This window comes from Prolixibacter bellariivorans ATCC BAA-1284, from assembly GCF_000621705.1.
Lineage (GTDB): Bacteria > Bacteroidota > Bacteroidia > Bacteroidales > Prolixibacteraceae > Prolixibacter > Prolixibacter bellariivorans.
Genome location: NZ_JHXO01000008.1, coordinates 1 through 230,686, shown reverse-complemented (window position 1 = coordinate 230,686; position 230,686 = coordinate 1). Strand labels below are relative to the sequence as shown.

Sequence of the window (230,686 nt, the reverse complement as noted above, 5' to 3'; positions counted from 1 at the left end):
GGAAATCCTTCGCTCGGTATTTACCCGGCTACCTTCTGATGAAAACGAGAGCCGGCATCAATTGCACAAGGAGTATCTGTTCCAGTTGTATTTGGCTGTAAACCGGCTGAAAGATGTGTTGGAAATCAGTGGCAAGAAAATTCTGGGAAACAAGAATTTCCTAACCAGAGAAACCTATTTCCGTTTTCTGAGCCAATATCTGGGCGGTATCACCGTGCCTTTCGAGGGCGAGCCGCTTCAGGGATTGCAGGTGATGGGAATTCTGGAAACGCGAACGCTGGATTTCCGCAACCTGGTTATTCTTTCGATGAATGATGGTGTGATGCCCAAAACTTCGGCGAAAGCTTCTTTCATCCCTTATAACTTGCGTCGTGGGTTTGGTTTGCCTTCCGTGGAAGAGATGAATGCCATGTACGCTTACTATTTTTACCGGCTGCTTCAACGGGCCGAAAATGTAACATTCGTTTATCATTCGGGTACCGAAGGACTTTTTGTCGGTGAGAAGAGCCGATATTTGTACCAGTTGCAGATGGAAACTCCGTTGAATATTAAGGAAACGAGTGTTTCGATGGAGGTTTCTACGCTTTCCCCAGTTCCAATCATGGTTCAAAAAACAGAGGAGGTGATGGTACCTCTAATGCCATATCTGGAAGGAAAGAGAGCGCTGTCGCCCAGTGCTATCGACAAGTATCTGACCTGTCCGTTACAATTCTATTTCCGTTACAGTGCCGGCTTGGAAGAGCCGGATGAAGTAACCGAAGAGGTGGATGCCCGTATCTTTGGGAACTTGTTTCACGACACCATGGAGGCGTTGTATACACCTTTTCTTGGTAACGAACTGGGAGCAGATGATATTCAAGGATTGATGGATGACGAGGAGAAGATTCAGAATCTCCTGCTGCAGTCATTCCGCGATAATTATTTCAAGGGAGGAGACGATTCGAAGGCGGTTGTTCTTCGCGGACGCAACTGGCTGGTTGGAGAAATTGTAAAGAAATATGTGCGGCAAGTGCTTGAGTTGGATAAAAAACGTGCTCCATTTACTATTGAAGGGCTCGAAAACAAGTTTAAAGCTGATTTCCCGTTAAGCGACGGAGAAAGAACCGTGCTGGTTGGTGGAAAAGTTGACCGAATTGATAAACACGATGGCGTTTTGGAGATTCTGGATTACAAAACGGGTAAGGCCGATTTGAGCTTCACGATGTTGGATGATTTGTTTGATCAGGAAAAGACCAACCGGAATAAGGCTGCACTTCAGACGTTGATTTATGCAGCTGTTGTCCATGCCAACCGGGAATCGGAGGGCATTATTCAAACCGGTATTTATGCTTTGCGAAGAATATTCGAAAAAGATTTTCAGCCTACTGTGACGAGCAAAGAGTTAGGAAATCAACCGGTCAATTACGTGGAGCATCAGGAGGTATTCAATGAAAAGCTGGTTCGCCTTCTGGAAGAAATTTTTGATACCAATGTACCTTTTGTCCAGACGGAAAAGGAAGAGACATGTCGTTATTGCCCCTATAAGAATATTTGCCGGAGGGGATAAAAAATCCCGGCGAGTAGGAATCTGACCGGGATGTATTTTGTTTTTTATTCGTCATCGTGTTTTTTGAGCAAATCAGGCCGAAGCTCTTTTGTTCGCTGGTAGGCCTGTTCCATTTTCCAGTCTTCTATTAACTGGTCATTTCCTGATAAGAGTACATCCGGAACTTTCCAGCCATTATAATCGGCGGGGCGCGTATAAACCGGTGGACTAAGAAGCCCGTCCTGGAAAGAGTCTGTCAATGCAGATGTTTCGTCGGACAGTACGCCAGGAATCAGCCGGACCACTGCATCGGAGATGATAGCGGCGGCCAGTTCGCCTCCCGTCAGGACAAAATCTCCAACCGATATTTCACGGGTAATCAGGTTGTCACGTACTCGCTGGTCGACACCTTTGTAGTGACCGCATAGAATAATAATATTCTTTTTCAGCGAAAGCTGGTTGGCATCATTTTGTTCGAATCTTTTGCCATCGGGCGATGTGAAAATAATCTCATCATATTCACGCTGGCTTTTCAATTCATTAATCGCCTTTTCGATGGGCTCAATCATCATGACCATACCAGCACCCTTACTAAAAGCGTAATCATCTACCCGCCTGTGTTTGTCTGTCGACCAATCTCTCAGATTATGGACGTGAATTTCGGCCAAACCTTTGTCCTGGGCTCGTTTGAGAATCGAGTAATTAAACGGACTTTCTAGTAATTCAGGTAAAACGGTAAGTATATCTATGCGCATTGTCTCAAAGTTTTTACAAAAGTAGAATTTCCCTTTTGAGTATTTCAATTCTCTCTTCAATTACCTGTTTTGTCTGGCTGATTTTGTTTAAATGCGCCATATTGGCATCTAAAAACACGTAAGCCTGACAATACGGCGTGTTGTTTTTGTGAAAATGTAGGATTTTTCAATTGGTATATCGTTTGAATAAAGTAGGTCAGAAATTGAAAATAAACATTGAAGAAATTAACGTACTTAAGGAGGAAAATATCATGTTGAACTTAATGACTTACTCGAACGCATATCCGAAAATGAAATCAAACAATGATTTACTGGATAAACTATTAAACGACTCAGTTTGGAACGATAGTTTCGCTTCAAGTCGTCCAAAGGCCAATGTTAAAGAAGAAAAGGATCAGTTTGTCATCGAGCTGGTGGCACCTGGTTTCACCAAAGAGCAAATCAATATACATCTTGAAAAAGAAATTCTGACTATTAAAGGTGAATCTGCAAAAGAGCAGCAGGAAAAAGTACGCTACACTACCCGCGAGTTCGTAGCAGGCGATTTTAGCCGTCGGTTCTCTGTGCCCGACTCTGTTGACACAGAAAACATCACGGCAGAGTTTAATAACGGAATACTCGAAATCAGATTACCGAAGCGGGAAGAAAATATTGATAAAGGACCCCGAACAATTAAGATTGGTTAACAGCAATATAGGAAGTTGGATTTTGAATTCAGGGGGCTGCGAAATACTCACGCAGTCCCCTTCTTTTTGCTAAATTCAAAATATATGTTTATTTTCTTTGAGGATTAACCCTCAATTCTATATTTTCGTAAGAATTACAAAGGCTTAACGCTTTTGTAATTTGGGTCAAATTCGATTAACTGATAGAGTCCAACGAACAAAAACCTCGGCTATGCCAGAGCACAACGACGAATCTCGTAACCTTAACGAGAGGGTAGAAAATGAAGAAGTCTCACAAGAGAGACAAACGCCGGTTGACAATGAGCAACAAGCAAATGAGCAGGAACCAGAACATGCTAAGCAAATAGACGATCCTGGAGAACAAGTTGCTGATGACGAAGTTGTATCTGCTTCGGATGAAGCTGAAGAAAAACCAGCTGATGAAGAAGCCACAATAGATTCCTCGGATGAAACGACTTCAGAAGAAGGGGAGGCGTCTGAAGAGCCGGTAACTGGTGCGGAAGATGAATCCATCGAATTGGAAAAAGATCCGGATGATGTAGACGAAGAAGGGGATGAAGAAGAAGAAACCGACGACGAGGCTGTTGGAAGAGCTTCACTCGATTATTCGGGCTACAACAAAGTTCAGTTAATCAATACCTTTCGAAAAATATTGCCCAATGGTATCGGCGAAGATATTCGTCCTCAGATAGAAGCCATTAAGGCAAACTTTTATAAACTACACAATACGGAGCTTGAGGAACAGAAGAAAGCTTTCCTGGCAGAGGGCGGATCTGAAGATGATTTTCAACCCACCCCCGATCCGTATGAGAATGATTTAAAGGATCTGCTGAAGGAATTCAAAAATCTCAGAACGGAATACCACCGCAGACAAGAAGTTCAGAAAGAAGAGAATTATCGGAAGAAGTTAGAAATCATTGATGAGCTGAAAGCATTGATCAATAAAGAAGAGTCGATAAATGCTACTTTTCAGGAATTCAATGCACTTCAGATCCGCTGGCGTGAATTAGGACAGGTTCCCCAGGGAAAAGTGAAAGACCTGTGGGAAAATTACCATCACCACGTCGAGAATTTCTATGATTATATCAAGATAAACCGTGAGCTTCGGGATCTCGATCTGAAGAAGAACATGGATAAAAAGGTTGGATTGTGTGAGCGGGCAGAGGCACTAGCTGAAGATGAATCCAATCCGGTAAGAACGTTCAGGCAACTGCAAAAACTGCATGAAAATTGGCGGGAAATTGGTCCAGTCCCACGTGAGAATAAGCAGGAACTCTGGGAGCGTTTTAAGGCGGCTACGACAGTTATCAATAAGAGATACCAGCAGTATTTTGAGGAAGAGAGAGTAAAGCAAAAAGAAAATCTTGAAAAGAAGGTCGAATTATGTGAGCAGGCGGAGGTGTTTGCCAATTTCGATTCGACCAATCCGCGCGAGTGGAATGAAATGACTGAGAAGATTATTGCTTTACAGAAGGAATGGAAGACGATTGGCTTTGCGCCGAGAAAAGATAATACGCTTGTGTGGGAGCGTTTTCGTGCTGCTAACGATACTTTTTTTAGGAAAAAACGTGATTTCTGGGCTAAGAGCAAAGAAAAACTTCATGATAATCTGGCACAGAAAATTGAAATATGCGAACAGGCTGAGGAGTTGAAGGAAAGTACCGATTGGAAGGGGACGACTGATAAACTGATTGCTTTGCAGAAGAAATGGAAAGCCATCGGACCTGTACCGCGGAAACAAAGTGACCTTGTTTGGAAGCGTTTCCGGGCAGCCTGCGATGAATTTTTCAACCGGAAAGGCTCTCATTTCTCCGGCATGACGGAGGATCAGGAAGAACATCTCAAAGCTAAAAAAGCGATAATTGAGGAAGTCGGAAACTTTAAACCTTCCGGAGATGTCGATGCAGATGTCGCTGCCTTATCTGAGTTCCAGGAACGCTGGAAGAGTACCGGTACCGTACCCCTTAGGCGAAAAGATGATGTGGAGTCGAAGTTCAGAGATGCCATTAATGATAAATTCGATCAGATTGAAATGGACGAGCAGGAACGTAACCTGCATAAGTTCAGAAACAAAATGGTTCACTGGATGACCATTCCGCGTGGATGGGGGCGTATCAACAGCGAACGGGACCGCAATGTGTTGCGTATTAAACAGCTCGAGAGCGATTTAGGAACGCTGCAAAACAACATTGGTTTTTTTGGTGACTCGAAAGGAGCTCAGTCGCTGGCCGAAAATGTTCAGTCAAAAATTGATCGGATAACCTCACAGATTGATTACCTGAAATCGAAAATTGAGATAATTGATGATCTGGGAGATGAATCCCGGTAGATTGACATAAAGTTCGAGAAAGCCCGTTGATGAGATTCGACGGGCTTTTTCATGTCCAGATTTACCCTAAATTTAATTTTAGACTTCACCTGTTCGGATTTTATTCGTTACTTTGCATACTTTCAAAAAGCTCAAAAAATCATAGGAACGTGGCAGCAACGAAGTATATTTTTGTGACCGGCGGTGTAACCTCTTCGCTGGGGAAAGGGATCATAGCTTCTTCTTTAGCTAAGTTATTGCAATCCAGAGGATACAAGGTGACTATTCAGAAGCTTGATCCATACATTAATGTCGATCCAGGAACATTGAATCCTTACGAGCATGGAGAGTGTTTTGTAACGGAAGATGGTGCCGAAACCGATTTAGATCTTGGACATTATGAACGATTTCTGAATACACCTACTTCGCAAGCCAACAATGTTACTACTGGCCGTATTTACCAATCGGTTATAAATAAAGAGCGTCGTGGCGATTACCTTGGAAAAACGGTACAGATTATTCCACATATCACCGACGAAATTAAACGTTACATCAAGGTCCTTGGCTCAAAGAAGAAATTTGATGTGGTGATTTCGGAGATCGGTGGTACAGTTGGTGATATCGAATCGTTGCCTTATGTCGAAGCTGTTCGCCAGTTGAAATGGGAGATGGGCGAGAATGCATTGTTTATTCACTTAACGCTTGTTCCTTATTTGTCCGCTTCAGGCGAGTTGAAAACCAAGCCAACCCAGCACTCGGTAAAAATGTTGCTAGAGAATGGTGTGCAGCCTGATGTGTTGGTTTTGCGTACCGAGCACAAATTAACTCCGGATATTAAACGTAAAGTGGCTCAATTCTGTAACGTAGAGCAAGAAGCAGTAATTGAATCCATTGATGTGCCGACGATTTACGAGGTGCCGATTAAGATGAAGGAAGAACAGCTGGATGAGATTGTGTTGAAAAAGCTGGGACTTCCTCTCGGTGTTTCACCTCAGCTTGAAGCTTGGAATGATTTCTTGCGCCGGTGCAAAAATCCGAAGCAAAAGATTAAGATTGGCCTGGTTGGAAAATATGTTGAGCTGCACGATGCTTATAAATCCATTTCCGAAGCGTTGATTCATGCCGGCGCCGCAAACGAAGCGGATGTTGAAATCTCGTGGATTCATTCAGAGCGTGTCAACCAGGAAAATCTGGAGCGTAAACTGAAAGGCTGTGATGGAATTTTGGTTGCACCGGGATTTGGTCATCGGGGTATCGAAGGGAAAATTCTGGCTACCCGTTATGCCCGTGAGAATAAGATTCCTTTCTTCGGTATTTGTTTGGGGATGCAAATCGCTGTGATTGAATTCGCACAGAATGTTCTCAATATGTGTGGTGCCGATTCAAGTGAAATGAACCCGTCTACGAAATATCCGGTTATAGACCTGATGGAAGAACAAAAAGGCATTATTGAGAAGGGTGGAACCATGCGACTTGGTGCTTATGCCTGCCAGTTGAAGAAAGATTCGAAAGCTTTTACTGCTTATAACAGGGGAAAAATACATGAACGTCACCGTCACCGGTACGAGTTCAATGACAAATATCTCAAAGATTTTGAAAGCGCAGGAATGAAAGCTGTAGGAATAAACCCGGATACCCGTTTGGTCGAAGTAATGGAAATACCCGAGCATCCATGGTTTGTTGGCGTACAGTTTCATCCGGAATACAGCAGTACAGTTCTTAAGCCTCATCCGTTATTTGTTGCTTTTGTCGATGCTGTATTGAAAAATAAAAAGTAAATAATTAAATAGTTGTAAAAGACTCCTATGGATAGAAATACCATTAGCGGACTTGTTCTCATTTTTGTCATACTGATTGGATTCAGTTATTTTAATAAACCTTCCAAGGAAGAGGTTGAGGCAGCAAAGCGAAAGCGTGACTCAATTGAACAGGTTCAGGCCGAACAACAACGAATAGCCGAACAGAAGGCAAAGGAAGTTACCACCCCAAAAGAACAGGAAAAACCGGATTCTACCGTTGCAAACTCAACTTCCGTTGAAAACCGGAAAGATGAGTATGGTGCATTTGGCGATGCCGCTGTTGGAACAGAAAAGTTTATTACCATGGAAAATAACCTGATGAAGGTGAAGGTTTCGACGAAAGGGGGACGGATTTATTCGGTAGAACTTAAGGATTATAAAACATACGACGGTAAACCGTTGATTCTCTTCAAAGGTGATGCCAACCGGTTCGGATTGAACTTTTTCTCACAAAATCGTAGCATTGAAACGGACAATTTGTATTTCACACCTTCTGTGAGCGAAGATAGTTTGGTTGTTACCGGGCCAAAGGTTCCGAAAGGAAAAGAGGGACGTATTGGTTTTAATGAAGATCATCCGGGAAAATCGAAAACACTGACGATGCGGGTAAATGCCGGAAACGGCAAATTCATCGAATATGTTTATACTATGAAGTATAATTCATATATGATGGGTTTCAATATTCGTTCTAAGGGACTAAGTCAGTTGACGGGACAGAATGCCTACATGAGCTTTAATTGGGCCATCGATGTTCCCCGTCAGGAAAAGAAATCGAAATACGGTGAAGACCGATATACGACCATTTATTATAAATACCATCAGGATGAAGTTAACAGCCTGAGTTCGTCTAAGTCGGATAGTAAAGATTTGACGACCGCTGTGAAATGGATTGGTTTCAAGCAGTTGTTCTTCTCTTCAATTTTGATAGCTGATAATAGTTTTACCAGTGCAAAAATCAAAAACGATAAGACCGAAGACAATCCTAACTACCTGGGACACTTCTCAGCCGATGTGTCTATTCCGGTAGACAATGCACAGACCCAGGAAGTTCCGATGGAAATGTTTTTCGGTCCGAACCAATACAATGTATTGAAGCAGTACAAGCTTCAGCTTGATCAGGAGTTGAATCTGGGATGGACAGTTATTGGCTGGGTGAACAAATACATTGTGATTCCGGCATTTGATTTCCTTCGCAGGTATATCAACAATTTCGGAATCATCATCCTGTTGCTGACCATTTACATCAAGCTCATCATTTCACCATTCACCTACAAGTCTTTTTTGTCACAGGCGAAGATGCGGGCTTTGAAACCCGAAATTGATGAGATTAAGGCTAAATATGGTAAGGATAAGTCGATGGAGGCTCAGCAGGCCACCATGGCGTTGTATAAGAAAGCCGGGGTGAATCCCATGGGAGGTTGTTTGCCCATGTTATTCCAGTTCCCGATTCTGATTGCCATGTTCCGGTTCTTCCCGGTATCAATCGAGTTGCGTCAGCAAAGTTTCCTTTGGGCGCACGACCTTTCATCGTACGATTCCATTTTCCATTTGCCGTTTACCATTCCGTTTTATGGTGATCATGTGAGTTTGTTCTGTTTGCTCATGACCGTTACCAACGTCTTCTATATTAAGATGAATAACGAAATGAATGCGGCCGGAACGCAGCAAATGCCGGGAATGAAGACGATGATGTACATGATGCCGGTGATGTTCTTGTTTATCTTTAACAACTATGCAGCTGGTTTGAGTTTGTACTACTTCCTGTCATTGTTGTTCACCTTCCTGCAGATGTTCATCTTCAAGAAAGCCATTGACGAAGATAAAATTCGTAAGCAGATTACTGCTAAACAGAAGAAGCCCGCGAAGAAGTCCAAATTCCAGAAACGTTTGGAAGATATGGCTCGTCAGCGTGGAATGGAAGCACCGAAGAAATAATTGTAAAGCTATAGATCTTATATACGAAGAGCGGTCCGAATATCGGGCCGCTCTTTTTCTTTTCTGCGCAATGCTGAAATGGAAGCATAAAAAAAGCTGCCCTGTTCGGGGCAGCTTAATATTGTATATTCTTTACTACTTGTTTATTCACCATTTTCAAGGCCCTGTTGTAAGGCAACCATTTTAATAGCTGTAATGGCTGCTTCGTCACCTTTATTGCCATGTTTGCCTCCCGCCCGGTCGAGAGCCTGTTGTTGATTGTCCGTTGTTAGCACACCGAAAATCACCGGAAGGTTGAATTTCATGTTCAGGTGTGTGGCACCTTGAGCAACTCCCTGGCAGATGAAATCAAAGTGCCGGGTTTCGCCTTGGATAACACATCCGAGAAGTAATATCGCGTCAACATCGGTGTTTTCAGCGAAAAGCTGACCACCCAGGGTTAGTTCAAAACTTCCGGGTACGTGTTTAACCACAATATGCTCATCTTTCGCTCCGTGCTTTTTTAATGTATCAACAGCACCACGGGCCAATGCTCCGGTTACTTCATAGTTCCATTCCGATACTACGATTCCGAATTTCATGTTTTCGGCCGATGGAACTTTTTCCATGTCGTATGCAGATAAATCTTTTGTCGCCATTTTTTAGGATTTTTGCAAATATAAAAAATCCCCTCCGTTTCGAACGAAGGGGATTGAGTTATCGAAAACTAATTTGTTTATTTTTTTGCCAGGATTTTAACGCGGGCAATGTATTTATCAATCTGCCTACCCTCGTTGCTTTCCGGGTACTTTTCCTTAATTGTTTTGTAGACTTTTAGTGCATCGTCATATTTACCCATGGTTTCATACAGGTTTCCTGCTTTCATTAAGTAAATAGGTGTCGAAAAGTCGTTGTCGTTCATATTCGCAGCATCCATATACCGACTTACTGCTTTGTCGTTATTTCCAAGTTCGGCATAAGCATCACCGGTAGCCCCTTTGGCAATTGGTCCAAGTAGTGGATCATCGGTACTGAAATCGTTCAGGTATTCAATAGCCTGCTCGTACTGTCCAAGATGCAGATAAGCGATTCCCGTATAATAACGTGCTAAATGACCTGATTTGGTGCTTCCGTATTCATCAAGAATATCGAGGAAACCAGGATAGTTACCATCGCCGTTAAGAGCGAGGTTGAATGAATCTTTCTGGAAATATTCTTCGGCAACAAACATTTGAGACTGTGCCTTTTTCTCCCGCGGAATTTTGTAATACCGGTGGAAGGCCAGGAAGGCGATGGCTATGATAACGCCAACACCAAAAATGTAAGTAATGATCTTCTGATTCTTTTCAAAAAACTGTTCAGTTGACGTCAACGCGTGTTCAACTTCCTGTAGGTTTTCGTCGGTGTGTTTGTTTTTTCCTTTACTCATCGTATTTATTGTCTCTTTATTTTCAGGTCGTGTAAACGTGAAGGCAAAAATAAATTTTTTTCAGGAATCAATGGTATTTTTGATCATAAAAATATAGGGTGACGCCAAAAGAAATTTTTAAAGATATTTCGTATTAAGTATTTGATAAACAGTTTGAATGTTAATTCAGAATCTTGAAACAACTGTTCGGGACGATTATTTATTAGTTTTGTATCCGGATTATTTCCCTCAATTATATCTCATTCATGTACATTAAGGAATTATCTGTCATTAATTTTAAGAATCTGGAACAGGTCGAATTGGAATTTTCGCCCAAATTAAATTGTTTCATTGGAAACAACGGAGTAGGGAAAACCAACCTGTTGGATGGCATCTATTATCTTTCTTTTTGCAAAAGCTATTTCAATTCGGTCGATTCACAGAATATTCGCCACGAAGAGGAGTTTTTTGTGTTGCAGGGACAATACAGCCGTTTGGATGAGGATGAAAACATTTATTGTGGATTTCAGAAAGGGCAGAAGAAAAAATTCCGTCGAAATAAGAAAGAATATAAGCGACTGTCGGAACACATTGGCCTGTTGCCACTGGTCATGATTTCTCCTTCAGACACAAGTTTGATTATGGGGGGGAGCGATGAGCGCCGTAAGTTCATGGATAGTGTGATTTCGCAAAACGACCGGCAGTACCTCGAGCATTTGATTCGGTACAACCGGGCATTGCTGCAACGGAACAACTTACTGAAATACTTTGCTGCCAATCGCGTTTTCGAATCGGATAGTTTGGAAGTTTGGGATGCGCAACTGGTGATGTTGGGAGAGAAAATTCACAAACGCCGTCAGGAATTTCTGGGTGAACTGCAACCGATTTTCCAGAAATACTACGACTTCATCTCGGATGGTCATGAACAGGTTACCCTGGAATATCAGTCACAGTTGAACGAAGGTGATTTTGCCGGTCAACTTAGTGAAGTGCTTCCGCGCGATCGTGTTTTGCAATTTACCTCGGTGGGAATTCACAAGGATGATTTGGATTTGAAACTGGGCGATTTTCCGATGAAGAAAATGGGTTCGCAGGGACAGAAGAAAACCTACCTGGTAGCCTTGAAATTGGCACAGTTTGATTTCATCCGTTCGGTGAATGAGGCCATGCCCATTCTGCTCCTCGATGATATTTTCGACAAGCTGGATGGTGAACGGGTAGAGAAGATCGTTAAACTGGTTTCGGAAAATACCTTTGGACAGATTTTTATTACCGATACCAATCGCGAACATCTCGACCAGATTATACCGCAAGTTGGTGCTGATTTTCGAATCTTCCGGGTAACCGATGGAGCAGTTATTGAAAACGGGAACAATGGCAATGAAACGAAAGTTGTTGAAAACAATTAGCCACTAAAGGTGCTATTCTAATATTCCCTTCATACTTTTGATGTAGATAATATTTTCAAGAAAACCAGATGCGCAGAAGTGAAACACAGTCGTTAGGTAGTGTGATTAAGGAATACCTGAAGGAATCGCGGATGGACGGGAAACTGGCTGAAGTGGAAGCGATCAATTCATGGGAAACCATTATCGGGAAGACCATCGCCCGGGCCACGACCAATATTTACATTAAAAATAGCGTGTTGTATGTGCATCTCCGTTCTTCTATTGTGCGCAATGAGCTCTTCATGATGCGTCATCAGATTGTGGATGCTATGAACAACCACGTTGGGCGTAAGGTCATCCGTGAAATTGTACTCCGTTAATATCTACCAGTTTATATTTTCAATCCGAATTACCGGTGATTTTTCCAACGAAATCATCGCATTGATGAGGCGTGCTTCATCGAATTCATGTAACATTTCGGGGCGAATTGGAAGTGCCTCAATGCAGCCTTCACTCAGGTAACAGGCCCGGCGGGTGCCAGGTAACAAAGGCGTATCCGGAGTAAACCATTTTTCTCCTTTTCTGAAAACGATATTGGCATACGACGTATCGGTGATGAAACCGTTTTTCGCGAGCAGCACATCATCTGCATTTCTCCGTTGAGCAAACAAATCCTGCAGTTTTCCCCGGTTGGCGTATTTATATGGGTAATTAACATCATCAGCATTCACCAGGCGAAGAGAATGCACCGGGCGTATTGAATAAGGCTCAAACTCTACTTTCTCGATAGTTTCCCGGTAGGTAACCCGACATTTGAACAGGCCTTTTTTTGCTTCCGCTGGAATACTTAGGTTGTTGGTCAAATCGATTCCCTCGACCAGATTCAATAACTCCTGGCGGGTTCGGTTCAAGCGGACGTTATGCCATGAAAGTCTTTCCGGCTCGCCATTTCGGATGCATATGGTTTCAATAAATTGGCACATACACTTTGTCAATCATTTCCTGGTATTCTTTTTCCGCTTCGCTAAAAACGGTAATGCCTCCACCACTTCGGAATAATGTTTTTCCGTTTTCCTGCGCAATATACCGAATCATCACAGCGGAATCCAGATCTTGTCCATCAAAAATACCAAATACGCCAGTGTAATATCCACGCTCATCAATTTCCGATTCCCGGATGATTTCTACCGTCTTTTGTTTCGGCGCCCCGGAAATAGAGCCTGCAGGAAGTAATGCAGCCATGATGTTGCCAATGTTGGAGTGATAATCAGATGGCAACTCACCGGTAATCTCGGAGCTGACCTGGAGCAGCGTCTTTTCGTGGGTCTTTACCTCGTCGATGTAACGAAAACGGGAAACGTGTACATTCTTAGCAATCATCGATAAATCGTTTCGAATTAGATCGACGATGGTGTTATGCTCGGCTGTTTCTTTCTTGTCGTTCAGAATTTGGCTGGCAGCATGGGGAATGGCTGCATCGATGGTTCCCTTCATCGGGTATGATGCTATTTTTCTATCGGTGATTTTGACGAAAATTTCCGGCGAGAAAACAACGCACTTCCCCGGAAGTAAAAGTTTGTATCGAGCCGAGCTGCGGTGAAAAATCTCTTCGAATGTCAAATTGGTTTCTACCGGCGTGGGAAAAGTCAGGTTGGTAAGGAACGAGTTACCGTGCCGAATATGTTGCATTACATTGTCGAAGCCTTCCCGATAAGTGTCATACGACACCGGATGTTTCCGGAACTGTATGGCCTTTTCCGTGAAAGCGACTGGTTCGAAGTTCCGATGGCCATTCACATCAAACAAAATGCCTTGAGCAGTTGCTTCAGATAATTCCAGTACTAACGGTGCCTTAAGTCCGAAGTCAAGCACAAAGAGGAAGGGCTGGTGTTGGGCAGCCAATAGGTTCATTTTTTCAGCGAAATATTCACTCATGCCAAAGAATGGTGTAGTTTTGCGCATCAAAACTAATACTTTTCCACCGATGCGGGTGCTGATTTTCGATAACTACGATTCGTTTACCTATAACCTGGCACAGCTTGTGGAGCAGTGGGGCAGGGCCGAAGTGATTGTTCGGAAGAACGACGAAGTGAGGCTCAAAGAAGCCGCCCTGTTTGACCGTATTATTATTTCGCCTGGTCCGGGATTGCCCGAAGATGTGCCGTTGATGGGTGAAATTATTCGTCATTTGGGACCTAGCATTCCAATGCTGGGCGTTTGTCTGGGGCATCAAGCGATTGCTGAAGCCTTCGGCGGTAAATTGAAACATCTGAAAACCATTTATCATGGCACCGTTATTCAAACTGAAGCGCTGGTTTCCGATTTGCTTTTTGAGAATATTCCTACTGTTTTCGATGCGGGGCTTTACCATTCGTGGGCGGTGGACGACGCCGGTTTTCCGGAAGAACTGGAAGTAACAGCCCGCGGCGAAACCGGAAACATAATGGCCTTGCGCCATCGTACTTGGCCTGTTAAGGGAATTCAGTTTCATCCTGAATCAATCATGACCCCGGATGGCCGGAAGATGATTGAGAATTGGTTAAACGGATAGTAGACGAAAGACGATTTTAAACATAGCCAATCATCACCCCCAAAAGAATCGCAATACCAAAACTCAATAGTGTTCCAACCAGGACGTACTCTGATTTTTTTGCATCGCTGAAACGTAGAATGGATTTGGCAGCGATGATGAAGCCCACCACTGAATATTGTTGCATCAAAGCGAGCGTGAGCACCAATAACCGTTCGGTGATGCCGATTAATTTGCCGGCATTGGGCAATCCATCACTGTTTTCATCGGTTGTCTCAACAGGTGCAGGGATGGCAAAGTAGCGAAAAATATATCGGATGATGATATTGGATGGTTTAACACACAGGGTATAAGCAAATATAATGGCCACTGTTTTAGTGCTGATGAATGCCGGGACTTGGTTGTCACCGGATTGCTCATAGAGCCAAACTATGACGATGATAATCACTATGTGAATAAACTGGTCGATAAAGAACCAATCTTTGTTCCATTTTACTCTGAGAAAACTCTTCGCTATATCCGTAAGAAAATGCAATAGGGAAAGTGCAAGTGCGGCTGACCAGAAAGCCCATTGCAATGAAAAAAGCCATGCCGAAGTAAAAACGATGAGGATATGCCAGATATGGAATTTACTGATGATCTTTCTACCTTTCTGCAAACTCCAGTGTTCACTTTGAAGAAGGAAATCGGCTACCAAATGGGCCGTGAGCTGCAGGAACAAGAGAGTTAATATCATGTCAGTGTATGTTTTCTTCGAAGTACGAAACCGCCCGGTCGATGGCATTCCAGCCGGCAGCTGTAGAATGCTGATTGATGGTCGACTGATTTTTTTGCAGAATTTTGGAGATTTCTACTTCTGATTTGTTTAGCAATTTATAAAATACTACCTCACATTGTTTGGCCGAACAACGCACCAGTATTACATCCAGCATTTCGAGCATGGTTTCATATAAACGTTGAACAGCCAGATCGCTTGAAAGAAAATACAATGTTCGTTTGATGATGATTTTTTGTTTGTCGTGTGTGTCTTTCCGGTTTAGTGCTCTTCCTGAAAGGTATATGGCTTCTCCGTCCATAACTCCTTTGTGGGGCTGGTAGTTTTCCAGCGGAGCTACCGCGATGGCTACGCGCACACCATGCTCCTTAAAGTATTTTATGCGTTTGTTTTCTTCTTTAGATGTTGGTAACTCGATTGCTCGGACAAATGTTTTGATGAGTAGAGCCACACGCAGGGCGGTTTCCGGAGCATCCAGCGCACATTCGATGTAATCACCTTTCAGGACTCGGCCGTAGAATCCCTGATTCGCGAAGTGGCGCGTAAGTTTAGTCATTAACTCTTTCAGCTTTGTGGACAGCAAATCTCGATTTACTGTAGACAAAGCCGTTGATGAGATGATATCACATGAAATGGTTGCTCTGTTTTTCATTTCATTAATGCCTTTCTCTGTTTCAAGGAATCAATTTATTGGTAAATATACTAATAAATATACAATATCGGTAAATATGCCAATAAATTTATTTTATCGTTATAAACACTAATAAATGATATTTATCGGTAAATATGCCAATAATAAGATGAGGTCTTACTGTAATATACTTTTTAAAACTTCGGCATTTTTAATTTCTACTTCGCCACGCCGCCATTCCAGTATCCCTTCACGCTGGAGTTCACCAATGGTTCGTGCTAGTGAGGGACGGGCTACTCCAAACATTTCGGCCAGGCTTTGCTGATTCTGTTTCAACGGAATATTTCGGAAACCTGATTTGTAATGTTGCAATAGAAAGAAAGCGATTTTTTCCCGGATGGTTTTAAAGTTCAGGAAACTGATTTTCCGGGATAGGAATTGAGCTTTATCGCTAATGATGTTCAGAAAGTTATTCAATACTCGATTATCGAGACTAAGCAGTCGCGTGAAATTTGGCTTCAGAATGATAAGCATTTCGCCATCGGCCATAGCTGAAAGATTTACTGGAAAGCGACTTTTTTTTCCAAAAAGAAAACCGGCAGCAACCATTTGTGGCGGTATCAATTCTTCTATTTTCAGACTGTTTCCACTAAAGTCAACCATCTCACCCTGAAGTTTTCCTTCCAAAAGAATCATTGCTGTTTTTACTTCTTCTCCGGCAACGGCCAGTAAATCATCTTTATGGAAATGTCGTATCTGATGTGGAACCTGAACCAGTAGATTTTCAATCTCTGGTGGTTGAAGCCCTTTGAATATGGGCGATTGACTAAGAATTGTATTCATTTCAGAAAGTTTTTGTACAAATATACCGAATTGTAACAGCTGTTACACTTTTCAGGTAGGGGCTGCTCTACATTTGTAATGTAAAACTTAAACAACAGCAACAAACAATAAAAGAATATGAAACGCGACATCATCCATATAGACGACGAAAAATGCACTGGTTGTGGTCTTTGTGTACCCAATTGCCACGAAGGTGCATTGCAGATTATTGACGGGAAGGCAGTTCTAATCAGCGATTTGATGTGTGACGGTTTGGGAGCGTGCATCGGGCACTGTCCGGAAGGAGCCATTACCATTGAAAACCGTGAGGCGGAGCCATACGATGAGGTCAAGGTGATGGAAATCATGGTGAGTAAAGGATTCAACACGGTAGTGGCGCATCTGAAGCATTTGCGCGAACACAATGAGACAGGATTTCTGAAGCAGGGAATGGGGTATTTGGTGGAAAATGCAAAGACTTTGCCTTTCTCTGTTCAGTCGGTGAAGGATGCTGTTCACGCTGAGCCGAAGCCTGTGAATGGGAGCAGTTGTGGTGGTGGATGCCCGAGCTCTCAAACTGTAGTTTTTAATCCGGAGGAGTTAAAGCTGATGCCTAAGGGCGAAAATGGTTCATTGGCATCTCAACTTCGTCAGTGGCCTGTGCAGATGCATCTTATCAATCCGGTAGCGCCTTATTTTCGCGGTGCAGACTTGCTGGTCGCAGCTGATTGTACTGCTTTTACCATGGGTGATTTTCATCAGAATTACCTGAAGGATAAATCGTTGGTTATCGCTTGTCCGAAACTGGATTCCGGAAAAGAGATTTACCTCGAAAAGTTAATCACACTCATCAACGAAGCAAAGGTGAACACGATAACGGTTCTGATGATGGAAGTTCCTTGTTGCGGTGGTTTGCAGCAATTGGTCCAAATGGCCACCCAGCGGGCAAGTCGGAAAGTTCCGGTAAAAGCTATCACCGTCAGCATTCGTGGAGAAGTACTGGAAGAAGAATGGGTATAAATACACTAAAATGAGTAGTTAATCATAAAACTTAATCTTTAAAACGAATAATCATGAGTATGTTTTGTTTTCAATGTCAGGAAGCCTCAAAAGGCGAAGGTTGCATAATTAAAGGTATTTGCGGTAAAACCGATGATGTAGCCAATTTGCAGGATTTACTGGTCTTTGTTACCAAAGGAATATCGATATACGCACAGGAAGCACGTCAAATGGGAATTGAGTGGGAGCCCGTAAACCGCTTTGTGTTCGACGCTCTCTTCATGACCATCACCAATGCCAATTTTGACAAAACGAAAATTGAAGAAAAAATTCGTGAAGGCTTGAAACTTCGTACTGAATTGAAAAACCGTTTTGAGGCAGAAGGTGGTAAATTGCTCAATACGCATGAATCGGTTACCTGGGAAGCTGATACTTTGGAAGCATTCGAAGAAAAAGCTGCTAACGTGGGAGTTCTCTCTACTGCGAATCCTGATGTTCGTTCTTTGCGTGAGTTGGTTGTTTACGGAGTGAAAGGTATTGCTGCGTATGCCGAGCACGCATTCAATCTCGGTTACGAAAAGAAAGAATTGTATGCTTTCATGCAAAAGGCATTGGCAGCAACTACAGATGATACTCTTTCGGTTGACGATTTAGTTGCCTTGACGATGGAGACCGGAAAGTATGGCGTGGATGTGATGGCATTGCTCGACCAGGCGAATACTGAAAGCTATGGTAACCCTGAAATTACAGAGGTAAACCTTGGCGTACAGAAGAATCCAGGTATTTTGGTCAGCGGTCACGATTTGAAGGATTTTGAAGAATTGCTGAAGCAAACTGAAGGAACCGGGGTGGATATTTACACCCATAGCGAAATGTTGCCTGCTAACTATTACCCGGCTTTCAAGAAGTATGATCACTTTGTTGGTAACTACGGTAATGCATGGTGGAAGCAAAAAGAGGAATTTGAAGCGTTCAACGGGCCGGTGTTGCTTACGACTAACTGTTTGGTTCCTCCTGCTGATGCGTACAAAGATCGGGTTTATACCACCGGAGCAGCAGGTTTCGACGGGGTAAAACATATTGCACCCCGAAAAGATGGTGAACCGAAAGATTTCTCTGAAATTATCGAACACGCGAAGAAATGCGCTGCGCCGACGGAATTGGAAACCGGAACCATCGTAGGTGGCTTCGCACATAACCAGGTGATGCAGTTGGCTGACAAAGTTGTTGATGCTGTAAAAACAGGGGCGATCAAGAAGTTTTTTGTAATGGCTGGTTGCGATGGACGGATGAAAAGCCGTGATTACTATACCGAATTTGCTGACAAACTCCCTGAAGGGACAGTAATTTTGACAGCAGGATGCGCTAAATATAGGTACAATAAACTTTCACTAGGTGATATCGGTGGCATTCCCCGTGTATTGGATGCCGGACAATGTAACGACTCTTATTCATTAGCGGTAATCGCATTGAAACTGAAAGAAGTATTCGAATTGAACGACATAAATGAATTGCCGATTGCGTACAATATTGCATGGTACGAACAGAAGGCTGTAATTGTATTGCTGGCGTTGCTCTATCTCGGGGTAAAAAATATTCATCTTGGACCGACACTTCCGGCATTTCTTTCACCAAACGTGGCCAATGTACTGGTAGAAAACTTCGGAATTGCCGGAATCAAAACGGCAGATGAAGATATTGAGGTTTTCATGGGTTAAGTTTAGGTTGATTGGCCAATAAGAACCAAGCCTTCTAAAGAAGCATTCAATTTTTGATTGGTTTAGCATAGCAAAGCAGGTTGAACTGCAGTTTTTGGATTGAAAAGTGAAGATGATGACTCAATCGGTTTCCCGAAACGGAAAGTGAGTTGGATAGAGGAGAAATCGGGACCGGTCGGGCTCATCAAAAAAAAGAGTAAGTAAGTTATGGAAAAAGGAAAACAGTTTAACGTTGCTTCAGGTATTGAATATGCTGAAGGAGCGGTGGTCAGTAAAACCATCATAAAAGAGTCGACTGGTACCATCACATTGTTTGCCTTTGATAAAGGGCAGGAATTGAGTCCGCACACTGCACCATTCGATGCCCTGGTGCAAATGATGGAAGGGAAAGCTACCATTACGGTTGGAGGTGAACGTGCAGAAATGGAATCTGGTGAAGCCATCATCCTTCCGGCGAATATTACTCATGCCGTTGAAGCAACGGAATCGTTTAAAATGCTGTTGACCATGATTAAAACCAATTTATAAATACACGAAGTAGTTAATAGACTAATTAGTCATTCTTCCCGCCGGACCTTGTTCGGTGGGATTTTATTTTTTATATGCAATAAAATCAATGATTGGGAAGCGTTCAGAAGAAAAGCAAATCGTTACACTCATGATCGAATTATATTGTCGGAAGAATCACCGGCGGGAAATAATCTGTTCTGATTGTGAGGAGTTAATTGATTATGCAGCGACGCGATTGGACAAGTGTATGTTTGGTGATGAAAAACCAGCTTGCAAGCATTGTTTGGTTCATTGTTACAAACCGGTAATGCGGGAAAAAATTCGTGAGATAATGCGTTGGGCCGGACCAAGAATGATATTCTATCGCCCGGGAGCAGCAGTACGCCACATGTTGTCGAAACCTTTACGAAAGCGAATGAGAACTTAGTATTTTAATCCGTCAGTTTGATAGCTACTACTAGGGGCCTTCGGAATTGAATAAGCGCATATTCCCCCCCGCGACTGAAACATTTTCAGTATTCCTTACGACGAAAAAAGCCGGATAAATTCCGGCCTATGATAAAAAGATTTCTTTAAAAATCATCTCGATTTCAGCGTCAACTGACGGCGGGATCTTGTAATGATCCGTGTAGTCGAAAGTTATTCCTTCATCCAGTTCATGGACGATCAGAATGTCTGTTAACGTCTTCGGACTCTTTCCCCAGTAATCTCTGATTTCCGTCAATCTTTCATCTTTACTGATGATCTCTTTCACAATTCTGTTCTTAAATCTTCTCTTTTGTTCCTGAAAAGATCTAACTGTTTGTAATTCTGAAGTTCTACTCATTCTAGTTGGGTTTAAATTTGTTGTTTGGTGGTTTACTTAAACTGTAATATCATCACGTTATTTTGTTTTCTGTTATGCCAATTTACATCTTACCATGAACAGAAAAAAGGAAACAGGTTATACAGCATATGGCTGTAATTATCAATATATGTTGATGTAACGAGTGTCAGTCCCGTTTTAGTGCCTTCAAATAGCAGTTTCTCAAAAAGATATGTGTTTAACTGTTTATAAGTGAATGGTATAGATGTTTTTTAACATTTCTGTTGTACGGCAGTATAAAAACGTGATTTAAATCATGGCATTCCCTTGTGACATATCTACTTACTGTTGTTCTGACTATATCCTTCTCACTCATCTTCCCCAAATCATATTGTCATCCACAAGCTGTGTACTCAAACTGTGGAATTGCTTCTACATATCGATGTAAAATTATATTATCATAATGATGTGAATGAAAATCGAAATAGGTATAAGTATCATGCATTGTGCATGTTGCGTCATTGTCCCCGCTTGGTGTTCCGAGTTTGGCACGACCTTTTCTATAGTAGATACCGAAGACAAACAGATATTTGAATAAATAAACGAATTAACATGAAAAATCACTCTTCCATAGAGTTTCTTTTGTTCCCGGTTTCGTCAGCCGATATAACCGGACAAGTAGAAGATGAGCACTCAAAGAATGGCTCTTCTGTGGAACAGGTGGTTTTTGACGTTATTCAGTTGAGTGATTTACCAATGGCCGTAAAGGAATCGGTTGCTGAAGAATTAACCGGATGCCGTTTATCAAACCAGGTGATTACCGGTTCCATCAATGGAAAGCCGGTTTTCCGCTTAACCTTTCGGTCTCCATCAGGAATTAACAATGTTTTGTACAAAGCTGATGGTGAAAGGTACATTGCTCAGTTACAAAATTAAAGAAAGATTAATTATGCGATTACTATCCCTCATAGGATTGATTGCAATTGTTTCACTGGTGGCACGAAAGTCGGTAGAAGCTCAGGATAGTTTTGCCGGTCAACGAATGGCTACAGAGTTTAAAATTAGTTTTAATCGAATTGAATTATCGGACGTTCCGGCGTTTGTCAGCCTGGCAGTAAAAAGTGAATATCGGCAGGTTTCAATATCACAGGCATATAAAAGTCGTCTTCCATGCGGAATGGTTATTTACAAGTTGTACCTGAACGTTGAAGGAAGCATAAGGGTAACCTATTATGAGGAAGATGGACGTAAATATATTCCGGGTACGGATGATTAAATTGAAATAGAAAATAATTTTCTGGAAAGAGGGATTTAAACAGGGGAGATATGAAGAAGTTATTTTTTACCGTTGCCATACTTTTTTCGATGGCTACAATATATGCGGTCAATGCCAATCCGGTTGATACGGAGATGCAGGGAACGACCATAACCTGGCAACAACCGGACTTTACACAAATTGGTGTAAGCAGTCTGCCACAAGCTATTCGCGAAGCGGTTAGTGACCAATTCAAAGATGCTACCATTACAGGAGCTTTTGTGGCCAATTTGAATGATGGAACAAAATTGTACAAAGTGATTTTAAATGTGGAAGGCCATGAAAAATCGGTAATGTTTAACGAAGATGGCTCACGTTATCAAATAAATTGAACAAAAGATTCAAATCACCAGCAAATTTCTAAATATTAACAATTGTATTAAAACGAGTTAGTTATGAAGAAAGTATTAATCCCATTGGTTTTAGTTTTTGCTCTTGGCACAGGCTATGTTGCTAATGCTGCCAATTCAGGCTCTAAAACAATGAATTCGTCTTATGTGATGCAATCGGAACTGAAATTTATTTCGGTTGATGTGGCTGATTTGCCCGAGGCTGTGACCAAGGCTGTGAGCAATGATTACAAAGATGCCAAAATCAGTCAGGCTTCGGTTGCGACCACTGAAGACGGATCAAAAGTATATAAAATTGTTCTCCAGTTAAATGGACAGAGCATGACTGCCACTTATAATGAGGATGGCAGTAAATACGAGCCGGAATCGTAATCCGGTAAGCTTTAGAGCAGTAAATTCCAATTATAAATACAAAAACCAATTGTGAAGACACTAAGGACATTTACTGTTCACGAACAAACTTTAAATCGTAGATTTCTAAATACCGTTCATACTTGTATTGTTTAGTCAAGGCTGTTCCCGCGTGGTTTTCCTGGCACGGTTGGCCACTATGGGGCAGCTTTTATTGACGACACATTCAGAATTTAGGTTTAGGTTTATTATCGCAAGATGTGTCGGAAATAACAGGATAAATGCTTCCGGCGTAATGGTGGGATATTACCTGGTAGTTGGTCCTGATAATGACGGCACAAAATGTTTATTGACTGCTCATGAAAGACCGGGAAAAGATGAAGGCGGCCATAAAAAAGGGGGATGGCTGCTGATTCTGCTCCCATTGTTTAAACCGAGTAACGTCAGGCGTTCTTATAAATTAGGTTTTGAGAGAATTCACTAAGGTAGGTCAGAAATCCTACCGATTTAAAGTTTTTCACATAAAAGCGGGTTGTTTGAACAATCCGCTTTTTTATTTTTTAATTATATAATATCATTTACCTTTTACGCGTTGAATAAAAGGGTTTCTGCCTAAAAATTTTATCTTTATTCGCGAACAGATTTCTTTAACGCAAATCTTTGCCTGATATTGATGGACATGCCCCGATTATTGATTGTTGATGACGATACCTCCTTCTGCATGTTGTTGCAGGGGTTTTTAAAACGAAAAGGCTTCGAAGCCGATACGGCACATGATTATGAAAAGGCCAGTCAGTCGTTGGCAAAGAATGCCTATGATTTGGTGTTAACAGATTACCGTTTGCCTGATGGCACCGGTATCGATGTGTTAAAAGAGAGTAAGAAGTTGGCGCCTGCCACTGTTGTTATTCTGATTACTGCCTATTCGGATATTCGCGTAGCCGTTGAAGCTGTCAAATTAGGGGCATTTGAATATGTTACCAAGCCTGTCAATTCCGATGAACTGTTTCATGTTATCAGAGAGGGATTGAAAAAGCGGGAAACTTCGGAAAAGAAAACAAAGGAACCTGTTCGAAATGGCCGGAAATTTTTGGTGGGAAGCAGTGAGGAAGCCCGAAAAATAGAAGAACATATTCGCGTAGTTGCTCCAACTGATATTTCCGTTTTAATTATCGGAGACAGCGGCACCGGCAAAGAATATGTAGCCCGTCGGATTCATGAGCTGAGTAAGCGTAAAAAAGAGCCATTTGTAGCGGTTGACTGCGGAGCCCTGCATCCCGATATTGCCGCCAGCGAATTGTTTGGTCATGTAAAAGGCTCGTTCACCGGCGCTGTGAATGATAAGACAGGTCATTTTGAAGCTGTAGGCGAGGGGACCATTTTCCTGGATGAAATTGGCAACCTTTCTTATGATGTGCAGATGAAGCTTTTGCGGGCCATTCATGAACGGATGGGACGCAAAGTTGGAGGGAATAATGAATTTCCTATTAAGGCACGAATTATTGCTGCAACGAATGAGAATTTGAAAAAGGCTGTAGACGAAGGACGGTTTAGAGAAGACTTATATCACCGCTTGAACGAATTTAATATGGCACTTGCTCCTTTGCGCGAGCGGGAAGCCGATTTGATGATGTTTGCCCAATTTTTTCTGGAAGATGCTGTCGCTGAATTTGATAAGTTCATTTCGGGATTTGACGAAGAAGTACAGCGTATATTCATCAGGTATGAATGGCCGGGTAATCTCAGGGAGATGCGGAACATTATTCGCCGTGCCGTTTTGCTTAGTAAATCCGATAGAATTCACCGGGAAGTACTGCCGGAAGAAATCTACAGGAATGATTCAATGAAAAATCTTTCCGATGATGTTCAGCCCGTTGTAAACGATCTGAAGGAAGTAAAAAATCTTTCAGAAAAGGAAGCAATACTACAGGCGCTTGAAAAAACCCGCTATAACAAGACGAAGACGGCCAAATTGCTTGGGATTGACAGAAAAACGCTGTACAATAAACTCCACCTTTACGACATCGAACTTTAAGACAATATATCTTCGCGGAGAAGTGCTCTGACATCATTCCACAACTGACTTAATGCGATAATCGAGGCTCGGATTATATCCCGTTTGGACGGATCATCTTCGGCCACTTCCAGTTGTTTCAGAATTACCACGCCATCCGAGATGGCAAATTGGCGGAAGCCAGTCAGTAATTTATGAGCGGTTTTCCTAATTCCGGGAATATCATTTTCTTTCTCCATCATTTTTAATAATGCAATACTCTCATCAGCATTCAGGATGAAGGTTTCGGTAACGGTACGAAGTAATTCAATATCATCGCCCGAAAAGGTTTTTATCTCGTCGAGGCTGAAACTTGCCTGGGTTCTTTCCTTTCGTTCCAGGTCTTCGATGTCTTTTCCGTTTAGGATCGCATGAAATTTCTGCGCAAGCGATTTTCGGGTAAATGGTTTGGGCATCGCCCACACATTTTCAATAAGCGAAATCTCTTCTACCCGGCTTTCACTCAGGTTCGCGGTCAAAATTAATACCGGCGTGTAGGAACTAAATTCTTTCCGAATCGTTCTGGCCAACGAAATTCCATCAGTGTCGGGCATCTGCACATCGGAAACAATCAGGTCGAAAGTTTCTTTTTTGAGGTAATTCAGTGCTTCAACCGGAGTATAAGCTGAAATTTTTTCGCCGTTCATATCATGAATGAGCGCTTCGAGCAATTGGTGCACCAATGGATCATCATCGATACAAAGTATTTTTTTCCCGGTAAGAAAATCAGGTGCAATTACTTCATCATTCAGTTGATTTCCGGTCGCTTCTTTCATCTGAATGGTGAAGTGGAAAGTACTTCCGGTTCCTTCTTTGCTTTCAAGCCATATCGCGCCTCCCATCAGTTTAATCAATCTTTTGCTGATGGAAAGTCCAAGACCCGTACCGCCGGTCTGTTTTGTTTTCGAATTGTCGACTTGTGAAAATTCTTCAAAGATTTCTTCTTTCTGATCTTCCGGAATACCGATACCTGTATCGGTTACGGCGAAAGCAAGTTTATGATCTTCCCGTTTTACTGAGAATTTGACATATCCTTCTTGTGTGAATTTAATCGCGTTTCCAACCAGGTTAATAAGCACCTGCTTTAATCGCATGCGGTCGGCGCTGAAGTTGGCAAGCCCCTCTTCAACTTCAAAGCTAAAGCCAATTTTTTTGTTCTGAGCGGCCAGTTTCATCTCTTCAAAGACCTCTTTCATCAACTCATTAGGCTTAATTTCATCTTCACTCAGATTAACCATGTTCGCTTCAATTCTTGAAAAATCAAGAATTTCATTCACCATTCGGTGAAGATGACGAGCTGAGCTCAGAAGCGTTTTGGCCATGTTTGCTTGCGGTTTGTTGGACAATCCTTCCGAAAGTAATTCAGCAAAACCGATAACTGATGTCAATGGCGTACGGATTTCGTGACTCATGTTGGCGAGGAATTGTTCCTTTACTTTCAATAATTCGTCCACTTTATCCTTGGATGAGCGTAGCTGGTCATTCAAGCGGCGGCTACGCAAAATGTCGCGGTTCACCCAAAGGATGAATAGAGCAAAAATGATTAATGCTGAAATTCCCAGATAAATCAATTGGTTGAAGGTTTTTCCCCGCATTTGCTCCATCTCCTGACTTTTCACCGCGGACATGTGGAAAGCTTCATCTTCGAGCGATTGTACAACTTCCCGAATTTTGTTCATAATCTGGTTATCCAGTTTGACCAGTTGCTGTTCCTGCGAGCTGAGAGCTCTGGTGAACCGGGCCTGTTGAGCCTGAAACTGTGCTAATTCTCTTTTTATTTGAATAAGCGTTGAATCTTTCCGGACGTGACTCGTTTTTGATGAATCGATCCTTTGTTCGATAACCGGAACTTTATATTTTGTCGGTTCCGGTTTTTTTCCGGTAAGGAAATCGGAAAGTTTTTGGAGGGTTTTGCGTTTTACCGGGGCTCCTTGTTTTTCCATCGAGTCGATGAAAGTCGAAGTATATTTTGTCGTGGTTATCTCATATTCCAGCGTGTCGGGAATAATACTGATCAACTCGCCGTATTGTTTTCTGTATTTGTTGATGATGTTGATTTGAATCAGACTTTCCATCAGTTGTTCTTTCTCGGCGAACAATCCCTGGATGGTGTCGATCTGACTTAAAGCCAGCGAATCAGTAAAATACTGGTGCAGGTTGTTCACCAATATCTCAATGGAGTCGCGCTTATTGTGATATAGGTCCTTGAATTTCGGATCTTCCGTGATACTGTAAATCCGGCCATATCCTTCTGCTTCAATCATCTGAGAGAGCACCCTGTTGAGAAGGACCATCTTTTGGGGAAAGTTATCGTTGTATGACTGGTTTTTAATTACCCGAACAACACTCACGTAACTGATACCAAAGAACAGAAGGGCAATCACAAACACAATCAGGAAGCCTGCCGTCAACTTGGCTTTTATCCATTTCTCCGGGGCGTTCTTCTTCATGCACAAATCGTTATATTACAAAATGCAATATGCCAAATATCTACACCAACTGAAAGAAAGTAGTTTAAAAAATGAGGTTCAACTCTTATTTTCGGTCTTTGTACGAATAATTCTGTAGTGTACACCCAAGCCTTTGAAATTTTACCGAATAATGGTCACTAACTTATCAGAATATTAACGCTCAGATATATTTTAACCTCAGGCAAATTCGTACTTTTCGAACATCAATAAATTAAAATCAGGAAGGAATGAAAAAGCTGGTTACCTATTTCTTGCAAGGGCTTTTAATGGTCGCTCCGCTGGCACTGACTGTCTATTTTGTTTTCGAAATATTTGATGTTACCGACGGCATCCTACGCACCTATTTGGATGACTGGCTTGGATTCAGAGTGCCCGGTCTTGGCATCGTTATCATATTTGTTCTGCTCGTTATTCTCGGTTTTGTGGGTGAAAGCATTATTGCTACTCCTTTTCGTAACTTTTTCAACCGGATTTTATCGAGTACGCCTTTCCTTAATCTGATTTACTCTTCGTTAAAGGATTTGTTTTCTGCTTTTGTTGGAAAAGAGAAAAAGTTCAACTCTCCGGTTATGGTTTTGATGAGCGAATCGGAAGATATCTGGAAGGTGGGGTTCATTACCCAGGAATCATTGGAAGAAATTGGATTGGAAGATAAAGTGGCGGTTTATTTTCCGTTGGCTTACAGCTTTGCCGGTGAACTGTTTTTTGTTCCGGTTGAACGAGTAAAATATCTGGATATTCCACCAGCCGAGGCGATGAAATTTATTGTTTCCGGTGGTGTCACCCGGATTGATGCAGTAAACAGGGAATAACCAGGAGAAGATTTACAGTATTCTCTATTCCCTCGTTTTTCATTTATCACTGTTCATTGTCCACTATCCAACCACCGCCCAGAACTATGTCATCTAAATAGAATGTGGCTGTTTGTCCGGCCGCTTCCCTTACAATAGATTCAGAAAGTTTCACTTCCAGGTACTTTTCGTTCAGAACGCGAAGAGTTGCGGGTGTGGCCTGTTTTCGGTACCGAATTCGCACGATTAATTCACTCGTAAGCGCTGTCTCTGAATCTACCAGATGATAGTCCTTTAACAAAATTCGATTGGTCATTAGATCTTCCTGGTTTCCAATGACAACCTCATTCGTTTGAGGCCGAATGGCAGTCACATACAATGCCTTGTTCAGATGAATGCCCAAACCCCGCCGTTGCCCGATGGTATAATAGACGTATCCTTTGTGACGGCCGAGTACGTCGCCTGTCGTTGAAACAAAATTCCCGGGCCCGGGAAGAAGTTGTTGATCTGCTAATCTCTGTTTGAGAAAAGGCCGGTAATCGTTTGGAACAAAACAGATGCCCATGCTGTCTTTTTTCCCGGCAACTTTTTTAAAATCTCTGTTAGCTGCTATATCGCGTACTTCTGTTTTCTTCAATTCACCTAACGGGAAGATGATTCGTTTGAGGTATTTTTGTGGAAGTCCCCAGAGAAAGAATGATTGTTCTTTATCGGGATCTTTTCCCCGCGCGATAAAATATTTTCCGTTTTGATGAATTGTGCGCGCATAGTGGCCGGTTGCCAGATGATCGAAACCAAGCTCATCGGCTTTTTGAGCGAGGTATTCCCATTTGATGTGATTGTTGCAGAAAACACAGGGATGAGGAGTTCTTCCGGCCAGGTATTCATTTTCAAAATGCTGGATAACCGATTGCTCGAACTCCTTCCGGATGTCCATCACATAATGCGGAATTGCTAAGCTTTCGGTCAGCTTTTTCGCTTCAGAAATAAATTCAGGTTCTTCATCGTTTTTATCGAACATCCGAAAAGTCACTCCGGCTACTTCATATCCCTGTTCTTTCAGTAACATGGCTGCTACTGAACTGTCGGTTCCGCCGCTCATCCCGAGTAGTACTTTCTTGCCTTTCATCGTTGCAAAAGTAGATAATGGGGAACAAACAAAACGATAAAATCAAAGATGTTTATGTTGAAGGAGTACTAGCCGGCTTTTTTTTCGACATGTTGACTTTGGGAGCCCGTTTAAATTCCTTTGTACGATCGAAGAGGTAACGATAGGTGATATGTGTTTTGTAGATTTTACCTCCGATAAATTCGGCTACCTTCATCATTACCGGGTTAAAATCGCCAATCCAGTTCAGTTCGAGTGTTTTATAAGGAAAGGTAGGCTTCATCGCTTCTTTCTCGAAGGCTATTACCATGGCACCTTCAACGCCTTTCCCCTGAAATTCCGGTATCACGCCGAATATTCGTCCAATGACGCGATCGACAGACTTGGATATTTTCAGGTGATAGAAGAATATCAACCGGGTCAACCAATTCCATTTGCCCCAGAAACGGCGGGTAATTTGCCCAAGATCCGGCATCATGACAAAAAACCCGATGGGTTGGTCGTTGTGATAGGCGAAATAGACCAGACGCTCATCCATAATCGGTTCCATGGTTTTCAGCAATTCCATCGCTTCCTGATCGCTCAGTCCCTTAATCCCGTTGAAATCGGCCCATGCTTTGTTGTAAACTTCTTTAAAATCGAAGGCAAATTGCTTGTTGCCCTTTTCTATCATTTCTACATGATATTCCGGTAGACTGAGCAGGTAATCGGCACGCCTTCTGATGGCGGGATGCAGTCCTCCGGGTTCAAATTTTCGCTGGTAAGTGTGTTGTCTGAAGTAATCCTGAAAGCCGTAGGCCTCAAATAATTCACGGTAGTAAGGGAAATTATAAGGCATGTTATACACCGGTTCGTGAAATCCCTCAACCAAACAGCCCCAGAATGAATCACGCATACCCAGACTTACCGGTCCGTCCATGGCTTCCATACCCCGCTCTTTCAACCACTCTTTTCCGGCATCAAACAACATGAAAGCAGCATCTTTATCATTGATGCATTCGAAAAAACCGACTCCTCCGGTTGGCTGCTCATTCGTAACTGCCGATTCTTTTTCGTAAAAAGCGGCGATTCGTCCGACAGTACTTCCGGATTCATCTTTCAATATCCAACACTGACTGTCACCTTGTGCTAAAAGTTTATTGCGTTCCGGGTCGAGAACGGCAAGAATTTCATTATCAAGTGGTCGTGACCAGTTATTATCGTTTTGGTAAAGTCGTACCGGTAGATCGAAAAACTCCTTACGGGTTTGCTCATCAATGACTTCAATCAAACGGTAGGTCTGTGCGTTCTTCATGGAATCTATGGTTTGCCTGGCGATTAAACGTTCAAAAGTAGCAAAAAATTGCCAGCATGGATAATGGGTGTATTTAAAGGAATTAACCAACACTTAGTGGTCACAGATTTATCATTATCTTTGGTTTGAAACATAAAATTCCATCAAATGAAGCTGAAAAGGATTATCCCTGTCTCATTGGTTCTTATCGTTGTTGCGTTGGTTGCCTGGCAATACCCCCGATTTTATATTGCCACCGGATATGGAGCGAAATGTTTGGCATCGGGAGTTTTTGTGGCTCATCGGAATGCGGACCAGGTAATTGCTCAGGATCTGGATTATTCTATTGTAAAATATACCCATAGTAAGATTGATTATCAGAAGAAAACCGTAACAACCTCTTTCCTGGGAATGGCTCATCAAACGGCTGTTTACCGCAAAGGGTTAGGTTGTACGCTGGTGGGTGATATGCCGGAGAAAGAAGTTCGCTCTGAATCGCATAGCCAATTGCCTCCACAACCTGCCGATCCGTTTGAGGTAGCCTGGCCTACAGGTGACCAACTAAAGGATACGATATTTCCCGAGATTAATTATACAAAGTTGAAGAAAGCTATGGATGATGCCTTCGACCACGGAAACGAAGATCTGAAAAGGACTGCCGCTGTTGCTGTTGTGTATAAAAATCAGTTGGTAGGCGAGGAGTATTGGACGAAAGAGGAGATTACGCCGGAAACCCGGTTGTGGGGCTGGTCAATGGATAAAAGTATCATCAATGCCATGTTGGGTGTTTTAAACCGGGAAGGCAAACTGAATGTCAACGAACCGGCGCCTGTACCTGAGTGGCAGAATGATCAGCGAAAGAGCATTACCGTCAATAACTTGATGCATATGAGCAGCGGGTTGAAATGGAATGAGGATTACGGAAATGTTTCGGATGTGACGGTAATGCTGTACCGAAAGGGAGACGTTTACAAAGCAGCTGTAAAAGCACCTTATGGCGTGAAGCCGGGAACCCAATGGTACTACTCTTCGGGTACAACCAATATCCTTTCGGGAATGATTCGTCATATAATAGGAAATGATAGTGATTACCTCGATTTTCCCCGGAAGGAAATATTCAATAAAATCGGGATGCGCAGCATGCTAATGGAGACTGATGCCGCCGGGAATTTTGTTGGCTCATCGTACGGTTATGCCACGGCTCGTGACTGGGCCCGGTTCGGACTTTTGTATCTGAACAACGGAATCTGGCAGGGCGATACCATTGTTTCACCTGATTGGGTGAAATATACCCGAACTCCAGCACCTGCATCGAAAGGCAATTATGGTGCGCAGTTCTGGCTTAATCGCGATAAATCGATACCGGATGCGCCGGAGGACATGTTCTATTGTGATGGTCACCGGGGGCAGCGGATTTTTATCATGCCATCGAAAAAGCTGGTGGTTGTCAGGCTTGGATTTTCGCTGGAACATTTCAGTGATGATGCTTTCCTGAAAGAGATATTGGCCGCTTTTAAGAACAACCAACAATAACCGAAAAATTCTACATTTGCGCCATGACAAAAGCAAGTGCAAATACCTTTCTTCCGGCCGAGTGGTATCCGCAAAGCGGCGTGATGCTCACCTGGCCTCACGCCGGGACGGACTGGTCGGAAATGCTTGATGAAGTAGAGGAAAGTTTTATCGCTATCGCGAATGAAATTGCCAGGCGCGAACAGTTGGTGATTGTTTGTCAGGACGCAGATGAATTGAAAAAAAAGCTGGCGGGCATCAATTGGGCGAATGTGCATTTGTATGAAATGCCGTCCAACGATACCTGGGCGCGCGATCATGGTCCGATTACGGTTTTTCGCGATGGTGCACCGATATTATATGATTTCCGCTTTAACGGCTGGGGCCAGAAGTTTCCGTCAAATCACGATAATCAGATTACTCGCCGCCTTTTCAACAAAGAGGCTTTTTCGGCAAATGCCGGATATGCTAACTTTCTGGAGTTTGTGCTCGAAGGTGGCGCAATTGAATCGGATGGCGAGGGAACAGTACTCACCACCACGGAATGCTTGTTATCGCTCAACCGGAATGAGCATATGAATAGAGAGGAAATTGAGCATTTGCTGAAAGATGTTTTTGGTTTGAATCGGGTGTTGTGGCTGAACAACGGTTACCTGGCCGGTGATGATACCGATAGCCATGTCGATACCTTGGCTCGTTTTTGTGATGCCGGAACCATTGCCTACGTCAAATGTTCGGACCCGGAAGATGAGCATTTTGAAGCTTTAAAGCGGATGGAAGAGGAACTGAAAACATTTACAACACAAGAGGGGAAACCTTATCGTCTGCTGGCCTTACCCATGGCTGACGCTGTTTATGATGAGGAAGGCCGACTACCGGCCACATACGCCAATTTCCTGATTATGAACAATGCAGTTCTGCTTCCGTTTTACGGATCAAAGAAGGACGAGGAAGCCAAAGAGATCCTGCAGGACGCTTTCCCCGAAAGGGAGATTATTGGCATCAATTGTTTGCCCCTTATCAAACAGCATGGCTCGTTACACTGTGTCACCATGCAGTTTCCCAAAGGTGTGTTGTAAGAATTGAAAAATTGAGAGAATCATGAGCAAAAAAATAAAAGCCGGACTGATTCAGCAGGCGAATTCAGAAAATGTTCAGAGCAATATCGATAAACTGACCGAAAGCATTGCGGACTGTGCGAAAGGCGGTGCGGAGTTGGTGGTATTGCAGGAGTTGCACAACAGCCTCTATTTCTGTCAGACGGAAGAGACCTGTCAGTTTGATTTGGCCGAGCCGATTCCGGGTCCATCGACGGAGCATTACAGTAAGTTGGCAAAAGAGCATGGCATTGTACTGGTTACTTCGTTGTTCGAGAAGCGGGCGCCCGGTTTGTATCATAACACGGCTGTGGTTTTCGAGAAAGATGGTTCCGTTGCCGGGAAGTACCGTAAAATGCATATTCCGGATGATCCGGCTTATTACGAAAAATTTTATTTCACGCCGGGCGATATGGGGTTCGAACCAATTAATACCTCTGTCGGAAGGTTAGGCGTGCTGGTTTGCTGGGACCAATGGTACCCCGAAGCAGCCCGTTTAATGGCCTTGGCTGGCGCCGAAGTACTAATTTATCCGACTGCCATTGGATGGGAATCTTCGGATCCGGAAGATGAACAGCAGCGTCAGCTTGATGCCTGGGTGATATCGCAGCGCGGACATGCTGTAGCAAACGGACTTCCGGTGATTTCGGTGAACCGGGTAGGGCATGAGCCAGATCATTCAGGGCAAACGAAAGGCATTCAGTTCTGGGGAAACAGCTTTGTTGCCGGGCCGCAAGGTGAGTTGCTGGCTACAGCTCCTCATGATTCAGAAGCCAATTTGTTGGTCGATATCGACCTGGAACGTTCCGAAAATGTGCGTCGTTGGTGGCCGTTCCTGCGCGACCGGCGCATCGATGCTTATGACGATTTGCTGAAACGTTTTCGTGATTAATACGAAAGAAAATCGATACCAAATAAAAACGGATGCTTCTGCAGGAAAATCTGCACGGCATCCGTTTTCAGTTATGTTCTTAGAAAAATATTTTTTCCCTTACTAAATAGAACTTTGTAACTATCAGTTTTTAGGCGCTTCACTTAGTAGCTTTTCGTCCTGATTGACTTGCAATTGCAATGGATTGATCTCTTCGCCCCAGTAGATGGTCGTATGCGGGAATGGGATTTCAATGTTCGCCTTGTCGAATGCTATTTTTAACCGGCGCCGGTATTCGCGGCCAACCGCCCATTGTTGAATCGGTTGTGTTTTTAGCCGGGCTTTAATCACTAGAGCGCTGTCGCCAAACTGATCGAGCCCAACCACTTCGATAGGTTCCAGAATCTTATCCTTGAATTCATCGTCCTGTTGCATATTGGCACCTACTTCCTTCATAATATTCATTACCTGGTCCACATCTTCTTTATAGGCTACGCCGATGTCGAAAACCATGGCCGACCACTCTTTGGTCATATTCGATAAGGAATTGATTTTTCCGTTTTGGAAAATATGGACTACTCCTGAGAAATCACGCAATGTTATGGTTCGCAGCTCTATTTTTTCGACAACACCGCCGCTTCCATTGATAATGGCTACATCGCCGATACGGATTTGGTCTTCTAACAGGATGAAGAATCCGGAAATAAAATCCCTGACTAGTTCCTGGGCACCAAAACCGACGGCTAAACCAACAATTCCGGCACTGGCCAGAATAGGGCCGATATCGACACCAAATTTGCGCAATAAAATCATCAGGAAGATGATCCAGATAATGATTTTGCCGGCACCGCGGACAATTCCCATAAGCGTATTGGTTCGCTTTTCCGTTTCCAGCGCATTTTGGTCTGCGGCTCTGGCGGCTCTTCTCAGAATTAGCGCATGCATCTTCTTCACCATAAAACTTAGTAGGCGAAGCGAAACAAGGAAGAGGATAATGATGATAATGATAGAAGGAACATTATTAATGGCCCAATCGGCAAGTGTTGTAATGGCTTTTGACCAAAAGTCACTGCTGAATATTTCTTGCATAAGCTATTTCTTTTTTAGTGTTTAGGAATGAAAGTGGTTAGTTTGAGAGTTTTCAATCCTACTACAGAACAGAGTGAAGAGAATGAGTGTTCAATAAGGGACGAAATAAATTCCAAAATTAAAAGAAGATAAGTCTAATCAACAAGGTGGAGTTCATGGGGTTCTATCCGTTAACCCTTGGGGATTGGCTATCGTTTTTTATATTTTTATGCAAAATATAATTAACCATGAAGAAAACCTGGAAATGGGGGATTCTTGCTCCCGGAAAGATTGCCCGAAAATTTACTACTGAATTACAAACCCTCGATAATGCTGAAATTGTGGCCGTTGGCTCGCGAAATGAGTCCCGGTCAGCTGAATTTGCTGCAGAATTTGGCGTAGAAAAGGCTTATGGAAGCTATGAAGAGTTGGCGACCGATCCGGATGTGGAAGTGATTTACGTGGCTTCACCACATTCGCACCATGCCGAGCATGCCATTATGTGTATGAATCAGGGAAAGCATGTGTTATGCGAGAAGGCGCTTTCGCTGAATTTAAAGGAAGTGATCGAAATGTTCGAGGTGGCACGGAAGAATAACGTGTTCCTGATGGAAGCGTTCGTTACTCCGTTTCAACCTTCCTATCGCAAAGCAAAAGAGATTATCGAATCGGGTGAGTTGGGAAAACTCCAGTACCTGCATGGCTGGTTTGGTTTCAACAGTGCACCTTACGATCCGCAGGGACGACTCTTCAATCCGGAACTTGGAGGCGGTTCATTGCTGGACATCGGTCTGTATGCTGTGTTCGATGCTCTTTGGTTTTTAGGTTCTCCGAAAGATATTTCCGCGTCAGCTGCACTGACTGAGCGTGGCATCGATACCAGCCTTACCATGCGGTTCGATTACCCGGAAGGTGTATTTGCGTCGCTGTATTCCTCATTCTATACGGCCTCCGGACCAGGCTGCGATATCTTTTGTGAAAAAGGTGTATTGCGTATTACCCGAAGAGGAATCTTGCATCAACAGCTGGAAACCCGTTCCCGGGGAACAGATCCGGTTCGTTATACCTGGGAAGGTGACGAGTGCGGGATGAAGCTGGAAGCAGTGGAAGTGATGAAGTGCCTGGATGAAGGGAAAATGGAAAGCGAAGTGATGCCCTACAGCCGAAGTTTCGAGCTAATGAAAACACTTGATAGCATTCGGGAACACGCCGGAATTCATTATCCCGGTAGGGGTTAGAGAATAATACAAAATAAAACAGGGCATTTCCACTAGCGGAGATGCCCTGTTTTCGTAAGGAAAAGCAGGCTATTTAATGGCTTTCAGCGCTTCGTCCACTGCATTCAAAACAGGTTGTGCTGAAATCTTTTGTCCAACGGCTTCTTCCATCCATTGCTGGGGAGTCAGACGGCCTTGTTCGTAAATGCGGTCAATCTCGTCAGAGAAGTTCTTTCCTTTCAGATATTCCTCCAGTTGGAATTCGATGAGCTGACCATATGAATAAGCCGGCAGATACAACGGATAGGAAATCATATGTGAATAGATGGCCAGAATCGGCTCGTCTTTCGTTCCGAAAACTGGTGAAAAGTAAGTATTCCAAACATCTTTCGAGATATTGATGACAGCCATTTTCAATGCGGCTGCATCGGCGTTGGGGTGAGCATATAACCACTTCCATACTTTCATATCGACCATGCCCACGCCCATGATTTCCATGAGAGACCAACCATTATCCAATGCATTCAGATATTTGGTTTGCGGATTTTCATCGGTGATACCCAGTAATTTCAAATCGCGGCTTTGGAAAATAAAGGCCAGCGCTTCAGTGAATGCAGTGCTTGGAACGCCGTGCATCATGTAATAATCCATGTTGTAAAGCGAAATGGTTTGCTCTACATTGTGACCGAATTCATGAACAGCAATGTTATATCCTTTGTAGTTCATCCCGGTTGAGGGAATACGAGTACGCAAATGTGATTTCTCGCCAATCATCTGTGCGCCCCATGCGTGACCTGAACCTCGTGCGGGATCAACCGCAATCTTCGAAGCAATGAAATTGGCTCTTTCATCTGACCATCCCAACTGTTTCAAAAGGTTCGGCATATCTTCCTTAAATGCTTTCGGATCGGGATAATAGGCTTCTGTTTTTTCGTTCAGTGTTTGTTCCGGAATAGAACTCCTTGTTTTAAATCCGTCGTACCAGATGTCGTACGGACGAAGCGGACGGCCAAGCCTTTCGACGATAAGCGCACCGATTTGCTTTAGTTCCGGTGACCGGAGGTAGGTATCAAACAATGCTTCGACTTCCGGTTGCGGAATTTCCATATCGCCCGAAAAATTTCGTTTGATATAGGTATTCATTTCCGGGTAGTAAGCATCGATAGCACGCAATGCATGGAAGTTGTTCAGAATTTGCTGATAACGGGTATTGGGCTCGGGTTTAAAGGCAACTTCTTTGCCATTACTGTAAAGCTTGTTGGCAAAGGGTTTCCATCCATATGCCGGATTATTGATTACCTTTTCAGGAATATCCTGGTCGATGATTCGTTTCATCACCTCGTAAATCATATCCTGCTTTTTCGGACCTTGCTCTTCATCGGCATAGTCAGCCTTAATCTCGTCGCGAAGGTTCCAGTGCGAAAGCAGCACCATATCATCCGGAAAAAGTTGTTTGCCATCGTCGGTGCGCAAGTGCCCCATTTCGATGTTGTATTCCGAAATGTACAAATCAGCCTTCGTGTTTGCTTCGGCATAGGCCTGCTCTAATTTGGCCGGAACGCGTGCTACGAAGAGGTCTCCTAATCTGGCGTAAGCCCATTCCTCCCGATTCCACATTGAGGCGAATTTTTCTTTATCCGCTAATGGATAATAAGGAAAGTTCAGTGCAATGGCAAAAGCAATTTTGTTACGATACAGGTCCGACTGCAAATGTACTCCTACTGAATAACCTGCAAACATTTTGTCGATAGGTAATAGTGGACCGGTTGCCAGTTGAACGTTCTTTTGTAGTGCCAGGGTTATTTCATCAAAATGGCCGTTTAAAGCTTCCAGATACTGGCTGACTTTTTTGAAAAAAGCTTCACGGTCAGTCGCTTTATTAATGTAATTATCAAGGCAGAATGAGGTGAACTCTTTTGCGGTACCATCATTGGCACGCCACAATGAGGCGGCATGCTTCACTCCGTGTTCCATCCGCTCGGCAGTACTGTCACCGTATTTTTCCGTCAGTTTTTGAATGATATCGTTTACGGTTGTTGCCGGAATGGGACTTCCGGCTTGTGCCTTGGTTAAGGCCGGTGAAAACATCAGAAGGAACATAGCCAATAGGAAAAGCGATTGTTTTTTCACGGGTTTACTGTTTTTGTTGGTTACTGAATCGTATTCGTGCAACAAAGCAGATTAGCATTATCGCAATGCTAAAAATAGCGAAATGAACGGGAAAGCATTCGACATTTTAGATGCCTGAAAACAGGTGTTGGATTAATCCTGTTCAAATCATGTGGTTGCGATTGGAATTTCAAATATGATAAGACGTATTTACGAATGAGAGGGTATCAAAAGTGATTTTTCCTAAAATAACTTGACAGATAAAACTATGCCCCAACAACAGAAAACGGTACTACCTGAAGCCCTTTAATCAATGAACAATGAGTAATGGAAAATACAATAACACTAAATCTCAAATCGCAACCTGAAACCTATAGCTCTTTAACAACATAAATAGTAGTAAATAAATAAGTTACAGAAACGGCGAAGCCTAACCTGAAACTTGAAACCCTTTTAACCTGTAACCATTTTTAGCTTGCCATTTTGCCGTCTTTTAGCATTTGCACCGCATCGGCGAGGGAGCCGGCGCGGGTTACTTCCCCGGAGTTAACGAAGTAAATCTCGTCGGCGTTGGCAATGGTGTTCAGCCGGTGCGCGATGATGACTTTGGTGGTGTGCGTCGGCAACTTCTGCAGGATTTCATCGAGCAGCTGCTCAGTCACGGTGTCGATGTTGGCCGTGGCTTCGTCGAGGATGAGCAGGTCGGGTTGCCTTAGAACGGCTCGCATGAAGGCGATGAGCTGCTTTTGTCCGAGGCTGATTCCGTCGCCGGAAACGTCGACTTTGGTGTCGAGGCCTTGGTCAAAGCGTTGCAGCAGCGATTCCAGTCCCGCGTTATGGATGAGTTTGGTCAATTCGCTGTCCTTGTATTCCCGGTAGGCTTCGTTGCCATACAGTATGTTATCACGAATGGTGCCGCTGAAGAGGAACGGTTCCTGCAGGATGAATCCGATTTTGCGGGAGCGCTCTTCCGGCGTGTAAGAGCCAATGTTTCTACCATCGAGCCACACTGTTCCACTGGTCGGGTCGTAAAGGCGCGAAATGAGTGAAGCCGTGGTGGTTTTTCCTCCTCCGGTCGGCCCGACGAAGGCGTATGTTTTTCCCTTTTCCAAATCGAAGTTGATGTGGTGTAGCACCTCGGTGCCGTTGGGGTAGGTGAACGACACATTCCGGAAGGAGAGGAGCGCTTTCGATTCATCATTGGTAGCGACTGCAAGCAATGGCATGTTGTTTTCCATATTCAGGATTCTCGCAATGCGGTCCCAGGCCGCCATGGCCACCTGGAAACTGGCCCATAACGAAGCGAGCTGCCGCAGCGGATTGTAAAAGTTGGTGATATATGCCAGGAAACTGATGAGCAAACCGATGGTGAAATGGTTGGTCGAAATCAGATAGATGCCGAAGGTGAGCACCACCAGCTGACCGATGTTGGAGAAGAAGGTGTACACCGGCATGAAGAGGTTGTTGGCGATGCCTGCCTTCACGGAGGTGTTGTAATTGTCCTGGTTAGCCTCGTCGAACCGTCTCCGGAAATAGTCGCGGCGGTTAAAGGCTACAATCACCTTGAAATTGTTGAGGCTTTCCTGTACCTCGGAGCTGAGGTTGCCCACGCTTTTCAGGTTAATGGAATTACGCTTCTTTACCCAAGGCGACGCAAAACGGGTGATGAGCCAGATGATAACCGCCGGTGCGAGGGCTGCTGCTCCCAGCTCGAGGTTGATGGAGAGCAGGAAAATGCCGGCGCCAATCATAACGAGAATGGAGCGGACAAACTGCATCAGCGATTGTGAGAAAAACTGGTTCACCTTGTCGGTGTCGTTATTGAGACGCGAGATGAGGTCACCGGCTTTGTTCTGGTTGAAGAAATCGTAGGGTAATTCCTGTATTTTGTTGAAAAGGGCGTTGCGCAGTGTAAATAGCATGCGTTGTCCTACGGTGCCCATCAGCTTGGTTTGCAGGTAGCCGGCAAATAGTGAGATGATGTACATCACCAACAGTATACCACTGAAAACGAGCACGCCGTGAAACTGTTTGGTCTGTATATACGCATCGATGGTGTGCCCGATGAGCAAAGGCCCGAGCAACGTAAGTGCTGCAGCGACCTGCATGGCGATGAACGCAGTGATGAGGATGCGTTTTTCTTCGACCATGTGGGAAACCAACGACTTCAGCGAGGTGAACGTCGATTTCTTTTTTCCGTTGTCTGCGGAGGATGTATAGAGGTTGTAATCCATGTAGTACTTTTCAGTTTCGTTTCTTTTACTCACTCCATCCTGACGGTGTCAGGATTTCCCCTCTCTACGAGTAAAGAGGGCCGGCTGTTTATTGTCGCAGCAGCGGCACTAATGAGCGTTTTATGATGTCGTTGTTTCATAGTGGCTGGTGCTTTTTTGCGACTGGTATATCTGCATGTATTCCGGCGAGGTTTCCAGTAGTTTTTCATGTTTTCCGGCGGCAACTACTTCACCTTCCATCAGGAGGATGATTTGCTCGTAATGTTTTACCGGTGCTATCTTCTGGGTAACCGAAATCAAGGTCAAATCGGGGTAATTCTTCAGTACGTTGCCAATGATTTTCTGTTCGGTTTGCTGGTCGACCCTTGCGGTGAAGTCGTCGAGCAGCAGGATTTTGGGATTGAGTGCCAGTGCCCGCGCCAGCATAATGCGCTGCTTTTGTCCGCCGGAAAGGCTGGTTCCCCGTTCGGAAACTAATGTATCCAGCTTTTTCGGTAGCGTTTGAACAAACTCTTTCAGCTCGGCGGTTTCGATGGCTTTCTCAAGCGATTGGTCAGTTACGGTGTCGCTGAAAGCAATGTTCTCGCGCAGGCTGAGGTTGAACATCACGCTGTCCTGAAAGACGAAGCCAATTTGGTTATGGAACGTTTCTTTCCGGTAATCGTCCAGCGGAATATCGTCGAACAGGACTGTTCCTTCATCCGGATGAATCAATCCCGTCAGGAGATAGAGCAGTTGCGTTTTTCCGGCGGCTGTTGGTCCGATGATGGCTGTTTGCGAACCTGCCTGGATGTTCAGCGAAACGCTTTTCAACGCTGGTTTTCCTTCGTAAGAAACAGTAACATTTTGTAGTTCAATATTTCCTTCGATCGGCTTTTCGATGGTGCCCTTGTCGACGGTTTCCGGAGCTTTCATCACTTTGTCAATTCGCTCGTACGAGGCTGTTGCCCGCGCAATGACGTTGCTCATGAACCCGATAACAATGATGGGAAAGATAAGAATGGCCACATAACTGTTAAAGGCGGCAAAATTACCCAGCGTCATACTTCCGTTGATGACGTAATGTCCTCCCAGTGCCAGGATGGTCAGCGTGGCCAGGTTTGCTACGAAAGTGATGACCGGAATAAGCGTGGCAAACAGTGTGAGGATGGAGATGCCCAAATCTTTTGCTTCGGTATTTGCCGACAGGAACTTCCGGTACTCGGTTTGCTGCGCATTTACCACGCGGATGATGGCGGCACCCAAAATGCTTTCGTTGATGACCTTGTTGAGCCAGTCGACTACTTCGCGGCTACGTTTGAACAATACACGCACCCGCTTCAGTACCATGTAAAAGGCAAAGCCGATGATGGGAATCATGGTAATCACCGGAAGGGCCAGTTTCCAGTCGATGGTGAGGAGGAGCACGCAGGTTCCGAGGATGACAAACACCGAGGAAATAATGGATGCGACGGCCTGAGCCACAAATGTTTTCACCGAATCCATGTCGGACGTGAGATTGGTGAGCAGCTTCGACGGATTGTTTTCGCTGATAAAGGAAAAACTCTGCCGCGATATTTTGTCGGAGAGTTTTTTCCGGAGGTCGAAAGCAACGCGCTCGGAAGCGTATGTTTGCACAATGGCCTGCAAATAGGTAAAGAAAAAGATGGCCGCAGTAGCTATCAAAAATTCGAGGGCAATGGTTCTAAAGACGTAATGCCCACTGTTGAATGTATCGATGCCGTGCGAAATGATTTTCGGGATGATCAGGTTGGCCCCGTTGCCCAGGAGGGCAAAAAGCACGAGCAGCATCACCATCAACCGGTATGGTTTCAGCAATGCAAACAAGTTGACTTTTTTCTTTGGAGCTGTTGTATCTTGTTTTTTTCTTTTGCGCATATCAGGAATCTCTTCGGTTGGCAAAGGAAAACCAAAAAAATGGTTTTGGCGTTTCCTTATCGAAAAATTAAGCCCCGGACAGGAGCGACAACCGAATGTAATCTATAAGAATACGGCTGACGAGAGATTTTGTTCTACACCGGCAGGAAAAAGAACGACCATCTTACTTCCAGACTTTGCTGAGTGCGAATGATGGTGATAAACGCAAAGCTGAAAATGTGCGTATAGCTGACCGTTTCCGCTTCCCGCGAAGGTGTACCGAATTGTTTTCTAAAAATCAGTTGTTCCATTACCTGGTTATTGAATTGGGATTATTCTGTTTTATCTTTTTTTGACGGTTCTTTATCCATTTCGGAGAAATCGGGATGCCAGTGATGGTAATGGCTGTGCATCCGGCGGAAAAAACGGTCGCGTTCTTCGGGCGTCATGTCAGATACTTTAGCGCGGAGTTTGTTTCTCCAGGTATGACTTGGCCAGCCGCCATGCGGGCGGAAGCCGCCGAAGAACAGGCGGGCCAGAATCAGCAGTCCGGCTGCCTGCCAGAAAGTAATCTCTGTTAGGTGAAAAATGTCAGGCATAAGGGCATTCCATAATAGCATGGTAACGGCACTTACTGCGGCCAGCATCACAATAAATAGTGGTGCAAAAATGAATCTCTTTCTTCGGTATGACATGGTAGGCATCATGATCGTATGTTTTAATTGTTTATTAATTCGTCGTATAAAATTTTCAATCGTTCTCTCAGGTAGACTACAGCGTAGCGTTTCCGCGATATCCAGGTATTGACCGGCTCTCCGGTTTGTTCGGCAATCTCTTTGAAAGATTTCCCGTCGAATTCGGTCCACCGGAAAACATCCTGCTGTTCGGGTGGAAGAGCCTCCAGTGCATCTTCCAGTTCTTCCCACACCAGCGTTCGGATATACTTGTTTTCGGGTGTATCCTGTTCGTCGGCAAGAATGGCTCCGAACTCTTCCATGGCTTGTTCCTCTTCTTCGTCGGAATAGAACTCGGCGAAAAGATCCGGCTGTTTTTTCCGGTAACGGTCGGTAATGCGATTCCGGGTGACCGTAAACAACCACGCTGTTAATTGTTCGATCGGTTTCATCAACCGGTCGGCTTCAGCCAACTGATAAAAAACTTCCTGAAGAATATCCTCGGCGTCCTCCGCATTTTCAACCCGCTTCCGGATGAACCCGCTTAGCCGGTTGCTATACGATTTGACGATTTCGGATATATTCAGTTTTTGAGCCACGCGCGTTGCTTTGTTTTTATCGTTGCTTTCTATTGAGGTAGACGGATGAGGGGAACGGATATTTTAACGGGAAGGGAATTTTACGGATTTTTTTCACGGGAGGAGATTGTTGATGTTTCAGGTTAGAGTAGTTTCTGTTGTTTCTATTGTTAAAAAGTTTCAGCTTAGGTGTGTTTTTATCGAAGAAGTTTGTCTATCTCCTCATCTGTCCTGCGCCCGGAGATCGACCAAATATTATGGTTTCACGTCTATTAAGTTGACACCGGCCATGGTGAGCAGGTGAGCCACCAGATCCAGAATGGCTACCACTGCCAGGGTTGTCATCCAGAAATGGCTGTTTGATTTCCATCGTTTGTGATAGAGCCAGCCGCTGATGGTTGCTGTGATGATGGCCGTTAGCCAGACAATTCCGATTTCCGGCTGGTTTTTTCCAACAATGAAGTCGGGGAGCGAGCGTTCCGGATGACTCGCTTCCATGTAAATGATGTTAAAAATCCAGTTGAATACGACGAGAACAATTCCCAGCAGTACGCCGTCGGAGAACGGTGTCAGGGTGTGCAGTTGCTTGAAATAGAGATTTCGTGCCAGAATCAGAATTAGCAGAATGTTGAGGAGATTGACCAACGAATAGTAAGTCACCAAATCGCCACCGGCCATATACGAGAGGCCATGAATCTCAACAGTGGGGAAGACTTTCCAAAGTTCAACGGCAGTCAGACCGGCAATTAAGTTTACTACAATGGCTACACCTGTCATGTACAGGAGTTTCTTTCCGATAGAAGAATTGGAAAAATGCTTACTCATCTGTTGGTCGTTGTTTGATTTGAAGCCCCTTCGTTTGCCTTTATTTCCTATCATTCCGGCGTTACACCGTTGCTGTACCTAAAGTTACTTTTTTACCCGAACAGGAACAAATAAATTCTCCTGTTGATGAATGGTGCAAAACAGGATTTTTAAACGCTTTTAAAAGCGTTTTCAAAGTTGTATCTTTAATTCAGTGAGCCATTTATTGCCCAATAGCAATGCTTGATTATCTGAATAAACCATATCCGTTTAACGACGATTTTAAGCGTAATCTGCGGATAATCCTCGGAATCAGTTTGGCTGTGTTTCTATTCCTGTTGCTCTACAAACCCCTTGATTTATCGGTTCTTGACCTGTACGACAAGGTGTATCTGTTACTGGGTTTTGCCTTGGTTACGTTGTTTTCACTGGGCATCAACCTGTTGGTGTTGCCAGCTATTTTTCCGGGTATTTTCCTTTCCGGGAAATGGAAAATCAAGCACGAAATTTTTTGGAATCTCTGGATTTTGATGACCATTACCGTTGGGTACTTTTTTTATGCGCGGCTGACGGGTTTATACGAATTGAACTTTCCCACGCTCATCCGGATTTTGTTGTTCGGCATTATTCCGGTATCGCTGCTGATAGTCATCAACCAAAACCGCCTGCTCAAAATGAGCCTTCGTTCGGCTGAAGGTTCTCCGGATGCTTCGACAGCTGTTATGGTCAATTTTCCATCGAAATACAAAAGAGGAAACGCCCAGGTAAACCTGCACGATTTGGTGATGATTCACTCGGCACAAAACTATATCGAGATATACTGGAAGGACGGTGAGCAACTGCAAAAGATCATGGTCCGGAATACATTGGGAAATGCCATGAAACAGGTAAAACGTTTTCCGAATATCATTCGTTGTCATCGCACCTGTATCGTAAATATGAAGTATGTTACCCGCATGCGAAGCAGTCAGCATGGTTACCATATCCATCTGGACGGTGTTACCGATGAACTGCATGTGTCTCGTTCCTTTGCTCCACGTTTCCGCGAAATATTCGACAAACTGCACGAACCGGAACTGTTTTAGTCCGGTTCATCCCTAAAGCGGGAGACCAAACCCTTATCTGTTCAATTCGTCCCTGGGGCATTGAAGTCTTCACCGTTTATCCCTAAATTAAGGAAGAAGAATGCGCACGGGTAAATTTGAAGATGCCATTTTTCTTCTCTGGACAGATATTAACAGGAAACCCAATGAACGTACTTTTAGTCAATCCGCAATGTGCCGATACATTCTGGAGTTTTAAGCATGCACTCCGGTTTATCGCCCGAAAGGTCGCCAATCCACCATTGGGATTGCTGACTGTTTCGGCGTTGTTGCCGGCGGAATGGGAGAAAAAACTGGTCGACATGAATTTATCTCCCTTGCGGGAAGAAGATGTTTGGCGGGCCGATTTGGTGTTCATCGGGGCCATGGATATTCAGCGCGATTCGGTTCGGGAGGTCATTCATATGTGTCAGCGGTTGAACCGGAAGATAGTGGCTGGCGGACCGCTTTTTACCAGTGAGCCGGAGGAGTGGTCCATGATTGACTACCTGGTGCTGAATGAAGCGGAAATCACCCTTCCTGAATTCCTGGATGATCTGGCTGCAGGCACTCCCATGCATCTCTATCAAACCAGCGAGTTTCCGTCGCTCAATACTTCACCCGTACCGGATTATTGTCTTTTGAATTTGAAACAATACGCGACCTTGAGTTTGCAGTATTCGCGCGGATGCCCGTTCGACTGCGAGTTTTGTGATATCACCGCGCTGTTTGGGCGCAAGGTTCGTACCAAAACATCTGAACAGGTGATTGCTGAGCTGGAAAACCTGTTCCGGTTAAATCATCGGGGAAACATCTTTTTTGTGGATGACAATTTCATTGGGAACAAAGCACGGTTGAAAAAAGAGCTCCTTCCGAAGTTGATTGCCTGGATGGAGAAACGAAAGTATCCTTTCCGGTTCAATACCGAAGCGAGCATTAATCTGGCCGATGATGAAGAATTGATGCGCCTGATGGCAATGGCCGGATTTGAAAGTGTGTTCGTGGGAATTGAAACACCCGAACAGGCGAGCTTGGCAGGGTGCAACAAAATGCAGAATACTGAACGGAATCTGGTGGAAGATGTCCGGAAAATACAACGATTCGGACTGCAGGTTTCCGGTGGTTTTATTGTTGGGTTCGATGATGATTCACCCTCCGTTTTTCAAAGGCAGATCGATTTTATTCAGCAGAGTGGCATCGTGACTGCCATGGTGGGCTTGCTGAATGCGCAAAAGAAAACCAAACTGTACCAGCGGCTTAAGGATGAGAAGCGCCTGTTAGATGTGAGTTCGGGAAACAATACCGACTTCAGCATGAATTTTATTCCCCGGATGAACCTCGATTTTCTGATGGATGGATACCGCCAGGTGCTGACAGAAATTTATAGTTACAAACCCTATTATCAGCGAGTCCAGCATTTTTTGAAGAATTATCAGCCGGGGCTGCACTCTCACCGGAAAATGACTTTCTCCAATATAAAGGCGTTAATGCGTTCCATGTTTGTTTTGGGCGTATTGAAACAAGGTCAGTTCTATTACTGGAGGTTGTTTGTCTGGACCATCGTTCATTGCCCCGAAAACTTTCCCGAAGCAATTACTCTGGCCATTTATGGCTATCATTTTCGTAAGATTTATTCCATCGCTTAATTACATCATTCCTTGCTCAATTTTGGGAATTGGTTTCCGGAAAGTTAAATCCACTTTAACAATGGGGAATTCGTCAGGAATTTTTCAGCTTGCTTTGTTTGTAGACAAAAAAGACACAAACAATAAATAATTTCTTATTCATATGAGTGCGAATATTCCGAGTTATAGCGGTAAACGGTTAGTTATTTTGGGAGGTGGTTTTGCGGGACTTACCCTTGCCCGGAAACTGGCGAAAAGTGAGTTTCAGATTGTTTTGGTAAACAAGCATAATTATCACCAGTTTCAACCTTTGTTCTACCAGGTAGCAACGGCCGGCCTCGAGCCCAGCGCTATCGCTTTTCCGCTAAGGAAAGTTTTTCAGAATAACCAGAATGTTCATTTTCGCAAAGCGGAAATACAGAGCGTCGATTTCGATAAGAAGGTCGTGCATACCAGTGTTGGAACGATTCATTACGATTACCTGGTGAATGCCATGGGAGCCGGAACCAATTTCTTTGGCAACAAAGAGATTCAAAAGCGTGCCTGGGGCTTGAAGAGTATACCCGAATCGCTGGCATTGCGTAACCACATCCTGATGAATTTTGAACGGGCTTCCAGCATCGATGATGAGAAAAAACGGCAGGAATTGCTGACCGTCGTGATTGTAGGCGGCGGCCCGACGGGCGTGGAAGTGGCTGGTGCGTTAGCAGAAATGCGCAAATGGATTATTCCACGCGATTACCACGAAATTGACCACAGGAAGGTGAAAATTGCCGTGGTAGAAGCTTCCGGTAAGCTATTGGGACACATGTCGGAGAAATCGCACAAAGCAGCCGAGGATTTTCTTAAATCGCTGGAGGTTGAGGTGTATAACGGTATTGCGGTGGATTCGTATAATGGAGAAGAGGTAACGCTTTCGACCGGGGAAAAACTACCGTGCAATACGTTGGTATGGGCCGCAGGAGTGAAAGGAATGCCGGTGGACGGTATTCCAACTGAACTGATTGATAAACGTGATCGTATTGCCGTTGATGAGTTCAATCGCATAAAAGGACAGGAGCATGAATTTGCCATCGGCGATATTGCTACGATGGAAACAGAAAAGTATCCGCACGGACATCCGCAGGTGGCGCAGGTAGCTATTCAACAGGCACGTTTGTTAGCGAAAAACCTTCCGCGAATGGAAAAAGGTGAACCGCTCAAACCATTCCGCTACAGCGATAAAGGAACCATGGCGACCATCGGCCGTAACAAGGCGGTTGTCGATTTACCTCAGTTTAGCTTCCGCGGATTCTGGGCCTGGTTGGTCTGGATGATTGTCCACCTGATGTCGATCGTTGGGGTGAAGAACCGACTCATGATTTTTATTAACTGGGTTTGGAATTACATCTTCTACGATCAGTCGTTAAGGCTGATTATCTCGCCGGCCAAACATCCGAAGCACAAAGAAGTGCCGCCGGCCAATCAAATGGAAACTTCATCAAATTGATATATTCCCGGGAAACCGGGAATTTTTTTGCCCTGAATTTTATGAAGCGCCTCCCAGATGGAACGCAATACGGATTCCTTCGGTAACCATGTTGGCCCCGATGATGCCCAGAATTAATCCCATAATCTTGCTCATTACCACGATGATTTTGTGACCTACCAGTCGAAGGATGTAATCGCTGTAAACGAAAGCGAGGTAGGTGAGGAGAATCATCACGCCAAAAATAACCGATGTGATAACCATGTGCCATACGTTGCTCTGTGTTACGTAGTTCATGGCGGTAACGATCGTTCCCGGTCCGGCCAGAATGGGAATGGCCAGCGGTGAAATAGCCATTCCTTCATCGATGGCAATCTTATCGGAATGGTGAATGGTGGATTTTTTGGATTGCAGCATTTCGAATCCGACATAAAATACCAGGATTCCACCGGCAATTTTGAAACCGGGAATCGTCAGTCCGAAAGCCATGAAAATGTATTTCCCGATGATGATGAAACTGAGTACAATGATGAGGGCCGTGAATGTTGCCGATTTGGCAATTCGTTTTCGGGTAGCGGAGTCGGCTTCATCGGTGAGACTTAGAAAAATCGGGATGTTGGTAATGGGATTCATGATGGCGAAAAAGCCCATGAAAACGGTGAGTGAAAAACTTAGGAGATGATTCATATTGTTATTTTTGACCGATAATTATAGTTATTGAACAATTTACAAGCCTTCTGGTTGGATTAACCAGCCGTTTTGACGGTTAAAATGAAGAACAGTTATTCTGAAATAATTGCTGAACGAATGAATAAACTACTGATAATCTTCTTGGTCATGATTGTGGGAAGTCTGGTTGCCTGGCAGGGAGCCATCAATGCCCAATTGGGGAAAATGTTGTCCCATCCGCTGCAGGCTGCTTTTATCTCCTTCCTGGGGGGAACCTTGGCGCTTGCTGCGGCGCTGCTGATCATGCAAATTGGTTTTCCATCTTTCCATGCAGTGAAGGGCATCCCACCATATTTGCTGATTGGCGGCTTGCTCGGAGCCATATTCGTAACCAGTGTCATTTTATTTGTACCCAAAATTGGTGTGGCCAATGTACTGATTGCAGCGGTGGCGGGCCAACTCATTTTGTCGCTCATTATTGATAATTATGGTTTACTGGGCGTCCCGAAACAACCAATTGCAGCCAGCCGCATTGCCGGAACGCTGTTGGTGATTGCCGGCCTGTATTTAGTGAATAAAAAGTAAGCAGTAATTTTATTCTGCCGGAATCACTCTTCTTTCGATGTTCAGCGGAAGCCGTGAAAGCACTTCGTAGTTAAGGGCATTGCTGATATCGCTAAAGGCGGATACGTTGATTTCGGCATCGCCCTGCCGGCCAATGATAACCACCTGATCGCCGATTTTGGCTTCGGGAATGGCCGATATGTCGACAACAACCATGTTCATGTTCACCACGCCAATCACATTGCAGCTACGGCCACGGATGAGTACCCGTCCTTTATTGCTCAGCGAACGGCTATAGCCTGTGGCATATCCTACCGGGACAAGTGCTGTAAGCGTATCCTGCTGCGCGAGAAAATGGTTCCCATAACCAACGAATTCGCCTGTTTTAATAAGTTTGATGGACATCACTTTGCTTTCCCATCCTAAAATCCGGTGTAACGGATCAGTATGGTTTTTCTTGTGGTTAATGAAATGGATAAATGTTTCTGCGCTCGACCAAAAGCCATATTGCATAATACCAATGCGTACCAAATCGAGTCGTGCTGCCGGATAAACAAAGGCAGCGGCTGAGTTGGCTACATGGCGGTAACGAGGCGTAATATCATTCTTTTCGAGGATAGCACTCATCTGCCGGTAGCGTTTCATTTGCTTTTGGATGCGAACATGGTTGGAGACACTTTCCGCACCTGCGAGATGTGTACAGAAACCCCGTACCTGAAAATGCTCCGGTTGCATTTTAATGACATCGATGGCTTCAATCAGCTCACTCATATTCAATCCGGTCCGATTCATGCCGGTCTCCACTTCCAGATGGATTTTGGCGGGTTTGCCTAAGTTGCGCGCTTCTTCAAGTGCTACTTCCAACCGTCCCAGGTTGAAAACAAAGAACTCAAAATTTTTGTCGATGGCTTCGCGTAAGTGCTCTTTGGAGATGTACCCCATAATAACCACCGTACTTTTCTTTGTCAGGCTACTGCAGACCCGTTGTGCTTCGTCGAAATTAAAGACAGAAAAATGATTGATGCCGGCTTTTTCAAGCATGGGAACCATTTGCTCAATGCCATGACCATAAGCATTGGCCTTTACTACTGAGGATATTTTGACATGTTTTCCCAGCTTCTTTTTCAAAAACTGGATATTGTTGATGAGCGCACTTTCTTTTAGCGTAATGACAGAGGTTTCCTGCATGAAATGATTGTTTTTAGGTTAGCAACATTTTGTAGAGTGCTTGAAAAATATTCATCCCGGCACCGAGGATGTCATCCGGAAAATTGAATTCGGGATTGTGCAACTGAGGTTGGTCGGTACCGGAGCCCAATCCGAAGAAGCCACCTTTGTATTTTTGTGTATAATAAGAGAAGTCTTCTGACCATTTAAATGGTTGTTCCCTGTACCCGAAAGCTAGTCCCGTTTTCCGGACAGCGTCCTCCAGCATGTCAACACATTGGTCATCATTTTCCAGCGCCGGGAAATCTTCGACATAGGAGATGACATGTTGCAGTCGTTCGCTTTCAGCGGCTTTTTCAACTACCTGCTCGGCAAGGCGCGTCATTTTTTGCATGTCGTTGTTCTCGTAGGCACGAAGGGTAACCATCACTTCAGCGTCGCCCGGTGTGGTACCAAAAGTAACTTCGCCCATGCGGATGTGCACAATGGTAAGGAGGGCCAGGTCGTTGAATGCTGATTTATTTTCGGCAACTTCCGATAGTCCGTGGATGATTTGTTCGATAGCTCTCACCGGACTGATACCATTTTCCGGCTCAGCCGCATGGGATGTTTTTCCCGTTAACCGGATGATCATTCCTTTGGATGCTGCCGAAAAAGTGCCTTTGCGCAAAACAATTTCTCCCTTCGGGATGCCCGGAATGTTGTGTAATCCGAAGATAAAATCAGGAGCTATATCGGTGAAAGCCGCTGATTCAACTACATCACGGGCGCCTTGTTCCACTTCCTCGGCCGGTTGAAAGAGCAACACAACTCTTCCTTTTTCCGGACGATTTTCGGCAATGAAGGGTGCGAGGCCAGCTACCATCGACATATGTCCGTCGTGTCCGCAGGCGTGTGATACTCCGGAGTTTTGAGAGGAGTAAGGTACATCGGTGTGTTCCAGAATGGGCAATGCATCGAGCTCGGCGCGAAACATCACGGTGGGACCGGGATTCTTTCCTTCGAAAACGAAGGCTTTTCCGGTGTGGCTGATATCGATGGTTTTATCGGGATGGTATCGCTGCACGAATTCGCTGATCCGGGCTGAGGTTTGCTTTTCCCTGTTCGATATTTCGGGATGTTGGTGCAAATTATGTCTTAGTTCGATGATATCCTGAATGGTTGACATAAGCCCTTATTTTTAATATGAGAACGAAAATTAAATAATTTAAGTGTTAAATAAGACTAATCTTTTGTAAAGGTTTCTTTTTCTTTTCTTCCCGGGAGGAAAAAGCGAAACTCCGGTTAACTGACAGGCAGCTATTACCGGAGTAATTTGGTATGGCAAAGTTTTTGAAATGGCGGTGTGCAGATTATTTCTTCAGTAGTCCTTCATTGATAATTTGCTCCGCATGATCTTCGATGGTCTGTTTCAATGGAATGTATTGAATCCCGAGATGGTTGATACTTGGGGAATTGTCAAATTTTATCGGATATCCGAGATTTCTTTTCAGGAATTTCCATTTGAATCCCATCATCGGGCCAACGATATATAATAACGGGCGGGGAACCACTTTGGTCGGAATAGGGTAATTTCCGTTGTATTTTTCGCGGAGAATCTGTGCCACTTCCAATGCGGTCTTTGACTCGGAAACGGCAATGTAACGTCCTTTGGCGCTTGGAGTCATTCCAGCGGCCACATGAACTTTTGCTACATCGCGAACATCGACAAATCCGAAGGTGAAATCCGGAACACCGGTTTTGTATTTTCCGTTTAGGAAGGAAATCATAAAATCGATGCTGGTAGAATCGGTCCGCGGCGTGAGTGACGGGCCCAGCACAAATCCGGGATGAACGGTTACCAACTCCCATTGGTCTTGTTCTCTTTCCATCTTCCAGGCCTCTTTTTCGGCCACGGTTTTGGAATAAGAATAGGGTTGATGCGAAAGCGAGCTGGTTTCATTCCAGTCCCTGTCGGTGAACGTTCCGTTGGGCGTATTTTGCGATTCGATAGCGTCGCCGTATATCGTGGCCACACTGGCAGTGAGAACAATGCGCTTCAATGAAGGTGTGATATTGGCAGATAGCAGTACATTTCGGGTTCCCTGAAGTGCCGGATCGACCAGCTCCTTTTGCGCACTTTTAAATCCCGCTATCTTGAAAGGAGAAGCGGTATGGAACAGCAACTCGCAACCTTTCATGGCTTCCAGAAAGGTTCCTTCCTTCATCAGGTCAGCCTCGAAAACTTCCAGTTTTCCTTTGGATTCTTTGGCGATATCCAGCAGGTGCTCATATTTGGCGGTATTCGATTTATTTCGAACGGTTGTTCTTACATTGTAGCCTGCGTCGAGTAACTGCTTTACTATCCAGGATGCTACATAGCCCGAACCACCTGTGACGAGAATCGGTTTGGCGGAGTCAATTTGCACACTTGTCTTCATATCGTATTGTTTTTAAGATCGTTTTTTCGGACAGTCTGTTTCATCCAGACTGAATCTTTCCTCTTTAACAGAGGATGCGTGACCGATGTTCGGATGAATTCCGGAGGTGTTAACTGTCCGGTGGTTTTTGATGCTTTCGTTCTTGTTCCCCAAACCGGTCGTATATGTGTCCGATAATTTCGTTGGCGCTGGTTTCGATGGGTTTGTTAGTCACATTGATAACCGTAAATCCACCACGTTCGAAAATCATTCTGGCGTATTGCAACTCATCAGAAACAATGCGTTTGTCGGTATAGCTTGGATTGTCGCCATAACCCAGTTGCGAAAGTCGTTTATGTCGTTGGGCGATTAGATAGCTGATGTTAATGGAGAGACCGAAAACCCGTCGTGGGTCGATATTGAACAGTTCTTCCGGAGGTTCTATGCCTTTTACCAGCGGCACATTAGCAACTTTCCAGCCAAACATCGATATGTACACCGAAAGTGGCGTTTTACCACTCCGGGAGACTCCGGTTAGTATAATTTCCGCGTCTTTTAGCCGTCTGGGATTAAGTCCGTCATCCTGGTTCAAAGCATATTCAATGGCCTCAATACGGTCGTAATATTGCGCATTGATACGTCTGTAAAGGCCAGGTACATTCACACTTATCAAACCAATTTTGTTCTCAAGATAATTGGCTAGTGGTCCCATGAAATCGATCTCCTCGACACCTTCTTCCCGGCAGGCTTTAAGCAATTCATGCCGCAGGTCGGAGTTGACCATGGTGTGGGTTATTAATGCATTGGCCTTTTTGGCCCGCAAAACCACCTCTTTGATTTTTTCATTGCTTTGGACATTGGGAATAATGACAACCGGAATTTTGTTATCAGGATACTGTATCAGGAGGGACTGAACCATGGTATGGCCAGCCACTCCGCGACCTCCGGAAACTACAAAAAGTTTATCGGCCGGTTTTTTTTCAACTTTTTCCATAGCTTTTGTGCTGATGAATAAATCGATTCATTCCAGTAATTCCTGCTTTTTCGCGAAAGCACCGGATGAGCATTCCTATAAATTACAAATAATTCCATGATTTACAGACGAAGGTGGTCACCGTAAATCATGGAATTAAACTCAGCGTTGAAAAAAGAAATGAAACCCGCCTGTGCGGAATAACCTATTGTTTCACCTCTGCACTGTTTTCATCAGAACCTTTCAGATAGGTATCGAGGAAAGTCAGGATTTTTCCATAACCTGTAATTTCATTTTCCTTTTTCCTGAAACCATGACCCTCATCGGGGAAGACGACATATTCAACCGGAACGTTGTTCTGCTTCATCGCGTTGACAATTTCATCCGATTCGACCTGCAGCACACGCGGGTCGTTTTTTCCCTGTAACACCATCACCGGATTTTTAATCTGATCGGCATGGAAAAGTGGCGAAATATTGTAAAGACGAACCGAGTCCGCAGTGAAAGGATCGCCCATTTCGGCATAGAGCGCTTTCCGGAATGATTCCCAGTAAGGCGGAATGGACTTCAGGGTGCGCAACCAGTTGGTAACGCCAAACAAATCGACGCCAACTTTGAATTCATCCGGATGGAAGGTCATGGCTGCCATCGTCATGTAACCGCCATAGGAACCGCCGATGATTCCAATTTTTTCAGGATCGATAAAATCGAGCCTTTGCAGGTATTTCTTCCCGTAGATGCAGTCCATCAAATCCTTATCTCCGTGATTCTGGTCATCCATCTTGTAGAAGGTTTTTCCATAGCCACTGCTGCCCCGGTTATTTACCGCAAGGATCGCGTAATCGTGGTTCACCAGGTATTGAATCAGTGCGAAGTAACCGGTTCGGGACTGACCTCCCGGGCCACCGTGTACCCAAATCAACGCAGGCACTTTGTTGTCGGCAGATGCATTGACGGGCTTGTAGAAGATAGCCGGTATCTTCAAGCTATCGAAAGAGTTGAACCGTACCACTTCAGCTGAAACCAAATCATCCGGGTTGATGTCCGGGTTCAGCGAGTTGGTCAGTTTTTTCAGATCCTTTGTCTCGAAATTATAGACATAAATGTTGGTGGGAGCCTTGGACGTTCCAACCGAAAGACGCATCATATCTTCGTTATCCGAAATCGATACACCGAGAATATTTCCATCAGGAATATCCGGAAAGGCAACTTCCTGTCCAGTAGCGTTATCCAATACAATGATTTTATTTCGTGCATCTTCATTCACACCGATTACCCGGTATTTTTCATTTTCCGAATTGTAACTAAAGACAACATCCCAGTTGGTTTGATAAACCGGTTCACGACTGCCGTCAGCGAGATTATATTTCACCAGGTACATGAACTCCGAATCAGCATCGGTACGATAGAAGAAGGAGCTTCCATCTTTGCTAAAGCCTGATGCAGCATAGATACCGGGGAAATCGGGCTGGGAAATCTCCGTGCGTTGTCCGTTTTTCAGACCTACGAGGAAAAGTTTGGTTTCACTGGTCGTGATATTTTGGGTTAGTGCCAGGTATTTCTCATCCCAGGAGATACCGTCAATCTCGAGTCCATCGTTGTTTTGATAAATCATTTCCGGCTTCCAGTCGCCGATTTTCATTTTATACAAATCGAAGAAACGCGGGTCGCGCTTATTCGACAGGTAATACATGGCTGTTTTATCTTTATTCCAGCCGGCAAAACTGGCTTTCTCCTTTTCGCCCGGCGTCAAATCCACAACGGTGCTATCGGGTGAAAGCAGATAGAGATGACTGATTTCATTTCCACCTTTATCGGCTGAATAGATGATTTGGTCGGTTCCCGGAACATAGTCAACCGGGAAAATGGACTCGACCCTGGAATCGGTTATTTGCTGTTTAGTTCCATTATCGAGGTTGATTTCGTACAAGTTGTAAATCCCCGATTCATTGCTGCATATCAGTAGTTTGGATTCATCAGCATTAAACTGTCCTCCATAAATGGATTTATTCTTGTAAAACTGATCGATGGAATACTGTTTTACCGTGCGTTGAGGTTCTGCCGGTTTTTGTTTGCAGGCAAACATAGCAAACGCTATCAGCAGAATGGAAGCGTGGAAGGCTGTTTTTTTCATGAGTCATATTTTTAAGTTGTAGGTTGTTGTATGCTTGTATTACCGCAGGCTTGTTGCTGATAAAAATGACTAGAGGTTCCCATCAGCAGCATTCACTGCGATAATCAAGGTTAAATCGGGGGCAATTATCAATCTGAACGAAAAATCATGGTTCTTCTGTCTTGTGTTCAGTGTTTTATAAATTTACATTCTTTTTGTGAAAATAAAAACAGGGGAGAGAAAGGGGTACTTCACTTTGTAGTTTGGTTAGCCGGTTACTTTATCAGGATAGCAGACATACAACAATTGGTTGCTTTGAAAAACGGGATGCTTTTGAATGCCCTTGTTCTCCATGGCTAATCGTTCGGCGACACGTCGACTCGCTTTATTTTCCGGGTACATATACGCTCTTGTTTCAGTTGCATTTCGATTCTGAAACAGGAATTGAAATAGCCTTCTGGTTGCTTCGGTGGCGTAGCCGTGGCCGGTCATTTCAGGAAACAAAGTGTAGTAGCACTCATAAATACCCGGAGTTTCTATTGGTGATGCTCCTACCAAACCAATCATTTCGTCTTTCTCTCTTAATGCAACGGCAAGCGCTAATACCGGTTCGTTGGATAAGTAACTGTTCAGGATGTAATCGAATAACCTGCGGGCACCCTTGTGGGTTTTTTGCTCTTCATTGAACATGAGATACTGCGTACACGATTGATTCGTCATAAAATTGATAAAGTGTTCCTTATCTTTCTGTTGCATTTCTCGCAAAATCAAGCGTTCGGTATGTAATACCGGGAACTTCATGCTTGCGACAGTTTATTTAATATCGTTATTTGAATCGGGTGCTCAAGTAGTTTATTTATTTCTTCCATTGCCGAACGGAACTCAGCTGAATTTACGTATTTGTCCCAGGTTTTTCGATTTTGCCAGGTTTCCACCAAAAAAAACTTTTCATTCGCATAGGTATTCTGAAAGACCTCGAAACGTGGACATTTATATTCATCCCGGGCAATTTCACAAAGTACTTCTAATAAGCTGCGCAATCGCTCAATATGGTCACTATAAGTTTCGAAAATGACCAGGATGGACACCATTTCTTCTTTCATAAAGTGCAGTTAGGTGGCGGTTGCATACAAGATAAGAATTGTTGGATAATTTATTGGTATTCTATAACTATCCGAAGTAAAAAAATGAGGGAAGCAGTGGGTTTTTACAAAAAAATGCTGCAGATTCAATCGGGAATCTGCAGCATTTTAGTGATAGTATATATGGGCACGTTTAAACATGTGGGAGGAAATTCCCTTTTTCGTCTATGAAAAGGGTCTTTTTCTGTTCTCCCTTGGTTAATCTTACTACATAATGTTTAACGTGATCTTCTCCAACGGTTATCAATTCCTTGTCTTTGGAGATATTCCAATCTTTGTACTGGCTTTTGGCAATGGCATCTTCAATGTTCATTGGCAATTCAACATTTTTTAATACCTCGCGCATTCTCACCAGGTTCCCATTCTTTCCGTAGACTGCATCGATACGGCCGCCGTGGCTGGTTTTAATGTAGACCTCGTACTGATCCGGTTTCTTTTCTTTCTTGACCAATTTCGGATTGACCACATCCCATCCGTATTTTTTAAATACGTAAGGGAATGTATGCCATTGAACCGGTTGACCATCTGACACATCTTTTTGTACCGCCTGTGTAACGGCTTGAGGAACCTGATTCTGGTCAATTACCAGCTTTTCCATTGGTACCTGTACGTTCATCTTCTGCTGTGCGAAGGCCTGCAGGGTAAAGGCCAGCACAATCATACTTGCTAACATTGACTTTTTCATGACCCTGAAATTTTGAGTTTAACATCTTTATCCTTGTAATCACTGATTGTAGTGGGCCTGTCTTTCCAGACAGGTAGCCGGTGGTTTATTTTTTCAAGCTAACCGGAAGAGAAAATTATTTCCGGAAGCTGTATCCTGTTCTGTATCTTTTTTATTCCAGACATGATTATCTTCTTTTTGGCATATCAAACAATGCATTCGGAAATGGGTTGGCCTAGTGCCCTCATATTTAGGATATTTTAGCGGATGACGGCGTGGTTTAACACTTGTTCAGGGAAAAAAGGTGAAATGCAACATTTTGCAACACTTGGCTGGAAAAGTAATGCTGTAATATGTTGATTCGTAGTGTTTCGTATGGGTAGAGGCTATAGCGTCAGCCTAAGGGAAAGCCTGGGCGAGAAAGGAACCGATTCGGTGTTAATCCGGAGGGTATTGGTGTCGTCGAGCGGCACGGTTTCGAAGGTCGAGTACTTGATGTTGTAATTATCGAACAGATTGAGGATGGAAAAGGCTATTTCACCTCTGAGTTTTGAAGTTGAAAAACGCCAGGTTGCAGAAACATCCGTTCGCTGGTAATCGGGCTCAGTATACGAATTGGGATCGGTTGAATCGGTGTAGAGTGGAAAACCACTCCCATAAACATAATTGGCTGACAGGTAAAAAGGCTTTAGATTGATAATTCCCGCCAGCTTTAATTCATGTCGTTGATCTTGCGGTGCTCGTTGGTATTCCGTCGTCAGAAATTTTTCTTCGGCTTTGCCCAACGAATAGGAAAGCCATACCGAATGTCCATGAAAATCCTTTTTCAGGAACAGATCGACTCCGTAGCTTCGCCCTTTTCCGTGTATATGTGTTTGAACTCCGGTTTCCGGATTGGTGCGGAATTGCGTTAAACCACTGATGTCTTTGTAGTATCCTTCCAGGCTGGCCAAAAAGCTTTTACCGTGAAACGACCAGCCACTCACATAATGTATTGCTTTTAATACCGGAACATCTGTTCCATCGGAGCCAAACCACAGGTATTGGTAGTTTCCAACTGCATCGATAACGGTACTTTTACTGATGAATTGGTTGTAAATGCCCCATGCTGCATTAAACTTCACTGATTGACTGATGGGAATACTGGCTGAAATTCTCGGCTGAATAAACAACTTTTGCTGATCGAACGGTAAGTCGAACCGAAAACCACCTTTAAACTGAATATTTCCTGGAAGGGCAATGTGGTCTTGAGCATAGAAGTTGAGACGTTGCAAATCAGCTTCCTGTGATGCGAAATTGATTTCTGTAGTATCGCTAACTAGTTTTACCTGCTCGGCAATCAGTCCGAAGCCTGTTTCCAGTGTGTGTTGCTTGCTGATAGCGAAACGGTTTGTGTTTTTTAAAGAGAACTGCGAAACCTGATTGTCGGTGTTGGAGTTACTCCAGCTGGCCAGCCCTCTGCCCGGGCCAAACCGGTTTTGATAATTACTGCGTACTTTATTATCCAGGTTGGAATAATCGATGGTTATGCTGGAGGCATTCCCTTTATTCCAGGTTTTTCCGTAATAAACAGCTCCGCCCAACTGGCGGTTATCCTCCTGTGTTGATTTGGAGATATCGAACTGAGCGTTTGTCCGGTTAAGTGTGTATTTGAATTGATCTTCGCCTCCCAGCAGACTGATGTAAAACAAATCGCCGTTGTCGCTGCGTGTTGAGAAACGAATATTGGCGTCGTGGAAAGTGTAGTCGGGGCGGATATTTACATTGATGGAGTTTTGTCCTTGTCCGCCGCCGGGCCCCATTCCCTGGCCACCGGTTGTTGTCGTTGTGGTTCCGGTATATTCAACGTCATCGGGATTGTAGAGATTGTAATAGGTCTGCCGGAAGGCCAACAGAATGGATGACTTTTTCGACAGAGGAACTTCCAGCATGCCGTTAGCCGTGACATTGTTCAGTGCCAGGTTGAGTCCGGGCTTGTATGTGGAACCATTTTTTCCGGCAATATTGACAATGCCGCCAACCCGTTCTCCGTAACGGGCATCATAACCGCCTTTCAGCACCTGAACATCTTTTACGACCAAGGGATTGACTGCACTAATGTTGTCGTTAAAGTTTTTCAGTCCCCATAGTGTAAATCCATCGAAAAGCACCTGACTGTGTCCTTCGTAACTTCCCCAGATAATCAATCCGTTGGATTGCTCACCGGCAGCCAGAACACCGGGTTGCAATCGTAGAAGGTTAAACACCGAGTTGTCGTCGTTTCCCGGAAGGAACTGCACTATCTGGTGATTCAGACGCATCACTCCCGGAGCATCTCCGATTTGTGTTGCTTTTTCGACGACTTTGTTGGCAACTACGATCTCTTTTAATCCAATACTGGATGGTGTGAGGATGAACCGGTAATTGTTGCCGGGGCCACAAATCGTGTCGAGAATGTAGTGCCCTAGATGTGAAATTCGGATGCGGAAAATGCTGTCTCCGGAGGAGATGTAGCGGAAACTTCCTTTTAAGTCAGTAGCCAACCCGTGATCGTTTATCAAAACATTGGAGTAGGGAAGTGGCTCGTGAGTAATGGCTTCCAAAACTTGTCCCGAAAGGGAAAATGCTTTCGGCGTTTCCGGCTTTTTTTCTTCCGGAAGGATAAGAAATACATTGCCCCTTTTTCGGTAGCTGAAAGGAATACTATTCAGTAGTGCGTCGAAGAGATCTTCCGGAGTGTCGAACGAACCGGAAACAGAAACCTGGTATTGAGCCAGGGCGTTGTCATTAAAAGAGAGATGAAAGTTGTATTTATCGCGTAAGCCGATTAGAACGTGGTTCAATGCCATATCCTGTGCATTGACTTCGTATTTCTGAGCGAAGGCTGAGGTTCCAAAAGCAAGAAGAATGAAAATGACGACAACGATTTTTCGCTTCACGGTTTAGTGGCTTTGTTCGATCTGGTATACGTTTTTTGACTGTTTTACAAAGGTAAGACCAAATGGTTCACAAACATACTGCAGCACTTCGATAACAGGCATATTTCGTGTGAAATTTCCGGTGTAGGTATAATCTATATTTCCTTTTGCCTTGATTTGAACGTTGTATTGCCGTTCAATTTCCTGGAATACCAGGTTGATTGGCGTTCCGGTAAAGATGAACATATCGTGCATCCAGGCATTGGATTGTTTCACATCGTAGTGGGGCACGACCTTTAGGTTTCCGTTCTTTTCCAGGTACGCGTGTTCGTCAGGACGAAGGATAATATTCTCGCGTGTAACGATGGATTCAACCCGTACTTTACCTGTAAAACAGGTTACTTTGTAATCATCGCCACGGGCGTAGATGTTGAAGCTGGTACCCAAAACAGTTACCTCACCGTATTTTGAAATTACATCAAACTGTTTTCCTTTTTGCACCTGGAAAAATCCTTCACCGTCTAGTTTTACAGAACGGGCTACTTTCCACCAGTAGGGATGATAGGTGAGGGTGGAACCGGCATTCAGATTGACCGTTGAACTGTCGGGAAGAAGGGCCACTATGTGTTGACCTGCCGGAGCAATAACCTTGTTTGTATAGAACCTGAGAAAGCTGGTTGTTGCCAATAGAACAATGATGACAGCGGCTGCAGCCATCCGGTAGGGATGCAACCTTCGAACGGGTGTTGACTGGCCCGTTCGGTCGGTCATTTTCTGCGAAAGCGCATTCCAGACATCTTCCTTCGACCTCGAGTAGGGATACCCGATCTCAGGATACTGGTCCAGTGGCTCTTCGTGGATACGGTTGTCGTTATATGGTAAGTTCTTCTTCATTTAATTCTCCATCGCCTTTTTCAGGAATGCCAGGGCATTCTTCATTCTTTTCTCAACTGCTTTAACACTCAAACCTAAATTAGCGGCTATTTCGTGGTATTTGAATTCATCCATCCGGCTCATCAGAAAAACAGTTCGTTGTTTTTCCGGCATTTGCCGAAGTGCGGTTTCATAACGTTTTTCCAGTTCTTTGTATTGGAGGTGGTCCTCCGGACTATCTTCGTGGTTATGCGGATGTTGATTCTGCTTCACCGAAAAATCCATGGCCAGTTTTTGTCGCCGGTAGGAACTGACAAACAGATCGCTGGCCATTTTGTACAGCAACCCTTTTAGGTTGTCGGACTTTACCAATGATTTCTTTTCCCATAACCGCATGAACGTATCTTGTGCAATATCGGTGGCCAGTTCGGGGTCGCCTGAACGATAGTACACATAATTGCGAATGGCATCAAAATGAGCGTCGAATAATTCTTTAAATTCTTCTTGCGTCAAAGGAACCTTATTTAGTATAAGCGAATTTACAAAACGCTTTTCAATTGTTGCTCTTTAAAGCTCCCGGTGTTACCACCGGGAGCATGAAAAATGAACTCTGCTGTCCGCCTGAACTCCAACATGGCGGTTTTCTTTCTGTACGATGGACTTTGCTTTAGCTGTTTATCTTTTGTGACAGACAGAATTCTCTGATGGTCATTTCTGTCGTTCCATCGCTAGTCGTTACTGTTACTACATTGTCACAGGTACCATCTCCGTAATCCACTACCGCGAATACTTCACTGTTTTGCGAGTAGGTAATCTCACCTTCCGTGATGAAGCGGCAATCTCCTGTTTTTATCAGCGGACTGGTGATGACATAGCTGTATTCGTTTCCATCCGAATCGATAATCTGAACTGAACCGGTTATTTCAATCACATCGTCGGTCGGGTCGAGTTCTGTATCCAATCCGGCTACCCAGGTGCGGGTTTTGTCAGAGATGCGTTGAATGGTGCTTCCATCGGGCATGGTAAACGTTAGGTCGCTGGTGCAACTGAATGCCTGCTCTGTGACACCGTCGCCTGTGTAAACACGGGTAAGGGTACCATCAATACCGATGGAATCGACGCTGAAGTTTTCGAACGCAACGGTTCGGGTACTGCCGTCGGTAAACATGGGAGCCGAAATGGTAATGGTGATGGTTCCGCTTAGTACACGCCCATTAGCCAGTACCGTACTGTCGCCGTAATCGATGACAATGGTTTTTGGGAATACCGAATCTCCCATGGCAATATTAACACGCGGACAAACGCCGTTGCGATAGCGTTTATGGAAACCATAGTAATATCCAAAGCCTTGGCCTTCGGTCAAATCGGCACTTTTGAGTGTGCTGGTATAGTCGTCAATTGCAGACTCAGCTGTAGAAATGAAATCCACTTCATAATTTACTTCCTCGGAAACTGCTTCTACTGTACTTTGATCGCTGATAATGGCGGAAACTGATTTGGTCAGTTGAGCATCAGTGATTTCGGGTGTGGATTCGAGGTCAGCCGATTTTTCACTACAACTGAAAAGTGCAGTGCCGGCTATTACAACCATTGCTAATACAAGATTTCTCATGTCATTGATGTTTTTGGTTAATTATTGATTTTTAACCTTACACCGAATGATGGATGAGTTACCCTACCAACTTTTTAAAAAATATTCAGTTAACCTCAAAAATAAATTCTTTTCATGCATTCACAATGACCGATTCGGGATGAAAAATAAGCGTAGCATAGGCACCTTTCGACTCGTTATTTCCGATTTGCAGTTGTCCGTTATGCGATTCCATGATCAATTGAGTCAGATGCAGACCGAGACCGAAATTTGCATCGTGTCGTTGATATGCTGAAAAAGGCTTGAATGGATAATGAATGATTTTTTCCGGGAAACCGGCACCTTCATCGTGGATAGTTACCTGTAGAACTTGATTTTTTTGACTGATATCGATGGATATGGTCCCGTTAGCCGGAGAATGTGAAATGGCATTTTCCAACAAGTTGTTCAGTGCCTTGCTGATGAATTTCCGATCGATGGTTAGCATGGTTTCCAATCCTGATTCTTGGTGCAGAATTACCTTCAGGTTTTGGCTTCTGATTTTATCGGACAGTTCGGTCAGGGCCAGTTCAACAACTTCATACAAATCCGATTCTTCGTGGTTTAATGCCAGTTTTCCGCGGGAGCGAAGAAGGGAAACATCCAAAGCCATGAAAGAGAAACGTTCGAGCCGTTGGACTGATAAATCCAGGATTTCTACCAGTTCCTTCGATTCACCGCCCATCTGAATACTTTTAAGCAAAGAAAGCGACCCCAAAACTCCATTGAGCGGCGTTCTGATTTCGTGACTGAGGAGCTGAATGAATTCCGATTTGGCTTTATCGAGCCGGTGCAATTCATCGTTCGCTTTCATCAGCTGCTGATTGAGTCTTTCCAGTTCTTCGGTGCGGCTTTTAACTTCATCCTCCAGCCAGTGGTTTACCTGTTTCAGCTTTTTGCGACTAATGCTCAGTTCCACCTGTGTCTCTACTCTTGCCAGTAATTCATCGAAGGCAAATGGCTTGCTGATGTAATCGATGCCGCCACTCTGAAAACCTTTCTTAATGCTGTCCATATCGGTTTTAGCCGTTAAAAATATCACCGGTGTTTCCGTATTTTTGCGCAGCTCTTTTATTTGACGACAAACAGAAAAACCATCCATATCCGGCATCATTACGTCCAGCAGAATCAGGTCGAAAGTTTCTAACGAACACCACTCGAGGGCTTCTTCGCCATTCATGGCATATTCCGGCTGATAGCCCTGTTCGGTCAGCAGCTTAGCTAAAATCTGAATGTTGCGCGGATTATCGTCAACGATTAAAATTCGGGCTTGATGGTTATTCATGGCTTTTCTGTTTTTAGCTTTTCAATAATTTCCGGAAATGCGCGAAACAATGCTTCTTCTTTTTCAATATTGAATGATTGAAATGCCTGCTCCAGTTCCTGCACATAATTTGTTATTTCCGAATGGTTGATGGTTTCTGCGACAGCAGAAACTTCGTCGATAAATTCTTTCATTGTTTTTCGTGGCCTGATTTTTTGCAGGCTCTTCCATGTTTGGATCAATTCTTTTCCTTCTCCTTCTCTGCCGGAAAGAAATATTGGTAATTCATTTTCAGCTAATTTCGGAGTAAGAACATGTGCAGAAGTCTTTGGTAAACAGTTTGCTACGATTTGAAGAAACTTTTTGCGTTCCACCGGTTTTTTTATCAATGCATTGAACAGCATTGGATATTGTTTTTTTTCCTGAGCTGTTAGTTCCGAAGCTGTATAGGCAATAAGTGGAATATTCTGCCACTGTGAATTGTTTTTTATGCTGCTGGCTGTCTCAAATCCATTCATTTTAGGCATTCTCAAATCAATGATGATGAGATGCGGTTTCAGTTGCTTCAGCATTTCCAATGCATGTTTTCCATTTTCAGCTTCTGATATTTTTACCTGGCTGCGGCCAAAGAATCCACGGGTTACCTTTCTGTTTGCCTGGTTATCGTCAACGACTAATATGGTGGTGTCAGGCGGTATTTGACCATCCATAGCCAGCTGATTCCTTGGTTCTATCTCATCTTCTTCATTGAAAATGGTGACATCGGGTAGCTTTACAAAGAAGGAGCTTCCCTTTTGGGGGCTGCTTTGTAGCCTGATTTCGCCTTCCATTAGTTTAACTAATCGATGGGTGATAGCAAGACCTAAACCTGTTCCTCCGTATATTTTGCTGTCCTGGTTGTCGATCTGTTCGAAAGCTTCAAATATTTTTGTCTGAGCCTCTTTTGCAATTCCGATTCCTGTGTCTTCCACGCGAAATTGAATGGTGGCCGAATTTTCGGCTTGTTTTATGACAGACGCTTCAATTTTGATATATCCCTTGTAGGTAAATTTTAGTGCATTGCCGAGCAAATTGAGAAATATCTGACGAAGTCTCAGTTCGTCCAAAAGGAGTAACTGCGGAGTTTGTTCTGAAATTTGACTTATTAGTTTAACTCCCTTTTGCGATGCTTTTAGCTGAAATGTATCGAGGATTTCTTTTATCAGCAGCCGAATATCAACCGGTGTTTTTTTCAGTTCCATTTTACCGGCTTCAATTTTCGAGAAATCGAGGATATCATTGATCAGGTTCATCAGAATTTTTCCGCTCGATTGCATCGATGAAAGATAATCCCGGTGTACCGGTTCGGTAATGCCTTGATTGAGAATCTCGGCGTATCCCAAAATGGCATTCATGGGAGTTCTGATTTCATGCGACATGTTGGCTAAAAAAGCACTTTTGATCCGGGTGGCTTCTTCCGCTTCTTCTTTGGCCTGAATTAGTTCTTTTTGTATTTGTTTTCGTTCGGTAAAATTCAGTAAGATGCAATGTGAGCGAAGGTAATTTCCCTGGTTGTCATATTGGACACGTCCGGTGACAAGAACAGTTATCGTCTGACCATCTTTTCGTTCCAGCGTTATTTCCAAATCATTTACGTATCCTTCAAGTGCAAATTGACTGAAATGCTTTGGAAACGTATTTCTTATTTCTGTATGGAATATCTCGCCAAATGAATGACCGATGATATCATCACGCGAGTAGCCTGTTAGTTTACTCCATTCGTTGTTTACGTCTAGAAAACAACCGTTTTCGCCAAACGATTGATAAGCAATCGGTGTGTATTCGAATAAAGTTCTGAATCGGTTTTCGCTTTCGCTTAACGATTTCTCGGCCAGGTACCTTTCGGTAATGTCATCGATGCTTAGCAGATATTTTTTCTCGGTCGATGTTTGTATCGTAGTGGAGGAAACAAGAACATGCCGGGTGATGGTACCACTGCCTTCGTTTATCTGCATGGTGCCTTCGATCTTGTGCTGGCCGTTTCCTGTTTGTACGGTGCGGTTGAGTGTCTGACGTACTGCACAATGATGGCAGGCGTCCGAAGTTCCACAGATATTAGGATAGGCGTTGACGCAATGCAAAATGTCTCCTACTAGTTTACCAATAGCATCGGAATTGGGACCAAAACGACTTAGTTCTATTCCTGGTTTGTTGACCTTTTCAATCCGGGCATGTTCATCAACCAGCATCATGATGATGGGAGCTTGATCGAAAATGGTATCGAGAATATTTGTCTTTTCCCGAAGTTCCTGTTTGGTTTGTTGCTCGGGCGTAATATCGCGATAGCTGAAAACCATTCCAATCGTATGTTCTTGCTCAATGACTGGCAGATAAGTCCGTTTGAATATTCTGCCGTCCTTTAGATAAAGTGTGTCGATTTGTTTCCGCTCATCGTACTGTTGAAACTTTTTTTGGTGACTTTTTAGGACCAAAGATGAATTGATAAGTTGGCTTTCGACAAAATCGGATAGCTCTTCGGCCGAAGCACCGCTTTCGATCAGTGGTTCCATTTTCCACATCTTTGTCAACTGGCTGTTGTAGTGTATGATATCGCCTGTTGGGTTGAGTAGTAAAACGCCTTCATTGTTTGCCTCCAGCGAGGTTTGCAGCGTTCTTTGCAGGCTTTGATATGAATCGATGGTTGGTGATGTTGGTTTGCTACTTTGTTCAAATTCGACTTTCAAATCGGCCTCAATTTGCATTTTCAATGCTTTCAATTGATGAGTTTGTTCATCATGGCCTTGGGGAGAATGTTCGATGGTAAGGAAGCCGTATGAGGAACCGTCAGGCCATTGAATTTCAATGGATTCAGTGTAATTTTTTGAAGTTGTTCGCCTGGTTGTAGCTGATGTGATAGTCAAATGAACAGGTGCATCGAGATACACCGACATAAACCTGAAAAGCTTTTGCCATTCATGTTGAATACTATCGGAGATGCACGGTTTGCTGGTAATCATTGTTGTTCTCGCAAACGATTCTAACTGTTCATACTATAATCATTCAGGTTGTGGGAAAATGATTTTTTGGGGTGGTTTGTCGGGTCAGTTTATGATAAATTAACGCCTTTTTTTTCAGAATATTTTTGTCCTTCAGAAAATGTAATGCAGTCTAAATAAGTATAGTGTGAACTAGTGTGTTTTTTGTTTTGAAAATGAGAATATTAGTGTTCGTTTGACACTTTGTTTGTTTGCACAGGTGATAAATATTTGTTTCCAGACTTATTTTAAAGTGCAATTTTTCAACAATATTGTACTCATTCGGGTAGCCTGTTTTATCTTAGCATTTTATTTTCAGATACGACGAAATGATTGAAATTTGTGCCATTGCATCGGGAAGTAACGGAAATTGTTATTACGTAGGAAATGAGAAGGAGGCCGTGCTCATTGATTTGGGGATATCGACCAAACAGGCTGTACAGCGAATGGTGGAAAAGGGGCTGGAATTACAGAAGATTAAAGCCGTTTTTGTTTCTCACGAACATGCCGACCATGTGCGTGGTGTTCGCGTGTTTTCCAAGCGATATAACATCCCGGTTTATTTTACGGCACAAACTTATTTGAAGCTTTCCCGAAGGGTGCAACCCAATAGCCCACGGTTTTTCAAACCCGGCGAGTCAGTTTCCATTGGTTCCATCACTGTACATTCTTTCCTGAAAAATCACGATGCCGTTGAGCCTTGTAGCTTCAGGATTGAATTGGATGATAAACATATTGGCGTGTTTACCGATATCGGAGAGCCCTGCGAGAATTTACATCACCATTTTACGCAATGCCAGGCCGTTTTTTTGGAAACCAACTACGATGAACCAATGTTGATGAATGGTCCCTATCCAGTCTATCTAAAACAGCGGGTTGGATCAAAGAACGGACATTTATCAAACATTCAGGCGCTTAATTTGGTACAGGAGAAAGCAGGTGAGGAGTTGGGGCTGATTTTCTTGTCTCATATTTCGGCTGATAACAATACGCCAGAGCTGGCAATGGAGTCATTCAGTTTGTTATCAGACAAATATGATGTGCGGCTAACCTCGCGTTACGCACCAACCGATGTGGTCAGAATTGAATAGTTGAGATTCATTCTTTTCCGCATTATGTATATATTTGTTACGCTTTACAATGAACAAAACGAATCTTTTGGCTCTGGCCGAAGGCATTCGGGATAATTAAAATATTTGGGATAAAATCATGGCTGAATTTAAGTACCAAAAACCATTTCCTGTAAAGGAAGATAAGACGAAATACCGTCTTCTGACTAAAGATTATGTTTCGACCGTAGAGTTTGACGGCCGTAAAATTCTGAAAGTGGATCCGAAGGGATTGGAACTGTTGGCACAGGAAGCAATTGCTGACGTGTCGTTCTACCTTCGTCCGGCTCACCTTGAAAAAGTGGCCAAGATTCTGGACGATCCGGAAGCGACGGATAACGACCGTTTCGTAGCCTATACCCTGCTGAAAAATTCGGAAGTTTCGGCCAGTGGCGATTTGCCCACCTGTCAGGATACCGGAACAGCCATTGTGATGGCTAAGAAAGGGGAGGATGTTTACACAGGTGTGGATGATGCTGAGTTTCTGTCGAAAGGTATTTTCAATACCTATGGCGACCGTAACCTTCGATACTCACAAGTGGTGCCTTACACCATGTTTGATGAAAAAAATACAGGAACCAATCTTCCGGCTCAGATTGATGTTTACTCCAAGCCCGGCAATTCATACGAATTTCTTTTCCTGACAAAGGGAGGTGGTTCGGCGAATAAAACATACTTGTATCAGCAAACGAAGTCGTTGTTGAACGAGGAGTCACTGACCAAATTCATCAAAGAAAAAATCAGGGACCTGGGAACAGCAGCTTGCCCTCCGTATCACCTGGCAATCGTGATTGGCGGAACTTCGGCTGAAGGTAACCTGAAAACGGTAAAACTGGCATCTGCCGGTGATTTGGACAATCTGCCTACCGAAGGAAATGACGGTGGACAGGCATTCCGTGATTTGGAATGGGAGGCCAAGGTGCAGAAAATAGCCGAAGAGTTTGGCATCGGTGCTCAGTTTGGCGGGAAATATTTCACCCACGATGTTCGTGTGATTCGTTTGCCGCGTCACGCTGCGTCGTGTCCTGTTGGTGTGGGTGTAAGCTGTAGCGCTGACCGTAACATCAAGGCAAAAATTACCGAAGAAGGTATTTTTGTGGAACAACTGGAAAAAAATCCGGCTCGTTTCCTTCCGGCGAAAGCTCCGGAACTGGCTCCTCCGGTAGAGATTGATTTGGATCAGCCAATGGCCGACGTGCTGAAGAAACTAACCAAATATCCGGTGAAGACCCGGTTGAATTTGAAAGGTACGCTGATTGTTGCCCGCGATATCGCTCATGCAAAAATTAAGGAGATGGTCGATAAAGGCGAGCCAATGCCCGAGTATTTCAAGAATCATCCGATTTATTATGCTGGTCCGGCAAAAACTCCGAAAGGTATGCCTTCAGGAAGTTTCGGCCCGACAACGGCCAACCGGATGGACCCGTACGTGGACCTCTTCCAGAGTATGGGTGGCTCCATGGTTATGCTGGCGAAAGGAAACCGTTCGAAAGTGGTAACGGATGCCTGCCTGAAGCATGGCGGTTTCTATCTCGGCTCTATCGGTGGTCCGGCAGCTATTCTGGCCAAGGATAACATCAAGTCAGTTGAAGTGGTTGATTTTCCTGAACTGGGAATGGAAGCAGTCCGGAAAATCAGGGTGGAGAATTTCCCGGCGTTCATTATCGTTGACGATAAAGGAAACGATTTCTTCGAAATGTTGTAAATCGATTTTCCATGGTAATCATATAAAGCTGCATCATTTGGTGCAGCTTTTCTTTTTTCCGGTTGCAGCAGTAAATTATTGTTGTTGAGTAACCAACATATTGTTACTTTGCGGTCGACTTCTTTTTATCGCTTTTTTGTTGAGCGGACATAAACATTCGGGCAAAATAGCGGTTATTCTCTAAGTTATTTGGCTGACCATTCCTAACTGGCGGATTTGTTGAAATTATTTTAAAAACGATTTTTCATTATGGAGCAAAATAAACGCAGTAACCGAAATATACTGCTGGTGCTTTTTGTGGGTGTTCTGATGGGAGCCCTGGATATTTCCATTGTCGGGCCGGCCATACCGTCTATTTCAAAGGATATTGCTGTTAGTCAGCGTTTATTGGGATGGATTTTTTCCATCTATGTGTTGTTCAATCTGGTGGGAATATCGCTGTTTGCGAAGCTTTCCGACCGTTTCGGACGCAGGAATATCTACATGCTTTCTGTCTTTCTGTTCGCCGTCGGTTCTCTTATTGTCGCGCTCTCACATTCGTTTGATATGCTGATGGTAGGACGTGCCGTGCAGGGATTTGGTTCGAGCGGTATTTTCCCGGTTGCTTCGGCAGTAGTGGGAGATGTGTTTCCGCCTGAGAAACGCGGCCGGATTCTCGGTCTCATCGGAGCGGTTTTCGGACTCGCTTTCATCATCGGGCCCGTGTTAGCCGGTACCATGTTGTCGTTCTTTTCCTGGAACTATCTTTTCCTGATTAATCTTCCGATTGCTGCGCTCATCATGTGGGGTAGCTTCCGCATTTTGCCCAATAAAAGCATTGAAAGTTCTTCGGTACTCGACTGGAAGGGAATTGTGTTGCTTGGACTTTTGCTTGGAGCTTTTGCTTTAGGTATCAACCGTACCAGCACTTCAGGATTTTTCAGCAGTTTGGCATCCATCCAGGTATTACCCTTTTTAGTTGCTTCGCTTGCATTCCTTTTTGTGTTTGTCCGGGTCGAGAAAAAAGCAGAGACTCCGGTAGTGCGGGTGAATATGTTTCAGAGCCGGCAAATACGCTTGGTGGCTCTTATCGCTTTTGGAACGGGAGTTTTGCAGGCTTCGTTTGTGTTTGTCCCCGATTTTGTGGTGGATGTGTTTGGTGTAACTTCGGCGAAAGCCAGCTTCATGTTACTTCCTGCTGTTCTGGCGATTGCTGTTGGTTCGCCACTATTTGGGCGGATGCTTGATTCGCTGGGTTCGCGGGTGGTAATTCTTATTGGACTGGTGATTGCCACGGTTGGTTATTACCTGATGCACCAAGTTACAGGGAGCCGGACCTTTTTCTACGTGGCCGGAGCTTTGATAGGTCTTGGACTTTCGGTTCCTTCCGGGAGTTCGTTGCGTTACATCATGTTGAATGAAGTATCGGCCGCTGAACGTGCGACTACGCAGGGGCTGGTAACCATTTTTATCAGCATCGGGCAAATGTTGGGAGGAGCCATTATTGGCGCTGTGACAGCTTCAGAAGAGGGTATCAAAGGATACCAGAACCTGTTCTTTTATCTGGCGGTGATGATTTTGGCAATGACTCTTTTCTCCTTCCGATTGAAAAGCCGTAAGGTGGAGGTTGCTACGAGTGTCAGGGAGTAGGAAACAGTTATTCTGACGAAAATATTCAGCTTTGAGGCTGACGTAATAAAAATATAGCCCAACATCCGATAAGGAGTTGGGCTAATCTTTTGATATATGTATTGAAAATTTAGGTGGTTTTCTATTTAAAAAAGGAAGACAAATATTTTTCTTATTCGCTCGCTTCCAGTTTTTTTCTTAATCCGAGGCTGACCCGGTTTCTTTTCCGGTTACCGAATTGATATTCCTTTTTGCGCGCGCCGGTATTCTTTTCCGGGTCGTGCTTTTCGTCGCGACATTCGTCAGAGCAGCAACCATCGTATTGGGCTGCACATTCAGGACACTGAATAAAAAGCAGGTGACAGGCATCGTTGGAGCAGTTGGTGTGCGTATCGCATGGCTTGCCACACTGATGACAGTGGGAAATAATCTGGCCGTCCACACTTTCACCCATGCGCTCATCAAAAACAAAGTTCTTTCCGACGAACCGGGAAGGAAGTTCCAGTGCTTTAATTTGCCGTGCATACTCCAAAATGCCACCGTGCAATTGATTTACATCGTTGAATCCATGATGGCGAAGGTAAGCACTGGCTTTTTCGCAACGAATGCCGCCGGTACAGTAAAGTAGTATTCTCTCATCTTTCTTATCCTGCAATTGGTCCACAACCATTTCAATTTCTTCGCGGAAGGTATCTGCTTCAGGGCAGATCGCACCTTCGAAGTGACCAATTTCACTTTCGTAGAAGTTGCGCATATCCACAATGATGGTGTCTTCTTTCCCGGCTAATTCGTGAAATTCCAAACCGCTCAGATGTCTGCCTACGTTGGTCACATCAAACGTTCGTTCATCGAGGCCGTCGGCCACAATTTTTGGGCGAACTTTAATGGTCAGTTTGTAGAAGGATTTGCCGTCGTCTTCAATGGCGTATTTGATGGGGATATCCTTCAGCAAATCGAATTTGGCTAGCGTTTCCAAGAAAGCTTCCATGTTGTGTTCAGGTACGCTCATTTGTGCGTTGATACCTTCGCGGGCAATGTAGATGCGGCCGAAACAATCTAACGGGAACCATTCTTTATAAAGTTGATCCCTGATTTCACCCGGATTATCGATGTAATGATAACGGTAAAATGAAATCGTGTTCCGGTTGAATGTCTCATCCATCAGCTGCTTTTTCAGCTCTTCCTTATTAATTCGATTGTAAAGAAACATCTTATTAAAATATGGTCTAAATTAATATAGTGCAAAGGTAATTTTTCCGCCAATTTTCCCAAATGGCTTGTGATGAGGCAGGCGAAAATTTTGTTGCATAAAAAAACCGTACCCTGGCGAGTACGGTTTTGCTTGCGTTATGGAAGGATATTCTCCTCCGTAAAGTTACTCAAACATGTGTTTTCCTACAGCAGCCTGCAGGTCGTATATACTTATTGCATAGTCAATTTCAGATTTTAGCAGCATCAACCGGCTGTTGGATACGGCTGTAGTGGCATCGAGCAAATCGAGGTTGGTAATAGCACCGGCTTTGAAACTGGTTTCAGCCAGCGAGAAGGCTTCGCGGGCCTGTTTCAACTGAAGCTCGAACTGTTTTACTTTCTGTGCTGCCGTTTCCACATTGGCGGAATTTTTAATCACATCTCCGGCTACTTCACGCTGCAAACGTTCCGTTTCATAAATGGAAGTCTGAATACCGGATTGGGCCAGCAGTCGCTGATTCTTGTTTCGGTTGCCATCAAAGATCGGAATGTGCAAATTCAGTCCTGCCACATAATTGGGTTTGAACTGGTATATCTTGGGCAGATAGCCATCTTTGGCTCCTGCCGAAACAAAGGCTCGTAAGTCAGGTGTATTTTGCGACTTAACCAGATTCAGATTCAACTCAGCCAAACGTGTTTTTTCTCGGGCAATTTTCATTTCATCGCGATTTCTGACAGCCATATTAATCATGGTATCAGGAAGAATCGCCGGGTCGTCGACGGTCAGCTTTTCTTTCACAAAATGTTGAGCTGTTTCCGGTTCACCCAGGAGGATGTTCAATACTGCTTGTTGAACACGAATAGATGCCAAAATATCCAGTTTTTGACTTTTAACACCGGAAATTTTCACTTTCGTGGAAAGCTCTTCGTAACGAGTTGCCGATCCGGTTTCCATCTTTTTGTTGATGAAATCGAGGTGGTGTTGCAAGTTGGCGAGCTGCTCGTTTTTGATATCAATCGCCTCCTGCAGGAAAAGCAAACTGTAGTAAGTATGAATGGCGCGGATAGACAATTGTTGCTTTACCTGTTGCAGCGTCTGTTTTCCGAGCACTTGGGTTTCCCGTTGATAAGCTATGTTTGCTGCCGTTTTTCCAAAATCAGAGATGGATTGACTGACATCGATAGTTGCCGCATAATTATCATTTGGATTCATTTGAACTTCTCCGAATCCCGGCAAACTGAATTTGGTTACCGGTCCAATATGAGAATAACTGGCATTGGCGCTCACGTTGGGATAATGTCCCGAACGGGCCAGCTCAACTTTCGTGTCTGCTCTTTTTACAGCTTCTTCCGCTTCTTTTACCGAAGGGTAAGTGTTGACCACTTTACTGATGATGCTGTCTAACGAGAGGGAGTCAGCCGGCGTAGTGGATATTGCAACTGCTTCGGTTTGTGCTGCCAGCGGCTGCGAAAATGCCATCACGAAACCAATAAGTAATGGCAATATGTGGTTTTTCTTAATCATGATTTACTCGATTTTTTGCTTCCAATTTTTTCCTGGTATGTAACCAGAAAACCGGTATTCCTCCAATTAAAGTAATGATAGCGGCTATCAAAAAGTCATCGTCAATGCCTTGAATGAAAGCTTCACTGCTCACATGACTTATTAGTACCGATTTTGCCTGCATAGCTGCCGTTCCGACGGAACTTCCGGCTGTATGCTGAATATACCCCGTCAGATGATGGGTAACCTGATGAAAAGCTTCTGAATTCGGATTCAGTGCTTCACCGTAAATTGTGGAATGGTATTTTGTTCGTGAGGTAAGAAGAGTTGCGAGAATTGCTACACCAAAACTTCCTCCCAGCTGACGAATGACATTAAATAACCCGGATGCCTGTGCCATTTTATGACGTGGTATTTCCAGCAATGAAATTGCACTAAGCGGAGTAAAGATAATTCCCATAGCCAGCCCACGAATGTAAAGCGATGTCATAATGTAGTTGTGTTCCGTCAGTCGTGAAAACAAGCTGTTCAGGTAAAAACTGAGCGCTAGTAGAACAATTCCCAGAATAACCGGAACTTTTGCATTGAACTTGTCGGCAAAACGACCGGCAATTGGCGACGCCGCTCCCTGAATGAAACCAATAGGGAGAAATACGGCTCCTGCCTGAATCGCTGTATATCCCAAGGAATTTTGCAAGAACAGGGGCAACAGGAACGTACTTCCAAACATGCCAATACCGAAAATAAACATCACCAGGTTACTGATAGCAAAGTTGTAGTTCTTCAACAACTTCAAGTCTACCAGCGGCTTTTCCACCGTTAGTTCTGTAATGATAAAAACGGTGAATGCAATGGCTGAAATGGCAAAACAGATCAATATAAACGGAGCATGCCAGCCTCCGCTATTGGTTGCGGCATTGCCTTCGGATAAGGCGTAGAGCAGAACCGGAAGGAAAATACTGACAGACAGGAATCCTAACAAATCGAATTTCCCGACTCGGTTATTGACATATTCCTGTTGGATGATCATGGTGACGATCATACCGATAATTCCGACCGGTACGTTTACATCGAACATGAGTTTCCAGCTGAAATTGTCGACCAGGTATCCTCCAATCAGCGGACCGAACGAAACCGAAGCCGCCGCCGAAATAGCCCAGAATCCAAGGGCTGTTCCACGTTGTTCAGGCGGAAATTCGCGGGTAATAATGGCCATCCCGATAGGCATCAGCGAACCGGCTCCTAATCCCTGAATAACCCGGGAAAAAATGAGCATATCCTCGTTGCCCGACATTCCGCACATCATGGAACCGAATGTAAACAGGAACAAACCGAAAAAATACATTCGCTTGTGCCCAAACCGGTCGGCAAACCATCCTGACGCTGGAAGCATGACTGCCATCGCCAGCATGTATGCTGTCAGCACCCATTCAATTTTATCGATGCTCACACCAAACGAGGCCATGATTTTCGGCAACCCCACATTGACAATGGTAGCATCCAATACCGCCATAAAGGTTCCGATCATGACATTCCCCAAAACCCACCAACGATAAAACTTACTTTTGGGATGATATGATGAGTCTCTGGTCCGGAGAATTCGCCTGATTCGGTGTGCAAGCGTTATTTTCCGTGGATGGCTCATTGTCGAATTATTTTAATGACTGATGACATTCCGGCCATCAGATTGAATTGACTGACTTTTTCGTTGTTGTCTGCTTTGTCGATTGATATTTTTACCGGAACACGTTGTGTGACTTTCGTAAAGTTTCCGGAAGCGTTGTTCGGCGGAATAAGTGCAAACTGAGACGCGGTGTTGGAACCGATGTAGAAAATTTTTCCTGAAAAAGTTATACCCGGATACGCGTCGATGGTGAATTTGGCCGGTTGACCATCTTTTATTTCACCAACGTTGGTTTCTTCCAGGTAAACGGTTATCCAGTAATTATGGTCGTTCGAAATGGTTACGACTGATTGACCCGGTTGTGCCATATCACCTTGCAATAGCCACCGCCTGGCAATGACTCCGCTAATGGGAGCGTAAAGTTTCGTATTATCCAGCGAAGCTTCAATTACACCTACTTGTGATTTGGCTGTATTAATTGCAGCTTTGGCGCTTTTAATCTGCGATTGCACCACCTGCAATTGTTTCTGTGCTGCCTTATAGGTTGCCGATGCTGCTTCGTATGCTTTCTGCAGGTGTTCGAACTGTTCCTGTGGAATTACGCCGCCTTTGAACTGCGTTTTTCCCCGCTCGAAGTCGTCCTTACTACGTTGCAGGTTCACTTTCAGTACTTTCAAATTTTCTTTGTTGTAGCTGTACTGCGCCTGTGCCTGCACTAAAGCAGTTTGTGCCTGCTCAACTGCAGCTTCGGCCTGAGTCTTCCGGGCCAGCAAATCCGTACTGTCCAGTTCGGCCAGCAGCATTCCTTTTTGAACAGTATCACCTTCTTTCACGTACATTTCCTCTATACGGCCCATCATTTTGGCGCTCACGGCCACTTTATCGGCATCAACATACGCATCATCTGTTTTAATGTAATGCGTGTATTCTTTGTAATAATGCCAGCCAATGCCTAAAATGGCAGCAATAACAATTGCCAGGGGAAGGTACACCCTGACTGCCTTTCTCTTGTTTTTATTCTTACTTGTCATATTATTTTTATGATTACTTTTTATTTTCTATTTCAGAATGCCACGAATAAACACTTCCGTAAAGCGATTTGTCTTTTCTACCAGAACAGCGTATTCATCTTCGTCGAGGAAAAAATATTCCTTGTTTTTGATGAATGTGGTCCGTAGTCCTCTGAGCACGTCGATAAATAATTCAGCTAATTCATTCGGATTGTCTTGCTTGAAGAATTCATTCTCCATTCCCGTTTTCAATACATCGCTAATGATTTTAATCTCTTTGGCTTTCGAGCGAACCCACGATTCGTTCATCAGCGTTTTGAATTCCATGAGATTGCTCATCTTGAACCGGCTGAGATTTAAAAAAGTGCGGAAAAGTTCCATTCGCGTTTCGACAAACTTTCTGACCATTTGGTCGGGAAGCTCCGATTGCTGCATGTTTACCCGAAGGTTCCTGATAAATTCATCGTGCTCTTTTTCAATAACATGAACATATAGATGCTCTTTGTCAGGGAAATAGTAATAGAGTGAAGCCTTGGAAATGCCCAGATCGGAAGCAATTTCGCGCATGGAAGTTTTTTCAAGGCCATATACCCCGAAACGTCTTTGCGCTGCTTCTATTATTTTATTGAGTTTTTCAGTGTTCTCACCACGGTACTTAACCTGAACCATTCTCTTTGACTTTATCGTTTGAAGGGTCAAAAATAAGGCAATCATATCGTAACAATGTTTCGTAAATCTTAAATATTTAGCGGAACACAAGTGCTTTTACGTGATCACTTTTTAACAATATTATGATAGATATTGTATTGAAGTTCCTCTCTTTGAGTCAAAAATGTTGATTGTTTTGTTAAATTGAATGTGGTTTTTCAGGCCAGAATTCATCTAGTTCTGTTCAGGTAGACGGATGAATTAGTGGAATATTTTATTTGAATTGACTTTTTAACCGGTTTGCCGCTTTTTAGTTTAAGTATGACATCGAAATCAAACTTATCCAAGGGGATGAAGAACGCTAAATAGTGTCATGAATCCGGAAAATAACGTAATGAGAATACAGATTTTCTGGAAGAGACTTACGGAGACAATCCGGCTGAGTTTTTGACCGATGAGAATCCCAAAAACCATAATGGGAAGTTGAAAGGCTGTTATTTTTAATGTCTCAAGCGTAAGCATGCGGCTAAAGGCGTAACCGATTAAGGCCAATGTAGCAGTGGCAATATTGAAATAGGCAAATTTTCCCCGGAAATCGTCATTGGAAACGTTGAGTGAGGTGAGAAAAAGGGCGAGGGGAGGACCGCTGATGGAGGTGAAGCCTCCAAGAAAACCACTGGTTAATCCGGCTGTTACCGATCCTCGTAAAGGGTCTTTTATCCTAAAACGGAATCCTTTCAAAAAAGCAAAGGATACGATAATAAGCATGCTTCCGACAAAGATTTTGAATGGACGATCCTCAACAAAATTGAGTAATACAACACCGGGAAGGGTTCCAATAATTCCCCAAATAGGAATTTTCAGGGTGTACCGGTTCAATTTTAAATTGGGTATTTTCAGGATAATCTGAGTGGAAGTAAGCAGATTAAACAATGTTAGTACCGGGATGACCAGTTTGGCCGGATAAAAAATGAGCAAAAAAGGCATGGCAAGCAGGGCGAACCCAAAGCCTGTCAAACCTTTTAATACCGATGCAAATAGTATGACTATTGCGATGAATACCCATTCCATAGTTTATGGTTAATTGAGAATCAGGATGGAGGTGACGGAAACAATGGTCCAAAGAACCAGTCCCATCAGGACGGGCCGCCATCCTGCTAATTTTATGTCATTTTTAGAAATTCCTGCTCCGATAAAGAACAGTGCAACCAGCAGGCCCTTTTCTCCCAACCAGCTTAAGTGCGCAAATGTATGGCTCCACTGGGGGATATAATGAGCAACAATCATGGCTACTACAAATAACGGAATGAACCATGGAATGTTGATACGATTGTCACTTTTATTTATCAGTGCAGTTATTATGGTAACCGGAATAATCCATAAAGCACGGGTGAGCTTCACGGTTGTGGCAATTTCCAATGCATGAGGACCATAAACACTTCCGGCACCAACCACTGAGCTTGTATCGTGGATGGCGATGGCTGCCCAATATCCAAAGGTTTCCTGCGAAAGATGCATGATGTGCCCCAGGAAAGGAAAAAGAAACAGGGCAACGGAGTTCAGAATAAAAACAGTGGCGAGAGCGAAGGATATTTGCCGGTTTTCAGCCTTCAGTACCGGAGCTGTGGCAGCAATAGCACTACCGCCGCAAATGGCCGTTCCCACGGAGATGAGATATGCGGTTTTCTTATCGACACGAAATACCCATCCAAGGAATAGCCCCATAAGTATGGTAGAAATTACGGAGAAAAGTGTGATTTTAAATCCGGAAATACCTGCCGCTAATACAGTTCCCAGGTTCATTCCGAATCCCATTAAGACGATGGATGCCTGTAGTAGGAAAGAAATCGTTTTGCCGGTTTCAGGCTTTGCCTCTTCGTGACCAAAAAAGGAGAGGATTAAGCCGGAAGCTAAAGCAATGGGCGCTGATACGAATGGAAATAGTATAAGAGCCGGAATCGCCCGGTACAAAAAGTAAGAGGTTGATTTGAGGGTAAGTGTCTTCTTCATGAATGTAGATTTTGCGCAAATCTACGTCAGTGCCATAATGAAAACAAATACTAAAATATTATATGCTATAACGTCATGTTATAGTTTCGAACAAAGTCGACAAAGTATTTCATATTTCCGGTTAACGGACCTTTTGGGTAAGCAAAACGAAATTTTCGTTTGATGCTCAATCCTTTAACTGGAATAATCTTCAGTGTATTCAGTTGTATTTCCTTGTGAATGGCATTGACGGAGACCAACCCAATTCCGTTAAACCGGGGAAGAAAGTTTTTGATGGCTTCGGTACTTCCCAGGTGAAGAATAACATTTAACCGATCGAGCGGGTGACCGGCACTTTTCAGATATTGTTCAATTACTTCCAGTGTTCCGGAGCCTCTTTCGCGAACGACCAATGGAATATGTTGAAGATCTGCGAGTGTGCCGTTCGCATTCCGACCAAATTTGCATGTATGGCCAGCGATCACAACGATTTCATCATCCGAAAAGTCAACGTATTGCAAATCCGTTTTGCTGGAATAATTTTCGACCATGGCTAAATCGATACGGTTTTCCTGTAGTTTTTGCTCCATTTCAAAGGAGTTGCCATTGATCAGGCTGACGTCGATATCGGGGTACCGGGTATGAAAGGCAGCGATTACTTCCGGAATAACATATTGCGAAATGGTGGAACTGGCGCCAAGTCGCAAAGAACCGGAGAACGTTTGTTTTAGCGTGCCAAGCTCGTATTGCAATTCATCGTACAAAACATGGGTTTTCTGTGCAAACCTGTACACAATTTCTCCTGCAGCCGTTAACGTAATTCGGTTCCCTTTTCGGTTGAAAAGGGCGAGACCCAGCGTGTTTTCAAGTTCACGGATGTGCCGGGTAACAGCCGGTTGACTGATATACAACTCTTGGGCAGCTTTCGTAAAACTTAGATTATTGGCGACAGCCAGAAAAACCTGATAACGGTAATCCATGCGATTGATTCAAAAGGTTCACATCAAAAATAGAACGAATTTTGGGTGAAGCATTGTTTATCATGAAAAAATCCTGAACAGGATTGCATGGCAACTACCTGTCCAGGATTTCTTAGAATGATAATGGAGTTCCGTCTTTAATCAAAGACTAATTGGCTTGCTTCTTGAACCAGCCGTCAACCAGTTCTTTATGATCTTCGTACCATTTTTGTGCAGCCTGATCTTCTTTGCCGGGAGCAGCTTCGACAGCCAGCATCAGTGAGCCCAGCAAATCGTCATTCATCTTAAAATTACTGAAGAAGGTAGCAGCTTCCGGATTTTTAGCAGCCCAACCTTTGGTAGCATAGGTCGAAATACTTTCGGCGTTACCCATTACTTTCTTTGGATCTTTCAAAATCTTCAGCTTCCATTTGGCAAACATGGTGTGAGGTTTCCATCCGGTAACCACAACCCACTCTTTTTTGTCGTAAGCTTTTTTCAATGAAGCTAGCATTCCGGCTTCACTCGAAGTCACCAATTCATAATCAAGATTATAATCTTTAATTACGTTTTGAGTAATCTTCATGATACCGGCACCTGGGTTTATACCGATGATTTTGCCATCGAATTTGTCTTTGTATTCGTTCAACTGATTGATGGAATCGATGGTAACGTAATCCGGTACGACCAATCCCAGGCGACCGTCCTTGTAAATGGTTCCCAGTTTTTCGATTTTATCGCCAAATTTATCAAGGTAAGGTTTGTGTGTTATCGGGCCCCAAACCTCCATGAAAACGTTGGCATCGCCTTTAGCAACAGCTGCAAACACTGGTGCTACATCAGCGTTAACCAAATCGACTTTGTAACCATGTGCTTCCAATGCTACTTTGGCCAGGTGCGTATCAGCAATACATTCCGACCAATTTACCATAGCAATGGTTATTTTTTTCTGAGCGCCTTTTTCAGAATTTTTCTTCTTTGAGCCACCGCAAGATGTGAGCATCAGTGCTACGGCTGAGATGATTGTAAGTTTTCGTAATAAATTCATATGCATTTATTATTTAGATTTTCCAATGTGTTGTGTTATGCGGTCGAGGATGATGGCCAGCAATACAACCGCCAGACCACCTTCAAATCCCATTCCGATGCGTAACTGGCTGATTCCCTGAAGGACAATTTCACCTAGTCCCTTCGCGCCAATCATACTGGCAATCACCACCATCGATAGCGCCATCATTATGGTTTGGTTCACACCGGCCAAAATCGATGGCATAGCCAGTGGTACTTGCACTTTTACAAGCAACTGACGCGAGGTAGCACCAAAAGCTTTGGTGGCTTCCACAATGTCACCAGGAACCTGCTGGATCCCTAATGAGGTAAGCCTGACCACCGGTGGCATAGCAAAAATAATGGTTGCAAACGCTCCGGGAACCGTTCCTAAACCGAAAAACAGTACAGCCGGTATCAGATAAACAAACGCCGGCATGGTTTGCATAAAGTCCAGTATTGGGCGGATGATCCGGTTGGCTGTTTGGCTTCTCGCAGACCAGATTCCCAGGGGAATTCCAATAGCCAATGCCGTGATGGTGGAAGATAGTACCAGGGCGAAAGTCTGCATGGTTTGGTCCCAGTAGCCCATCCCGTAGATGAATAGCAAACCAAAGAGTGTCAGAAATCCATTTCCTATTCCGGCCCGCCAAAAAGCGATTCCGGCCATAAACGCGATGGTGACATAAAATGGGAGCCAGATCCAGAATCCCTCGACTGCTCCGATGAAATTGGTCATTCCATAGTTGACGCCGTCGAAGAAGCCGGAGAAGTTGGCTGTCAGCCAATTGATGAATTGTTCAATATAGGTTCCGATGTCAATCATAAGTCAATGGCATTTTGAATGATTTCCTTAATCTCTTTGTCATCCTTTCCGGTCATCTCAACAATGATGGACGTTTGTGAGACTAATCCTAACAGAAAGTTCTCCTCGTTCACTACCGGAATAGGAAGTTCCGTTTCTGTCAGAAGTGGTAACATGTCTTCAATGGTTGTATCGGGGTAAACCGAATGAACTTCCGTATTGACGACTTCTTCGATGCTTTTCGCACCTTGTTTTTTTGCTTGCAGAACATCTTCCAGGTGGACGAATCCAATGAAAGTCCGGTTGGTCCGGATAACCGGAAGTGTTTTCAGCCCGGCTTCCCGCATTTTGCGAATCACCACTTCCGGACCGTCTTTTTTCAGACGAGCCACGGTTGGTTTTTCAAACATCACCGATGCTGCAGTTATAATTCTTCCCCGCTCAACTTTCTCGACAAATGATTCGACATAATCGTCAGCCGGTGCCGTCAGGATATCTTCAGATGTGCCTACCTGGACGATCTCACCATCTTTCATGATAGCAATGCGATCACCCAGTTTAATAGCTTCATCCAAATCGTGTGTAATGAAGACAATGGTTTTCTTCATTTTCTCCTGCAAAAGCAGAAGTTCGTCCTGCATTTGGTTACGAATCAACGGGTCAAGTGCCGAAAAAGCCTCATCCATAAGCAGCACTTCGGGTTCGTTGGCCAATCCTCTTGCCAGACCGACACGCTGCTGCATTCCACCGGAGAGTTCTGAAACTTTCATGTCTTCATAACCGTCCAGTCCCACCAACGAAATGGTTTCCCGGGCTTTTTGTTCCCGATCTTCTTTGGGCAAGCCTTGAATTTCAAGGCCAAAAGCAACATTGCTTAAAACTGTCCGGTGTGGAAGCAGTCCAAAATGCTGGAATACCATGGCAAACTCTTTCCTTCTGATATTCAGCAATTCTTTGTCTGTCGAGCGGGTAATATCCAAATCGTTGACAAGGATTTTGCCTGCCGTTGGCTCAATAAGCCGGTTGATGCACCTAAGCAGGGTGGATTTTCCACTTCCCGAAAGGCCCATGATTACAAAAATTTCACCCTCTTCGATGCTCAGATTGGCCTTGTTAACAGCCACTGTACATCCGGTAGACGATAAAACCTCGGCTTTGCTTTTCCCTTCGCGGGACTGTTTCAAAGCCTTTTCCCTGTGTTTTCCGAAAATCAGGTAAAGGTCTTCAATGAGAATTTTCGTCATACGCTTTTAATTAAAAGTAGTAACCAATGTTGATGTTGAACCACGAGTGCCACTCATTGTCAGAGCCCTGACCAAGTCCGTGTCCCCATGGGCCAAACCAGTCCTGGTTTTTACCTGATGCATAATCAACGTAGGTGTACAATCCGGCAGATGTTGAAATCAGCGCTCCAACTACGTTCATTTGGGTATCGAGGAAACCATCAACATTTTTATTCATGTAGTTATAATCTTCATAAAACTGAACACTGGTAATGGGGCCGAAACTTACCGGAATGGTATAGGCAACACCTGCGGTGTAAACCTGACCTTCTTTGGCAACCTGGTAAGTGTAGTTGTATGCTGCCATGGTTACCGTATTTGTGTTCGCATCTGAATTATACGCATAAGTCAGCGCTTCCAGTTTCACATTTAGCTGCTGTTTCGGCAGGAAGTTACCGTCGAAGTGGGCGGCAAATGCGTAATGATCGCCATTTCCCTTCGTGACATGGTTGAACAAACGACCATATTCTGCCGACAGGCCAACTTCGCTATGACCAAATTTGCGGGCGATACGTCCGTTCCACTGACCACGTTCCTCGTCGTCGCCAGCTACGTCATATGAATAACGCGCCTTGTCAACTCCGTAGCCGCTGGAACCGTCGGAAAAGGTATTCCAGGTTTTTCCGCCTTCGGCATTTTTGTAGAACGCCATCATAAAGTCCCAGTCGTCGGTTGAGTGAACCAGTTTGATACCGGTATCGTAGTCATCTTCCAATCCAATATAATAAGGAAGGTTAAAGAACCAGGAGTGACTGGCATAAGGCAAAGCGCCAAACGGAACCTGGTTCACACCAATCTGAAGTTGTGTTTTGGGCGTGAAATCGTATCCAACAAAACCTTGTTTCAACATTCCACCACCAAAATCTGAGGGGTAGAACCGGTATTCGGCATTCAGAAATAATTTTCCGTAACGTGCTTTTGCGTTGATCCTGAACATGTCGAGTACAAAGTCACCGCCTACATTGGTGTTGGCTTTGTCCCATGCCTTGTAGCGGTAGTTGAAACGCAGCGCTCCGCCAATTTGTACGCTTTTTTCTTTTTTTTCGTTTTGAGAGAATAGGGGGGTAATTAAAAACAATAGTAATCCGGTAATTAAAATCTTCCTTTTACTAATAACCATAATTTAATTGTTTGATTTAAAATGATGTCTTCAAATTTTAAGGCATCAACTTCAGCTAAGAACTACTGAAGTGTTAGATATGTTCTGTGCGACAAAAGTATTTCTTTGAAGGGGAATTAACAAATATTAGGCTGTATTAACGAATATTTGGGCGACTTTCGCTTGATATAAGTAGCTGAAAATTAATTGTTAATTGTTTTTTGCAGTGCTTTATGCTGAAATGACTGGGATTCAGAATTTAAAATAGGTTCTGCAGAACATATGTAAACTTACTGTTAATTTTCACAATACTCCCCAGGAGGAGGCATTTTGATGAGGATGAAAGGAGGTAAAAGAGCCGTGCAGTTAGCGGCCCTCAGAAATCACGGATATTTTCTTCTCCACCAGTAAGAACGGGAGAGGCATCGATGTCTTCGATTTCAAGCATATTGATGAGCAGATCGAGCGCGTCGTTGATTTTTCCAATTTCGGTGTCAGAAAGGCTGCGCAATTTCATATCTAATCTTTTCTGCATGAGGTCGGGCGTGTTCTTCAAAATCCGCTCTCCGTTGGATGTGAGAGCAATATTGGTGACCCGCTTGTCGCCCGATTTGGGCAGGCGGGCAACAAATCCTTTTCTTTCCAGCCGGTTAATAATTCCCGTCATGGTAGACGAATTCAAGCGCATGTGATCGCGTATCACTCGCTGAGTAGCCTGGTAATTGGGAGCTTCTTTCAGGTATTCAAGACAAAGTAGCTGCGGAATACTTACGCCATATTCCTTTTGTACTTTTTTCGATTCCAGGTTGATGGAACGTACAATCCTTCTGACTTTAATAATGACGGGTGTGAAATCCATGATGTGAACTGAGTCGTTTGCCACTCAAAATTGCAAACTTTTCCCGAGAGAAGTACAATAAATGTGCAGGCTTTTCTCGCTAAGAAGTATTTCAGTTTAAAAAAATACCCCTGCCGAAGATTTCGACAGGAGTATTGGAATCGAATACAGGAATTAAGTAGTTAATTGATTGTTAAGCTTACTGTTTGATGTTAATTTCTTTTCATTTTCCGCTGTATTTTTCTGATGGCCTGATCGATTGATTTTTCCGGTTCTATAACGTTGTATTTTCCCCAGAAATCCGGGTCGGCGAAGCCAGATACGGCATCACTCATAATGACATTCATCTTCATGCGGTCGGATGAGCGGAACGGTTTCTCGTCAGTCTTATTCCAGTCGGTTACGGCCATTTCGATAGTCGATACGTAGTGGGAGTTGAAAAGCTTTTTGTTCCAATCGATTTTAAATGTTACCTGACCACGAGAGTATCCATAGTACCATTTTCCGTTTTTTTCGCGGTAGTTCACCATGTAAGTGGCCTCAGTCGGGTAAACTTTCGCTCCGACAGGTTTTCGTTTGATAAGGATATCTGCTGCCTTCCTTTCATCGGAAGTATCCATGCTAAAAGTGGCACTGGTAATGGCAAGTGATTCGGTGTCGATGAACAATTTACCATAGAACATTGCGTCAACTGCACCGGGTCTGGGTTTGAATTCCAGCACGTAAACCAGTCTTTTGTCGATACGTGTAACGCTGGCCAGGTTGAATTCGTAATTTCCAATCATATCACCGGTGAAGATGATGTACGGATTCTTCATAACATCCATCAACAGGTTGGTGTACGGACCTCCCTGAAGTTTGAAAACGAGCGTATCCAGTTTAGAATAATCGGTGCTTTTCCTTCCTTTGAATAATCTGACTCTATCAGCTCTTGACGAAGTATAAGGCTGTTTATAGATATCGACTACTGCCTCGGCGAGTGATACGTAACTCCATCCTTTCTTAATGGTTTCGCGATAGAAAGCCTTCATATCCAAAGGTTCTTCAACGTAGTTGTCTTGTTTTTTATACATGACAGTCCGAATGAGCAGATCGGGATCGGTCGGGAAAACCTTGATTTCGCTGAGCGATACGGTCAGAACGTCGAGCTTAATTTTGTTGTGTTCGGGTTTCAGACTGGAAACAGGAACCTGCTTATTTTTGTAACCAATGTAGGAGATGGTGATACTCTTGTTTAATTCGTCTTCCGGTACTTTCAGAATGAATTCACCATCCGAGTTACTTACGGTAGCAATGTTGGTTCCGTCAACGGCTAGCGTGGCAAATACCAACGGATCGCCGGAATCACTATCCCGAACTACTCCTTTGAAGGTCTTGTAATTCTGGTTGTCATCTGGCTGGGTGCGGGGATACGAGTCGAGTGCAGCGGCTGTTCCCGAAATGAAAACAAAGAGAAGTAAGGTAACCCATACCTTCATGTTTTCGAAACTGATGATTGACTGTTTTGTTTTCATGGCTTAAGTTATTTAGCGTTTCGAGCTTTGTGCTTTCTACTCTAAAGACAAGCCGACTTTAAAATGCCCTTAATCAGTTTGTATTTTTTTCAAAAATCGCATGATTTTCATCGCCCGGTTAGGCTATAAATATTAGCAAAGGATTTACTTGTTTTGCCTAAATTACGGCTGTTTTAGGAGAATTAGGATAGCGTTTCACCAGAGGAGGAGTTTAGAAACCTGAAGAAAAGAAAAAAGGGGAGAATAGCTGAATATTCTCCCCCTGTTTTGTCTGCGGAGTGCAGTAATAACTTATAACGTTACGGTGCCGGTTTGACGAATATCGCGTGAGGAACTTCCCACAAGAATATCGAATTTACCAGGCTCCAGTACCCATTGATGTTTCTGGTCGTTGTAGTATTCAAATGCGCTGGACGGAAGTGTTAATTCCACTTCTTTCGATTCGCCGGGTTTCAGGAATACTTTGCTGAAGGCTTTCAATTCCTTTTCGGGACGTTTCAGTTCTGATTTTTCCTGGTGCACGTATACTTCCACAACTTCACCGCCTGTCATATCGCCGGTGTTGGTCAGCTTAACTTTAACAGTTGCCTGCTTGTTGCCAGGTATTACCTGCAGGTTGTCGTATTTGAAAGTGGTATACGAAAGTCCGTGTCCGAAGCAGAACTCGGGGGCTACGTTGTACGAATCGTAGTAGCGATAGCCAACATAAATGCCTTCTTTGTATACTTCTTTTCCGTTTTTACCGGGGTAATCGCCCATCTTTTCAGCAGGAACATCTGCCAGCTTTTTCGGGAAAGTTACCGGCAGTTTTCCGGAAGGATTTACTTTACCAAAAATGATTTCGGCGAGGGCTTTTCCGCCTTCCATTCCGGGGTACCAGGCTTCGAGGATGCCTTTGGCGTTGCCTACCCAGCTGGTCATATCCATCGGGCCACCGCCCATCATCACGATGATGGTGTTGGGATTGGCTTTGAGTACGGCCTGAATCAGTTCGTTCTGACCGAACGGAAGTTGCATATTCGGTTTGTCGATTCCTTCCGAATCGTAAGCATTGTCTGACCATTGTCTTCCGAAACCGTGAACCCAGCCGCCTACCAGAATCGTTGCATCAGCCGATTTGGCTGCTTTCACCGCTTGGGCAATCAGTTTCGGATCGGCTTTTTCACCGCGGGCTACTTTGTAACCTTCGGCATAGTTGACTTTCACTTTGTCGCCTAAATATTGCTGAATACCTTGTAGCGGCGTAATTTCGAACGGTGGACGTACCTGCGAGCTTCCTCCGCCCATGGCGTTTTTGCGATCGGCATTGGCACCGATAACAGCCACACTCTTCAATCCGTCTTCTTTCAGCGGAAGCACATGATCCTGGTTCTTCAGCAAAACAATGCCCTCCTCAGCTACTTTTAGAGCAACAGCCTGATGTTCGGGAGTATTTCTCTCGCCTTTTTTGCGGCCACCACCCAAAACATGGGTTTCGTACATCACGCGCAAAATGCGGTGCACTTTATCGTTGATGACGGATTCGGGAACTTTTCCGCTTTTCACCAGTCCGATAACGGTATCACCCATAAAGAATTTGCCGTAGTCGGGCGTTTTCTGAGTCAAGTCGGTTCCCATTTCCAAATCGGTTCCGTTCATCAAAGCATCCATCGTGTTGTGCACGGCTCCCCAGTCACTCATCACAACACCTTTGAATCCGAATTCTCCTTTCAGAATATCTTTGACGAGGTATTTATTCTCGGTACAAAATTGTCCCCGGAATTTGTTGTAGGCACCCATCAACGTGTACACATTGCCTTGTTCAACAGCTGCCTTGAAAGCCGGAAGATAGATTTCACGAAGTGCCCGTTCGCTCATTTCCACATCGATGCTGTTGCGTTCGGTTTCCTGGTTGTTGGCCAGGTAATGTTTTACACAGGCAGCTACATCCTGACTTTGTACGCCCTTTATGTAACCCACTGCCATTTGTCCGGCCAGGTATGGATCTTCACTCAGATACTCGAAATTGCGGCCATTTAGCGGTGTACGGATAATACACACACCAGGTCCCAGAATGTTGTCTTTTCCCCGGGCGTTGGCTTCGCTACCGAGAACGGTCCCGAATTTGTAACCTAGTTCTTTGTTCCAGGTCGACGCCAGGGTTATCCCGGTAGGCAGGTAGGTCGATGAATCTTTACCGTTGTTCAGCAACGTCCATCCGCGACCATGTTCCGGTCGTACTCCGTGCGGACCGTCGGACATGACCCATTCCGGAATACCCAGACGTGGAACCCCGGCGGAAGTAAAGGAAGAGTTCGCATGTATCATGCCTACTTTCTCCTTCAAAGTCATCAGACTAATCAGGGAGTCAATTTTTTTCTCATAAGCAGGTGCATTGTTTTTCTTGGGTTGCGAGCAGGATAACATACCCAAAATCAACACACTCAGCACAGGAAGTGCAATCGATTTTCTTTTCATTTGTTTATTCATTGTTTTTATGGTCATATGAAACTCGTCATTTCGTCGTTCTGTTTCGCAATTGAAACTTTCACACTGACCCGTTTCATTTTCTGAATCAAAACGCTTACCGGAATGCTCACATTTCGGAGTGTCCCGGGCCCTAAATTGCTCGGAAATCAAAAGAAATAAGCTTAATAATGGTTAGGTATCCTGGTTGGTAATATTGTCAATATTACAAAATAACCCGATGCATTCGAAATAGATTCTGTGTTAATAAATGTAAAATTCGACCTATTGAACACATTATTTGCGATTTACATAATGCGGGTTTAGTATTGCTTTTCCCGATGTTTTTATTTTGAAGACGGTAGTCTCCCAAAGGGAACAATGCACATGGCTAATACCAGCCAAATTAAACCTGGTTGTTGAATTCTTTTCCGTTTTGCGAATTGAATCATGTTGCTTTTTTTCATCCCGGGTCATCGTAATCCGATGCCTTTCTCCACTATTATGCTTATTCCTTTACTTGTATTTCTTTTGTTAACCGTATATCATCTGATGAACTGCCGATTTGCAGTTGAATGCGGTCCGGTTCTACCGTGAAGGCTTTCTTTACTTCATTCCAATACGCTAAATCCTTTGCGTGTAGCTGTAAGCTGACTGTTTTTGTTTTTCCCGGTTGAATCGTTATTCTTTCAAAGCCTTTTAATTCCTTTTTAGGGCGTTGTACTTCCGAATGCAAATGACGGACGTACAGTTGTGCTACTTCATCACCCGCACGTTTTCCGGTATTGGTAATGTCGAAGGAAACGGTCAGCGGTTTTCCAGCTTGTATATTATCTGAATTGACTGTCAAGTTGCTGTATTTAAAAGTGGTGTAGCTCAATCCAAATCCGAATGGATAGAGTGGTTTTCCCTTGAAATACATGTAGGTCCTGCCTTTCCGGATATCGTAGTCGAGGCGGGGAGGAAGCTGGGAAATAGCCAGCGGCCAGGTTTGCACCAGTCGTCCACCCGGATTGAAATCGCCGAACAGGACCGAAGCCAGTGCGCTTCCTTCTTCCTGACTACAATGCGTCATGTGTAGAATGGCCGGCACATTGTGTTCTGTCCAGTTAATGGCATACGGAAAACTACTGACGAGTACCACGATAGTTTTCGGGTTCACCCGATGGATTTGCTTAATTAATTCTTCGTCTTCCAGATTAATGGATTTGCGGTCAACCGCCTCTTTTCCGTAACTGGGTTTGGTGACTTTCGCCCAGCCTGCATCGCCGGTAGGATGGTTCCCAACTACTACGATGGCATAGTCGGCTGCTTTGGCCAAATCGACAGCTTGGTTATTGGCATTGTCTTCAGCATAGCTAACGCGAATACTGTCGCCAACGCGGCTGCGAATGCCATCCAGTGGTGTAATAGTGTAGGGAGGCGTTCCTCCATACCAATCGCCGAGAACTTCGTTGGCGAAACGCCCAATTACAGCAATCGATCTGGTTTTTCCAGTCTGAAGGGGCAACATCTGGTTCTCGTTTTTCAGTAAAACGATGGATTTCTGTGTTACCAGTTTGACCAGGTCCTTATTCTTTTGACTCTTCCAGGGAGCGGGTTCTCCGTTTCGTCCAATATGGGTATATGGATTGTCGTTCGGTGGATCTAGTAATCCGAGTTTGATCATTACCCGGAAATTACCCCGAATAACACTGTCGATATCGGCTTCGGTCAAAAGTTTGTCTTTCAGGGCAGCCCGAATCGCATCAGCATAATTGTCTAAAAACTGGTTGATGCCGGCTTTTACTGCCTCGGCTGCTCCTTCTTCCAGATCGGGATAATATTTGTGATCCGTAATCAGCAATTTCAATGCACCGCCATCGGTACAGATGATGCCTTTTTGTCCCCATTCCTTCACGGTTACGTTTTTCAGCACCGGATTAACCATCATAGGGATTTCATTCCACGAGTTATAAGCTGCCATGTAAGCCTGGCTTCCTCCGTCTTCAATTCCCATTCTGAAGGGAACGGAATAGTATTCGCGAAACAGTCGTTCGTTGAAGTTGGAAGATGACCATGTTCGTTCATCTTCGTTGCTGTTGGCTAGGAAATGCTTCATCAGCGAAGCCGTCAGCCAGTATTTGTGATTGTTGCCCTGAAGGCCTTTTACGAAGGCGGTGACCATTGTTCCGTTAAAGAATGGATCTTCGCCATAGCACTCTTCGGTGCGTCCCCAGCGCGGATCGCGGCCCAGATCGGCATTAGGAGCGCGAACCACCAAACCTTTGCTTTTGTAATTTGGATTTTGAAAAAGATATCGGGTTTCGTACCCTTCAACGGCTGCTACTTTTTTTAGCAGCGCCGGATCCCAGGTTTCGGCCAGACCGTAAGCCTGCGGAAAAGTCGTGGTGGGAGTAGGGGTGGCATATTTTCCCCATTTCGCCGGTCCGCCCATGGAGACGCCGTGCAGGCCTTCTACGTGAGTGGCTCCTTTAATTCCCAGTCGGGGAATGCTGGGATCGGTACTCAGGCAGCTGATTTTCTCATCCAGTGTCATGAGCGATAGAATGTTGTCTATTCGTTTTTCTACCGGAAGGTTGGGATTTTGGAATGGATACTTGTACTGGGCATGTGCTTTTCCGATTCCTGCCTGCAAGAGTCCAATGAGCAGGAGTATTGTGATGAGATGTGATTTCATTGTGAACCGGTTCTTATTGGGATAGAAAGCAAAGATGTTGTAAAGGAAATTTGTACAAAAAAGAACCACCAGCCATGAAAAACTCACGGCTGGTGGATAAGCATTTATTTATTCTTCTTGATGAAAGAGGTATAAGATTCAACTTTGAAAGTTGTTTTGCCTTCCAGTGGATTGCTATCGAGTTTGTAATTTTTACCGTCAGCTGAGAGCACTACTTTATGCAGTTTGTTGTCCGAAGGCAGGCAAACGAGTCCTGAAGCTTTGCTGTTATGCGTATTGAAAACTTCCAGTTCCAGTTTCGACCAATCCATGTATTTGGTTGACTGCGCCAGCTTGATGTGTGGAATGACGGCGCCATCGCGAACCAGCATGACTACAGGAATCTGTCCGGCCTCGATGTGATGCCATCCGCCTTCATAAGCTTTCCCGGTTTGGTAATCGATCCATTCACCTTTTGGCAGATAGACATCGCGTCCGGTTTCATCTTCGAACAGCGGAGCAACCAGGATGTCGGAACCGAAGAGGTATTCGTTATCGACTAACCACGAACCAGCGTCGTGCGGATATTCTACGAAAAGCGCGCGGACCATCGGCAGTCCTTTTTCGGTACATTCTTTCGCTTGCGCGTATATATAAGGCATCAGGCGGTAACGCATGTTATCCGCTCTGCGGAATGCATCTTCGAAGTCTTTTCCATATGCCCATGGTTCTTTCGGAGGCGCTCCGTGACAACGGCTGTGCGAGCTCAGCAAACCAAACGGCAACCAGCGGCGATACAGGTCTTCCGGTGTTTTCTGAACAAATCCGCCGATATCATGACTCCAGAAGGCAAATCCGGACAATCCGAAGGACAAACCTGCACGAAGTTCAGAAGCCATAGCGGTGTTGCTGTTAGCTGCATCGCCACCCCAGTGCAACGGGTAACGCTGACTTCCGGCCCAGGTACTGCGTGCCCAAATGATGTCATCACCGGTAATCTCTTTCGTGATATCGTGAGCGGCTTTATTGTAGCGCAGCGGATAGAGGTTGTGCTCGTAAAAGCCTGTACGTCCGTTGTGGTAAATACCATTTAACGGGGCAGCTTCACCAAAGTCAACTTTAATGGCACTCACGCCCATTTTTAGCAGGCCAGCCAGTTTGTCCTGGTACCATTTTACGGTTTCAGGATTGGTGAAATCGAGCGTTGCATCTTCAAAAGGAGGATTACCTTTTGCATCTTTCACATATAATCCTTTTTTAACGATTTCCGGGAAGAGTGTGTTCTTTGGAACGAAATAAGGCAACTGCCACAAACTGATGCGGAAACCATTATCTTTCAGGTCGCTGATCATTTTTTTAGGAGATGAGAAACGCGACGGAGAAAATTTATAGTCACAACGCCAATCGGTTTCGAACCAGCCGGTATCGAAGTGAATCACATCAGCCGGAATTTTATCCTTACGGAGATGTTCGGTTACTTCGTAACCCTGTTTTTCTGAATCATAAGTAATCCGGCTCATCCACAGACCAAATGACCACAGCGGAGGCATGGGCGATTTTCCGGTTAGGTCGGTATACTGATCGAGAATGTCTTTCGGTTCGCCGAGAAAGATAAACAGGTCTAGTTGATCATCACCAATCATCAGGGTATTTACTCCACGGAAGGAAGCACCAAAATCGCAGGTAATGGGTGTGGAAGTGTGCATAAACATACCGTAACCCCGGCTACTCATGAAGAATGGAATCGGTTTGTATTCCGCTTCATTCTGGGTACCGTTGGCATCGTCGGTGTACAGCACAACCCGCTGACCACGCTTATTGAAGTTGGTGAATGATTCACCACAGCCAAATATTTTTTCATTCGGCGAAAGCGTAAACGAAGCCGCTACACTGCGTGAATAATCGGATGAACGACGGACAAACGAGAATGGGACGATGGGAGTGTAAGTATCGGTATTGTCCGAAGGACTGTCGGTTTGCGTTAACAATTTACCTGAAGCATCATAAATTTTGATGTGCCATGGGTTTTGCTCCACGACAACGGAACCATAAGCGCTGCTGTATTTATAACCATTGTCGATTTTGGTATACTTCCATGTGCCTGGTTTGGCTTCAGGAGCTACGCCATTGACCAGCATCAGTGATTTACCTTCCGGTTTGGCCACAAAGCCGGTATTCATCCGGATACGAATAGTACGGGCCGAAACAAATCCGATTGAGAAGGGCAGGTGTGGATTGGCTTCATATTCTCTGCCCGGAAACTCATTGCCCGGAGCGGGTTGCAGAAATGCCAGCATATTGTCGAAAGCCTGGCGCGTTTTGTAAACGTTGCGCTGCCATTCGACTGTTCCTTTTCCGGTAGCCGGATCGAACTTGGTCAAGCTGTCTGCGACAAAGTAAGTATTCTTAAAATTGTAGAAATCGGGACTGATGTCCACTGGCGAATTGAGCAATCCGTTCTGCGACTTCAGAGATTGGGCTACCGTTGGTTGGCTGAAGGTTGCCAAAACCAAGGCGGCCGCCGCAATTAGAGTCGAACGAATGCCTAAATGTGGTTTGTTCCTTTTCATTTGTTTATTGATTGTTTGTTAGTCAAATGAAACTCGTCAACGGCTGATGTTTCAGTGCTGTTTTTTACCGTGGTTTGTTTCATAGAAATGAGTGATACTTTGCTATTTATTTTATGATTATTCTGTTTCTACTGTGCTGTTAAGGTTGCTTTGGCATCGGGAAGTCCGTCAGCCGAAGCTGTCAGTTCGATGTTACCCGTTTTCCCATCCGACTGAAGCACCACAAGGCATTTCCCGTTAAAGGCATGGCGATAATTGGCTTTGAACGGCTCATGACTGATTTGGCTTCCATTATCTACACCGGCAACGAAAGCATCTCCACTTACATTAAAGTGAACCAGGTTATCGGCATGTGGTACCAATGTTCCGTTCTGATCGACCACGTTGACGGTTACAAATGCCAGATCTTTTCCATCGGCATGGATTAGCGGCCTATCGACTGATAGTTGCAATTTGGCTGGCGCACCAGCTGTTTGAATCTCTTTGGTCAGAATTACCTTTCCATCTTTTTTGCCAACGGCTTTCAGTATTCCGGGTTCATAGGTGAGACGCCACATCAGGTGTAGTTTATCACCTGTTTTCTTTCTGACTCCCATGGATTTTCCGTTTAGGAAAAGCTCCACTTCATCGCAATTGGTATAGGCCCAAACATCGATGGTTTGTCCCTTTTTCCAGTTCCAGTGCGGGAAAATATGTAGCACCGGTTTATTGGTCCATTCACTCTGATAGAGGTAGTATGCATCTTTCGGGAAACCGGCTAAATCGACAATACCGAAATATGAGCTTCGTGCCGGCCATGTATAAGGTGTCGGTTCTCCCAAATAATCAAATCCTGTCCAGATAAATTGTCCCGAAAGGAAACCGTATTTCTCAATGAGTTTGAGTGTTTCTTCGTGCGTCGAACCCCATGGTGCATGGCAGTTATCGTACGAAGAACAGGTGTAATCCGGATTTCCTTTTTCCGGAAGATCCCACCTTTTGGGCCACAGCCTGATGCTGTCTGACGGCATATCGTAACTACCTCTTGTTTGCAGCGCTGATACCGTTTCGGTAGCAATGAATTTTTGCCCTGGGAACGAATCCGGGAAGCTGGCATACAACTGATGATGGTAGTTGTAACCAATCAGGTCGAGAGCGCCGGATTTGATGATAGAGTTGCTCGGTTGCGGGTCGTTGCAGGCGGAAGTGATGGGACGGGTTGTATCGTATTGATGAACAATATCAGCCAGTTCACGCGCAATGCTGGTTCCGGTAGAATCCCATTGCTCCAGAATTTCGTTACCAATGCTCCAAATCATCACACTGGGATGATTGCGGTCGCGGAGAATCTGATCGGTCAAATCCTGCTTGTGCCACTTGTCCCAATCCAGAGAGTAATCATATTTTGTTTTCGCTTTTTTCCACATGTCGAAGGCTTCATCCATGACAATGAAACCCATTTTGTCACACAGGTTCAGCAATTCCGGAGCCGGAGGATTGTGGGAAGTACGGATGGCGTTGACACCGGCATCCTTTAAAATTTCCAGCTGTCGCTGAATAGCCCGGGTATTGATGGCTGCTCCCAGGCATCCCAAATCGTGGTGCATGCAAACGCCGTTGATTTTCATCGAAACACCATTCAAAGAGAATCCTTTATTCACATCGAATTTGAAATACCGAATGCCAAACGGTACGGTTTTATCATCGATGGTTTTGTTGTCGCTGACAACCTGCGAAACACTTTTGTAGAGAGTAGGCGAGTCAATCGACCATAATTCAGGCTGCTGAACGTGGAATTGCTGTTCAAAAGAAGCTGTTTCACCCGCTGCAATTTCTTTTTGGTTGTTAGTCTCTCCGACAGCCGTTCCATTTTTATTATAAATGGTGGTCTGGAGAGTAATTTTTTTCGATTCCTTTGAATCGTTGGTAACCTGTGTGGTAACCTGCACCAATGCATTTTCGTTACTCACTTCAGGTGTCGTGATGTGTGTTCCCCAATGGGAGATATGAACCGGGGAGGTGAGTTCGAGGCGAACATTCCGGTAAATGCCGGAGCCGCTGTACCAACGGGAGTTGGGTTGATTGGAATTGTCCACTTTGACAGCAATGAGGTTGGTGCTGTCGCCAAAATGTACATAAGGAGTTAAATCGTATTGGAAAGAGATATATCCGTTTGGGCGTTTGCCAAGATAGTGGCCATTGATCCAAATCTCCGAATTGTGATAAATGCCATCGAAATCGATGTAAACCATTTTCCCGGCATCTTTTTTCGAGAGAGAGAAGGTTTTGCGGTACCAGCCGATTCCGCCCGGAAGGGCACCACCACCAACACCGGCCGGGTTGTTTTTACCGAATTTACCTTCAATGCTCCAGTCGTGAGGTAAGTTTAATGTTCTCCAATTGCTGTCATCAAATGCTATTTCATTAGCGCCAATCGTATCACCCAATTGAAATTTCCAGGCATTATCAAAATCCTGAACCTCGCGAATTGGTTGAAGTTGTGACCTGGATTGTTCACAGCTGCTTAGCAAGAACAACATGGAAGCCAGAAGAAAGAAGGTGTAAGTTGTTTTCATTATGATTAAATACTCGAAGGTTTAATTGTAAAAAGTACTATAACTTATTCAATAAACCTAAGCGCACCTCCGTCAAATTTGGGAGGTAATGCAACTGTGATTTTATTACCAGATCGTTGATGGAGTTAATGAACTGGTAAAATCCGGGAGGGCAAAGTGCCCTTCCCGGATTAAACTGCTACTTGTGATGAGACTAATGTGAATCGTAATAGTCTTTGGTAATATAGTTGTAGATTATCCAGTTATCCGCATCTTTGTATGCTATGAGCTGCAAGTGATCTTTTCCAATTGATTTAACTTTCATTTTAGCGAACCAATTGGCTACATTATCGCCTTGTCCATGTCCATGTAAAACTTGCGCACCATAGGTAATTAGCTCACTTTTTCCTGGAAACAACATAAATTTCCCGGTTCCTGAAAGCTCGGGGAACATTTTGTTGTCAGAAGTGAAATTTGCATTCCCTATCAAATCAAAAGTCATGGTACCGTAATCTCCGGCCGGAATATTTGCCCAGGGGATGTCTGTCCATGCGGGATCCCATTCCCATCCTGTACCACCAAAATAAACGGGACTTTGAAAGTATTTACTTACACCATTAGCATCCAGATCCAGTACCCATGTTTTAGATTTATCCATACCTCCGGTAAGATAAATCCACATTGAATCACTTACGTAGGCTGCGTCTATAGTAGTTACATCAAAAACATAGGGATCGGCAGTGACAATACCTCCAGGGCTTTCAACACTATAGTATATAGTGTCTTTTCCGGGGAAAGGAATGTCAATTGTGTCGGTCAACCTTGTACTGGTACCAACAGGAGTTACCCAGTAAGGCTGCGCATTTGGAGTTTCACTGTTTAATACAAATATGTTCGGATTTGAAGCGTCTTGTGTTACAGTGAATAGCAAATCGCTTTTGGAGAGCATTGGGCCAAGCTCGTATTTATCCGGTGTGCAGGCCGAAAACAGCAAGGTTAATCCCAATAACGTATATAAGATTTTGAATTTATTTTTCATTGTATTCTGTTTTAATGATCCGTTATTCTTACCAACCTGCATTTTGTTTCAATGTACCTGATGAAAGAGTAATCTGGTCATTTGGTATTTGCTGAAATCCATTGGTTGCTTTGATGTTCGCTTCCAGCTGTGAGGCACTGGGAGGTGTTCCACCATCATTCAGGTAGGAAATAGATGTATTTTCTGCAATTGTCTTAGCTGCTTTATCGATTCCCTGACGAAGCAAATCCCAGTAGCGAATACCTTCGCCTGTAAACTCCAGACGACGCTGTGCCATGATCATATCCTCGTTAACCGCGGTGGCCGGAGTAGCTGAAGAGTCAGCTCTTTCCAAAACCTGGTTGTAATACGAAACAGCATTGGAACTTCCCAATTCAGCTGCCATCAGCAACACATCAGAATAGCGGATAGCGAAATAATCCTGGTATTGACCTATCTGGAAGTCTGTGACAACTGACGTTCCGCTTGAATCACAAACCGGACTATGCTTCTTCAGGAAATACCCGGTGTATTCCCGGTTTTTGTCTGCTTTGGAATAATCCGGAAATTCTTCTGAAATATTGATGATGGAGGCGAACCGGCGACTATCGTCCGCACTAAAGGTATTGTACAACTTCGGGTCTACTGTGCAAGCTCCCCACCCGTACTGGTATGGGAAATGTGACTCTTCCCGTATTCCTTCCATCACCATCCAGGTATTACCTGTAATGTTGCCGTTGTAGTCACCGGTCGACGAGTACTTGATGGAGAAAACCACCTCGGGATTGTCTTCGCCTGCATAGGTAACACCCTTTGCTAACGATGCTGCCGGCCACAGGGTCGTATAATCGCTTACCAGACTGTGCCCGCTATTGGCAATCACGTCTTCAACGGCTGTTAAAGCTGTTTGAGCTGTTTCGCCGCCAATGGAGTTCTTGCCGTAGTATCCGCTGTAGAACAGGTAAACCCTTGCTAACAGTGATTCAGCAGCCCATTTGGTTACTCTTCCACTCGTTACATTAGCATAATTGGTAGAAGGAAGATTGTTAACGGCGAAGCGCAAATCTTTCATTATCTGTGTGTAGGTTGAATCTGGCTCAGCTTGTGCTACATTATCTAAAGTTGGAGTCGTAACTAGAGGAACTCTTTCCCATAGACGCGCCATGTCAAAGTAGCAGAAAGCACGGATGAATCGGGCTTCTGATTCGTATTGATTTTTCAGTGCCGTACTGTCGCTCCAATCAACTTGATCGATTTTGTCAATCAGGGTATTACATCGGTAAATAGCCTGATAGTAGTGCTTCCATGTATTACTATAGATGGATACATCGGAAGGAGATACTGATTTATCAAATTCATCCAACAATTGATAGCCGTATCCATCCGATGCGCCGGTACCACCCAAACAGTTATCAGAGAGGACTTCAGATACGACCGGAAAAGCATTGCTTCCATTCCATAGCAGATCCAACCCGTTGTAACACCCTACCAATGCAGTATAAGCGTCAGAAGGCGTTTGGTAGTATGACTCGCTGGTTTTCTTGGCATCGGTCAGTTCCGATGTCAGGAACTTATCGCACGAATTGAAGGAAATCATGGCAATTAGTGCAATAACCAAAATTCTGTATTTTTTCATTTTCATGTCTTCTTATTGGTTTAGAATTTAATATTCACACCGACCATGTATGTTTTCGGGCGTGGATAGAAACCCAGGTCTACACCCTGTCCAAAGGAATATGTGCCGTTTGCGTCATCCGCTGAATAACCCACCTCCGGGTCCATACCGTTGTACTTGGTGAATGTGAACAGGTTTTGAGCTGCAACGTAGAAGTGGAACTCACTCAGGTTATTCCATTTGATAACTTTGGCAAGGTCGTATCCCAACGATATGTTGGAAACCCGTAAATAGCTTCCATCGTGGATGTACAAATCGGAAAATTTTACCCAGTTGACATTGTTTTGTGTTACACGTGGCATCCGGTTGGAGGTTCCTTCTCCATGCCAGCGGGTTAAGATTTCGCTGGTCCAGTTGTCATATGAGTTGGCAGTGCTCCGGTACGATTGAGCAATTTTGTTTCCGGCTACGCCATTCGTTGTTACCGAGAAATCTACATTCTTATAATTGCATGAGAAACTCAGACCAAACACTTCGTGCGGGTTCGGATCGCCGATATTGGTTTTGTCATCTGCGGTGATTTCTCCGTCTCCGTTCAGATCGACGTATTTTACATCACCAGGCTGTGCATTCGGCTGAAGAACTGCTCCATGGCTGGTGTAGTTCTGTACATCGGCTTCATTTTGGAATACACCAGCTGTTTTATAGCCCCAGAAGTATCCAATGGGGTTTCCGGCAGAAGCACGGAAGAATTCAGGTGCATTGGTGAAAAGAGAGTTCGTACCACCGTGAATAATACCATCTTCGGTAGGAATGTTATTGACTTCGTTTTTGTTGTAGGCAAATGAGCCGCTAACATTATAATGGAAGTCTTTACCGATTTGGTTGTTATAGGATAACTGAATCTCAACTCCCTTATTGGTTACATCACCGCCGTTGATATAAGGGTTGGTGGCGACTCCGGCGGTTGCCAGCAACGGAGCAGCGATTAGCCAGTTTTTCGTGGTTTTATTATAAAAATCCACATTCAGGCTCATCCTGTTGTTCAGGAATTGCGCATCAAACCCCAGGTCGGTTTGGTAGGAAGTCTCCCACTGGGTATTCTCCACACCAATGGTAGAGGGATAGGAGCCCGGTGTTAGGGTACTGTTGTCATTACCAAAGTTGTACTGGGCGTTATCCAGTTTGATTAGCGAAAGGTAGTTGAAGGCAGAAATAGCGTCGTTACCATTGGTACCCCAGCTACCGCGTATTTTCAGAAAGTTGATAACATTTTTGGTCGACTCCATGAAAGGTGCGTTGCTCATTACCCAGCCCAATGATACCGATGGGAAATAACCCCACTGATGTCCTTTGGCAAACATCGTGGAACCATCGGCACGGAACACAACCGATGCCAGGTAGGTTTCTTTGTAGTCATAATTGATACGGCCAAAGAACGACTCCTGTGCATAAACTGCATTTTGGTTTCCTGTCAGTGAGATAGAGTGCGTTACCGTTTGTGCATCGGCCGCATCGCTGCTAGGACTCATGGTAATGGTGGTCACTTCAGAGTTACTAAGATAGGCACGATCGAAGTTTCCAAACAACGTTGTTCCTTTGTTTGAACCATACATCCAGCTTCCGGTGTACTTGCGAACGGACATACCACCGAGGATGTCGAATTTGTGGTCGTTCAAACTGAAATTGTAATTCACGGTGTTGTCCCAGTTCCAGGTATAGCCTTGTGAGCCATTCTGTGTAATGGTTTCGTAATCGTTGTACGAATAGACTGAAAGATGTCCGTAGGCAGGCAAATAACTGTGGCTTGCCGAAGAAGAATAGTTCAAACCGAAAGTCGTTTTCAGCTTCAGATTCTTTACGGGCTCCAGTTCAGCATATACGTCACCTACCAATGTTTGGGTTTTGGTTTCGCTTTTGTTCGTGAGTACCATCATGGCATACGGGTTCACTTCACCGTCGTACCAAACGCCGCCGTTGTAAACGGTTTCGTCCTGACTGTTCAGGAAATTTCCGTCAGGACCATACATGGCCAGCAGCGGAGAAGTGCCGAAAGCACCACGGAAACTGTTGTTGTATATATTCCCGTCCTTAATTCCTTTTTGGTTTTTAAATGAGAAGGTCAGGTGTTCACCAACTTTCAACTTGTTGTTGTATAGTTTACGCTCGGTATTGGCGCGGAAGTTATAACGGTCGTAATTCGATATTTTTGAACCACCTACGATACCACCCTGACTGGTGTACGAAAGTCCCAGCGAGTAAGTAGAAACATCGGTTCCTCCGCTGGCGGATAAATCGTAGTTCTCTGTCGGTACATTCGACGAAAACATTTCGTCCATCCAGTTGGTACCGGTTCCCAGCGCATTGATCTGTTCTTGTGTGAAGAGGGGACCCTTACCGGAGTTGATGGCCGCCTCATTTTGCATGGTAGCATATTCCTGTGCGTTCAGCAAATCAACTTTGCGAGGAACATTTTGCAGACCGTAATAGGCATCGAAGGTGACATGGCCACCTTTTCTGCCGGAGGCACTTCCGCCTTTGGTGGTAATCAATACAACGCCGTTGGCACCGTTTACCCCGTAGATGGCGCAGGAAGCAGCATCTTTCAAAATATCAATTGTAGCGATGTCAGAGTTGTTGAGGTAAGTGATGTCGTTGGTAATAACACCGTCGACAACATACAACGGACTGGAATTACCAATGGTACCTACACCACGGATGTTTACTTTGAAACCTCCGCCGGGTTGACCTGAAGTAGAGGTGATGTTTACACCGGCAGCTTGTCCCTGCAATGCTTGTAAAGCATTAGGTGCGTTTAACTTCTGTAGGTTATCTCCTTCTACCGAGGCGGTTGCGCCGGTCACCAGTTTCTTTTTCTGAACACCGTAACCAATCACCACCACTTCGTCCAGTCCTTTAATATCCTGTTTCATGGTGATGGTCACCGATGTCTTTCCGTTTAACGGGATGGTTTGCGTGGTGTATCCGATAAATGAAACTTCGAGGACATCGGTCGGTTTTGCCTGCAATGTAAAATGACCATCGATGTTGGATACAGTACCCGTTGACGTGCCTTTTATCACAATGGTAGCGCCCGGAATGGGTGAACCATCGTCTGCACCCACTACGGTTCCGTTGATGGTTGTCAGCTGATTTTGGGCAAAGCCCGGAACGACAAGGAACACCAACGTCAGGACTGCCATGATTCGTGCTATTTGAATCATTTGTTTCCGAAATAAGAAGAATCGTGTCAGCGACTTTCTTATGAGTTGTTCATTCTTCATAGGTTTATTTGTTTTGTTGAAAAAAGGGTGTAAAACAAGTTCTCACCGAAAACTCAACTGTTTCCGGTTTCTATATAATCGTTTGTGAATGTCTGTTGCAGAATTTTTTGTATCCGGCTGTAGATGCAGGCGATTTGGTTGATAATAGCAGACAAATACTGGTTGCCGGATGAAAAACTGGGGGTGTGGTAGTGCACAACGTATGGTGCTGTTTCCCGGAAGGAATTTGTGGGTACGACCAGGCACGCATATACATTCCTGTTTGCATTGTCGTGCAGCTTATGCAGGTTCGGATTGAAACTTTTCATATGACCCAGTTAGTTGATTGCCGCGCTTATATCCCGTTGCGACAAAATTGTTACTGACGAATGTATCGATTCGTACTGTCGGCCATAGGATTGGTTTGTTTCTGTGTGGGGTGTTAAATGTTAACCATGGGAGACATTTGTAAGGAAAAAGGGGAGAAATGTTAATGGTATGACCAATTGTGGCATTTCTAACGGGCGTCAGAATAGATGTTTTTATGCGTAGGAGAATTTATTATACATATGAGGTGAAAGGTGCCAGGAAAATATTATCCGTTAACCTGGTGTTTAGTTTAGAATCATTTTAATGAAAATATTCATTAAATTAGATAATGATTTATCATAGTACACTGTTTCCCCATATGACAGTGATTTTGCCAACCGACCAGGATACGAAAGCAGGCGATTCATAAGGCAAATCTTCGTGAGAGAGTAGAATGGATTTTTGGATGCAGTAGTACCATAGAATATAATTGCGACCAGGGATGATGCATCCTTTCTTTAACCAAACCAACAGAAATAACACTTTTTATTTAATAACCTCTAATAATCTAACAATGAAAATCACTCGCAATTACAAGTACAAAGACGTTGAAATGTTAATGGCTGCTGAAACCATTGTTCAGTCGCTAAGTGACAACCTGGTTGACCTGTCGGTTGCCCGAACCAACTGGGATGAGGCATATGTTACAGCAACTGCTACCCAAATCGATAATGCCATCGAAAACTATCTGGGGAAAGATGCCAAGCTCGATTTGCGCCAGGCAACAGCGCAGGTAACCGCAGTTCAGGCGCCGGCGCTGCGCGACCTCTCTTTCCTGAAAAGACAAATTGAGGTTGATTTTGGTGCCGGAGCAGCTGCGATGTTGAAGAATCTGGGATTTACTACCTACCTGAAAAGTGCCCGGAAGGGAAACCAGGAATCCTTGATCGAGTTGCTGTATGCCTTCAAACAAGGCTTAACCGCTGAAATCAGGGCGCAGATAGTAGCCAAGGGAACCAGCGAGGCACTGCTCGATCGGATTGTTGGTTATGCCGATCAGTTGAAAGCAGCCAACATATCGCAGGAAACCCTGAAAGCTACAACCAAAGAGGTCACCGAAGAAGCCATCACCGTTTTTAATGAGATTTACAAGGAAGTAATTGGTATCTGCAAAATTGCTTCTTCTTTTTATAAAGACGATAAACTGAAAAAAGAACAGTTCACATTCAGCAAAGTGGTGGCCCGCATGAGCGCCGCCCGAAAAGTCGCCGAAGAACCGGTGGAATAGGTTTAGTTAAATTGGTCATTGGTGGAAATCCCTCTTCGGAGGGATTTTTTTATGAAATATTCATCTGCTTTTAATTGGTCTGGTATAAACATAAAAATTCAAATGTTATCTATCCATTTCCTTCATAGCTCACAGATAAAATGGTATTTTTAAAATTTTAAAATAGGGAATTGAAAAACAAAATATGGCCAAAAAGAAAGCAAACGGAAACGGAAAGGAAAAGAGCATCGAAGAGTCGTTGTGGAGCTCGGCGAATAAATTGAGAGGAAGTGTAGAGCCTGCCGAATACAAACACGTGGTGTTAGGATTGATTTTTCTGAAGTTTACCAGTGATAAATTTGAAGAGCACCGAAAGAAGTTAATTGCAGACGGGAAAAAGAAGTATATAGAAATGCCTGACTTCTATAACATGAGCAACGTCTTTTTCTTGGACGAGGTATCGCGGTGGTCTTATATCATGGAGAATGCCAAGCAAAACGATATAGCCTTGAAAATTGACACAGCCCTCCATAACATCGAGAAAAATAACAAAGTGCTGAAAGGAGCGCTGCCCGATAACTACTTCTCCCGGCTTGGTTTGGATACGTCGAAACTAAGTGCACTGCTCGATACCATCAACGATATCGAAACCAACAAGGATAAAGCACACGATATCGTAGGGCGCGTATATGAGTATTTTCTTTCGAAGTTTGCGTTGGCTGAAGGAAAGGGTAAAGGGGAATTCTATACGCCCAAGAGTATTGTCAATCTGATTACCGAAATGATTGAACCCTACCGTGGCATTATTTATGACCCGGCTTGTGGTTCCGGAGGTATGTTTGTGCAATCGGTAAAGTTTATCGAAAGCCACCACGGAAACAAGAAAGAGGTCTCCATTTACGGACAGGAATACACCAATACAACCTACAAGCTGGCTAAAATGAACCTGGCTATCCGGGGAATTTCAGCGAACCTCGGCGAGAAAGCCGCCAATACCTTTGCCGACGATCAGCACAAGGATCTGAAAGCTGATTTCATCATGGCTAATCCGCCGTTTAATCAAAAAGACTGGCGGGGCGTGAATGAACTGACCGACGATCCTCGCTGGCGTGGTTATGAGGTACCGCCCAAAAGCAACGCCAATTATGGATGGATTTTGAACATGGTTTCCAAATTATCCGATGATGGTGTGGCGGGTTTTATCCTGGCCAATGGTGCATTAAGTGGAGGTGGAGATGAATACAAGATTCGACGGAAACTTGTAGAGAACCGATTAGTAGAAGCGATTCTGATTTTACCGCGCAATTTGTTTTATACCACCGATATCAGCGTAACACTATGGATTCTCAATAAGAACAAGAAAAAACAATCCCGACAGATAGGAGAAGAAGCTCGTCAATATCGTGAGCGAGAAAAGGAGATTCTGTTTATGGATTTACGACAAATGGGAATACCTTTTGAAAAAAAGTATACCCAATTCTCCGAAGATGATATCAGAACGGTTGTGGATACCTATCATCAATGGCAAACGGATGGAATTGATAATATTCCCGAATTCTGTTATTCCGCTACATTGGAAGAAGTAGAGAAGAAGGACTTTTCCCTGGTTCCCAGTAAATACATCGAGTTTGTCAACCGGGATGAAAACATCGACTTCGATGAGAAGATGAAAAATCTGCAGTCTGAAATTTCCGATTTATTAAGAGCAGAAGAGAAATCAAAAGTAGATTTATTGAAAGTTTTTAAGGATTTGGGCTATGAAATCAATATTTCAGAGTAATGGAGGATTTTGTTGACAGAAGTAGGATTATCGGATTACTGGAAGATAAAATCAAGTATAAAGCATTGAAATTACCTTCCCGCATTGGTATTCATATTGACAACAAAGTTCTTTACATATCGCTTAACGCATATCAGAACCCAAAAGGTGAAACAGTCTTTCCATGCACATTAAATATGCAGAAAGATGAAGCTGCTTTTGAGGGGTGGGGTATTGTTTTGAAACATCACTTGGACCAATATATCGATAAAGTTATTTTGAGTTGGGATATTTCCGGAGAAATAGCCGATAGTCAAAGACTTCATTATAATCGGTTTCTGTATCGTGTGGTACGTTTCAGCCAGTTGTTTTCTTGGTTTGAAACCGATAAACTAAATGGCAAGGAACTCATTGACTTTGAAGAACGGTTTAGAGAGCTGAATGTAAATACGGCTTTAAATGTAGCTTCTGAGGTAATCAAAACAAGTGCAGGAGAGAAACAAATCGAGTACAATCAGCAGAATCTTGAATACATTAGAAAATATTTTGAGTTAGAGGTTGTCAATCATCAATTACCGGTAGGAGTGAAACAGAATGGCAAAGGCTTCTTTACCGGACGTGCCAGTGCTATTGATATCTGGGGAATTGACCGGCAGGATAACCTGAATATTTTTGAGCTTAAATACGGCAATAAAATGGTCGGAATAATCTCCGAACTGCTCTTTTATTCGGAGGTCATGTATGATTTGTTTATTTCCGATCAAATTGGCAAGCCTCATAAAGTAAAAAATATTCGGGATGCTGAAAAACTGTATCAAAATGAGAGGTTAAAAATCAGAACTGTTAAATCGTACTTTTTGTTCGATGAGATTCATCCATTGGTGGTCGGTGTAACAGCACTCTTAAATACCAATGAGTTTGGAATCAGGTTTTTCAATGTTCAGTACAAATTGAAGAAAGATAGCTTTCAGTTTGAGAGACTTTATTATAAAGGAGGCTTCCAAATGGAAGAGGAAATCAAACAGGCAGCTTTTCGATTCAATAGTAAAATCAAAGGGTATGATTATTTTCTGAACAAAGGAGAGCAAAATTTGCATGAAAGTATTAGGGAGCAAATGGTACAATACTTCCAAAAGAATAAAATCGCATGGTGGACATTCAATCATTCAAAACACAAACCAACAACCCATCTGGTTTCCTCCCAAATTCAATGCCTGAATTTCCTCTTTGTAATACGAAAGGACAAAAACGCTGTTCTCCGGTTGGCTCAACTGTTCGATTCTGAAATAGATGAGGTGTATCCTGCTATTTCGGACAAGGACCCGGGTTACATCGCTTTTGAGTTTACGTACGAAAACGGCAAACTATTAAACGAATCGGATGCCGGAGCCAGGCGGGGAGAATACTGTACTTCGGTAGATGCTTTCATTATAGCGCGACGACACGGAAAGAAGGTGCTTATTCCAATAGAATGGAAATACACTGAGCATTACCTAAAGGGAGAGAATAAGGCATTGGAATTATCGAAAGGGGAAACGCGTCAAAAGCGTTACAATGGTTTAATCACATCATCCCGGCAGTTAAGGACACTCCCCGATCTGGCCAAATCCGTTTACTATTACGAACCATTTTATGAGTTAATGCGCCAGACGCTACTGGTAGAGCGGATGGTTGATAAGGGGGTGGGCGATGATTTTCTGCACATCTTGATTGTATCAGTCAGAAACAGAGATTTGTTAGGTAAGAACTCTGTACTGGCAGATGCTTTGCCAACGAGATGGACCAAGTGCCTTTCCGATTCTGCGAAATTCAAAATCGTCGACAGCATGCTGATTCTGGAATTGTTGGAAAATGAACCCTTTTATTCAGAACTAGTGGGGTATTTAAAATTACGCTATTAAAAAGAAAGAATGATACAGCCGAAATATCAGCCATTGGGAAAATATATACGTGAAGTAAACATTCGAAATAAGGAGTTGAAAGTTAAAAGGCTTCTGGGGGTAAGTATTCAGAAAATGTTTATGCCTTCCATTGCTAATACAGTTGGCACGAATATGGCCAACTATAAAATTGTTAAAAGAAATCAGTTTGCTTATGGTCCAGTTACTTCACGGAACGGGGATAAGATTTCAGTTGCTTTGTTGGAGGAGTATGATGAGGTCATCATATCCCAGGCATATACGTCATTTGAAATAATACAACCTGAGTTGCTCCATCCCGAGTACCTGATGATGTGGTTTCGACGGCCGGAATTTGACAGGTTTGCTCGTTTTATGAGCCATGGTAGTACAAGAGAAGTTTTTGGATGGGAAGAAATGTGTAACGTTTATCTTCCCATTCCCTCTCCCGAAAAACAACGTGAAATAGTGTCCGAGTACAATACCGTGAAAAACCGGATTACCTTGAACAACCAAATTATCCAAAAACTCGAAGAAACCGCACAGACTATATACAAGCAGTGGTTCGTCGATTTTGAATTTCCCATTTCCGCTAAGCAGGCCGCCGCTATGGGGCAACCCGAATTGGAAGGCAAGCCCTACAAATCCAGTGGCGGCAAAATGGTGTACAACGAAGAATTGGGTAAGGAAATTCCAGAGGGATGGTCTAATAGTGAATTGGAGGAAATTTGCAGAAAGATTGGAAGTGGGGCTACACCAAAGGGAGGAAAAAAAAGTTATCAAAAGGGAGGTATTTCCTTAATCAGAAGCACAAATATTCATGATTATCGGTTTTCGGAAGATAACCTTGCTTTTTTAAATGCAAAACAGGCTGAAGAACTCAAAAATGCAGTTGTTGAGTCCAAAGATATTTTGCTTAATATTACTGGTGTTTCAGTTGCCCGGTGTGCAATTGTTCCTGATTATGTACTTCCTGCAAGAGTTAATCAGCATGTGATGATCATACGCCCTAAAAGCGGATTGAATATAAATTTTTATTTGGAGTTTTTCTTGTGTAGTTCAGAGTCGAAGTCGAAACTTCTGGGAATAAGCCAGGCTGGATCGACCAGAGAGGCAATTACTAAATCTGACGTTGAAAAGTTTCAAGTAGTGATTCCCTCTAAAGTATTGTTGAGAAAGTTTCAATCTTTAGTAAGTGAACTTTTTGAAATTACTTACATCAAGAGAAGAGAAATAAATAATTTAGTTTCTCTAAAAGAACTGTTGTATTCCAAGCTTGTAACCATAGAAAACTAAAAGTTATGATGGTCGACAAAATATCAATGCTCAAAGCTAATACATTAGAATTACACTATTGGTTCAACGATGAATCGCATACGATGGATGCTTTGATCCAGAATAGATGTGAGTATGAATTACTAGGTATTTTAAAGGAAGTGGCATCGGTATTTAATGTCGAGGTTCGCATTGAAACTGAACCCTTCGCTGATGGCGGATTGCGTAGGTGGTTTCAATTTGGTGCAATTGATCCGGGTAAAAAAGCAACTATCAAAATAGCATTAATTACGGCTCTGGTTACCGGCGTTGTGGTTACACCTATTACAACGACAATTAGTACAGTTACGAATCACTTAATTGAAGAGATATTTGAAGACAAAGAAATAAAGGAACTCGAAAAAGAAAAATTAAAGCTTGAGATTGAAAAATTAAAAAGAGAGGCAGAAAAAAATAATCAGCGTCTTGACAACAATTATAAGTTGAAAAAGAAGAGGTCCAACTTTTATGAATATTTGAACAATTATAAAAAAGTTGACAAAGTATCGATTATTATTGAAGACAAAGCTAAGAAGCCCATCGTTCAGGAAAAATTTGTAAATAGGGCCAATTTTAATGATTTCATTATTGTAAACGATGATTTAGAGCCTATAGAGGTAGAAGATGCTGTAATCGATATTATTTCTCCTGTTTTGAAAAAAGGTCGATACATGTGGTATGGGATTTTTAAAGGAGAGTCAATTCGTTTTAATATGAAATCCAATGAATTTAAGACCTTGGTTCAGACAGGCAAAATTGAATTCAGAAATGATTCATCAATTAATTGTTGTTTGCAAATTCGTCGGAAGATAGATAGTGAAGGATTGGAAAAGATTGTTGGTTACGATGTGTTGAGGGTTAATTATTATTTCGAGGATAATAAAGCAATTGAAACTCCGGAAGGTAAGTTGCATAAACAGCGAAAAAATAGAGGTGATGATCAACTGACAATATTCTAAACTAGTGATAATTATAAATATTTGATATGAGTTTTGGAGAGAAATCGCTGTATGAGGCAGGTCAAGAAATAAAGATATATCGAGCTTCAATTAAAGACATCAAGGAATCAATTGAAGAGAAAGAAAAGAGATTAGAAGCAGAGAGTTTTTCTACCGATCATAAATATAAGTTGGGGATGGAGGAAGCGGTTAAGGAATTGAATGAAATATCGGCAATGAAGTTTCAAATTCGCATTTATGAAGAGGAAATACATCAGCGGGAACAGTATCGGAAGGTGAAATTGAATGGAGATTTGTATAAAATGAAATTAGTATTTAAACCAGTTGGGGGTAAAATCTTATTTCATTTGGATACGAAAGGCAAAGGAGGGGAAACCATTTTTGTATATGAGAACAAAAAATTGCAGAGATTTCGCCCTAAGCCATCAATGAATGAAACAAGTTGGAGTAAAGAAGGGAAGTTGATAAAGAAATCAATGATTCATCTGATTGATCAAAAATATGTGCTATATGAAAACGGCGACTTTGCGGTCTTTCCAGCCGATGATAAGCCAAATGATATACCCACTCATGAGCCCGAAAACGTGATTGGCAATGTGATGCATCTTGACTAACAATAAGTCTGACCTTATGAAATTCACCGAACAAAAACTAGAACAAACCTTCATTGAACTACTGGGGAACGAACATTATACCTACTGCCCCGGCAACACCCTGAACCGGGCCGCGGATGAGGTAATCATCCAAGAGGATTTCATTGCCTATCTGTTGTCCAAATACCGCGATGAACACCTTACCCCTACCGAAGCCCAATCCATATTGCTTCAACTAAAAACACTGCCGGCTTCCGACCTTTACGAGAGCAACAAAACCTTCATGCGCTGGCTGAGCGACGGCTTCATCCTGAAACGGGAAGACCGCAGCCAAAAGGATATTCACATCGAACTGATCGACTACAGTGGCCTGGAAGAGCAGCTGGTGAGCTCCGAATTGGATATGCTGGTGGGAGCCGACCCGGAAAATGTGTACCACACCGACCACAATAGGTATAAATTCGTCAACCAGCTCGAAATTACCGGAACCGAAAAACGTATCCCCGATGGCATTATCTACGTCAATGGATTGCCGTTGGTGGTATTCGAGTTCAAAAGCGCCATCCGCGAGGAAGCAACCATACACGACGCCTATAAGCAACTCACCGTGCGGTACCGCCGCGATATCCCTGAACTGTTTAAATACAATGCTTTTTGTATCATCAGCGACGGAGTCAATAACAAGGCCGGTTCGTTCTTTGCTTCCTACGAGTTCTTTTATGCCTGGCGGCGTATTGCCGGTTTAGCAAAGGATGTAGACGGCATCGACAGCATGTTTACCCTGATTCAGGGAATGTTCAACCAAAAACGCTTGCGCGATATCATCCGCAACTTTATCTACCTGCCCGACAGTTCGAAGAAGGATGAGAAAATAGTCTGTCGGTATCCGCAATATTATGCCGCCAATACCTTGTACGAGAGCATTAAGAAGGCTCAGAAACCGTTAGGGAATGGAAAGGGCGGTACCTATTTTGGGGCAACCGGAAGCGGTAAGAGTTTTACCATGCTTTTCCTCACCCGTTTGTTGATGAAAAGTAAGCACTTTGCCAGTCCGACTATCGTGTTGATTACCGACCGGACAGACCTCGACGATCAGTTGTCGGGACAATTCACCAATGCTAAAAAATTCATTGGCGACAATACCGTGGTCAGTGTCGAAAGTCGTGCTCATCTGCGCCAATTGCTGCAAGGAAGGCAAAGCGGCGGCGTGTTTCTGACCACGATTCATAAATTTACCGAAGACACGGAATTGCTGACCGAACGGAGCAATGTGATTTGTATCTCCGATGAGGCACACCGCAGTCAGGTCAACCTGGATCAGAAAGTGCGGGTAACCGAAAAAGGGGTAACCAAAACATTCGGTTTTGCCAAATACCTGCACGATTCACTTCCCAATGCCACGTATGTAGGCTTTACAGGTACGCCCATTGATGCAACCCTCGATGTGTTCGGCAAAGTAGTGGATGCCTATACCATGACCGAATCGGTAAAAGACGAGATAACCGTACGCATTGTGTACGAAGGCCGTGCCGCTAAAGTCGCTTTGCGTAACGGCGAACTGGAGAAGATCGAAAAATACTACGAAGAAGCCGCTGAGGCCGGCGCCAACGAATATCAGATTGAAGAAAGCAAGAAGGCAACCGCTAATCTGAATGCCATCATCGGCGACCCCGACAGGTTACAGGAGTTAGCGGAAGATTTTGTGGCACATTACGAGAAACGGGTAAGTGAAGGCTCCACCATCAAAGGCAAAACCATGTTTGTCTGCAGCAACCGCGAAATAGCTTACGAATTCTACAAAAACGTCGTCACCCACCTAAATCAACGTTTGCTGGGAGAGCAGAGCTCCAGCTCTGTAACTTCTTCCCCAGGGCTTAACAGCTCCAGCTCTGTAACTTCTTCCCCGGGGCTTCACCGCTCCAGCTCTGTAAATACACCGCAACCTTCCTCCCTCATCAACTACGCCGCCTCCTTCACCAACAACTACGGTACCCCAGAAGAGTGGCACGCCCGCAACCTTCCTCACCGCAACAGAACCGGGTTAGTTCAATTCATCACTTTCCGGCTGGCCGATAGTCTTCCTCAGGAAGTTCTCCGCAAGGTAGAAGAGGAGCTAAAAAGACTCCCGGATGGCGAGAAGAAAATTCAGAAACGAAAGCGGTATGAAAAATACCTTGATGCCGGATACGGTTGTTGTGCGTTAAATCATCACGAAATGGCCCAGGTGGTTCTGGAAGCTTTGAAGTATCACGATGGAGAAAGGTACGACCTGTTGGCATGGAGCATCATGCCCAATCATGTGCATGTCTTGATCAAAACAAGGACCGATTTGCCCAAAATAGTGCAGACCTGGAAGTCGTATACAGCGAAATGGGCATTGAAGAATAATAAAAAGTACAAATTGGGTATTTCAATAGACGCGGATCGATTCTGGATGCCGGAGTATTGGGACCGGTTTATTCGCGACGAAGACCATTTCAACAATACAATCAGGTACATACTGGAAAATCCTCAAAAAGCAAGATTGCCCGAACTGAGTACGGCAAACCGGTTCAAGGGATGTACGATAGTGAAAGAGACGAAGCAGGAGCTTCATCCGTCCCAGATAAAGATGGTGATGACCCGTGGGAAAGATGATCCGGCGGAGCTGTACAACCTGTTGGGAACGAAAGAATACCGAAAGGAACTTGACAGGCAGTTCAAGGACGAAAAATCCAGTTTCAAGGTAGCCATTGTGGTCGATATGTGGCTCACGGGGTTCGACGTTCCTTTTCTGGATACCATGTACATCGACAAACCCATCCAGCAACATAACCTCATACAAACCATTTCCAGGGTAAACCGAAGGTTTGAGGGCAAAAATAAGGGGCTGGTGGTTGACTACATCGGCATCAAAAAGCAGATGAACCTGGCATTGGCCAAATACAACAAAGGAGACCAGCAGAACTTCGAAGATATTCGGGAATCGCTGATTGTTGTGCGAAATCATCTGGATTTGTTGGCGAAACTATTCCATACGTTCGATACGACGAACTATTTCCATGGAACACCCTTGCAGCAGCTGAATGCGTTGAATCAGGCGGCTGAATTTGTTCAACGGACCAAAGAGAAAGAAACCCGGTTTATGGGCCTCGTGAAACGACTGAAGGCCGCCTATGATATTTGTACCGGTAGCGAAGAGTTAACGCAACAGGAACGGGATGAAACTCATTTCTTCCTGGCTGTTCGCTCCATCGTGTTTAAACTCACCAAAGGCGACGCCCCTGATATTGCACAGATGAACGCGCGGGTAAGGGAGATGATTAAAGATGCATTGGCCAGCGATGGGGTGGAGGAGATATTCAAATTGGGTGAAGAAAAAGATTCGGAACAAGACTTGTTCGACGAGGAGTATCTCGACAAAATCAACAAGATTAAGCTACCCAATACCAAAATAAAATTGCTGCAGCAATTGCTGGCAAAGGTGATTGGCGAAATACGCAAAGTGAACAAGGTAAAAGGCATCGATTTCTCCCGCAAGATGCAGGTACTGGTCGACCGTTACAACCAGCGGGATGAGAACGATGTTCTGCGCAGCGAGGTGTACGAAGAGATGGCGGAGCACCTGACCGATTTAATATGGGAAGCCTACCGGGAGTTTTCGGCCGGCGATGAGATGGGAATTGATTTCGAAGAAAAAGCCTTTTACGATATCCTGAAAGCCCTTTGTGTAAAGTACGATTTCAGTTATCCCGAAGATAAACTCATCGAGTTGGCAAAGTCAGTGAAAGAATTGGTGGATGCGCAGGCCAAATTCCCCGACTGGAACAAACGCGACGACATCAAATCGGCATTGAAAGTTGGATTAATCCTGTTGTTAGACGAACACGGTTATCCGCCGGTTGAGCGTGATGAAGTGTATCAGGATATCTTCGAACAAGCTGAAAACTTCAAGAAGAACCGAGCCTAATCAAGGTAGGTAACACCGGAGCCTTACTTTCTCACACCGAAGCTCATTTTCCCAAAGCGGAAGCTCTACCGACGAAGTTCGAAGCTTATTTGATCGAGGCGGAAGCTTAACTTGGCAAGTTCGAAACTCATTTGATCAAGGCGGAAGCTTTTCCGGTGAAGTTCGAAGGGAATTTGTACCAGTTCGAAGCTCGACCTTAACACTTCGAAGCGTTACCTGAACAGGCGGAAGCTTATTCTCCGCGGGCGGAAACGATTGGTCTATGATTTCCCGTTCCCGTTTTTTCCGTATTGCGACGGCGTGATGCTGAATTCGTTTTTGAACTGCCGGGTAAAGTATTTCGGGTCGTTGTAGCCTACCCGGTACGCCACTTCGCTAACGGTGAGCTGGCCCTGTTTGAGGAATTGGGCCGCGCGTTTCAACCGGATGGTACGGATGAATTCCACGGGTGTTTGCCCGGTGAGCGACGAGATTTTCTTGTAAAGGTTCACCCGGCTCATGCCCAGTTCCGAGCTCATTTCCTGTACAGAGAACTGGCTGTTGCCGATATTTTCTTCCACTAAATCAATGGCCTTCTTGATGAAGATCTCATTCAGCGAAGTAATTTCAATTTCGCTGGGACTGACATCGATTTTCTTGCGGAAGGCTTTCTGCAGTTTCCGCCGTTGTGCCAGCAGGTTTTTGATGCGCGATTCTAGCAACTCGAAATTGAATGGCTTGGTGATGTAGTCGTCGGCGCCCACATCGTAGCCTTCCATCTTCTGGTTGTCGGCCACTTTCGCGGTCAGCAGAATGACCGGGATATGAGAGGTTTCGGCCGTACTCTTGACTTTCCGGCACAGGTCGATGCCGTCCATTACCGGCATCATCACATCGCTGATAATCAAGTCGGGCAGCGATTTTGAGGCGATTTCCCAGCCGGTGTATCCGTCGCCGGCTTCCAATACCTCAAAAGTCTGTTTGAAATTGTCCTTCAGGTAAAAACGGAAATCTTCGTTGTCTTCCACCAGCAGCAATGTCAGTTTGGTATTTTTCGAGGTTCTGCCGGTTGTTTCACTTTCTTCTGCAGCTTCCGGCTCCATCACCAACGAAGGCTGGGCTGCCGGTTGGCGTTTCCAGTTCGCTTTTTCCACTTCCGCCGAAGTTTCTTTGCCGAACACCAGGGGCAAGGTCACCCGGAAGCAGCTGCCTTTGCCCGGCGCGCTCTCCACGGTGATGGTGCCGTTTTGCAACTTCACATATTCATTCACCAATGCGAGCCCAATGCCGCTTCCCTGGTTATAATCGGAGCCGTTGGTCTCATCCTGGAAGAAGCGCTCGAAAATGCGTTGTTGTTTTTCTTCAGGAATACCGATTCCGGTGTCACTGACGCTGATTTCGATGGAGGGATGTTCTTTTTCATTTAATCGAACATCCACATGCACATCGCCGTTTTCGGAGGTGTATTTGAAGGCATTGGACAGCAGGTTCAGGAGAATTTTTTCCAGCTTGTCGTGGTCGAAATACGCGGTGATATTTTCCACATCGGTCTGGAAATAGAGATGAATATTCTTTTTCTCCGAGAGGTCGGAAAACGATTCGGTGGTTTCGCGAATGAAACGGACAATTTCGCCTTCACTCGGTCGGAGCTTAATCTCCTGGAATTCCAGTTTCCGGAAATCGAGTAGCTGGTTCACCAGGCTGAGCAAACGCCGGCTGTTGCGGTAAATAAGTTGCAGGTGTTTCTGCTCTTCGTTGCCTTTCGCTTTTTGCAACAATTGCTCGATGGGCGTGATGATAAGCGTGAGCGGCGTACGGAACTCGTGACTGATATTCGTGAAGAAACGGAGTTTCAGCATATCGAGGTCGTGAAGGCGGCGCGCCTTGATTTTTTCCCGCTCGATCTCGAATTTTTCCTGCTCCCGCCTGATGATCCGTTGACGCCATAGCCAGATGATGAGCAGGATAATGAGCACGTAGGCGACATAAGCGTAAATCGTTTGCCAGAAAGGAGGGAGGATGTTAATTTTCAGGGTCGCACCTTCCTGGTTCCAGTAGCCATTATTGTTCGATGCCCTGACGCGCAAAGTGTATTCGCCCGGGTCGAGGTTGGTGAACGTGGCCCGGCGATTCTTCCAGTCGGTATAAATCCAGCTGTTGTTAAAACCTTCCAGCTTGTAGGCAAACTGGTTCTTTTCCGGATGGAAATAACTTAGCGTAGAGAAGGCCACCGAGAAGAAGTTTTCGGCGTGCTTCAGCGTAATTTCTTTGGTGTCGATGATGGATTGGGGCAGCAAAATGCGCCGGTTGAATCTTTCTCCCACCTGTATGGTTCGGTTGAAAACCTGCAGGTTGGTGAACACCACTTTGGGAATATTCTTGTTTTCTACCAGATTACCCGGGTTAAAGAAGTTAATGCCATTTGGGCCGCCGAAGAAAAGCTGGCCGTTGCTGGTAACATAAGCAGCCCGCTCGTTAAACTCTTTGGCCTGTAACCCGTCTTCGTCGTCGTACAATTTAATGCGCATGGAAAAATCGGAAACATGGTCGCCCTTTTCGACGACTTGAACCAAGCCTTTGGTGGTTCCCAGCCAGATATTGTGTTGATGGTCTTCTACTATTGAAACGATGTTGTTCGTCGGTAAGCCGTTGCTCTTCAAAATACGCCTGAACTGGCCGGTGTGCTCGTCGTATACATTCAGGCCTTCTGGTGTTCCTGCCCAAATCCATCCGCGCGAATCGGCTAATAAGCAATTCACTGTATTGTTGCTCAGCGTGGTGGTATCCTTGTCGGTGTGAAGCAGGTTGCTGAATGTACGGGTTTCCGGGTTAAAGATGCTCAGGCCGTCGGGTGTGCCAATCCACAGGCGGTTTTGGTTGTCTTCGGCCAACGAAATGATAACGTTGGAGATAATGGAATTTTCGCTGCCGGTGCGGAAATGCTGAAAGCTTTCCGTGTTGCGATCAAACCGGTCGAGCCCGCTGCCCAGCGTTCCTATCCAGAGATTGTTAAATGAGTCTTCGTATATCGTCCAGATATTGTTATTGGAGATACTGGTCGAATCTTTTGGATCGTGCGTGTAATGAGTGAATTTTTTTCCGTCGAAACGGTTAAGGCCACCGAAGTAGGTCCCAATCCAGAGTTTGTTTTCGTGATCGATAAAAAGCGAAACAATTACGTCATTGGAGAGACTGTTCGGGTCATCGTCATGATGAACGTAATGGGTAAATTTTCCGGTTTTCCTGTTATAGTAGTTCAGTCCGCCGCCATTGGTTCCAATCCACAAATTCCCTTTTTTGTCCTCGGTAAAGCAGTTGATGTCGCCGAAGTTCAGACCATTTGCACTTTGAGGTGTATACCGGATGGTGTTGAACAGGATCAGGTTTTTGTGATAATAACTGATTCCCTCTTTGTAGGTTCCAATCCAAATAATCCCTTCGCTGTCGCGGAACATGGCCGTGAGACTATTGTGGGCAATGCTGTGGACGTTGTAGGTTTCGTGTGTCAGGTACCGCACACTGAAATCTTTTTTATCGAGCAGGTTGATACCTCCGTGGTCGGTGGCTATCCAGATGTTGTCATCTGAGTCCTGCGTGATACCGGTAATGATGTTGGTGTTGGTATGAGTGGGCCTGGAAGTCTGGTCGATGTGAACAAGCTTTCCGGTGGCAGGCTCATAATAGAAAAGGCCGATGGCATGACCCTGTGTTGAAATCCAGATATCGTCATCGTTGTCAATGAATATGCGGCAGTTCAATTGTTCTCCGGGATATAGGTCATGTAAGAAGCTGGCCTGAATCTTCGCATTCATACTCCCTTTGGGCTTCATTTCCAGATAGCCATCCTGATGAATGAGCCATAGGTTGCCTTTTGAGTCTTCGGCCATGGCAGTCACATCGGAGGTTGCTTTAACACCATTCCTATTGGCGAGATGTTTTACCGGAGCAATATCCTGATGAAGCGTGTCGAAGCGAAATACTCCGTAATCGCTGGTCATTAGCCAACTCTGGCTTTCACTGTCGGTGAAAAGATTGATGAAATGATTGATGAATTCCGGATGTTTTCGCAGTACAGGAGAATTGGAAAACGAGAAAGTCTCGGTTTTCGGGTCGTATACGTTGAAGCCGGTTTGGGTTCTGACCCATAGTTTTCCATCGCAGTCCTGTTTGATTGCCGCGATGATGTTGTTGTCAATCGATGTACTGTCGGACGGATGATGTGTGAAAATCTTGACGGAATAGCCATCATAGCGATTCAGACCCGAATTGGTTCCGAACCACATGAAGCCCTGTTTGTCGCGCAAAATACACGTAACGTGATTGTTCGATAATCCGTTGGTGTTGTTTATCTGGGCAAAGTTGTATTGTTTCTGTTGAGAAAATGCGGAAACACTTGAAAATACAGTGATAAGCAGGATTAGGATCAGGTTGGTGAATCTGGTTTTCACAGGCCGGCTTTTACTTGATTCAGTTCCGCAATTTAATAAAAGGTTGGTATTTCCTGAAATATTCGGAATAAACGCGGATGATATTCTCTGAGATGAATAGATCAGCGGTTTTGTTGTTAGGATGTTGTACCGGAATGAAGTCCTTCTTTCTGTTGCAAAACAGACCGAAAACTCCATCCCGGGATTTGTTACTGGGCCTTTTAGCCGAGTTGAAAATCTTATTTTAAATTGTTCGTCTTTTCTTTCTGAAGGAATAGATGAGAGAGTCGAGGCTGATTTTTCCAGGCCCCATGATGAAAAGAGTGAGCAGCATAAGCAGGTAGTAAAGCGGAATCTCAAATCCATTGTCTCCTGCAGCAAAGCCATGTTGCCAATGGACGGTTTTGATGGCTACAAACATCACAAACATGAGTGGAATGGTGATAATGCGTGTCCCCAATCCTAAGAATAACAAGATGACGCCCAGCGCTTCAGTCGAGGCGGCCAGGTAGGCATTCAATGCCGGCATCGGCATTCCCATATGAGAAAACCAGCTAATGATCCCGTCCATGTTGCTCCATTTCATTTTGGCCGGTCCAAAAAAACCATAGGCAAGGATGAGTCGAAGGAGAAGAAGTGGAAGCCATTTGGCTTTGCTGATAACTTCAACGAGCTGATGATACTTTTCGATTGTTTTCATACGTGAGAAAATTAATTTTTGACAGTTTGACGAGTAAAGAGCTGCTACCTTACAGGCTCGCGGGAAGTTTTTTTATCTCCTTCGCATTCCTTATCTTTTTATTCGGATGGAATTATGCTTTGAACGTCTTCGTTTCAGAATATTCATAACCAGCTTTAATCTCATGCTAATTCTAAATAAGTGGTGCGCTTTTTTCAATCCGGAACAGTTCCAGGGATGGGGCCGTAAAAGGCGTTACTTTGAGGGCTGGTATTATAAACTGGTAAATGCTGATGAGACCAGGGCTCTTGCTGTTATTCCGGGTATTGCAATGGATGAAACCGAAAAAAAGCAAGCCTTTATTCAGGTACTTGACGGACGAAAACATACTTCCCAATACTTTCGTTTCGATGCGGAACAGTTCCGGCCGCAGGCACGAAAATTCCAATTCTCGATTGCCGGCAATCATTTTTCAGCCGACACGATACATTTGGAATTGCCCGCCCTTTCGGGCGAATTGCATTTCTCGGGAATGGTGCCCTGGCCAAAGCCATGGTATTCGCCGGGAATTATGGGCCCTTATGCCTTCGTGCCTTTTATGGAATGTTACCATGGAATCGTCAGTATGGATCACAGCATCGGAGGGAATCTGCTGTTGGATGGTGAAGACATTGATTTTACGGGTGGACGGGGCTATACCGAAAAGGATTGGGGACGGTCGTTTCCCAGCGCTTACGTCTGGATGCAATCCAATCACTTTTCCCGTCCGGGAGTTTCGTTGAAAGTTTCAGTTGCGAAGATTCCCTGGATACGAAAAGCTTTTGTAGGATTCATTGCCGGTTTGTGGCTGGACGGGCGGTTGATTCGTTTTACGACATACAATAAATCTATTTTACGCAAGTCTTCGGTCTCTGCGGAAATGGTTGAATTGATCATTGAAAACCCGAGCTACCGGCTCGTTATTCGTGCTTACCGGGAAAAAGCTACAGAACTGGCTTCACCTATTCATGGATTTATGGAGGGACGGATTGAAGAAAGCATGACTTCGACCATTGATGTGGAGTTGCTCGATAGAAAAAGAAAGATGATAATATTTAAGGATACCGGGCGAAATGCCGGTCTGGAGGTAGCCGGAAACATTCAGGAAATTATCCTCTGATAACTTTACGGACAAAGTGCCATATTTTTGTTTACTTCACCTCCGGAGAATGACGAAATGCAATCGATTTTATGAAACTTCCCGATATACGCAACGATAATGTAGCCCGTTTCCTCGATAGCGCGGCTGTTGTTCAGGAAACTGCTGAACAAATTATGAAGGATTTTGCCATGTTTGGCATTACCATTACTTTTTCAGGAAATACTGCTCAGGCTTATCGGGAATTGCACGAGCAACTGGTTGATCAGATTCGCCATTTGCTGGCTAATGACTATCAGCGATTATTGTCGGTGCTGTACCAGGTGGATATTACGCAAAGGGAGATAACACGTGCCGGCTTGGAATTGCCCGATTACAACGAGATGGAGGTATTGGCACATCAGATTATTGTGCGTGATTTGAAAAAAGTGCTCACACGACGCTATTTCAAATCGCAGAAGTAAGATTCAACTTCAAACGAACCGTATATAAACACAAATGGGAACCATTCAGTGAAGAATAGTTCCCATTTCGCTGTTGAAGTTTGCACTTCACAGTGTCAGGTTACGGTTATTGTGGCCGGCTACAGGATCGTCCGAAGACTTTCGTGCAACCCTTGGCTCTTGGACAATGTCTGTTACAACATCATCTTCAAGCTGTCCCTTCGGCATCCCGGGAGGACACCTTCCCGGACGAAGCTTCTTTCGGGCTATCTCTGATTTCCTGTTCCGAAGAACAGTCCAACAGGCGATGAAGACGTCTTGGGAAATGAATCCTTTTTTTTCATCTTCTTTCTGCAACATTAACCGGAGTTGCTGCTACAGAGCCTTCTGATTCAGTTTTAGAATGAACGTTTCCGTTTGTCTGCGACCGACTGGTAGTTCGATTGGATGTTACTCCTTTCGCTTTCCAGGCTTCAGCTCCTTCAACAAGCAGGTTTTGCAACCTGTACGATCGGATTCGAGCCCCAATTAAGTGACTTTTTTCTTCTCCTTGTTTCCGGTGCGACCTTTTATCGCTCACCTGATATATGCAAGTTACAATGTTTTATTTATCAGGCAAGTGTTTTTGGCAAAACAAAATCAACGAAAAACGAACAGAAGATATGAACAATTGTTGATAACGTATATGTGCTCAATAAATAAAGGTGTTTTGCCGTGTTGTTGCGTCGGTGATTTTGCTTCAAACCTGTTCTTCTACCAGAAAATTATTTTTTTACAATGGTAATTCGACCTTCTTTTTGGGGATGTAATCTTTTGCCCGTAAGGGCATAATGTCTCAAAGCTTCGTAATCGGTTACCGCATTTGGATTGTTTTCACCAATGATAATCTCAAATTGGTCGGGAGTTCGTCTCAGAATATAGTTATTGAGTACAACAGAAATTGAATCATTAGGGGGTAATGGAACTTGATTTCTGAAAATGGTTAAAGAATCTTTAGTTGAATTATACGTATAACGGATGCCGGAAACCTGGAACAGTTGTCCTGTTTTGCTATTCACATTGGCTTTTATCATCTTCTTCAGCTGGTTTCCGGTCATTTTTACCAGGCAAAGTTTATTTCCAAAAGGCAACAGCGAACGTGCATCCTTTAACGTAAATGTTCCCGGCGGAATATCGGCCCGAATGCCGCCGCCATTGATGAGTGCTACGTCGGAATGGTAGGCTGCCCGAAAAGCATCAGTAATCAAATTCCCGGCGGCACTTTCTCCGGTTATGCCTTTCCGGAAGGAGAGTGGCATCTCTAATTGTGCCAGTGGCTCTGAAAGTTTCCGATTCATGTCGTTCCGGTAGTATACTTCCAGTTCGCGCAATTCGGAATTTGAAGAAATCGTTGAATCAAGTGGAATTATTTCGATGGTCGGTCTTCCGGTTTTTCGGAGAATAACATGGGCGACTGAACTCATATTCCCGGCAGGTGATATGATAGGACGTTTCCCTTCGAAAAATACGTTGCTGTTGTATTCGTGTTCTTCTTCCGTGAAAACGAGGTCAATCTGAGGAAATGCTTTCAGTAATTTGCGATTAGTGTTCAGGTCGGTTTGTGTAATGGCGATTACCCTATCGGGATGATGTGATTCTATTTGTGGGAGGATTTCGGATATCGCTTTTTGCATATCTTCTTGAATTACATCACCATCGTTCAGCGTTGTATTCATGGCGTCCGTCAATCCGATAAAAGCGAGTCGAATACCTTGAAAATCCTTGATGACAAAGCGGGGGACATTCGCGAACGGTTTCCCGGAAGGAGCTTGAAGATTGGAGGAAATCCACTGAAAGTGTGAACGCCTGACCAGCGAATCGGCATGAACTGAACCAAAATCAAATTCGTGCTGCCCAAAATTACACAGATCGAGCGGAATTTGATTGAAGGCTTTAATCATTGGCCATCCTTTGTACATTCCGCCAAACAGAACGCCTCCAGCCAGGTCTCCACCTTGAATAAGAAAGGTGTTTGGATTTTCTTTGCGGAGGCTGTCGGTAAGTGTTTTCAATCGGGCAACACCGCCACGGCCGCCGGGAACATCCAATACGGGAAATATTCTGTGGGCATCTGTGAAATAGAGTAAATCAACTTCCTGAGCTTTTGTTTGTGTTGTTAGTCCAATGATTATTAGCAGGAAAAAGGAAAGAGTTTGTCTCATGACTGAATTAGCATGTTTTTGCAGCGAAAATAGAAAAAAAGGAGATAGTGGGAGAGATAAATGAGATAGATAATAAAAACCAAAGGGGGGAGGGACGGGTGAGGCTATAATACACAAATGGGAACCATTCGGAGGAATAGTTCCCATTTCGCTGTTGAAGTTTACACTTCACAGTGTCAGGTTACGGTTATTGTGGTTGGCTACATAATCATCCGAAGACTTTCATATAACCTGTGGCTTTTGTACGACACCTGTTACAGCGTCATCTTCAAGCTGTCCATTCGATATCCCGAAGAATACCTTCCCGGACGAAGCATCTTTCAGACTATCTCTGTTTTCTTGTTCCGAAGAACCGTCTGACAGTCGATGAAATGGAACGGGAAATAAATCCTTTTTTCCAACTTCTTTCTGCAGGCATTAACCGGAGTTGCTGCCGCAGAGTCTTGAGATTCAGTTTTAGAATGAACGTTTCCGTTTATCTGTGACCGACTGGTAGTTCGATTGGATGTTACTCCGTTCGCTTTCCAGGCTTCAGCTCCTTCAACAAGCAGGTTTTGCAACCTGAACGATCGGAATCGAGCCTCAATTAAGTGGCTTTTTTCTTCTCCTTGTTTCTGGCGCGACCTTTTTATCGCTCACCTGATGTATGCAAATTACAATGTTTTATTTATCAGGCAAGTGTTTTTGGCAAAACAAAATCAACGAAAAACGAACAGGAGATATCAACAATTGTTAGTAAGTGTCTTCATGCCTTTATCCGTGGGGGTTTTAGTTCGGGATTTCAGGCTCTAATTCGATAATTTAGTCTAAACGAGGATTTTGTCGCCTCGATTTTTTCTCCGAATGTTGTTTCTTCGTTTCTAATCTCCGGCGGCGCGAGGCCATTGTTGGGCGGGTAGCTCTCCTTTTTTTTTGCGGAGTTAGTGCCCGATTGATGAGACGATAGAACCGATCGATTACTTTTTCCTTGTTTTTCAGTTGCGAACGTTCGTTCTGTTCAGTCAGTATCAGTTCTCCTTCCTTGTTAATCCGGTTCGCTAATTTGCGCATCAATACGCTTTTCTCTTCCGGCGATAACAATACCGATGACTCGACGTGGAAGCGCAATTCCACTTTTGTGTTTACCTTATTTACATTTTGCCCACCTGCTCCGCTGCTTCGTGAAGCACTAAATTTTAGTTCCGCTATGAAATTGCGATGGGATAACATGATACTGCTGATTTGTTGGCAAAGATAATGGTTCGTTTGATGATTCGTAGCAAGAATTCTTTTGTTTTCCTCCGGTAGCTTATTTCTAATTTAACAATAATTCGATTCTATTAATGTTTTTTAAACTGGTCGATGTAAACTTGTTATTCGGGCAAATTGTTTTTCTATTGTTTTAAAATGAATGTCTTATGAACGGAAACAATACAGTGGAACCGGAATTTAATAATCTGACCATTGATGAACTAAAGGAGAAGCTCCAAACTTCCGAAAAAGGCTTGTCCTCCGAAGAAGCTACCAAGCGATTGAGTCAATACGGGCCAAACAGTTTAAATGAACACAAACAACATCCTATCGTCAAATTTCTCAGAAGCTTCTGGGGCCCCATTCCCTGGATGATTGAGATTGCTGCTATCCTCTCGGCGGTGATTCATCACTGGGAAGACTTTTGGATTATTTCCACATTGTTGGTGCTGAATGCCGTGGTTGGCTTTTGGCAGGAGCATAAGGCTGATAACGCCATTGAATTGCTGAAGAAGAAACTGGCGTTAAAATCCAGGGTTATCCGTGACGGAAAATGGCAGGAAATTCCAGCCGGCCAATTAGTTCCCGGCGATATCATTCGGTTGCGGCTGGGAGATGTGGTGCCGGCCGATGCGAAGTTGACCAAGGGTGACTACCTGCAGTTGGATGAGTCGTCCCTGACCGGTGAATCATTACCGGTAGAGAAAAAGTCGTCGGATATGGCTTATTCCGGTGCAGTGGTAAAGCAAGGCGAGATGAATGGGATTGTGACTGCGACCGGTATGAATACCTTTTTTGGCAAAACCGCCAAACTGGTTCAGGAAGCTAAAACAACCAGTCACTTCCAGCGGGCGGTGATTAAAATCGGTAATTACTTGATTGTTTTCGCTTTCGTGTTAGTTTCACTCATTTTTATCGTTTCCCTCTTCCGGGGAGAAAGCATGCTGCATTTTATCCAGTTTGCCCTGGTGTTAATGGTAGCTGCGATTCCAGCGGCTATGCCGGCGGTGCTTTCGGTCACGATGGCGGTTGGAGCTTCGGCGCTTGCGCGGAAGGAGGCCATTGTTAGTCGATTGGCATCCATTGAGGAGATGGCTGGGATGGATATTCTCTGTTCAGATAAAACCGGAACTATCACTAAAAATGAGCTGACGTTGGCAGAGGTGGTTCCCTTTGATAAATTCACCGGCAATGATGTACTCGTACTGGGCACCTTAGCTTCCAGTGAGGAAGATCACGACCCCATTGACAGTGCCATTATCGAGCATACGCTGGCTGATGAAACCAATAAAAATACTTTAAATGAACTTGAGGTAACTGATTTCAAGCCTTTCGATCCGGTCATCAAACACACCGAGTCGACCGTGAAGGAGGGTTCATCTACTTTTCAGGTGGCCAAAGGCGCCCCACAGGCTATCCTTTCGTTGATGAAACATCCCGAAAAGGTGGAAGAGCAGGTGAATAATCAGGTGGAGGCTTTCGCTGAAAAAGGATACCGTGCCCTGGGTGTTGCGCGCACCGATAAACGTGGGAACTGGACGTATGCTGGGATGATTCCATTGTACGATCCGCCCCGAGAAGATTCGGCTGAAACGATTAAAACGGCTCAGGAGATGGGAGTAGAGGTGAAGATGATCACCGGCGACCATACGGCTATCGCGAAAGAGACCGCTAGCATGGTTGGTCTGAAAACGAATATCAAAGGGGTAGATGCCATCATGCAAAAGTCCGATCGCGTGGCGTTAAAAGAGATTGAAGAATCGAACGGTTTTGCGCAGGTTTTCCCGGAACACAAATACCACATTGTGGAAATCCTCCAAAACAACGATCACATCGTGGGGATGACCGGTGACGGTGTAAATGACGCTCCTGCACTAAAGAAAGCAGATGTGGGAATTGCTGTTGCCGGAGCGACCGATGCTGCTAAGTCAGCTGCATCGATTGTCCTAACGAAACCTGGCTTGTCGGTTATTATTGATGCGATTAAAGAGAGCCGGAAGATTTTCCAGCGCATGAATAACTATTCCATTTACCGGATTGCTGAAACCATTCGTGTGCTGTTGTTCATTACGTTGTCCATCATTGCTTTCAACTTTTACCCGGTTTCGGCATTGATGATTGTTTTGCTGGCATTGCTGAATGATGCGCCGATTATGACCATTGCCGTCGACAATGTGAAATACTCCCGCACACCGGACAAATGGAATATGCGTACCACATTAGGTATCGCCACATTCCTTGGCCTGATTGGTGTACTTTTCACGTTCGGAATGTTGTTCATCGGGAAAGAGATGTTGCATTTGAGCAATGCGGTTCTGCAACCTTTCATTTATCTGAAGTTATCGGTAGCCGGACAATTGACGGTATTCATGGCCCGAACCAAAGGTCACTTCTGGTCGGTGAAACCATCCAAAGCCCTGTTGCTGGCTATTATCAGTACGCAAATTGTCGCTACGCTGATTACGGTGAATGGTTTTTTGATGCCGGCAATGGGTTGGAAACTGGCCGCGTTGATTTGGGGTTACGCTTTGCTGGAACTGGTTATTACCGATGCGTTGAAAGTACAAATGCTGAAAGTACTGGACCACTCCAATGTGCGGTTCCGGAATTACAAACACTGGGGTAGGCGTTCACGCTAAAAAAAAAGTTCATTCGCCGGTAACCAGAACTACTTCCTGCTGTGTGTTATGCACAGGGGAGTAGTTGATTTTCCGGACAAACCGGTCGCGATGTCTTAGCAATCGTTTCTGAGTCCGATAAAAGGCATGGCAATTTTTGGGCGAAATCATTTTCAGCTGTTGCCGGGCAAGTGAAAACGCTGCCAGCTCGCGGTGAATTTCGACCGAGAGGCAGGCGTCATTTATATCGTTGACCGGATCGAGTAATTGGAGCAAGCGCCGCATATTATCATTTTTTGCGCTCAGCCATTTTCGGTATTCCGGATAACTGTAATGCAACCATTTAACTTTCTGCAATGGTTTGAGAATAAAATTTACAAATTCCAAAATCTTGCTGCGCCGTTTGCCCCAGCCAGCGTTATTTCGGATGAGATCGTTAATCGCCCACCAAAGCAGTGTTCGTAACCATTTTTCCCTTTCGGGAGAAAGTTGATTTATCTGTTGCAGCGCTTCATGATAATCTTCCTTCTCCAGATAATGTTCTTCATAATCGAGTCCGGGAAGATCGTCGAAGTCTTCTTTTTGTTCATTGATATGATCGCCAAAGAAATAGAATCCTTGACATCGCCGGCAACGAATCAGAAATGGATCTTTGCCATAGGCTCCGCTAATTACATCGGTTTTTCCGTCGGTAAATGTCTCCGAGTCGAATATGGTTCCGGACATTACCTGATAATGTCGCGAGATTAATCCACAATGCGGACATTGAATCGTTACAGGTTCGAGTATCATACTTCAAGCTTAAATAAATTCGTTAGGTGTGTGAGGTGGTTGTTGAGTGGAACGAACCTCGGAGTCGTCGAATGCATCGAAATCGTGTTCAGGGAATCTTTCGCAACTAACCCGGTAATGGCACCTCATATTGCACTTGCCGGTTACTTTGGAGATAATGTGGATGATCATGTGGATGATCATGTGTTTCAAATTCAATATTAGCGGTTAGTCGGCCATTTTCAGTGCCAGCCACAGGCAATACAATCCGTATCCCAGTGCCCATCCGTATTGCATCCAGTTAAATTCGGCATCATTCAATTGATCCAGTGTTTGCGGGATGGCTATGGTGATGAAGCCATAAATGAACGCGTAAAGTTTATATCGGAATCGGTTCCCGTAGTAAAGTCCTTCGATTACACCGGAGATATAAATCGGGAAAATGAGGAAATTAATGAGCGTGCCAACGGTACCAAAATTAGAAGCCGTCCACCAGGTCCAGTTCAGAATCAGGTCGCCCAACCATCCCAAAATCACAAAAGCAACGACAAAAGCGATGGAGAGAAACACCAGCACCAAATAACTCATGATAAATCCCAGGTTCTCCTCGGGATGGTAAGTGTTAACCGGTGTTACCCGTCGGACGTTTCTCCGAATGATTCTTCCGTCAGGCCCAATGGTCATGACTAACAGTTGAGTTTCCACAATAGGGACATTCCGACCGCTTTTGCACTTCGATGCTGGTGGTAACCTGAAGCGGATAGGAAAACATTTCTGCCTGTTTTCCGCCTATTTCGGGTTTGTTAGTGTTCGCTACCAGTGTAAACTGAGTTAAATTATCCAGGACTCTGGGAATATACGTTTCGTCGTTTCTGTTCAGCAAATCAAGCGAGATCTTGATGCCAATATTCGTCACGAAACTGATATCGGCGGAAATACCCGGCATGAAATGAACTTTCGTTAAATCTTCTTCCGTCGTGTAAAATCGCCGGTTCACCGATTGCCTTCCTGACAATTCGCCTAATGCATTAGTAAAACAGTGATAGCAAGCCAGATTTTCATTTTCGGGATACCAGTAAAATATCTCGCCGGCAAAAGCCCGTTCCCAAAAACCAATACTCACCATCGGGAAACCATAATAGGTGGCCAGTTTACTGGCATAAAGATCGCCTTGCCGGTTATCGGCGCAACCAACAATAATGGTATCGGGTGTACAGAATGCCTCGAAAGTTTTTCCGGGTACGTTTTCAATTATGGTACATTCCTGTTGAACATCGGCACCTGGATTAATGAGATGGATACGATCGGCTACCGCTGCGGTTTTGTACCTGCCGACATCGGCGATGTTGCATTGATGCCGGCAAATATTGGCGTAATCAAGTGTGTCATTGTCAACCAGCAAAAAATGACCAACTCCAGCCCGGGCTAATTCCAGGGCGACCAGGCTTCCCACTGAACCACACCCTGAAATAATTGCCTTTCTGTTTTTCATGACGGAAGTCTCCAGAATGCCGGTATTTCGCGAAAAAACATCTAATTCCAGTGTGTAGGGAATGGTTTCACAAGGGGTGAACTGATCGGAAACATAACGAAAAAAGCAGGTTTCATTTTCTTCCTGAAAGCCCAGGATGCGCTCATTAGTGGATAAAAGAGCCCAGTAATTATCCTGTTCCACTAAAAATCCGATGAGCTCCATTGGGTATTTCATGAGAAGTTCTGAAATGGGCGATTGAAAACGGGAGTATACCAACTTCTGTGTATCCGGCCCCATCCATAAACCGATTTCGTTGGCTCCGATTCGGTTGAAAAACGGATAGAGAAGAGCGGAAGAACTGTTTCCAAAGGGCGCAAAATCGACAATATTGCTCACGGCCGTTTCCGGGAAAAAATAACCCACGAGGCTTAAATCTTCACTAAGGCGTTTTTGGGGTAGCGGCGGAGTATAAACCCTGGCTTTTAATGCTTCTGTAGTTGGAGAAGCTAGCTTGCTAAGCTTTTGACGCCGTTGTTTCCGGCTGAGTTTGCTTTGGGGTATTTTCATACGAATCGGTTTTATAGGCTAATGCGAAAGGCTGCTTTTTCGGTTTATGTATTCCAGAAAACATCCTTTGGTATAGGGTATATCCTTTCCATCGACCGTCTCGATGGAATAATGGCCACTGGTTCCTGTTAGTTTCCAGTGAATGTTTTCGGGCAATGATTTGCCAATCAGCTTGCCTTTCAGATGGCAATCATACAAAACGGCTTCGCCTTCGTAACGAAAAGAGCATGTGTAAAGTCGTTGTTTCAGAAGTAATTCGTTTTCATACAGCAGGATGTCCAGCAATTCTTCGGGTAATTGTTTTTCGGGGTTTTTGAGTTCATTACCGATGGCTTCCGTGTATTCCTTGCCGGTGAAACGTTTCATCAGGTATGAGGCCGGAATGCCTTCGTCTGACACTTCATATTCCGTTTTGCGATATTTGAGTGTGGCATCGAAATGGTACAGCGTAAACCGGAAATTGGGATCGATGTTAACCAGCCCCGATATGGCCCCAGGGCTTCTTTTTTCGGCAAAAGCCCTGTTCGTTTCATCATCAGTTGAGCTGAAACGATCGAAGCTTCCGGGGTGCCGGTGCCAGAGACCGAGCAGTTTTAGTGGAATACGATAACGCCGGGCACGCGCCCGTGCTACATAATTCACAAAGTCGTGATCGTATTCGAAATAATGCGGTCGGAAAATGGCTGCCGGACCTGGTTCGATACATTCAATGACATACCACATACTGCCATCGTCCTGTCCCAGCAAAATTCCACCGGTCTCATCAGGATGTTTGTGCAGTGTTTCAGTGATAATGGTATTGAACGCATCGGTTGAAAAGACAACACGAGGTGTTTCAGCGGATACCATTCAGGATTAATTAAAAAGTATGTGATTGAAACTCTTCAGTGGTTACTTTGCTATCCAGCCATAGTTCAAACACCGTAATCCACTTCACCGCCCAGGCAATCGCTGAGGCAGCAGAACTGCTCTCTTCCGGCGAAGCCAGAAAATCGGTTTGCCGGGCCGTGCAAATAAACACATGATTGTTTTCGTCGCGGAGCATGTGAGGAATTCCTCCTACTTCAGCCGCTAGTTCCTCCAGATCGGGATCGACTGAGTAGACCCGGATGGAGCCACCATACGTACTGTTGTCAGGATGATTATTTTGATAAATAACCTGTAGGTACCACTCGTTATCCGGATTGAGTACCTTGGTTTTTACGGCTCCGTGCCAGAAAAGCCGTCCGTCTTCCAGCTTTTCCATTTTAAACTTTGGAAAGAACCGGGCCATGGCCAACTTCTCTTCCTGTAGTAAATCCGGGTCGTTATCGTACCACTGGTAGGCCAGTTTGCCTTTGGGGATCTCAATGCCATCGCCGGATTTCCCGTCGGCTTCGACCTCTCCGTTGGAGCGGATGGTTACTTTTTCTCCTTTTTTTAGCTTTTCAGCCAAGCGTTTGCGGGCTTCTTCCGCTGCATCTCTAATTGTCGGCATAATAGAAGGTTTTAAGATGATATTTTGGTTTGTATCGGGTTCTTTTATCCTATGGTAACGATTATACCATTGTTTCGAATGTAATCATCCAGTAATTCTTCAAATCCGGAGTATACTTCCTGTTGAAGCCATTCGTTCGGAAAAGCTTCATGCCAGATATCATAAACAGGACTTTCATACTCTTCGTATGGATATGTAAAGGCCAGGTATTCGCTGTTTTCAACCTGCATGAAAGGAACAAATTGTGGTCCATTCTTGCTGAATTTGTGACGAATCCGACTATAGGCTGCATCAATTTCATGTATACTGAGAAAACGATTGCTGTTCCACGCCACGGTTTCTATCGATAACTTTTGTATTTTTTCGGAACAAATGAAGCCCCCGTTGTAATTCAGTAAAAAAGTCATGTGTGACAATGGAAAGAGAAAAGGCTGCGGATCCAGAAAATCCATTAGTTCATCATACCCCACAGCTTCATTAAAGAAGCAACGGTGGGGCAGGGCTTCCATCTTTTTTTCCAGCTGACGCAGCAAATCTTTCATCATGTTGGTTAGGCGTTAGCGTATAAGCATGCTTTGAAACAAGAGTAGCTCTTGTCTGTAGTGGATGAAAAGGAGAAAATAACTCAATACTAATAAATGGATATTCGGGTTTTGCTATTCCAGAACTTTTCAAACAAAATGTAAGAATATTTGAAGTAATATGCAATACAAATCTGTTGATATGTAGTCTTTTATATGTGATGTGCTACTGTTTGCGTTTGGTGACGAAAATTGTGCAAAGCGAATGTGATGCAAATATGGAGTTTGGTTAGCGACTGAGGGCACGTCGGCGAAAGCTTTGTTGAGATGAAATTGATGCATATATTTTTCGTCACGAAGGATGTGCAATGAAATGAAAGGCTATGCTGGATTTCCTCCCATTCCTGTCACTAAAATAATTTTGAAATCAACGGGAAAGATCGAGAATGCAAACTAACTTGAATTTCAGTGATTTATTTCGTTTTTGGGATTACCTTTATCGGATACTAAAAATCAAGATCTGATGCAAGTTGCCGTAACCAGAAAGGATATAAATTTTCGCCCGGATGCCAGCAGGGTTATCGCCCGCTTTTTATATACGGACGCTGAAAGGGCTAAAAACACAATTCGTTCTGTCGTGAATATGTCGGAAAATGAGGCAATGTTGGCATTAAACCCGGTGCTAAGAGATTATTCACTGCGCCATCGGAATATTTCACGAATTTTTGAAAAGCATTTTAATCGGATCGTTCATCTATTTAAAGACTTAAGTATTGACACAGAGTCGCTGACTTCTTCAAAAAAAATACTTCTGGGTTCATATTTCACGATGGAATATTCCATCGAATCGGCTGCTTTTTTTAACCCATCGGTTGTTGAGCATCCCGATCAATCAGAAACTGGCCCCGGTGAGAAACGAGTAATTTTAAGTTTCAGGGCAACCGGTGAAGGGCATATTTCATCAATCGTTTTCCGAACAGGTGTATTGGATGCCAATAACAACCTGACGATAGAACCTGTGGGTAAAATGCTGGAAGAGGCGGAACATATACGCCGTCATGTTTACGATAAAGAATCATTTAAAACGAAACTGGATGAAATGAAGGATTTTCATGGGATCATTCCATCTGGTTTAGTCCTGGATAAACTCAACGATAAATTTACTTACGGTGAGCTTTATCATTGTATAGAAGAGGCAAAAAAATCGCTTCACCTCGCTTCTGACAAAGAGATTCTTTTTAGCCAGATCATCTGGTTAGCGTCATCTCATTACGAACTTGATTTTTCGTTGGATACTAATATTTCCGAAAGGGTTATTTTCCCCGTTTCGGCAAACGAAAGAAATGGGATTGAAGATGCCCGTTTTGTGAAGTTTGAAGATGATAAAAAGGAAGTCTCATATTTCGCTACTTACACAGCCTATGACGGTACAACCATTCTCCCTAAAATGATTGAGACCCGGGATTTTTATCATTTCAAGGTTATCCCACTTCATGGTGAAATTGCACAAAATAAGGGAATGGCATTGTTCCCCCGGAAGTTGAATGGAAAATATGTTATGCTTTGCCGTTTGGATGGTTTTAACAATTACATTGCTTTTTCAGATAATATCTCTATTTGGCGTGAAGCCCAATTACTGCAAAAACCCCGATTCCCATGGGAATTCATTCAAATAGGAAATTGTGGTTCACCCATTGAAACAGATGAGGGATGGTTGGTAATAACCCATGGTGTTGGGCCGATGCGTGAATATGTCTTAGGTGCTTCTTTGTTTGATCTGGAGGACCCGACAATAGAAATAGGTAGATTGAAATCACCTCTGATAATGCCAAATGCTGAAGAAAGGGAAGGCTATGTGCCTAATGTGGTTTATTCCTGTGGCTCCATCATTCAGAATAACGATTTGATTATACCTTACGCGATGTCCGATTATGCATCGACCTATGCTACCGTAAACTTAGGTGACCTTCTGACGGAATTGAAAAATTCCAACCGGTAACTTTGGTATTACCTGATACGATTTGAACGATTTACTTCCATTTAATTCCTTCGGTCCTATTCACTAAGTGTAAACTTTACACACCTGAAAATGTGTGAATGATGTAACTCTTATCCTGAATTGTGTAACGCTTTCGGGGAAGTGGTGGAATACCTTTGCTTTGTAAGTTAGTCATTCACCTAATACAGAATCCAATGAAAAAAATAATTTTTAGCGTGATGCTGGCAGCTTTAATGATATGCACTGTTTTAACATCGTTCGGGCAGGAAGCAAATAAAAAGTTAATGAAGGCCAGGGGGAATTTACAGGTGGCTCAGAAAGACACTGTTAACCCAAAGTCGAAATTGATGGAAGCACAGAAAGATACCGCCAGCCCAAAAATGGAAATGATGGAAGTCACAAAGGACTACGCTTCAGAAATCGAGGAATTTAAGAACGAGGCTGATCTGAAATTATCAAGCAACCAAAAGCATATTGCAGTTTTAAGGGGAAAGTATCTGAAACTTGCTGAAACAGATGAGGCTTGCATGGAAAAGATTTCCAAACTGGAACAAAAAAATAGTGACCTGAAAAAATCCTTAGCTGATTATCAAGATGGCGGAAAAAACGATTGGTTATTATTTAAAAATCGATTCAACGATGATATGGATGAACTTCAAAATGCACTGAAAGAATTTGCCCCGGAGAAAATGGAGTAAGTGTGAAGCTCACATGCTATAAGATAACTAAAGTAATAGTATTTGGTATAAATGTCGCTATAACTTGAAAAAGTACCCAATGAAAAAGACACTTGGCATTGTGCTCATCATAGTTGGAATTGTGATGATCGCGTACACAGGATTTAATTATATAACCACTGAAAAGGTGGTTGATCTGGGACCGATTGAAATTACAAAGGAAAAAAAACATGCGGTTCAGTGGCCGCCCGTAGTGGGCGTTGTACTGATTGCTGGTGGTATTGTTGCCATTGTCGTGGATAAAAAGGCTCGTAGTTAACAAGGATTGAGAGGGATTTGAAATACTCAATGCCTGATTGATAAAACCTCTAACCGGAATTTTTGGAGGTACTCATTCGCGAGAAGTTGCTCTTAGTTTTTGAAATCGTATTTAGCATTTAAAAGCAAAACCAATGAAAACTCAAAAGTTAAGTAGAATTACACTAAGTATCCTGGCCGGAACTTTTGTGGTATTGATGCTCATTCCGTTAGCCTCATGTGCGAAGAAAATACATTTTTTGACATCTTCCGTAGTCCCTGCAGCAAAGGGGTTTGTGGTGATAAAGTCAGACAAAAACAAGAACTACAAAGTTAAAATTCAAGTGTCGGATCTGGCCGAAGTTGACCGGCTGGAATCAGCCAATACGACCTATGTGGTGTGGATGGTAACAGACCAGGGGAATACAGAGAATCTTGGGCAATTGAAAAGTTCCACCAGTTTCTTATCAAAGCAGCACACGGCCCAATTAGAAACAGTATCATCATACAAGCCAACCAAAATATTTATTACGACCGAAAATGGGATAAATGTTCAGTACCCGGGCAAAGAAGTTGTATTGACAACTGATTCCTTTTAGTATTTCCCGGCCGATGAGGAATGACACAATCTATTTTCCGGATTGTATTGCAACCCGGTTCGGACACTTAATCAACTAATATTCTATGTATTATCTAAGTAATTGAAATTTAAAAATTGTAGGATGAAAAAGAGTGTATTTTTCTTAATGGTAATGATTTTCACGTTAAGTGCCAGCATGGCATTTGGCAACAGTACGAACCTGAAATCAGATTCGGAAAAATCAGCTGTTCCGGCAAAAACGGAGAATAAACTATCTGCAGAAGAAATTAGCAGGCTAACGAAGCGCGTTGAAGAAATCCGAAGCATGGATAAAACCAACATGACAGTTAAAGAAAAGCGTGAGATGAGAAAAGAGCTGAAGGAGATTAAGAAAAATGTAAAGAGGAGTGGTGGAACCATCGTTATTGGTGGCGTGAGTCTTCTTTTAATTATTATCATAATTATCCTTTTGGTTTGATCAATAAAATTGAAATATTCTTCAAAGCTGCTTAATTCACGAGTTGCGTTTGAGTTTGTACATCCATTGCTATGAAAAGACAAAAAGAGCTATATGCATTACATTGGGTAGTGAATATGGCTTTTTTTATGAAAACATTTACCGCGGAAAAACGGCCACGATCGACTAATCAGAGAGATGTTTCGCGCATTTTTTTGATTTGTACGTCATTATTCATTTTCCTGTTTATTTTTGGGACTTCTTCAGAAGTTTTTGCTCAGGAATATTTTCAGCAAGAGGTCAACTACAACATTCATGTTTCGTTGAATGATCAGGTTCATGAATTAAATGCGTTTGAAACTCTTGAATACATCAATCATTCTCCCGATACGCTTCATTTTTTATATTTTCATTTATGGCCAAATGCCTATTCCAGCAATAACACTCCTTTAGCCAGGCAATTGTTCCCGTTTTATGGTAAGGAAAAGTTATTCGATGATCCGGAATTGAGAGGATTTATCGACTCACTTAACTTTGAAATCGATGGCAGGAAAGTTCCCTGGGAATTATTACCCGGTCAGCCCGACATTTGCCGGATAAACCTCGAGGTTCCTCTTATTTCGGGCGATAGTGTACGAATTACCACACCTTTCCGTGTAAAAATCCCCAAAGGAGTAACCTCCAGATTGGGCCACATCGGCGAATCCTACCAAATTTCCCAGTGGTATCCCAAACCGGCAGTTTACGACCAGGCAGGCTGGCACCCAATGTCGTATCTCGATCAAGGTGAGTTCTTTTCTGAGTTTGGCCGTTTTGACGTACGTATTACTCTGCCGGTCAATTACATTGTAGGTGCATCGGGAAACCTGCAAACCGACAGCGAAATTGAAATGCTGGACAAACTTTCAGCTGACACTACGTGGATAAAAACGGCCAATTCAGCAGGAACCGATTTCCCGGCTTCATCGAAACAGTTGAAAACGATCCGTTATACCGCGGATAAAATTCATGATTTTGCCTGGTTTGCTGATAAGCGGTTTCATGTACAAAAAGGGAAGGTGATACTTCCCAACTCTGGTAGAGAAGTAGCTACGATGGTTTTGTTTACAAATCAGCAAGCTGATTTTTGGAAAAAAGCCTTATCATATGTAAATGAAGCAATTCGTTGGTTTTCAAGTAAAATTGGCGATTATCCCTATCAGAGTTTCACAGCCGTTCAAAGCGGCCTCACGTCCGGCGACGGGATGGAATATCCCGGCATTACAGTAATCGGCCTGGCAGAAGATGCTTATTCCCTCGACGAAGTGATCGCTCACGAAATTTGCCACAACTGGTTTTACAGCGCACTGGGTTCGGATGAGCGGCAATTCCCTTTTATGGATGAAAGTATCACCAGCACCTACACCGACCGGTATCTAAAAGAAAAATATCCCGGGAAAAAACTTTGGGAAGTCTATGTTAAAAACAGAAAGCTGGCAAAGTTTATACATATCGATAAACTGCCAATCCAGCGAATGCAGGAACTGGAATGGCTTGTTCAGGCCCGCAACAACCTGGAGCAACCGATAAACCTTCCGGCAACAGAATATACCGAGTTAAATTACGTACTGATGATTTACAATAAAGCCGCAACCGCATTTCATTATCTCCGGGCTTATCTTGGCGATTCGGTATTTGACTCCGCCATGCAGGAATATTACATTCAATGGAAATACAAACATCCGCAACCTGAAGGTCTTCGGGTAATTCTTGAAACTCAATCCGGCAAAGATTTAAGCTGGTTTTTCACTGATTTACTGGGTACAACCAAGCGACTGGACTACAAAATGGTCCGCATTGAGAATCAGCAGTTGCTTATAAAAAACAAAGGAGAACTGGTTGCGCCGCTTTTCATTTCAGGTTTAACCGGTGATTCAATTTTTTTTGAAAAATGGGTGGATGGTTTTGAAGGACACAAATGGATCGATCTTCCGCCAGGCGATTATTCTGAAATAAAAATCGATCCCGGACATGTAACGCCTGAAATTTCCAGAATTAACAACAATATCAATAAAACCGGTACTTTTCCCAGGGCTGATCCGCTACAGACTCAACTCCTTTTTTCTGTTAATGACCCCGAAACGCACACACTTATGTATATGCCTGCCATTAACTGGACCAGGGAAAACGGTTTTATGTTGGGCATGGCGTTTCATAACGGCTTTATTATTCCGAAACCACTGGAGTATTTTGTGATGCCTTTTTATGCATTCGGAAATTCTGATCTGGCTGGGTTTGGGCGGGTTGCTTACAACATTACCCCGTATGACAAATTTATCCGGCTGGCAACCATCTCGTTGGAAGCAACGCAATTTGGGGCCCCGGGCCATCAAAATTACCGCAAAGTAAAAACCGGACTGGAACTTCATTTACGAAATGAAAAAATGACTCACCCATTAAACCACAGTGTGTTTGGAAATTACATTGCCGCATCCAATCTTTTTCAGATTGAACTTCAGGAGAAGGCAAAAATGAATTCTTATTTACAATTTGGATATCTCCTCGAGAAGCCCGGTTTAGTGAATCCATTTACCTTGCTGGCTTCTTTCGAATCCGGAAAATCATACCAAAAGACCTCGGTGGAATTTAACTACAAGGTCAGCTATTTTGGAAGAGACAATGGTTTGGATATCCGTTTATTTTCAGGAATAATGCTAAAAAACGACCCGGATGTTCCATTTTATGCTTTCTCAGCAAGTGGAAGGAGTGGCAGGCAGCAGTATCTTTATCAGGGTACGTACCCCGACCGTTTCAGTGTGTTTCCCGAAAACTTCTTCTCGCGACAAATGACCCTTTCCGAAGGAGGGTTGGTATCGCCGATGAACGATAGCTTGGGTTACAGCCGGTGGCTTTTTTCCATGTCCTTTACAAGTAATTTGCCTGGCAAAGCTGCCCGGTTTCCGGTAAAACCTTTTCTCAATTTATTACTCAACGATCATGGTGCAACAGTAGGCCAAAATTCTCCGTTTTTCTACGAGGCCGGTTTGAAAACCGGTATTTGGGACTTTTTCGAAATTTATATTCCCGTACTGGTTTCCAAAAACATGACTTCAGCCGGTGGGGCATTCAAAAACAGGATCCGCTTTGTTTTCTCCTTGGATTCATTTAACAGGCTAAATATGAGTGGTAAAAGATAAGAGATTCTCCTTTGCCAAATGCGTGAATGATGTAACTTATCTCTAAAGAAGCGTAACAGCCTGCGATACAAATAGAAATAACTTTAGACATGCAATCATTGAGTTGCAAAACTAAAAATTGAAGACCATGAAAATTTCGACCTTCACCTTTGCCCTGCTTTTTTGCAGGAACACTATTGTTCAGTTGTCAGTCGTCGTCTGAAAAAGTAAAAAATGTAAAGGATAATTGGCAATTCAAAAACTCCTCCTCCGGCCTGTCGGCCACCTCCTCCAGCGGAGGACAGCTTGCCAGTGGCATTACATTTAATCCCAAGGCGGTGCCATTGGGCTTAATTAATCTGGCCTTTCAGGCCGAAGAAATTGGCTTATTGCTCTGTCGTCCGCGACCGAACTCCTCCCCGGATGGGGAGGCCGGGAGGGGCTGACAAGGAAAACCACCCGAGGCCGGAAAACCTTATTCTTTGTTTGCCAAACCTTAGTAACCCGGCAATTCTTAATACCCCCCAACCTTATTAACCTTATGGATGTGGCATTATTGCAACGAGCATGAATAAGGTCAATAAGGTGTTGTGTGGTAGGGTGCGTGAATAGCTACTAAGGTTAAAAACTGAAAAATAAGGTTTAAAAAAATCAGCTCCCCCTTCCTTGCGCTCGAAACAATCTTAAATCACACCCGTTATCTCGTCCCCAATATCGCCAACAGGCGATAAGCGCGTGAGCCAGTCAAAGTTGCCCGGGCCGGTGATGGCGGGAATGGTTTTGTGCGGGTATTCAGGGATGTGGGCAGGAAAGGGCAAAATCATGACGCGGGTGGAAGGATCACTTTGACTTGACCTTTTGGTACTTTTACGTAAAGGTAAAAGTACGGTGAAGAAATAATCGTTTTTCAATGTTGTTGAATCACCATTGCGCTCGAAACATCCTTCCATTTTCAATCACAACCATCGCGCGACCGCTTTCTCCTATATACCTATCTTTTCTCTACAATCCTGCCATCCCGTCGGGATTAATTGAACATCCCAATTCCGGACCAAACCGTTTTATCCTGCAGTAGCTTGGCGCGCTGTCCCCCTTTGGAGGGGGAATGAAAGGGGGAGGATAAATTTTCCATTATTCATTGAAAAACTCCTCCTCCGGCCTGTCGGCCACCTCCTCCAGAGGAGGACACTGTCTTGTCCTGAAATAGGTTTACACAAAAAGTAAACTTATGGCAGGATTTAGTATGTATAGCGAGAGTTTTATAAAACAAGTCGTTAACGAAGTACAAATGGGGCTTATTACCAAAGAAGCAGCCCGACGGAAGTACCATATTAAAGGGCACACAACAGTTTTAAAATGGATTCGTAAATTTGGTAATGAAAAGGTTTATTCTGTTGGTATGGAACCGGATGATAAAATCTCCAAAACGGCCCTTCTGAGACGTATTAAGGAGTTGGAAAAACAACTGGAAGATGAGAAACTCCGCTCCGAAGGATTTTCACAAATGATCGATATTGCAGAAAAGCAATTTCACATTCCGATCAGAAAAAAGTCCGTAACCAAACGGTCCAGGCGTTAAAGTATTGCTATCCTCGCGTTGGTCTGGGCAGGATATGCCGACTGTTTGGTTTCACCAGGCAAGCTTATCACAAGCATTATAAAAAGCTGGAACGGGCGATTGTCGAAAATCATATTATTGTTCAGCTGGTTGAACAAATTAGAAAAGAGCATCCGAGAATGGGAACCCGCAAACTATATCATCTACTCAAGCCTGATTTAGAAATGCTCGGCATTAAGATGGGACGTGATGCTTTGTTTGACTTACTTTCCATTGAAGGAATGCTGGTCAGGAAAAGGAGGCGACAACACATCACCACCAATTCTCATCACTGGTACAGAAAGTATCCCAACTTAATCCAGGGGTTCATACCTTCCGGCCCAAACCAGCTATGGGTAAGTGATATTACCTATCTAAAAACGCATTCCGGTTTCCGGTATTTATTCTTACTGACAGATGCCTATTCAAAAAAAATATTGGGATACCATCTGGCCATTGATCTGGATAGTACACATGCTGTTGCCTGTTTGCAGAGGGCTTTAAAAAGTCTCGGTCAACCTGTCGCAGGATTAATACATCATTCAGACCGGGGGATTCAGTATTGTTCTAAGGAATATGTCAACCTGCTTCAGGATTACCAAATTCAGGTTAGCATGACAGAGAACAGTAATCCACGGGACAATGCCATTGCCGAGAGAATTAACGGTATTCTTAAAGATGAATATCTTCATCTCGAAGTAAGCAAGAACATCATTTTCACAAACAGTCAGTTAGAAAAAACAATAAACAAGTATAACAATAAGCGTCCACATCTGAGCTGTAATATGCTCACACCAGAACAGGCACATCTCAGATCAGGTACACTCAAAAAAAGATGGAAAACCTATTATAAAAAACAAGTAAATTTAAATGTCTAACCTGTAAACTTTTTTTAGGACGATACACACGTCGCAATCCATACTGCATAAAAGTTATGTATACCGTAATAGGGTGGATGGATAAAAAAACCGCCCCACCGGAGAGGTGAGGCGGACGGCTATACAATAGCCTCTTATAAAAACAAACCAACGAAGTCGTAACCCAAAGGTAGCTGGCCCGAAGGCCCGTATTATGCAGCCGGTTCCGGCTTTTTGCGGCGTTTCTTCACCTCCTCGTTATTCTCGGCGATAATGGTCGATACCGCCCCCACGAAACTGCCGTACAGCGCTTCATCCATATTGAGCATCGCCCGCAGGTGCACCACCAGCTTATCGTTAATGGTAACCACCATCCGTTTCTTAATCGTGGTCGCACTCTCCAGTTTCTTCTCCTTCCCCTTCTCGGTCTGGTACTCCACCCTGAAATCCTCAAAATCATCCTGTGCGGCCTGTAGTTGGGCAATCAGTTCGGCTGTACCGGCCACCGCCGTGATGGATGCCTGCAGCGAATCCTCGCCCAGTTCGTCGAGCAGCGACTTCACCAGCGTGGTCTCGGTACCATAGCTATCATCTACCATCGACAAGCCGTATTTATCGAACACAACCATCAGCGTCTCCGCAGCCGCACGGATCGCCGGGTCGGGATGAACGGTCTGTCCCTTCACAAACTGAAAGAGCGAGCGGATTTTATCATCGCGCACATCGTCCTTCTCTTCCAGCTGCGATTCCGCCTTCGAGCGGTCCACAGCCTTGGTTAGCAGATTATTTTCAGCCGACAGCCCGGTCATTAGCTCGTCCAGGTAGCTGTCGGTAGTTAGGTTAGCGTTGTTATACGCTTTAGTCATGCGAGTCATAGCCGAACCTACCTCCGTAGAGCGGCTATTAGAACTTATTCTCTTAAGCATGGTAGAAAATTTTTAATTCGACGTAAGAAAAGGTTAACTGAACCATTTTCAAAAAATTTAGTTAGGGTTTCGACTGTCTGGTTATTTAACTGATTACTAATTTATGATAAAATTATCACAATTCATTGATGTTCTTCGGCATAAATCGGCTAAAATAAAACCATTTACTTATCTCCCGGCTTATTATATAGTCGTTCGAATACTCGAAAAGTCATACTTTCGCTCAGGGAAGCCGTTCGACAACTCGAAAAGCTCTCTTTTTGCCCAGGGAAGCCATTCGAATACTCGAAAACGTTCACTTTTTGCCCGGGCGAGCCATTCGACAATTCGAAAAGCTCCACTTTTTGTCCGGGGACGCCATTCGACAACTCGAAAACCTTCCTTTTTTCCCCGGCGAGGGTTTTCGAATACTCGAACGCCCCTGTTTGTTGCCAGCGAGACAATTAGGATATACTGAAGGCCCCACTTTCCCGCAGCGAACGTTTGGGACAACTCCCAAAGCACAATTGATTATGTTGATGATGAAAAAATGAGTACTTTCAGGGGTGGAATGAGGAGGAAGACATAAAAAACCTAGATACAAGGAAAAAATGACACATAAAACAGTATTCGTTTCATATTCATGGGACAACAATGAGGAGCACAAAGAATGGGTTCTTAATCTTTCAAACAATTTAGTAAAGAATGGCATTGACGTTTGGCTTGATCAATATGACCTATCAGCTGGGCATGAAATGACTTACTTTATGGAAAAAGCAACCACTGCGGACAAAGTTTTGGTAATCCTAACCCCCAATTATAAATTAAAAGCAGATAAACGAGAAGGTGGTGTTGGCTATGAGTATTCACTTTTAACTGAAGAATTCTATAATAGTGAGCCTGACAAATCTAGAATAATTCCCATACTTCGAGATGGAACAAAGAACTCAAGTTGCCCGGCATTTTTACATACTCGATTATTTCACGACATGCGTAATGACAATAAATTTGATTCTAAATTCTTTGAACTTATTAAAATAATTGTTGACAAGCCACTAATAGTCAAACCTCCTATAGGAAAACTTCCTGAATTCGATAACGCTGCAATTCCGGAAGTTGATAAGACAATACTTGATTATAGAAAAAAAGAGGAATTTCACAGAAAAAAGAATGCCATAATAGATAGTGAAAAGGGAGTTGAATTATTTCATACAACTACAAATCAAATAGTACAACAAATATCTGAATCGCTTCAAAATTACACGACAAATTTCGGATTACATTTTGAAGTTAAAACCACTGATGAACCTAGCATCTTACTCTCTACGATAAATTATACTTTTTATTTTGGGACACACAATAGTTATTCTAATTCAGCAACAAACGCATATGTTGTGCTAAATTTCTTCAAAGGACCTGTTGGTTTATCTCCTTCTATAGACTACAGAGATACTCCCAAAATTATTTACAAAACAAATTACAAATTTGACTTGGAGGAGAATCTAAATCCAATATTTGTAAAAAAGGATAATTCCAACATAAAATTAACTGCTCATGAAATAGCAACAGTAGCTGTAAGAGAAGTGATCGTAAATGAAATTAAACTAAGAGAAAGCAAGCTAAGAGGTAACAGCGAATAAACATTAGGATTCAAAAGATTTTAACTACAAGGAGAAAAAAAATTGCAGCCAACTTTATCCTTTTTCATAACTAGACGTATTTATATTAAAAATATTAACATATGGAAAAATTTGAGATCGGACAGCAAGTAAGACTTGCGATTGATAATGACACAGTTTATCAAATAATAGAAATTAATCCAAAAATTAAAAAGGGAATATTAATAAGAGAATTTGGAACAGGTAACTTAGTCCAGGTGGATGCTAATGAGATATACCCAATTGGAAAAGAAACATAAAATGATTTGTTTTTCGGGTTGAGATAAATGCAGATGATGATTTCTTCTTTGATGATCGTCCGTCTTCCAAAAGATTAACCGGTTATTATAGGATTCGTTGGGCCACAACCAGGCTGGTTTACAACATTGTTGAAACCTGTAAAAATAAAAACAGTTCTAAATAACATCGACAACTAGATTTAACGCATCATCTCGAACACTCATGAAAATCCCCGCCATCTACTACGCCAGCTACGGTTCCAACATGCTGGAGAGCCGGTTTCACTGCTACATCCGTGGCGGGCAACCGGTATCTGTATCAGGGTACGTACCCCGACCGTTTCAGTGTGTTTCCCGAAAACTTCTTCTCGCGACAAATGACCCTTTCCGAAGGAGGGTTGGTATCGCCGATGAACGATAGCTTGGGTTACAGCCGGTGGCTTTTATCAATGTCCTTTACAAGTAATTTGCCCGGCAAAGCTGCGCGGTTTCCGGTAAAACCTTTTCTCAATTTATTACTCAACGATCATGGCGCAACAGTAGGCCAAAATTCCCCGTTTTTCTACGAGGCCGGTTTGAAAACCGGTATTTGGGACTTTTTCGAAATTTATATTCCCTTACTGGTTTCCAAAAGCATGACTTCAGCCGATGGGGCATTCAAAAACAGGATCCGCTTTGTTTTCTCCCTTGAGTCATTTAACAGTCTAAAGATGAGTGGTAAAAAATAAGATATTCTCCTTTGCCGAATGTGTGAATGATGTAACTCTTGCCGGAAATTGTGTAATGGTTTTTATTGCATGGAATCTGACCTTTGGTATGTAAGATTTAGTAACAATTTTAAAATTCAATGCTATGTCTATTTTAACCGTCATTGTTGTCATTCTGGTCGTTGGGGTTGTCCTTTGGCTGATAAACAGCTTTATTCCCATGCAGCGCACTATTAAAACTATTCTTAATGCCGTTGTTGTCATTATCCTTGTGATTTGGCTTCTGAAAGTATTTGGTGTTCTGGGCAGTTTGCAGAACATTCAGATATAAGTGCAGCTTTCTCATCTGATACTTGATGGAGATTGAAAATACGGTTTCTTATAATTGCTGTTTAAATGAATTCAGGCTTTTAAAAATGTACAGTGGAAAGGTAAATGTGTGAATGATGTAACTTATTTCTAAAGTAATGTAACAACCTCCATTACAAATAGAAATAACTTTGGATATGCAATCATTGAGTTGCAAAACTAAAAATTGAAGACCATGAGAAATAAAATTTCGACCTTCACCTTTACCCTTTTTTTGGCAGGAACGCTATTGTTCAGTTGTCAGTCGTCTTCTCAAAAAGTAAAAAATGCGAAGGATAATGTGCATGATGCAAAGATGCAGGTAGTGGAAGCTCAGCAGGAGTTAACTCAGGCATTGAAAGATTCGATCCAACAATTTAAAAACGAATCGTACCTGATCATCAGCAACAATGAAAAAAATATTGCCGCATTCAAATTAAAAATCGAAAACGGTAACAAAGCCACCAAAGCCAAATATGAGAAAGCGGTTGCTAAATTGGAACAAAAGAACAGTGAGCTTAAAATGAAGCTGGAGGAATTCAAAGAAGAAGATCCTAGCCAATGGCAAGAATTCAAATTGGAATTCAAAAGCGATATGAATAAGCTTGGTAAAGCCATATCTGATTTTACTGTTGACAATGTAAAATAGCCTGAAATTGAAAAAATAAAACCATCATGACTCTCGGAGCTTCCCTAAATCACAAAACCTTTAAATTCCTCGATACAATACTCTCAGTAAGAGTCTGGGAGGTACAACTGGTTATATCCAATGACTTTGGGAGGAAAAAGAGTGCAGATTTAGGTACGAGCATATGGAATTTCAAGCAGGTACTTAATTGATTTTATAACGGTTCAGAACAGATAAGAAGGAAACACCTGAACCAACAGGTAGCCGAATACAAAAACAATTAAAACAAAGAATCATGGGAAATTTGCTTTATATCATTGCCATCATCCTGATTATAGGATGGGCAGTCGGATTCCTGGGATTTCATACCGGGGGCATCATTCACGTACTTCTGGTTATTGCAATTATTGCGATAATATTAAGAGTTATTCAGGGAAGAAGGGTTCTATAAAAAGAATTTGTTTTTTAAGCATTTTGGAAATGAAAGCAAAAAAGTCAATTCTATTATTGTTGCTTATTGCGGCTTTGCTTACCGGATGTCTACTAAACAAGGTAACAGGACGCAAGCAACTGAGTTTAATTCAGGAATCGGAGCTGCAATTGATGGCCACGAATCAGTACCATACTTTTTTGTCGGAGCACGAGGTATTAAACCCAGGCAGAAGTAAAAATGCTGAGATGGTAGACCGGGTTGGTGCACGCATTTCAAGTGCAATTACGAAGTATTATCAAAGCCAGGGAAAAGGATCGGTACTGGAAGGATATGACTGGGAGTTTAATACCATTGAAAGTAAAGATATCAATGCCTGGTGCATGCCCGGCGGAAAGGTTGTTGTGTACACCGGATTGCTTTCCGTAACACAGAACGAAACGGCTCTGGCAATTGTTGTCGGACATGAAATTGCTCATGCCATTGCAAAACATGGCAGCGAACGAATGAGTCAGGGGATGATGCAGCAATTGGGAGGTATGGCCTTACAGGTTGCGATCTCGCAAAAACCCACTGAAACCCAAAATTTGTTTTTGCAGTCCTATGCTATTGGAAGCCAGGTCGGAGCTCTGTTGCCCTGGTCGCGACAACAGGAAACGGAAGCGGATCAGTACGGGTTAATATTTGCAGCCATGGCGGGGTATGATCCGCGGGAAGCAATTCCCTTCTGGCAACGAATGACTGATTTAGGAGGGGGGAGTCCTCCAGAGTTTTTGAGCACACACCCTTCAGATGAAACAAGGTTAAGGAAGCTAAAACAATTTATGCCGGAAGCCCTGAAATACTATAATCAGAGCAATTAGGGCGTATGGAAGATTCTGTTTTAATAAGTTAAGATAAGAATTGCAACACGGGAAAGACCTCAGGCTTTCCCGTAATTGTGTCATGCTTATCAGTAAAAATAGGTTGAAATTTATACCAGTTATTTCACAAAAATGATAAATATTATGAGCTCAGGAAAAGTGTTTTTAGGTGTATTGGCCGGTCTGGCCGCAGGTGCATTGACAGGAATTTTATTTGCTCCGGCTAAAGGTTCCAGGACCCGGAAAAGGATATTGAGAAAGGGAGAAAACTATACGGAATCCCTAAAAGAAAAGTTCGACGATTTTGTTGATGATATCAACGAAAAAGTTGAAAAGGTAAAAGATGGAGTTTCAGATTTTGCCGAAAAGAAAATGGCAAAACCGGAAAAAGCCGAGAAGAACAAAAAAGCAGCCACGGTTTAATACAACGATTCTAAAAGGAGTGAAACTCCAGCCCATGGAGAGGTAAAAATGCGTACCGTCAGATTAGGTTTTAACTTTTGCAAAGAAAAACAGGTAGGTGGATTTGAAACCCGCCTACCTGTAAACAAACTAATCTTGCAAAATATAGAAACCTAAAGAACGCTTACTTCGTTCAAAGATTTCAATCAATCTTTGAACTCCTGTTTTATCCGATCACTCAAATTGTCAATATTATCTCCTCTTTTTACTATTGTTGTGTCTGTTTCCCTGAGCTGATGTTCACTGATACCTGAGCTTCTGCATCCACAGTAAAAAACAACAGCAACCCAACCACCATAAATTTTAAAACCTTCATTTTATTCGATGTTATTTTGCTTGTCTCTTTACAGGCAAAGATAGCAACAAGTGCCCCGGAAAATGTTACACAATTCTCGGGAAGAGTTACATGATTCACACCTTTCATAAATGCAGTGAATAAAAGTCCAGCCACAACAACAGCATATCAGGTTCTTGCGCACTTCGGTTTTTCTTTTCAAAAGAGTTACCAATGTGTGAATGATGTAAGCTTTGGTTTAAATTGTGTAACACTTTTTCTTTCAACACGAAATACCTTTACCTGAAGACCAGCGAGTAGAAACCTTCAATCAGGAACAAGATGAAAACCAATAAAGCAAAATCAAAAGAACCCCGGATGAGGGATGTATTTCGAGCCGTCGGAGAACAAGATGTACTAAGACTCAGAAACCAACTGAAAAGAACTTTTCAATCCATGAGCAAGGAGAACAGCAATGACCCGAGGCAGAAAAATATAATGAACTAATTCGGTCTTTTTCTTCGGAATGGATTCGTTCACTGCGCAACTGTCTTAAACAATTAAATGTGTTAGTATGAAAAAGATGAGAATGAGTTTAATCGTGCTTTTAAGCGCGGCTTTTATTTTTTCAGGATGCGCTACCTGGAATAAAACACAGAAAGGGGCTGTTATCGGAACTGCTGCCGGAGGGACGGCGGGTGCCGTAATTGGCAGGGCTTCGGGAAATACAGCATTAGGTGCAATTATCGGAGCAGCCGTGGGAGGTGCATCGGGTGCAATAATTGGCCGACAAATGGACAAGCAGGCCGAAGAAATCAAAAAAACGGTTCCTGATGCAAAAGTCGAACGCGTTGGCGAAGGTATTGTTGTCGAGTTTAACAGTAATGTGCTGTTCGCTTTCGACAAATCGAACCTATCGAACGACGCTAAAACCAACCTGGATAAACTGGTACTCGTCCTGAATAATTATTCGGAAACGAATATTGAAGTCCAGGGTCATACCGATAGTCGAGGGAGTGAAGCCTATAACCAAACCCTGTCGGAACAAAGGGCTGGTGCCGTATCTGGTTATTTGACCGCTCAAGGTATTGCTTACGATCGCATTACAAGAAAAGGGTTTGGCGAAACAATGCCCAAATATTCCAATGCTGATGCAGACGGCCGCATGCAAAACCGCAGGGTTGAATTTTTAATCACGGCAAATGAAAAGATGAAGGCTGAAGCCGCGAAACAAACAACTAATTGAACTAAATAACTTGACGTATGAAAACAAAATCAGTTTCTCTTGTATTGCTATTTTTACTCTCCACTTCACTGGTTTTTGCCCAAGGCAATGATCAGCCAAAAACATCCATTGCTATTCTTGGAGGGATAAATTTTCAGAATTTGAATGGGGATGATATGAGTGGCAACAAGCTCAAAAATGATATGATCATTGGTTTTCATGGCGGAATCAATATTCAGATCCCAGTTGCTTCCGAGTTTTACTTTCAACCTGGACTAATGCTAAGCACAAAAGGGGCAAAAAATAAGGATGGCCTAATAACAAGTACCTATAAACTTTCATACATTGAATTGCCTTTGAATTTTGTTTATAAAGTCTGGCTTGGGAATGGTTATTTCATGCTTGGTTTTGGCCCCTTTATGGCTTATGGTGTTGGTGGTAAAGCAACTTTTGAAGGAGGAGCTGTAACGGTGTCTTCGGATATCGAGTTTAAAAGCACCGTGGATGCCGGCGACCCATTGACAGTGGCGTACTTTAAACCCTTTGATGCCGGGGCTAATCTGTTTTTTGGCTATGAGTTGGCAAGCGGGATATTCATACAACTGAACACACAGCTTGGCTTGGTTAAAATCAATCCGGAAGACAACCGGGTTTCTGACGATCAATCATCAGTTAAAAATACGGGGTACGGCATCTCGCTTGGGTACCGGTTTTAATCAATAATTATTCCAACCAAAAAAGGCCATCTGTATTGTTGTTTACAGATGGCCTTTTCAGGTTTTTATGGTTTAACCTTTCCTCTATTCCGAAGTTTCTGATAGAAAGAAGGGTTTACACCAGTAAGCTTTTTAAACTGGCTTGACAAATGGGCCACACTGCTGAAGTGCAATTTGAAGGCCATATCAGTAAGACTGAGTTCGGTATATGCGAGTAATTCTTTAACCCGTTCAATTCGCTGTTCGATAATGTATTTTTCAATGGTAGTCCCCAGCATTTCCGAAAAAACAGTGTTTATGTAAGTGTAACTGAGGCTGACTTTTTTACTGATGTAATCGGAATTGTTGGGTTTGGGAAGATCGTCCTCGAGATAAACCAATTCATATATGGCAGCCTTGATTTTCTCAATATGTTGCATTTTCTTATCTCGAATTAATTCCAAACCAGCATTTCGGAGAGCAGCATCAAACATTTGTAATTTCTTTTCTGACAGTTCCCCCATTATTTCGATCTTGCCCAGTTCAACGGTCATATCGTGAATCCCAAGTTTGTTCATTTCATTTCTCACGAAGGTTTTACATCTGCTGCTTTCCATATTTTTAATATGTAAAATCATGCTGATTTGTTGAATTAATATTTCAAAGAATCGACGGAGCTCTGTGTAGCTCAAAAGGCATATTCATCAGAGCGATGTAATAATAGCGCGTATTTCTTCTATGGTCTTGCCAAGTTTATATCCCAGCATTTCAACCATTTCTTTTTCCTTTCCCTTGGGAAAGTTCAAATCGTCATCGGTTAAAATGGAAAACTTCTGTTTGATTTTTTCTTTTTTCCCGTTCCAGTATCCAATGGCATTATTGTACATAATGTGCAAATTAGCTCCAGAAATAGATTTCAGGAATAGCAAAGGTAGTTCATTTGCCTCTTAGAAATCTTACATAATTCTGTTAAAAAGTTACATCATTTAAACTATTCCCTCGTCTTTGGTAATCCCGCCAATTCTTAAAAAATTAAAACGGAAGTAAAATACATCATGCAGGTGTGAATGATGTAACTCTTATCATGAATTGTGTAATACTTTCCTGAATTACAGCATTTATCTTTATTAGGCGTGAAAAAATTTCACGCCTGTCCTGTCCGTTATGGAAATCAAAAAAATTGAAAATGAATAAGCTTGAAGCAAAAGGAAACTGGAATGAACAGAAAGGAAAGCTCAAACAGAAGTTTTCCAATTTAACAGACGATGATCTGATGTTTGAAGAAGGCAAAAAAGATGAAATGATTGGAAAACTTCAAATCAAACTTGGAAAAACAAAGGAAGAATTGCAAAAGTTTTTCCGAAATCTTTAGCCGCAAATAGATTTTGAAAAGTCATCATTAACAATATTCCGTTAATGATGACTTTAAAAGTGTAAAAGCCTGAATTCAATAGTTCTGTTATGAGGAAATTCACTTCGGTCATCAAAGTTAAAGGATTTGCAGTGCATCATTCCAGGAGGCTGAGTGAAACTACATTGGAGAAAACACAAATTGCAAGCATTTTTTTCGCAGAAGTTGCCAGAGTTTTCCTGTTTATTACTGTGCTGGTAAGAGAATCGTTTTCGCGCGATTTTGAACTCAGGGAATTTTTTCGCCAATGTTTTCAAATTGGTTACAAAACGCTGCCCCTGGTCTCGGTTACCGGGGCCATTATGGGGCTGGTGCTAACGATTCAGTCGCGCCCGGTGCTTGTCGATTTCGGGGCTGTTTCCTGGCTCCCGGGAATGGTATCTGTGTCCCTTATCAAAGAGATGGGGCCGGTAATAACGGCGTTGATTTGTGCCGGTAAAATTGGTTCGGGCATGGGCGCTGAACTGGGTTCAATGAAAGTAACCGAACAAATAGAAGCCATGGAAGTCTCCTCCATCAATCCGATGCGGTTTTTGGTTGTTACCCGGGTGGCTGCAGCAACGCTCATGATCCCTTTGCTGATATTATATGCGGATGCTCTCGGTATTTTGGGAAGTTGGGCCGGAGCAAATATAAAAGGCAGCGTAAGCTTTGTCCTGTTTTTTTCGCAGGCATTTAGTCCGGTTGATTTTATTGATTTCCTGCCAGCGGTTCTAAAATCATTTTTCTTCGGGGCTGTAATCGGATTGGTCGGATGTTATAAAGGGTACAACGCCGGACGCGGGACCGAAAGTGTAGGAGTGGCTGCAAATTCTGCCGTGGTAATGGCTTCCCTGCTGGTGATAATAATCGATCTGATAGCCGTACAAATAACCGATATGCTCCTGTTATGAAGACAAAGCAAACAGAAACATTCGATAAAGTTCATTATAAAACGAAAAATAATGAGCCGGTTATTGAAATAACCAATCTTAGAAAATCATTCAACAATCAAGAAGTTTTAAAAGATGTTTCCTTAAAACTTTTTGATGGCGAGAATCTGGTGGTACTTGGCAAATCGGGTAGCGGCAAATCTGTTTTAATCAAATGTATTGTCAGGTTATTAAATCCCGATGGCGGAACAATCAGTGTATTTGATGAAAATGTAATGGCTTTACAACGAAATGAATTGAACGAGCTGAGAAAGAAAATTGGTTTTTTATTTCAAAGCGGGGCATTGTATGATTCGATGACGGTGAAACAAAACCTGGAATTTCCGTTACGAAGAATTCGAAAGGATCTTTCTGAAAAAGACATTAAAGAAAAAATCGCTGAAGTATTGGAAAATGTGGGCCTGCCCGATGCACAGAATAAAATGCCCTCACAACTTTCGGGCGGTATGCGAAAAAGAATAAGCCTTGCGCGCACAATTGTCGTGGATCCGCTGATCATGCTGTATGACGAACCGACTACCGGGCTCGACCCGGCCACCTCCGATGAGATAAGTTTACTCATCAACGATGTCCAGACAAAATATAAAACGTCATCCATTATTATTACACACGATATTGCCTGTGCACGCGCAAATGCAAACCGTATTGTTTTGCTACTTGACGGTGCTATTTATAAAGAAGGAAGTCTCGAAACATTTGAGCATTCCACTGATCCGGAAATTAAGTCATTCTTCAGATGAAACCGGGAATATTATTTCTATTAAAACAATGAGCCATGGATACATATACTGAAAAATTTAAAGTAAGGTTGGGGCTGTTTATCATTGGAGGGGTGGCTTTGTTTATACTTGCCATATTTATTATCGGGAAGCAGCAAAATTTGTTTAGTCCTGTTTTTAAACTTACTACAACTTTCCATAATGTAAGCGGATTACAGGTGGGAAATAATGTGCGTTTTACCGGAATTAATGTTGGCACGGTCGATAACATCAAAATAATTAATGACTCAACGGTGCAGGTTGATATGTTGGTTAAAAAAGATGTTCAACAGTTTATTAAATCAGACTGTCAGGTTGCAATCGGTTCCGAAGGACTCATTGGCGACCGCCTGCTAATTATTTCGTATGGAAGTACCAATGCCCCGATAGTAGAAGACGGACAGCAACTCACTTCCAAAGAGCCGATTGAAACGGATGCAATAATGGCAAGTTTGCAAACATCAGCTGTTAATGCAGAAACAATTACACAGCAACTTGCCGAAATAATGATGAATATTAATAGTGGACAGGGCGCATTGGGCCGGTTAATACAGGATTCTACCATTGCAGAAAATATCAATCAGACCATTGAAAACCTCAAAAAGAGTTCGGAAGGGGTGGATGAAACGATAAAAGCGACCAAAGAGAATCTGTTTGCTTTTATGGAGAGCTTACAAAAAACAGCAGGAAAAACAGAAGTTGCATCGAATCAGCTCGGGGAAATCATGGTAAAGATAAACAGTGGCGAGGGCACACTTGGCATGTTAATTCAGGACTCAATCGTCGCCGGAAACCTGGATGAGACCATAACTAATCTCAAACACAGTTCTCAGGGACTGGATGAAAATATGGAAGCGCTCAAACATAATTTCTTATTCAGGAGATATTTTAGACGAAAGGCTAAAAAAGAAGAACGATTGAGAATTGATTCCGTGATGAAAAATGCAAATGAAAAAGACTATACGGTTGGAAATGAAAAGTGAAAATGTGGTTCAGAAAAGTGGTCATACTGTTTTTCGTTTCAGTCATAACCAGTGGTTATGCGTTTGCTCAGGAAGCACCTGCCGATGCAGATTCAACCAAGCTTTATCGGAATATTGAGTCCTATTCGAAACAGGGCAAGTTTACGCGGTTTTTGCACGGGCTAATTTTTAAACCAGTGGCAATTGATTCTCTCAACAAGAAGGTGTATCGAACCTTGGTACAAAAATCATACAGCGCCTTTGAGGGAAAAACGATCAGGAATATTTACATCGAAACACTTGACCCCTTCGGATATAGCGTTTCTGACACCATCGAAAAACAACACAACTTTTTATCGCATACCGGAAATACGCTGCATCTCAAATCGCAGAGACTCACCATTCGAAATCTCCTTCTTATTCGGCGTAACCAGCCATTCGATTCCTTGCGTGTCAAAGAATCCGAACGATTAGTGCGTACCCGGAATTATATTCAGGATGTCTCATTTTCTGTTGTTCTTGATTCAACAAATGCAGATTCTGTTGATATTTTCATCCGAACATTGGACAAATGGAGCATTATTCCAAAAGGTTCAGCTTCTGGTTCGCACTTCCGAATTGTTTTAACTGACAAAAACTTTTTAGGTTTGGGGCACGAATTTCACAACGATTTCGCCCGTAATTATGAAGAGGGAAATAGTTCCTTCCATACAGACTATTCCATTCCAAACATCAGGAACACATACATCAGTACAACTTTGCACTATGGAATCGAAGAGCAAAAGTATCTCAGTAAGAATTTATCCGTTGAGCGTCCCTTTTTCTCGCCTTTGTCAAAGTGGGCCGCAGGTGTTAATTTTACCCAGCAATTTCGCGATGATTCCATCCTGACAAATCATGGCGATTTTGCACCACAACGTTACAAATTTAATGCGCAGGATTATTGGGCAGGCTACACCAAACAGATATTCAAGGGAAACACGTTAATTAAACGCACTACCAATTTTGTTTCAACCTTTCGGTTTTTAAGGGTTAGGTACCTCGAAAAACCAAATGAGGAGAATGATCCCTTTCACTATTTCGCCAATGAAAATTTTTACATGGGAAGCATTGGCATCTCAACACGTATTTATTTTCAGGATCGGTTTATCTTCAGATATGGTTTAATCGAAGATGTTCCGGTAGGGAAAGTTTTCAGTCTGACTGGAGGATATCAGAAAAAAGACGACATCGGCCGTTTATATTTAGGAGCCCGTATATCAATGGGAAAATATTATCCCTGGGGATATTTCAGTTCAAACTTCGAATACGGTTCCTTTTTTAGAGGATCGCATACCGAACAAGGTGCTATTAATGTGAACCTAAACTATTTTACAGGTTTGTTTGAAATCGGGAAATTGAAATTCAGGCAGTTTGTCAAGCCACAGGTAACGATAGGCTTAAACCGGTTTTTAACTGACAGTTTAACAATCAACGATGGCTATGGATTGGATGGATTTAACAGTCCGACATTAACCGGGGACAGACGACTCTTACTGACATTGCAAACACAAGCCTATACGCCATGGAAACTTATCGGATTCCATTTTGGCCCCTATCTTATTTGTTCGCTTGGCATGATTGGCAACGATGAAACCGGATTCAGAAATAGCCGGTTGTATTCACAAATGGGGTTAGGGGTTTTATTTAGAAACGAAAATCTGGTGATTAATACCTTTCAGATATCCCTTTCATTTTATCCTTCAATTCCTGACAAGGGGCAAAATATTTTTAAAATCAATTCATTTAAAACGGCTGATTTTGGATTCAGGGATTTTGTAATTGGAAAACCGGCCATAGCCCAGTACCGATAACTGTACAAATGTGTGAATGATGTAACTCTTATTCGTAATTGTGTAACGCCTACTTCATCTTTCGGGAGTAACTTTATTTTTCAGTTAACTAAAGCAATAGAGGAGTTTGGAGAAGGTGGATGTATGGAAAAACTCATTTTACTCATTTGTCGGATTTATGATCCTTCTCCGAAATCTGTTCAGAAATAAACTATTACAAATCATCTTAAGTGTGAACAAACCTGATATAAAATGAAAGCAGAATTTGATCTAAAGAACTGGGATAACATTGCAGTGAAACTTAAGGGCAAATATCCTCAATTGACTGATGCCGATTTGATTTGGAGGCATGAGACGAAGGCTGATTTTTATATGATCATGGCTGTTAAGTTGGGAATTTCGATGAATGAACTGGAACAAATTATTGAACATTTATAAACACGAGGATTTTGATTTTTATACAGTTTACCTTTAAATAGAAAACGATAATGAACTATCTCTATTTAGTTATTCCTGTCGTACTTTTTTTGCTTTTAGGAATCAGAATTGTACGACCCACCCAACGCGGTTTAATTGAACGGCTTGGGAAATATCATAATTTGGCGAGTCCGGGATTTCACTGGATTATTCCGGTTATCGATCGGCTTTTTATGGTGAATGTAACCGAACAAATGGTGGATGCCGAGCCGCAGGAAATTATTACCAACGATAATCTGAATGCCAGTGTTGACGCACAGGTTTATTTCAGGGTCAAAGCTGATGAAGAAAGTGTAAAAGGTTCGATTTACAATGTCAATAACTACAAGTGGCAGATTGTCAACCTGGCCCGTACAACACTTCGTAATATTATTGGGACGCTCACGCTAAAATCAGCCAACAGCGAACGCGGGAAAATCAATACAGAACTTTACCGGACACTTCACAACGAAACCCAAAGTTGGGGAATTGAAATTGTGCGTACCGAACTGAAAGAAATCGATCCGCCAAGCGATGTTCAGGAAACCATGAATAAAGTGGTGAAGGCTGAAAACGAAAAAATTGCAGCTATCGATTCAGCTACGGCAGCCGAAACCGTTGCCGATGGTGTAAAACGTGCCAAAATAAAGGAAGCTGAAGGTTACAAACAATCGAAAATATTGCATGCCGAAGGAGAAGCGGAAGCCATAAAACTGGTTAACGAAGCTGCCGATAAATATTTTATTGGCAATGCACAGCTATTGCGGAAGCTGGAAGCGCTGGAAGCATCGCTTGGGAATAATGCTAAAATTGTTATTCCCACAGGTACTGAGCTTGTTAATATTATCGGGGAGATGGCCGGCATCGTGCCTTTGGAAATGAAGCAAAAGGGGAAGCAGGGGTGATTTCCGATTAGATACAATATTGGAAACAGAGCATGCAGCGGTCAATTGGATATCAGTGGAAAAGTTATGGAAAAAGACATTCAATTATTCCAACAAAAAAGTAAATCCTGGTTTTAACAGAACTAATAGAGGTTTTTATGTACAACAAAAAATCACGAAAAGTAAAACGAGATGAAATCAGCAAAACATTTAGGAATCTGGATGGATCATTCAACAGCCAACATAATGGAATTCTCAAATGATAAAGTAGTGACCATCTCGTTGGAATTAACTCCAGCCTTTCCCGAGCAGGTTCAAAATCTGAGAATGGATGAAAGTTTGATGAACAACAAGGAGCAAAATCAGCAAGCTGACTTTTACAAAAAATTGAGTTCTATCATCATTGATTACAATGAAGTTCTTCTGTTTGGACCAACAGATGCAAAGACCGAATTATTCAACTTGTTAAAAGATGACCGTCAATTTGAAAAGATAAAGATTGACGTTATGTCTGCCGATAAACTGACGGAAAATCAACAACAGGCTTTTGTGAAGAACTTTTTTAGCTAGAGCGTGGGACGCAATTGAGAAGTAAAATTAATGGATAAAATAGGTTCTAAAACGGTTGTCGTCATTGTTGCTCACCCCGATGATGAAACGCTATGGACTGGTGGCACTATTTTGAGCCATCCGGCGTGGAATTGGTTTGTTGTGTCGGTATGTAGAAGAAGCGATGCGGATCGTGCCCCAAAATTTTTTAAAGCCTTAAAGATTTTGAAAGCCGACGGAATCATGGGCGATCTCGATGACGGACCGGAGCAGAAACCTCTGGATGAAAAAGTGGTTGAGCAAACGGTTCTTGGTTTATTGCCATCCAAATATTTCGATCTGATCATTACGCACAATCCATCCGGAGAATACACCCGGCATATGAGGCACGAAGAAGTGAGTGCTGCGGTAATTAAGCTCTGGCATACCGGTAAAATATCCGCTCGCGAATTATGGCTCTTTGCCTACGAGGACGGCAATAAGCAATATTACCCCAAAGCTGACGAAAATGCTTCCATGTACCGGACGCTAACAAAACGGATCTGGGCGAGAAAATACACAATCATAAAGGATATCTACGGATTTAGTCCAAACAGCTGGGAAGCAGAAGCAGCTCCCCGGCATGAAGCATTCTGGCAATTCTCAAAATCATTCGATGCAAAAAAATGGTTGATAAATGGAGGAACTAGAGAATGAAAGTACTGGTTTTGTACGATTACCCTCCGTCACCCGGAGGGCTGGCAACACAAGGAGATCTATTATACAAAGGACTTCTCGAGATGGGGGTTGACGCCCATGCAGTACATTTTGAATCGGCACAGGAAAAAGAGTGGTACTACCGCTGGTTTGAACCGGATGTTGTGGTTGGAGTAGGCTACTGGGGGCACACCCCTCAGTTGGTTCTTCACCCGCAGCGGTATGGCATACAGCCGGTACCCTGGTTGGTTGCTGATGGTTATATTGCCAATTATCAGGAAGTGTTGAATGCGCTGCCGTTGATATTGGTTACTTCCAATTGGGTAAAGGAAATGTACGTCCGTGACGGGATCGACGGTGACAAAATTGAGGTGTTGCCTGTTGGTTGCAATACCGATTCATTCGTTCCTTTTGCAAAAGACGACCCGAAAATTTTGGCTGTACGGGAAGCATTGGGCATTTCACCCGATCAGTTGATGATCCTGACAGTTGGTGGTGACGCCGCATCGAAAGGGGCGCAGGAAGTTATGCAGGCGCTGGCCATTATCGATTCCAAAGCGCCTGATTGGAAGTATGTCTGCAAAGTTTGGCCTCAGCCACGGACAAAAAGCCAAAACCTGGCCGATCTGGAATTGGCAACACATCTTGGTATCGAAAAAAATGTGACCTATGCTACCAATACCATTTCCCGGAATTTTATGCCTTACCTGATTGGCGCGTGCGATATTTACGCTGCCCCTTCCCGTTTGGAGGGATTTGGAATGCCACAAGTGGAAGCCGGTGCCTGTGGAAAACCGGTGCTCAGTATTAAGGCCATGGGAATGTTAGATACATTGATTCATGAAAAAACGGCTTTGTTGGCAAAAGTTGCGCGGAAAATTGCTGTGAACGAAGTAATGCTTGGTGATGAATCCGGTTTTGAAGACCAGCATAAAATCACATTTAAAGTACCGCGTGTTGTGGATTACCGCGCCAATGTTCAGGATATCGCCAGGTACCTGATGCGACTCATGACAGATGCTGCCTTACGCGAAAAAATGGGCAAAGCTAGCCGGGAACGGGTAGTGACAAATTTCGACTACCGGATTGTTGCCAGGCGTTTTGTGCAAATCATCAACGATAAATTGGGAATAAGCTGATTAGAAAAACAGGACTATGCAAAACATCGACCGAGAGGTGATAGAAAAAGCAAAACAAGCTGCGCTGGAAGTGTTGCTTCATAATGCCCATGGGCCTTATCACGGTCTTCCACGAACGGCTGGATGGGGGTACCCGGAACCCTATACCCGGGATTTAATGTTTTCCATTTTGGGAATTGCCGCTTCGGGAAATGAGTTGCTCATGGAAAGCATCCGCAGCGTGTTGGAAAATCTGGCTCATAACCAAACAAAACATGGACATATCCCTTCGCTGGTGCATGATAAGGATGATCGCGGAGCCAGTGACACCACTCCTCTGTTTTTGCTTGGCGTTGGTGTTTTCAGAAAAGTATCAGGGAACCCCGAATTTCTTCAGGATGCGGTTGAAAAAGCACTGGATTGGATGGATTATCAAAGTCCCTCCGATAGAAATCTTGTGGCACAGCAACCGACAAGCGATTGGCGCGATGAACAATGGACCATCGGATACGGCTTGTATGTGAATGCCTTGGTTCATTGCTATCTCCGACTTCTCGGAAAACATGAAAAAGCAGACAGTATACGCCATGATATGAGCCGTTTTACAGTTACTGGTGGTGTTATGCATCATCATGTTCATGAAGGACTAGTGGTTAAGTATAAGCCTTACTATGCCTTTTGGTCCTATAAAATTTACAGCAGCGAACGTTTCGATCTTCTTGGTAACAGTCTGGCCATTCTGTCGGGTATTGCTTCCCCTTCGCGGGCCGTTGAAATGATTTCATGGATTGAAGAGGAATGTGCTGGTATGCGCGAAAGAGGGGAGTTGGCTGTCGATTTACCGCCCAACTTTTTCCCTTTCATTAAACCCGAAGATCCGGACTGGCATGGTAGATACGCAGAATATAACCGGCCGGGCGAATACCACAATGGAGGAATATGGCCTTTTGTGTGCGGTGTTTATGTGGCTGCCCTGGTGGCTGCAAAAAAGTATAAACTGGCAGCGGAAAAACTGGTTGTACTGACCCATTGCATTCAATTGTCCGGCTCGGGAAGAGAATTTGGGTTTAATGAATGGATTAAAGCACAGGATGGAAAACCGATGGGCCAGGACTGGCAAACCTGGAGTGCCGCACTTTACCTGTATGCAGCAAAATGTGTAGAAGAAAAAAGTACACTCTTTTTTGACGAAATACCGTAAAATAACGATATAGGGCGTGAATGATGTATGGAAATGAAGCGACTAGAATGCACAATTACTCAACATATGTTGAGGTTATGAAAGGGAAAATCGTCATCTGGCTAAATTATCGAAGTAGGAAAAGAATAAAAGTCTTAGATTTTGAGTTGGTCCTATACAAAACATGATGATAAATTTATGTAGACATATCATAATTGCCTAATATTGGGAGATTAATGCCTTTCTTTTCGACGCTTGTAAAAATAAGTTCTCCAAAATCAATGAAAAACTAATCGACATAAAATCATGAACAATAAAAGACAGAATTCGAATAGTGACCAGAAGCTAAGGCATATGGCTGAAGAGCAGCTGAAAGAAAATCACAATAAAATGTCCAGGCCGGCTACGGAAATCGAGGTGAAAAAGCTTGTACACGAATTACAGGTGCATCAAATCGAACTTGAAATGCAGAACGAAGAATTACGACAGGCAAATGAGACTGCAGAATTGGCCCTGAAAAAATACACCATGCTGTACGATTTCGCACCGATGGGCTATTTTACCCTTGATGTTGACGGTTTAATTTGCGATTTAAACTTCACAGGTGCCGAGCTACTTGGTGAAAAGCGATTTAGCCTGATGGGCAGCAAGTTTGAATTATTTGTCTCTAATGATTCATTACCGGTGTTTGAGCATTTTATGAATAAGGTATTTGAAGGGAAAACAAAAGAATCATGCAAGGTAATGCTTGGTTATGAAAAAAAAGGATTACGCCCTGTATACATGGAAGGCGTCGTTACGGAAGACAGTCTGGAATGCCTATTGTCAGTGATTGATATTTCAGGATTCAAAGAGTGAAATAATACTTTGTTTAGTGGATAATTGAAGACCAGCGGGCAAGTTGAATGTGCTTAAGCTGAGTGAAGCATGTGAAATTTCTCACTCAGTGGATTTTTTATCCGGTTAATTGTTGCCAAAACTGAAGGTTGAGACATAAAGCTCCCCCAAATAGAGAGAATTATATAAAGATGGTCATGATTTGAAATTTATTGGTCAAATCGTCCTCAGGACAAATCATTTATCCATCTGTTTGCGAATGGTTTTACAAGTCGGTAATAATATATTAATTAAATTATTACAAATAGTGGCGTGTCAATTATTAAGCGTACCTTACACCCAATAATTTAATTTCATATTATGAATAAAGGAACAGTAAAATTTTTCAATGATTCGAAAGGTTTCGGATTTATCAAAGACGAAGATTCGTCGAAAGAATATTTTGTCCATTCAACCGGATTGATTGATAGCATCAGGGAGAACGATGAAGTAACTTTTGAATTGAGAGAAGGACAAAAAGGATTAAATGCGGTTGATGTGAAACTTGTATAGTTTATAATACTACATACCATTTACAATTTTTGAGTCCCGCTTTTGGCGGGACTTTTTTTTGAATATTTAGTCAAATTCATGAAACTCTTCATAAGCCTGCAATACTGTTAAATGCGAAATTAAATAGGCCAGCGAACTTTCTGCTCCCTGGTTACGGTTTACACCGTTGCTCTCAAAACCATCGCAACATCCCTGCGTCTCAAAATCATATAGGCTCAGGCGCAGGTCGTTTTCGCCCAGAAACCACAAAAACGAAGTGTATAATTTATTGAGGTAATCTTTGTTTTTCGTTACATGAAAAGCCTGGTGATACATCAACACCATGGCCATGGCATCGATTGGCTGTTGAGCAAAAACAGAACGTTCGCCTTCTTTTTTATACCATTTCTCATTTCCGATGATCGATAAATAGTTGTCCTTTAAGGTATGTTTCGTTAGGAAATCCATCGACTCAATGGCTGTTTGAGTTATTTTCTCATCGTTTAGTATTTCTGCCGAATGCAACAGAGCGAGTGGCAATATGCCATTGTCGTAAGCAAGTAATGATTCAAACCAGTTCCAGTCAGGTGCCTGATTTTCCTTATAGTGTTTCAATAAGCCATTGGCGAGGTTTCTCAATCGTTCAGTCATTGAATCGTCCGATGGATTGCTTTTCAGGTAATAGCAAATCCCAATCATGGTATTGGCGATTCCTCTGATGGATTTCAAATTTTCAAAATTAGGTGACGCATTGAGAAATACCAATTTGCCGGTTTGGTAATAGGCGTCGTTGGGAGCATTTCCAAGCAAGTATCCCAGTGCCCAGATGGTACGGCCAAATGAATCTTCAGAACCGACCTCGTCGAGGAAGTTCCGGCTAAAACTCAGAAAATTCCGGAAAGTTCCATCTGCATTTTGCATATAATGAATGTAACTTAAATAGATGGGGGAGAGTTCAAGTGCTCGCATGTCCTTAATCTGCCGGTAGGCCATTAGCACCATCAGCAAGGCCCGCGAATTATCATCGAGGCAATAGCCTTCTTTTAAATTGGGAATGCCGAATTTCGCGTGTTGAATGATACCGGTATCATCTGTCAGTCGGTTGATATGTGTGAGTGAAAAGGGAGGAAGGATGAGAAGATCCAGGGCCGTATCTTTCTTTGCAATTACTTGACGCTCTTCTTTAAGCGTCTTTTGGGCCAGTGCCAAATATCTTTCGCCTGTTTTGGGCCAGGTAATTTTTACCCCAAATTCAAGTGCCTTCTTTTTAAGCTTATTCATCTCTTCCGGATGCTCCAGAAGTGCTATCAGAATAGTGGCCAGTTCACCTGAATTGTTAAAATTAAAGAGCCTTCCTCTTCCGTCGGCCAGTAATTCTTCGGCATGCCAGTAGGGTGTCGATAGAACGGCCGCACCGACTCCCACGGCATACGACAAAGTTCCACTGGTAATCTGGGCCTCATTCAAATAGGGAGTAATGTAGATATCACAGGCATATAGGTACTTGAATAAATCGCGCTCATCAATAAACTCATTCAGAAACAAAACATGCTTTTCGAGCTGGAGGTTTTTGACCAGTCGCATCAGGAAAATACGGTATTCTTCGCCCGAATGCCGTAATACGTTTGGATGGGTTTTCCCCAGAACAATATAAATCACATCGGGGTGCTTCGCTACGACTTTGGGTAACGCTTTTATGACTGTTTCGATGCCTTTGTTGCGACCAACAAACCCGAAGGTGAGTAATACTTTCTTGTTTTCGAGTTTGAACTCTTTTTTCGATTCTTCAGGATTAAAATGGATGTCAGGTACTCCATGTTCTATCAGGGCAATTTTTTCTTTCGGTACATCATATATGCTGGTGAGGAATTCAGTCGCTTTGTGGCTCATTACCACTATTTTTTGAGCCATTTTGCAAATCTCTCTCAGAATTGCTTTTTCGTTATACGAAGGCGTTTTAAGTATGGTATGCAGCGTAACAATGAGTGGAACTTCCAAACGATGGAGCAGCGGAAGAATATACACACCGCTTTGACCGCCAAATATGCCAAACTCGTGTTCCAAAATACACAGGTCGGCACCACTGAGGTTGATGTATTTAACCGCCTTCAGATAATCTTCCTGACGTTCTTGTCTGATAGTCAGTTTAACTTCCTGCGGGTATTTATAGGTTAGTTCGTTGTCATTTAAAGCAACGACAAAGCCCTCATGCCTGCCTTCTGTGCTTCCACTGTTGGCCAGCATTGACTTAAACAGGTTATTCGTAAAGGCTCCGATACCACATTCGCGTGGTGGGTAGGTGGCAATAAAAGCGATTTTCATTTTTTAGGTTTTTCAAAGGTGAATAGCATTTGACAGGAAAGAAAATCCCTTTTAGAAGTTTGAATGAATTACGTGATAGAACGATGTGATGTCGATTGATCAACTGCAATTCATTTACTTAATTCAGTTGTAAAGTACTTACGCAATAACCTAATCAGTAGGGTTCGGTTATAAGGTTTTGAAATGTGAGCATTGCATCCGGCTTCAATCGATTTTTCCCTATCTCCATCCAGTCCAAATGCCGTTTGTGCAATAATAATCACGTCACGATTAAATTGTCGTATTTGTCGGGTCGCTTCGTAACCGTCCATTTCGGGTATTTGAATATCCATTAGTACCAAATCGATGTCCGGATTATTGCGACATATCTCGACCGCTTCAATTCCGGTTGTGGCTTTAATTGTTTCCTTTTCAAATAATTGTATGATTTTTTGGAGCAAAACTTCTGATGCGTTATCATCTTCCACAATCAAAATTTTCAAATCTTTGATGGGCGTTCGTTCGTCCATCAAAATATTCGTCTGGTTTTTATCCTCATCCACTTTTTCATAGGGGATGGTGAAATAGAAAGTTGAACCTTTACCCGGCTCGCTTTTTACCCAAATTTTGCCGCCAAGCATTTCGACATATGCTCGGGAAATGGACAGGCCCAAACCGGCTCCTTCCTGTTTTAGGCTTGACAAATCATGGCTATGTCTGAATCTTTCAAAGATTATTTCGCTCTTATCTTCACTAATCCCGATGCCGGTATCTTTGACAAAGAACTCAAGGTAGCTTCCTTTTTTTTCATAGCCCATTTCAATGGCTCCTGTTTGTGTAAACTTAATTGCATTTTTAGTCAGGTTGATGAGGATGGCATCAACTTTATCCTGGTCTGTTTTGACGAATGCTTCCTCATTAGGCAAACTGTTTTGAAAAGAAAAAAGGATTCCCTTTTTCTTTATTTCGGGCATAAAGAAATGGTACAAATATTCGATTTGCTCGTTTATATTGGTCGTTGAAATCGATATTTCCATTTGTCCCGATTCTACCTTCGAAATATTAATGATATCATTGATGATCGTCAACAGATGTTCGCCACTCTTCTCAATAATCCTGATATACTCTTTTTGTTGTTTGCCTTTTAATTTTGGGTCCTTCAATAACTCGGTAAAACCCAGAATTCCGTTCATCGGTGTTCGTATTTCATGGCTCATGTTGGCCAGAAATGCTGATTTTAAGCGATCGTTTTCTTCTGCTTTTTCTTTGGCTTTCGTTAGTTCGGCTTCCGTCAGCTTTAACCGCGTAATATCAGTCGCATTTATATGGCAATGTTCCCTGTCAGCGGTTATTTTGCCGGTTATATGAACCCAGGTTGGGCTGTCACCATTCCCGGCTACAGTCGTTTCGCAGGTTTGCTTGGTTTCGTTTTCAAATATTTCCTTTAAGAATTGGTTGAAATGGGATTTGGTTTCTTCAGTAATAAAGGTTCGAAAATGACGGGAAAGAAGTTCTGGGCGAGGTTTTCCAAGTATTGAGGCTCCGCGGTAGTTTAGTTCGGTTATTTGGCCGTCCTTGGATAGCGTAAAATAACCGGTTGGGGCATAATCATAAAGATTGATGTATTTTGCAGTAGCTTCCTCCAGTTGATTTTTAGCCGTCGTTAGTTCCTCGTTTTGAAGCTCGAGCTCTATCTGGTGAACTTCCAATTCATGAATGAGTTTCAGAATTTCTACTTCCGAACGTGGCGAGTCCGGGCTTATTGTTCTCTTTTTTAGGAGCTCTTCTGCCTTTTTGCGAAGCAATTCAAATTCATGTTGGTAGTTCGATCTTTCCATGTCGTTTGATTTAGAATTGTCATTTCTACTCAAGGAGGAGAAGAGCCGTTTTTATTAGCTTCCTTCTCTTTTCCTTAGTGCTTCATTGGCTTCTTTTAATTCCATTTCCAATTTTTTCGATCTAGTGATGTCTGTGAACGTCATAACCAATCCGTCAATGCGATCGTCGATGGTTCTGTAGGGCATAATCCTGACATTGAACCACCGGTGATCAGTCGTTTCGATAGCCATTTCGTTCGATATGAGATCCTTTATCACTTTTCGGGCGTGATTTTCAATTTCAGGATACTGCAAATCGGTTACTAAATCAGTAAACGGCCTGCCGATATCGGTATCGCGAAGTTTGAATATTTTGGTTGCTTGTTCTGTATATCTGCGGATAAAGAGTTCTTTATCAAGAAAAAGGGTCGCAATCTCCGTACTGTTCAACAGATTTTTCATGTCGTCGTTCGACCGGGCATGATCATTGACTTTGCTTTGTAGTTCAATATTAACTGTTTGCAACTCTTCATTCAGACTTTGCATCTCTTCTTTGGAAGTTGTCAGTTCTTCATTTGTTGACTGGAGTTCCTCATTGGTCGATTGCAATTCTTCGTTAATTGATTTTAACTCTTCCTGTGACGTTTGCATTTCTTCGCGCGTACTTTGCAACTCCTCATAACTTCGTTGCAGTTCCAGCTCCAGTTCCTTCATCCGTCCGGTAGAGGTTCGCTTTGGTTTTGTTGCATCCTTCGAGTGATAATCGCTATCGGTGGGCACATCTTCAAAAAGAATCAAGACCATACCCCGAAGAGCTTCCGGATTCTCAATTCGCTGGATACTCAGGTTTACCAGCTGAAATTCTTTATCGCTGCCAATTTTTAGCTTCTTGATTACAATGGGGTCCGTATTCTGTACAGCTTTCCGAAAAGCTCCCGGAAGCACCTGTCGCAGTCCATTTCGAGCCATTGCGTGGATATTCCAATTGGCTTTTCCTGCTGCCGGCTCCAGATATTTTCCGGTCCGTCCCGTAATGTACAATATATCGCCGTTCATGTTGACCAGCACGCTGGCGGGGGCATAGTTTTGGATGATGAACTGGTCGGCAAGACTTTGAATGTTTTCCACTATTTTCGTTGTTGTTTTTTCAGGTATTATTGTTTTGGGCCGGTAAAACGAACTTGGGAAGTCTACTAATTCCGGCGAAAGCACTGTTGGCGTGCGTTTGAAAATTTTTAATTTGGGATTGACCTCATGGAAACCATCGAGATGTGCTCCTAAACTTTCCGCAGTTCCCAGCACCATGAAACCACCGATATTCAGACTATAATTGAACAAGACCAATAATTTCTTTTGCAAATCGGACTCCATATAGATTAGCATATTCCGGCAGGTGAGAATGTCAATCTTGGTGAATGGCGGGTCTTTGATCACATTTTGCGGAGCAAATACCACCATCTCACGAATGGCATTTATTACGCGGTATCCGTCAGATTCACGATTAAAGAATTTTTGAATACGTTCGGACGATACATCGGCAGCGATGTTGGAGGCGAAAAAACCTTTGCGGGCTTTATCGATGGCATCGTGATCGAGGTCAGTCGCAAATATCTGGAGTGTGAGGTTTTTATGTGAATTCACTTTTTCCATCGCCTCTTTAAAGATGATGGCCAGTGAATAGGCTTCTTCGCCGGTTGAACAGGCAGGTACCCAGGCACGTATCACATGCCCTTCCGGCAATTCTTTTATAAGCGTCGGGAAAACCTTTTCTTTAAGTTCCTCCCAAACGGCTGGATCACGGAAAAAGCTGGTCACACCAATCAGTAGCTCCTTGAAAAGGATCTCGACCTCCTTTGGATTCTCCTGCAGAAAGCGAACGTAGTTTTGTATCTTATCAATTTGATGAATGCCCTTCCTCCGATCGATGCGGCGTAACAAGGTATTTTTCTTGTAATTGGAAAAGTCGTGTCCCGAATGCTCTCTAAGCAATATGATTATTTTATCCAGGTTACTTTGGCTTTTACTGTCAAACACCGGTGCGGGTTTTGTTTCCGGAGTAAATGCCAGGAAGGCGATTAGTTTATTCGGAAGTTCATTGGCGGCGGCTACAATGTCAGCAATTACTGCACCTATGGCGCTACGAGGCATCCCATCGAATTTCGCCGATTCGGGTTCCTGAACCAAAACGATGCCTCCCTTTTCTTTGATTGCCTTTAATCCCTGGCTTCCGTCAGAACCCATTCCCGACAGTATAATACCAATGCTTTTCTCATTCCGGTCGTCGGCCAATGAACGGAAAAAAATATCGATGGGCAGCCTAAGTCCTCGGGTTTCAACCGGGTCAAACAAATGGAGGGCATCATTCAGCAACGACATACTCTTGTTCGGGGGAATTACATAAACGCTGTTGGGTTTCACCTTGAGATCGTCGGTGGCCTGCAATACCTTCATGGGAGTGATGCGTTGCAATAATTCGGGCATAATACCAACGTGGTCGGGATCGAGATGCTGGATCACGACAAAGGCCATTCCGTTATTCTCTGGCATGTTTTCAAAGAACTGTTCCAACGCCTCGAGCCCACCAGCTGAGGCGCCGATTCCTACTATTGGAAAAGTAGACTTGCTCGTTTCTGCCAATACCTTGGTATTGGATGTTTTGGAAACGGTATCAATTTTGGTAGGTTGTTTATCGTTCTTCTTCTTATTTATTCCCATACTTGAATAACAGACTTTATATCTATTTTTTTTATTGTCCGGTTTAATTTGGTACGTATTTTTATGTGTTGGTTATAAAAGTAATTAATAAAGCGCTGACAAGTGCCATCGAATTACAATTTTGATAGCTTGTTCTTTTCATCGCGTTTGGCTGCTTTCGCTGCACGTTTCTCTTTCAGATTTTTTTCAGGTGCTTTCTTTGAGCTTTTTTGTTTTCCTTCTTTTTCTTTTGACATAACTTTTTGTATTATATGATATTTCCTTCGTAACCACTTTTTATGACCGTCGAAATCATTTTAGATTGCCTTGTTGCTTTAATCACGTGAGGAGTATGCGCCGGTATAATGATTGTCGTTCCCATTTTAAGCCAATTCAGTTGTTCATCAATAATAATTTCGGCTTCACCATCAATAACCTGAATAAGCGTGTCGAAAGGCGAAATTTTCTCGGCTTCTATCTCTCCCGCATCAATGGCAATTACACTTATGTTCCCGGTGGTTTTTCGTATAATTGTTTTGCTCACGACAGAACCGGGAACATACTCTATCATATTATTCAGGGTGTATATTTTCGATTTTTCAAATTCGTTGTGCTGCATGATTTGCTTCATTGAGTCCTTTCAACAAAGTTACTATAGTCGCATTTTTTGCTTGTTACACAATTGATTGTATAAGTTACATCATTCACACATTAAGGAATTCTTAGTGGAGTGTTATTGTTGCAGTCCATAAACTTTTCTGAAATGATAGCCATAAACAGTGTAGGTAACGGCATCAACAATGGCCCGTGGCCGCTTGTAAAGCGTCCAAAAAACCAATTTCCAGTATTCGCTGCGTCCCTTGTTTACTAAACCAATAATATATATTGATTTCAAGAATGCCATCAGAAGAGAAAAGCTGACTTTCGATTGTCGGCTACTTTTTCGGTTATAATTGAGTAACAGCCGACGTAACCGACGGTAATAGGGCTTGATGGAATAGATGCTGTGGATGATATTCTGATAACCTTTCTGTAATTCATCGTAGTCCATCTTGGGAATAAAATTCATCGATGTATCGGTGTTATTTCCGGTGGCATCGTTCGTTAACCGGTTTTCTGCCTTGAGCTGATTATATAACCTGGTGTTTTTTGGGGCATTTAACAATCCAACCATGGCCGAAACGATTCCACTTTGCTGTATAAAGTCAATTTGTCGCTGAAAAACGGTCGGGGTATCACTGTCGAAACCTACAATAAATCCGCCCGAAACCTGTAATCCGCCTTTTTGAATTTTTCGGACACTCTCCAGCAGATTACGGTTTCTGTTCTGTGCTTTGTTGCAATAGTGAAGCGATTCTTCTACCGGAGTTTCAATGCCGATAAACGTTGAATTGATTCCTGTTTCCGCCAGTAAGGCCATCAGTGCTTCGTCGTCGGCCAGATTGATGGAGGATTCAATATTGAACGTAAATGGATACTTGTGTTCTTGCATCCACTCTTTCATGGCTGGCAACAGGTTGTTTTTTATTTCTCTTATGTTTCCAATAAAATTATCATCAACAATGGAAACCGGTCCCCGCCATTTGATTTTATGGTAGAGAACGTCCAATTCATTAATGATTTGTGACGTTTTCTTCATCCTTACCTTATGTCCGAGCAGTGAAGTGATTTCGCAAAAATTACACGCGAAAGGGCAGCCCCGCGAAACCTGGATATTCATAAAGGCATAAGCCTTTACTGACAACAAGTGGAAATCGGGCACCGGTGTTTCTGTGATATCAGCATATTCACTGGTTTGATACAGACGCTTCGGCTGGTTTTCCTGTAAATCCTTTAAAAAGGAAGGTAAGGTAATTTCCGCTTCGTTCAACACAAAATGATCAATTTGCGGATAGTCATTGTATTCCTGCGTAAAAAGTGGTCCTCCTGCCACAATTTTTTTATGCCATTTTTGACACTCGGCAATGACTTTATCTACTGATTCTTTTTGAATATACATCGCGCTGATAAATACATAATCGGCCCATTGAATGTCTCTGCTGTGAAGCGGTTGGATGTTCATATCCACCAGTTTTTTCTTCCAGGATGACGGGAGCATTGCCGATACCGTGATTAAGCCAAGTGGCGGCACAGCTGCTTTTTTGGCAATAAACTTTAATGCATTTTTGAAACTCCAAAACGAATCGGGACACACCGGATAGACCAATAATATATTCATCACTCAGATTTTTATGATTTGTAAGGAACTGTTTTTTACATCCGAATTTCTTTATGCATTTTATTTCCGGTATCTGAAACAAAATTTTCATTACACCGGCAGATGTGCCCCGGTGATACGTATAGCAACCACAACTTATACCATCGTTTATGAGGTGTAAGAAGATGATTTTTTCAATCTATCACCATTGTATAGATGGACACTTCCGTAAATATTTATTAAAGTTCGTGAAATCGGGTAGGTGCTGTATTACAAAATTCTGATGAAAACTTACATCATTCACACATCTTCAAGTGTGTCGCGTCTCTTATGCTTGAGCTTTTTAAAGTGGGACGGTGTTAATCCTGTATATTTTTTAAATTGATTGGATAGGTGGGCAACACTGCTATAATGCATTTTGTAGGCTATCTCTGAGAGATTTAACTCATCATATACGATCAGCTCTTTGACCCTTTCAATTTTATGGGTCAGATAAAACTTTTCAATGGTTGTGCCTTTTACTTCCGAAAAGAGATTAGCCATGTAGGTATAATCGTGATTGAGTTGTTCACTTAAATAATCCGAAAGATTCACTTTAATCTGGTCGTCGGTGTAATGTACCAATTCAATAATGGCACTTTTGATTTTTTCAACCAGGATGCTTCTTTTATCATCCATTAGGAGCAGTCCTGATTTTTTTAAACCAATATCTAATTGCTCCGACTGCTCCTGCGAGATTTCCCCGATGGTATTGGCTTCGCCTATTTTTACATAGGTGTATGGTATGTTAAGTTTCTCCAGTTCAGCTTTCACCACCATTTGGCAACGGATACAAACCATATTTTTGATGTAAAGCTTCATGAAACCTGGATTGTTATTAATGAAAGTCTTGTTTGCTAAAGTTACAAAATTTCCAATGGGACAATACAAGGAGAACCTTTACCTCTCAATTTATAGACATTTAAATCAAATAGCCGGGAATGGTTCATGAATGAATATGTTCATTGGGATTTTTCATCTACTACCACCTGATTTCAAGTGTCGTATTGCTTTTATCTTTTTCCGTGGTTTTTGACTTCTTCCGTTAGAGATGAGGTGAAACAGGCTATTTTGCCTGCGATGACTTTCGGTAGTTCATGGGACGAACGGGAACCACTTCTATCACTTCGTCGCATGCTGCGCAAAGGTAACGCTCACAACCGGTGCACGCGAAGCAATTACTGCAATATCTACAGAGGTCAGCTTTCGCAAACTGATTTCCGCAGTGCGGACAGGTGATGATTTCTGGTTTTTGGTCGTTCACATTCGCTTCAGTTGTTCTGATGCATAAAAATAAAAAACTCCCGTATGGGAACAAGCTGTTCGTCCGGGAGTTGCTATATTTCTGGCTGTTATTAAATTATACCCGTATTTCCTGAATTGATTTCCGGGTACGGCTTTCTTGTTCTGCCGATTCCTCGGTATAACCTACGGCTGCTACTGCTACCGGATGGTAACCTTCGGGTAGTGTAATATTTCTTTCAATTTTTTCCGGAAAGAAACCTCCCATCTGGTGTACCTGGACTCCTGCTTCAACTCCGGCCAGCAGAAAGAATCCCATGGCCATGCCTGTATCGTGCCAGGCGTGTCGATTGGGCTTTCCGTTACGGGCATAATTGTCATTGGCTAAAGTGACCATCAGAATGGGAGCATTGCCGGCCCAATTTTGGTTACCTTCCATCAGTGCATCATAAACCTTTTGGAAGTTTTCGTCTCCTTTCCGGGTTACTAAAAACTTCCAGGGTTGTTCATTATACGAACTGGGAGCCCATCGGGCGGCATCCAGCATGTTGTTTATTAATTCGTCGCTGACCGGTTGATCGGTGAAGGTGGTAGGACTAAATCGTTTGGCCACCATTCCTTTGATTGTTTTTATTTCTTGTGCGCTCATAAGCTAATGATTTAAAAATCCTCACTAGCAAAATTAATCATCAGGAAAGCGAATTTCTTGCACAATTTTGGGATTATGATGGACTAATTGCGACGAAGTATTCGATTAACTTTTTTTAAGACAGCTATTAGAAGTCACTTTTTATGCTACCGGATTCATCAAAAAAATCCCGGGTACACCAAGCAGACCCCGGGATAACAATCAGTCCTTTTTGTTGGCATCCGTCAGGCAAAATTTGAGGATAACCTACCAGGATGCTTACTTCAATACTAGCTATTCCATGAGTGGAACATGGCCGCTCCAAATACTGCCATGAAAAGTAGCCAAATAACAATGCCGATAGCTGCCCAAAGTAACCCTGCTTTAGCCCAGTTTGCCTTACTGGGATTGGTATTACTGCCAAATGCCCACACAAAGAGCAGAATAAGTCCGACCAACGGAATGGCTGTGAGGAATATCGTCAGAAACCAGTCGGAAATAGAGACAGGTGGTTGCAGCATTTGTTGTTGAGGTTGCGGCGGCTGTTGCGGTTGCTGCGTTTGTTGTTGCGCTTCTTGATTTTCCATGAGATTTTGTTGTTTAGGTTGTCCTACTCATTAGGCTTTTCGGTTCCGCCCCGTTTTTTCTGTGGTTGCAGTCTCCACATTGTAGCATTTTGGAAATATATGTATATGATGAAAGCATAGTGATAGCGAATGATTCTAGCAGCAAGGCGTTAAATCCGGATAAGAAGAATGGGCTTGGGGCGTGAATAGGAAGAGAGCGGTCAAAATCAGGAAAGAAACAAGTTTGGAAGATGAAGATTTCATATTCATGTCACTTATTTAGTTACGAGTAGTGTTTGGATATCTAAATTAGTAGATACCTTTCAAAATAGCAAATTATCATATCTTAACACTCAAGAGGTTTTCTTTTCTTCGGTAGGAAGATCGGAGAACAGATCTTTCTCGGGTTCCAGGATATGCACGTGTTGCTCCAGGTCGACGCCCATTTCGCGGATGGAGAAAGCGAGTATAGCAGCCAGGATGCTTTTTTTCCGATCAGGGCCGAAGTCAGCTTCCACGTGTCTCAGCAGTGGACCCAGTTTGTCGGGCATGTTATGCGCCCGGGCAATTTCCCGGACACGGATATAGCGGATATGGTAATCGGTGATTTCGTGGTAACGTAATAGTTCCCTGAGGGTGAAGATTTCATCATCCCAAACGGCAACCAGGTTTTGATTCAGGCTCTTTCCAAGTTCGTCATACCACTTCCAGATATCTTCAAACTCAGAGGCATATATATTTTGTGGAGTGAAATAGTATTCATCCATAATCTCGAGGTATTTCCGCTTGTGGTTGTAGGGATAAGGAGGAATGAAATCGAAGTCATCGAGGTCGGCTATTTTGTCATCTTTCAGGTAACATAAGTCGATTCGAAAAGCGCTGAGCTTATCCGGAGAACATTGCAGAAACCGGATACCGATGATGTCGAATTCGCAGTGGAAATATTCGTCGAACGTATACGGATTATGGAAAACGTGTCGCCGAATCTTATCATTCAATGCTTTTTCGTACTCAGGTTTTAACAGAATGTTTTGCCGCCGCAATTCTTTTCTTACTTCTTTTAGTGTGATATAGGGCGTCACTTCGATGTATTTGTAAAAACGGTACGGGTTGGTTTTCTCCGGATGGGGAAGCGTGACCGTAACCGAAGTAGATGAAGGCCATGAACCGTAGCCGGAACGATAAGAGGGAGTGAACAGCCAGGAAAAGAATTTCACAAAGAGTATCACAAAAGTGATGATGAGCAGAATATCAAGCATGGTTCGCGGTTTTGAGAGTCGGTGACGAACCGGGTTAGCATTTGGGTTAACTATCTTAATTTAACGCTTTTATTCGGGATAGTCAATGCTAAATCTGAACTGTGCTTCCAATGATGCTAAAAGTTATGAAAAGTAGGATGAATGATTCAGGGTGTTCGTGTAGTTAATTGTCTTCTATTTTTAAACTCATCCAAATTCAAACCTATGCGTCTAATCAATTCATTATTAGCTGTCAGTATTTTGCTACTTACCTTATTTTCCTGTCAAACAGAGCCCCGTCCTGCCGTCATGTTTCGCGCCGACGCACAGCACTCCGGTTATTTTGCTTCACCGGATATCGATACGCTGCACGGCGTGAAATGGAAATTCCAAACCAACGGCTACGTGTTTAGTTCGCCTGCTGTGTTTGGCGACTTTGTTTACTTCGGTAGTAACGATAGTACATTTTATGCGGTCGGGAAAACATCGGGAAGAGAAGTTTGGCATTATACAACGGGTGGTTATATCGCATCTTCGCCGGCAGTGACGGAAGAGTCGGTCTTCTTCATCAGCTCCGATGGTTATCTCTATGCATTGGAGCGGTCATCCGGAAAATTACAGTGGCGTTTCAACGAAGGACCGGAAAAGCATTTTTCTGCGCCGGGTGTTCAGGGATTGCAACCGAAGGATGAAATAATCGCTGACCCATGGGACATGTATCTCTCGTCGCCTGTTTGGCACAAAAGTGTGCTGTACTTCGGAAGTGGCAATGGTAACTTTTATGCGGTGGACGCTAACTCGGGAATGGAAAAATGGCATATCGCGACAGGTGAGGCGATTCACAACGCGCCTACCATTTACAACGATATGGTCATCTTTGGAGGTTGGGACCGGTCTCTGCATGCGGTCAGCCTGGAGACAGGCCGCGAGATTTGGAAGTTTGAAACCGGAAAAGACACGGTGAATTACAACCAGACAGGCATTCAATCGTCGCCGGTGGTTTGGAACGACCGGATTTACTTCGGTTGCCGCGATGCACATGTGTACGCGCTCGATGGTATGACCGGAAAACTTCTCTGGAAACGGTTCAACCGGTATTCATGGGTCATCAACACGCCGCTGGTGCGTGATAGTACCGTTTATTACGGCACATCCGATACACATCGTTTCATTGCGTTGAATGCGATGAATGGTGATTCTATCTACAGCAAAGATATCCCGGCCGGATACATTTTTTCATCTCCGGTGACAACCGGAAAACTCATTTACTTCGGCGGTTTTAACGGTACGGTACATGCGGTAAAGGCGAAAACTGGAGAAAAAGTTTGGGAATACCGTATGGATGCTTCTGTTGCGAATCGCGATAGCGTGTTGACGGCTGATAGTGAAATCAACAACGATTTTTACGCGCGGGTTTTTAAGACTGGCTACAACGCGCAAACCCATGAGGTAGCCATGAAAGGTCTCTATTCCGTTGGTTCGGTGTTGAGTACGCCTGCTGTATCGGATGGTGTATTGTATGTCGGCAGTTCCGACGGGTATCTGTACGCGTTGCATTAAAAATATAGCAAGACTGCTGTCGTCTCAAAGCCGTTTGGCAGTGCTGTAACTGTTCATTGTACATTATTTCATTTCACATTAAACCATTGCTTCGAAAAGCAGTCAAAGAAACATGATCTACAGCTATACTAACTGATTGAATTACGACATTTTATTTTTTTCATAGATTTTGTACACCAAAGTAAAAAGCTGCCCGGACATTCCTGAAAAGAAGGAATATGCCGGAGCAGCTTTTCGTCTATGGTGCTATCTTATGGTTTGAAGAATGACTTCCGGCCGAAGCCGGAAATCAGTTTCTTCATCACTTGTCGTTTACGAAGCTCTGATTGAGCGACATTTTGTGCACGTCGTATGGTGCAGGTGCGCCTCCCAGGTACTTGTGGAACCAATCGAGGTGTGCGTCGTAGTACAACGGCATCGATTTCACGCGGTTGGGCCAGTGACCATCGTTCTTGAAGATAATCAGGCGCGACGGAATGCCCAGTGTCTGCAGTGTACTGAAATATTGGAGACTCTGCGTGTAAGGTACGCGATAGTCACGCTCGCCGGAGATAATCAGCGTCGGCGTAGCGAAGTTCTTCACGTATTCCGAAGGCGAGAATTTCTTGTACAGGTCCGAATTCCAAGGCTGTCCTTTCAGGTCGAAGTTCGGGAACCAAAGTTCTTCGGTTGCTCCCCACATCGAACGCAGGTCGTAGAGTCCCATCATCGAAGCGAGACACTTGAAGCGCTTGGTTTTGGCCTGGAACCAGTTCATCATGTAACCTCCGTACGACCATCCCATGGCACCCATGCGGGTTGAATCGACATACGACAGTTTGGCCAGCGCATCGGTTACCTTCATCAGGTCTTCGAACGGTTTGCCGCCCCAGTCACCCGAAATTTCGCGGGTGTAAGCCTGTCCGCGTCCGGTTGAACCGTGCGGGTTGGCAAATGCCACTACGTAACCGGCTCCGGGATATACCTGCCAGTCGCCGCGGAACGAATTCATCCACTGTCCCTGCGGTCCACCGTGAACGTTCAGGATGAGCGGATATTTTTTCGACGGGTCGAAGTTGTGTGGCTTCACAATGAATACCTGTACCTGTTTGTTGTCGGCTCCGGTTACCCACATTTTTTCTGCCGGGCGGAAATCGACTTTCGACAACAACTCCTTGTTGAAATTAGTCAGCTGTTCTTCGGTTCCGCCTTTGGTTTTCATGCGGAAGAGCTCAGCCGGTTTGTCGATGGTGGTGGCCAGGTAGTAAAGGTATCCGTTGCTGGCTACATCGAAACCGTAAATGGAGCGCTGTCCCGAAACGGGGGTGATAACGTCCGAGGCCAGGTCGACCATGTAAATCGGTTCTCCTCCTTCTTGCTCTGCCGAGAAGAAAATGGACTTGGAGTTGGGAGCCCATTTAAAGTCATCAACCCAGTTGTCAAAGTCCTTGGTGATGATCTTCGTCTCGCCGGTTGCCCGGTTATAAAGGGCGATGTTGAACTTTGCCGATTCGTATCCCGGAATCTTCTGGGTACGGTAAGCAATGTACTTGCCATCGGGCGAATAAATGGGCCATCCGTCCCAAGCTTTGTTCTCTTTGGTAATGTTTTTGGCTGTTCCACCCGTTACCGGAACAACAAACAGATCGCTGTTGGTCGATGCTTCGGGGTGCTCGACGTGTTTCGACGCGTAGCAAATTTCTTTACTATCGGGCGAGAAGTTATAACCTACGCCGCCGCCCAGCATAAAAGCGGGCGATACAAATTTACCCGGGGTGACATCGGTGTATTTTCCGGTTTCGGTATTAAATACAATGATGTGCGAATATTTACCCTTGGCGTATTGTGTCCAGTGACGGAACAGCAGGTGATCAGCTACATAAGCCTGAATGGGACCGTTGTGTGACAACGAATCGTTGCGGGCATTGCATTTGCTGTTGGCACCGCAGTCGGGGTATACTTTTGCCGAAAAGGCAATCAGCTTGTTGTTGGGCGATAATACCGGAGCATCTACACCCATCGAGAAATCGGTTACCTGTTTCGATTTTCCGGTCGCAAATGAATAATGAACCATCTGCGGAGCTCCTGATGCAGCCGACACATAATAGAGGTCTTTGCTGTCGCTGGCCCAGATGGGATCGTAATTTCCCTTGTGATCGGTGGTTACCGGGGTAATGTTACTGCCGTCGGCGTTCATTACGTAGATGTCGGTCATCGATTTGCCTTTTGGCATATCGTAGTCGGTTACCGTAAAGGCCACGCGCATGCCATCAGGCGAAACGACGGGAGTACCCACGTGACGTACTTTGTACAAATCGGCGATGGTAAATGCACTTTTCTGCGGAAACGCTGCCTCCGCAGTAAAGAGGAAGACCATCACAAAGAGATAAAGTAATCTTTTCATACTTCTTTTCGAATTTAAAATCAATGATGAATAAATATCTTGTCATCAAGGTTTCGGGTTATCGGCAACAATGCAAACAATCCGGCACCATTAATGTTTGCCACTGGCACATAATCTCCTGAAAAGGAGCTTTTATTCATTGGTTCTAGGCAGGATTTTTAGTCTGGTTTTGACCTAGTGGGAAAGGACTTCACCACAAATGACAGGTTTTAGACGAGAAATTTACAAAGAAAAGGAGGAGAGGGGCATGAATTTTCTCATAATATGTCATTTTTAAGCAATTTTAAAGAATGCAACCCCTTCCGGGAAGTCGATGACGCTCTCTTTTTTACCGAATCTGGTTGTGTAATGCTGTTTGCCTCTTCGGGAATATGGTTCGCAGTCGATTATCGTTCCGATGTCGGCCCATTTTTACCTGATGACAGACGTTTTATGATGATTGACGGTCGTTGTATTACGTTTGACGACGCTTGTATGGCGTTTGACAGTTGCTGTATTGCAATTGACAATGCTTGTATGGCGTTTGACAGTCGCTGTATTGCAATTGACAATGCTTGTATGTCGATTGACAGTCGTTGTATTGCAATTGACGACGCTTGTATGGCGTTTGACGGTCGTTGTATTGCAATTGACGACGCTTGTATGGCGTTTGACAGTCGTTGTATTGCGTTTGACAACGCTTGTATGGCGTTTGACAGTCGTTGTATTGCAATTGACGACGCTTGTATGGCGTTTGACGGTCGTTGTATTACGTTTGACGACGCTTATATGGCAATTGACAACGCTTGTATAAGCGGAGACGGTCGATTTATTGCTGGAGACGGCGCTTGTATGAGCGATGACAGTTGGTTTAAGACCGGTGACAGCTCTTGTATGGCCAATGACAGTCGTTGTATGACCGATGACTACGCTTGTATGAACGATGACGAGCGATATTTGTCCGCTGTAGAGACGCAATGTTTGCGTCTCGTTGCTCGCATTATTGGATGCCGGTATATCTTGTCTGAACCGGGATTACGCAGATTTATGGATTTAGCAGATGAGGTAACACAGCCTTTTCGTTATTGCGCAGTGCCTTGAAGTCTGCTATTTTTTATTTCCGGTAATATTTTGCTCAACTCTTCGTATTGATGATCATTGATTAAGCTGTCTCTTACATCACTAAGTTGTTGCATTAACGCAACAGGAATATCATATCTGCGACCCAAGCTCCTTCGCCTCTCGGTCCATGTGTAATTTCTATATTCATTATTTTGAATGAGGGGTGTATTCACCAAATCAATTTCTTCTTGCAATACCAGGAAAAGCTCCTTTGTTTTGTCTGAATCGGGATGGGAGTATCCTATCTGTTTCAGGATATCGTTGGGTAAGGCATAATGCCAATCTCTCAGCGAATTTCGACCATATCTCGCCCAATAACTTGGTTTATAGTTGTGGATAACGATCTTTTGGAGAATGATGGTATCCATTGAAACCGGGTGATTTTCTGAAAAGGCGGCTTTTATGCTTTCCATTTGTTCGATAGCACCTTCTGAATGCCACTTTCTTAGTGTTTCGATTGTCTCTGCCGAGAAAGTAAGATGATATTCTTTTTCTGCTATGGAAATTTCTTCGTCAATGTAACGGAAGTCTTTTTCGAATTTCTGAAAATAAGCGGTGTTTAGAAATTCCTGATTGATAGAAGTTGTGTTTTTAAGAGCGACGGTGAAAACGATCGATATAACCAGGGAAATGATTATCCATCTGTTTGCGCGATAAACCAATTTGACTGCAAACCAGCTTTGAGTAAATACAATAAGGGGTAGCAAGATTAATAAAATAGGAAATTCATCGACTAAGTCGAGTTGATTGTCATAACCAGGAGAACCTGTCAAGATAATAGGAAGTAGCGAGCCAAATCGTGCAACGACCATTAAAATTATCCAAAAAACAAGCAAGGCATTGGTTCGGGCAAGTTGTTTGAATATCCTGTCTTTTTTTCTCTTGTGGGAATGATTTCCCATCCAAATCCAAATGGCTATGGAGAGGTCTAAGACGGTTGCAAGTGCCGAAAAGAAGTAATTATAAAACTTTAGCTCGTTTCCCTTTAGGACTAATAAATCTGCCGAGAAGCAGGTCATAAACCTAAAAACTTCTCTGGAACAACTAAATAACCATGCAATCCATAAAGCGGATAGAAGTCCTGCAGATAGTCCAAACCAAAATCGTATCTGACCAATTAGTCGGATGGACAGTCGTTCTTTTCCAAATCGTGGCATTGTCATTTAGATAGGTCTCCAATTGAATAGTTAGGTTGTCGCTATCAAATTTAACTAAATGAATGATTTTGTCTGTTTGGGATTTTATGTTTTTCAGATGGTTGTGCCGGTGTTGATTTGAATTTGGTAGAGACGCGATTAATCGCGTCTCTACTTTACCGTCTTATTGTTCGAGGCCCTGGGCTTTTGCTGTTTCGGGTATTTTTAAACAAAAAGAGACGTTGCATGCAACGTCTCTACAATTGTATTCATGTTTGTGAGTTTACAGGTTCATTCCGCCGGAAACTTCAATTCGTTGCCCGTTAACCCAGCGTGCCTCATCGGAACACAAGAAGGCTACTACACCGCCAATGTCATCGGGTAACCCGACGCGACCTAATGCTGTCAGACTGGCGATATGTTGGTTTACTTCCTTGTTGTCTCTGACATGGCCACCGCCGAAATCGGTTTCGATGGCTCCCGGTGCTACCACATTGGCAGCAATGCCTCGTGAGCCGAGTTCTTTTGCCAGGTAGCGGGTGAGTACTTCGATGGCGCCTTTCATGGATGCATACGTGGAAGAACCCGGAAAAGAGAAACGTGCCAGCCCTGAGGAAATATTGATGATGCGTCCGCCATCGTTGATGAAGGGCAGTGCTTTTTGTGTCAGGAAGAACACACCCTTGAAATGAATATTCAGCGCTGCATCGAATTGTTCTTCGGTTGTTTCGGCAAACGATGCATACAATCCGGTTCCCGCGTTGTTAATGAGGAAATCGAAATTCGGTTTGCCTGTTTCTTCTTTCAGATAGGATGATACTTTTCCGAAGAAATCATCGAAAAGCTTCACGTTACTGGTATCGAGCTGAAATGCTTTGGCTTTTTGACCAAGCGACTGAATCTCGGCTACTACTTCATCAGCTTTTTGTGCATTGCTGTTGTAAGTGAGAATTACGTCAATCCCTTTTTTGGCGAGATTAATGGCCATGTTTCTTCCAAGTCCCCGACTGCCGCCGGTTACGAGGGCAATTCTATTTGTCTTTGTCATCATATTTGTGTTTAACGTTTACTACTGTTATTTAACGATACAAAGATGAAGCAGGAACGAGGCTTATGGTTTGTAAATATCAATCCATGATTTGCAAAAATCAAATATGTGCAGTTAGGTGCGGAAAGTTAGGGGAGCTACCGACGTTTGTTTCTTGAAGAAATTGGAAAAGTGTGCGACCTCTTCGAAGCCCAAACTGTAGGCAATTTCCGATATGTTCCAATCGGTTTGCTTTAGCAGGATTTTGGCTTCCTGCAGCATCCGGCTGGTGATAATCTCCGTGGTGGTTTTCCCGGTGTTTTCTTTTAATACCTTATTCAGGTGATTGACGTGGATAGCCAGTCTTTCGGCGTATTCTTTTGCGGTTCGCAGTGTAAGCCGCTGATTGGTTGATTCGATGGGGAACTGCCTTTCCAGCAATTCGATAAAGAGCGAAAGGATGCGGGCGGATGCATTTTGATGAGAATGCAATGCAGTGGCAGGCTGCAGCTTCTGACCATAGTGAATAAGTTCGAGCACATAGTTGCGAAGCAGATCGTATTTGAATTCATAATCCGATGCGATTTCGTCTTTCATCTTCCGGAAGGTAGCGGCTATCTCTTCCGCTTTCTCGTCGGTGATTTCGAAAACGGGATAACCGCCCGATTTGAAGATGGGCAGTTCGTCGAGTGCTACACCGCTTTTGTTTTTCACCAGGAACTCATCGGTAAACACACAAAAGGAGCCTGCCTGGTTTTCATCCAGCGACACCCAGTTGTACGGTACTTTGGGAGTGGCAAACAGCAGAGCATTGGTTTTTATATCGATAACCTTGTCGGCATATTCGGCCCGGTTCTTTCCCCTGATGAGACTAATCTTGTAATAGGCCCGCCGGTTGTAAGGCATCACCTTTTTCCGTTTTACCTCCCTGATAGTTTCGGCAATGTCGAATACGTTGAAATGTCCAATTTCCTTGTTGATGCCCGGTGGCAGGAGTGAGTCGATGTCCCTGCCGGTGAAGTTGGCAGCTTCCCGGTAAAACTCTTCCAGCGTTATATTCTTTATGTCCATGTATCGATGATATGCTGTTTTGCAAAATTCAAAGATACGAAATGTCCATCACTGTTACGTGTAGAATGGAACCGGAAAGTTTTCCTGTAAACATCATAGAGACGTAGCCATGCTACGTCTCTACAAAGGGCATTATCCTTCGGTTATATCTTTTATATCAATTGATTTCTGTATTTCCCAACTTTAGTGGGTATATTTAAACATAGTAAAGCGCTATTCTTGCAATGGTATTCACGCGTATGCGGTGGATTGACACGTAAATGTACAGAACATGAAACAGCGATCAATGAGACGAATCATTTTTCGAATTTTAGGGACCATCGTTTTAATTATTGTTATCCTGATTGGTAACCTGCTGCTTTTCGAAAAGAGAGCTTCGGTTGTTTCGGAAGGAGAGCCGATTGCAACTTCCGATATAGTACGTCCGGCACTGCTTGTCATCGATGTTCAGGAAGCAACCACCGGCAAGTCTTCGTTAAACCAATACTATATTGCCGAATCAGAAGATTTAATTCATACGATAAACGGGTTAACCGAAAGCTTTCAACTCCATAACCTGCCTGTTATTTACATTCGAAGTGAAATCAGGAATCCGCTGATTAATTTACTGAATAGCTCGTATGCAGCCGGTAGCCCGGGGGCGCGGTTTGATAAGCGACTGAATCTCGTTTCCGATATGAAAGTGGTCAAAAGCCGGAATGATGCCTTTTTCAAAACATCACTTGATGAAGTGCTTCGTCAGCATCAGGTTAATAAGTTATATATCGTCGGTCTGGATGCGGCACACTGCATCAACACGACCGTGGCAGCAGCGCAAAACAGAAACTACGATGTGGCACTCATCAGGGACGCCATCCTGTCGGAATCAGAACAGATGAAAGATAGTATGATGACCGTGTTTCAAGCTCGCGGCGCTAAGCTTGTCAGTATGGATAGTCTGAGCTTCGATTAACTATCGGCGAACCGAAAGAGGGGAGTACGACCAAAGTTTTTTGGGAAAGTCCACACTACCTTAAAAATAACCTGGCCAGTTGCGTGCGGTTTTTTACCTCCGTTTTGAGGAAGATCCGGGAGTTATGGTCCTTTACCGTTTCAATGGAAATAAATAGTTTGTCGGCGATTTGTTGATTCGTGTAGCCTTCGCAAATCAGCTGAATGACCTCCATCTCACGTTTGGAAATGTTGTACTTTTCAAACAATTCATCGGTATTATTCAGATGTGTTTTTAGTATTCTGAATCCTTTCAGCTCTTTACCATACTTGATGAGCCACAAGCTGAAAAGTAGATTCATTAGTAGAACCAACAGGTGAATACTTAATCGTTCCCAAACAGGATTTTCAAGCATTAATATTCCTCCGACTAACCATTTCAACAAACCCAGTAGCATCGGAATGAGCAAGACAAATGCTAACATTCTGATGGCTTTCCCGCTTTTATTTTCAGGAACCAGTTTGGTTTGGTAAATCAGGTAAACACAAGAGACAATGACGATAAAGAATATCAGTATATCGGTATAGAGAAGAAGATTATCGCTTAATGCACCGCTCTTTAGAAAGAAAAACGCTAACCACCCCAGTAGCCAGAACCCGGCAATCACAAATCCCGAAAGTTTCAGCGCAAGCTTAAATGTCTTCGGTATATCGAAATCAAGCAGTAAAAGAATGAGTCGTACAAAAGCAATAAGAAAAAGAAACCTCGTGATGAAGAGAAGGGAAGAGGTGAATATTTCCAATGCAATATGGGAATGTATATTCAGCGCCTGGTTTGCTTGCAGCAATTGGATAAATAATACGGAGTACCAAATCGAATTTACTGAAAGGAAGACATAGAATAGCGGACGGAAAATCCTTCGATTATCCTTATCCGTTTTTAAAATCGTCAGGATTACCGGAATAAAGCTTATGCCCAGTGTTGTCGAGACTACTATGGTTAACAATAAATCCATAAAGCAAACTTATCGCTTTTTTTTAAGCCAATTATATTTTTTTCGGAATATTGGTTTCAATGTTTCCCCCCTAAAGTGGGGAATTTCAAAATCCCCCTTTGGTGGGTTAAATGACGTGCTGTTTCATCTTATCATTGCTTTAAATCAACATGGCATTTCATCATGAAACACATCTTTCTGCTTTCTTTTAATTGCTTCTTACTTCTCTGCAGTGGCACCGGTTATGCTCAGCTTCGTTCCTCCCAGGTTGATTTCCCATCCGATTTTGGACCGAATTCATTTGGGCATATTACCCACATTTCCGGTATCGGGGTTCACAGTGTCGGAACCCCTGAGGAAAAGCGGGTTGCTGACTATATCTTCAACGAGTTGTCGGATGTCGGCATTGAAACAACGATGGAGAAATTTACCTTCGAATCATTTGATGTCCGTAAAACGGAATTAGAGATAAACGGACATCCCGTTGAAGCTTCGCAGGTATGCTTTAATCCATACGTTGGGAATTTTCAGTTTCAAGGGAACTTTATTCTGCTGGATTCTAACAATACCACCGATTCGGAGATTGCCGATCAGATTGTTGTTGCGTCGTATCCGTTAACGAATTCAGCCTATTTCAAGTTGTTTTTCGGGAGCCCCCGGTTGATTTTGGTTATCCCCAGGTTGGCATTCAGGCAAATATCGAAAGAGGTGGGGAGGAGACTTGTCTGTGCAATCGATGGTGATATCAGGAAACACACTTCGCAGAACGTAGTTGGTGTTGTGCGGGGAAAATATCACCCGAAAAATGAAATCATACTTTCAGCGCACTACGATTCGTATCCCGGAAGCCCGGGCGCCGATGACAATGCTTCCGGTGTTGGTGTCCTTATCGAGCTGGCCAGATTCTTCAGGCAATACCAGGATAGTTTAAATGCGAATATAAAATTCGTTGCCTTTGGTGGCGAAGAGAAAGGACTGTTGGGTTCAAGAGTATACCTGAACAGGCACAGGCAGAATATAGCGGACTGTAAGCTGGTATTAAATATGGACCAGCTTGCTGGTGAGCATATTTTTATCGAAACAACGGGCGGCGTTCATGGTATACCCGAACAAACCGGAAACACGCAGTTTCCTGAATTCATGAGGAGTCGCTCACTGGAAGGAATTGAATCAAACTGGCGGCTCTTGGCACCCGAAGTACTTCCTTTGTTCGCCATTAGCAACCGACCGGCCTGGCTGGCTGATATCATCAAAGAAAGCACACATGAGCTGTTCATTCCTGTTACTTACGCGGGTAACACAGGCTCCGATCAAATGACATTTGCTCAGGCGGGTGTTGTTGCTTCGGCGATTGGGACTTCGGGGAATGAGGTGCATAGCCCGAAAGATGTTCCTTCTCAGGTTCATGAGCAGTCTTTGGTCGATTGTGGTAAGATTGTTTTGAAAATCGTACTAAAAACGCTGGAAAGATGATGAAGGTTGTTTGGTTGAAGATTCTATTTGTTTTATATACAGTGTTCTCACTGGCAATATCATGTGTTTCGGAAAATCAAACTTCAGCGGTTCGAAAACAGGAAAAGAATGAATTAATGGCTCATCTCAGGTTTCTGGCCTCCGACGAATTGATGGGACGAAAGGTCGGCACAACTGAGGCGCATATTGCAGCACGTTATATTGCCGAACAGTTTCGGGCCGCTGGATTGCAGCCGTTCGAAACTTTTAACGATTATCTTCAACCTGTTGAATTTCTTATTGATAATAAGGAAGTGAGCTGTCAGAATGTTGCAGGCTTTATTAAAGGAACTCATCGGCAACTAAAAAATGAATATGTGTTACTGTGCGCTCACTATGATCATTTAGGAGTGCAACACGGGAAGAATCACTCCGGGGAGGACTCGGTTTACAACGGAGCCAGAGATAATGCGATGGGAACGGCGGCTTTGATTTATGCTGCTAAAGAACTATCGAAGTTTCCACCTAACCGTTCGGTCATTTTCGTTGCGACTACCGGTGAAGAAGAAGGAATGCTGGGAGCTCGGTATTTTATGGAGCATTGTCCGGTTGCCCTACAGCAGATAGTATTTGTTCTCAATAATGATGGCGGCGGTTTTAACGATACTACGCAGATCAGGGTAGGAGGTAAGAACCAGATTGAGTTTCTTTCACAATTTTGGAATCCGGTTATCAATCTCGGAGTTGCTTGTTTACCTTATCCGAAAGAGCTGGCGTATTTGTATGAAAAAGGAGATAATATTGTCTTTGCCGAAAATGGAATTCCTTCGGTCACCATCAGTCCCGGCTTTGACCGGATTGATGACGAAATTCTCAAATATGTCCATCAGACGGCAGACGAAGCGACCGATGACTTCGATTATTCCTACCTGTTGAAATTTAGCCAGGTGTATGCCCTGTTAGCGCAGGAGATTTCCAATGCTCAATCCGTACCTTTTTGGAAAAAGGAGAGTGAATATTATCGAAGAGGGGTGAAGTTATACAGCAACTAATTCCGATCATCTTTTTTGTTCCGGTTCAAAAACCGAGCGATTTCATCTTCAAATCGTAAAAGGATTTCCTGATTGAACGGAATGTGTCCCATTTTGGGTATTAAAACCAGCTCAGCGTTTTCAATACATTTGGCTGTTTGTATACCTCCGTATTTGTCAACCAGGTAGTCTTCCTCACCGTGGATGACCAATGTTGGGATTTTCACTTGTCGTAATGATTCGGTCCGGTCAGTGAGGTTGGCTTGTGCCTTTACGTGCGATTCTCCCAATGGTTCGGTAATTTCCTGACGAGCGTAAATATTCTTTGTGTATTTGATGGCCAGCTCCCTGTCGAAAGCTGCGGTTCCGTTCAAATATTCCCAAACCGGTAAAAATTCGCTGATATCCTTTTCGTAGTTGTTTTGTGGTTTGCATTTCATGAATATCTGCCACGTCCGATCCGGTGGTGGGGGAACTTTGGGTGAGTTGGTTGATGAAGAGGCTGAAACCATGGAAAGGATTCTTTCCGGATTATGAATCGCTAACAGCTGCACAATGAAGCCACCCATGGAATGGCCAACGACATGAGCCTTTTCTACGTCCAGGGAATCCATAATCGACAAAGCGTCTTTTGCCAGTTGCATCAAATCGTAAGGATGCTTTTCGAAGTCGATTTTTGATGAGTAGCCGAAATCACGGTGATCGTATTTGATGACGAAAAATCCATCGTTTACTATGCGGTTACACAACCGTTCCGACCAGAACGAGCTGTTGGCACCGGCGCCGGAAATAAACAGACAGGCTTTATCCGTTGTATTCCCATAGGTCTCGACCCACAGCTTGATATGATTGGCGACTTTGATAAACCGTTTGTTTTTCATTCTTTCTGAATTTTGCAGCTTATCAAAGTTAAAGGTTTTAGCTACTTAGATGAATTATTTTGCATTTTCCCTATTTCCGGTTGGCCACCATCTCGACCATATCAATTGCAGCTGTTTGTCCCAGCAAGACTAATGGTATATTAATTAGATCAATCGAGTAAAAGAATGGACCTCCTTTTGCAGAAGGGTTGGACTGCCTGTCGACTCGTTCAAAAGGAATCATGAAGGAGGCAAGGATATCTTTGTTTGCATTGTAAAACGTTAATTTTAGTCTGGTGTAACGGGCTTTTCCAATACTATAAGGAAGTCTTTGGTCATTCAATTCCTTTTGAGTAATAAATTCCAGATGATAAGAGCGATAACCAAAGCCCCATCCGGCTGCATAGGTTTCGTCAGAATAATGTTTGGTTTCCGCTCTTAATACAAGCATTTGTTCACTGGCATCCAGGTTGGTTGTTAGAGAGTATAATTGGAAGTGTGTTTTGATGCCGCCTATTTGCTCGCTTAGACTCTGAGCATAGAGGGTGCTTAATACAGACAACTGTATTGCGATAATAAGGATTGCTTTTCTAATCATAGCTTTTAAGTTTAGGTATGACTTCATGGTTGACTTTAAGCTTGTAGTAGTTTAACTATTCCAACCTCATGGTAATAGATTGTCTGTTAATCATATCATTCGGGATAATTATCTTTCGATACTATACGGGTAAGAACAATGTTCATGCCATTCGTTTCATGTTCTTTTCATTTGTTTGTTGAATGGTCAATTTATTTTTTGACCTTTCTGTTATGCATCTCCTTCTTCATCGGTTTTCTGCCACCGATATTCACACCTTAATTCCTTGTAATGAATAGCGATTTGGATAAATAATTCCGAAGCTGGCGCAATTTTTTGCTGGTTTTTACTGTAAAACGGCAGCCGGTGGACTCTTTTATAGTTGTTTTTATGATTTTTGCGTCATTGTTAACGTGCAATCCTACAATTGATTAGGAAAAACGTCGAAAAAAATATTTTAATTTTATATGGCTGATAATGAGTGCTTAAGTGTTTTTTGGTGAAATTATTTTTGAGAAAATAAAAGATGGTGTTTGGATTTCGGATACAATGCGTATATTGCGGCGTATTAAATAAATAACAATGAATAAAGGAACAGTAAAATTTTTTAATGACACCAAAGGTTTTGGCTTCATTAAAGACGAAGAATCAAACAATGAGTATTTTGTGCATGTAACCGGATTGGTTGATGAAATCCAGGAAAATGACGAAGTAACCTTCGATTTGCAAGAAGGAAGAAAAGGATTGAATGCGGTAAATGTTAAACTTGCGTAAGTAAGTTTAAACGACATATTCATTAAGATTTGAGCCTCACGGTTAGTGAGGCTTTTTTTATGCCTGAACGTGTCCTCCGAAGTTGCTGTATTAACCTGAAAGTTGAAACCTGTAACGATGAACAGTTACAGGTTTCAAAGCATTATTTATTGCACCGGTTGTGGAACTGCTTCCCGGATGGCTGACAGTAATCGTTCAGCTTGTCGTGTAGCACGATTTATTACTTCTTCCTGCGTATTGTATACGCCAGGCACGAAAATCATTCCGTGGCCGATGACCGGAGTGCGGAAATCCATTTGGGCCAGGTAAGCCGTTTGTTCGAGGGGGCGCAACAAATCGTCCATTCGGAAGTGGTTGTATCCGGTGGGGTGATAGGCTTCCTGTGGTCCGCCCACTGTGGTAGAAACGATAAAGGCTTTTCCTTTCAGTTTGTCTCCTTCACGTCCGTAAGCAAAGTTGTAGGCGAATACGCTGTCGATCCATTGCTTGAGGATTGCGGGAACACTGTACCAATAAAAAGGAAACTGAAGAACGATTACATCACTTTCGAGCAGCACCTGTTGTTCAGCTTCTACATCGATTTGGTAATCGGGATAAAGCGCTCCCAGCTTCCGTATTTCTACATTTTCCAGTTCTTTTTCTACTTTTTCAATGATGGTCTTATTTGCCAGCGAAGATTCCGGCGTCGGATGGCCCATGATGATGGTTGTCTTTGCTGTTGTTTGATTCATCTTACTCATTTGTTGCTTTTCGTATTTATATATTTGTACATACAAGTGTTAGAACAAAAAAATATTACTTCCCAAGTTTTTGATTGGCATTGTGAATATCAGCCGTGAGTTTGACCGCTAAATCTTCGCCCAGTACATCACAATATTTGTCGTAGAGTCTTTTCAGTGCCTGGTCGATAACCGGGCGAGACTTTTTGCCCTGCTCAGTCGGGTAAACATATACCGTTCTGCCTTCCTGGTTGGTGTAAACCAGTTCCCGCTGCTTTAGCTTCTCAACAAAGCGTGTCATCGTCGATGGTTTCAAGTTCATCCGATGGCTCAACTCATTTTGCGATAAGCCCGGTTGGTTAGTTACCAGAATCATCAGATAACTGTATGATGGAGCCAGTCCGGTAGGGGCAAAAGCTTCCTCTGCCATCTCGTTGATATAGCGTGATAGTGAGTTGGCTGTGAAATAGAGGCAGCACTCCAGCGGTCCGTTACATTGTTGTTCGTTCTTTTCCATTTGACCGGACAAATATAGATGAAAAGTTTGTACGTACAAATATCGAACGAAATAGATACAAAAAAGTATAGGAATATCAGTACCGGAAACAACCTCCTGATTTACCCCAAGACCCTCATTTTAGCCTCATTGTTCATTTCTCACGTCTCATTCTTTCTGCTTCTTTCTTAAAGAAATCCTCCAGGTGGTGTTCTCCATAGTTAGGAGCTAGTTGGTCGTCGGCCATGAGCGTGAGGAAGAACTCGATGGGGCCATAGGTTTTTGAAGAGGTGAATGTCCTGACCAGACCAATGGTCATCCTGCGAATCCAATCGGGGAGATGCGTGATTTTTATCGGTTTGTTCCAGGCTTTCAGTGCGAGTGTAGCCAGTTCGTTTTGAGAAAGATTATCCGGCCCGCCTACGGCAATTTCCTTTTCTTCAGAAGAAATAGCATTAACACATACTTTGGCCAGGTCTTCACCATGAATGGGATTCATCTGATAATGGCCGTCTCCGAAAAGATACACTCTTCCGCCTTTGGCCATGTCGAGGAAATCGCGCATATCGGAGAAGAAGCCGTTGGGGCGCATGACCGTATAATCGAGCCCCGACGCTTTCAGTGCATCCACAAAAGCTTCCTTAGCCTGGAATATTTTCAACTGGCGGTATTTATCCCCGTTAATGGCAGATACGTAAATGAACTTTCGTACACCGGCTTTCTTTGCTTCGTTGAGCAGGTTCAGGTTGGCCTGGTAATCGACATCCATATAGGTAAGGCCATCTTTTTGTCGGGTGATGCCGATAGAGGATATGACAGTAGTCACTCCTTCGCACACTCCGATCAGTGTTTCGGGTCGCGTAACTTCTGCGTGGATGATCTCCCGGTTTTCTCCACCGAGATATTCCACTTTTTCAGGGCGGCGGGCAATGATTTTTGCAGGGATGTTTTGCCGGATCAATTCTTCTGCGATGTAATGTCCGAGGTAACCGGTTGCGCCGGCCAATAAGACTGTTTCTGTAGTTTGTTTGGTATCCATTTTGCTGTTTTTTTGTCGTTCGTAATATTGTTTTACTTCTCTGTAAATATATCGATTTAGGAGGATATTTAAAGCGAATGCTGTATGTAGTATGATAAATTAAGCCTTCGTTTTCAAGCACTCTTCGATTTATATCTTTAATATTTTACTACCTCTTTTGCGCCGCTTTTTTTAGGGAAAACTTCTACTTGTTTTCATTTCGAACCTTTCCGGGAAGAAACTATATGTTTCATTATGAGTATTTCGGATATTGAAATCTTTTATTGTTCGAAGGCTGATGTTGTGACTTTTTAATTTCATCGTTCTCGGTGGAGTTTCTCCTTTTTGATGTGAAATTGGTGGCGAATGGATATTTGTGTATTCAATTGTCGATGTGTTCGCATTTGCGTAATTAACATCATATGAATGATGTATGTGTGAACTCTGCTTTTTCAGCCACCTGAAGGCATCATTAATTATTGATGATTGTTTTTCCATTGAGAGTGGATTGGAATTTAATGAAGTCTTTCAGTAGTGTGCGTTTTCCAGCTTTCATACTCGAACTTCCTGCAAAATAATCAGTCCTGATTTGGTTCAGGTTTTTTGCCAACAAAGATAGGTTGGAGGGTAATTTGTGTCGTCTCAATTTTCAAAACCGGGCCTTCTTTATGCAGGAAAAACATTCTTATGGAGGATGGCTTATTGACGAGCGAAAGGAGCCAGTTTGGCGGGCTAATTTTCTGTCGGTTTGATGGTGGAATTACGTGAGGTTTCGTACAGGGCAATTTCCCTGTTGACAATAACGGAGATGACAAGTCCTGGATCAGCCACGGCGTGTTCTTCTGTCTCAGCGCACATCACGGAAGTTTGTTGGATTGGTCTCCGACGGTGATGAAGCGACCCGTTTTCGGTGCAGGCGGTAAACAAAAGCAGCATATATAGAAACAGTAGCTTTTTCATGACAGTTATTCGAAGTGTACACTGTTTGTATTAATAGACTGCTTAAAAACGAAAAAGTTACGGTTTTGGAAAATTTTTTGATGAGAAGTTGTTCTTTTTTTTCACAAACCAGCCGAGTAATGCTGGTTGTGTTGTTTAAAAAAAATCCCACATAAGCTGTGGGGTTTTTACGAATTGAAAATACCGTTTCAAGTCTTCTTCACCAACACCACCTTCTGCCTCTCCTGCGAAGCAATTCCCGAAAGGAAATCGTTGATAGACTTGACGTCATTGGCTTTGTATTTTCCCTGGTGAATAACCACTTTCCGCGTTACTTCGATGGTATTGTCACCATTTTGCTGGTAGCTTATTTCGTAATTGCCAAATGAAGAGGTGAGTTCGGTTCCAGTTGGCATGAATTCAACCTTAAATTCTTTGGGAATATTGATTGTCAATGTATCCTGGTACGTGTAGCCTGTACGCTGATAAATATCCAACTGACGATCGGTTCGGAGATGCGACGGAAAGCTGTTCCCGATTAAGAAGTTAGTGGATACGAATAGCCGGTTGCCGGTTGGCATAGCATAGCGGCTGGTTTCTCCTTCGATAGTCAAATTCGCTTTGGCCGAGTCAGCAGAAATATCCTGCATGGAAAAGTGCTGAATCGTGAGTCCCGGAACCTCCAACCATCGGGTTAGGGCATCTTTCTGCTCTTTCGCCGAAAGGTGGAGGACGCCAAAAACGTCTTCAAACTCGCCGTCTTTGAATACGGAATTCAACTGAAATGAAGCAGCCCCATTGTTTTGCAGGTTGACAAGAATGTGGGAGTCCCGTCGGTTGTCTCGTTCAGTATATTCCGGTGTACGAACCAGTTTTCCGCCTTCTGGCGTGATTAGAAGAGCATAGCGCTCCGAGTTATTTGTGCTGATGTACCCGAATGGAATTTGTTGGCTGGTGCATTCCAACCATACCGTATCCTGTTTCAATGGCACACACAATATCACATGATTGGTTTGACTGACTCCCGGAAAATCGGGATACTTGATTTGCCGGCTATCACCGCTTCCGATTTCGGTGTAGTAGGCTTTTATGCCAATGGCTTTTAACAACGAGCGGGTGTAGTTACTCAGCGCCTTGCAATCGCCGTAACCTTTTTCATCGACATCTTCCGCCTTGATAGGCTGGAAGCCGCCAATACCTAATGCGATGTTGACATAGCGCGTTTTTCTCTGCATGTACTGGTAAACCGCTTTTACTTTGTCACGCTTATCCGGCAAACTATCGGTCAGTCGGACCAGTTTTAGTATTGTTTCTTCCGGCAGTAGGGTACGATCCTGGATAAGGTGATATGTCCAGGTACCGTAACTTTTCCAGGTAGAGAAGTTACCGGTGGTTCCTTCGTATGAAATCTCATCGGGCGAAAGGAGCACAACGGGAAATACATCCATAAAATCAGGCGCCAGTCGTTCTCTGTCGATGGCTTTTACTCCCGATAGTTTCCAGTGATATACCTCCGTATTCTTTTCGTTTGTTTGGGTAAAGCCAAAATCGTTGTTCAATTCTTTATGACGCAGATTGAATTTTGTTGGTGTTGTGAAAGTCATTTCGGCCTCTTCTACGGATGTGTTATAGCCCGGAACCGGAGCCCAGTTGCCAAAGCTGACCAGATCGTTGTAGTTGACTTTGTAGTGATACTCCACGGTGTAGGGATAGAGCTTGTAGGCCGGTCTGAAGTATTTCACCCGGTTGTCACCGAACAGCGTATAACTTTCGTTGTAGGCATAGTCCCGAATGTCTTTGTTCCGGACTTTTTTCAGTGGCTTTCCCTGCGCATCGTATATCTCTCCGCTGATTTCAGCCACACTGGAATTTCGGTCGTACGATACCAGCAGGTCCGCTTTGCTTCTCCCGTTGCTGTTCAGAATTGTTGCTACCAAATGAACCTCTCGACTGTAACTGCCTGCACCGGTCCGGTTGTAGGTGACCTGGTATTCCCGAATGACGGCATTTGCGTGTTTTTTGAGAGAATCGGGAATAGAAGCAGCATCCCGGCTGCTTTGAGCGAATGCCGGGATGCTAATAATAAAAGTGCAGAGAAGAGTGAGCAATGATTTTTTCATCAAATGTGTTTTAGGACGACCAGTTCGTTTTGCTTGTCAATCATCATTTGAAAGAACTTCTTAAGCTGTTCGTATTCACTTGGCAGGAATACGCTTTTGTTGATAATCAGCGATGAGCTGACAATTAAATTGCCCCCCAAATTCTGAACCTGAAAAACGAATTGCGCTTCATTATTCGGAAGTACCATTTTTACAGATTTCGGTGTTTCCTGAACCTGATAATTGGTGGGGATTCTGTATGTCTGCACCTGCTGAATGTGATAAGGATGATCAAACTCTACCGGATATTGTCTTTTGTCGAGTTTGAATGGATTCTCTTCAAAATAGGGCAGGACAACCGGATTGAAATAGAGCATATCGCCTCGGTTGGCCGACAGTTGGTTGTCGGTAAAGCTATAGGAAAGATTCAGGTTGTGATAAAGGGTATCCAGTCCCTTAACTTTTAATCCATCAATATTCTGCAACGTGTTTTTATCGTCCTGAGCTTTGATAAAGTCGGTTGGCGAATCATATTTTCGAATGGCTTTGCGGAACTCGTAGGCTCCATACCCTTTCAGGTTCATATTAGCTTTCCCTTTTATCATAGCGGTGCTGTCCATCATCATCAGGATGCTGGATGTCATGGAAAATGGCTGATAGTTCATCAGATTAATCCATTTATCCGGAACATCTCCAATAATTCTGCCCTTGTCATTCAGACACCGGATGGGAAGCAAATTGATTTCTGCATCTGCATCGGTGGCGTCCATCAGGTAGGCTCTACCGGCACTTTCAACCATGGCAACTACGTAGTTGAAGCTGCTGATGGATGGGTGCGACGGATGGATGATTCCGTTGTCTTGCGTACTGAGTACGACGGGATAACTCTTGAAGCCTACTTCGCGTAAAAGCCTGACAAGATTGAGGTTGACATCGGCACAGTTCCCTGAACCTTCTTTGAAGGCTTTATTCAGGGTGGTGTTGACGTACTTGGTTTTTGTTCCATTCCAGGCAATATGATGCTTAATGTATTCCATCGCCAGATTCATCATTTGCATGCCCTCAGCTCCACTCTTCTTCAATTCGTCTGCCGCATCCCGCATGTTACCGGAACCGTTCAGCTGTTTTCCGAAATATTGATTGTCATTTAAATCCTTGTCTACATCCTGCCAGGTTGTTGTATAATAATCGATGGGAGACTGCGGAAATTTTCGGTACTGTAGTTCAAAGTCAATTCTTGAAATATAATTGTCTTCCGTTCGTAAGAATCGTTCTTTCGGAAACGCCGGAATGCTGTCAGCAGTATAGTGGTAAATATTTTCGGTATAGTTGAATGTCCCTGTACTTGTATACGCCTTTTGTGTGACTCCTTCTGCTTTTTGGTGATAGGTGATGGTCATTTTTTGCTGGCGCTGGTCTTGTTCAAATTTCACCGGGTAGTAGCCCCGTAGGGTCTTGTTATAGAAATAATATTCGGGAACAATGGCTGTGAAATCACTGTAAAGGGTCGGAATATCCCGTTGGAAATACCACGTGCGAAGATTGAAAAAATGAGTTGTACGAATGGTATAATCTACCTCGATGATGGAACCTGCTTTTACATTGGGTAGGGCAAACTTAACGGTATTCCAGTGTTCGCTGGTTTCTTCTGTCATGACATCTCTGTTACTGAGCTTGTCTTTTACTACCTTCCCATTTTCGAGATTGTAGGTATAAGCTTTCAATGTCGACAGCTCTTCGTTTTGTCTTCCCTGATAGAGCGGAATTTCGACGTTGGCATAATCAAACCCTTCGTTGTCGAGGACTTTGATGCGGAAATGCCGGTTGATGTGCAGCTGAAAGCCTGTTCGGCTACTAGCGGGGTCATCCGACCTGACATTCTTCGCCATGTATTCGAAGTCGGCTTTACCATAGTCGAAAATAAAATACGCATGTGCATTCGAGTCGATTGGGCAGCGTGTGGCTTTGAGGTTTTCAATGTCTACTTTTCCTGTTTTGGGTTCTTTTTGTGCATTTACCTGTTGGGTGACCGTTAGGAGTAGGAAAAGCACAAACAATAGGTGGCAGCAAGTTTTCATTATTCTTGTTTATTAGTTAGAGGATTCCTGTGATTTATCCGGCATAAACAAATTACCCATGATGTATCTCAACGAGATATGCGTCAGGTAAGTTGAAAGGCAATAATATCAGGATACTATCCGGTTTTTATATCCTTAAAAAATAAATGCTCCGGCAAAAATAAATCATTTGCCATTTCAGGTAAAACAAGGAAGGTAAAAGGCTGCAGGGATTGGTCGTTTGATAAAGTGTTCGGTTTCATGTTAAAAGGATTCGCAGATTAGTTCAGATTTGTTGGTATGCTTAAATATAGAATCTTATCATATGGTAGCAAATGGTTAATGGCATGTTATTGGGCAGTTAGGCTTACCAATACCTGCTAGTTTGTTAATAAGATATATCGACGTTGTTTTATTGTGTTTGCTTGAATTTCTAATTGTTCATTTTTCACTACTAATTGACTATCACCTTCTTTTCAAAAACGTTCTACGGGTTCCCCTTGAGGCGTTGGCTGCATGAATGTTGCCGCCTCCCCAGGTTAATCCGGAGTGATGGTCGCGGAACGGAGGATTGTTGATGCCCCATTCTTCGACTTCCCCCTGAATGGTCGGGGTTTCTTTCTTTATTTGCAGCGGTTCTTTCTTCTTGCCTTTGTAAGAGGCGATGATTTTTTTGATTTCCTCATTGCGCAAATGTTTATCGTACAAATAGGTGGGTATACAAATCAACAGGAGCAAGGCCAGACTTGCATACAGCAGAAAATTGTTGATGCTAAATTCGGCTACAATGCCGATGGCCCGGAAAATTAACAGAATTCCTCCAGTTATCCCTGAAATAAAAATGATGGCAGTTCTCATTGGTCAGGATTTTTTGGTTTGTCGTATTAAATGTACTTATCCTGAATGAGATTGACAAAAGTAGCTGTTGTTAAGTTTGTAACAAACCGGTGGCGATCTCTTTACTAACTATTGGATTTTGTTTTTATCGAAGTGTGTTTTTCTTATTGCTTGTTTTTTAGCGTATTCGCTAGTTCCGGATGGTTGGTAATGACACCGTCGACTCCCATATTGACCATCTTCCGGATAACTCCCGGCGAGTCGGCTGTCCATACATTGATCTTTTTTCCCTCCTGATGTAGCTGGCGAATCAGCTTTTTCGTGACAAAGAGATAATTGAGGTTATAGCTTTCGATAAATGATTCCTGTTCCGGATGAAAGGAATGAAAGGAGAGATCGAAGCTGAATCCCAATGCCGGGATGGCGAAAAAGGCCAGTTTCTGTAACCGAATGTTGGGATCGAGCTGATGAATATGCTGCAAAATATCCATGTGAAAACTTTGCACAACACACCAGCTTTCGGCCTGGTGTTTCCGAATGAGGCTGACCACCTTTTCTTCGATTTGAGGATAGTAGGGTGTTCCTTTTTTGATTTCGATGAGTAGTTGTGCCCGGCCGTCGATGTGTTCGATCACCTGTTCGAGCGACGGCACCTGCTCTCCTCTGTATTTTGCATTGAACCAACTACCGGCATCCAGCTGCCTGATTTCATCCCAGGTTAAATCTTTAATCTTGCCTTGTCCGTTGGTGGTGCGGTTCACCCGTTCATCGTGCATCACGCATACCACGCCGTCGCGGGTTTCGTGTACATCGATTTCTAGCATGTTGGCACCTGCCTGAATTCCCTTTTCAATGGCTGCGAGCGTATTTTCCGGTGCCGAACCTCCGTCTCCGCGATGCCCAATAACCGTGAACTGGTCGTTCGTAATTTTCCGTGAATAATTTGAAAGAAGCATATAATGGATTCCTGCCAAAAGAATACCGGACAGCACTATCAAGCCTGCCGATACAAATATGGTTTTTACGTTGATTTTCACTAAATACTGAATTCCTTTTTCCGACCTGTAACGGGTCGTGTTTTAAAATTTCACATCGAAGAGCTCCCTGAAACTTAGCCGGGTCACCCCATCGAACCACGAAAAGTAATCATCTACATCGGCTCCGATGTTCATAACGCGTGTAAAATAAGCACTTATATTCTTATCGTACAAGAGTGCCCACACCACAAAATTGCCGAATTTATGGGTCAGCAGGTCGCCGATGGTTTCGTGCGACTGATTGTAACTAAGCAGTTCCTCTCTGAATTTATCGATGTTTGGGAACGAAGAATTGACCAGGGTGTTGTTGATATAAAATTCCACTTCCTTGGGATAATAGCTTTTGATGGTTCCCAGAATTTTGCAGAGGAAACTTCGCAAATCAGAATCGTAACCTTCGCGCTCCAGTTTTATCTGGTCGAATTCATAAATGGTTGATTCGTGCCCGAACAGTTCCAGAATGTAACCAAACAAAGGCAAGGCACTTTTGTATCTTCCGAAATCGGAAACAAGAACCGCAATATTTTCGATGCAATAATACAGCAACTCTTTGTTGCGGGTGTGGAACGAAGTTTCGATTAACCGGTAGAATACGGGCATGGGGCGGTCGTCTCCCGGACGGGTTTCGCCGTCACCGTAGATGGAACAGTAGGCCGCACCGTACCAGTTCAGTGTATATTGCTTGTAGGGTAAATTTTTATTGGCCTTTTCGTTATAGTGCGCGTGAAAAAGTCCAATGCAGCGAACGGTCCAGCGTTCGGTCAAGCCGGAAAATAGTTCAAATGCTTCCTCGTTTGCCGTTTCCGATTTTTCCAGAATATGAAACAGCACATAGAGCATCGACATTTGAATATAATCAACAAAAAGATGGTCTTCCGGCAGGTTCACCACATGTAGCACAACGGACCGAATCAGGTTCCAGTCTTTGAACCCCTGCACAATCATCACCCGTTCCATCAGGAAGTAGCTGAAGGCATCGCCCGAAGAAACGGCCTGAACTAAGTCTTCCTGCAAGGCATCGAAGCCGGATTGCTCAGAAAGAAGGTATGGTACGAACCGGCGAAATTTATCACGCGACCATTCTCCGTTTTCGCTGTTGGCGGGAATCGTATTCCAGAAATGTTGGTACTCGAGCCCGTTGTTCACGTATGCAACCTGCACGGTTACTTGCCGGCGAAGGAAAAACTTGAAGAAGGGCATGACCAGCTTAATCAGCGTATGGTTCAGTGTGTATTTCCGGAGAATTTGCTTCCAGGTTTCGACAATACGCTTCGACAGGTCGTAATCCTGTTTCTGTACCAGGGCTTCGACCACCATGAGCATCCCGATGCGGCTCGCCGGTTCAAAATAGCTCTGCTGTAGTTCGCGACGGTTGCCTGTCTTAATCAGCGAAAGCATGTTGGTGTTCAAAATCCGGTTGGAGAGGTGTTCCAGGATTTGCAAACCAATTTGGGTATCAAATTTAGAGATGTAGTAGATGTACAGACTCACATTGTCGCGTACCTGGGCGATGGGATCCGACATGGCTTTTTGCAGATAGCGGAACGGATGATGTTTTTCGTCGTACAGGCCACGGGCGTAAATATTCGATTTGAATATTTCGTAGATGGTGTGCGTGGCAACCCGCCGGATGCGTATAATTGGCGCCATTTCATCCGTCAGCTTGTTGAACGACTCTTTCAGCTGATTGATTTCTTCCGGCGTATATTCCTTCTTGTGTTTGTGGCTTTCTTCCAGTTTCAGCTCGATGTCTTCCAGTTTTTCGGCCGAGGGTGCAATTTGGTCGCGGCGGTACTGCAGCATTTGTTCTACCAGACGGCATACGCTGGGATAATCTTCCGAAAGGAGAACGGCCAGCGCGTCGATAATAAGCTGGCGGACCTCGTATTGTTGGTCACAAGCCAGTTGTATGATGGTGTGCGGATCGTACTCTTTGTCGATGTAATCGGAGATAAGTGCTGTACGCAAAGCATTCCGGACAACCGCATAATTTTTGCCCGTCGAGAGTTCCCGTTTATACGCTTCCGCCGGAATAGGCAGATTCGGTTGGGGCAGTTTATCGTTTTCTTCGTCGCGGAACAACTTCGAGAAAAGATATTCCTGGTAACGTTCGTAAACAAAGCGCAACTCTTTGATGGAGTGTCGCTTCTCCACGCGTAGAATGCCTTTGTCCAACAGGCTTTTGAAGGAGTCGGAATAATTGAAAGCGTCGTCGGTAAACAGGAGATGGCTTAGTGAATAGAACGAATTGTGCTCATCTTCGTAAGCCTGGTAAAGATTTTGGAACCGGATTCCATCGGTTCGTTGGTGCCACAGCTCCCGGGTAATCATGTTCAGCAGGTGTGACAACTTTTCGTTTCCGCGGCTTTCGTCCAATCCGTTTTCACGGAGAAAATCTTCAAACAGGGCAATGGAATGGAATTGCCGGATATCTTGAGGCAGGTAATTATCGCGGAAAATAGAGCCGGCCATTTTTAACACCAGCGGATCACTCAGTCGGGTGCGTATGATAGCGTAATTCGGGGTGAACAATTCTTCTGTGTGAGTTTTCAATCTGAATTTTTGCTGGTATTTGGGATAGGTTTCCCGCAGTTCGTCTTCTGTAAAGCCTTTCACCGACAAATGCGACGGAGCTCCGTCGTGTTGCACACCGGCTGAGGTAAACCAATGCTGGTGTTTCATGATGCCGGTTTCGAGATGAATCACTTCTTCCCAGGTATAGGTCCGGCAGCTGATGACGACCTTGAAAAGCGGAAAATTGTGCCTGACCAGAAAATGATCGATAGCGCATAACAGTTCGACGGCTCCTTTACCGGCCGTTCCATCCGGACCATACTGCAGACATTCGTTAATGGCATCGAAAAGGAAGAACACCATTTTGCCACCTTTTTCTGCTTCTTCGTGTAAATCGGTGAGAATGGTCAGCAAATCCTTTTTTCCTTCGTCGAAGATGTTCTGAAAATGACCTTCGAGGGTCGTTTGTGAAAACAACTTGCTGTTGAGCGTAACGACCAGTTGTTTGTCGGCAATGAGACGGTCGGCCCAATGACAAATTTGGTTGGTTTTCCCGCTTCCGGCGTTGCCCAGCAATACAAAACCATTGGCTGGATTCGCCAGAAATAGGGCAAAGGCTTCGTCAAGGTATTTCCGGGGCGTAAACAGATTGGGATCGTACTTGTCGCGTTTCATTTCCCCCAGGAAATTTTTGGTGGCATTATTGCCCCGTTCCAGCATTTCTTCCAACGATTTGTGGCGACGTACCGATATCTTGTAATTGGAACCGATTAGCGCGCTGTTGAGCAATTGGTTGATGACAAAGGCAAACTGATCTTTAAAAAGCTCGGTTTCCTTGCTTGCTGCATTTTCATGCGATGATATGTACTTGAGCCTTCGCAGGTTTTTGGCATGAATGGTTTGGAAGAGATACGAATACTTTTCTTCCTGCTTTTCTTCGTTGCAGGGAAGGTAAACGACAAAAGGAGAGATGTTGATAATGTCTTCCTTGTTGAGCAGATCGCGGCGCCGGATTTTCTTTTGAACGACATAGTACAATTTTTCCTGTAACGCATTGTCCGCGGCAATGCGAATCGGCCTGCCGGTATGAGCACTGGAGCCGGAGAGAAGGAGAACTGAGTATGCCTTCTGGTCGTTTTCTTCGTCTATGACTTCTGTAACAGTAAAAGGCGTATAGGCCGAAATGGGGTACAATGCCTTAATAAACTGAAACATTCTGGGCTCAATTTTCTCAAGTAGCTCACGGTAGATATTTTTCGACAGGGTGGTATCGTGACCAAAGTAGCTATTCCGGAAATAGACAATACTTTTGAACTCTTCGCCTTTACGACCGGGCCAGCCCGTCAGGATGTTTCCTTTTCGATTGAACATAGCTTCGGAAAGCGAGCGAATCAATTCGTTTTCGGGAAGAAATTCATTTCCTTTTTTTAGCAAAACCAAAAAGATATCGCTTACCCAATCGCCAAATGACAGCGGTTTTTCGACAATCGAAGAGATAATTTTCCGTAGCTGATCATCAACCGGAACCTGGTTCTTTTGTAACAGCGTAATTAACAGACTGGAGGTGTACTGGACGGAAATTTCGAAAACATCGAAGAACCGACTAAAAGCATAAAAATAGTCTTCCTCTTCCAAAAATATCTCGTATTGGTTGATGGGGTAAGCGATGGAAAAAGGGAAGTCACTATAGACCACATCCAAATTGTCTTCTATCTGGTCCAGCTCCTCGTCGTTATAGGCATATAAAAATCGGTCATTCATGGCTATTGATGTGTTTGGTTTGGTGCAAGGTTATGCAGACGTGAGTTTGATGAACGTGATTTCGGGAAACATCCCGATTCGGGCCGGGAAGAGGACGTGCCCAAAGCCACGGTTAACGTATAGGTATTTTTCGTTCGCCTCGTACAGTCCGCTCCAGAAACGGTATTTCATTCGCGACGGACTCCAGGCGAAATTGCCGGCTTTTACTCCCAGCTGCATGGCGTGGGTATGTCCCGACAAGGTTAGCGGAATGTTATAATCGTTCATCACTTTCTGTTCCCAGAAACTGGGATCGTGCGAAAGCAGAATCTTCGTCGAAATATCGTGGACATTTTCCATGGCTTTGTCCAAATCGCCTGCCTGCGGAAAGGGAGGGAGGCCCCAGTTTTCAATCCCAATGATGGCCAGTTTTTGTCCGTTCCGCTCAATGACATGCGCCTGGTTTTTTAGCAAGGTAAAACCAATCTCCTGATGAAACTGGCATATCTTTTCCAGGTTTTCTTCGGGCGAACCAATCTCGTTCCATTTGAAATAGTCGTGTCCGCCGTAACTGTGATTTCCCAGTACCGAAAATAAGCCGCAGGGCGCTTTCAGTTCTTTTAATGTCGGGAGAAAGGGTTTGATTTCATCGGCATAAACGGTGGTTAAATCGCCTGTGAAGAGAATTACATCCGGATTCAGGTCCATGCATTTCCGGATGCCTTTCTGCAGTTGTTTCAGGTGTCCCTGAAAACAGCCAATGTGAAAATCGGACAGGTGGAGCAGCGTAAGTCCTTCGAATTCTGCGGGCAGGTTGTCGATTTGTATGTTCTTTTTTTCGGTTTGGAAGAGAAACCGGCCCCAAATGATGCCATGGAGAATGGCAAGGGCGGTAACCGTTGCGGCAATCAACCCAACAACCAGGAATGTTGTGGCAAATCCTTCGAAAAGAACGGCAATGTTATAAGACGAAAATAATCGGCTTAAAAGAGCGCCAGCCTGTGAAATCAGAAAGAAAAGCAGGAACAGCAATTTGGGAATGTAGTACAACAAGCTTAGCCCAATCAGGCGCATGACGAGTTTGAATCGTTCGGGTTTCAGGAAATAGTTCCGGAAATTCAGGACCAGTGTCCACATCACAAAAAAGAAAACCGGAAGTAGTAAAATCCAGTTGGACGGAAGATGGTATTCTTTCAGGACAAACATCACTGAAAGGTCGGAGCTCAGCAAGACCCCGATGAAGAGGACGAGCCCAATGGTTGATTTCAGTTTTTTCACACGGTTACGCTTTAAATCGGTTAACAGGCTTTGGTTATGTGATTTCCTTTTGCAGGAAGATAAATATGGCGTGATTTATTTGCTCAATTTTTTGTGCCGGATGTAGAGCCCGACGGGAATAACTACGACGAGTACGAGTTCTATCAATGTGAAGAGGTTATAGGCGCTCCCCTCGTTTGGCAGCCAGCCCAGGGCAATGAACCAGTCGGCTCCGTCCTTGATAGACGAAAAGATGGCTAGTAACGCCACAAAGGCGAGTATCAGATTCATTCGCTGTTCCCGCTGTTTTTCCTGCTTGGCCGATTCCCTTTCGAGGCTGACATGCAGCTGTTCCAATTCGGAGTCGATCTCCAGGCCAATTCGTATTTTCTCGTAAATCGCCTGAGGCAGAAAATTATGGGAGATGTGGTGCAGGTTAAAAATCTTGTCGAAGGCCTGGAATTCGTCGGCCAGATGAATCGAAGGTCGGGCCTTGCGGAAGGCTTTGTTGATTTCGCTCAGGTAGTTTTTTACGAACAGACTGTGAATGTAGATGAACCGAAAGTATTCATTGTGCCAGGCTTCGAGCTGATAGTATTGGGGGCGGTCGAGAACCACAACAAACGAATCGAACAGGGCAAGTCCCTGCCAGTTCCAGAAGTAGTTGATTTTATTGTTGTCAACCAGCTGACGGTAATAATCAGGAGAGGGATGAAACGGATTTTCCGGGTCGATGCTGGCTCCAATTGGACAATTGGTGGCCATATCAAACAACAGGTTTTCCCTGGTATAGCCCGCCGGATATTCCTGTGCGGGATCTTCTTCCGCCACGACAAAACATTTCAGTTTGTTGCCATTCTTCAACAGTTCCTGGTACCTTTTTACGGTCGATACGGAATAGTCACCGGCTGGAATTGTTTGCGGCGAATTGTTGCTCAAGCAGACGTTGTGTATGCAAATTAACGGTTGAAACAGGGAGAGGAAATCTTCTCCAACGTTCAATTTTTCGGTTTCCTGACGGGTATTCACATAACGGGTAATGGCCCGGAAGGTGGCATTGCAGTAGGTGATGGCATCGTAGGTTAAACCATTTTGCCGCATCCGGAACGAATACAAAAGCAATCCTTTTGGGAAAAAGAATAAATCCAACCGGTCAAAGAGTACGCTGATTGCTTCATCTTTATAGGCAAGATGAACCTCTTTTTCGAAAGAAATGGTATATGATTTAACATCCTTGTAAAATGCCTTATGTTGATGATAGGAGTCGGGATGCATGGAGTTGAAGAAACGACTGTGAAAAATGCCCGAAATTTCTTCCCGTTCATTCGGGGAATAGGTCAAAGGTTGGAATTGCGCCGGAGTATCGGACGAACTACGCAAGTCGTTCGTATATTCATCCAAACAGGAAGTGAGTTTTGAAATTATGTAGCGGGTACTTTTCCCGGTAATGAATTGTCCACACAAAAAGGTGGTTGCGTGTAGCGATCGGAATTCCTGCAACGATTTAACCTTCTGCGTATGATTGACAGGCTTCGTATGGGGTGTTTCCATAGTTTACGGGTAATCTGATAACTTAGGTTAGGTATACTTAATGTTTGTTTAGCTTATGATAAGCTTAAAGTTCGGGAAGTAAATTGATTACCACAAGTAAAATGGATCTAAATACGAGGCGGGAACCACTGGCTGAGCGGAATAAAAAGGAACAGAAAATGAGATTCTCCGTTTTTATGCAAAATAGACTATTGGGATAGAAGTGCTACCACTTCGCTTGTACTTTGTAATGCGGCAAACCATCGACCAATGATTTTGTGATGGTATTCAATGATTTCTGCAGCTTTCATAAAGGCATTGTCGTAGGTGCTGTGGGCATCCTGCACCAGAATGGTGTGGTAGTTTTTGGCAAACGCACTGCGGCAGGTGGTATCGATGCAGTAATCGGTTTGTAAGCCGGCGATGTACAGGGTGTCGATTTTGTTTTCCTGCAGAATGGAAGCCAGCGTCGTCCGGTAAAACGAATCTGGCGTTTCCTTGTCCAGGTAATAATCGTCGCGTTTCTGTTTCAGCTTGCGGTAAACTTTCCAGGCTTTGCTGCCTTCCTGCAGTTCTTCCCCGGCTTCTTCGGTATGCCGGATGAAAATGACCGGACAATTTCGCTTCCTGAACTCACCAATCAATGCATTGACATTGTCCACCAATTCAGTTGAACGGTAAACCGGTTCACCGGGATGGGCAAAAAAGCCCTCCTGCATATCAATCACCAGTAAAGCTTCGCGGGACTTGGAGGCGGTGTGAGAGAATTGATCGTTGGGCATGGTACAAGGAGTTAACAGGGTTTGTTTGATAAAAATACGTATAAAAAGAACAGAACGAAAGGGGAATGCCGGCAATTAAAGTGTTACGTCGGTGGAAAAGCATTGATAGCAAACAGGATGCAGCATTTATTGGCTGCACCCTGTTGCTTTTGTTGGGTATGGTTCCCTTTTATATTAACCCAAAGGACATCTATGCGAAATATCTTTTGTTTTAAAAACGGTACTGAAGGTTGACGCACATTCTGACATAACTGCCGTTTGCGATGGTTACTTTCAGCTCCGGAGCGAGGTTTAGCTGGTCGGTGAGGGCATAATTCACACCGGCACCGATGTTCAGACCTACGTTGCTGTCGGAAGCTGTTACTCCCGAAGTGGTGATGGTTCCGAAATTGGGATCGGTGTAAGTTATTCCCGGAATGTCAATCTTGGTAGATGTAAATGATAAACCGGCCATACCGTAAATGTTCAAACCGCTGTTGTCGCTGTAAAAAATGTAATGTCCGTCAAAGTCGAGAACATTCCAGTTGGCATAATTTTTTTCAAAAAAGTGGGTAAATGCAATTCCGCCTTCCCATTGTTCGTCGAACTGATAGACTCCATTGATGTCAATACCAACATTATCGATGTCTGTTCCGTATACCAAACCACCGCCTACACGAAGATGAGAAGTATCGAACGATTGGGAAAAGCCCAAAAGAGGTAAAATAATAGCAAGGATGAGGAATGCTGATCTTTTCATTTTCTTTCGTTGAATTAATATGAAACATTATAGTTATTTGTGTCCTGGTTAGGCAAATACACTAATCATAACGAAAGAAATTTTATCTTATTGTTAATCGAAATCAAGAGAAAATGAAATTTTTTCTTGAATATATCCTAAAGTGATGTGAAATAGTTTTCTTGAAAAAGAAAATTCATTTCGCTGCTGTATACCCTTATTCCCTATACCTTACCCCTTATCCCTGGTATTTTAATTGTTCATTTCTCACTGTTCACGGCTTATTGTCCATTGTCACCCCATTTTCTTCCAAACAGCAAAAAACAATAACACCCAGCCAATGATGAAACTGGTTCCTCCCAACGGGGTAATAGCTCCCAACCATTTGATGCCGGTAATGGACAGCAGGTACAAGCTACCCGAGAATAGCACAATGCCCACGGTCATGAAGATGGCCGACCAGTTGAGCGTTCCCGAAGGATAATGAATGGAAAGCACGCCAATAATCAGCAGTCCCAGGGCGTGATAAAACTGGTACTGTACTCCCGTGTGGTACACCTGCATCATGTCGGTCGTCAACCGGGTTTTCAGGGCGTGGGCGCCAAAAGCTCCCAGTATAACCGCCAGTGCCATTAGCGCCGCGCCGGTCATTAAAATGGATTTACTCATGCTGTTTTCTTTTTCGTCAATATCCGGAAACCATAACAACATGAGAAGGGAATTGTTAAACGCAGGGGTTACGAAAACTGAAAATCCAAGAATAAAGGTTAAAGTAAGAAGGCAAAAGTCTGGTGTCTAACGTTTGGAGTCTTCTTTTTAACCCCCAAAGCTTTCGAACAACAGAAACCTTTCACTTGACCTGTAACCTGAAATCCAGAATAACAGAGACATTTTTCCAGGGCAATTATCAGATGTGGGAGGTGGAGGAAAATACACGCGAGATAGTTTCGTGTATGCGGGAATTTGATAGCAGGGGCTCTAAAAGCCAGGGCAGGCCATTAACCTGCGCCTGGTCTGAATCACTTATTTTTTGTCGCACGGCTTATAAATAGCGCCGGTTGCGAAGTCGACAATGGCACCTGGCCAAAATAACAATACATCGGCAATTAAAGCGCCTGCTCTTACGGGTCTTGCAGGTGCTCCCGGTGCCGGTTTCGTTCTTTGACACTCAGATACAGCGCCGCCAAAAACAGTCGCACAACTCGACAGGGTTGCGGCAATGACCAGCATCCCAATTACATTCATGATTTTTCTTTTCATAATCGTATTAATTGAATTAAGTTATGAGAGACGACGAAACCTATAATTTGGTTATCGTCGTTTTGGAAATATAATCATGCAATCCTCTGAACGAAAACAGGTAGGATAGTATATCAATGGGAATAAACCGCATGACCGTACGTCCTAAAATCTGCAGCAGATAAAAGAATTTGTTTGTGGTTTCCGCTAACGATGATACTTTTGATCGGGTGATGAATTTTGCCGGAGTACGTCCGGCCACCAGCTCAAAGAGGAAGTAGTAAAGGAAGTAGGCAACAACAGATATCCATTTTACATCTTCCTTTGGTATGCTGTTTTTGAATAGGAGAATGAATACTACCACCAGAATGAGGTAGATAATGGTATCCAACAAAAAATTCACCAATCGTAATGTTTTCCCGGTCATCGTTCAGTTCTATATCTATATAATTATTCCTCAGTAACTATAATCCTTAAATTGGCTCTAAAATATTACATATTGTTAAATGTCCCAAAAAATCACGCAATTTATTGTTCGGTATTCGCTGTTTTTGGCACTATTCCAATCGGTATATTTTTCCGTTCATCCCACAGATTCAATCATTCACCACATAAAACTGACCGTTCACGGAAGATTTTAGCTTTTTTAGGTTGTTGATATTTTTTTGTTTTACGTGACTAAAACAATCGATGATTGAAGAGTTTCAGGTTACGCCATTCGGTTACTATTGTTCCTGTTGTTTCTGTGGTTGGAAAAGTTATAAGCTGACTGAAGACCACTATTCTGTGTACCGGTTTATTTACTCACCGAACCCTCTCTAACATAGAGAGGGCTTTGGGTACTGCTGATTTTAAACGTTAAACGAAACAAGAAAATTCTTTTAACTACACATTCTTAGTTGTTTTTGGTGTTCATCAGGCTGAAGGCCTGAAAGCCCATAGCCCGGGGCAAGGAATTCCGGTGAAACCGGGATGACGCTACCCTGGGTTAGCTTTACAAGCGACAAAACAGAGGCGCACATTCCGGCCATCATAAAAGAAATACCGTTGTTGCGCCGCACATGGATAGTTGCAGGTTGTTGTTCCTGGCATTACTATTGGTAAGGGGCGATGAAGGACATCTTTGGTCCTTTGTGGTAAAAGGACTCCACGCTAAGCTCACAAAGCCCGCAAAAGAATATGCGCTAACCGCCCCTAATTGTTGTGCCCCCAACCCCAATGAACATCGCGGGCCGTCAGGCGAAGTGCATGTAAGCCTTTCGAATGTTTGACTTTGTGGTATAAACTGTTGTTGATCTGCTGTTACTGATTGAAATACTCACCCCATTTGTCCTGCGTCCAAATTCCCCTGCCTAATTTTAGAGAGGGGGTAGGGGTGAGTAGGGTTTCAACGAAAGATATGAAGCCCTTATTTCATGCTATATAGTTGATAAATAAAAGGAAAAGCCCCATGGCGGTGGGGCTTTTTTTTTGAGAAGTTGTTGGTATCATATTCAGGCTTGGGAATCAAACCCTGAATCTACCAATAGTCAAACTGGTGAATAAGTAGCATGTCATACCATTTCATTACACCAAATTTCACTTTTTTTTATGTCTTTGATGAAATTCATTCTCCAGGGCAGGAGAAAGTCATCTGTCTAGTAACTTTCCTTACTGGGCTTACGGCACAAAGAGAGCTGGGTTTCACATTTTCCCGCTAAAAACTGCAAAATTTTCCGCGCCGGGAGGAATAAAATTCCCCGTTTTTGTAACCTTCACATATTATTGCGCTTACTCTTCGGTGGCGAACGCTGCCAATGGTTCCTCGTTCATGAATGTTTTCAATTTTCGTGCATCTTTTGTGGCCTGGTCGCGCTGGTAAAGGTGCTGACTGCAGGTAATCCGCATCGGGTATGCATCCAAGTCGTACGGGTTACGCCGGATGATTTCATCCAGCAGTTGCAGAGCCAGGGCGTAGTCCGCCCCATTCATGGCATCTTGCACGCGATGCGACAGTTTGTCGTCGGAAAGGATGTGACTGGTCGACGTGATGGGCGGTCCCGACGCTGTGATATTCAATGGCGCCATAATGTTGGGGCCGCTGATGTCGGGTGAGGAGAATCGGTGATGGGCCAGCTGAAAACGTAGCTGGATGTAAAAGGTCTCCGTGTCATTGGTTGGCTGTATCTTGTTCCAGCGGCCATCGGTCTCTTTCAGTACCCTGATGACTTCCCGGTCGATGGGAGCGCCCAGCGAGTTGATGATGGTGATGGCGGCTATCCGGCCATTGGGAGTAACGGTAACGGCGGCAATCGAGAGGCCCATGCGGCCCCTGACCACTGCTTCGGCAGGATATACTGCTGTTTTGCCCAGAAACAGCCGCAGCTGATCTTCTCCGCCGGCAAAACGCTCATTGAGGTTTGGCAGCGAACCGGCCGACTCTGCTGAATGACCGGTCTGTGCTCCCGCCTGAACCGATAGCAGGAGGGAGAGCCCAAGCATCATATGTTTTATCATACCATTGGATAGGTTAATTGGTCGAAAAGGTGGCTGGCTTATTTGCTCTTCAGCCGGAATACCACGTACACCAGCCCCAGCAATCCGGTGAGCTTTAGCATGTATGTCAACATCACGTGGGTGGATTGCCCCAGTTGGTAACCCACATCGTACGCGTTCATGTTGTGTTGGAAAGGGGAGAGGTCAATCACCGTGAAGATGACCGACAGGAAGAAAATAGTCACTGCGACAATAATGAGGTCAAAAAATTTACTTTTTGTCATGGCGTTAGTTTTTCGTTCAACGTAGGGGTTTCCCAGATGCCGGCAGCTATGTGCCACCTGCTCCCGGAATCACCGGTTATGTTTGCTTCTACATGGTCGCAAGCAAAATAACTTACGTTACAATCTGTTTCCTGGTCAAAAGAAACTACATGCCAATTTACCGATAATGATTGGTTTGAGCAAATGAAGGTCAGCGGGTACTTCGAATCGCCACAAATACCAGCATTATACCCTGTTGGTAATAGCGACGTCTTGCGCAACCTTTTGGCTACCATATTCATCTGGTAAGAGAAGTTCAAAAAAACAGTAATTTTGAACAGATTGAAAACCAACCCTAATTCTATGAAGATGAAGAAAACAATGATTCTGGTGATTGGTATGGTTATACTGATTTCATGTAAAGACAAAGAAAACCCGATTGGAAAATGGGATGACAATATCAAGCTCTCAACGAAGAATGTGGAGTTAACGGCCCAGGCAGACTCTGTGACCATCACCACACAAGGAGACTGGTGGTGGATAGACGGAATTTCGTTTCAGGACAGCACCTATAGTTATTACAACAGGGAAGACATCAACCTCGAATCGGATGCCTATTCCATAAAGGAAGATGCTTTTACCGTCGAACGACGGGATAAGAACACCCTGTTTGTCCGGTTGAAAGAAAACAACACCGGAGCCGAACGAACGATGAACATTGGCCTGGAAGCCGGAGACTATTTCGACCACGTGAGTATCAAACAGGCTGCTAATTGATTTAGCCCGTCCCACACCCCGTCAGTGGTCGTTGACCCTGATTAATAGCTAACCGTTGACCTGTCAGCGTGCAACGCACCTGACAGCGTCAGAAACAGAAAACCAACAACTTCATTCCCGTATTTGGCTTCCTGCCCTGACAGGGTTCCGAACCTTGTCAGGGGTTTCCCCATCGAACCACTTGCCGACCTGACAGCGTCGTAAATGGACCCCAACCCGGGTCACCAGAATCTTAAAATACCAAGGCATACATATCACTCCTGTAGAAGATATATGGTAACTTTGGTAGCCCGGTATACTAGTTAAACTTAAAAACTAAAGAACAAAATGGCTACAGGAAAAATCACCATCGGTAATGTTTGCTTTCTGATTGATAAGAATAAAAATGAGATTCTTTTCCTGGAACGTTTTTTTGAACCAATGAAAGACCTGTTCACCGGGGTGGGTGGGAAGACCAATTTCGACGAAGATATCCATACGTCCTGTTTGAGAGAGATAAATGAGGAGACCGGACTGAATGCGAAGAATTTAAAATTAAAGGGAATTATTAAAACCATTTTGAGTGGACACGATAGTTCGTGGATTCTGTTTATATATACATCATCGGAGTTTTACGGTAAGCAAATCGACTGTCCGGAAGGAAAACTACACTGGGTAGGAATAAATGATGTTGAGAAACTCAATTTAATCGGTTTTATCCGGGAGATTATGCCATTTGTGCTGAATGAAGATTCGATAATTGAAGGTACGATTACACATGACTTAACAGGAACGGTGTTGTCAAAAAAAATTATCGAGATTCAGTGAAAAAAATACGAAGCCAGCCGGTTCGATGCTTGTTTCCCTGCGCCTGACAGCGTCATAAATCTTTTCTCCGGCTGAAATCCCGTACGGCAGTGCCATCACCGCAATTAATTTGTATTTTGGGAAACATCAGGGGAACTTCGGAAAACAGCCAAACCCGGTTTACAAACCTGAAGCAAAAAATAAAAACTGCACATCTCACTCCCGTATTGGCAACAGATGGTAGTTTTAGTAAACATACATGCAAGTTGTGCCTGTTATTAGCAAATGCATAAAAAATTCGGATGATGAAAAACGGAGGAGTAATTTTTGATTTCAACGGAACATTATTCTGGGATTCAGCGTACCAGGAAACCTCGTGGGATAAATATTTAGAAACCCACAACGTTAACCTGACCATGGCGCAAAAGAAAGAATATATACACGGAAGAAACGGGAAAGATACACTTGAATTTCTATTTAAACGAAAACTTGATGAATCGGAAGTCGAACAATATACCGAAGAAAAGGAACGTATTTATAGAAGCGAATGTCTTCAACACGAAATGAAGTTGGCACCTGGCGCTACAAAACTGCTAAATTACCTGAAAGCACACGAAATACCGATGGCAATTGCAACAGCTTCAGGAAAAACAAATGTGGATTTCTTTATCGAAAAATTAAACTTACTTGATTATTTCGCTGAGGAGCATATTATCTATAATGATGGAAAGATAAAAGGGAAACCTCACCCCGATATATTTGAGAAGGCAATAAATAAATTGGGTGTGAAAAATTCGCAATCAATTATCTTCGAAGATTCTTTTTCCGGCATTCAGGCTGCCATGAATAGCAACGTGGGAAATGTTATCATTGTAAATTCCACAAATGAAAATTATTCTGAATTCAATTTCCCGGTAATAGAGCATTTTGATGAGTTTGACCGAAATCTTTTGGTTGGTTGTATGAAACAATGAAAAATAGTAAACACAGCCTTTTAATAATGATATAGCAGTGTTCAACAACCAACCGCCGACCTGTTAGCGTGCAAAGCCCCTGACAGCGTCATGATCCTTATCTCCGGCCGAAATCCTGCCCGACTATCACCGCGATTAAAATGTATTTAAGGGAAACGCAAAGAAACCTGGCTAAACAGTAAAAATCCGGTTAGCAAGCTTGTAACAAAATAATAAGGATACATGTAACTCCTATATGGAAGATATATGTTAATTTAGGTAAACATATACAGTTGATGTGTCGGTTTAAATACGACAACAGAACAGTAAAAAGCTGGATATAAAATGAACAGACTAATCATAACCTTATCGATTATAGCATTACTGGCAAGCTGTAATTCGACCACTAAAAAGACGAAAAATATGCAAGACAAGGAGAAGCAAACAGATAACTCTGTTTCACCCATTGATACTACCCCCAGGGTGACAGGAATTGGTGGTATTTTCTTTTATTCAGACAATCCACAGGATACAAAAGAGTGGTACACCAAAAATTTAGGCATTGAAGTTAATGATTGGGGGTCTGCAAGTTTTGAATCCAGAAATATGAACAACCCCGATGAGATAAATTCACTCCAATGGAAACCGTTCAAAAAAGGGGACGAATATTTCTCTCCTTCCAAAAAGGATTTTATGATTAACTATACCGTTCAGAATATTGAGGGACTGGTTAACAAACTCAGGAAAAACGGGGTAACGATACTCGACAGTATCGAAACTTACGACTATGGCAAATTTGTACACATTCTGGATTCGGAAGGCAATAAGATTGAACTGTGGGAGCCCCAATGACAATGACCTGCAGTGGTGTACGAACCAACCGCCGACCTGTCAGCGTGTGAAGCACCTGGCAGCGTCGGAAATCTTGCCCCTGGCTGAAATCCCGCCCGACGGTACCACCACCGCAATTAATTTGTATTTTGCTACCCGGAGGGGAATCTCGGAAACGGTGAAAATTCGATTTGTAATTATCAGGTATTGAATCTCCCTGAACATACATCGTTCCCATGTTGGTAATATGGGGTAAATTTGACAGGCATATAAGCCGGTTGCCCGTTATTTTAAAAAGCATAAAGCAACACAGAACGTATGAAAGAATGCGAGCAGAATTTCGATTACATAAACATGGAGTTTGAATATGTCGATAATATTCCGGTCGCTTTTTGCCGGCCGGACAAAGAAAAATCCAACAATTCAATAGCCGTTTGGCTTCCTTACTTGGGCGGAAACAAAGAAACAGGGGCGAAGGAATTACAGAGACTTGCGGCTCATGGATACTTTTCCGTGAGTATTGACCCGTGGTTACACAACGAAAGAAAAGATGAAATAAGAAATCTCGTGTTTAGTGATTTCAAAGCTTATATGTGGCAAATCCTGGGCATCACGGCTATGAATGCTTACCGGGTGGTTGACTGGGCGGCGGATACATTTAAACTCCACGATGAGGTTGTTGCAGGCGGATTATCAATGGGGGGCGATATCGCTATCGCCCTTGCAGGAATCGATACCCGAATAAGTAGAGTAGGAGCAGTGGCAGCCAGTCCGGATTGGAATCGACCGGGAATGACCGACGTTATGGATTCGAAGAAAATCATTGAACAAGGCAACCCGACAAATTTCGGGAAGTGGCTTTATAACGAACTTAATCCAATGACAAACCTGGCGACTTTTCACAGACCCTTACAGATGCATATAGAACTCGGGAAATCGGATACTCATATAAATCCGCAATGGACAATCGCTTTTAAACAAGAGCTGTGCCGGGATTATCCGGCTGTAGAGCGCAATTTGGAAGTTGTGATTAATGAGGGGTATGATCATTTATCGTTGGTGCAAAGCAAAGGTATTATTGATAGGACTATTCGTTTTATGACCGGAGAGAAACAGAAATAATAAGTCAGCAGACAAAGCGTAAGTTTCATGATGGGATCTGCCCACACCCCGTCAGTGTCGTAATCCTTTTCTCCAGCTGAAATCCCAACCGGCTGTACCATCACTGCTATTAATTTGTGTTATTGCTCCCATGTTGGATACATAGGGTGTTTTTAGCAAACATACACAAGGCCCGCCACAGTCCATGCATTCGTCATTTTGGCTACAACCTAACTCAATTTGGCAAAAAACAACTATTTACTTCTACTGATTTTTGCATTATACATTTTAAACAACATGAATATGCAAAAAACAATTTTCATTACAGGAGCTTCATCCGGTCTGGGAAAGGCCACCGCAAAATTATTTCAGTCGAAGGGGTGGAATGTAATCGCAACAATGCGAAACCCTGAAAGGGAAACAGAACTCACCAAATTGGAAAATGTAACATTACTGTCGTTAGACGTCACCAATTGGGAGCAAATCAAAGACGTTGTTGCGAAAGCGAATGACCTGAAAAATATAGACGTCGTATTTAACAACGCAGGCTACGGTCTGATGGGGGCATTGGAAGCATTAAGCGATGAACAGATTGTTCGTCAAATTAACACCAATCTCCTGGGAGTTATGCGTATTACAAAAGCCTTTATACCCTATTTCCGAAAAAAGAAAAATGGTTTGTTCATCACAACAACGTCAATCGGTGGCAGTTTGGCATTCCCATTACATTCTGTTTATCAGGCTACCAAATTTGGATTGGAGGGGTGGTCAGAAAGTTTGTCGTTCGAATTAAGTCTGCACAACATCGGGATAAAAACGATTGCCCCGGGAGCCATCGCGACCAATTTTACGGGCAGGTCATTGGACAAAAGCTCACATGCTGAATACCAGGAACTGGAAGAGAAGTTATTCGGCAATGTTGATGAAATGATGAATGCGGCTTCTGCACCTGAACAAATCGCCGACATAATATATGAAGCTGCCACTGACGGCAAAGACCAAATTCGGTATATTGCAGGAACTGACGCAGAAAATATGTTTCAAACCCGTACTCAAATGGGAAGTGAAGAGTTTAGAAAGCTGATAAGAAAACAATTCGTTGGACACTAATTAATTTTAAATTCGTATGGTGAAGCAAATAAATTCCCTGTCCGGTTTTCATGAGTTGTTATCTCTGCCAAAGCCTTTGCATCCTTTGGTAAGTGTTGTGCGCGTATCTGAATTACATCTTGCGAATGCTGACGTGTGGAAACAGTTTTCTACTGATTTTTATACGATTTCATTGAAAAATAACATTCAATCGAAAGTAAAATACGGGCAACAGTATTATGACTTTGACACGGGAACAATGACATTTGTTGCACCGAAACAAATTCAGTCCGTCGAAAGAGATGAAACAAATACATACAATGAAACCATCGGAACAGGTTATGTATTAATGTTTCATCCCGATTTTTTGGGAAAACACCCCCTGGCAACCACCATCAGGAATTATGGCTTTTTTTCTTATGCTATAAATGAAGCGTTGCACCTTTCGGAACGGGAAGAAACGGACATGATAGAGATTTTTCAGAAAATACAAACTGAATACCAGCATATCGACAGGCATACGCAGGATATAATTCTTTCACAAATCGATTTGTTGCTCAATTACAGTAACCGTTTTTATGAGCGGCAATTCATTACCCGGAAAGCGGTAAACACGGATTTACTTTCTAAAATGGAACAACTGTTGAACATCTGTTTTGAAAAAGAAGAAACGCTAAATAAAGGACTTCCAACTGTTGAGTATTTGGCAAAACAACTACATGTTTCGCCACGTTATTTAAGCGATATGCTTCGCTCACTCACAGGACAAAGCACACAGCAGCACATCCACGAAAAGTTAATTGAAAAAGCAAAAGAGAAGTTATCGACAACCGACTTATCGGTAAGCGAAATTGCCTACCATTTAGGCTTTGAGCATCCGCAATCATTCAGCAAATTATTCAAGGCAAAGACCAACCTCTCACCTTTGGCGTTTCGACAGTCATTTAATTGAAGATGAAACCCTGTTGCTACACCCCGTCAGTGGTCCCAACCCCTGACGGTGGTCAAAAGAATCAACCGCTGCCCTGTCAGCGTGCAAAGCACCTGACAGCGTCAGAAACAAAGGGCTAACGGTCTCAGTTTTGTATTCAATTTCCGGAGGCAGTCCAAAAACAATAAGGAACATTTTCTGAATTATCAAATTGTTAATCCGATGCTTACTGTTAACCCCTAAATCCCCTAAAGGGGACTTTAAGCCGCCCCTTTAGGGGAGGTTTGGAGGGGTGAAAACAGGTTTGCATACAATTCAGTAAGATTTAAGCCTTGCAGTTTGACTTTTGGGACTTCCTCTTTTTTTCCTGATTGCTTCTCCCTAATGTCAAGGGCACAATGGTGCCCAGTCGTCAAAAATACGCCGGATAAATGCCTGTTTTCCCCGTAAATGTTTACCTTAGTTATCGCAAAAATACAGGCCCCATTGAAAACAACGACCGACCATTTACCCGCTGATAAGCAAGCTGAACTGCAGAAGATTGTAACGGCCATTGAGCAACGCTTTCCGGCCGAGATGATCATCCTGTTCGGGTCGTATGCCCGGGGCGACTGGGTGGACGACCGTTATAAAGAGGATGGCACCACCTACGAATACAAAAGCGATTACGACATACTGGTGGTGCTCGATACCGAAGTGGTCGCCATTAAACGGGAGAGCAACCGGCGCTGGCAAAACAAACTGCGCCGCGACACCGGCAGGGAAGCCCCGCTCAACGTGATATTCCACGGCATCGATTACCTGAACAGCGAGATTGAAGACGGCAATTACTTCTTTATGGATGTCCTGAAGGAGGGAATCATGCTGCACGACAGCGGGAAGTTCCAGCTGGCAACGCCCAAACAGCCCGACCATAAACAACGAACAAGCAAAGCCCGGCTCTATTTCGACAAGTGGTTCGACAATGCCAATGAGTTTATGACCGATTTTACCAATGCGTTTAATAGGGGTAGTTTTAGCCAGGCTGCATTTATGCTTCATCAGGCCACCGAACGATTGTTTGCCTGTGTTCTTTTGGTGTATACCGATTACAAACCCAAGGTGCACGACCTCGACAAGCTCAACGGGCAAGTCTGTAAGCTCGACAACCGCTTCAAGACCATCTTTCCCCGGATAACCGGAGAGGAGGAGCGGTTATTTACCCTGTTGAAAAAAGCCTACATCGATTCGCGTTACAAACTGGATTACAGCATCAGCCGCGACGATTTGGCCTGCCTTTCGGAGCGGGTACAACAATTGCGTGAACTGACAGAGCTGGCCTGTAAAGAAAAAATCGATAGTTTTATGGTTGAAAAGTAGTAGCCTTTCCACTTGTGGGAAGGGCCTGCGTTATTAATTAATACGAAAAGAACTAAACCATTGCGATTATGGACATCATGGATACAGCCCGCTTAAACATCAAGAAACGCCGCGAAATGAAAGGTTTCCGCCAGCAGGACATGGCCGACAAACTGAGCATGAACATCCGGACCTACCAAAACCTGGAAAACGGCGAAACCAAACTTGACCTGGAACGACTGGAGCAAATTGCCGGGATACTGGAAACCAATATGGAAGAGCTTCTCAAACAAGAAAGTACGTATATTCACCAGGAAGTGAAAGATGGTGGAAGTGGGTCCGGGAGTGGATTTAATACCACTGGCAACGTTTATAATTACAATTTTGAAAAAGAAATTCTGGACAAATTACTATCGGCAAAGGACAACGAGATAGAATTACTCAAAGAAGAGAATAAATACCTGAAAGAGAAAATTGATCAGTTGTTGAGTAAGTGAGCCTTTGCGTCTTTGTCATGAACAATCGTATGCCTTTCCACTGAATGGATACCCGGCGATATCTCAACCGCAATTAATTTGCATTTTGGAGAAATTCGGTGGTTTTTCAAAGTATTAATAGTCAATGTTGCAAGATCGGATTGTGAAATAAATGATATATATCGCTTCTATATTTATATTTGAGATATATGGCAATTTTAATGGACATACGAATTAGTTATGCATAAATTAAAATGAGACTCGTAACGAGATATAGAATGTTGAGTTTCTGGAATAAAGTTGGATTTATTTCAAGTGTTCTCGGTATAATCGGTTTTTTTGGTGGAATTGCGATTCATATAATTTCTAATCATTCAAGATTTTCAGAAATAACACTTGTCGAAAATGAGCAAAATTTCTTAAAGGTTTATAACTCAACAGGAATCGCGTGGACAAAGAAATTTGATGGACAGATTATGAAATCTGATATTGTGAATTTAGATAATAATAGCACAAAATATGTTTTAGTTTCAATTGGTAAGAATGAGTCTTTATCTAATGAAGATTGTGGTTATTTATTTTGTTTTGATGAAAAGGGAAATGAAAATTGGAGTTACATAAACAATAATAAACCCAATTATAATGGTGGATCAAGTCATAAAATGATTATTAAGGATTTTCTTGTAGGTAATTTTATTGGAAATGAAAATCAAATCTTACTGAATAATGGAGATGCTGATGGATGGTATCAATCAAATATTACGCTAATAGATAAGGAAGGTCATTTTATTTCAACATATTGGCATCCTGGATTTATAAATAAGATTAATGTCATTAAAGAAAAAGATAATTCTTTGTCTATAATTTTCTATGGAGTTAATAATGATCTAAGTTCATTGATTGAAGGTGAAGGTTACATATCTGTAATTGGAAAATTACCGCCTATTTTTACAGGTGAGGCACCACCATACGCTGGAAAATCAAAGAAAGGGGATGAAATATGGTATTTTGCAATATTGCCTAAAAACAATTCAATCCAGAAGGTATCGATATCAGATTTAAATTCAGATGGAACAAATGATATAGCGATTTGGACAAAAAGTGGGCACAATATATATCTTGATGCTAACGGTGAGATTATAGGCATAAGCGCAACTGACAAACAGAATAAATCCAAATTTGATTTAGTTAGAATAAAATAGCTGTGCACAAAATTTAAAACACATGATTGTAAGTGACCATCTCTACCCCAACGCTCATAAAAAGAGAGCTTCAAAATTCTGTTGGAGGAAATAGGAACATAGGGTATTATTACATCTCAACGGACAATGGCGGCAAGTCTTTTTGCCAGCCAAATAAGACCCGGCAGTACCACAACCGCGATTAATTTGTATATTTGGTAAACCAAGTAACTTTACAATAAATAGTAATCATGGATATGACTGAAACCGCTCCTGCTCCAAAAGTTCACCATGGACGAAACATTAAACGCTTACGCGAAATGCTGGGCGTGAAACAGGAATATATTGCCAGCGAACTGAACCTGACCCAACAAACCATCTCCAAGCTCGAACAAAAGGAAGTGATTGAAGACGATATGCTCGAAAAGGTGGCTAAAACATTAAATGTACCAACTGATGCCATCAAGAATCTGAGTGATGATGCCGCCACAAATTACATCAATACCTTCTATGATAATCATGGACATGGATTCTTCGCAAATAATGTAAACTTTAACCCCATCGACAAAGTCGTAGAGTTGTATGAACGTTTATTGGCCGCCGAAAAAGACAAAGTGGCGATGATGGAGAAGTTGATGGAAGGGAGGAAGTAGGCTTTGCTCAGTATTCATTTTGAGCCTTATGTGTTTGATTTCATTTTGCGAATATCTGCTCAGAATGATATTCAAGAAATTCTTTTTTAGGAAAGAAGCGCCCTGGTAACGATATGATTTTGCCCTCATATGGATGAAAGTACTTCATGTAGGTTCCATCTATATTTGATTTTAGAGCTTCCGATATTTTTATTTTGAAGTCAGGAGTGATTGTGATTAGTCCTTTATCAAAAGCCTTATCGTGAAGCGCATTTAGACAAAGTCCGTTTTGTGGATTCATTCGTTCTTTCTTATTGTGTGCCCATGGGATAATGTGACTTGCGATTAATAGCTCAGGTACCTTTATGCCGGTAATACAGCAAGTCTGACTGTAAGATGCCAAAATTGCCTTTCGAAAAAAACTTTGATTAACCCTTGTTTTTACAATGGTTTCCCGTTCTTTACCTTCTTTTATTTCCAGGATGTCTGAAAGATCAATTTCTGATTCGAGTGTTACTCCTTTATATTTTGCCAATATCTTTTCGCTTTCGTAGGCTAATTGTTCCCAATTATCATGAAACTCATTCCAAACAGTTTCTTCTCCCTTGGCTCCATGGGTCAACCCGGAAACATTTCTGGCTTGTAAAGCTGGATCTAGTCTGGCAAAATTTGCCAGTTTTCGGGAGACCGCACCTTTCTTTCTTCCAATGATATTTGCCAACTCAACAACAGGAGGATAATTCTCGTTTATTTTGGTAAACGGGATTTTGCAGTACAAATTGAATGCAACGATATGTTCTTCACGAGACCAATTTGGGTTATGAGGCATGACTAAAACTGTATTACTCCTAATCTGCTAATATAGTTGGTATAATCAGTAGTTATTTTATTCAATAACTCAGCCTTAATAGAAAAAAGAATATCACCAATAAAATCTTGGCTTTCATCGGTTGTTGTTATGACGTACCTTGAATTAAAGAGTAAGATATTGTTATTTCCGAGATGAGAAAACAACGGCAACTTTATTATTGAGTCAGATTGCTTCATTAGATACTGTTCATCAAATAAAGGTGCTAACAATCCGAGAATATACGTGTGTGTACGATGGTTATTTTGCGCATAATCACATGAGGCACTTATTTCTAGCAAAACAAATTGTGATTTGTCTTGTATTTCTTTTTTTTCTGTTTTCCCGACCGCTTTTGAATTAAATGGCAGAAATTTATGTCTGAGCTGTTTTAATTCTTTCCCAAATAACGATAGCATTTGTCCTTCTTTTGGGATAAATTCAACAACTGCTCCTCGGGAAGTCTTTTTTGTTCTTTCAGTATTGAAATTAAAATGATATATCGAATTTAGTTTACATATAAACTCTTGATCTATTTTAGTAAATTTGTTTTTATCCTCTGTTTTAAGCAAATAATTAAGTTTGCTTTCCCACTTACTGGTTAGCTCTATACTACTGAGTTCATTTGTTAGAATAGGATTAAGTCCGTCTCTGACCGCAGATATGGGATTTTCCATTGCGCTTTTATATCCATAGGTTTCAAATGCAATATTTGAAAAAACTAGGTCAAAATTGTTATCGAAATTAGTACTTTCTCCCCAGGAGTCGTTTCCACTTGAGACTACATTAAATATAGTTTTTAGGGTATTTCCAGCGGCATGTGAAATATTACTTTCATAGTCGAACAATATTTCCAGGATATCATTCGATAAAATTCTCCTAATTTTATCAAGTAATTGATTAGAATTTCCGACAATTGTTTTGTCAATAGTATCAATCAGTATTGGAGCCGGGACATTATCTTTCTCTCTTTTGTTTATATGTTCTTTAATTTGCTCGATGACGTTTATATGAGTTGACCAAAAAATTAAGATATAGGGTCCATTATCTAAACCAATACATTGTTTTAATGCATTTATAAATGAGTATATTGCTTTAGTGTCAACCTGAACTGCATTTAGGAGATTTATGTCGAAGAATGCAAGCCTTATGCCTGTATACGGAATTTTAGGTGGATTTGCAGCAGAGTATAACGTGTAGTGAGCGGGAATATCTAATATTTTAAGCGCTTCGGAGATTGTATCTATTTCTCTCTCTTCATTGTCAACTACCAGAATTTTAGACAGATTTCTTAGCATACTTAGCTTTCTTTTTCGGGATTAAATACTAAAGCAATAACAGCGCCATCATATACATCAGGAACCTTTATATCTTCATTATTGATGAAAACAATTTCACCTCCTAAAAGCTCCATTACTAGGCTGGCATAGTAGAGTCCGAGCCCCATGCCACCAGGTTTTAAAGTTTTAAATGGTTTTGTCAAATCATTTGTATTCAATTTGAAACCATCTCCATTGTCCGCAATTACTATGGCAGGTCCTCTGAATGTTTCAATATCAGTAGTAAGGAGAATTGCGGGGGGAATGGAATTTTCTTTTTCGTACCTAGCAGAACTCCAAAATATCGAGTTGTCAATTATGTTGTTAATAGCGCCAAACAATAAATTCTCTGGCCCTTTTATCCTAAAATCTTCTGCATCATCGACTAGGGGAGGACATGACAGAATTATATTGTGAAAGCCTAATCTGCCTGCATTATGGTCTTTTAGTGTTTTCAACAACTTTTTGGTTGTAAAAACAGATGTTTGATTTTGTTTAAGGATTGGAGAAAATCCATCAATTAAATTGTAAAGATATGTAATTCTTTCTCGAATTTCGTCTATAGCAGCTCGGTTAATATCATTACTAATGGATTTTACTTCTCGGTGCAATTCATGGAAAATAAGACTTAAATTCATTCCTGAAAGTCCAGAGTTAAGCATTACATCTCTCATTTGCTTATAATCATCTTCAATTCTAGAAATTACATGACTAAATTCTTTCGTTAGTTTTCTTTTCTCAATTTTTCTTTTTAGGTCTGTTATACTTTCAGAAAAACCTGCTTTGTTGACCGGTTTAAAGTCTTTAATTCTATTTTCGAGTTTTTCTCGATCCTCTTGTATAACTACTGAAAAATGTTTGACAATGCTTAAGCAAATATCTTTCAGCTTTTGATAAGTTTCATTTTCATCAAACCCTTCTCTGTTAGTTTTCTCTTTTAGGTACTCGTGTGAAGAGCCCATATTTAATCTTATGGAACCAATTACATTGTTGTTACTTATAGTACCACTGGGATTATTTGTTCTTAAGAGATTTAATCCTAACCAATCATTCCCAGGCTCTCCGTAATTATATACTCTTAATTTATCTCGATATATTCTAATGCCATGGTTCTCTCTCAAATATGTTTTTATTGTCTCACTATTTTTAAAAATATTTAATATCTGACTCCTTTGATTAAAGAGATAAAACTTTCCTTTAATGGGCCCAATTCTCTCTAAATCTTTAGAATTAAAATACTTTTTATTTTTGTCTTTTGATTCCGCGTTAAATAATACTTTGTCCTTTTTATCCTCTTTAAAATTATCGTTAGAGTTTTTCTTCAAAGAATTGTCTCGAAACGGGGGAGTAAAGTTATATCCCCAACTATATGTTCCATTTTCGGCAAGATAGAAATCATACTGATATATGCTGGTGTCAAGGATCTTTTCAGGCTTGAATATATCTTCTATCCATTCTTGGAATTCTTCATCAAGAATGAGATCGACTTTAAAAGAATCGTCAGATTTGAAGGGGCTTACGAGTGTGTTAACTGTCCTGAATATTGTCCTGATATCTCCTCTTTCCCAATTTTTCCGCTTTAGGTTTCTTAAAGTGATTCTGGTGCCGTGTGGTTCTCCCAAAAAAGTTAGTTTTTTTACCTTCTCAAAACTGACTTCTGTGTCTTCTATATATTTAGCATTGCTGATCACATCAGACCAGTTAAACTCTAATTTATATCCAAAATCCTCATTTTGTTTTTTAGTCTCAAGTAATATATCTGATGCCAATTTGTGAACAGCTAATCTACCAACACCTTTTTCACCAAGAGATTCTCTATCAAATTTTTTGCTTAATTTCCTGTTATCACCTCTTTTGAAGTCAGTCCCAATTTCTAGCCAAGAATTTATGAGAATGTCCTCGTTCATTCCAACACCATCATCTTCAATTATTATGGCCATATTTTCATTACCTAGATTTTCAAAACGGATTTCCGCTCTTGTGGCATCAGCATCATAAGAATTTTTGACTAACTCGAACAGGGCAAGATTATCGCTCCCGATCAATTCATCGCCTAACAAACTGAGAATATGACTACGAGCTTTAAAATTTGCTTTAATTGGTTCTGCCATTTTGTAATAAATTACGAAGTTTGTGAGCAATCTGAACTGCCATCAACGGAGGCACTGCATTTCCGATTTGTCGAAAAGCTGCGGTACGGTATTGATCTTCTTTAACCCCTTCAAAAAAATAATCATCGGGGAAAGACTGGATTCTGGCCGCCTCCCTTACTGAAATTGACCGCAGTTGGTTTTTATCTGGATGTATAAAATGATGTCCGTCTTTGGCGATATGAGCAATCATGGTATGCGGTTCATCAGCTACTACCTTAAAACGATCTACAAAGTCTTTAACATTAGCCTGTGTCCTCATATTATCCGGTATTTTGTTATTCTTAAGACGGATTCCGTCTTCCAGCTGCTCAATAGCAAGTCGGTATATGTTTAAGTCTTTTCGATTGTGTGGCCTTGCAATATGTTGTGTAACGAAGTTAATACCGTTTCTGATTTCAGATGAACTTAAATATTCATTTGTGGGGAGAGCATACGAATGATATCGCTTGTTCTCTCCCGGTTTGATATGAGGAAGATCGTTGAATATGTCGTTCCGGGTATAACGATTGGGGTGTGTATTGAATTTGGGATATTCGAGCTGAAGCTCTTTTCTCCAACCGATAATGATTACCCGACGTCTGTTTTGGACAACGCCAAAATCTTTTGCGTTTAATATTTCCGCTTCTACGATGTAGCCCAGTTGCCGGTAGTATTTCTTGAGATTTCTAAAATATTGCCCTCCGTCTGCAACCAGAATTCCGGGTACGTTTTCAAAAACAAAAACTTTTGGTTGATATCTTTTCAGATATCTGCCATAATGAATATAAAGCGTTTTGCGTTCATCATTTTTCTTTTTTCTCAGAGCGCCGCCACGTCCAATGACGGAGTATGCCTGACAAGGTGGGCCTCCAATAATCAAATCAACATTTTGATTTCCTTTTAATTGGTCGATCTGTTTAAAGATTTGGTCATTAGTATCGTCACCAATGGGTAGATTAATTACTGAATGACGTTTCTCTTCAGGTAAAAGGTTGTAAAGTCCATCTCTCGTTAAATCTTCTCCCTTAATGTAAGAAATGTATTTAGCGAAGTCTGGCTCGTTTTTTACATGATGGTATACTGTACGGGTTAATAAAGTATTGCAGGCAGCTTCATCCATTTCAACGTGCGCTATCGGTTCAAACCCGGCACGAATAAAACCTTCGGAAAGGCCTCCGGCACCTGCAAATAGATCTATAAAATTCATATTAGACAATGAGGTCAAATCCCTTGAAAAACTCTTCAAAGGTTGTTTCTAATGCTTTGATAATTTTTTCGATGTTTTGAATGGAAATATTGCGTTTCCCATTTTCTACACTGGTCATATAGGTTCTGTCTAGTTCGGCTTTTAGCGCTAGTTGCTCCTGCGAAATACCTTTTTGTAAACGCAAAGCCCTGATTCTTTGACCTATCTTAGACTTTATGTTCATGGCATTAAATGTATCCTTATGTTGATTATGGGTCAACGGACTATAAGTAACATTTGTGGACTGTAAAAATGCTTACTTGGGAGAGTAGTAACAGTAAAAAGAATGATTCGTTGAAGGAATGGAAAACCAATTAGTCTATAATCAAAGACTGAGCTGATTTGTCTGCAGATTTTATTTTTTCGATGAGGACATCGAAGGTTTGCTTTCTTTCGGTTGGTTTCAGTTGGCATTCCCATAGAATAATCACTTTCCACCCGGCCACCTGTAAGGCTATTTCTGCCTCTTTGTCGCGCTTTTGGGTACCTTTAATTTTTTGCAACCACCATTCGGTGCGGGTTTTGGGAAGGACAAAATAACGGCAGCCTTTGTGTCCGTGCCAGAAACAGCCGTTAATAAAGATGACCGTTTTGTATTTCGGCAATACAATATCAGGCTTTCCCGGCAGGCTTTTCACATTCAGCCGGTACCGGAAACCATTGGCAAACAGGAAGCGCCTAACCAGCATTTCGGGTTTGGTATCTTTCCCTTTAATGCGGCTCATGTTGTAGCTCCGGGTTGCTTTGTCGTGTACATCGGCCATAGGTCAAAAGTAGGAATAGCGTTGGTAATTGTCCAAATCTCATTTTAAAAGAAGAACATCTATTCTGTTGGAGATGAACATCGCTGTGTTATGAAAGAACCCGGGAGTGAAACGGTGAACGGTGGTCTGCGGGAAAAAGACAGCCCCGGTTGGGAGAAGACAAAGAGGTGTGAAAACAGGAATAACCATCTGTGGAATAGGAACAGCCATGGTTTCACTGGAAACAAGCACCTGCCAAATGGAAGTAAGCACCTGTTAAACGGAAACAGCTATCTGCAGAATGGAAACAAGGGCATGTGGAATAGAAACAAGCATCGGGCAAGTGGAAGTATCGACCTGTTGATTGGAAATAAGCATCGGTAAACTGGAAACAACTCCCGGCAGAACGGAAACAGGCACATGTGAAATAGAAACAAGCATCGGGCAACCAGGAACAACCTCCTGTTGCCCGGCAATAACGTAGGTTCATTCAAAACCTGCTTCGGCAAATCCTCGTGGTCTGTCATTGCGAAGGAGGAGGTACGACGACTGCGGCAATCTGCCCATTAACGTTTCAGCAGTGGGCAAAACATGTTGAGCATACATACTTTTCTTCGCAGCGATGGCTAAAACATGTTAAGCATACATACTTTTTCACACGGGGCACCTCAAAAAATGTTCTGGATACATACTTTTTCACGCGGCACACCCTAAAATATGTTCGGGGGACATACTTTTTTCTACGGGGCACCCCGCCGGAGAATCTTCTTCATCTCACGGTATGAAGTTCTTCAACTTTGCCAGGAAAGTTCTTGAACTTTGCACAGAAACTTCTTCATCTTCGTCAGGAAAGTCCTTGAACTTTGCACAGAAACTTCTTCATCTTCGATAGGAAAGTCCTTCATCTCGCGCTACAAAGTCCTTCATCTTTCGGAGGTGAGAAGCTCATCTCCATCGCAGAGGTTTTTTATCGTTTATTAAGCCGGTTTTAACCACCGATATTTCCTTCAGGTGCAGTCGTTCGCGAATGTGTATCGTCCTAAAAAAAGTTTACAGGTTAGACATTTAAATTTACTTGTTTTTTATAATAGGTTTTCCATCTTTTTTTGAGTGTACCTGATCTGAGATGTGCCTGTTCTGGTGTGAGCATATTACAGCTCAGATGTGGACGCTTATTGTTATACTTGTTTATTGTTTTTTCTAACTGACTGTTTGTGAAAATGATGTTCTTGCTTACTTCGAGATGAAGATATTCATCTTTAAGAATACCGTTAATTCTCTCGGCAATGGCATTGTCCCGTGGATT

The 230,686-nt window shown here is 43.2% G+C and carries 201 protein-coding genes and 2 pseudogenes (1 of these 203 cut by a window edge); 87 read left to right on the top strand and 116 right to left on the bottom strand.

The window, feature by feature from the left end; translation table 11 throughout:
- Nucleotides 1-1,546: the 3' portion of a PD-(D/E)XK nuclease family protein gene (locus T426_RS0110980; protein ID WP_027585692.1), read on the top strand. Its footprint begins 1,328 nt before the window's first position; the window shows 1,546 of its 2,874 coding nt (coding positions 1,329-2,874); the start codon falls outside the window, past its left edge; it ends in the stop codon at nucleotides 1,544-1,546.
- A gap of 44 nt (nucleotides 1,547-1,590) precedes the next feature.
- On the opposite strand, the gene trmD is transcribed toward T426_RS0110980, so the two are convergent.
- Nucleotides 1,591-2,280: a tRNA (guanosine(37)-N1)-methyltransferase TrmD gene (gene trmD, locus T426_RS0110975; protein WP_025864703.1), complete on the bottom strand. Its 690-nt coding sequence runs from the start codon at nucleotides 2,278-2,280 to the stop codon at nucleotides 1,591-1,593.
- Nucleotides 2,281-2,570: 290 nt separating this feature from the next.
- On the opposite strand from trmD, the gene T426_RS0110970 reads away from it, so the two are divergent.
- The 4 genes from T426_RS0110970 (at nucleotide 2,571) to yidC (ending at nucleotide 9,008) form a co-directional block, all read left to right on the top strand.
- Nucleotides 2,571-2,966, top strand: coding sequence for an Hsp20/alpha crystallin family protein (locus tag T426_RS0110970; RefSeq protein WP_159103331.1), 396 nt, complete (start codon nucleotides 2,571-2,573; stop codon nucleotides 2,964-2,966).
- Between the two features lie 211 nt (nucleotides 2,967-3,177).
- Complete coding sequence (locus T426_RS23440; RefSeq protein WP_051568977.1) at nucleotides 3,178-5,295, top strand: DUF349 domain-containing protein; 2,118 nt, start codon at nucleotides 3,178-3,180, stop codon at nucleotides 5,293-5,295.
- 149 nt (nucleotides 5,296-5,444) lie between these two features.
- Nucleotides 5,445-7,052, top strand: a complete 1,608-nt coding sequence (pyrG, locus tag T426_RS0110960) for a CTP synthase (RefSeq protein WP_025864705.1) — start codon at nucleotides 5,445-5,447, stop codon at nucleotides 7,050-7,052.
- 27 nt (nucleotides 7,053-7,079) lie between these two features.
- A complete protein-coding gene (gene yidC, locus T426_RS0110955; RefSeq protein ID WP_025864706.1) occupies nucleotides 7,080-9,008 on the top strand; it encodes a membrane protein insertase YidC in 1,929 nt (642 codons plus the stop codon).
- A gap of 143 nt (nucleotides 9,009-9,151) precedes the next feature.
- Here the strand turns inward: yidC and ribH are convergent, their stop codons facing one another.
- Entirely contained in the window at nucleotides 9,152-9,646 is a 495-nt protein-coding gene (gene ribH, locus T426_RS0110950; RefSeq protein ID WP_025864707.1) for a 6,7-dimethyl-8-ribityllumazine synthase, read from the bottom strand.
- A 77-nt stretch (nucleotides 9,647-9,723) separates the two neighbouring features.
- Complete coding sequence (locus T426_RS0110945) at nucleotides 9,724-10,416, bottom strand: tetratricopeptide repeat protein (RefSeq protein ID WP_027585690.1); 693 nt, start codon at nucleotides 10,414-10,416, stop codon at nucleotides 9,724-9,726.
- Between the two features lie 245 nt (nucleotides 10,417-10,661).
- On the opposite strand from T426_RS0110945, the gene recF reads away from it, so the two are divergent.
- Both recF and T426_RS0110935 read left to right on the top strand, forming a co-directional pair.
- Nucleotides 10,662-11,804, top strand: a complete 1,143-nt coding sequence (gene recF / locus T426_RS0110940; protein WP_027585689.1) for a DNA replication/repair protein RecF — start codon at nucleotides 10,662-10,664, stop codon at nucleotides 11,802-11,804.
- Nucleotides 11,805-11,872: 68 nt separating this feature from the next.
- Nucleotides 11,873-12,163, top strand: coding sequence for a DciA family protein (locus tag T426_RS0110935; RefSeq protein WP_025864708.1), 291 nt, complete (start codon nucleotides 11,873-11,875; stop codon nucleotides 12,161-12,163).
- A 3-nt stretch (nucleotides 12,164-12,166) separates the two neighbouring features.
- On the opposite strand, the gene T426_RS0110930 is transcribed toward T426_RS0110935, so the two are convergent.
- Both T426_RS0110930 and T426_RS0110925 read right to left on the bottom strand, forming a co-directional pair.
- Entirely contained in the window at nucleotides 12,167-12,766 is a 600-nt protein-coding gene (locus T426_RS0110930) for an aminotransferase class IV (RefSeq protein WP_025864709.1), read from the bottom strand.
- A complete protein-coding gene (locus T426_RS0110925) occupies nucleotides 12,750-13,718 on the bottom strand; it encodes an aminodeoxychorismate synthase component I (protein ID WP_025864710.1) in 969 nt (322 codons plus the stop codon). The genes T426_RS0110930 and T426_RS0110925 overlap by 17 nt, the downstream gene beginning before the upstream one ends.
- Here T426_RS0110925 and T426_RS0110920 point away from each other — a divergent pair.
- Nucleotides 13,717-14,334 carry an anthranilate synthase component II gene (locus T426_RS0110920; protein WP_199898598.1) on the top strand — a complete coding sequence of 206 codons (618 nt, stop codon included), beginning with the start codon at nucleotides 13,717-13,719 and terminating at the stop codon, nucleotides 14,332-14,334. The two genes, T426_RS0110925 and T426_RS0110920, sit on opposite strands and share 2 nt — an antisense overlap.
- Nucleotides 14,335-14,350: 16 nt before the next feature.
- Here the strand turns inward: T426_RS0110920 and T426_RS0110915 are convergent, their stop codons facing one another.
- The 3 genes from T426_RS0110915 to T426_RS0110905 all read right to left on the bottom strand — a co-directional run bounded on the left by T426_RS0110915 (nucleotide 14,351) and on the right by T426_RS0110905 (nucleotide 16,562).
- Nucleotides 14,351-15,049, bottom strand: a complete 699-nt coding sequence (locus T426_RS0110915; protein WP_027585688.1) for a DUF3307 domain-containing protein — start codon at nucleotides 15,047-15,049, stop codon at nucleotides 14,351-14,353.
- Between the two features lies 1 nt (nucleotide 15,050).
- Complete coding sequence (locus tag T426_RS0110910; RefSeq protein WP_025864714.1) at nucleotides 15,051-15,740, bottom strand: hypothetical protein; 690 nt, start codon at nucleotides 15,738-15,740, stop codon at nucleotides 15,051-15,053.
- A 156-nt stretch (nucleotides 15,741-15,896) separates the two neighbouring features.
- A complete protein-coding gene (locus tag T426_RS0110905; RefSeq protein ID WP_025864715.1) occupies nucleotides 15,897-16,562 on the bottom strand; it encodes a Crp/Fnr family transcriptional regulator in 666 nt (221 codons plus the stop codon).
- 117 nt (nucleotides 16,563-16,679) lie between these two features.
- Between T426_RS0110905 and T426_RS0110900 the strand changes: the two genes are divergently transcribed.
- From T426_RS0110900 to T426_RS0110885, 4 genes are all read left to right on the top strand, one after another.
- Nucleotides 16,680-17,561, top strand: a complete 882-nt coding sequence (locus T426_RS0110900; RefSeq protein WP_025864716.1) for an ATP-binding protein — start codon at nucleotides 16,680-16,682, stop codon at nucleotides 17,559-17,561.
- Nucleotides 17,562-17,614: 53 nt separating this feature from the next.
- Nucleotides 17,615-19,258: a hydroxylamine reductase gene (gene hcp, locus T426_RS0110895; protein ID WP_025864717.1), complete on the top strand. Its 1,644-nt coding sequence runs from the start codon at nucleotides 17,615-17,617 to the stop codon at nucleotides 19,256-19,258.
- A 207-nt stretch (nucleotides 19,259-19,465) separates the two neighbouring features.
- Nucleotides 19,466-19,786 carry a cupin domain-containing protein gene (locus T426_RS0110890; protein WP_025864718.1) on the top strand — a complete coding sequence of 107 codons (321 nt, stop codon included), beginning with the start codon at nucleotides 19,466-19,468 and terminating at the stop codon, nucleotides 19,784-19,786.
- An 88-nt stretch (nucleotides 19,787-19,874) separates the two neighbouring features.
- Entirely contained in the window at nucleotides 19,875-20,195 is a 321-nt protein-coding gene (locus T426_RS0110885; RefSeq protein WP_025864719.1) for a nitrous oxide-stimulated promoter family protein, read from the top strand.
- A 126-nt stretch (nucleotides 20,196-20,321) separates the two neighbouring features.
- Here T426_RS0110885 and T426_RS0110880 read toward each other — a convergent pair whose 3' ends face one another.
- Nucleotides 20,322-20,594, bottom strand: a complete 273-nt coding sequence (locus T426_RS0110880) for a hypothetical protein (protein ID WP_025864720.1) — start codon at nucleotides 20,592-20,594, stop codon at nucleotides 20,322-20,324.
- A 591-nt stretch (nucleotides 20,595-21,185) separates the two neighbouring features.
- On the opposite strand from T426_RS0110880, the gene T426_RS0110875 reads away from it, so the two are divergent.
- The 5 genes from T426_RS0110875 (at nucleotide 21,186) to T426_RS0110850 (ending at nucleotide 24,624) form a co-directional block, all read left to right on the top strand.
- Entirely contained in the window at nucleotides 21,186-21,509 is a 324-nt protein-coding gene (locus tag T426_RS0110875) for a hypothetical protein (protein ID WP_025864721.1), read from the top strand.
- Between the two features lie 13 nt (nucleotides 21,510-21,522).
- Nucleotides 21,523-21,849 (top strand): hypothetical protein, encoded by a 327-nt coding sequence (locus T426_RS0110870; protein WP_027585687.1) that lies wholly within the window; start codon nucleotides 21,523-21,525, stop codon nucleotides 21,847-21,849.
- A 50-nt stretch (nucleotides 21,850-21,899) separates the two neighbouring features.
- Nucleotides 21,900-22,220, top strand: coding sequence for a hypothetical protein (locus tag T426_RS25105; RefSeq protein ID WP_025864723.1), 321 nt, complete (start codon nucleotides 21,900-21,902; stop codon nucleotides 22,218-22,220).
- 63 nt (nucleotides 22,221-22,283) lie between these two features.
- On the top strand, nucleotides 22,284-22,610 hold the full coding sequence (locus tag T426_RS0110860) for a hypothetical protein (RefSeq protein WP_025864724.1): 327 nt from the start codon (nucleotides 22,284-22,286) through the stop codon (nucleotides 22,608-22,610).
- Between the two features lie 652 nt (nucleotides 22,611-23,262).
- Nucleotides 23,263-24,624: a sigma-54-dependent transcriptional regulator gene (locus T426_RS0110850; protein ID WP_234406712.1), complete on the top strand. Its 1,362-nt coding sequence runs from the start codon at nucleotides 23,263-23,265 to the stop codon at nucleotides 24,622-24,624.
- Here T426_RS0110850 and T426_RS0110845 read toward each other — a convergent pair.
- A complete protein-coding gene (locus T426_RS0110845) occupies nucleotides 24,621-27,092 on the bottom strand; it encodes an ATP-binding protein (protein ID WP_025864727.1) in 2,472 nt (823 codons plus the stop codon). The genes T426_RS0110850 and T426_RS0110845 overlap by 4 nt on opposite strands.
- A gap of 248 nt (nucleotides 27,093-27,340) precedes the next feature.
- Between T426_RS0110845 and T426_RS0110840 the strand changes: the two genes are divergently transcribed.
- On the top strand, nucleotides 27,341-27,925 hold the full coding sequence (locus T426_RS0110840; RefSeq protein ID WP_025864728.1) for a DUF502 domain-containing protein: 585 nt from the start codon (nucleotides 27,341-27,343) through the stop codon (nucleotides 27,923-27,925).
- A 46-nt stretch (nucleotides 27,926-27,971) separates the two neighbouring features.
- On the opposite strand, the gene mnmA is transcribed toward T426_RS0110840, so the two are convergent.
- Nucleotides 27,972-29,033 (bottom strand): tRNA 2-thiouridine(34) synthase MnmA, encoded by a 1,062-nt coding sequence (gene mnmA / locus T426_RS0110835; protein WP_025864729.1) that lies wholly within the window; start codon nucleotides 29,031-29,033, stop codon nucleotides 27,972-27,974.
- A 52-nt stretch (nucleotides 29,034-29,085) separates the two neighbouring features.
- Nucleotides 29,086-30,306: a hypothetical protein gene (locus T426_RS23430; protein ID WP_025864730.1), complete on the bottom strand. Its 1,221-nt coding sequence runs from the start codon at nucleotides 30,304-30,306 to the stop codon at nucleotides 29,086-29,088.
- Between the two features lie 147 nt (nucleotides 30,307-30,453).
- Here T426_RS23430 and T426_RS0110825 point away from each other — a divergent pair, with 147 nt between their 5' ends.
- The 3 genes from T426_RS0110825 to T426_RS0110815 are packed head-to-tail and all read left to right on the top strand — an operon-like array spanning nucleotide 30,454 to nucleotide 33,786.
- A complete protein-coding gene (locus T426_RS0110825; RefSeq protein ID WP_036984552.1) occupies nucleotides 30,454-31,818 on the top strand; it encodes a serine hydrolase domain-containing protein in 1,365 nt (454 codons plus the stop codon).
- Between the two features lie 23 nt (nucleotides 31,819-31,841).
- Nucleotides 31,842-32,876, top strand: coding sequence for an agmatine deiminase family protein (locus T426_RS0110820; RefSeq protein WP_025864732.1), 1,035 nt, complete (start codon nucleotides 31,842-31,844; stop codon nucleotides 32,874-32,876).
- Between the two features lie 22 nt (nucleotides 32,877-32,898).
- A complete protein-coding gene (locus tag T426_RS0110815; RefSeq protein ID WP_027585685.1) occupies nucleotides 32,899-33,786 on the top strand; it encodes a carbon-nitrogen hydrolase in 888 nt (295 codons plus the stop codon).
- A gap of 123 nt (nucleotides 33,787-33,909) precedes the next feature.
- On the opposite strand, the gene T426_RS0110810 is transcribed toward T426_RS0110815, so the two are convergent.
- Complete coding sequence (locus T426_RS0110810; protein WP_025864733.1) at nucleotides 33,910-34,854, bottom strand: mechanosensitive ion channel family protein; 945 nt, start codon at nucleotides 34,852-34,854, stop codon at nucleotides 33,910-33,912.
- A 227-nt stretch (nucleotides 34,855-35,081) separates the two neighbouring features.
- Between T426_RS0110810 and T426_RS0110805 the strand changes: the two genes are divergently transcribed.
- Nucleotides 35,082-36,071, top strand: a complete 990-nt coding sequence (locus T426_RS0110805; RefSeq protein WP_025864734.1) for a Gfo/Idh/MocA family protein — start codon at nucleotides 35,082-35,084, stop codon at nucleotides 36,069-36,071.
- A gap of 69 nt (nucleotides 36,072-36,140) precedes the next feature.
- Here T426_RS0110805 and T426_RS0110800 read toward each other — a convergent pair whose 3' ends face one another.
- From T426_RS0110800 to T426_RS0110770, 7 genes are all read right to left on the bottom strand, one after another.
- Nucleotides 36,141-38,180 carry a hypothetical protein gene (locus T426_RS0110800; RefSeq protein WP_153637603.1) on the bottom strand — a complete coding sequence of 680 codons (2,040 nt, stop codon included), beginning with the start codon at nucleotides 38,178-38,180 and terminating at the stop codon, nucleotides 36,141-36,143.
- Between the two features lie 449 nt (nucleotides 38,181-38,629).
- Complete coding sequence (locus tag T426_RS0110795) at nucleotides 38,630-40,393, bottom strand: ABC transporter ATP-binding protein (RefSeq protein WP_027585683.1); 1,764 nt, start codon at nucleotides 40,391-40,393, stop codon at nucleotides 38,630-38,632.
- A gap of 120 nt (nucleotides 40,394-40,513) precedes the next feature.
- Nucleotides 40,514-42,271 carry an ABC transporter ATP-binding protein gene (locus tag T426_RS0110790; RefSeq protein ID WP_051538919.1) on the bottom strand — a complete coding sequence of 586 codons (1,758 nt, stop codon included), beginning with the start codon at nucleotides 42,269-42,271 and terminating at the stop codon, nucleotides 40,514-40,516.
- Nucleotides 42,272-42,405: 134 nt separating this feature from the next.
- Entirely contained in the window at nucleotides 42,406-42,561 is a 156-nt protein-coding gene (locus T426_RS25765) for a hypothetical protein (RefSeq protein ID WP_153637604.1), read from the bottom strand.
- Between the two features lie 21 nt (nucleotides 42,562-42,582).
- Nucleotides 42,583-42,957, bottom strand: a complete 375-nt coding sequence (locus T426_RS23425) for a hypothetical protein (protein WP_051538905.1) — start codon at nucleotides 42,955-42,957, stop codon at nucleotides 42,583-42,585.
- Between the two features lie 11 nt (nucleotides 42,958-42,968).
- Nucleotides 42,969-43,523 (bottom strand): RNA polymerase sigma factor, encoded by a 555-nt coding sequence (locus T426_RS0110775; RefSeq protein ID WP_027585681.1) that lies wholly within the window; start codon nucleotides 43,521-43,523, stop codon nucleotides 42,969-42,971.
- Between the two features lie 234 nt (nucleotides 43,524-43,757).
- The gene (locus T426_RS0110770) at nucleotides 43,758-44,327 is read right to left on the bottom strand and encodes a hypothetical protein (protein ID WP_036984555.1); all 570 of its coding nucleotides are present in this window, start codon (nucleotides 44,325-44,327) and stop codon (nucleotides 43,758-43,760) included.
- A 218-nt stretch (nucleotides 44,328-44,545) separates the two neighbouring features.
- Here T426_RS0110770 and T426_RS0110765 point away from each other — a divergent pair, with 218 nt between their 5' ends.
- From T426_RS0110765 to T426_RS0110755, 3 genes are all read left to right on the top strand, one after another.
- On the top strand, nucleotides 44,546-45,391 hold the full coding sequence (locus tag T426_RS0110765) for a LytTR family DNA-binding domain-containing protein (protein ID WP_025864739.1): 846 nt from the start codon (nucleotides 44,546-44,548) through the stop codon (nucleotides 45,389-45,391).
- Between the two features lie 164 nt (nucleotides 45,392-45,555).
- Complete coding sequence (locus tag T426_RS0110760; protein WP_025864740.1) at nucleotides 45,556-47,034, top strand: B12-binding domain-containing radical SAM protein; 1,479 nt, start codon at nucleotides 45,556-45,558, stop codon at nucleotides 47,032-47,034.
- A gap of 142 nt (nucleotides 47,035-47,176) precedes the next feature.
- A complete protein-coding gene (locus T426_RS0110755) occupies nucleotides 47,177-48,502 on the top strand; it encodes an NAD(P)/FAD-dependent oxidoreductase (protein WP_025864741.1) in 1,326 nt (441 codons plus the stop codon).
- A gap of 39 nt (nucleotides 48,503-48,541) precedes the next feature.
- Here T426_RS0110755 and T426_RS0110750 read toward each other — a convergent pair whose 3' ends face one another.
- Entirely contained in the window at nucleotides 48,542-49,168 is a 627-nt protein-coding gene (locus tag T426_RS0110750) for a MarC family protein (RefSeq protein WP_025864742.1), read from the bottom strand.
- Nucleotides 49,169-49,288: 120 nt separating this feature from the next.
- Here T426_RS0110750 and T426_RS0110745 point away from each other — a divergent pair, with 120 nt between their 5' ends.
- On the top strand, nucleotides 49,289-49,735 hold the full coding sequence (locus T426_RS0110745) for a DMT family transporter (RefSeq protein ID WP_025864743.1): 447 nt from the start codon (nucleotides 49,289-49,291) through the stop codon (nucleotides 49,733-49,735).
- A 9-nt stretch (nucleotides 49,736-49,744) separates the two neighbouring features.
- Here the strand turns inward: T426_RS0110745 and alr are convergent, their stop codons facing one another.
- From alr to T426_RS25100, 14 genes are all read right to left on the bottom strand, one after another.
- Complete coding sequence (alr, locus tag T426_RS0110740; RefSeq protein ID WP_025864744.1) at nucleotides 49,745-50,902, bottom strand: alanine racemase; 1,158 nt, start codon at nucleotides 50,900-50,902, stop codon at nucleotides 49,745-49,747.
- A 13-nt stretch (nucleotides 50,903-50,915) separates the two neighbouring features.
- Nucleotides 50,916-52,049, bottom strand: coding sequence for an amidohydrolase (locus T426_RS0110735; RefSeq protein WP_025864745.1), 1,134 nt, complete (start codon nucleotides 52,047-52,049; stop codon nucleotides 50,916-50,918).
- 184 nt (nucleotides 52,050-52,233) lie between these two features.
- The gene (locus T426_RS0110730) at nucleotides 52,234-53,301 is read right to left on the bottom strand and encodes an SDR family oxidoreductase (RefSeq protein WP_025864746.1); all 1,068 of its coding nucleotides are present in this window, start codon (nucleotides 53,299-53,301) and stop codon (nucleotides 52,234-52,236) included.
- A 109-nt stretch (nucleotides 53,302-53,410) separates the two neighbouring features.
- A complete protein-coding gene (locus T426_RS23420; protein WP_025864747.1) occupies nucleotides 53,411-54,274 on the bottom strand; it encodes a pyruvate, water dikinase regulatory protein in 864 nt (287 codons plus the stop codon).
- A gap of 184 nt (nucleotides 54,275-54,458) precedes the next feature.
- Nucleotides 54,459-56,387 (bottom strand): S9 family peptidase, encoded by a 1,929-nt coding sequence (locus T426_RS0110720; RefSeq protein ID WP_025864748.1) that lies wholly within the window; start codon nucleotides 56,385-56,387, stop codon nucleotides 54,459-54,461.
- A gap of 246 nt (nucleotides 56,388-56,633) precedes the next feature.
- A complete protein-coding gene (locus T426_RS0110715) occupies nucleotides 56,634-57,167 on the bottom strand; it encodes a GNAT family N-acetyltransferase (protein WP_025864749.1) in 534 nt (177 codons plus the stop codon).
- Nucleotides 57,164-57,469 carry a putative quinol monooxygenase gene (locus tag T426_RS0110710; RefSeq protein ID WP_025864750.1) on the bottom strand — a complete coding sequence of 102 codons (306 nt, stop codon included), beginning with the start codon at nucleotides 57,467-57,469 and terminating at the stop codon, nucleotides 57,164-57,166. The genes T426_RS0110715 and T426_RS0110710 overlap by 4 nt, the downstream gene beginning before the upstream one ends.
- Before the next feature lie 172 nt (nucleotides 57,470-57,641).
- Nucleotides 57,642-58,193, bottom strand: a complete 552-nt coding sequence (locus T426_RS0110705; protein ID WP_148303761.1) for a hypothetical protein — start codon at nucleotides 58,191-58,193, stop codon at nucleotides 57,642-57,644.
- 365 nt (nucleotides 58,194-58,558) lie between these two features.
- Nucleotides 58,559-61,090 carry a TonB-dependent receptor gene (locus T426_RS23415; protein ID WP_027585680.1) on the bottom strand — a complete coding sequence of 844 codons (2,532 nt, stop codon included), beginning with the start codon at nucleotides 61,088-61,090 and terminating at the stop codon, nucleotides 58,559-58,561.
- A 3-nt stretch (nucleotides 61,091-61,093) separates the two neighbouring features.
- Entirely contained in the window at nucleotides 61,094-61,963 is an 870-nt protein-coding gene (locus tag T426_RS0110695; RefSeq protein ID WP_025864754.1) for a FecR family protein, read from the bottom strand.
- Nucleotides 61,964-62,455 (bottom strand): RNA polymerase sigma factor, encoded by a 492-nt coding sequence (locus tag T426_RS0110690; RefSeq protein WP_025864755.1) that lies wholly within the window; start codon nucleotides 62,453-62,455, stop codon nucleotides 61,964-61,966. It abuts the gene before it with no gap.
- A gap of 154 nt (nucleotides 62,456-62,609) precedes the next feature.
- Entirely contained in the window at nucleotides 62,610-63,554 is a 945-nt protein-coding gene (locus T426_RS0110685; protein WP_148303762.1) for a KH domain-containing protein, read from the bottom strand.
- A gap of 112 nt (nucleotides 63,555-63,666) precedes the next feature.
- The gene (locus T426_RS0110680; protein WP_025864757.1) at nucleotides 63,667-64,857 is read right to left on the bottom strand and encodes a hybrid sensor histidine kinase/response regulator; all 1,191 of its coding nucleotides are present in this window, start codon (nucleotides 64,855-64,857) and stop codon (nucleotides 63,667-63,669) included.
- Nucleotides 64,854-67,832, bottom strand: a complete 2,979-nt coding sequence (locus tag T426_RS25100) for a PAS domain S-box protein (RefSeq protein ID WP_025864758.1) — start codon at nucleotides 67,830-67,832, stop codon at nucleotides 64,854-64,856. Before T426_RS25100 ends, T426_RS0110680 begins: the two co-directional genes overlap by 4 nt.
- Before the next feature lie 347 nt (nucleotides 67,833-68,179).
- On the opposite strand from T426_RS25100, the gene T426_RS0110670 reads away from it, so the two are divergent.
- The 3 genes from T426_RS0110670 (at nucleotide 68,180) to T426_RS0110660 (ending at nucleotide 72,293) form a co-directional block, all read left to right on the top strand.
- Nucleotides 68,180-68,941, top strand: a complete 762-nt coding sequence (locus tag T426_RS0110670; protein ID WP_027585678.1) for an MBL fold metallo-hydrolase — start codon at nucleotides 68,180-68,182, stop codon at nucleotides 68,939-68,941.
- Between the two features lie 118 nt (nucleotides 68,942-69,059).
- Nucleotides 69,060-70,664, top strand: coding sequence for a fumarate hydratase (locus tag T426_RS0110665; protein ID WP_027585677.1), 1,605 nt, complete (start codon nucleotides 69,060-69,062; stop codon nucleotides 70,662-70,664).
- Between the two features lie 249 nt (nucleotides 70,665-70,913).
- A complete protein-coding gene (locus tag T426_RS0110660) occupies nucleotides 70,914-72,293 on the top strand; it encodes an MFS transporter (protein WP_027585676.1) in 1,380 nt (459 codons plus the stop codon).
- Nucleotides 72,294-72,444: 151 nt separating this feature from the next.
- Here T426_RS0110660 and trhO read toward each other — a convergent pair whose 3' ends face one another.
- The 22 genes from trhO to T426_RS0110540 form a co-directional block, all read right to left on the bottom strand.
- On the bottom strand, nucleotides 72,445-73,482 hold the full coding sequence (gene trhO, locus T426_RS0110655) for an oxygen-dependent tRNA uridine(34) hydroxylase TrhO (RefSeq protein WP_027585675.1): 1,038 nt from the start codon (nucleotides 73,480-73,482) through the stop codon (nucleotides 72,445-72,447).
- A gap of 165 nt (nucleotides 73,483-73,647) precedes the next feature.
- Nucleotides 73,648-74,988, bottom strand: coding sequence for a TolC family protein (locus T426_RS0110650; protein WP_027585674.1), 1,341 nt, complete (start codon nucleotides 74,986-74,988; stop codon nucleotides 73,648-73,650).
- Entirely contained in the window at nucleotides 74,981-76,612 is a 1,632-nt protein-coding gene (locus tag T426_RS0110645; protein WP_081782446.1) for a DHA2 family efflux MFS transporter permease subunit, read from the bottom strand. Before T426_RS0110645 ends, T426_RS0110650 begins: the two co-directional genes overlap by 8 nt.
- Entirely contained in the window at nucleotides 76,609-77,622 is a 1,014-nt protein-coding gene (locus T426_RS0110640; protein WP_025864762.1) for an HlyD family secretion protein, read from the bottom strand. Before T426_RS0110640 ends, T426_RS0110645 begins: the two co-directional genes overlap by 4 nt.
- A gap of 27 nt (nucleotides 77,623-77,649) precedes the next feature.
- Nucleotides 77,650-78,270: a TetR/AcrR family transcriptional regulator gene (locus tag T426_RS25095; RefSeq protein ID WP_025864763.1), complete on the bottom strand. Its 621-nt coding sequence runs from the start codon at nucleotides 78,268-78,270 to the stop codon at nucleotides 77,650-77,652.
- 318 nt (nucleotides 78,271-78,588) lie between these two features.
- Nucleotides 78,589-79,320, bottom strand: a complete 732-nt coding sequence (locus T426_RS0110630) for a sulfite exporter TauE/SafE family protein (RefSeq protein WP_027585673.1) — start codon at nucleotides 79,318-79,320, stop codon at nucleotides 78,589-78,591.
- 9 nt (nucleotides 79,321-79,329) lie between these two features.
- The gene (locus T426_RS0110625; protein ID WP_025864766.1) at nucleotides 79,330-80,259 is read right to left on the bottom strand and encodes a YeiH family protein; all 930 of its coding nucleotides are present in this window, start codon (nucleotides 80,257-80,259) and stop codon (nucleotides 79,330-79,332) included.
- A gap of 65 nt (nucleotides 80,260-80,324) precedes the next feature.
- Nucleotides 80,325-81,218 carry a LysR family transcriptional regulator gene (locus T426_RS0110620; protein WP_025864767.1) on the bottom strand — a complete coding sequence of 298 codons (894 nt, stop codon included), beginning with the start codon at nucleotides 81,216-81,218 and terminating at the stop codon, nucleotides 80,325-80,327.
- A 148-nt stretch (nucleotides 81,219-81,366) separates the two neighbouring features.
- Nucleotides 81,367-82,245 (bottom strand): glycine betaine ABC transporter substrate-binding protein, encoded by an 879-nt coding sequence (locus tag T426_RS0110615; protein WP_025864768.1) that lies wholly within the window; start codon nucleotides 82,243-82,245, stop codon nucleotides 81,367-81,369.
- A gap of 9 nt (nucleotides 82,246-82,254) precedes the next feature.
- A complete protein-coding gene (locus T426_RS0110610) occupies nucleotides 82,255-83,070 on the bottom strand; it encodes an ABC transporter permease (RefSeq protein WP_025864769.1) in 816 nt (271 codons plus the stop codon).
- The gene (locus T426_RS0110605) at nucleotides 83,067-84,293 is read right to left on the bottom strand and encodes a quaternary amine ABC transporter ATP-binding protein (RefSeq protein WP_025864770.1); all 1,227 of its coding nucleotides are present in this window, start codon (nucleotides 84,291-84,293) and stop codon (nucleotides 83,067-83,069) included. The genes T426_RS0110610 and T426_RS0110605 overlap by 4 nt, the downstream gene beginning before the upstream one ends.
- A gap of 10 nt (nucleotides 84,294-84,303) precedes the next feature.
- A complete protein-coding gene (locus T426_RS0110600) occupies nucleotides 84,304-85,452 on the bottom strand; it encodes a hypothetical protein (RefSeq protein WP_051538913.1) in 1,149 nt (382 codons plus the stop codon).
- Nucleotides 85,453-85,807: 355 nt separating this feature from the next.
- Nucleotides 85,808-86,290, bottom strand: a complete 483-nt coding sequence (locus T426_RS0110595; RefSeq protein WP_025864772.1) for a MarR family winged helix-turn-helix transcriptional regulator — start codon at nucleotides 86,288-86,290, stop codon at nucleotides 85,808-85,810.
- Between the two features lie 191 nt (nucleotides 86,291-86,481).
- Entirely contained in the window at nucleotides 86,482-87,783 is a 1,302-nt protein-coding gene (locus T426_RS0110590; RefSeq protein ID WP_025864773.1) for a carboxypeptidase-like regulatory domain-containing protein, read from the bottom strand.
- Between the two features lie 291 nt (nucleotides 87,784-88,074).
- A complete protein-coding gene (locus T426_RS0110585) occupies nucleotides 88,075-90,240 on the bottom strand; it encodes a beta-glucosidase (protein ID WP_082229542.1) in 2,166 nt (721 codons plus the stop codon).
- Nucleotides 90,241-90,736: 496 nt separating this feature from the next.
- Nucleotides 90,737-92,908 carry a glycoside hydrolase family 3 C-terminal domain-containing protein gene (locus tag T426_RS0110570; protein WP_027585668.1) on the bottom strand — a complete coding sequence of 724 codons (2,172 nt, stop codon included), beginning with the start codon at nucleotides 92,906-92,908 and terminating at the stop codon, nucleotides 90,737-90,739.
- Between the two features lie 104 nt (nucleotides 92,909-93,012).
- Nucleotides 93,013-95,457, bottom strand: coding sequence for a glycoside hydrolase family 31 protein (locus tag T426_RS0110565; protein WP_027585667.1), 2,445 nt, complete (start codon nucleotides 95,455-95,457; stop codon nucleotides 93,013-93,015).
- Nucleotides 95,458-95,585: 128 nt separating this feature from the next.
- Entirely contained in the window at nucleotides 95,586-98,012 is a 2,427-nt protein-coding gene (galB, locus tag T426_RS0110560; RefSeq protein ID WP_036985421.1) for a beta-galactosidase GalB, read from the bottom strand.
- A 193-nt stretch (nucleotides 98,013-98,205) separates the two neighbouring features.
- The gene (locus T426_RS0110555; RefSeq protein ID WP_148303763.1) at nucleotides 98,206-99,030 is read right to left on the bottom strand and encodes a hypothetical protein; all 825 of its coding nucleotides are present in this window, start codon (nucleotides 99,028-99,030) and stop codon (nucleotides 98,206-98,208) included.
- Nucleotides 99,031-99,058: 28 nt separating this feature from the next.
- Nucleotides 99,059-100,645: a RagB/SusD family nutrient uptake outer membrane protein gene (locus tag T426_RS0110550; protein ID WP_025864776.1), complete on the bottom strand. Its 1,587-nt coding sequence runs from the start codon at nucleotides 100,643-100,645 to the stop codon at nucleotides 99,059-99,061.
- A gap of 20 nt (nucleotides 100,646-100,665) precedes the next feature.
- Complete coding sequence (locus T426_RS0110545) at nucleotides 100,666-103,827, bottom strand: SusC/RagA family TonB-linked outer membrane protein (protein ID WP_211253561.1); 3,162 nt, start codon at nucleotides 103,825-103,827, stop codon at nucleotides 100,666-100,668.
- 134 nt (nucleotides 103,828-103,961) lie between these two features.
- Complete coding sequence (locus T426_RS0110540; RefSeq protein ID WP_025864777.1) at nucleotides 103,962-104,216, bottom strand: hypothetical protein; 255 nt, start codon at nucleotides 104,214-104,216, stop codon at nucleotides 103,962-103,964.
- 554 nt (nucleotides 104,217-104,770) lie between these two features.
- On the opposite strand from T426_RS0110540, the gene T426_RS0110535 reads away from it, so the two are divergent.
- The 7 genes from T426_RS0110535 to T426_RS26095 all read left to right on the top strand — a co-directional run bounded on the left by T426_RS0110535 (nucleotide 104,771) and on the right by T426_RS26095 (nucleotide 115,935).
- The gene (locus T426_RS0110535) at nucleotides 104,771-105,484 is read left to right on the top strand and encodes a hypothetical protein (RefSeq protein WP_027585664.1); all 714 of its coding nucleotides are present in this window, start codon (nucleotides 104,771-104,773) and stop codon (nucleotides 105,482-105,484) included.
- A gap of 184 nt (nucleotides 105,485-105,668) precedes the next feature.
- Nucleotides 105,669-107,243 carry a type I restriction-modification system subunit M gene (locus T426_RS0110530; RefSeq protein WP_027585663.1) on the top strand — a complete coding sequence of 525 codons (1,575 nt, stop codon included), beginning with the start codon at nucleotides 105,669-105,671 and terminating at the stop codon, nucleotides 107,241-107,243.
- A complete protein-coding gene (locus T426_RS0110525) occupies nucleotides 107,243-109,123 on the top strand; it encodes a PGN_0703 family putative restriction endonuclease (protein ID WP_025864780.1) in 1,881 nt (626 codons plus the stop codon). Before T426_RS0110530 ends, T426_RS0110525 begins: the two co-directional genes overlap by 1 nt.
- Nucleotides 109,124-109,132: 9 nt before the next feature.
- Nucleotides 109,133-110,416 carry a restriction endonuclease subunit S gene (locus T426_RS25550; protein ID WP_081782448.1) on the top strand — a complete coding sequence of 428 codons (1,284 nt, stop codon included), beginning with the start codon at nucleotides 109,133-109,135 and terminating at the stop codon, nucleotides 110,414-110,416.
- 5 nt (nucleotides 110,417-110,421) lie between these two features.
- A complete protein-coding gene (locus T426_RS23395; RefSeq protein ID WP_025864782.1) occupies nucleotides 110,422-111,393 on the top strand; it encodes a hypothetical protein in 972 nt (323 codons plus the stop codon).
- Nucleotides 111,394-111,419: 26 nt separating this feature from the next.
- Nucleotides 111,420-112,007, top strand: a complete 588-nt coding sequence (locus T426_RS0110510) for a hypothetical protein (RefSeq protein WP_027585662.1) — start codon at nucleotides 111,420-111,422, stop codon at nucleotides 112,005-112,007.
- 16 nt (nucleotides 112,008-112,023) lie between these two features.
- Nucleotides 112,024-115,935: an HsdR family type I site-specific deoxyribonuclease gene (locus T426_RS26095; RefSeq protein ID WP_157604984.1), complete on the top strand. Its 3,912-nt coding sequence runs from the start codon at nucleotides 112,024-112,026 to the stop codon at nucleotides 115,933-115,935.
- A gap of 260 nt (nucleotides 115,936-116,195) precedes the next feature.
- Here the strand turns inward: T426_RS26095 and T426_RS26305 are convergent.
- From T426_RS26305 to T426_RS0110495, 3 genes and pseudogenes are all read right to left on the bottom strand, one after another.
- Nucleotides 116,196-116,936: pseudogene (locus T426_RS26305) on the bottom strand (response regulator transcription factor); the annotation flags it as partial.
- Nucleotides 116,937-117,107: 171 nt separating this feature from the next.
- Nucleotides 117,108-120,539, bottom strand: a pseudogene (locus tag T426_RS0110500) (ligand-binding sensor domain-containing protein); the annotation flags it as partial.
- A gap of 46 nt (nucleotides 120,540-120,585) precedes the next feature.
- Nucleotides 120,586-121,041, bottom strand: coding sequence for an HvfX family Cu-binding RiPP maturation protein (locus T426_RS0110495; protein ID WP_051568975.1), 456 nt, complete (start codon nucleotides 121,039-121,041; stop codon nucleotides 120,586-120,588).
- A gap of 163 nt (nucleotides 121,042-121,204) precedes the next feature.
- On the opposite strand from T426_RS0110495, the gene T426_RS0110490 reads away from it, so the two are divergent.
- Together T426_RS0110490 and T426_RS0110485 are read left to right on the top strand one after the other, a co-directional pair.
- Nucleotides 121,205-122,179, top strand: coding sequence for a tocopherol cyclase family protein (locus T426_RS0110490; RefSeq protein ID WP_027585659.1), 975 nt, complete (start codon nucleotides 121,205-121,207; stop codon nucleotides 122,177-122,179).
- Nucleotides 122,180-122,250: 71 nt separating this feature from the next.
- Nucleotides 122,251-122,622, top strand: coding sequence for a hypothetical protein (locus T426_RS0110485; RefSeq protein WP_025866232.1), 372 nt, complete (start codon nucleotides 122,251-122,253; stop codon nucleotides 122,620-122,622).
- Between the two features lie 743 nt (nucleotides 122,623-123,365).
- Here the strand turns inward: T426_RS0110485 and T426_RS0110470 are convergent.
- On the bottom strand, nucleotides 123,366-124,802 hold the full coding sequence (locus T426_RS0110470) for a bifunctional metallophosphatase/5'-nucleotidase (protein ID WP_027585658.1): 1,437 nt from the start codon (nucleotides 124,800-124,802) through the stop codon (nucleotides 123,366-123,368).
- Nucleotides 124,803-125,603: 801 nt separating this feature from the next.
- A complete protein-coding gene (gene arfB, locus T426_RS0110465; RefSeq protein ID WP_036985083.1) occupies nucleotides 125,604-126,011 on the bottom strand; it encodes an alternative ribosome rescue aminoacyl-tRNA hydrolase ArfB in 408 nt (135 codons plus the stop codon).
- A 188-nt stretch (nucleotides 126,012-126,199) separates the two neighbouring features.
- Here arfB and T426_RS0110460 point away from each other — a divergent pair, with 188 nt between their 5' ends.
- Nucleotides 126,200-128,671 carry a plasma-membrane proton-efflux P-type ATPase gene (locus T426_RS0110460; protein ID WP_051568974.1) on the top strand — a complete coding sequence of 824 codons (2,472 nt, stop codon included), beginning with the start codon at nucleotides 126,200-126,202 and terminating at the stop codon, nucleotides 128,669-128,671.
- Nucleotides 128,672-128,680: 9 nt separating this feature from the next.
- On the opposite strand, the gene T426_RS0110455 is transcribed toward T426_RS0110460, so the two are convergent.
- The 6 genes from T426_RS0110455 to T426_RS0110430 form a co-directional block, all read right to left on the bottom strand.
- Nucleotides 128,681-129,442 carry a hypothetical protein gene (locus T426_RS0110455; RefSeq protein WP_148303868.1) on the bottom strand — a complete coding sequence of 254 codons (762 nt, stop codon included), beginning with the start codon at nucleotides 129,440-129,442 and terminating at the stop codon, nucleotides 128,681-128,683.
- Between the two features lie 207 nt (nucleotides 129,443-129,649).
- Nucleotides 129,650-130,105 carry a hypothetical protein gene (locus T426_RS0110450; RefSeq protein WP_025866131.1) on the bottom strand — a complete coding sequence of 152 codons (456 nt, stop codon included), beginning with the start codon at nucleotides 130,103-130,105 and terminating at the stop codon, nucleotides 129,650-129,652.
- Nucleotides 130,089-131,462, bottom strand: coding sequence for a HesA/MoeB/ThiF family protein (locus T426_RS25090; RefSeq protein ID WP_051568973.1), 1,374 nt, complete (start codon nucleotides 131,460-131,462; stop codon nucleotides 130,089-130,091). The genes T426_RS0110450 and T426_RS25090 overlap by 17 nt, the downstream gene beginning before the upstream one ends.
- Before the next feature lie 18 nt (nucleotides 131,463-131,480).
- Nucleotides 131,481-132,311, bottom strand: coding sequence for a Mov34/MPN/PAD-1 family protein (locus T426_RS25085; protein ID WP_051568972.1), 831 nt, complete (start codon nucleotides 132,309-132,311; stop codon nucleotides 131,481-131,483).
- Between the two features lie 10 nt (nucleotides 132,312-132,321).
- Entirely contained in the window at nucleotides 132,322-132,939 is a 618-nt protein-coding gene (locus tag T426_RS0110435) for a type II CBASS E2 protein (RefSeq protein ID WP_025866135.1), read from the bottom strand.
- A gap of 44 nt (nucleotides 132,940-132,983) precedes the next feature.
- Nucleotides 132,984-133,484, bottom strand: coding sequence for an SMI1/KNR4 family protein (locus tag T426_RS0110430; protein WP_025866136.1), 501 nt, complete (start codon nucleotides 133,482-133,484; stop codon nucleotides 132,984-132,986).
- Nucleotides 133,485-133,983: 499 nt separating this feature from the next.
- Between T426_RS0110430 and T426_RS0110420 the strand changes: the two genes are divergently transcribed.
- From T426_RS0110420 to T426_RS0110395, 6 genes are all read left to right on the top strand, one after another.
- A complete protein-coding gene (locus T426_RS0110420) occupies nucleotides 133,984-135,459 on the top strand; it encodes a glycoside hydrolase family 130 protein (protein WP_027585656.1) in 1,476 nt (491 codons plus the stop codon).
- A gap of 194 nt (nucleotides 135,460-135,653) precedes the next feature.
- Nucleotides 135,654-136,157 carry a hypothetical protein gene (locus tag T426_RS0110415; protein WP_027585655.1) on the top strand — a complete coding sequence of 168 codons (504 nt, stop codon included), beginning with the start codon at nucleotides 135,654-135,656 and terminating at the stop codon, nucleotides 136,155-136,157.
- Between the two features lie 79 nt (nucleotides 136,158-136,236).
- Nucleotides 136,237-136,455: a YidH family protein gene (locus T426_RS0110410; RefSeq protein WP_025866138.1), complete on the top strand. Its 219-nt coding sequence runs from the start codon at nucleotides 136,237-136,239 to the stop codon at nucleotides 136,453-136,455.
- A gap of 133 nt (nucleotides 136,456-136,588) precedes the next feature.
- A complete protein-coding gene (locus T426_RS0110405) occupies nucleotides 136,589-137,032 on the top strand; it encodes a hypothetical protein (RefSeq protein ID WP_025866139.1) in 444 nt (147 codons plus the stop codon).
- A gap of 123 nt (nucleotides 137,033-137,155) precedes the next feature.
- Nucleotides 137,156-137,491 (top strand): hypothetical protein, encoded by a 336-nt coding sequence (locus tag T426_RS0110400; RefSeq protein ID WP_027585654.1) that lies wholly within the window; start codon nucleotides 137,156-137,158, stop codon nucleotides 137,489-137,491.
- Between the two features lie 128 nt (nucleotides 137,492-137,619).
- The gene (locus T426_RS0110395; RefSeq protein WP_153637605.1) at nucleotides 137,620-140,646 is read left to right on the top strand and encodes a M1 family metallopeptidase; all 3,027 of its coding nucleotides are present in this window, start codon (nucleotides 137,620-137,622) and stop codon (nucleotides 140,644-140,646) included.
- Between the two features lie 662 nt (nucleotides 140,647-141,308).
- Here T426_RS0110395 and T426_RS0110385 read toward each other — a convergent pair.
- Complete coding sequence (locus T426_RS0110385; RefSeq protein WP_025866145.1) at nucleotides 141,309-141,575, bottom strand: hypothetical protein; 267 nt, start codon at nucleotides 141,573-141,575, stop codon at nucleotides 141,309-141,311.
- Between the two features lie 278 nt (nucleotides 141,576-141,853).
- Here T426_RS0110385 and T426_RS0110380 point away from each other — a divergent pair, with 278 nt between their 5' ends.
- Nucleotides 141,854-142,204 (top strand): hypothetical protein, encoded by a 351-nt coding sequence (locus tag T426_RS0110380; protein WP_027585651.1) that lies wholly within the window; start codon nucleotides 141,854-141,856, stop codon nucleotides 142,202-142,204.
- Nucleotides 142,120-143,100, top strand: a complete 981-nt coding sequence (locus T426_RS0110370) for an IS3 family transposase (protein ID WP_148303885.1) — start codon at nucleotides 142,120-142,122, stop codon at nucleotides 143,098-143,100. Before T426_RS0110380 ends, T426_RS0110370 begins: the two co-directional genes overlap by 85 nt.
- 191 nt (nucleotides 143,101-143,291) lie before the next feature.
- On the opposite strand, the gene T426_RS0110365 is transcribed toward T426_RS0110370, so the two are convergent.
- Nucleotides 143,292-144,005, bottom strand: coding sequence for a DUF6261 family protein (locus T426_RS0110365; RefSeq protein WP_148303840.1), 714 nt, complete (start codon nucleotides 144,003-144,005; stop codon nucleotides 143,292-143,294).
- Nucleotides 144,006-144,595: 590 nt separating this feature from the next.
- On the opposite strand from T426_RS0110365, the gene T426_RS25080 reads away from it, so the two are divergent.
- The 7 genes from T426_RS25080 (at nucleotide 144,596) to T426_RS0110315 (ending at nucleotide 149,280) form a co-directional block, all read left to right on the top strand.
- Complete coding sequence (locus T426_RS25080; protein ID WP_025865839.1) at nucleotides 144,596-145,624, top strand: toll/interleukin-1 receptor domain-containing protein; 1,029 nt, start codon at nucleotides 144,596-144,598, stop codon at nucleotides 145,622-145,624.
- A 101-nt stretch (nucleotides 145,625-145,725) separates the two neighbouring features.
- Entirely contained in the window at nucleotides 145,726-145,902 is a 177-nt protein-coding gene (locus T426_RS25755) for a hypothetical protein (protein ID WP_153637606.1), read from the top strand.
- A gap of 831 nt (nucleotides 145,903-146,733) precedes the next feature.
- On the top strand, nucleotides 146,734-146,919 hold the full coding sequence (locus T426_RS25545; RefSeq protein WP_036984966.1) for a Thivi_2564 family membrane protein: 186 nt from the start codon (nucleotides 146,734-146,736) through the stop codon (nucleotides 146,917-146,919).
- A gap of 213 nt (nucleotides 146,920-147,132) precedes the next feature.
- Nucleotides 147,133-147,585, top strand: a complete 453-nt coding sequence (locus tag T426_RS0110335; RefSeq protein WP_025865836.1) for a sll1863 family stress response protein — start codon at nucleotides 147,133-147,135, stop codon at nucleotides 147,583-147,585.
- 274 nt (nucleotides 147,586-147,859) lie between these two features.
- Complete coding sequence (locus tag T426_RS25750; protein ID WP_148303839.1) at nucleotides 147,860-148,015, top strand: lmo0937 family membrane protein; 156 nt, start codon at nucleotides 147,860-147,862, stop codon at nucleotides 148,013-148,015.
- A gap of 29 nt (nucleotides 148,016-148,044) precedes the next feature.
- Nucleotides 148,045-148,857, top strand: coding sequence for a M48 family metallopeptidase (locus T426_RS0110320; protein ID WP_025865835.1), 813 nt, complete (start codon nucleotides 148,045-148,047; stop codon nucleotides 148,855-148,857).
- A gap of 144 nt (nucleotides 148,858-149,001) precedes the next feature.
- The gene (locus T426_RS0110315) at nucleotides 149,002-149,280 is read left to right on the top strand and encodes a YtxH domain-containing protein (RefSeq protein WP_025865834.1); all 279 of its coding nucleotides are present in this window, start codon (nucleotides 149,002-149,004) and stop codon (nucleotides 149,278-149,280) included.
- A 247-nt stretch (nucleotides 149,281-149,527) separates the two neighbouring features.
- Here the strand turns inward: T426_RS0110315 and T426_RS0110310 are convergent, their stop codons facing one another.
- Nucleotides 149,528-149,743, bottom strand: coding sequence for a hypothetical protein (locus T426_RS0110310; RefSeq protein ID WP_025865833.1), 216 nt, complete (start codon nucleotides 149,741-149,743; stop codon nucleotides 149,528-149,530).
- A 424-nt stretch (nucleotides 149,744-150,167) separates the two neighbouring features.
- On the opposite strand from T426_RS0110310, the gene T426_RS0110300 reads away from it, so the two are divergent.
- Nucleotides 150,168-150,839: a YiaD family glycine zipper/OmpA-like lipoprotein gene (locus T426_RS0110300; RefSeq protein ID WP_027585646.1), complete on the top strand. Its 672-nt coding sequence runs from the start codon at nucleotides 150,168-150,170 to the stop codon at nucleotides 150,837-150,839.
- A gap of 17 nt (nucleotides 150,840-150,856) precedes the next feature.
- A complete protein-coding gene (locus T426_RS0110295; protein ID WP_025865832.1) occupies nucleotides 150,857-151,534 on the top strand; it encodes an outer membrane beta-barrel protein in 678 nt (225 codons plus the stop codon).
- 65 nt (nucleotides 151,535-151,599) lie between these two features.
- Here T426_RS0110295 and T426_RS0110290 read toward each other — a convergent pair whose 3' ends face one another.
- Together T426_RS0110290 and T426_RS0110285 are read right to left on the bottom strand one after the other, a co-directional pair.
- Nucleotides 151,600-152,130, bottom strand: coding sequence for a helix-turn-helix domain-containing protein (locus T426_RS0110290; protein ID WP_211253560.1), 531 nt, complete (start codon nucleotides 152,128-152,130; stop codon nucleotides 151,600-151,602).
- Between the two features lie 87 nt (nucleotides 152,131-152,217).
- Entirely contained in the window at nucleotides 152,218-152,400 is a 183-nt protein-coding gene (locus T426_RS0110285; RefSeq protein WP_025865830.1) for a hypothetical protein, read from the bottom strand.
- A 299-nt stretch (nucleotides 152,401-152,699) separates the two neighbouring features.
- Between T426_RS0110285 and T426_RS0110280 the strand changes: the two genes are divergently transcribed.
- The 13 genes from T426_RS0110280 (at nucleotide 152,700) to T426_RS0110215 (ending at nucleotide 163,680) form a co-directional block, all read left to right on the top strand.
- Nucleotides 152,700-152,885, top strand: a complete 186-nt coding sequence (locus T426_RS0110280) for a CsbD family protein (RefSeq protein ID WP_025865829.1) — start codon at nucleotides 152,700-152,702, stop codon at nucleotides 152,883-152,885.
- Between the two features lie 89 nt (nucleotides 152,886-152,974).
- Nucleotides 152,975-153,817 carry an MlaE family ABC transporter permease gene (locus T426_RS0110275; RefSeq protein WP_025865828.1) on the top strand — a complete coding sequence of 281 codons (843 nt, stop codon included), beginning with the start codon at nucleotides 152,975-152,977 and terminating at the stop codon, nucleotides 153,815-153,817.
- The gene (locus T426_RS0110270; protein WP_025865827.1) at nucleotides 153,814-154,596 is read left to right on the top strand and encodes an ABC transporter ATP-binding protein; all 783 of its coding nucleotides are present in this window, start codon (nucleotides 153,814-153,816) and stop codon (nucleotides 154,594-154,596) included. The genes T426_RS0110275 and T426_RS0110270 overlap by 4 nt, the downstream gene beginning before the upstream one ends.
- 35 nt (nucleotides 154,597-154,631) lie before the next feature.
- On the top strand, nucleotides 154,632-155,597 hold the full coding sequence (locus T426_RS0110265; RefSeq protein WP_027585644.1) for an MlaD family protein: 966 nt from the start codon (nucleotides 154,632-154,634) through the stop codon (nucleotides 155,595-155,597).
- 2 nt (nucleotides 155,598-155,599) lie between these two features.
- Entirely contained in the window at nucleotides 155,600-157,429 is a 1,830-nt protein-coding gene (locus tag T426_RS0110260) for a BamA/TamA family outer membrane protein (RefSeq protein ID WP_025865825.1), read from the top strand.
- Between the two features lie 231 nt (nucleotides 157,430-157,660).
- Nucleotides 157,661-157,846 (top strand): hypothetical protein, encoded by a 186-nt coding sequence (locus T426_RS0110255; protein ID WP_025865824.1) that lies wholly within the window; start codon nucleotides 157,661-157,663, stop codon nucleotides 157,844-157,846.
- A 50-nt stretch (nucleotides 157,847-157,896) separates the two neighbouring features.
- Nucleotides 157,897-158,769: an SPFH domain-containing protein gene (locus T426_RS0110250; RefSeq protein ID WP_025865823.1), complete on the top strand. Its 873-nt coding sequence runs from the start codon at nucleotides 157,897-157,899 to the stop codon at nucleotides 158,767-158,769.
- Between the two features lie 171 nt (nucleotides 158,770-158,940).
- On the top strand, nucleotides 158,941-159,318 hold the full coding sequence (locus tag T426_RS0110245) for a hypothetical protein (protein ID WP_025865822.1): 378 nt from the start codon (nucleotides 158,941-158,943) through the stop codon (nucleotides 159,316-159,318).
- A gap of 30 nt (nucleotides 159,319-159,348) precedes the next feature.
- Nucleotides 159,349-159,993: a PIG-L deacetylase family protein gene (locus tag T426_RS0110240; RefSeq protein ID WP_025865821.1), complete on the top strand. Its 645-nt coding sequence runs from the start codon at nucleotides 159,349-159,351 to the stop codon at nucleotides 159,991-159,993.
- Nucleotides 159,990-161,132, top strand: coding sequence for a glycosyltransferase family 4 protein (locus T426_RS0110235; protein WP_027585643.1), 1,143 nt, complete (start codon nucleotides 159,990-159,992; stop codon nucleotides 161,130-161,132). Before T426_RS0110240 ends, T426_RS0110235 begins: the two co-directional genes overlap by 4 nt.
- Before the next feature lie 16 nt (nucleotides 161,133-161,148).
- A complete protein-coding gene (locus T426_RS0110230) occupies nucleotides 161,149-162,312 on the top strand; it encodes a glycoside hydrolase 100 family protein (RefSeq protein WP_027585642.1) in 1,164 nt (387 codons plus the stop codon).
- Nucleotides 162,313-162,645: 333 nt separating this feature from the next.
- On the top strand, nucleotides 162,646-163,149 hold the full coding sequence (locus tag T426_RS23360) for a hypothetical protein (RefSeq protein ID WP_148303838.1): 504 nt from the start codon (nucleotides 162,646-162,648) through the stop codon (nucleotides 163,147-163,149).
- Between the two features lie 339 nt (nucleotides 163,150-163,488).
- On the top strand, nucleotides 163,489-163,680 hold the full coding sequence (locus T426_RS0110215) for a cold-shock protein (protein WP_025865819.1): 192 nt from the start codon (nucleotides 163,489-163,491) through the stop codon (nucleotides 163,678-163,680).
- Between the two features lie 66 nt (nucleotides 163,681-163,746).
- Here the strand turns inward: T426_RS0110215 and T426_RS0110210 are convergent, their stop codons facing one another.
- The 10 genes from T426_RS0110210 to T426_RS0110165 all read right to left on the bottom strand — a co-directional run bounded on the left by T426_RS0110210 (nucleotide 163,747) and on the right by T426_RS0110165 (nucleotide 176,402).
- On the bottom strand, nucleotides 163,747-165,981 hold the full coding sequence (locus T426_RS0110210; RefSeq protein ID WP_027585641.1) for a glycosyltransferase family 4 protein: 2,235 nt from the start codon (nucleotides 165,979-165,981) through the stop codon (nucleotides 163,747-163,749).
- Nucleotides 165,982-166,091: 110 nt separating this feature from the next.
- Complete coding sequence (locus tag T426_RS23355; RefSeq protein WP_025865818.1) at nucleotides 166,092-167,798, bottom strand: ATP-binding protein; 1,707 nt, start codon at nucleotides 167,796-167,798, stop codon at nucleotides 166,092-166,094.
- 54 nt (nucleotides 167,799-167,852) lie between these two features.
- Nucleotides 167,853-170,492: a chemotaxis protein CheB gene (locus T426_RS0110200; protein ID WP_036984964.1), complete on the bottom strand. Its 2,640-nt coding sequence runs from the start codon at nucleotides 170,490-170,492 to the stop codon at nucleotides 167,853-167,855.
- A 113-nt stretch (nucleotides 170,493-170,605) separates the two neighbouring features.
- Nucleotides 170,606-170,728: a hypothetical protein gene (locus tag T426_RS26190; RefSeq protein WP_262502909.1), complete on the bottom strand. Its 123-nt coding sequence runs from the start codon at nucleotides 170,726-170,728 to the stop codon at nucleotides 170,606-170,608.
- Nucleotides 170,729-170,739: 11 nt separating this feature from the next.
- Entirely contained in the window at nucleotides 170,740-171,102 is a 363-nt protein-coding gene (locus T426_RS0110190; protein WP_027585640.1) for a cupin domain-containing protein, read from the bottom strand.
- 102 nt (nucleotides 171,103-171,204) lie between these two features.
- On the bottom strand, nucleotides 171,205-172,689 hold the full coding sequence (locus tag T426_RS0110185) for a B12-binding domain-containing radical SAM protein (protein WP_025865815.1): 1,485 nt from the start codon (nucleotides 172,687-172,689) through the stop codon (nucleotides 171,205-171,207).
- Between the two features lie 279 nt (nucleotides 172,690-172,968).
- Nucleotides 172,969-173,529: a helix-turn-helix domain-containing protein gene (locus T426_RS0110180; protein WP_027585639.1), complete on the bottom strand. Its 561-nt coding sequence runs from the start codon at nucleotides 173,527-173,529 to the stop codon at nucleotides 172,969-172,971.
- A 538-nt stretch (nucleotides 173,530-174,067) separates the two neighbouring features.
- Nucleotides 174,068-174,598 carry a nitroreductase family protein gene (locus T426_RS23350; protein WP_025865814.1) on the bottom strand — a complete coding sequence of 177 codons (531 nt, stop codon included), beginning with the start codon at nucleotides 174,596-174,598 and terminating at the stop codon, nucleotides 174,068-174,070.
- A gap of 269 nt (nucleotides 174,599-174,867) precedes the next feature.
- Nucleotides 174,868-175,164: a hypothetical protein gene (locus tag T426_RS0110170; RefSeq protein ID WP_025865813.1), complete on the bottom strand. Its 297-nt coding sequence runs from the start codon at nucleotides 175,162-175,164 to the stop codon at nucleotides 174,868-174,870.
- Nucleotides 175,165-175,496: 332 nt separating this feature from the next.
- Nucleotides 175,497-176,402, bottom strand: coding sequence for a hypothetical protein (locus T426_RS0110165; protein ID WP_025865812.1), 906 nt, complete (start codon nucleotides 176,400-176,402; stop codon nucleotides 175,497-175,499).
- 204 nt (nucleotides 176,403-176,606) lie between these two features.
- On the opposite strand from T426_RS0110165, the gene T426_RS0110160 reads away from it, so the two are divergent.
- Entirely contained in the window at nucleotides 176,607-177,941 is a 1,335-nt protein-coding gene (locus T426_RS0110160; RefSeq protein WP_027585637.1) for an outer membrane protein assembly factor BamB family protein, read from the top strand.
- Between the two features lie 301 nt (nucleotides 177,942-178,242).
- On the opposite strand, the gene T426_RS0110155 is transcribed toward T426_RS0110160, so the two are convergent.
- Entirely contained in the window at nucleotides 178,243-180,324 is a 2,082-nt protein-coding gene (locus tag T426_RS0110155; protein ID WP_027585636.1) for a S9 family peptidase, read from the bottom strand.
- Nucleotides 180,325-180,588: 264 nt separating this feature from the next.
- Between T426_RS0110155 and T426_RS0110145 the strand changes: the two genes are divergently transcribed.
- On the top strand, nucleotides 180,589-181,404 hold the full coding sequence (locus T426_RS0110145; protein ID WP_027585635.1) for a hypothetical protein: 816 nt from the start codon (nucleotides 180,589-180,591) through the stop codon (nucleotides 181,402-181,404).
- Here the strand turns inward: T426_RS0110145 and T426_RS0110140 are convergent.
- From T426_RS0110140 to T426_RS0110130, 3 genes are all read right to left on the bottom strand, one after another.
- Nucleotides 181,386-182,582: a hypothetical protein gene (locus T426_RS0110140; protein WP_027585634.1), complete on the bottom strand. Its 1,197-nt coding sequence runs from the start codon at nucleotides 182,580-182,582 to the stop codon at nucleotides 181,386-181,388. The genes T426_RS0110145 and T426_RS0110140 overlap by 19 nt on opposite strands.
- 262 nt (nucleotides 182,583-182,844) lie before the next feature.
- Entirely contained in the window at nucleotides 182,845-183,609 is a 765-nt protein-coding gene (locus T426_RS0110135; RefSeq protein ID WP_025865807.1) for an SDR family NAD(P)-dependent oxidoreductase, read from the bottom strand.
- Between the two features lie 114 nt (nucleotides 183,610-183,723).
- On the bottom strand, nucleotides 183,724-184,659 hold the full coding sequence (locus T426_RS0110130; RefSeq protein ID WP_036985419.1) for a helix-turn-helix domain-containing protein: 936 nt from the start codon (nucleotides 184,657-184,659) through the stop codon (nucleotides 183,724-183,726).
- Between the two features lie 286 nt (nucleotides 184,660-184,945).
- Here T426_RS0110130 and T426_RS0110125 point away from each other — a divergent pair, with 286 nt between their 5' ends.
- A complete protein-coding gene (locus T426_RS0110125) occupies nucleotides 184,946-185,611 on the top strand; it encodes a cysteine hydrolase family protein (RefSeq protein WP_025865806.1) in 666 nt (221 codons plus the stop codon).
- Between the two features lie 55 nt (nucleotides 185,612-185,666).
- On the opposite strand, the gene T426_RS26000 is transcribed toward T426_RS0110125, so the two are convergent.
- Nucleotides 185,667-186,605: a helix-turn-helix domain-containing protein gene (locus tag T426_RS26000; RefSeq protein ID WP_051568971.1), complete on the bottom strand. Its 939-nt coding sequence runs from the start codon at nucleotides 186,603-186,605 to the stop codon at nucleotides 185,667-185,669.
- 162 nt (nucleotides 186,606-186,767) lie between these two features.
- On the opposite strand from T426_RS26000, the gene T426_RS0110115 reads away from it, so the two are divergent.
- Nucleotides 186,768-188,057: a M28 family metallopeptidase gene (locus tag T426_RS0110115; RefSeq protein WP_025865954.1), complete on the top strand. Its 1,290-nt coding sequence runs from the start codon at nucleotides 186,768-186,770 to the stop codon at nucleotides 188,055-188,057.
- Complete coding sequence (locus tag T426_RS23345) at nucleotides 188,054-189,088, top strand: M20/M25/M40 family metallo-hydrolase (RefSeq protein ID WP_025865955.1); 1,035 nt, start codon at nucleotides 188,054-188,056, stop codon at nucleotides 189,086-189,088. The genes T426_RS0110115 and T426_RS23345 overlap by 4 nt, the downstream gene beginning before the upstream one ends.
- Here the strand turns inward: T426_RS23345 and T426_RS0110105 are convergent.
- Together T426_RS0110105 and T426_RS0110100 are read right to left on the bottom strand one after the other, a co-directional pair.
- Nucleotides 189,085-189,948 (bottom strand): alpha/beta fold hydrolase, encoded by an 864-nt coding sequence (locus T426_RS0110105; RefSeq protein ID WP_025865956.1) that lies wholly within the window; start codon nucleotides 189,946-189,948, stop codon nucleotides 189,085-189,087. The two genes, T426_RS23345 and T426_RS0110105, sit on opposite strands and share 4 nt — an antisense overlap.
- A gap of 70 nt (nucleotides 189,949-190,018) precedes the next feature.
- Nucleotides 190,019-190,525 carry a hypothetical protein gene (locus T426_RS0110100; protein WP_027585631.1) on the bottom strand — a complete coding sequence of 169 codons (507 nt, stop codon included), beginning with the start codon at nucleotides 190,523-190,525 and terminating at the stop codon, nucleotides 190,019-190,021.
- Between the two features lie 561 nt (nucleotides 190,526-191,086).
- On the opposite strand from T426_RS0110100, the gene T426_RS0110095 reads away from it, so the two are divergent.
- The gene (locus tag T426_RS0110095; RefSeq protein WP_025865958.1) at nucleotides 191,087-191,278 is read left to right on the top strand and encodes a cold-shock protein; all 192 of its coding nucleotides are present in this window, start codon (nucleotides 191,087-191,089) and stop codon (nucleotides 191,276-191,278) included.
- A 146-nt stretch (nucleotides 191,279-191,424) separates the two neighbouring features.
- Here T426_RS0110095 and T426_RS23340 read toward each other — a convergent pair whose 3' ends face one another.
- The 19 genes from T426_RS23340 to T426_RS0109985 form a co-directional block, all read right to left on the bottom strand.
- The gene (locus T426_RS23340) at nucleotides 191,425-192,018 is read right to left on the bottom strand and encodes an NAD(P)H-dependent oxidoreductase (protein ID WP_234406882.1); all 594 of its coding nucleotides are present in this window, start codon (nucleotides 192,016-192,018) and stop codon (nucleotides 191,425-191,427) included.
- 55 nt (nucleotides 192,019-192,073) lie between these two features.
- Nucleotides 192,074-192,514, bottom strand: coding sequence for a MarR family winged helix-turn-helix transcriptional regulator (locus tag T426_RS0110085; protein WP_025865960.1), 441 nt, complete (start codon nucleotides 192,512-192,514; stop codon nucleotides 192,074-192,076).
- Between the two features lie 133 nt (nucleotides 192,515-192,647).
- The gene (locus T426_RS0110080; RefSeq protein ID WP_025865961.1) at nucleotides 192,648-193,532 is read right to left on the bottom strand and encodes an SDR family oxidoreductase; all 885 of its coding nucleotides are present in this window, start codon (nucleotides 193,530-193,532) and stop codon (nucleotides 192,648-192,650) included.
- 711 nt (nucleotides 193,533-194,243) lie between these two features.
- Nucleotides 194,244-194,471 carry a hypothetical protein gene (locus T426_RS25745; protein WP_153637608.1) on the bottom strand — a complete coding sequence of 76 codons (228 nt, stop codon included), beginning with the start codon at nucleotides 194,469-194,471 and terminating at the stop codon, nucleotides 194,244-194,246.
- Nucleotides 194,472-194,659: 188 nt separating this feature from the next.
- Nucleotides 194,660-196,570 (bottom strand): DUF3857 domain-containing protein, encoded by a 1,911-nt coding sequence (locus T426_RS0110060; protein WP_027585629.1) that lies wholly within the window; start codon nucleotides 196,568-196,570, stop codon nucleotides 194,660-194,662.
- The gene (locus tag T426_RS0110055; RefSeq protein ID WP_027585628.1) at nucleotides 196,570-198,627 is read right to left on the bottom strand and encodes a DUF3857 domain-containing protein; all 2,058 of its coding nucleotides are present in this window, start codon (nucleotides 198,625-198,627) and stop codon (nucleotides 196,570-196,572) included. Before T426_RS0110055 ends, T426_RS0110060 begins: the two co-directional genes overlap by 1 nt.
- A gap of 116 nt (nucleotides 198,628-198,743) precedes the next feature.
- A complete protein-coding gene (locus T426_RS26185) occupies nucleotides 198,744-198,869 on the bottom strand; it encodes a hypothetical protein (protein WP_262502916.1) in 126 nt (41 codons plus the stop codon).
- A gap of 202 nt (nucleotides 198,870-199,071) precedes the next feature.
- A complete protein-coding gene (locus T426_RS0110045) occupies nucleotides 199,072-199,464 on the bottom strand; it encodes a hypothetical protein (protein WP_027585627.1) in 393 nt (130 codons plus the stop codon).
- Between the two features lie 143 nt (nucleotides 199,465-199,607).
- Entirely contained in the window at nucleotides 199,608-200,480 is an 873-nt protein-coding gene (locus T426_RS0110040) for a glycerophosphodiester phosphodiesterase (protein WP_027585626.1), read from the bottom strand.
- Nucleotides 200,481-200,522: 42 nt separating this feature from the next.
- Nucleotides 200,523-204,755 (bottom strand): NACHT domain-containing protein, encoded by a 4,233-nt coding sequence (locus T426_RS0110035; protein ID WP_027585625.1) that lies wholly within the window; start codon nucleotides 204,753-204,755, stop codon nucleotides 200,523-200,525.
- A 30-nt stretch (nucleotides 204,756-204,785) separates the two neighbouring features.
- A complete protein-coding gene (locus T426_RS23335; protein ID WP_025865970.1) occupies nucleotides 204,786-206,012 on the bottom strand; it encodes a metallophosphoesterase in 1,227 nt (408 codons plus the stop codon).
- Between the two features lie 75 nt (nucleotides 206,013-206,087).
- Nucleotides 206,088-207,542, bottom strand: coding sequence for a hypothetical protein (locus T426_RS0110025; RefSeq protein WP_025865971.1), 1,455 nt, complete (start codon nucleotides 207,540-207,542; stop codon nucleotides 206,088-206,090).
- A 188-nt stretch (nucleotides 207,543-207,730) separates the two neighbouring features.
- The gene (locus T426_RS0110020; protein ID WP_025865972.1) at nucleotides 207,731-208,303 is read right to left on the bottom strand and encodes a cysteine hydrolase family protein; all 573 of its coding nucleotides are present in this window, start codon (nucleotides 208,301-208,303) and stop codon (nucleotides 207,731-207,733) included.
- Nucleotides 208,304-208,514: 211 nt separating this feature from the next.
- Nucleotides 208,515-209,042, bottom strand: a complete 528-nt coding sequence (locus T426_RS0110010; RefSeq protein WP_025865973.1) for an outer membrane protein — start codon at nucleotides 209,040-209,042, stop codon at nucleotides 208,515-208,517.
- Nucleotides 209,043-209,315: 273 nt separating this feature from the next.
- Nucleotides 209,316-209,690, bottom strand: a complete 375-nt coding sequence (locus T426_RS0110005) for a DUF423 domain-containing protein (protein WP_025865974.1) — start codon at nucleotides 209,688-209,690, stop codon at nucleotides 209,316-209,318.
- 354 nt (nucleotides 209,691-210,044) lie between these two features.
- The gene (locus tag T426_RS0110000; RefSeq protein ID WP_025865975.1) at nucleotides 210,045-210,281 is read right to left on the bottom strand and encodes a hypothetical protein; all 237 of its coding nucleotides are present in this window, start codon (nucleotides 210,279-210,281) and stop codon (nucleotides 210,045-210,047) included.
- 40 nt (nucleotides 210,282-210,321) lie between these two features.
- Nucleotides 210,322-210,687: an RDD family protein gene (locus T426_RS0109995; protein WP_025865976.1), complete on the bottom strand. Its 366-nt coding sequence runs from the start codon at nucleotides 210,685-210,687 to the stop codon at nucleotides 210,322-210,324.
- A 1,343-nt stretch (nucleotides 210,688-212,030) separates the two neighbouring features.
- Nucleotides 212,031-212,756, bottom strand: coding sequence for an energy transducer TonB (locus tag T426_RS0109990; RefSeq protein WP_025865977.1), 726 nt, complete (start codon nucleotides 212,754-212,756; stop codon nucleotides 212,031-212,033).
- Between the two features lie 38 nt (nucleotides 212,757-212,794).
- The gene (locus T426_RS0109985; RefSeq protein ID WP_025865978.1) at nucleotides 212,795-213,019 is read right to left on the bottom strand and encodes a hypothetical protein; all 225 of its coding nucleotides are present in this window, start codon (nucleotides 213,017-213,019) and stop codon (nucleotides 212,795-212,797) included.
- 348 nt (nucleotides 213,020-213,367) lie between these two features.
- Here T426_RS0109985 and T426_RS0109975 point away from each other — a divergent pair, with 348 nt between their 5' ends.
- From T426_RS0109975 to T426_RS0109915, 11 genes are all read left to right on the top strand, one after another.
- Nucleotides 213,368-213,775 carry a hypothetical protein gene (locus tag T426_RS0109975; RefSeq protein WP_148303855.1) on the top strand — a complete coding sequence of 136 codons (408 nt, stop codon included), beginning with the start codon at nucleotides 213,368-213,370 and terminating at the stop codon, nucleotides 213,773-213,775.
- 327 nt (nucleotides 213,776-214,102) lie between these two features.
- Nucleotides 214,103-214,582 carry an NUDIX domain-containing protein gene (locus tag T426_RS0109970; RefSeq protein WP_027585621.1) on the top strand — a complete coding sequence of 160 codons (480 nt, stop codon included), beginning with the start codon at nucleotides 214,103-214,105 and terminating at the stop codon, nucleotides 214,580-214,582.
- Between the two features lie 281 nt (nucleotides 214,583-214,863).
- Nucleotides 214,864-215,535: an HAD family hydrolase gene (locus tag T426_RS0109965; RefSeq protein ID WP_081782547.1), complete on the top strand. Its 672-nt coding sequence runs from the start codon at nucleotides 214,864-214,866 to the stop codon at nucleotides 215,533-215,535.
- Nucleotides 215,536-215,859: 324 nt separating this feature from the next.
- Nucleotides 215,860-216,366 carry a VOC family protein gene (locus tag T426_RS0109960; RefSeq protein WP_234406900.1) on the top strand — a complete coding sequence of 169 codons (507 nt, stop codon included), beginning with the start codon at nucleotides 215,860-215,862 and terminating at the stop codon, nucleotides 216,364-216,366.
- A gap of 297 nt (nucleotides 216,367-216,663) precedes the next feature.
- Nucleotides 216,664-217,467, top strand: a complete 804-nt coding sequence (locus T426_RS0109950; RefSeq protein WP_025866252.1) for a dienelactone hydrolase family protein — start codon at nucleotides 216,664-216,666, stop codon at nucleotides 217,465-217,467.
- Nucleotides 217,468-217,749: 282 nt separating this feature from the next.
- Nucleotides 217,750-218,556: an SDR family oxidoreductase gene (locus T426_RS0109945; RefSeq protein WP_025866253.1), complete on the top strand. Its 807-nt coding sequence runs from the start codon at nucleotides 217,750-217,752 to the stop codon at nucleotides 218,554-218,556.
- A gap of 16 nt (nucleotides 218,557-218,572) precedes the next feature.
- On the top strand, nucleotides 218,573-219,487 hold the full coding sequence (locus T426_RS0109940) for a helix-turn-helix domain-containing protein (RefSeq protein ID WP_036985141.1): 915 nt from the start codon (nucleotides 218,573-218,575) through the stop codon (nucleotides 219,485-219,487).
- A 465-nt stretch (nucleotides 219,488-219,952) separates the two neighbouring features.
- The gene (locus T426_RS23330; RefSeq protein ID WP_081782548.1) at nucleotides 219,953-220,825 is read left to right on the top strand and encodes a HEPN domain-containing protein; all 873 of its coding nucleotides are present in this window, start codon (nucleotides 219,953-219,955) and stop codon (nucleotides 220,823-220,825) included.
- Nucleotides 220,826-220,893: 68 nt separating this feature from the next.
- A complete protein-coding gene (locus tag T426_RS0109925) occupies nucleotides 220,894-221,301 on the top strand; it encodes a helix-turn-helix domain-containing protein (RefSeq protein WP_025866257.1) in 408 nt (135 codons plus the stop codon).
- Between the two features lie 257 nt (nucleotides 221,302-221,558).
- A complete protein-coding gene (locus T426_RS0109920) occupies nucleotides 221,559-222,482 on the top strand; it encodes a hypothetical protein (RefSeq protein ID WP_027585620.1) in 924 nt (307 codons plus the stop codon).
- Between the two features lie 230 nt (nucleotides 222,483-222,712).
- Complete coding sequence (locus tag T426_RS0109915; RefSeq protein WP_199898748.1) at nucleotides 222,713-223,114, top strand: helix-turn-helix domain-containing protein; 402 nt, start codon at nucleotides 222,713-222,715, stop codon at nucleotides 223,112-223,114.
- A 40-nt stretch (nucleotides 223,115-223,154) separates the two neighbouring features.
- Here the strand turns inward: T426_RS0109915 and T426_RS0109910 are convergent, their stop codons facing one another.
- From T426_RS0109910 to T426_RS0109885, 6 genes are all read right to left on the bottom strand, one after another.
- Complete coding sequence (locus T426_RS0109910; protein ID WP_025866260.1) at nucleotides 223,155-223,922, bottom strand: HNH endonuclease; 768 nt, start codon at nucleotides 223,920-223,922, stop codon at nucleotides 223,155-223,157.
- Nucleotides 223,923-223,924: 2 nt separating this feature from the next.
- Nucleotides 223,925-225,238, bottom strand: a complete 1,314-nt coding sequence (locus T426_RS0109905; RefSeq protein ID WP_027585619.1) for a hypothetical protein — start codon at nucleotides 225,236-225,238, stop codon at nucleotides 223,925-223,927.
- Nucleotides 225,239-225,240: 2 nt separating this feature from the next.
- The gene (locus T426_RS0109900) at nucleotides 225,241-227,370 is read right to left on the bottom strand and encodes an ATP-binding protein (protein ID WP_027585618.1); all 2,130 of its coding nucleotides are present in this window, start codon (nucleotides 227,368-227,370) and stop codon (nucleotides 225,241-225,243) included.
- Nucleotides 227,354-228,598, bottom strand: a complete 1,245-nt coding sequence (locus T426_RS0109895) for a DNA cytosine methyltransferase (RefSeq protein WP_027585617.1) — start codon at nucleotides 228,596-228,598, stop codon at nucleotides 227,354-227,356. The genes T426_RS0109900 and T426_RS0109895 overlap by 17 nt, the downstream gene beginning before the upstream one ends.
- A gap of 1 nt (nucleotide 228,599) precedes the next feature.
- Nucleotides 228,600-228,821: a helix-turn-helix domain-containing protein gene (locus tag T426_RS0109890; protein ID WP_025866332.1), complete on the bottom strand. Its 222-nt coding sequence runs from the start codon at nucleotides 228,819-228,821 to the stop codon at nucleotides 228,600-228,602.
- A 130-nt stretch (nucleotides 228,822-228,951) separates the two neighbouring features.
- Complete coding sequence (locus T426_RS0109885; RefSeq protein ID WP_025866333.1) at nucleotides 228,952-229,401, bottom strand: very short patch repair endonuclease; 450 nt, start codon at nucleotides 229,399-229,401, stop codon at nucleotides 228,952-228,954.
- A 90-nt stretch (nucleotides 229,402-229,491) separates the two neighbouring features.
- Here T426_RS0109885 and T426_RS0109880 point away from each other — a divergent pair, with 90 nt between their 5' ends.
- On the top strand, nucleotides 229,492-229,764 hold the full coding sequence (locus T426_RS0109880) for a hypothetical protein (RefSeq protein WP_025866334.1): 273 nt from the start codon (nucleotides 229,492-229,494) through the stop codon (nucleotides 229,762-229,764).
- A gap of 673 nt (nucleotides 229,765-230,437) precedes the next feature.
- Here T426_RS0109880 and T426_RS23325 read toward each other — a convergent pair.
- On the bottom strand, nucleotides 230,438-230,686 hold a 249-nt coding region (locus T426_RS23325), incomplete at its 5' end, for an integrase core domain-containing protein (protein WP_036985417.1).

Bases quoted from the DNA above. Each gene is read 5' to 3' on its own strand.
- trmD (WP_025864703.1), bottom strand. From the start codon at position 2,280: ATGCGCATAGATATACTTACCGTTTTACCTGAATTACTAGAAAGTCCG.
- T426_RS0110970 (WP_159103331.1), top strand. From the start codon at position 2,571: ATGAAATCAAACAATGATTTACTGGATAAACTATTAAACGACTCAGTT.
- T426_RS23440 (WP_051568977.1), top strand. From the start codon at position 3,178: ATGCCAGAGCACAACGACGAATCTCGTAACCTTAACGAGAGGGTAGAA.
- yidC (WP_025864706.1), top strand. From the start codon at position 7,080: ATGGATAGAAATACCATTAGCGGACTTGTTCTCATTTTTGTCATACTG.
- ribH (WP_025864707.1), bottom strand. From the start codon at position 9,646: ATGGCGACAAAAGATTTATCTGCATACGACATGGAAAAAGTTCCATCG.
- T426_RS0110945 (WP_027585690.1), bottom strand. From the start codon at position 10,416: ATGAGTAAAGGAAAAAACAAACACACCGACGAAAACCTACAGGAAGTT.
- recF (WP_027585689.1), top strand. From the start codon at position 10,662: ATGTACATTAAGGAATTATCTGTCATTAATTTTAAGAATCTGGAACAG.
- T426_RS0110935 (WP_025864708.1), top strand. From the start codon at position 11,873: ATGCGCAGAAGTGAAACACAGTCGTTAGGTAGTGTGATTAAGGAATAC.
- T426_RS0110930 (WP_025864709.1), bottom strand. From the start codon at position 12,766: ATGTGCCAATTTATTGAAACCATATGCATCCGAAATGGCGAGCCGGAA.
- T426_RS0110920 (WP_199898598.1), top strand. From the start codon at position 13,717: ATGCCAAAGAATGGTGTAGTTTTGCGCATCAAAACTAATACTTTTCCA.
- T426_RS0110925 (WP_025864710.1), bottom strand. From the start codon at position 13,718: ATGAGTGAATATTTCGCTGAAAAAATGAACCTATTGGCTGCCCAACAC.
- T426_RS0110915 (WP_027585688.1), bottom strand. From the start codon at position 15,049: ATGATATTAACTCTCTTGTTCCTGCAGCTCACGGCCCATTTGGTAGCC.
- T426_RS0110910 (WP_025864714.1), bottom strand. From the start codon at position 15,740: ATGAAAAACAGAGCAACCATTTCATGTGATATCATCTCATCAACGGCT.
- T426_RS0110905 (WP_025864715.1), bottom strand. From the start codon at position 16,562: ATGAATACAATTCTTAGTCAATCGCCCATATTCAAAGGGCTTCAACCA.
- T426_RS0110900 (WP_025864716.1), top strand. From the start codon at position 16,680: ATGAAACGCGACATCATCCATATAGACGACGAAAAATGCACTGGTTGT.
- hcp (WP_025864717.1), top strand. From the start codon at position 17,615: ATGAGTATGTTTTGTTTTCAATGTCAGGAAGCCTCAAAAGGCGAAGGT.
- T426_RS0110890 (WP_025864718.1), top strand. From the start codon at position 19,466: ATGGAAAAAGGAAAACAGTTTAACGTTGCTTCAGGTATTGAATATGCT.
- T426_RS0110885 (WP_025864719.1), top strand. From the start codon at position 19,875: ATGATTGGGAAGCGTTCAGAAGAAAAGCAAATCGTTACACTCATGATC.
- T426_RS0110880 (WP_025864720.1), bottom strand. From the start codon at position 20,594: ATGAGTAGAACTTCAGAATTACAAACAGTTAGATCTTTTCAGGAACAA.
- T426_RS0110875 (WP_025864721.1), top strand. From the start codon at position 21,186: ATGAAAAATCACTCTTCCATAGAGTTTCTTTTGTTCCCGGTTTCGTCA.
- T426_RS0110870 (WP_027585687.1), top strand. From the start codon at position 21,523: ATGCGATTACTATCCCTCATAGGATTGATTGCAATTGTTTCACTGGTG.
- T426_RS25105 (WP_025864723.1), top strand. From the start codon at position 21,900: ATGAAGAAGTTATTTTTTACCGTTGCCATACTTTTTTCGATGGCTACA.
- T426_RS0110860 (WP_025864724.1), top strand. From the start codon at position 22,284: ATGAAGAAAGTATTAATCCCATTGGTTTTAGTTTTTGCTCTTGGCACA.
- T426_RS0110850 (WP_234406712.1), top strand. From the start codon at position 23,263: ATGGACATGCCCCGATTATTGATTGTTGATGACGATACCTCCTTCTGC.
- T426_RS0110845 (WP_025864727.1), bottom strand. From the start codon at position 27,092: ATGAAGAAGAACGCCCCGGAGAAATGGATAAAAGCCAAGTTGACGGCA.
- T426_RS0110840 (WP_025864728.1), top strand. From the start codon at position 27,341: ATGAAAAAGCTGGTTACCTATTTCTTGCAAGGGCTTTTAATGGTCGCT.
- mnmA (WP_025864729.1), bottom strand. From the start codon at position 29,033: ATGAAAGGCAAGAAAGTACTACTCGGGATGAGCGGCGGAACCGACAGT.
- T426_RS23430 (WP_025864730.1), bottom strand. From the start codon at position 30,306: ATGAAGAACGCACAGACCTACCGTTTGATTGAAGTCATTGATGAGCAA.
- T426_RS0110825 (WP_036984552.1), top strand. From the start codon at position 30,454: ATGAAGCTGAAAAGGATTATCCCTGTCTCATTGGTTCTTATCGTTGTT.
- T426_RS0110820 (WP_025864732.1), top strand. From the start codon at position 31,842: ATGACAAAAGCAAGTGCAAATACCTTTCTTCCGGCCGAGTGGTATCCG.
- T426_RS0110815 (WP_027585685.1), top strand. From the start codon at position 32,899: ATGAGCAAAAAAATAAAAGCCGGACTGATTCAGCAGGCGAATTCAGAA.
- T426_RS0110810 (WP_025864733.1), bottom strand. From the start codon at position 34,854: ATGCAAGAAATATTCAGCAGTGACTTTTGGTCAAAAGCCATTACAACA.
- T426_RS0110805 (WP_025864734.1), top strand. From the start codon at position 35,082: ATGAAGAAAACCTGGAAATGGGGGATTCTTGCTCCCGGAAAGATTGCC.
- T426_RS0110795 (WP_027585683.1), bottom strand. From the start codon at position 40,393: ATGGATTACAACCTCTATACATCCTCCGCAGACAACGGAAAAAAGAAA.
- T426_RS0110790 (WP_051538919.1), bottom strand. From the start codon at position 42,271: ATGCGCAAAAGAAAAAAACAAGATACAACAGCTCCAAAGAAAAAAGTC.
- T426_RS25765 (WP_153637604.1), bottom strand. From the start codon at position 42,561: ATGGAACAACTGATTTTTAGAAAACAATTCGGTACACCTTCGCGGGAA.
- T426_RS23425 (WP_051538905.1), bottom strand. From the start codon at position 42,957: ATGATGCCTACCATGTCATACCGAAGAAAGAGATTCATTTTTGCACCA.
- T426_RS0110770 (WP_036984555.1), bottom strand. From the start codon at position 44,327: ATGAGTAAGCATTTTTCCAATTCTTCTATCGGAAAGAAACTCCTGTAC.
- T426_RS0110765 (WP_025864739.1), top strand. From the start codon at position 44,546: ATGCTTGATTATCTGAATAAACCATATCCGTTTAACGACGATTTTAAG.
- T426_RS0110760 (WP_025864740.1), top strand. From the start codon at position 45,556: ATGAACGTACTTTTAGTCAATCCGCAATGTGCCGATACATTCTGGAGT.
- T426_RS0110755 (WP_025864741.1), top strand. From the start codon at position 47,177: ATGAGTGCGAATATTCCGAGTTATAGCGGTAAACGGTTAGTTATTTTG.
- T426_RS0110750 (WP_025864742.1), bottom strand. From the start codon at position 49,168: ATGAATCATCTCCTAAGTTTTTCACTCACCGTTTTCATGGGCTTTTTC.
- T426_RS0110745 (WP_025864743.1), top strand. From the start codon at position 49,289: ATGAATAAACTACTGATAATCTTCTTGGTCATGATTGTGGGAAGTCTG.
- alr (WP_025864744.1), bottom strand. From the start codon at position 50,902: ATGCAGGAAACCTCTGTCATTACGCTAAAAGAAAGTGCGCTCATCAAC.
- T426_RS0110735 (WP_025864745.1), bottom strand. From the start codon at position 52,049: ATGTCAACCATTCAGGATATCATCGAACTAAGACATAATTTGCACCAA.
- T426_RS0110730 (WP_025864746.1), bottom strand. From the start codon at position 53,301: ATGAAGACAAGTGTGCAAATTGACTCCGCCAAACCGATTCTCGTCACA.
- T426_RS23420 (WP_025864747.1), bottom strand. From the start codon at position 54,274: ATGGAAAAAGTTGAAAAAAAACCGGCCGATAAACTTTTTGTAGTTTCC.
- T426_RS0110720 (WP_025864748.1), bottom strand. From the start codon at position 56,387: ATGAAAAAAACAGCCTTCCACGCTTCCATTCTGCTGATAGCGTTTGCT.
- T426_RS0110715 (WP_025864749.1), bottom strand. From the start codon at position 57,167: ATGAAGTTCCCGGTATTACATACCGAACGCTTGATTTTGCGAGAAATG.
- T426_RS0110710 (WP_025864750.1), bottom strand. From the start codon at position 57,469: ATGAAAGAAGAAATGGTGTCCATCCTGGTCATTTTCGAAACTTATAGT.
- T426_RS0110705 (WP_148303761.1), bottom strand. From the start codon at position 58,193: ATGAAAAAGTCAATGTTAGCAAGTATGATTGTGCTGGCCTTTACCCTG.
- T426_RS0110695 (WP_025864754.1), bottom strand. From the start codon at position 61,963: ATGAAGAAGAACTTACCATATAACGACAACCGTATCCACGAAGAGCCA.
- T426_RS0110685 (WP_148303762.1), bottom strand. From the start codon at position 63,554: ATGAGAAATCTTGTATTAGCAATGGTTGTAATAGCCGGCACTGCACTT.
- T426_RS0110680 (WP_025864757.1), bottom strand. From the start codon at position 64,857: ATGAATAACCATCAAGCCCGAATTTTAATCGTTGACGATAATCCGCGC.
- T426_RS25100 (WP_025864758.1), bottom strand. From the start codon at position 67,832: ATGATTACCAGCAAACCGTGCATCTCCGATAGTATTCAACATGAATGG.
- T426_RS0110670 (WP_027585678.1), top strand. From the start codon at position 68,180: ATGATTGAAATTTGTGCCATTGCATCGGGAAGTAACGGAAATTGTTAT.
- T426_RS0110665 (WP_027585677.1), top strand. From the start codon at position 69,060: ATGGCTGAATTTAAGTACCAAAAACCATTTCCTGTAAAGGAAGATAAG.
- T426_RS0110660 (WP_027585676.1), top strand. From the start codon at position 70,914: ATGGAGCAAAATAAACGCAGTAACCGAAATATACTGCTGGTGCTTTTT.
- trhO (WP_027585675.1), bottom strand. From the start codon at position 73,482: ATGTTTCTTTACAATCGAATTAATAAGGAAGAGCTGAAAAAGCAGCTG.
- T426_RS0110650 (WP_027585674.1), bottom strand. From the start codon at position 74,988: ATGATTAAGAAAAACCACATATTGCCATTACTTATTGGTTTCGTGATG.
- T426_RS0110645 (WP_081782446.1), bottom strand. From the start codon at position 76,612: ATGAGCCATCCACGGAAAATAACGCTTGCACACCGAATCAGGCGAATT.
- T426_RS0110640 (WP_025864762.1), bottom strand. From the start codon at position 77,622: ATGACAAGTAAGAATAAAAACAAGAGAAAGGCAGTCAGGGTGTACCTT.
- T426_RS25095 (WP_025864763.1), bottom strand. From the start codon at position 78,270: ATGGTTCAGGTTAAGTACCGTGGTGAGAACACTGAAAAACTCAATAAA.
- T426_RS0110630 (WP_027585673.1), bottom strand. From the start codon at position 79,320: ATGGAATGGGTATTCATCGCAATAGTCATACTATTTGCATCGGTATTA.
- T426_RS0110625 (WP_025864766.1), bottom strand. From the start codon at position 80,259: ATGAAGAAGACACTTACCCTCAAATCAACCTCTTACTTTTTGTACCGG.
- T426_RS0110620 (WP_025864767.1), bottom strand. From the start codon at position 81,218: ATGGATTACCGTTATCAGGTTTTTCTGGCTGTCGCCAATAATCTAAGT.
- T426_RS0110615 (WP_025864768.1), bottom strand. From the start codon at position 82,245: ATGAATTTATTACGAAAACTTACAATCATCTCAGCCGTAGCACTGATG.
- T426_RS0110610 (WP_025864769.1), bottom strand. From the start codon at position 83,070: ATGATTGACATCGGAACCTATATTGAACAATTCATCAATTGGCTGACA.
- T426_RS0110605 (WP_025864770.1), bottom strand. From the start codon at position 84,293: ATGACGAAAATTCTCATTGAAGACCTTTACCTGATTTTCGGAAAACAC.
- T426_RS0110600 (WP_051538913.1), bottom strand. From the start codon at position 85,452: ATGGTTATTAGTAAAAGGAAGATTTTAATTACCGGATTACTATTGTTT.
- T426_RS0110595 (WP_025864772.1), bottom strand. From the start codon at position 86,290: ATGGATTTCACACCCGTCATTATTAAAGTCAGAAGGATTGTACGTTCC.
- T426_RS0110590 (WP_025864773.1), bottom strand. From the start codon at position 87,783: ATGAAAACAAAACAGTCAATCATCAGTTTCGAAAACATGAAGGTATGG.
- T426_RS0110585 (WP_082229542.1), bottom strand. From the start codon at position 90,240: ATGAAAAGAAAATCGATTGCACTTCCTGTGCTGAGTGTGTTGATTTTG.
- T426_RS0110570 (WP_027585668.1), bottom strand. From the start codon at position 92,908: ATGAAATCACATCTCATCACAATACTCCTGCTCATTGGACTCTTGCAG.
- T426_RS0110565 (WP_027585667.1), bottom strand. From the start codon at position 95,457: ATGAAAAGGAACAAACCACATTTAGGCATTCGTTCGACTCTAATTGCG.
- galB (WP_036985421.1), bottom strand. From the start codon at position 98,012: ATGAAAACAACTTACACCTTCTTTCTTCTGGCTTCCATGTTGTTCTTG.
- T426_RS0110555 (WP_148303763.1), bottom strand. From the start codon at position 99,030: ATGAAAAATAAATTCAAAATCTTATATACGTTATTGGGATTAACCTTG.
- T426_RS0110550 (WP_025864776.1), bottom strand. From the start codon at position 100,645: ATGAAAAAATACAGAATTTTGGTTATTGCACTAATTGCCATGATTTCC.
- T426_RS0110545 (WP_211253561.1), bottom strand. From the start codon at position 103,827: ATGGCAGTCCTGACGTTGGTGTTCCTTGTCGTTCCGGGCTTTGCCCAA.
- T426_RS0110540 (WP_025864777.1), bottom strand. From the start codon at position 104,216: ATGAAAAGTTTCAATCCGAACCTGCATAAGCTGCACGACAATGCAAAC.
- T426_RS0110535 (WP_027585664.1), top strand. From the start codon at position 104,771: ATGAAAATCACTCGCAATTACAAGTACAAAGACGTTGAAATGTTAATG.
- T426_RS0110530 (WP_027585663.1), top strand. From the start codon at position 105,669: ATGGCCAAAAAGAAAGCAAACGGAAACGGAAAGGAAAAGAGCATCGAA.
- T426_RS0110525 (WP_025864780.1), top strand. From the start codon at position 107,243: ATGGAGGATTTTGTTGACAGAAGTAGGATTATCGGATTACTGGAAGAT.
- T426_RS25550 (WP_081782448.1), top strand. From the start codon at position 109,133: ATGATACAGCCGAAATATCAGCCATTGGGAAAATATATACGTGAAGTA.
- T426_RS23395 (WP_025864782.1), top strand. From the start codon at position 110,422: ATGATGGTCGACAAAATATCAATGCTCAAAGCTAATACATTAGAATTA.
- T426_RS0110510 (WP_027585662.1), top strand. From the start codon at position 111,420: ATGAGTTTTGGAGAGAAATCGCTGTATGAGGCAGGTCAAGAAATAAAG.
- T426_RS26095 (WP_157604984.1), top strand. From the start codon at position 112,024: ATGAAATTCACCGAACAAAAACTAGAACAAACCTTCATTGAACTACTG.
- T426_RS0110495 (WP_051568975.1), bottom strand. From the start codon at position 121,041: ATGAAAACAATCGAAAAGTATCATCAGCTCGTTGAAGTTATCAGCAAA.
- T426_RS0110490 (WP_027585659.1), top strand. From the start codon at position 121,205: ATGCTAATTCTAAATAAGTGGTGCGCTTTTTTCAATCCGGAACAGTTC.
- T426_RS0110485 (WP_025866232.1), top strand. From the start codon at position 122,251: ATGAAACTTCCCGATATACGCAACGATAATGTAGCCCGTTTCCTCGAT.
- T426_RS0110470 (WP_027585658.1), bottom strand. From the start codon at position 124,802: ATGAGACAAACTCTTTCCTTTTTCCTGCTAATAATCATTGGACTAACA.
- arfB (WP_036985083.1), bottom strand. From the start codon at position 126,011: ATGTTATCCCATCGCAATTTCATAGCGGAACTAAAATTTAGTGCTTCA.
- T426_RS0110460 (WP_051568974.1), top strand. From the start codon at position 126,200: ATGAACGGAAACAATACAGTGGAACCGGAATTTAATAATCTGACCATT.
- T426_RS0110455 (WP_148303868.1), bottom strand. From the start codon at position 129,442: ATGATACTCGAACCTGTAACGATTCAATGTCCGCATTGTGGATTAATC.
- T426_RS0110450 (WP_025866131.1), bottom strand. From the start codon at position 130,105: ATGACCATTGGGCCTGACGGAAGAATCATTCGGAGAAACGTCCGACGG.
- T426_RS25090 (WP_051568973.1), bottom strand. From the start codon at position 131,462: ATGAAAATACCCCAAAGCAAACTCAGCCGGAAACAACGGCGTCAAAAG.
- T426_RS25085 (WP_051568972.1), bottom strand. From the start codon at position 132,311: ATGGTATCCGCTGAAACACCTCGTGTTGTCTTTTCAACCGATGCGTTC.
- T426_RS0110435 (WP_025866135.1), bottom strand. From the start codon at position 132,939: ATGCCGACAATTAGAGATGCAGCGGAAGAAGCCCGCAAACGCTTGGCT.
- T426_RS0110430 (WP_025866136.1), bottom strand. From the start codon at position 133,484: ATGATGAAAGATTTGCTGCGTCAGCTGGAAAAAAAGATGGAAGCCCTG.
- T426_RS0110420 (WP_027585656.1), top strand. From the start codon at position 133,984: ATGCAAGTTGCCGTAACCAGAAAGGATATAAATTTTCGCCCGGATGCC.
- T426_RS0110415 (WP_027585655.1), top strand. From the start codon at position 135,654: ATGAAAAAAATAATTTTTAGCGTGATGCTGGCAGCTTTAATGATATGC.
- T426_RS0110410 (WP_025866138.1), top strand. From the start codon at position 136,237: ATGAAAAAGACACTTGGCATTGTGCTCATCATAGTTGGAATTGTGATG.
- T426_RS0110405 (WP_025866139.1), top strand. From the start codon at position 136,589: ATGAAAACTCAAAAGTTAAGTAGAATTACACTAAGTATCCTGGCCGGA.
- T426_RS0110400 (WP_027585654.1), top strand. From the start codon at position 137,156: ATGAAAAAGAGTGTATTTTTCTTAATGGTAATGATTTTCACGTTAAGT.
- T426_RS0110395 (WP_153637605.1), top strand. From the start codon at position 137,620: ATGAAAACATTTACCGCGGAAAAACGGCCACGATCGACTAATCAGAGA.
- T426_RS0110385 (WP_025866145.1), bottom strand. From the start codon at position 141,575: ATGGAAGGATGTTTCGAGCGCAATGGTGATTCAACAACATTGAAAAAC.
- T426_RS0110380 (WP_027585651.1), top strand. From the start codon at position 141,854: ATGGCAGGATTTAGTATGTATAGCGAGAGTTTTATAAAACAAGTCGTT.
- T426_RS0110365 (WP_148303840.1), bottom strand. From the start codon at position 144,005: ATGCTTAAGAGAATAAGTTCTAATAGCCGCTCTACGGAGGTAGGTTCG.
- T426_RS25080 (WP_025865839.1), top strand. From the start codon at position 144,596: ATGACACATAAAACAGTATTCGTTTCATATTCATGGGACAACAATGAG.
- T426_RS25755 (WP_153637606.1), top strand. From the start codon at position 145,726: ATGGAAAAATTTGAGATCGGACAGCAAGTAAGACTTGCGATTGATAAT.
- T426_RS25545 (WP_036984966.1), top strand. From the start codon at position 146,734: ATGTCTATTTTAACCGTCATTGTTGTCATTCTGGTCGTTGGGGTTGTC.
- T426_RS0110335 (WP_025865836.1), top strand. From the start codon at position 147,133: ATGAGAAATAAAATTTCGACCTTCACCTTTACCCTTTTTTTGGCAGGA.
- T426_RS25750 (WP_148303839.1), top strand. From the start codon at position 147,860: ATGGGAAATTTGCTTTATATCATTGCCATCATCCTGATTATAGGATGG.
- T426_RS0110320 (WP_025865835.1), top strand. From the start codon at position 148,045: ATGAAAGCAAAAAAGTCAATTCTATTATTGTTGCTTATTGCGGCTTTG.
- T426_RS0110315 (WP_025865834.1), top strand. From the start codon at position 149,002: ATGAGCTCAGGAAAAGTGTTTTTAGGTGTATTGGCCGGTCTGGCCGCA.
- T426_RS0110310 (WP_025865833.1), bottom strand. From the start codon at position 149,743: ATGAAAGGTGTGAATCATGTAACTCTTCCCGAGAATTGTGTAACATTT.
- T426_RS0110300 (WP_027585646.1), top strand. From the start codon at position 150,168: ATGAAAAAGATGAGAATGAGTTTAATCGTGCTTTTAAGCGCGGCTTTT.
- T426_RS0110295 (WP_025865832.1), top strand. From the start codon at position 150,857: ATGAAAACAAAATCAGTTTCTCTTGTATTGCTATTTTTACTCTCCACT.
- T426_RS0110290 (WP_211253560.1), bottom strand. From the start codon at position 152,130: ATGGAAAGCAGCAGATGTAAAACCTTCGTGAGAAATGAAATGAACAAA.
- T426_RS0110285 (WP_025865830.1), bottom strand. From the start codon at position 152,400: ATGTACAATAATGCCATTGGATACTGGAACGGGAAAAAAGAAAAAATC.
- T426_RS0110280 (WP_025865829.1), top strand. From the start codon at position 152,700: ATGAATAAGCTTGAAGCAAAAGGAAACTGGAATGAACAGAAAGGAAAG.
- T426_RS0110275 (WP_025865828.1), top strand. From the start codon at position 152,975: ATGAGGAAATTCACTTCGGTCATCAAAGTTAAAGGATTTGCAGTGCAT.
- T426_RS0110270 (WP_025865827.1), top strand. From the start codon at position 153,814: ATGAAGACAAAGCAAACAGAAACATTCGATAAAGTTCATTATAAAACG.
- T426_RS0110265 (WP_027585644.1), top strand. From the start codon at position 154,632: ATGGATACATATACTGAAAAATTTAAAGTAAGGTTGGGGCTGTTTATC.
- T426_RS0110260 (WP_025865825.1), top strand. From the start codon at position 155,600: ATGTGGTTCAGAAAAGTGGTCATACTGTTTTTCGTTTCAGTCATAACC.
- T426_RS0110255 (WP_025865824.1), top strand. From the start codon at position 157,661: ATGAAAGCAGAATTTGATCTAAAGAACTGGGATAACATTGCAGTGAAA.
- T426_RS0110250 (WP_025865823.1), top strand. From the start codon at position 157,897: ATGAACTATCTCTATTTAGTTATTCCTGTCGTACTTTTTTTGCTTTTA.
- T426_RS0110245 (WP_025865822.1), top strand. From the start codon at position 158,941: ATGAAATCAGCAAAACATTTAGGAATCTGGATGGATCATTCAACAGCC.
- T426_RS0110240 (WP_025865821.1), top strand. From the start codon at position 159,349: ATGGATAAAATAGGTTCTAAAACGGTTGTCGTCATTGTTGCTCACCCC.
- T426_RS0110235 (WP_027585643.1), top strand. From the start codon at position 159,990: ATGAAAGTACTGGTTTTGTACGATTACCCTCCGTCACCCGGAGGGCTG.
- T426_RS0110230 (WP_027585642.1), top strand. From the start codon at position 161,149: ATGCAAAACATCGACCGAGAGGTGATAGAAAAAGCAAAACAAGCTGCG.
- T426_RS23360 (WP_148303838.1), top strand. From the start codon at position 162,646: ATGGCTGAAGAGCAGCTGAAAGAAAATCACAATAAAATGTCCAGGCCG.
- T426_RS0110215 (WP_025865819.1), top strand. From the start codon at position 163,489: ATGAATAAAGGAACAGTAAAATTTTTCAATGATTCGAAAGGTTTCGGA.
- T426_RS0110210 (WP_027585641.1), bottom strand. From the start codon at position 165,981: ATGAAAATCGCTTTTATTGCCACCTACCCACCACGCGAATGTGGTATC.
- T426_RS23355 (WP_025865818.1), bottom strand. From the start codon at position 167,798: ATGGAAAGATCGAACTACCAACATGAATTTGAATTGCTTCGCAAAAAG.
- T426_RS0110200 (WP_036984964.1), bottom strand. From the start codon at position 170,492: ATGGGAATAAATAAGAAGAAGAACGATAAACAACCTACCAAAATTGAT.
- T426_RS26190 (WP_262502909.1), bottom strand. From the start codon at position 170,728: ATGTCAAAAGAAAAAGAAGGAAAACAAAAAAGCTCAAAGAAAGCACCT.
- T426_RS0110190 (WP_027585640.1), bottom strand. From the start codon at position 171,102: ATGAAGCAAATCATGCAGCACAACGAATTTGAAAAATCGAAAATATAC.
- T426_RS0110185 (WP_025865815.1), bottom strand. From the start codon at position 172,689: ATGAATATATTATTGGTCTATCCGGTGTGTCCCGATTCGTTTTGGAGT.
- T426_RS0110180 (WP_027585639.1), bottom strand. From the start codon at position 173,529: ATGAAGCTTTACATCAAAAATATGGTTTGTATCCGTTGCCAAATGGTG.
- T426_RS23350 (WP_025865814.1), bottom strand. From the start codon at position 174,598: ATGAGCGCACAAGAAATAAAAACAATCAAAGGAATGGTGGCCAAACGA.
- T426_RS0110170 (WP_025865813.1), bottom strand. From the start codon at position 175,164: ATGGAAAATCAAGAAGCGCAACAACAAACGCAGCAACCGCAACAGCCG.
- T426_RS0110165 (WP_025865812.1), bottom strand. From the start codon at position 176,402: ATGCTTGATATTCTGCTCATCATCACTTTTGTGATACTCTTTGTGAAA.
- T426_RS0110160 (WP_027585637.1), top strand. From the start codon at position 176,607: ATGCGTCTAATCAATTCATTATTAGCTGTCAGTATTTTGCTACTTACC.
- T426_RS0110155 (WP_027585636.1), bottom strand. From the start codon at position 180,324: ATGAAAAGATTACTTTATCTCTTTGTGATGGTCTTCCTCTTTACTGCG.
- T426_RS0110145 (WP_027585635.1), top strand. From the start codon at position 180,589: ATGTCATTTTTAAGCAATTTTAAAGAATGCAACCCCTTCCGGGAAGTC.
- T426_RS0110140 (WP_027585634.1), bottom strand. From the start codon at position 182,582: ATGCCACGATTTGGAAAAGAACGACTGTCCATCCGACTAATTGGTCAG.
- T426_RS0110135 (WP_025865807.1), bottom strand. From the start codon at position 183,609: ATGACAAAGACAAATAGAATTGCCCTCGTAACCGGCGGCAGTCGGGGA.
- T426_RS0110130 (WP_036985419.1), bottom strand. From the start codon at position 184,659: ATGGACATAAAGAATATAACGCTGGAAGAGTTTTACCGGGAAGCTGCC.
- T426_RS0110125 (WP_025865806.1), top strand. From the start codon at position 184,946: ATGAGACGAATCATTTTTCGAATTTTAGGGACCATCGTTTTAATTATT.
- T426_RS26000 (WP_051568971.1), bottom strand. From the start codon at position 186,605: ATGGATTTATTGTTAACCATAGTAGTCTCGACAACACTGGGCATAAGC.
- T426_RS0110115 (WP_025865954.1), top strand. From the start codon at position 186,768: ATGAAACACATCTTTCTGCTTTCTTTTAATTGCTTCTTACTTCTCTGC.
- T426_RS23345 (WP_025865955.1), top strand. From the start codon at position 188,054: ATGATGAAGGTTGTTTGGTTGAAGATTCTATTTGTTTTATATACAGTG.
- T426_RS0110105 (WP_025865956.1), bottom strand. From the start codon at position 189,948: ATGAAAAACAAACGGTTTATCAAAGTCGCCAATCATATCAAGCTGTGG.
- T426_RS0110100 (WP_027585631.1), bottom strand. From the start codon at position 190,525: ATGATTAGAAAAGCAATCCTTATTATCGCAATACAGTTGTCTGTATTA.
- T426_RS0110095 (WP_025865958.1), top strand. From the start codon at position 191,087: ATGAATAAAGGAACAGTAAAATTTTTTAATGACACCAAAGGTTTTGGC.
- T426_RS23340 (WP_234406882.1), bottom strand. From the start codon at position 192,018: ATGAGTAAGATGAATCAAACAACAGCAAAGACAACCATCATCATGGGC.
- T426_RS0110085 (WP_025865960.1), bottom strand. From the start codon at position 192,514: ATGGAAAAGAACGAACAACAATGTAACGGACCGCTGGAGTGCTGCCTC.
- T426_RS0110080 (WP_025865961.1), bottom strand. From the start codon at position 193,532: ATGGATACCAAACAAACTACAGAAACAGTCTTATTGGCCGGCGCAACC.
- T426_RS25745 (WP_153637608.1), bottom strand. From the start codon at position 194,471: ATGAAAAAGCTACTGTTTCTATATATGCTGCTTTTGTTTACCGCCTGC.
- T426_RS0110060 (WP_027585629.1), bottom strand. From the start codon at position 196,570: ATGAAAAAATCATTGCTCACTCTTCTCTGCACTTTTATTATTAGCATC.
- T426_RS0110055 (WP_027585628.1), bottom strand. From the start codon at position 198,627: ATGAAAACTTGCTGCCACCTATTGTTTGTGCTTTTCCTACTCCTAACG.
- T426_RS26185 (WP_262502916.1), bottom strand. From the start codon at position 198,869: ATGAAACCGAACACTTTATCAAACGACCAATCCCTGCAGCCTTTTACC.
- T426_RS0110045 (WP_027585627.1), bottom strand. From the start codon at position 199,464: ATGAGAACTGCCATCATTTTTATTTCAGGGATAACTGGAGGAATTCTG.
- T426_RS0110035 (WP_027585625.1), bottom strand. From the start codon at position 204,755: ATGAATGACCGATTTTTATATGCCTATAACGACGAGGAGCTGGACCAG.
- T426_RS0110025 (WP_025865971.1), bottom strand. From the start codon at position 207,542: ATGGAAACACCCCATACGAAGCCTGTCAATCATACGCAGAAGGTTAAA.
- T426_RS0110020 (WP_025865972.1), bottom strand. From the start codon at position 208,303: ATGCCCAACGATCAATTCTCTCACACCGCCTCCAAGTCCCGCGAAGCT.
- T426_RS0110010 (WP_025865973.1), bottom strand. From the start codon at position 209,042: ATGAAAAGATCAGCATTCCTCATCCTTGCTATTATTTTACCTCTTTTG.
- T426_RS0110005 (WP_025865974.1), bottom strand. From the start codon at position 209,690: ATGAGTAAATCCATTTTAATGACCGGCGCGGCGCTAATGGCACTGGCG.
- T426_RS0110000 (WP_025865975.1), bottom strand. From the start codon at position 210,281: ATGAAAAGAAAAATCATGAATGTAATTGGGATGCTGGTCATTGCCGCA.
- T426_RS0109995 (WP_025865976.1), bottom strand. From the start codon at position 210,687: ATGACCGGGAAAACATTACGATTGGTGAATTTTTTGTTGGATACCATT.
- T426_RS0109990 (WP_025865977.1), bottom strand. From the start codon at position 212,756: ATGATAAAACATATGATGCTTGGGCTCTCCCTCCTGCTATCGGTTCAG.
- T426_RS0109985 (WP_025865978.1), bottom strand. From the start codon at position 213,019: ATGACAAAAAGTAAATTTTTTGACCTCATTATTGTCGCAGTGACTATT.
- T426_RS0109975 (WP_148303855.1), top strand. From the start codon at position 213,368: ATGAAGAAAACAATGATTCTGGTGATTGGTATGGTTATACTGATTTCA.
- T426_RS0109970 (WP_027585621.1), top strand. From the start codon at position 214,103: ATGGCTACAGGAAAAATCACCATCGGTAATGTTTGCTTTCTGATTGAT.
- T426_RS0109965 (WP_081782547.1), top strand. From the start codon at position 214,864: ATGATGAAAAACGGAGGAGTAATTTTTGATTTCAACGGAACATTATTC.
- T426_RS0109960 (WP_234406900.1), top strand. From the start codon at position 215,860: ATGAACAGACTAATCATAACCTTATCGATTATAGCATTACTGGCAAGC.
- T426_RS0109950 (WP_025866252.1), top strand. From the start codon at position 216,664: ATGAAAGAATGCGAGCAGAATTTCGATTACATAAACATGGAGTTTGAA.
- T426_RS0109945 (WP_025866253.1), top strand. From the start codon at position 217,750: ATGCAAAAAACAATTTTCATTACAGGAGCTTCATCCGGTCTGGGAAAG.
- T426_RS0109940 (WP_036985141.1), top strand. From the start codon at position 218,573: ATGGTGAAGCAAATAAATTCCCTGTCCGGTTTTCATGAGTTGTTATCT.
- T426_RS0109925 (WP_025866257.1), top strand. From the start codon at position 220,894: ATGGACATCATGGATACAGCCCGCTTAAACATCAAGAAACGCCGCGAA.
- T426_RS0109920 (WP_027585620.1), top strand. From the start codon at position 221,559: ATGTTGAGTTTCTGGAATAAAGTTGGATTTATTTCAAGTGTTCTCGGT.
- T426_RS0109915 (WP_199898748.1), top strand. From the start codon at position 222,713: ATGGATATGACTGAAACCGCTCCTGCTCCAAAAGTTCACCATGGACGA.
- T426_RS0109910 (WP_025866260.1), bottom strand. From the start codon at position 223,922: ATGCCTCATAACCCAAATTGGTCTCGTGAAGAACATATCGTTGCATTC.
- T426_RS0109905 (WP_027585619.1), bottom strand. From the start codon at position 225,238: ATGCTAAGAAATCTGTCTAAAATTCTGGTAGTTGACAATGAAGAGAGA.
- T426_RS0109900 (WP_027585618.1), bottom strand. From the start codon at position 227,370: ATGGCAGAACCAATTAAAGCAAATTTTAAAGCTCGTAGTCATATTCTC.
- T426_RS0109895 (WP_027585617.1), bottom strand. From the start codon at position 228,598: ATGAATTTTATAGATCTATTTGCAGGTGCCGGAGGCCTTTCCGAAGGT.
- T426_RS0109890 (WP_025866332.1), bottom strand. From the start codon at position 228,821: ATGAACATAAAGTCTAAGATAGGTCAAAGAATCAGGGCTTTGCGTTTA.
- T426_RS0109885 (WP_025866333.1), bottom strand. From the start codon at position 229,401: ATGGCCGATGTACACGACAAAGCAACCCGGAGCTACAACATGAGCCGC.
- T426_RS0109880 (WP_025866334.1), top strand. From the start codon at position 229,492: ATGAAAGAACCCGGGAGTGAAACGGTGAACGGTGGTCTGCGGGAAAAA.